Source organism: Phytohabitans aurantiacus (assembly GCF_027923225.1).
GTDB lineage: Bacteria > Actinomycetota > Actinomycetes > Mycobacteriales > Micromonosporaceae > Phytohabitans > Phytohabitans aurantiacus.
The window spans coordinates 1-195,788 of the sequence record NZ_BSDI01000002.1 but is presented as its reverse complement, the minus strand read 5'-3'; the positions used below and the strand labels follow the sequence as shown (position 1 = coordinate 195,788).

The 195,788-nt window shown below is 69.7% G+C and carries 171 protein-coding genes and 34 tRNA genes; 65 read left to right on the top strand and 140 right to left on the bottom strand.

The genetic code is table 11. From position 1 onward, the window contains the following. Window positions 1–34: 34 nt before the first annotated feature. Both QMG73_RS03765 and QMG73_RS03760 read left to right on the top strand, forming a co-directional pair. Window positions 35–2,026, top strand: coding sequence for a beta-galactosidase (locus QMG73_RS03765; RefSeq protein WP_281892457.1), 1,992 nt, complete (start codon window positions 35–37; stop codon window positions 2,024–2,026). Window positions 2,027–2,153: 127 nt separating this feature from the next. Further along, window positions 2,154–3,377 carry a chymotrypsin family serine protease gene (locus tag QMG73_RS03760; RefSeq protein WP_281892455.1) on the top strand — a complete coding sequence of 408 codons (1,224 nt, stop codon included), beginning with the start codon at window positions 2,154–2,156 and terminating at the stop codon, window positions 3,375–3,377. Between the two features lie 59 nt (window positions 3,378–3,436). Here the strand turns inward: QMG73_RS03760 and QMG73_RS03755 are convergent, their stop codons facing one another. The 3 genes from QMG73_RS03755 to QMG73_RS03745 form a co-directional block, all read right to left on the bottom strand. After that, on the bottom strand, window positions 3,437–5,695 hold the full coding sequence (locus tag QMG73_RS03755) for a rhamnogalacturonan lyase family protein (protein ID WP_281892454.1): 2,259 nt from the start codon (window positions 5,693–5,695) through the stop codon (window positions 3,437–3,439). A gap of 136 nt (window positions 5,696–5,831) precedes the next feature. Then, complete coding sequence (locus tag QMG73_RS03750; protein WP_281892452.1) at window positions 5,832–7,256, bottom strand: endo-1,4-beta-xylanase; 1,425 nt, start codon at window positions 7,254–7,256, stop codon at window positions 5,832–5,834. A 171-nt stretch (window positions 7,257–7,427) separates the two neighbouring features. After that, window positions 7,428–7,778, bottom strand: a complete 351-nt coding sequence (locus QMG73_RS03745; protein WP_281892451.1) for a winged helix-turn-helix transcriptional regulator — start codon at window positions 7,776–7,778, stop codon at window positions 7,428–7,430. A gap of 153 nt (window positions 7,779–7,931) precedes the next feature. Here QMG73_RS03745 and QMG73_RS03740 point away from each other — a divergent pair, with 153 nt between their 5' ends. From QMG73_RS03740 to QMG73_RS03725, 4 genes are all read left to right on the top strand, one after another. Continuing rightward, window positions 7,932–9,290, top strand: coding sequence for a nitrilase-related carbon-nitrogen hydrolase (locus tag QMG73_RS03740; RefSeq protein WP_281892450.1), 1,359 nt, complete (start codon window positions 7,932–7,934; stop codon window positions 9,288–9,290). Window positions 9,291–9,396: 106 nt separating this feature from the next. Further along, entirely contained in the window at window positions 9,397–10,206 is an 810-nt protein-coding gene (locus QMG73_RS03735) for an FHA domain-containing protein (protein ID WP_281892449.1), read from the top strand. Between the two features lie 199 nt (window positions 10,207–10,405). Beyond that, a complete protein-coding gene (locus QMG73_RS03730) occupies window positions 10,406–10,813 on the top strand; it encodes a hypothetical protein (RefSeq protein ID WP_281892448.1) in 408 nt (135 codons plus the stop codon). Between the two features lie 77 nt (window positions 10,814–10,890). Then, the gene (locus QMG73_RS03725) at window positions 10,891–12,378 is read left to right on the top strand and encodes a glycoside hydrolase family protein (RefSeq protein ID WP_281892446.1); all 1,488 of its coding nucleotides are present in this window, start codon (window positions 10,891–10,893) and stop codon (window positions 12,376–12,378) included. 29 nt (window positions 12,379–12,407) lie between these two features. On the opposite strand, the gene QMG73_RS03720 is transcribed toward QMG73_RS03725, so the two are convergent. Next, window positions 12,408–13,037: a TetR/AcrR family transcriptional regulator gene (locus QMG73_RS03720; RefSeq protein WP_281892445.1), complete on the bottom strand. Its 630-nt coding sequence runs from the start codon at window positions 13,035–13,037 to the stop codon at window positions 12,408–12,410. Window positions 13,038–13,120: 83 nt separating this feature from the next. Between QMG73_RS03720 and QMG73_RS03715 the strand changes: the two genes are divergently transcribed. Then, window positions 13,121–14,098 carry a quinone oxidoreductase family protein gene (locus QMG73_RS03715; RefSeq protein WP_281892444.1) on the top strand — a complete coding sequence of 326 codons (978 nt, stop codon included), beginning with the start codon at window positions 13,121–13,123 and terminating at the stop codon, window positions 14,096–14,098. Here QMG73_RS03715 and QMG73_RS03710 read toward each other — a convergent pair. After that, on the bottom strand, window positions 14,095–14,352 hold the full coding sequence (locus QMG73_RS03710) for a hypothetical protein (protein WP_281892443.1): 258 nt from the start codon (window positions 14,350–14,352) through the stop codon (window positions 14,095–14,097). The two genes, QMG73_RS03715 and QMG73_RS03710, sit on opposite strands and share 4 nt — an antisense overlap. 198 nt (window positions 14,353–14,550) lie before the next feature. Here QMG73_RS03710 and QMG73_RS03705 point away from each other — a divergent pair, with 198 nt between their 5' ends. Continuing rightward, window positions 14,551–15,975 carry a S1 family peptidase gene (locus tag QMG73_RS03705; protein ID WP_281892441.1) on the top strand — a complete coding sequence of 475 codons (1,425 nt, stop codon included), beginning with the start codon at window positions 14,551–14,553 and terminating at the stop codon, window positions 15,973–15,975. A gap of 123 nt (window positions 15,976–16,098) precedes the next feature. Here QMG73_RS03705 and QMG73_RS03700 read toward each other — a convergent pair whose 3' ends face one another. The 3 genes from QMG73_RS03700 to QMG73_RS03690 are packed head-to-tail and all read right to left on the bottom strand — an operon-like array spanning window position 16,099 to window position 18,253. Further along, a complete protein-coding gene (locus QMG73_RS03700) occupies window positions 16,099–17,262 on the bottom strand; it encodes an epoxide hydrolase family protein (protein ID WP_281892440.1) in 1,164 nt (387 codons plus the stop codon). Next, window positions 17,259–17,666 (bottom strand): VOC family protein, encoded by a 408-nt coding sequence (locus tag QMG73_RS03695; RefSeq protein ID WP_281892439.1) that lies wholly within the window; start codon window positions 17,664–17,666, stop codon window positions 17,259–17,261. Before QMG73_RS03695 ends, QMG73_RS03700 begins: the two co-directional genes overlap by 4 nt. A gap of 8 nt (window positions 17,667–17,674) precedes the next feature. After that, complete coding sequence (locus QMG73_RS03690; RefSeq protein ID WP_281892438.1) at window positions 17,675–18,253, bottom strand: dihydrofolate reductase family protein; 579 nt, start codon at window positions 18,251–18,253, stop codon at window positions 17,675–17,677. Between the two features lie 102 nt (window positions 18,254–18,355). Between QMG73_RS03690 and QMG73_RS03685 the strand changes: the two genes are divergently transcribed. Continuing rightward, window positions 18,356–19,537, top strand: a complete 1,182-nt coding sequence (locus tag QMG73_RS03685; RefSeq protein WP_281892437.1) for an alpha/beta hydrolase fold domain-containing protein — start codon at window positions 18,356–18,358, stop codon at window positions 19,535–19,537. A 9-nt stretch (window positions 19,538–19,546) separates the two neighbouring features. Here QMG73_RS03685 and QMG73_RS03680 read toward each other — a convergent pair whose 3' ends face one another. Continuing rightward, a complete protein-coding gene (locus QMG73_RS03680; protein ID WP_281892436.1) occupies window positions 19,547–20,212 on the bottom strand; it encodes a TetR/AcrR family transcriptional regulator in 666 nt (221 codons plus the stop codon). Between the two features lie 86 nt (window positions 20,213–20,298). On the opposite strand from QMG73_RS03680, the gene QMG73_RS03675 reads away from it, so the two are divergent. After that, entirely contained in the window at window positions 20,299–20,877 is a 579-nt protein-coding gene (locus QMG73_RS03675; protein WP_281892435.1) for a dihydrofolate reductase family protein, read from the top strand. A gap of 7 nt (window positions 20,878–20,884) precedes the next feature. On the opposite strand, the gene QMG73_RS03670 is transcribed toward QMG73_RS03675, so the two are convergent. Together QMG73_RS03670 and QMG73_RS03665 are read right to left on the bottom strand one after the other, a co-directional pair. Then, window positions 20,885–21,532 (bottom strand): response regulator, encoded by a 648-nt coding sequence (locus QMG73_RS03670; protein WP_281892433.1) that lies wholly within the window; start codon window positions 21,530–21,532, stop codon window positions 20,885–20,887. Then, the gene (locus QMG73_RS03665) at window positions 21,529–22,677 is read right to left on the bottom strand and encodes a sensor histidine kinase (RefSeq protein WP_281892432.1); all 1,149 of its coding nucleotides are present in this window, start codon (window positions 22,675–22,677) and stop codon (window positions 21,529–21,531) included. Before QMG73_RS03665 ends, QMG73_RS03670 begins: the two co-directional genes overlap by 4 nt. Window positions 22,678–22,835: 158 nt before the next feature. On the opposite strand from QMG73_RS03665, the gene QMG73_RS03660 reads away from it, so the two are divergent. The 3 genes from QMG73_RS03660 (at window position 22,836) to QMG73_RS03650 (ending at window position 26,617) form a co-directional block, all read left to right on the top strand. Beyond that, window positions 22,836–24,713: a right-handed parallel beta-helix repeat-containing protein gene (locus tag QMG73_RS03660; RefSeq protein ID WP_281892431.1), complete on the top strand. Its 1,878-nt coding sequence runs from the start codon at window positions 22,836–22,838 to the stop codon at window positions 24,711–24,713. Window positions 24,714–24,890: 177 nt separating this feature from the next. Beyond that, window positions 24,891–25,637, top strand: coding sequence for a hypothetical protein (locus tag QMG73_RS03655; RefSeq protein WP_281892430.1), 747 nt, complete (start codon window positions 24,891–24,893; stop codon window positions 25,635–25,637). 248 nt (window positions 25,638–25,885) lie between these two features. Beyond that, window positions 25,886–26,617: a carbon-nitrogen hydrolase family protein gene (locus QMG73_RS03650; protein ID WP_281892429.1), complete on the top strand. Its 732-nt coding sequence runs from the start codon at window positions 25,886–25,888 to the stop codon at window positions 26,615–26,617. Between the two features lie 16 nt (window positions 26,618–26,633). Here QMG73_RS03650 and QMG73_RS03645 read toward each other — a convergent pair whose 3' ends face one another. From QMG73_RS03645 to QMG73_RS03615, 7 genes are all read right to left on the bottom strand, one after another. After that, window positions 26,634–26,957: a hypothetical protein gene (locus tag QMG73_RS03645; protein ID WP_281892428.1), complete on the bottom strand. Its 324-nt coding sequence runs from the start codon at window positions 26,955–26,957 to the stop codon at window positions 26,634–26,636. 254 nt (window positions 26,958–27,211) lie between these two features. Next, a complete protein-coding gene (locus tag QMG73_RS03640; protein WP_281892466.1) occupies window positions 27,212–27,418 on the bottom strand; it encodes a class I SAM-dependent methyltransferase in 207 nt (68 codons plus the stop codon). A 104-nt stretch (window positions 27,419–27,522) separates the two neighbouring features. Then, window positions 27,523–27,861, bottom strand: a complete 339-nt coding sequence (locus QMG73_RS03635; protein WP_281892426.1) for a HEAT repeat domain-containing protein — start codon at window positions 27,859–27,861, stop codon at window positions 27,523–27,525. A 54-nt stretch (window positions 27,862–27,915) separates the two neighbouring features. Continuing rightward, window positions 27,916–28,476 (bottom strand): barstar family protein, encoded by a 561-nt coding sequence (locus tag QMG73_RS03630; protein ID WP_407676740.1) that lies wholly within the window; start codon window positions 28,474–28,476, stop codon window positions 27,916–27,918. Between the two features lie 133 nt (window positions 28,477–28,609). Further along, window positions 28,610–28,990 (bottom strand): hypothetical protein, encoded by a 381-nt coding sequence (locus tag QMG73_RS03625; RefSeq protein WP_281892425.1) that lies wholly within the window; start codon window positions 28,988–28,990, stop codon window positions 28,610–28,612. Between the two features lie 292 nt (window positions 28,991–29,282). Then, on the bottom strand, window positions 29,283–30,386 hold the full coding sequence (locus QMG73_RS03620) for a sensor histidine kinase (protein ID WP_281892424.1): 1,104 nt from the start codon (window positions 30,384–30,386) through the stop codon (window positions 29,283–29,285). Then, window positions 30,383–31,045: a response regulator transcription factor gene (locus QMG73_RS03615; protein ID WP_281892422.1), complete on the bottom strand. Its 663-nt coding sequence runs from the start codon at window positions 31,043–31,045 to the stop codon at window positions 30,383–30,385. The genes QMG73_RS03620 and QMG73_RS03615 overlap by 4 nt, the downstream gene beginning before the upstream one ends. Before the next feature lie 121 nt (window positions 31,046–31,166). Between QMG73_RS03615 and QMG73_RS03610 the strand changes: the two genes are divergently transcribed. The 3 genes from QMG73_RS03610 to QMG73_RS03600 all read left to right on the top strand — a co-directional run bounded on the left by QMG73_RS03610 (window position 31,167) and on the right by QMG73_RS03600 (window position 33,344). Continuing rightward, the gene (locus QMG73_RS03610; RefSeq protein ID WP_281892421.1) at window positions 31,167–31,889 is read left to right on the top strand and encodes an ABC transporter ATP-binding protein; all 723 of its coding nucleotides are present in this window, start codon (window positions 31,167–31,169) and stop codon (window positions 31,887–31,889) included. Further along, entirely contained in the window at window positions 31,886–32,875 is a 990-nt protein-coding gene (locus QMG73_RS03605; RefSeq protein WP_281892420.1) for a transporter, read from the top strand. The genes QMG73_RS03610 and QMG73_RS03605 overlap by 4 nt, the downstream gene beginning before the upstream one ends. A gap of 130 nt (window positions 32,876–33,005) precedes the next feature. Continuing rightward, window positions 33,006–33,344 carry a hypothetical protein gene (locus tag QMG73_RS03600; protein WP_281892419.1) on the top strand — a complete coding sequence of 113 codons (339 nt, stop codon included), beginning with the start codon at window positions 33,006–33,008 and terminating at the stop codon, window positions 33,342–33,344. A 197-nt stretch (window positions 33,345–33,541) separates the two neighbouring features. On the opposite strand, the gene QMG73_RS03595 is transcribed toward QMG73_RS03600, so the two are convergent. Beyond that, window positions 33,542–34,378 carry a dienelactone hydrolase family protein gene (locus tag QMG73_RS03595; RefSeq protein WP_281892418.1) on the bottom strand — a complete coding sequence of 279 codons (837 nt, stop codon included), beginning with the start codon at window positions 34,376–34,378 and terminating at the stop codon, window positions 33,542–33,544. A 74-nt stretch (window positions 34,379–34,452) separates the two neighbouring features. Between QMG73_RS03595 and QMG73_RS03590 the strand changes: the two genes are divergently transcribed. After that, window positions 34,453–35,508 (top strand): GlxA family transcriptional regulator, encoded by a 1,056-nt coding sequence (locus QMG73_RS03590; protein ID WP_281892417.1) that lies wholly within the window; start codon window positions 34,453–34,455, stop codon window positions 35,506–35,508. Here QMG73_RS03590 and QMG73_RS03585 read toward each other — a convergent pair. From QMG73_RS03585 to QMG73_RS03540, 10 genes are all read right to left on the bottom strand, one after another. Further along, a complete protein-coding gene (locus tag QMG73_RS03585; protein WP_281892416.1) occupies window positions 35,441–37,003 on the bottom strand; it encodes a DUF5722 domain-containing protein in 1,563 nt (520 codons plus the stop codon). The genes QMG73_RS03590 and QMG73_RS03585 overlap by 68 nt on opposite strands. Then, entirely contained in the window at window positions 37,000–40,173 is a 3,174-nt protein-coding gene (locus QMG73_RS03580) for a hypothetical protein (protein WP_281892414.1), read from the bottom strand. The genes QMG73_RS03585 and QMG73_RS03580 overlap by 4 nt, the downstream gene beginning before the upstream one ends. Before the next feature lie 105 nt (window positions 40,174–40,278). Continuing rightward, complete coding sequence (locus tag QMG73_RS03575; RefSeq protein ID WP_281892412.1) at window positions 40,279–41,496, bottom strand: ABC transporter permease; 1,218 nt, start codon at window positions 41,494–41,496, stop codon at window positions 40,279–40,281. Then, complete coding sequence (locus QMG73_RS03570) at window positions 41,493–42,161, bottom strand: ABC transporter ATP-binding protein (protein ID WP_309299425.1); 669 nt, start codon at window positions 42,159–42,161, stop codon at window positions 41,493–41,495. The genes QMG73_RS03575 and QMG73_RS03570 overlap by 4 nt, the downstream gene beginning before the upstream one ends. Further along, window positions 42,158–43,336, bottom strand: coding sequence for a peptidoglycan-binding protein (locus QMG73_RS03565; protein ID WP_281892410.1), 1,179 nt, complete (start codon window positions 43,334–43,336; stop codon window positions 42,158–42,160). The genes QMG73_RS03570 and QMG73_RS03565 overlap by 4 nt, the downstream gene beginning before the upstream one ends. Next, the gene (locus QMG73_RS03560; RefSeq protein WP_281892408.1) at window positions 43,333–44,283 is read right to left on the bottom strand and encodes a hypothetical protein; all 951 of its coding nucleotides are present in this window, start codon (window positions 44,281–44,283) and stop codon (window positions 43,333–43,335) included. Before QMG73_RS03560 ends, QMG73_RS03565 begins: the two co-directional genes overlap by 4 nt. Window positions 44,284–44,305: 22 nt before the next feature. Then, complete coding sequence (locus QMG73_RS03555) at window positions 44,306–44,728, bottom strand: hypothetical protein (RefSeq protein WP_281892407.1); 423 nt, start codon at window positions 44,726–44,728, stop codon at window positions 44,306–44,308. Between the two features lie 224 nt (window positions 44,729–44,952). Further along, window positions 44,953–46,368, bottom strand: coding sequence for a non-reducing end alpha-L-arabinofuranosidase family hydrolase (locus tag QMG73_RS03550; RefSeq protein WP_281892405.1), 1,416 nt, complete (start codon window positions 46,366–46,368; stop codon window positions 44,953–44,955). A gap of 91 nt (window positions 46,369–46,459) precedes the next feature. Next, entirely contained in the window at window positions 46,460–47,506 is a 1,047-nt protein-coding gene (locus QMG73_RS03545; protein WP_281892404.1) for a LacI family DNA-binding transcriptional regulator, read from the bottom strand. Between the two features lie 72 nt (window positions 47,507–47,578). After that, window positions 47,579–48,274 (bottom strand): SDR family NAD(P)-dependent oxidoreductase, encoded by a 696-nt coding sequence (locus tag QMG73_RS03540; protein ID WP_281892403.1) that lies wholly within the window; start codon window positions 48,272–48,274, stop codon window positions 47,579–47,581. Between the two features lie 102 nt (window positions 48,275–48,376). Here QMG73_RS03540 and QMG73_RS03535 point away from each other — a divergent pair, with 102 nt between their 5' ends. After that, complete coding sequence (locus QMG73_RS03535) at window positions 48,377–49,249, top strand: helix-turn-helix transcriptional regulator (RefSeq protein WP_281892402.1); 873 nt, start codon at window positions 48,377–48,379, stop codon at window positions 49,247–49,249. A gap of 98 nt (window positions 49,250–49,347) precedes the next feature. Here QMG73_RS03535 and QMG73_RS03530 read toward each other — a convergent pair whose 3' ends face one another. The 3 genes from QMG73_RS03530 to QMG73_RS03520 all read right to left on the bottom strand — a co-directional run bounded on the left by QMG73_RS03530 (window position 49,348) and on the right by QMG73_RS03520 (window position 51,900). Beyond that, window positions 49,348–49,896, bottom strand: a complete 549-nt coding sequence (locus QMG73_RS03530; protein WP_281892401.1) for a GNAT family N-acetyltransferase — start codon at window positions 49,894–49,896, stop codon at window positions 49,348–49,350. Beyond that, window positions 49,893–50,960: a ribosome small subunit-dependent GTPase A gene (gene rsgA / locus QMG73_RS03525; RefSeq protein WP_281892399.1), complete on the bottom strand. Its 1,068-nt coding sequence runs from the start codon at window positions 50,958–50,960 to the stop codon at window positions 49,893–49,895. The genes QMG73_RS03530 and rsgA overlap by 4 nt, the downstream gene beginning before the upstream one ends. A gap of 247 nt (window positions 50,961–51,207) precedes the next feature. After that, on the bottom strand, window positions 51,208–51,900 hold the full coding sequence (locus tag QMG73_RS03520) for a TetR/AcrR family transcriptional regulator (protein WP_281892397.1): 693 nt from the start codon (window positions 51,898–51,900) through the stop codon (window positions 51,208–51,210). Between the two features lie 67 nt (window positions 51,901–51,967). Between QMG73_RS03520 and QMG73_RS03515 the strand changes: the two genes are divergently transcribed. After that, the gene (locus QMG73_RS03515; protein WP_281892396.1) at window positions 51,968–53,080 is read left to right on the top strand and encodes an FAD-dependent oxidoreductase; all 1,113 of its coding nucleotides are present in this window, start codon (window positions 51,968–51,970) and stop codon (window positions 53,078–53,080) included. Between the two features lie 18 nt (window positions 53,081–53,098). Here the strand turns inward: QMG73_RS03515 and QMG73_RS03510 are convergent, their stop codons facing one another. After that, window positions 53,099–53,788 (bottom strand): TetR/AcrR family transcriptional regulator, encoded by a 690-nt coding sequence (locus tag QMG73_RS03510; protein WP_281892395.1) that lies wholly within the window; start codon window positions 53,786–53,788, stop codon window positions 53,099–53,101. 100 nt (window positions 53,789–53,888) lie between these two features. Between QMG73_RS03510 and QMG73_RS03505 the strand changes: the two genes are divergently transcribed. Continuing rightward, window positions 53,889–54,824, top strand: a complete 936-nt coding sequence (locus QMG73_RS03505) for an NADP-dependent oxidoreductase (RefSeq protein ID WP_281892394.1) — start codon at window positions 53,889–53,891, stop codon at window positions 54,822–54,824. A 9-nt stretch (window positions 54,825–54,833) separates the two neighbouring features. Here the strand turns inward: QMG73_RS03505 and QMG73_RS03500 are convergent, their stop codons facing one another. After that, complete coding sequence (locus tag QMG73_RS03500; RefSeq protein ID WP_281892392.1) at window positions 54,834–55,739, bottom strand: NADP-dependent oxidoreductase; 906 nt, start codon at window positions 55,737–55,739, stop codon at window positions 54,834–54,836. A 123-nt stretch (window positions 55,740–55,862) separates the two neighbouring features. Between QMG73_RS03500 and QMG73_RS03495 the strand changes: the two genes are divergently transcribed. Next, on the top strand, window positions 55,863–56,336 hold the full coding sequence (locus tag QMG73_RS03495) for a MarR family winged helix-turn-helix transcriptional regulator (RefSeq protein ID WP_281892390.1): 474 nt from the start codon (window positions 55,863–55,865) through the stop codon (window positions 56,334–56,336). A gap of 6 nt (window positions 56,337–56,342) precedes the next feature. Here QMG73_RS03495 and QMG73_RS03490 read toward each other — a convergent pair whose 3' ends face one another. Together QMG73_RS03490 and QMG73_RS03485 are read right to left on the bottom strand one after the other, a co-directional pair. Then, on the bottom strand, window positions 56,343–57,908 hold the full coding sequence (locus tag QMG73_RS03490) for an FAD-dependent monooxygenase (protein ID WP_281892389.1): 1,566 nt from the start codon (window positions 57,906–57,908) through the stop codon (window positions 56,343–56,345). A gap of 9 nt (window positions 57,909–57,917) precedes the next feature. Then, window positions 57,918–58,259 (bottom strand): ArsR/SmtB family transcription factor, encoded by a 342-nt coding sequence (locus tag QMG73_RS03485; RefSeq protein WP_281892387.1) that lies wholly within the window; start codon window positions 58,257–58,259, stop codon window positions 57,918–57,920. Window positions 58,260–58,322: 63 nt separating this feature from the next. Between QMG73_RS03485 and QMG73_RS03480 the strand changes: the two genes are divergently transcribed. Continuing rightward, window positions 58,323–59,390 carry a flavin-containing monooxygenase gene (locus QMG73_RS03480; protein WP_309299424.1) on the top strand — a complete coding sequence of 356 codons (1,068 nt, stop codon included), beginning with the start codon at window positions 58,323–58,325 and terminating at the stop codon, window positions 59,388–59,390. Here QMG73_RS03480 and QMG73_RS03475 read toward each other — a convergent pair. The 6 genes from QMG73_RS03475 to QMG73_RS03450 are packed head-to-tail and all read right to left on the bottom strand — an operon-like array spanning window position 59,357 to window position 64,495. Further along, a complete protein-coding gene (locus tag QMG73_RS03475) occupies window positions 59,357–60,706 on the bottom strand; it encodes an MFS transporter (protein WP_281892386.1) in 1,350 nt (449 codons plus the stop codon). The two genes, QMG73_RS03480 and QMG73_RS03475, sit on opposite strands and share 34 nt — an antisense overlap. Next, on the bottom strand, window positions 60,690–62,096 hold the full coding sequence (locus QMG73_RS03470; protein ID WP_281892385.1) for an NAD(P)-binding domain-containing protein: 1,407 nt from the start codon (window positions 62,094–62,096) through the stop codon (window positions 60,690–60,692). Before QMG73_RS03470 ends, QMG73_RS03475 begins: the two co-directional genes overlap by 17 nt. Before the next feature lie 31 nt (window positions 62,097–62,127). After that, window positions 62,128–62,625, bottom strand: coding sequence for a GNAT family N-acetyltransferase (locus QMG73_RS03465; protein WP_281892384.1), 498 nt, complete (start codon window positions 62,623–62,625; stop codon window positions 62,128–62,130). Then, window positions 62,622–62,954 carry an ArsR/SmtB family transcription factor gene (locus tag QMG73_RS03460; protein ID WP_281892383.1) on the bottom strand — a complete coding sequence of 111 codons (333 nt, stop codon included), beginning with the start codon at window positions 62,952–62,954 and terminating at the stop codon, window positions 62,622–62,624. Before QMG73_RS03460 ends, QMG73_RS03465 begins: the two co-directional genes overlap by 4 nt. 15 nt (window positions 62,955–62,969) lie before the next feature. Next, window positions 62,970–64,241, bottom strand: a complete 1,272-nt coding sequence (locus QMG73_RS03455; RefSeq protein WP_281892382.1) for a M28 family metallopeptidase — start codon at window positions 64,239–64,241, stop codon at window positions 62,970–62,972. After that, complete coding sequence (locus tag QMG73_RS03450; protein ID WP_281892381.1) at window positions 64,238–64,495, bottom strand: hypothetical protein; 258 nt, start codon at window positions 64,493–64,495, stop codon at window positions 64,238–64,240. The genes QMG73_RS03455 and QMG73_RS03450 overlap by 4 nt, the downstream gene beginning before the upstream one ends. A gap of 87 nt (window positions 64,496–64,582) precedes the next feature. Between QMG73_RS03450 and QMG73_RS03445 the strand changes: the two genes are divergently transcribed. From QMG73_RS03445 to QMG73_RS03425, 5 genes are read left to right on the top strand one after another with little or no spacing between them, the layout of a single operon-like run. After that, complete coding sequence (locus QMG73_RS03445; RefSeq protein ID WP_281892380.1) at window positions 64,583–64,960, top strand: ArsR/SmtB family transcription factor; 378 nt, start codon at window positions 64,583–64,585, stop codon at window positions 64,958–64,960. Between the two features lie 45 nt (window positions 64,961–65,005). Further along, complete coding sequence (locus QMG73_RS03440) at window positions 65,006–65,713, top strand: arsenate reductase/protein-tyrosine-phosphatase family protein (protein WP_281892379.1); 708 nt, start codon at window positions 65,006–65,008, stop codon at window positions 65,711–65,713. Next, window positions 65,706–66,368: an arsenate reductase ArsC gene (locus QMG73_RS03435; RefSeq protein WP_309299423.1), complete on the top strand. Its 663-nt coding sequence runs from the start codon at window positions 65,706–65,708 to the stop codon at window positions 66,366–66,368. Before QMG73_RS03440 ends, QMG73_RS03435 begins: the two co-directional genes overlap by 8 nt. Then, on the top strand, window positions 66,365–67,129 hold the full coding sequence (locus QMG73_RS03430; RefSeq protein ID WP_281892378.1) for an aquaporin: 765 nt from the start codon (window positions 66,365–66,367) through the stop codon (window positions 67,127–67,129). The genes QMG73_RS03435 and QMG73_RS03430 overlap by 4 nt, the downstream gene beginning before the upstream one ends. Continuing rightward, window positions 67,126–67,542, top strand: coding sequence for an arsenate reductase ArsC (locus QMG73_RS03425; protein WP_281892377.1), 417 nt, complete (start codon window positions 67,126–67,128; stop codon window positions 67,540–67,542). Before QMG73_RS03430 ends, QMG73_RS03425 begins: the two co-directional genes overlap by 4 nt. Here the strand turns inward: QMG73_RS03425 and QMG73_RS03420 are convergent. After that, window positions 67,517–67,789, bottom strand: coding sequence for a hypothetical protein (locus tag QMG73_RS03420; RefSeq protein ID WP_281892376.1), 273 nt, complete (start codon window positions 67,787–67,789; stop codon window positions 67,517–67,519). The genes QMG73_RS03425 and QMG73_RS03420 overlap by 26 nt on opposite strands. A 210-nt stretch (window positions 67,790–67,999) precedes the next feature. Between QMG73_RS03420 and QMG73_RS03415 the strand changes: the two genes are divergently transcribed. Both QMG73_RS03415 and QMG73_RS03410 read left to right on the top strand, forming a co-directional pair. Next, window positions 68,000–68,323: a hypothetical protein gene (locus QMG73_RS03415; RefSeq protein WP_281892374.1), complete on the top strand. Its 324-nt coding sequence runs from the start codon at window positions 68,000–68,002 to the stop codon at window positions 68,321–68,323. After that, entirely contained in the window at window positions 68,320–68,580 is a 261-nt protein-coding gene (locus tag QMG73_RS03410; protein WP_281892373.1) for a nucleotidyl transferase AbiEii/AbiGii toxin family protein, read from the top strand. Before QMG73_RS03415 ends, QMG73_RS03410 begins: the two co-directional genes overlap by 4 nt. A 25-nt stretch (window positions 68,581–68,605) precedes the next feature. Here QMG73_RS03410 and QMG73_RS03405 read toward each other — a convergent pair whose 3' ends face one another. From QMG73_RS03405 to QMG73_RS03390, 4 genes are all read right to left on the bottom strand, one after another. After that, window positions 68,606–69,385 carry an ABC transporter permease gene (locus tag QMG73_RS03405; RefSeq protein ID WP_281892372.1) on the bottom strand — a complete coding sequence of 260 codons (780 nt, stop codon included), beginning with the start codon at window positions 69,383–69,385 and terminating at the stop codon, window positions 68,606–68,608. Next, window positions 69,382–70,338, bottom strand: a complete 957-nt coding sequence (locus tag QMG73_RS03400) for an ATP-binding cassette domain-containing protein (protein ID WP_281892370.1) — start codon at window positions 70,336–70,338, stop codon at window positions 69,382–69,384. The genes QMG73_RS03405 and QMG73_RS03400 overlap by 4 nt, the downstream gene beginning before the upstream one ends. A gap of 15 nt (window positions 70,339–70,353) precedes the next feature. Further along, on the bottom strand, window positions 70,354–71,199 hold the full coding sequence (locus QMG73_RS03395) for a DUF4097 family beta strand repeat-containing protein (RefSeq protein ID WP_281892368.1): 846 nt from the start codon (window positions 71,197–71,199) through the stop codon (window positions 70,354–70,356). Window positions 71,200–71,262: 63 nt separating this feature from the next. Next, a complete protein-coding gene (locus tag QMG73_RS03390; protein ID WP_281892367.1) occupies window positions 71,263–71,784 on the bottom strand; it encodes a hypothetical protein in 522 nt (173 codons plus the stop codon). A 141-nt stretch (window positions 71,785–71,925) separates the two neighbouring features. Here QMG73_RS03390 and QMG73_RS03385 point away from each other — a divergent pair, with 141 nt between their 5' ends. Continuing rightward, window positions 71,926–73,932: an APC family permease gene (locus tag QMG73_RS03385; protein ID WP_407676739.1), complete on the top strand. Its 2,007-nt coding sequence runs from the start codon at window positions 71,926–71,928 to the stop codon at window positions 73,930–73,932. Between the two features lie 33 nt (window positions 73,933–73,965). Here the strand turns inward: QMG73_RS03385 and nhaA are convergent, their stop codons facing one another. The 8 genes from nhaA to QMG73_RS03345 form a co-directional block, all read right to left on the bottom strand. After that, complete coding sequence (gene nhaA, locus QMG73_RS03380; protein ID WP_281892366.1) at window positions 73,966–75,276, bottom strand: Na+/H+ antiporter NhaA; 1,311 nt, start codon at window positions 75,274–75,276, stop codon at window positions 73,966–73,968. A 100-nt stretch (window positions 75,277–75,376) separates the two neighbouring features. After that, complete coding sequence (locus tag QMG73_RS03375) at window positions 75,377–76,069, bottom strand: response regulator (RefSeq protein WP_281892365.1); 693 nt, start codon at window positions 76,067–76,069, stop codon at window positions 75,377–75,379. Then, the gene (locus QMG73_RS03370) at window positions 76,066–78,696 is read right to left on the bottom strand and encodes a sensor histidine kinase (RefSeq protein ID WP_281892364.1); all 2,631 of its coding nucleotides are present in this window, start codon (window positions 78,694–78,696) and stop codon (window positions 76,066–76,068) included. The genes QMG73_RS03375 and QMG73_RS03370 overlap by 4 nt, the downstream gene beginning before the upstream one ends. A 23-nt stretch (window positions 78,697–78,719) precedes the next feature. Next, window positions 78,720–79,577, bottom strand: a complete 858-nt coding sequence (locus tag QMG73_RS03365) for a potassium-transporting ATPase subunit C (RefSeq protein WP_281892363.1) — start codon at window positions 79,575–79,577, stop codon at window positions 78,720–78,722. Between the two features lies 1 nt (window position 79,578). After that, complete coding sequence (kdpB, locus tag QMG73_RS03360) at window positions 79,579–81,720, bottom strand: potassium-transporting ATPase subunit KdpB (protein WP_281892361.1); 2,142 nt, start codon at window positions 81,718–81,720, stop codon at window positions 79,579–79,581. A 27-nt stretch (window positions 81,721–81,747) separates the two neighbouring features. Then, entirely contained in the window at window positions 81,748–83,403 is a 1,656-nt protein-coding gene (gene kdpA / locus QMG73_RS03355; protein WP_281892359.1) for a potassium-transporting ATPase subunit KdpA, read from the bottom strand. Continuing rightward, entirely contained in the window at window positions 83,403–83,492 is a 90-nt protein-coding gene (gene kdpF / locus QMG73_RS03350; protein WP_281892357.1) for a K(+)-transporting ATPase subunit F, read from the bottom strand. Before kdpF ends, kdpA begins: the two co-directional genes overlap by 1 nt. Window positions 83,493–83,900: 408 nt before the next feature. Next, a complete protein-coding gene (locus tag QMG73_RS03345) occupies window positions 83,901–86,339 on the bottom strand; it encodes a glycoside hydrolase family 2 protein (RefSeq protein ID WP_281892356.1) in 2,439 nt (812 codons plus the stop codon). A 208-nt stretch (window positions 86,340–86,547) separates the two neighbouring features. Between QMG73_RS03345 and QMG73_RS03340 the strand changes: the two genes are divergently transcribed. Genes QMG73_RS03340 through QMG73_RS03325 form a run of 4 tightly spaced genes read left to right on the top strand, consistent with a single transcriptional unit; the run spans window position 86,548 to window position 91,853 of the window. Continuing rightward, complete coding sequence (locus QMG73_RS03340; RefSeq protein WP_281892355.1) at window positions 86,548–88,230, top strand: ABC transporter substrate-binding protein; 1,683 nt, start codon at window positions 86,548–86,550, stop codon at window positions 88,228–88,230. A 10-nt stretch (window positions 88,231–88,240) separates the two neighbouring features. After that, window positions 88,241–89,230 (top strand): ABC transporter permease, encoded by a 990-nt coding sequence (locus QMG73_RS03335; protein WP_281892354.1) that lies wholly within the window; start codon window positions 88,241–88,243, stop codon window positions 89,228–89,230. Window positions 89,231–89,232: 2 nt separating this feature from the next. Then, window positions 89,233–91,008: a dipeptide/oligopeptide/nickel ABC transporter permease/ATP-binding protein gene (locus tag QMG73_RS03330; protein ID WP_281892353.1), complete on the top strand. Its 1,776-nt coding sequence runs from the start codon at window positions 89,233–89,235 to the stop codon at window positions 91,006–91,008. Then, complete coding sequence (locus QMG73_RS03325) at window positions 91,005–91,853, top strand: ABC transporter ATP-binding protein (protein WP_281892351.1); 849 nt, start codon at window positions 91,005–91,007, stop codon at window positions 91,851–91,853. Before QMG73_RS03330 ends, QMG73_RS03325 begins: the two co-directional genes overlap by 4 nt. A gap of 3 nt (window positions 91,854–91,856) precedes the next feature. On the opposite strand, the gene QMG73_RS03320 is transcribed toward QMG73_RS03325, so the two are convergent. Next, a complete protein-coding gene (locus QMG73_RS03320; protein WP_281892349.1) occupies window positions 91,857–93,098 on the bottom strand; it encodes an ROK family transcriptional regulator in 1,242 nt (413 codons plus the stop codon). Window positions 93,099–93,275: 177 nt separating this feature from the next. On the opposite strand from QMG73_RS03320, the gene QMG73_RS03315 reads away from it, so the two are divergent. Both QMG73_RS03315 and QMG73_RS03310 read left to right on the top strand, forming a co-directional pair. Continuing rightward, the gene (locus tag QMG73_RS03315) at window positions 93,276–94,787 is read left to right on the top strand and encodes a cellulase family glycosylhydrolase (RefSeq protein WP_281892348.1); all 1,512 of its coding nucleotides are present in this window, start codon (window positions 93,276–93,278) and stop codon (window positions 94,785–94,787) included. A gap of 71 nt (window positions 94,788–94,858) precedes the next feature. Beyond that, on the top strand, window positions 94,859–97,522 hold the full coding sequence (locus QMG73_RS03310) for a cellulose binding domain-containing protein (RefSeq protein ID WP_281892346.1): 2,664 nt from the start codon (window positions 94,859–94,861) through the stop codon (window positions 97,520–97,522). Here QMG73_RS03310 and QMG73_RS03305 read toward each other — a convergent pair. Genes QMG73_RS03305 through kdgD form a run of 9 tightly spaced genes read right to left on the bottom strand, consistent with a single transcriptional unit; the run spans window position 97,512 to window position 108,123 of the window. Next, window positions 97,512–99,710, bottom strand: a complete 2,199-nt coding sequence (locus QMG73_RS03305; RefSeq protein ID WP_281892345.1) for an MBL fold metallo-hydrolase — start codon at window positions 99,708–99,710, stop codon at window positions 97,512–97,514. The two genes, QMG73_RS03310 and QMG73_RS03305, sit on opposite strands and share 11 nt — an antisense overlap. Window positions 99,711–99,716: 6 nt before the next feature. Next, window positions 99,717–100,106: a universal stress protein gene (locus QMG73_RS03300; RefSeq protein WP_281892344.1), complete on the bottom strand. Its 390-nt coding sequence runs from the start codon at window positions 100,104–100,106 to the stop codon at window positions 99,717–99,719. Window positions 100,107–100,123: 17 nt separating this feature from the next. Continuing rightward, window positions 100,124–101,248, bottom strand: a complete 1,125-nt coding sequence (locus QMG73_RS03295) for an L-talarate/galactarate dehydratase (protein WP_281892343.1) — start codon at window positions 101,246–101,248, stop codon at window positions 100,124–100,126. Beyond that, entirely contained in the window at window positions 101,245–102,756 is a 1,512-nt protein-coding gene (locus tag QMG73_RS03290) for a tripartite tricarboxylate transporter permease (RefSeq protein ID WP_281892342.1), read from the bottom strand. Before QMG73_RS03290 ends, QMG73_RS03295 begins: the two co-directional genes overlap by 4 nt. A gap of 1 nt (window position 102,757) precedes the next feature. Further along, a complete protein-coding gene (locus QMG73_RS03285) occupies window positions 102,758–103,267 on the bottom strand; it encodes a tripartite tricarboxylate transporter TctB family protein (RefSeq protein ID WP_281892341.1) in 510 nt (169 codons plus the stop codon). After that, complete coding sequence (locus QMG73_RS03280) at window positions 103,264–104,259, bottom strand: Bug family tripartite tricarboxylate transporter substrate binding protein (protein ID WP_281892340.1); 996 nt, start codon at window positions 104,257–104,259, stop codon at window positions 103,264–103,266. The genes QMG73_RS03285 and QMG73_RS03280 overlap by 4 nt, the downstream gene beginning before the upstream one ends. Window positions 104,260–104,267: 8 nt before the next feature. Then, a complete protein-coding gene (locus tag QMG73_RS03275) occupies window positions 104,268–105,611 on the bottom strand; it encodes an enolase C-terminal domain-like protein (RefSeq protein ID WP_281892339.1) in 1,344 nt (447 codons plus the stop codon). A gap of 5 nt (window positions 105,612–105,616) precedes the next feature. Continuing rightward, window positions 105,617–107,203 carry an aldehyde dehydrogenase (NADP(+)) gene (locus QMG73_RS03270; RefSeq protein ID WP_281892338.1) on the bottom strand — a complete coding sequence of 529 codons (1,587 nt, stop codon included), beginning with the start codon at window positions 107,201–107,203 and terminating at the stop codon, window positions 105,617–105,619. A gap of 5 nt (window positions 107,204–107,208) precedes the next feature. Continuing rightward, on the bottom strand, window positions 107,209–108,123 hold the full coding sequence (kdgD, locus tag QMG73_RS03265) for a 5-dehydro-4-deoxyglucarate dehydratase (protein WP_281892337.1): 915 nt from the start codon (window positions 108,121–108,123) through the stop codon (window positions 107,209–107,211). 116 nt (window positions 108,124–108,239) lie between these two features. Here kdgD and QMG73_RS03260 point away from each other — a divergent pair, with 116 nt between their 5' ends. The 3 genes from QMG73_RS03260 (at window position 108,240) to QMG73_RS03250 (ending at window position 112,121) form a co-directional block, all read left to right on the top strand. After that, window positions 108,240–109,127: a LysR family transcriptional regulator gene (locus tag QMG73_RS03260; RefSeq protein WP_281892336.1), complete on the top strand. Its 888-nt coding sequence runs from the start codon at window positions 108,240–108,242 to the stop codon at window positions 109,125–109,127. 261 nt (window positions 109,128–109,388) lie between these two features. Beyond that, window positions 109,389–110,402 carry a mannonate dehydratase gene (locus QMG73_RS03255; RefSeq protein ID WP_281892335.1) on the top strand — a complete coding sequence of 338 codons (1,014 nt, stop codon included), beginning with the start codon at window positions 109,389–109,391 and terminating at the stop codon, window positions 110,400–110,402. Between the two features lie 15 nt (window positions 110,403–110,417). Beyond that, a complete protein-coding gene (locus QMG73_RS03250) occupies window positions 110,418–112,121 on the top strand; it encodes a PHB depolymerase family esterase (RefSeq protein ID WP_281892334.1) in 1,704 nt (567 codons plus the stop codon). A gap of 38 nt (window positions 112,122–112,159) precedes the next feature. Here QMG73_RS03250 and QMG73_RS03245 read toward each other — a convergent pair whose 3' ends face one another. Beyond that, entirely contained in the window at window positions 112,160–113,665 is a 1,506-nt protein-coding gene (locus tag QMG73_RS03245) for an MFS transporter (RefSeq protein ID WP_281892333.1), read from the bottom strand. 85 nt (window positions 113,666–113,750) lie between these two features. Between QMG73_RS03245 and QMG73_RS03240 the strand changes: the two genes are divergently transcribed. Further along, window positions 113,751–114,722 carry an Lrp/AsnC family transcriptional regulator gene (locus QMG73_RS03240; protein ID WP_281892332.1) on the top strand — a complete coding sequence of 324 codons (972 nt, stop codon included), beginning with the start codon at window positions 113,751–113,753 and terminating at the stop codon, window positions 114,720–114,722. A gap of 94 nt (window positions 114,723–114,816) precedes the next feature. Here the strand turns inward: QMG73_RS03240 and QMG73_RS03235 are convergent, their stop codons facing one another. From QMG73_RS03235 to QMG73_RS03225, 3 genes are all read right to left on the bottom strand, one after another. After that, on the bottom strand, window positions 114,817–116,616 hold the full coding sequence (locus QMG73_RS03235; protein WP_281892331.1) for an ABC transporter ATP-binding protein: 1,800 nt from the start codon (window positions 116,614–116,616) through the stop codon (window positions 114,817–114,819). Further along, window positions 116,613–118,394: an ABC transporter ATP-binding protein gene (locus QMG73_RS03230; RefSeq protein WP_281892329.1), complete on the bottom strand. Its 1,782-nt coding sequence runs from the start codon at window positions 118,392–118,394 to the stop codon at window positions 116,613–116,615. The genes QMG73_RS03235 and QMG73_RS03230 overlap by 4 nt, the downstream gene beginning before the upstream one ends. 265 nt (window positions 118,395–118,659) lie before the next feature. Next, complete coding sequence (locus QMG73_RS03225) at window positions 118,660–119,409, bottom strand: aspartate/glutamate racemase family protein (RefSeq protein WP_407676738.1); 750 nt, start codon at window positions 119,407–119,409, stop codon at window positions 118,660–118,662. Window positions 119,410–119,468: 59 nt separating this feature from the next. On the opposite strand from QMG73_RS03225, the gene QMG73_RS03220 reads away from it, so the two are divergent. The 3 genes from QMG73_RS03220 (at window position 119,469) to QMG73_RS03210 (ending at window position 121,550) form a co-directional block, all read left to right on the top strand. Further along, complete coding sequence (locus tag QMG73_RS03220) at window positions 119,469–119,990, top strand: Lrp/AsnC family transcriptional regulator (protein ID WP_281892327.1); 522 nt, start codon at window positions 119,469–119,471, stop codon at window positions 119,988–119,990. A gap of 380 nt (window positions 119,991–120,370) precedes the next feature. Further along, complete coding sequence (locus QMG73_RS03215) at window positions 120,371–120,709, top strand: ArsR/SmtB family transcription factor (protein WP_281892326.1); 339 nt, start codon at window positions 120,371–120,373, stop codon at window positions 120,707–120,709. Continuing rightward, window positions 120,702–121,550 (top strand): VOC family protein, encoded by an 849-nt coding sequence (locus QMG73_RS03210; RefSeq protein WP_281892325.1) that lies wholly within the window; start codon window positions 120,702–120,704, stop codon window positions 121,548–121,550. Before QMG73_RS03215 ends, QMG73_RS03210 begins: the two co-directional genes overlap by 8 nt. 19 nt (window positions 121,551–121,569) lie before the next feature. Here the strand turns inward: QMG73_RS03210 and QMG73_RS03205 are convergent, their stop codons facing one another. Then, window positions 121,570–122,478 (bottom strand): LysR family transcriptional regulator, encoded by a 909-nt coding sequence (locus QMG73_RS03205; RefSeq protein WP_281892324.1) that lies wholly within the window; start codon window positions 122,476–122,478, stop codon window positions 121,570–121,572. Window positions 122,479–122,589: 111 nt separating this feature from the next. Here QMG73_RS03205 and QMG73_RS03200 point away from each other — a divergent pair, with 111 nt between their 5' ends. From QMG73_RS03200 to QMG73_RS03160, 9 genes are all read left to right on the top strand, one after another. Continuing rightward, on the top strand, window positions 122,590–124,851 hold the full coding sequence (locus QMG73_RS03200) for a transketolase-like TK C-terminal-containing protein (protein ID WP_281892323.1): 2,262 nt from the start codon (window positions 122,590–122,592) through the stop codon (window positions 124,849–124,851). Between the two features lie 2 nt (window positions 124,852–124,853). Next, window positions 124,854–125,249: a Rid family hydrolase gene (locus QMG73_RS03195; RefSeq protein WP_281892459.1), complete on the top strand. Its 396-nt coding sequence runs from the start codon at window positions 124,854–124,856 to the stop codon at window positions 125,247–125,249. Next, the gene (locus tag QMG73_RS03190) at window positions 125,246–126,397 is read left to right on the top strand and encodes an MFS transporter (RefSeq protein WP_281892322.1); all 1,152 of its coding nucleotides are present in this window, start codon (window positions 125,246–125,248) and stop codon (window positions 126,395–126,397) included. Before QMG73_RS03195 ends, QMG73_RS03190 begins: the two co-directional genes overlap by 4 nt. Then, window positions 126,394–127,194, top strand: a complete 801-nt coding sequence (locus tag QMG73_RS03185) for an alpha/beta fold hydrolase (RefSeq protein ID WP_281892321.1) — start codon at window positions 126,394–126,396, stop codon at window positions 127,192–127,194. Before QMG73_RS03190 ends, QMG73_RS03185 begins: the two co-directional genes overlap by 4 nt. After that, a complete protein-coding gene (locus tag QMG73_RS03180; protein ID WP_281892320.1) occupies window positions 127,191–127,904 on the top strand; it encodes an aspartate/glutamate racemase family protein in 714 nt (237 codons plus the stop codon). The genes QMG73_RS03185 and QMG73_RS03180 overlap by 4 nt, the downstream gene beginning before the upstream one ends. A 317-nt stretch (window positions 127,905–128,221) precedes the next feature. Then, window positions 128,222–129,067, top strand: a complete 846-nt coding sequence (locus tag QMG73_RS03175; RefSeq protein WP_281892319.1) for an SDR family oxidoreductase — start codon at window positions 128,222–128,224, stop codon at window positions 129,065–129,067. A gap of 91 nt (window positions 129,068–129,158) precedes the next feature. Next, window positions 129,159–129,656, top strand: a complete 498-nt coding sequence (locus tag QMG73_RS03170) for a SigE family RNA polymerase sigma factor (protein ID WP_281892458.1) — start codon at window positions 129,159–129,161, stop codon at window positions 129,654–129,656. Further along, the gene (locus QMG73_RS03165; protein ID WP_281892317.1) at window positions 129,649–130,500 is read left to right on the top strand and encodes a hypothetical protein; all 852 of its coding nucleotides are present in this window, start codon (window positions 129,649–129,651) and stop codon (window positions 130,498–130,500) included. Before QMG73_RS03170 ends, QMG73_RS03165 begins: the two co-directional genes overlap by 8 nt. Then, window positions 130,491–130,904: a hypothetical protein gene (locus tag QMG73_RS03160; protein WP_281892316.1), complete on the top strand. Its 414-nt coding sequence runs from the start codon at window positions 130,491–130,493 to the stop codon at window positions 130,902–130,904. The genes QMG73_RS03165 and QMG73_RS03160 overlap by 10 nt, the downstream gene beginning before the upstream one ends. A 30-nt stretch (window positions 130,905–130,934) precedes the next feature. On the opposite strand, the gene QMG73_RS03155 is transcribed toward QMG73_RS03160, so the two are convergent. The 4 genes from QMG73_RS03155 to QMG73_RS03140 all read right to left on the bottom strand — a co-directional run bounded on the left by QMG73_RS03155 (window position 130,935) and on the right by QMG73_RS03140 (window position 135,007). After that, the gene (locus QMG73_RS03155) at window positions 130,935–132,365 is read right to left on the bottom strand and encodes an alpha/beta fold hydrolase (protein ID WP_281892315.1); all 1,431 of its coding nucleotides are present in this window, start codon (window positions 132,363–132,365) and stop codon (window positions 130,935–130,937) included. Between the two features lie 32 nt (window positions 132,366–132,397). Next, window positions 132,398–133,174 carry a helix-turn-helix transcriptional regulator gene (locus QMG73_RS03150; RefSeq protein WP_281892314.1) on the bottom strand — a complete coding sequence of 259 codons (777 nt, stop codon included), beginning with the start codon at window positions 133,172–133,174 and terminating at the stop codon, window positions 132,398–132,400. 228 nt (window positions 133,175–133,402) lie between these two features. After that, window positions 133,403–134,521, bottom strand: coding sequence for a GOLPH3/VPS74 family protein (locus QMG73_RS03145; RefSeq protein ID WP_281892312.1), 1,119 nt, complete (start codon window positions 134,519–134,521; stop codon window positions 133,403–133,405). A gap of 413 nt (window positions 134,522–134,934) precedes the next feature. After that, window positions 134,935–135,007 (bottom strand) — tRNA-Cys (locus QMG73_RS03140). Between the two features lies 1 nt (window position 135,008). Between QMG73_RS03140 and QMG73_RS03135 the strand changes: the two genes are divergently transcribed. After that, window positions 135,009–135,512: a group I intron-associated PD-(D/E)XK endonuclease gene (locus QMG73_RS03135; protein ID WP_281892310.1), complete on the top strand. Its 504-nt coding sequence runs from the start codon at window positions 135,009–135,011 to the stop codon at window positions 135,510–135,512. Between the two features lie 2 nt (window positions 135,513–135,514). On the opposite strand, the gene QMG73_RS03130 is transcribed toward QMG73_RS03135, so the two are convergent. The 34 genes from QMG73_RS03130 to QMG73_RS02965 form a co-directional block, all read right to left on the bottom strand. Further along, window positions 135,515–135,586, bottom strand: a tRNA-Arg gene (locus QMG73_RS03130). A gap of 1 nt (window position 135,587) precedes the next feature. Further along, window positions 135,588–135,674 (bottom strand) — tRNA-Tyr (locus QMG73_RS03125). Between the two features lies 1 nt (window position 135,675). Next, a tRNA-His gene (locus QMG73_RS03120) sits at window positions 135,676–135,750 on the bottom strand. Window positions 135,751–135,770: 20 nt separating this feature from the next. Then, window positions 135,771–135,843, bottom strand: a tRNA-Val gene (locus QMG73_RS03115). A gap of 7 nt (window positions 135,844–135,850) precedes the next feature. Continuing rightward, window positions 135,851–135,925: transfer RNA gene (locus QMG73_RS03110), tRNA-Ile, on the bottom strand. A 5-nt stretch (window positions 135,926–135,930) separates the two neighbouring features. After that, window positions 135,931–136,017: transfer RNA gene (locus QMG73_RS03105), tRNA-Ser, on the bottom strand. A 5-nt stretch (window positions 136,018–136,022) separates the two neighbouring features. Further along, a tRNA-Asn gene (locus tag QMG73_RS03100) sits at window positions 136,023–136,093 on the bottom strand. Window position 136,094: 1 nt separating this feature from the next. Then, a tRNA-Glu gene (locus QMG73_RS03095) sits at window positions 136,095–136,172 on the bottom strand. Window position 136,173: 1 nt separating this feature from the next. Beyond that, window positions 136,174–136,249: transfer RNA gene (locus QMG73_RS03090), tRNA-Val, on the bottom strand. Window positions 136,250–136,252: 3 nt separating this feature from the next. Continuing rightward, window positions 136,253–136,324, bottom strand: a tRNA-Met gene (locus tag QMG73_RS03085). A 2-nt stretch (window positions 136,325–136,326) separates the two neighbouring features. Then, window positions 136,327–136,399, bottom strand: a tRNA-Lys gene (locus QMG73_RS03080). Window positions 136,400–136,405: 6 nt separating this feature from the next. Next, a tRNA-Arg gene (locus QMG73_RS03075) sits at window positions 136,406–136,478 on the bottom strand. Between the two features lies 1 nt (window position 136,479). Further along, window positions 136,480–136,554 (bottom strand) — tRNA-Arg (locus QMG73_RS03070). Window positions 136,555–136,560: 6 nt separating this feature from the next. Further along, window positions 136,561–136,632: transfer RNA gene (locus QMG73_RS03065), tRNA-Lys, on the bottom strand. A gap of 92 nt (window positions 136,633–136,724) precedes the next feature. Next, window positions 136,725–136,798, bottom strand: a tRNA-Pro gene (locus tag QMG73_RS03060). 1 nt (window position 136,799) lies between these two features. Continuing rightward, window positions 136,800–136,876, bottom strand: a tRNA-Pro gene (locus tag QMG73_RS03055). Between the two features lie 5 nt (window positions 136,877–136,881). Next, window positions 136,882–136,954, bottom strand: a tRNA-Arg gene (locus tag QMG73_RS03050). A 5-nt stretch (window positions 136,955–136,959) separates the two neighbouring features. Beyond that, window positions 136,960–137,033: transfer RNA gene (locus tag QMG73_RS03045), tRNA-Ile, on the bottom strand. A 1-nt stretch (window position 137,034) separates the two neighbouring features. Further along, a tRNA-Ser gene (locus QMG73_RS03040) sits at window positions 137,035–137,120 on the bottom strand. A gap of 5 nt (window positions 137,121–137,125) precedes the next feature. Beyond that, a tRNA-Asp gene (locus tag QMG73_RS03035) sits at window positions 137,126–137,199 on the bottom strand. Between the two features lie 10 nt (window positions 137,200–137,209). Continuing rightward, window positions 137,210–137,283: transfer RNA gene (locus QMG73_RS03030), tRNA-Leu, on the bottom strand. Between the two features lies 1 nt (window position 137,284). Continuing rightward, a tRNA-Ala gene (locus QMG73_RS03025) sits at window positions 137,285–137,361 on the bottom strand. 78 nt (window positions 137,362–137,439) lie between these two features. Then, window positions 137,440–137,515, bottom strand: a tRNA-Thr gene (locus QMG73_RS03020). Window positions 137,516–137,520: 5 nt separating this feature from the next. Next, window positions 137,521–137,593, bottom strand: a tRNA-Leu gene (locus QMG73_RS03015). A gap of 67 nt (window positions 137,594–137,660) precedes the next feature. Then, window positions 137,661–137,732 (bottom strand) — tRNA-Gln (locus QMG73_RS03010). 40 nt (window positions 137,733–137,772) lie between these two features. After that, window positions 137,773–138,213, bottom strand: a complete 441-nt coding sequence (locus QMG73_RS03005; RefSeq protein ID WP_281892308.1) for an HNH endonuclease — start codon at window positions 138,211–138,213, stop codon at window positions 137,773–137,775. A gap of 36 nt (window positions 138,214–138,249) precedes the next feature. Continuing rightward, window positions 138,250–138,325, bottom strand: a tRNA-Gly gene (locus tag QMG73_RS03000). Window position 138,326: 1 nt separating this feature from the next. Further along, window positions 138,327–138,399: transfer RNA gene (locus QMG73_RS02995), tRNA-Thr, on the bottom strand. A 5-nt stretch (window positions 138,400–138,404) separates the two neighbouring features. Then, window positions 138,405–138,477: transfer RNA gene (locus QMG73_RS02990), tRNA-Leu, on the bottom strand. A gap of 1 nt (window position 138,478) precedes the next feature. Then, window positions 138,479–138,558 (bottom strand) — tRNA-Gln (locus QMG73_RS02985). A gap of 11 nt (window positions 138,559–138,569) precedes the next feature. Then, window positions 138,570–138,642: transfer RNA gene (locus tag QMG73_RS02980), tRNA-Phe, on the bottom strand. A gap of 7 nt (window positions 138,643–138,649) precedes the next feature. Next, window positions 138,650–138,722: transfer RNA gene (locus QMG73_RS02975), tRNA-Ala, on the bottom strand. Window positions 138,723–138,728: 6 nt separating this feature from the next. After that, window positions 138,729–138,797: transfer RNA gene (locus QMG73_RS02970), tRNA-Pro, on the bottom strand. A gap of 111 nt (window positions 138,798–138,908) precedes the next feature. Next, window positions 138,909–138,981 (bottom strand) — tRNA-Trp (locus QMG73_RS02965). Window positions 138,982–139,625: 644 nt separating this feature from the next. On the opposite strand from QMG73_RS02965, the gene QMG73_RS02960 reads away from it, so the two are divergent. Continuing rightward, entirely contained in the window at window positions 139,626–140,060 is a 435-nt protein-coding gene (locus tag QMG73_RS02960; RefSeq protein ID WP_281892306.1) for a hypothetical protein, read from the top strand. A 199-nt stretch (window positions 140,061–140,259) separates the two neighbouring features. Here the strand turns inward: QMG73_RS02960 and QMG73_RS02955 are convergent, their stop codons facing one another. From QMG73_RS02955 to QMG73_RS02930, 6 genes are read right to left on the bottom strand one after another with little or no spacing between them, the layout of a single operon-like run. After that, the gene (locus QMG73_RS02955; protein WP_281892304.1) at window positions 140,260–141,540 is read right to left on the bottom strand and encodes an amino acid adenylation domain-containing protein; all 1,281 of its coding nucleotides are present in this window, start codon (window positions 141,538–141,540) and stop codon (window positions 140,260–140,262) included. 23 nt (window positions 141,541–141,563) lie between these two features. Next, complete coding sequence (locus tag QMG73_RS02950) at window positions 141,564–142,679, bottom strand: cytochrome P450 (RefSeq protein WP_281892302.1); 1,116 nt, start codon at window positions 142,677–142,679, stop codon at window positions 141,564–141,566. After that, the gene (locus QMG73_RS02945; RefSeq protein ID WP_281892300.1) at window positions 142,676–142,909 is read right to left on the bottom strand and encodes a phosphopantetheine-binding protein; all 234 of its coding nucleotides are present in this window, start codon (window positions 142,907–142,909) and stop codon (window positions 142,676–142,678) included. The genes QMG73_RS02950 and QMG73_RS02945 overlap by 4 nt, the downstream gene beginning before the upstream one ends. Then, a complete protein-coding gene (locus QMG73_RS02940; protein WP_281892299.1) occupies window positions 142,887–143,978 on the bottom strand; it encodes a condensation domain-containing protein in 1,092 nt (363 codons plus the stop codon). Before QMG73_RS02940 ends, QMG73_RS02945 begins: the two co-directional genes overlap by 23 nt. Next, entirely contained in the window at window positions 143,971–145,233 is a 1,263-nt protein-coding gene (locus QMG73_RS02935; RefSeq protein ID WP_281892297.1) for an MFS transporter, read from the bottom strand. The genes QMG73_RS02940 and QMG73_RS02935 overlap by 8 nt, the downstream gene beginning before the upstream one ends. Further along, window positions 145,230–146,435 (bottom strand): condensation domain-containing protein, encoded by a 1,206-nt coding sequence (locus tag QMG73_RS02930; protein WP_281892295.1) that lies wholly within the window; start codon window positions 146,433–146,435, stop codon window positions 145,230–145,232. Before QMG73_RS02930 ends, QMG73_RS02935 begins: the two co-directional genes overlap by 4 nt. Before the next feature lie 257 nt (window positions 146,436–146,692). On the opposite strand from QMG73_RS02930, the gene QMG73_RS02925 reads away from it, so the two are divergent. The 4 genes from QMG73_RS02925 to QMG73_RS02910 all read left to right on the top strand — a co-directional run bounded on the left by QMG73_RS02925 (window position 146,693) and on the right by QMG73_RS02910 (window position 150,213). Next, window positions 146,693–147,679, top strand: a complete 987-nt coding sequence (locus QMG73_RS02925; RefSeq protein WP_281892294.1) for a helix-turn-helix domain-containing protein — start codon at window positions 146,693–146,695, stop codon at window positions 147,677–147,679. 98 nt (window positions 147,680–147,777) lie between these two features. Further along, on the top strand, window positions 147,778–148,884 hold the full coding sequence (locus QMG73_RS02920; RefSeq protein ID WP_281892293.1) for a sensor histidine kinase: 1,107 nt from the start codon (window positions 147,778–147,780) through the stop codon (window positions 148,882–148,884). After that, window positions 148,881–149,546 carry a response regulator gene (locus QMG73_RS02915; protein WP_281892291.1) on the top strand — a complete coding sequence of 222 codons (666 nt, stop codon included), beginning with the start codon at window positions 148,881–148,883 and terminating at the stop codon, window positions 149,544–149,546. Before QMG73_RS02920 ends, QMG73_RS02915 begins: the two co-directional genes overlap by 4 nt. Before the next feature lie 103 nt (window positions 149,547–149,649). Next, window positions 149,650–150,213: a class I SAM-dependent methyltransferase gene (locus QMG73_RS02910; protein WP_281892289.1), complete on the top strand. Its 564-nt coding sequence runs from the start codon at window positions 149,650–149,652 to the stop codon at window positions 150,211–150,213. Window positions 150,214–150,268: 55 nt separating this feature from the next. Here the strand turns inward: QMG73_RS02910 and QMG73_RS02905 are convergent, their stop codons facing one another. Together QMG73_RS02905 and QMG73_RS02900 are read right to left on the bottom strand one after the other, a co-directional pair. After that, window positions 150,269–151,000, bottom strand: coding sequence for an alpha/beta hydrolase (locus QMG73_RS02905; protein ID WP_281892287.1), 732 nt, complete (start codon window positions 150,998–151,000; stop codon window positions 150,269–150,271). Window positions 151,001–151,193: 193 nt separating this feature from the next. Further along, complete coding sequence (locus tag QMG73_RS02900; RefSeq protein WP_281892286.1) at window positions 151,194–151,919, bottom strand: SDR family oxidoreductase; 726 nt, start codon at window positions 151,917–151,919, stop codon at window positions 151,194–151,196. 95 nt (window positions 151,920–152,014) lie between these two features. On the opposite strand from QMG73_RS02900, the gene QMG73_RS02895 reads away from it, so the two are divergent. After that, window positions 152,015–152,854 (top strand): LysR family transcriptional regulator, encoded by an 840-nt coding sequence (locus tag QMG73_RS02895; protein WP_281892285.1) that lies wholly within the window; start codon window positions 152,015–152,017, stop codon window positions 152,852–152,854. Window positions 152,855–152,893: 39 nt separating this feature from the next. Here QMG73_RS02895 and QMG73_RS02890 read toward each other — a convergent pair whose 3' ends face one another. Then, window positions 152,894–153,739: an SDR family oxidoreductase gene (locus tag QMG73_RS02890; protein ID WP_281892283.1), complete on the bottom strand. Its 846-nt coding sequence runs from the start codon at window positions 153,737–153,739 to the stop codon at window positions 152,894–152,896. A gap of 222 nt (window positions 153,740–153,961) precedes the next feature. Here QMG73_RS02890 and QMG73_RS02885 point away from each other — a divergent pair, with 222 nt between their 5' ends. Further along, entirely contained in the window at window positions 153,962–154,171 is a 210-nt protein-coding gene (locus QMG73_RS02885) for a winged helix-turn-helix transcriptional regulator (RefSeq protein WP_281892280.1), read from the top strand. 63 nt (window positions 154,172–154,234) lie between these two features. Here QMG73_RS02885 and QMG73_RS02880 read toward each other — a convergent pair whose 3' ends face one another. The 3 genes from QMG73_RS02880 to QMG73_RS02870 are packed head-to-tail and all read right to left on the bottom strand — an operon-like array spanning window position 154,235 to window position 166,889. Further along, window positions 154,235–154,714: a hypothetical protein gene (locus tag QMG73_RS02880; protein WP_281892277.1), complete on the bottom strand. Its 480-nt coding sequence runs from the start codon at window positions 154,712–154,714 to the stop codon at window positions 154,235–154,237. Further along, window positions 154,714–160,233, bottom strand: coding sequence for an RHS repeat-associated core domain-containing protein (locus QMG73_RS02875; RefSeq protein WP_281892276.1), 5,520 nt, complete (start codon window positions 160,231–160,233; stop codon window positions 154,714–154,716). The genes QMG73_RS02880 and QMG73_RS02875 overlap by 1 nt, the downstream gene beginning before the upstream one ends. Beyond that, on the bottom strand, window positions 160,230–166,889 hold the full coding sequence (locus QMG73_RS02870; RefSeq protein WP_281892274.1) for a LamG domain-containing protein: 6,660 nt from the start codon (window positions 166,887–166,889) through the stop codon (window positions 160,230–160,232). The genes QMG73_RS02875 and QMG73_RS02870 overlap by 4 nt, the downstream gene beginning before the upstream one ends. 277 nt (window positions 166,890–167,166) lie before the next feature. Here QMG73_RS02870 and QMG73_RS02865 point away from each other — a divergent pair, with 277 nt between their 5' ends. Together QMG73_RS02865 and QMG73_RS02860 are read left to right on the top strand one after the other, a co-directional pair. Further along, on the top strand, window positions 167,167–167,295 hold the full coding sequence (locus QMG73_RS02865; protein ID WP_281892272.1) for a hypothetical protein: 129 nt from the start codon (window positions 167,167–167,169) through the stop codon (window positions 167,293–167,295). 20 nt (window positions 167,296–167,315) lie between these two features. Next, window positions 167,316–168,719: an urease accessory protein UreH domain-containing protein gene (locus QMG73_RS02860; protein WP_281892271.1), complete on the top strand. Its 1,404-nt coding sequence runs from the start codon at window positions 167,316–167,318 to the stop codon at window positions 168,717–168,719. On the opposite strand, the gene QMG73_RS02855 is transcribed toward QMG73_RS02860, so the two are convergent. The 12 genes from QMG73_RS02855 to QMG73_RS02800 all read right to left on the bottom strand — a co-directional run bounded on the left by QMG73_RS02855 (window position 168,609) and on the right by QMG73_RS02800 (window position 181,982). After that, window positions 168,609–169,742, bottom strand: coding sequence for a phosphotransferase enzyme family protein (locus QMG73_RS02855; RefSeq protein ID WP_281892270.1), 1,134 nt, complete (start codon window positions 169,740–169,742; stop codon window positions 168,609–168,611). The genes QMG73_RS02860 and QMG73_RS02855 overlap by 111 nt on opposite strands. A gap of 11 nt (window positions 169,743–169,753) precedes the next feature. After that, on the bottom strand, window positions 169,754–170,395 hold the full coding sequence (locus QMG73_RS02850; RefSeq protein WP_281892268.1) for a hypothetical protein: 642 nt from the start codon (window positions 170,393–170,395) through the stop codon (window positions 169,754–169,756). A 78-nt stretch (window positions 170,396–170,473) separates the two neighbouring features. After that, entirely contained in the window at window positions 170,474–171,298 is an 825-nt protein-coding gene (locus QMG73_RS02845) for a hypothetical protein (RefSeq protein ID WP_281892267.1), read from the bottom strand. Between the two features lie 154 nt (window positions 171,299–171,452). Continuing rightward, the gene (locus QMG73_RS02840; RefSeq protein WP_281892266.1) at window positions 171,453–174,032 is read right to left on the bottom strand and encodes a helix-turn-helix transcriptional regulator; all 2,580 of its coding nucleotides are present in this window, start codon (window positions 174,030–174,032) and stop codon (window positions 171,453–171,455) included. Beyond that, on the bottom strand, window positions 174,029–174,637 hold the full coding sequence (locus tag QMG73_RS02835; RefSeq protein WP_281892264.1) for a TetR/AcrR family transcriptional regulator: 609 nt from the start codon (window positions 174,635–174,637) through the stop codon (window positions 174,029–174,031). Before QMG73_RS02835 ends, QMG73_RS02840 begins: the two co-directional genes overlap by 4 nt. A gap of 59 nt (window positions 174,638–174,696) precedes the next feature. Then, window positions 174,697–175,932, bottom strand: a complete 1,236-nt coding sequence (locus QMG73_RS02830; protein WP_281892263.1) for a hypothetical protein — start codon at window positions 175,930–175,932, stop codon at window positions 174,697–174,699. 81 nt (window positions 175,933–176,013) lie between these two features. Next, window positions 176,014–176,919 carry a hypothetical protein gene (locus QMG73_RS02825; protein WP_281892261.1) on the bottom strand — a complete coding sequence of 302 codons (906 nt, stop codon included), beginning with the start codon at window positions 176,917–176,919 and terminating at the stop codon, window positions 176,014–176,016. 81 nt (window positions 176,920–177,000) lie between these two features. Continuing rightward, entirely contained in the window at window positions 177,001–177,642 is a 642-nt protein-coding gene (locus tag QMG73_RS02820; protein WP_281892260.1) for a TetR/AcrR family transcriptional regulator, read from the bottom strand. Next, a complete protein-coding gene (locus tag QMG73_RS02815; protein ID WP_281892258.1) occupies window positions 177,642–178,088 on the bottom strand; it encodes an ester cyclase in 447 nt (148 codons plus the stop codon). The genes QMG73_RS02820 and QMG73_RS02815 overlap by 1 nt, the downstream gene beginning before the upstream one ends. A 98-nt stretch (window positions 178,089–178,186) precedes the next feature. Further along, the gene (locus QMG73_RS02810; protein WP_281892256.1) at window positions 178,187–178,906 is read right to left on the bottom strand and encodes a Crp/Fnr family transcriptional regulator; all 720 of its coding nucleotides are present in this window, start codon (window positions 178,904–178,906) and stop codon (window positions 178,187–178,189) included. Between the two features lie 227 nt (window positions 178,907–179,133). Then, the gene (locus QMG73_RS02805; protein ID WP_281892254.1) at window positions 179,134–180,969 is read right to left on the bottom strand and encodes an SGNH/GDSL hydrolase family protein; all 1,836 of its coding nucleotides are present in this window, start codon (window positions 180,967–180,969) and stop codon (window positions 179,134–179,136) included. A 77-nt stretch (window positions 180,970–181,046) separates the two neighbouring features. Further along, window positions 181,047–181,982, bottom strand: a complete 936-nt coding sequence (locus QMG73_RS02800; protein ID WP_281892253.1) for an aldo/keto reductase — start codon at window positions 181,980–181,982, stop codon at window positions 181,047–181,049. A gap of 40 nt (window positions 181,983–182,022) precedes the next feature. Between QMG73_RS02800 and QMG73_RS02795 the strand changes: the two genes are divergently transcribed. Beyond that, complete coding sequence (locus QMG73_RS02795) at window positions 182,023–182,943, top strand: glycosyltransferase family 2 protein (RefSeq protein ID WP_309299427.1); 921 nt, start codon at window positions 182,023–182,025, stop codon at window positions 182,941–182,943. Window positions 182,944–182,947: 4 nt separating this feature from the next. On the opposite strand, the gene QMG73_RS02790 is transcribed toward QMG73_RS02795, so the two are convergent. The 8 genes from QMG73_RS02790 to QMG73_RS02755 are packed head-to-tail and all read right to left on the bottom strand — an operon-like array spanning window position 182,948 to window position 194,197. Then, the gene (locus QMG73_RS02790) at window positions 182,948–183,814 is read right to left on the bottom strand and encodes a sugar phosphate isomerase/epimerase family protein (protein WP_281892251.1); all 867 of its coding nucleotides are present in this window, start codon (window positions 183,812–183,814) and stop codon (window positions 182,948–182,950) included. Next, complete coding sequence (locus tag QMG73_RS02785; protein ID WP_281892250.1) at window positions 183,802–184,818, bottom strand: Gfo/Idh/MocA family protein; 1,017 nt, start codon at window positions 184,816–184,818, stop codon at window positions 183,802–183,804. The genes QMG73_RS02790 and QMG73_RS02785 overlap by 13 nt, the downstream gene beginning before the upstream one ends. Continuing rightward, on the bottom strand, window positions 184,815–186,212 hold the full coding sequence (locus tag QMG73_RS02780) for a glycosyltransferase family 2 protein (protein ID WP_281892248.1): 1,398 nt from the start codon (window positions 186,210–186,212) through the stop codon (window positions 184,815–184,817). Before QMG73_RS02780 ends, QMG73_RS02785 begins: the two co-directional genes overlap by 4 nt. Next, entirely contained in the window at window positions 186,209–187,495 is a 1,287-nt protein-coding gene (locus QMG73_RS02775; protein ID WP_281892246.1) for a phosphoheptose isomerase family protein, read from the bottom strand. The genes QMG73_RS02780 and QMG73_RS02775 overlap by 4 nt, the downstream gene beginning before the upstream one ends. Continuing rightward, window positions 187,489–189,735, bottom strand: a complete 2,247-nt coding sequence (locus tag QMG73_RS02770; protein WP_281892244.1) for an ROK family protein — start codon at window positions 189,733–189,735, stop codon at window positions 187,489–187,491. Before QMG73_RS02770 ends, QMG73_RS02775 begins: the two co-directional genes overlap by 7 nt. Continuing rightward, the gene (locus tag QMG73_RS02765) at window positions 189,732–191,381 is read right to left on the bottom strand and encodes a 3-dehydroquinate synthase family protein (RefSeq protein ID WP_281892242.1); all 1,650 of its coding nucleotides are present in this window, start codon (window positions 191,379–191,381) and stop codon (window positions 189,732–189,734) included. Before QMG73_RS02765 ends, QMG73_RS02770 begins: the two co-directional genes overlap by 4 nt. Then, window positions 191,378–192,892, bottom strand: a complete 1,515-nt coding sequence (locus tag QMG73_RS02760) for a glycoside hydrolase family 5 protein (protein WP_281892240.1) — start codon at window positions 192,890–192,892, stop codon at window positions 191,378–191,380. The genes QMG73_RS02765 and QMG73_RS02760 overlap by 4 nt, the downstream gene beginning before the upstream one ends. Before the next feature lie 27 nt (window positions 192,893–192,919). Next, entirely contained in the window at window positions 192,920–194,197 is a 1,278-nt protein-coding gene (locus tag QMG73_RS02755) for an MFS transporter (RefSeq protein WP_281892238.1), read from the bottom strand. A gap of 154 nt (window positions 194,198–194,351) precedes the next feature. Here QMG73_RS02755 and QMG73_RS02750 point away from each other — a divergent pair, with 154 nt between their 5' ends. Next, entirely contained in the window at window positions 194,352–195,017 is a 666-nt protein-coding gene (locus QMG73_RS02750; RefSeq protein WP_281892237.1) for an HAD-IA family hydrolase, read from the top strand. 340 nt (window positions 195,018–195,357) lie between these two features. Beyond that, window positions 195,358–195,788: SigE family RNA polymerase sigma factor (locus tag QMG73_RS02745; protein WP_281892236.1), on the top strand; the 431-nt coding region annotated here is incomplete at its 3' end.

Sequence of the window (195,788 nt, the reverse complement as noted above, 5' to 3'; positions counted from 1 at the left end):
CACGTTTTGTGAGCGCTCACAGCGAGGAGCCCCGATGAACGACGCCGCCCGCACGCTGCGCCACCTCGGCAAGATCGGTTACGGCGGGGACTACAACCCCGAGCAGTGGCCCGAGCCGGTGTGGCACGAAGACGTGCGGCTGATGCGCGAGGCGGGCGTCAACCTGGTCAGCGTCGGCATCTTCGCGTGGGCGTCGATGGAGCCGGCGCCGGGCGAATACGACTTCGGCTGGCTGGACCGAGTCGTCGACATGCTGCACGACGCGGGCATCGCCGTCGACCTGGCCACCCCGACGGCAGCCCCGCCCGCGTGGTTCTTCCGGCGGCATCCCGACACCCGCCAGGTCACCCGCGAAGGGCACGCGCTCGGCGGCGGCGCGCGGCACGCGTTCTGCCCCAGCTCACCCGCCTACCGGGAGGCCGCCACGGGTATCGCCGCCCAGCTCGCGCGCCGGTACGGCGACCACCCCGCGCTGGTGCTGTGGCACGTGCACAACGAGTACGGCTGGGCCAGCACACCCTGCTACTGCGAGACCTCGGCGACGGCGTTCCGGGATTGGCTACGCCAGCGGTACGGCACGCTGGACGCGCTCAATGCGGCGTGGGGCACCACGTTCTGGGGCCAGCGGTACGGCGACTGGGAGGAGATCGACCCACCCCGCCTCGCGCCGCCCGGCGTCAACCCCGCCCAGCAACTGGACTACATGCGGTTCACCTCAGCGGAGTATCTGGCCTGCTTTCGCGCCGAGCGCGACGTGCTGCACCGGCTGGCGCCCGGCGTACCGGTCACGACGAACTTCATGGTGCCCAACTGCAAGTGGATGGACTACTGGCAGTGGGCGTCCGAAGTGGACGTCGTCTCCAACGACCACTACCTGCAGGCCGAGCGCACCGACAACCACATCGAACTGGCCATGGCCGCCGACCTCACCCGATCGGTGGCGCGCGGGCGCCCCTGGCTGCTCATGGAGCACTCCACCGGCGCGGTCAACTGGCAGCCACGCAACATCGCCAAGAGACCCGGCGAAATGCGCCGCAACAGCTTCGCGCACATCGCTCGCGGCGCCGACTCCGCGCTGTTCTTCCAGTGGCGCGCGTCGCGGTTCGGGGCCGAGAAGTTCCACTCGGCGATGCTGCCGCACGGCGGCACCGGTACCCGGATCTGGCGCGACGTGGTCCGGCTCGGCGCCGATCTGTCCAATCTGGACGAGCTGGTGGGCACGCGGGTCGTCCCGGACATCGGCATCATGTGGGACTGGGAGTCGTGGTGGGCCCTCGAACTGGAGTGGCGCCCCTCCATCGACCATGGCTACCTGGAGCGGCTGTCGGCGTACTACGAACGCGCCTGGCGGGCGCATCGCACCGTCGACTTCGTCCACCCCGACAGCGACCTGTCCGGGTACCCGATGGTGCTGGTGCCGAGCCTGTACCTGATGACGTCACGAGCGGCGGCCAACCTCGCCGGCTTCGTGCGCGACGGCGGCACGGCGGTGGTCTCGTACTTCTCCGGCATCGTGGACGAGAACGAGACGGTGCATCCGGGCGGCCACCCGGGCGCGCTGCGGGAGGTGCTCGGCCTGTCCGTGGAGGAGTTCCTGCCGCTGCGCGCCGATTCCCGGGTACGGCTCGATGGTGATGTGACCGGCGACGTGTGGACCGAACGCCTTGTACTCGCTGGGGCCGAGCCGATGCGGCGATACCTGGACGGTCCAGCCGCCGGCGAGCCCGCCGTCACCCGCCACCGTCTGGGCAGCGGCACCGCCTGGTACGTCTCCACCCGCCTGAACGGCCGCGACCTCGACGCGGTGCTCGCCGACGCCGGCCTCATTCCCGACGAAGGGGTGCCGGAGGGCGTGGAGCTGGTCCGCCGCGCCGGCGACTCCGCCAGCTACCTGATCGCGATCAACCACTCCGACCGCGACGTGGAGCTGACCGCCTCCGGCAAGGAGCTACTCACCGGCGCTCCGTGCCACGGCGTTCTGCCCCTGCCGGCTGGCGAGGTCCGCGTGCTGCGCGCCGCTTCCTGAGCTCCCGCTTCCTGAGCCCCCGACTCCTGGGCTCCCGACTCCTGAGCCCGTATGAAGAACTTGTGCGTGATCGATGAACACCCTCCTGCATGCTGCCAGTACCCCGTAGGCGATCCAGGGAGGTCTCATGCGCCGACGACTACCGCGCGCCACCGTCGCGATGATCGCGTTGGTTGGTACGACCACGACGAGCCTCGCCGTAACGTCCGAAGTGGAGGCCGCCGCCACCACCGCCGACACGCAGTTGGTGGCGGCGATGAAAGACGTACCGGAGTTCGGTGGGGCGTACGTAGGCACGGACGGCGCGCTCCACGTGTGGCTGACCAAGCCGACCGCGACCGGAGCCGGGCGGGCGCGCGCGGCGTTCGCCGGCGCGACCACGGTCGTGGTTCATCGGGCCGACTACACGTTCGCGCAGTTGAAGGGCTGGCATGACCGGCTGGCGGGCCTGCTCGGAAAGTCCGGCGTGACACTGACGGACGTCGACGACCGCAACAACCGCCTCACCGTGGGCGTCGAGGATCCCGCCGCGACCGGCAAACGCGTCAAGGCGTCGCTCGCCCTGCTCGGCATCCCGCCGGCCGCGGTCGACATCGTCACCGCCACCCCTGTCACGCCCACGCTGCGCGACCGCAACAGGCCATTGCGCGGCGGCGTCCTGATCCAGTACGCGGCGACGAACGCCACCGGGCAGTGCACGTTGGGCCTGCCCGCGATCCGCGGCGGCGTTTTCGGCTTCGTCACCAACTCACATTGCTCCTCCGTGCGGAGCAGTGTCGACAACGGCCTCTACTGGCAGTCCACTCGGGCCGCCGGCAACAGCGACCTGGTCGGCGCCGAGATGGTCGACCCGCCCTTCAAGACGGGCGGGACCTGCCCGGCCGGGGAGCGGTGCCGGCTCAGTGACACCAACTTCGTACGCGCCGACGCGGAGGTCGCGGTCGGTCGCATCGCACGGCCCGCGCTGGACTCGACCACCTGGAACGGCACGGACACGTTCCGCGTCACCAACGCGTTCGATACCACCGTCGGCAACACGGTGCAGAAGGTGGGCCAGGCGACCGGACGGACCCAGGGCACGGTGGTCAGGACGTGCGCCAGCCGCACGGTGCGGGACACCAACATCACCTTGCTCTGCCAGGACCTGGCCGACTACACGTCCGCCGACGGAGACAGCGGCGCGCCGGTATTCGAAATCACCAACTCGCCCTCCACCAACGACGTGAAGGTCGTCGGAATCCACTGGGGAAGCAGCGTCATCGACAACCGGCTCATCTCCACCTTCAGCGGATGGCGGTTCATCCTCCCGGAGCTCGGCTTCCTCAACGTCTGCGCCGTCGGCAGCTGCTGATCGGATCAACCAGGCGGCGCCGCGGTCACCACGTCGATGACCGCGGCGCCGTCGATGCCTCAGCGCACGTAGATGTCCGGCTGCGGCGGCGTGCTCATGCCGTTCCCGATGAAGTAGCTCGGGTGCGGCGGCTGGTTGTAGGCGGTGTTCTGCCAGGCGATGGCGACCCGGTACTGCGCGTCGTGCATCAGCGTGTACAGGCGACGGTCGGTCTGGGTCGGCGTGCTGTAGACGCGGATCGCGGTCGAGTCGCTCAGCCGCCAGATGACCTCTTCGCGCCAGTCGCCCAGGATGTCACCGGACAGGCCGGGCGTGGCCTTGGTGCCGTTGTTGGAGGCCACCCCTGCGCCGGTCAGCAGGCGGGTGTCGCCACTCGTGCCGTACTTGTCGACGTGAGTGTCGTCCAGCAGCTCCCGCAGCGGGTCGCCGTCCCACCAGAGGAGGAAGTTCTGCGAGCCGGGCTTGCGGCCGAGGGCTCCCCCGGTCGCGCTGGTCATGGTGGACACCGCGTTGGACCAGGCCTCGGCACCGGCACTGCCGGCGTACACGTCCGCGGCGACCGCCCGGCCGTTGTCGCAGCCGCAGGAGGCGTGCGACCAGATGGTGGCGCCGGTGCGGCCGTCGAGCATCGCGTCGGCTGGCTGGGAGGTGCTCTCCGACGGGCGGAAGACCTCGATACCGGCGCGGGACGGGATGAGGTCACCGACGTGCAGGGCGTCGCCGTGGCCGTAGCCGGTACGCCACATCAGCGTCCCGTTGTCGTTGAGGGCAGCCGCGCCGTAGATGATCTCGTCTCGGCCGTCGGCGTCGGTGTCGGCGACCGACAGGTTGTGGTTGCCCTGCCCGTACAGGCCCACGTTGCTGTTGCCGGAGTCGTACACCCAGCGCTGGGTCAGCGTGCCGTTGCGGAAGTCCCAGGCGGCGACGACCGCGCGCGTGTAGTAGCCGCGCGCCATGATCAGGCTTGGCCGCTGGCCGTCCAGGTAGGCGGTGCCGGCCAGGAACCGGTCGACCCGGTTGCCGTAGGTGTCACCCCAGTTGCCGACCGTGCCGCGGGCCGGCACATAGTTGACTGTGGACAGAGCCCGGCCGGTCTCGCCGCTGAACATCGTCAGGAACTCGGGGCCAGACAACACGTAGCCGGACGAGTTGCGGTAGTCGGCTGAGGACGACCCGATGAGCACGCCGGCACCGTCCACAGTGCCGTCCGCCGTCTTCATGGCGACCTCGGCCTTGCCGTCACCGTCGTAGTCGTACACCTGGAACTGGGTGTAGTGCGCGCCCGACCGGATGTTCCGTCCCAGGTCGATGCGCCACAGCCGGGTTCCACCCAGCCGGTACGCGTCGATGTAGGTGTTGCCGGTGTAGCCGGACTGCGAGTTGTCCTTGGCGTTCGACGGGTACCACTTCACGAAGATCTCGTACTGGCCGTCGCCGTCCACGTCACCCACCGACAGGTCGTCCGCCCGGTAGGTGAACGCCTCGCCGGCCGGCGTGGTGCCGCCGGGCGGGATCTGCATCCGGACGTCGAGGTACCCGTTGGCGAACGACAGCGACGCCGGCGAGTCCGCCTGCTCCGCGCCGTTGACCACGGCCCGGACGGTGTACGCCACACCCGCCGCAGCACCGGAGTCGAGGTAATTCGTGGAGTTGGTGATCGGGGTCGAGTTCACCTTGGTGCCGGCCCGGTACACGTTGAAGCCGGTCGACGCGGCCTCGGTGCCGAGCAGCCGCCAGGAGACGAGGTTCGCGTTGCCGGAGCGGACACTGATCACACCGCGGTTCAGGTCCTCCATCTGCTTGCCGGTGCCGGATGGCGGCGGCGAGGTCGGTGGCGGCGTGGTGGGCGGCGGTGTCGTCGGGCCGCTCGTGGGCGGTGTGGTGGGTGGCGTCGTCGGCGGTGCCGTGGTGGGTGTCGCGTCGCCGGTGCACGCCGTGCCGTTGAGGCCGAAGGCGGCCGGGGTCGCGGCCGTACCGGTGCCGTTGAAGCCGAGGTTGGTGGTCGCGTTGGTGCCGAGGGCGGCGTTCCAGCCGGCGTCGCGGACGGTCACGTTCGCGCCGGACTGGGTGGCGACCCCGTTCCAGAGCTGGGAGATGGCCTGGCCGCTCGGGAAGGCGAAGGTGAGGGTCCAGCCGTTGATCGGGTCGCCCAGGTTGGTGATGTCGACCGAGGCGCCGAAGCCGCCCGGCCACGTGTTGGTGACGGTGTAGGTGACCGAGCAGCCCGCGGCGGCGTCGGCGCGCGTGGCGACCGCGACGCCCGCGCCGGCTGCGGCGACCGCGACGGCCGCAGCAGTGATCTTCCTGCGGCTTGACATGTATCGGGACAAACCTGCGGCCCTCCGCGAGCTGACGATCTTTCAAGATCGCCGAATCGTAGCATCGCCATAGACCGATGTCTCTGTCTCGGCTACTCGTCGTGCAGGATGCGAACGAGATACCGAAAAAGCGTTGTCAGGAGGCGGTGCACACCGGGGACAGGTTTCCCGCCGCCCCGGTGCCCTGGAAGCCGAACTCGGTGGACTGGCCGGCGTTCAGGCGCCCGTTGTAGCTGACGTTGCCGAACTGCACGGCGCCGCTGCTGCCGCTACGGTTGGCGTTCCAGGCATTGGTCACCGCGGCCCCGGACGGCAGGGTGAGCTGGACGCTCCACCCGTTGATCGGCGCGCTGCCGGCGGTGACCTTCACGGTGGCGACGAAACCGCCGGTCCAGGAGTTCAACGAGACCGTGGCCGAGCAGCCGGGAGTCGGGTTCGGCGGCGTGGTCGGCGGGACGGACGGCGTCACCGGCGGGGTTGTCGGTGGAGTCGTCGGTGGGGTCGTCGTGCTGGCCGGCGAGGTCGGGTTGACCGGGACGCGGCCCTTGTTCAGCTCGTCGAGAACGGCGGTGTAGGCGGCCTTCTTCTGGTAGTTTCCGCTGCCGCCGGTGAACAGCAGGCCCCTCTCCGAGGAGCGCCACGACTCGCTGTCGGCGATGCCCCAGACGGTGATGCCGGTGCATTTCGCGACGTTCAGGCAGGCCCGCACGACCTTGCGGTAGTTCTCCGCTTGGCCGGCACCGATGTCGTTGTTGCTCAGGTCGTCGTCGATGTCCAATTCGGTGATGTGCACCTCGACGCCGAGGTCGGCGAAGCGCTGGATGTTGGCCTGCAGGTCGTTGGTGATGATGCTGTTCGGGTTGTCGTTGAAGTGCGCCTGGAACCCGACGCAGTCGATGTACTGCCGGTAGTTGCGGACGATGTCGTACAGGGCGTTGGCCTTGCGGTTCGGGGTGCCGCCCTGGACCGTCAGGCCCTCGACGTCATAATCGTTGATGCAAAGCTTGGTGGTCAGCCCGCCGGCCTGCACGACCTGCTTGGCTCGGATGAACGAGTCCCGGATGACGTCGGTGTCGCCGGTGTCGAAGAAGTCACCATCACCGTTCGCGTCCCGGTTCAGGGTGTGCGGCCACTGGGTGCGGCGACTGCCGGTGTTGTTGTCGCCGAGCGCCTCGTTGACCACGTCCCAGTACGCGATCCTGTTACCCCAGCGGTTCAGGGCGTTGCCGATGAAGGTGTTCAGCGTCGCCTGGCTGGCACCCTGCAGCGCGCCGGCCTGCGAATGCCACACCATGGTGTGACCGCGGACCAGCATGTTGTTGCTCTGGGCGTAGTTGACCAGGGTGTCCGCGTTGCCGGTGTTTTGCAGCGCCCCACTCGACGTGGCGATCGTCGCCGGCTTCATGTCGTTTTCGGGCGTCAGCTGGTTGAACTCCTGACCGACGATCGAGGTGAGCCGGCCGGGTGAGGCGGCGACGCCGAAGAACAGCCCGGCGTTGGCGGCCGCGGCCCGCAGCGTAGTCTCGGCCGCGGCGGCCGAACCGATGGACTGGACCGTCACAGCGCCGCCTACCAGCAACAACGCCGCCGTCGGCAGAGCTATCCGAGCAACCCTCTTACGCTGTTTCAGGCCGCTGTCCACGGGATCTCCTCGGGCTCGACGATGTGGTGAGTATCGATACCCGTCAGCCGCCGTGTCAACAGTTTCCGGAAACCTTCCGGAAGGTCGTGGTTACCTCACCTTGGCGGCGCCTGTACGTCGCATCCGTTCGGTGCCCCAGTCGCCCAGCGGCGCGAGCGCGGTGTTGAGCGCGACGCCGTCTTCCGTCAGCGAGTACTCGACCTTCGGCGGCACCTCCCGATACACCTCGCGGTGCACCAGGCCATCCTCCTCCATCTCCCGCAGGTGCTGGATGAGCATTTTCTCGCTCACGCCCGGCAGACCGCGCCGAAGCTCGGCGAACCGGCGGGTCCCGTGGTGGTGCAGCTCCCACAGGATCAGCACCTTCCACTTGCCAGAGACGACGTCCATGGCCGCATCGATGCCGCAGAAGTAAGGGCCCTGCCGTGCCGTCGTCGCCACCCGCGCCTCCGACCACTTACCAAGAGGTGAGTACCCGACCAAACTGTCGGTACTGTTCAACCCTACCGGCAGCTCAGCCGGGTTGGCTGGGTCGAGGTTGATGTGAACGGTGCGATGATCGGGCAGGTCACCGCGTCTGTGGCGGTTACGGTGATGTCCGGTTGGCTGTATCGCCGGGGTTCAGGGCTGCGGCCGGTGGCCGTTGCGGTGTGGTTGGCGCCGCTTCCGCTGCTCGTACTCGCGCCGAGGGTGCCGTGGTTCGCGGCGGTCAGTGTGGCCGCTGGTGCCTGGCTCATCGGCCAGTTTGGGCTCTGGTCGTACTACACCCGCGACGTGAGACAGCCCCGTCTGCTGGTCGTGGCACAGTTCGTCGGAGGCTCTGCGGGAGTCGGGGTCGTCGTGGGGCTTGCGCGAGCGCACCTGGTCGACGGTCACGTGGCGTTGGCCGCGCTGGCTCCGCCCGTGGCGTGGGCGGCGATGGAGTTCCTCGTGGCACTGAGATCGCCGCACGGTGCGTGGTGGAGCATCGCCTACACGCAGGCGGACGCTCCGGCCATCACAGGGGTGGCGTCGTTGACCGGAGTCTGGGGCATTACAGCGTTACTCGCGCTACCGGCCAGTGTCGCCGCCGCGGTGACCGCGCCAGCCGGTACGGACGGCGAGCGGCTGCTCGTGCTCCTGGCCGCCGCAGCGGTGGTCGCCACGCTCGTGGGCTATGCCGTCGGGCGCCGCCAACGAGCCGTACTCGATGAGCCGGTGCACGTTGGCCTGACCGCAGTTGAGCAGCCCGGTGGCCCGGTGCCGATCCACACGCCGGAGGGCGCGGACCTGGTATCGCGGTATGTGGAGCGGGTGGGGCAGCTAGCGGGCCGGGGAGCCGGCATCATCGTGTTGCCCGAGGCGACGTTCACCGTTGACGAAGCTCAGATGCTTGAGCAGCTGCGGCCATTTGCGCGCGCGGCGGTCGAGTTGGGCGTGGAGATCGTGGTCGGCGTCGCCCGCCAAGGTGAGACCGGGGCGGCCAATGTCGCGGTAGTGTTCGACGCCGCGAGCGACCCGCCAAGCCAGTACCAGAAGCATCACCTGGTGCCGGGATTGGAGGCCGCCTACCAACCAGGTCGCGACTTGCTGTACCTGCCCAGTGACCCGCGCGTAGGTGTCCTCATCTGCAAGGACCTCGACTTTCCACGGCTCGCTCGCGCATACCGGCGCGGCGGTGTGCGAATGCTGCTGGCTCCAGCGTGGGACTTTGGCCGTGATGGGTGGCTGCACAGCCGCATGGCGGTGGTGCGAGGGGTGGAGTCCGGCGTCGCGGTTGCCCGCGTTGCCCGCACCGGCCGAGCCACGGTCAGCGACGCGTTCGGCCGCATCGTCGTCGAGGCCGATACCCGCGAGGGCGGAACCGTTGACGCCACTGTCCCGCTGGCCGCGACTTCCACCCCCTACAGTCGACTCGGAGACTGGTTCGGCTGGTGCTGCGTGGCAGCCACGGCTCTGATCGCCGTGGCGTAAAGCTGGTTCTGGGGCTCTTCGAAACGCGTCGCACGCTGGGCAGGTAGGCAATCTCCCGTGTCGGGCCCTACCCTCGACGGAAGTCGGAACGATGGGTTGGGGACGAATGCCTGAGCTGGCCATGGTCGAAGTGCGAGCGGGGTCGTGGCACGAGCCGACGACGGTGCTGTTGAAGGATCCGGTCAGCGACCGCTACCTGCCGCTGACCGCCACCGCGCCAGGTGCGCCCCACCAGGCCAAGGCTGGGGTGAGCGCTGCCCTGGTGCGTGACCTTCTGGACGCAGTGGGTGCGCCGGCCCGATACGTGGAGATTGGCGAGGCGGCGGCCGGCGCTGAGCGGGTGGTTCTGGTCGTCGGAGACGGCGTGCGGGTGCCAGCGACACTGGTGGAGGCGGTGTCATTCGCGCAAGAGGCTGGGTTGCCGTTCCGCTGCGCCGACAGCGTGTTCGCCGCGGAGAGTGTGGCGGCCGAAGCGGTGCAGGGCCTCAATGCCCGGCGCAATCTCGCCGACCCGGCGCCCACTTCGGCGTACCGGTTGGTCGACCTCGACGAGACGACGCTGCTGGAAGCGATCCACATAGGCCCGGTCGAAGATGGTGCCGCGCTGCCGGTGCAACCATCTGCCGGTGCCGCGATCCTGCAGATCCGCGAGGGTCCGGGGGCGGGCGCGGTGTTCGTGCTCGACGCCGACATGGTCACCTGCGGGCGCGACTTCGCCAACGAGATCGTGCTCGACGGTGCGACCGTATCGCGCAAGCACGCCGACTTTCACCGTCAAGGCGCCGGATACACCGTGTCCGATCTGGACAGTCTCAACGGCACGTACGTCAACGGAGAGCGGGTCAAAACCGCCGTGCTGACAACGGGCGACGAGATCCGCATCGGGCGCTACAAGCTCACCTTCGCGACCAGGTGACGTGTCCCCACGATCCACCGCGACCCTGGCGATGAACGCATCGAGCGCCCCGAAAAGCGATTCCACAACGCTGAAAATAATGAACGTGAAAGCGGTATTAATTCACGCTGCTTTTTAACATGAGAAGGCATACTCAAGATTCTTTCAAGAGATCGAGTATCCGCGCCACATCGCTCGTGGGACGCGACATCATCCAGCGATGAGAATGCGCAAGCTGTTGGTAGCGCTCGTCGCGTCGACGATCGGGCTCGCCGGGTCGTTCGCGGTGTCGAGTCCCGCCCAGGCCGCCACCAAGTACACGATGCACACCGACGACAGCGATCCCGGCGGTCGGGTCGAGTTCTGGCCGAACGGCGACATCGTCCGGCTCTGCGACATCGAGGCTGACGGCTGGGGCGTCGAGCTGACCGTCCTGGTCCTCGCCGACTGGGAGGTATACCACCTGTCGGTCGGGGGCAACGGCAACTGCAAGGAGGTCCGAGCCTCCACGGGCCCGCTGTACGACATGGTCGAGGGCAGCACGGTCGAGTTCTACATCAACCTGTACAAGACGGGTGTGTGCTCGACCTGCCACGAAGACTTCTCAAGCTGGAGAAACGACAACTAATGCCCGCGTCAGCGAAATGACAGCGGCACCCCGTTAGATGGCATCTGCATATGCCATCACGGGGAAGGACCCGCATCGTGAGACCTAATAGGACTGTCGCTGTCCTGCCTGGCCGGCCACGCACCCGCCGGCGGAGACGGCTCGCACTGCTGGCAACGCTTCTGCTCACCGGATACGTCGGGTCGACGGCCGGCATCGCGGCCGCCGACGTGTCCGGCGCGCTGCCCACTGACGCGTATCGTTCGCATCCCAGCGGGCTGATCAGCCGGAATGTGTACGACTACGCCCCGTCGGTGATGGCGGACGGCCCGTACCGGATGTGGTGGTGCAGCCAACTCACGGGCGGGACCGTCCCCGGCGATGACATCCTGTACGCCGAATCCACCTCACCCGGCGGACCCTTCCGGGCGCCCGGCGGAGGCCAGCCGTGGCGGGTCTTCGACGGCACGGCGAGCGGCTGGGATCAGCACACGTGTGACCCGTCTGTGGTGCGGGTCGACGGCGCTTACTACATGTACTACGGCGGTTCCCGGGACGGTTCGCCGGCCCTGACACAGATCGGCGTGGCCACCAGCACCGACGGAATCCAATGGCGCCGGCTCAACCAGGGACAGCCCATCATCGGCCCCGCCTTCGAGGTCGACCGAGCCAACCGGTACGGCGCCGGCCAGCCCAGCGTCGTCCACCTGGATGGCTTGTTCTACCTGCTTTTCACCGACACCACCGCCAGCGGCGCGCTGGACAACGGTGCCGGGCAGTTCGCCTGGCGCTCCGCCGACCCCACCTTCCAAAGTGGCGTCGACGTGTTCACCGCGACCGGCTGGCAACCACGAACCGCCGACAATGACCGCAGCTTCTCGGTACTCAACGGCTTCTCCGTCGACTGGCAGTACTCCGACGTACTGCGGGCGTTCATCGTCGCCAGCAACGGCCCGAACTCGACCGGCTCGGTTCTGGAATTCCTGGACCGCGACGACCTGCGCGTCCACCCGTACCCCAACGGACTGCTGCGCGGCACCTATACCGAAGGCCCCGCCCTCATCTCCAAACCCGACAAACACGCGGCCGTCACCTCGCAGGGTGAATGCGGCCGGATCCCCATCGACGTCATCCAGTCCACCGCCAACGAACCACCGCACACCCTGGGCCACTTCGGCTTCGACCTGCTCACCGGCAGCACCTGCGGTCAGCTGACCAACTCTCAGGTAGCCGCCCTGTTCAATGGCTACGGAATCGAAAGCCCCGGCCTGCCCGCCACATACATCACCGGCGGCCAACGCCTACAGATACAGCAACTCGGCGTCTACACCGCCCTGACCGGCAACCGGGTGAACGTCTCGTCGCAAACATTCCACCAAATCCCGTACGGCGCCTCCCTGCACACCGGCGTACCGGCCATCACCGCCGCCGGCAGACCGGCCGGCTACGTTCTCGACGACGGTCGGCTCTGGCCCGTGGCCGACAACCGACTGATCACCGCCAATGGCTCATCCACAACCACCGTCAGCATCGGAAGATACGACAGCTACCCCAAGGGGCCGACGCTTCGACCCGCCCGGCCGTAAGACCCCCCGGCCGCCGGCCATTGTGGACCTCACTCGGGCAACAGGCCGGTCACCAGGTCGCGCAACGTCCGGTCGAGGCGGTTTCCGTCGCCACGCTGCAGTGCGTTCAGGATTGGTTCGCTGTGCAGCGTGGCGAGCAGGACGTGGGCGAGCATGTCGGCGTCGAGGTCCTGCCGTTGCTGGTAAACCAGTTGGCTGATGTGGCCGTGCCACGATTTGTATACCGGATGCGCTTCGCGCGGCTCCTGTTCCGGCACGGTGGTGACGGAGGCGGAGGCGGTGGTGACGGGCGCGGTGGTGACGGGCGCCGCGGGGCCGAGGGCGGCGAGCAGGCCCTTGTTGCGGGCGACCAGGTCGACCACCGCGGTGAGGAAGGCCAGCAGTCGTACGCGGGGCGGGGCGCCTTGGCCCAGCGGCGGCGGACCGGCGGTGATCGCGGACTCCAGGTCTTGCGCGCGTTCCTGCATGAGCGCGCGCATGAGCCCGTACCGGCTGCCGAAGCGGTGGAACACCGTTCCCTTGCCGACGCCGGCCGCCGCGGCTATCTGTTCCATCGAGATCTGCTGCGGGTGATATCGGGTCAGCAACTCCTCGGTGGCGCGCAGGATGGCCGTGCGGTTGCGGACCGCGTCGGCGCGGAGTCGTTCGGGTTCGGTCATCACACACCTCGACAACTGGACCGCCGGTCCAGTAGCGTCCTGTCGGAAGTTGACTACCGGTCCAGTCTAGGTGTGGGGTGGCCATGCGACGCGTCCGCTATTACGAGTACGGCGGGCCTGAGGTGCTGACCGTCGAAGACGTCGACCAGCCCGTTCCGCGGGCGGGTCAGGTACTGCTGCGAGCCGAGGCGATCGGCGTCAACTTCGTCGACACCCGGTTCCGCCGGGGACCGGGCAGCGGCAGCATCTTCCAGCGCCCCCTGCCCGGTCGGCCGACCGGGGACGTCGTCGGCACGGTCGCCCGGACCGGCCCTGGTGTCGACCCGCAGCTGGTGGGCCGGCGGGTCGCCGCGCTTGCCGAGGACGCGTACGCGGACTATGTCGTCGCCGACGCGTCCTGGCTCGCCGCCGTCTCCGACCACCTCGACTCCGGTGACGCCACCATGCTCGCCATGAGCGGCCCCGTCGCCCTACGGATCCTTCGCGCCGCTCGGCTGAGCTCGGGCGACACCGTCCTGGTCCATGCCGCCGCTGGCGGCATCGGGCACCTCGCCGTGCAACTCGCCAAGCTCTTCGGTGCCGGCACCGTCATCGGTACGGCCCGATCGTCACGCAAGCTCGACTTTGTCCGGAGCGTCGGTGCCGACGTCGCCATCGATTACACACAAGCCGACTGGCCCGACCAGGTCCGCGCAGCCGCCCCGGACGGTGTCGACGTCGTCCTCGACGCGGTCGGTGGACCGGTCCTGCGATCCAGCCTCGACCTGCTGGCGCCCTTCGGCCGCGCCGTCGTCTACGGCGCCGCGACCGGAGAACTGGAACAGATCCCCGTCGCCAAGCTGTTCGCGCTGCGATCTGTCACCGGCTTCAACCTCACCGCCTGGCGCCGCGCCGACCCGGACCAGGCACGCCGCGAGACAGCCGAGCTCGCCGATCTGTTCGAGGCGGGCCAGCTGCGCACCACCGTGCACGCGAGCCTCCCACTCACCCAGGCCGCAGCCGCACACGAACTCATCGAGACTCGCTCTCACACCGGCCGTATCCTGCTGATCCCGGCTTAGCCCACCAATCGGCCGGATTGCGCCTCGCGTGCCGCACGGCGTCGACGCTGTGCACGCACCCACAGCCCTATCAGCACGGCGGAAACCACTCCTGGTCCACAGTGGACGAGCAGCACGCCGGCCAAGCTGGGACCACCCCAATCCAACCGATAGGTGGCCGGATCTGTCATGTCGATGACGAACGGCTCGGCGACAGCCCGAACGATCAGGTACAGACCAAGCAGCAACCCAACACCCATGGCGATCCTCTTCACTCGCAGGACGGTAGAAGAAGATGGTCAGGCGGCACGTCACTCCGAGGTACGGTCCCACACCCGTACCCAGGTATGACTCGCGAAGCCGCGCGCCGGTGATGGCCGGGCGATACCCGGGTGATGTTTCCGTCCGCCAGGCTCGTGGTCGTCGGTGGCCGCGGCAGGCGCGGCCGCCTCTTTTGTACGGGAGCATCTCGCGTGAAGACACGCATCTACCGGAGGATGGGCCGGGCCGTGTGCCTGAGCCTGCTCGCCTCCGCGGCGCTGGTCTGGGTCGACCCGCCCGCTGGACTCGCCGCCGTCACGACCGCCCAGCCAGCGACCGATACCCAGGTCGCCGTCATCACGGTCGACCCGACCGACGGCCTCGACCAGCTCCCAGCCGACCTGGCGACGGCTTTGGACAAAGCCGAAGTCCGCGCCGACGAGGACCCGGAGAACCTGGCGCCCCCATACGTCGCGCGCGCCACCGGCCGGATCGTCGCGCCGGTCGTCTCGACCGCCGACAGCACAAAGGTGGCGTACGCCGCCGGCACGATCGCGGTCGACCTCAGCACGCTGCCCGACGAAGGCACCGACGACGCGACCGCGCCCGGCACGACCGAGGGCAAGGAAGAAGAGGCCGCGACGGCCTCCGCCGCGCCGCAGACCACGGCGGCGGAGGCGACCTTCCCCCGGTTCTACTACCCGAGTACGCCGGTCGTGAAATACAGCAACAGCGCATTGAGCGCGGTCAAGGACGACGTGCTGACCAGCGACGTGCCCGGGGTGGAGAACATTTGGGCGACGTTCATCGACGCCGAGACCAATCGTGTACTGGTCAAAGCCTCCACCGTCACCGAGGAGCTGCGCACCGCCCTGGCCAGCCGGTACGCCGCCGACGAGCTCGCGCTGCTGCTGACCGATGAGCAGCAGCCGACGTTGCTGAGCCGCCAGTCCGACTCGTCACCGTTCTGGGGCGGCTCGCGCGCGACCACCTCGACCGGAGGCACCACCCGCTGGCACTGCACGATCGGCTTCCCGTGGAGATACAACGGCGCCGACTACTTCATCACCGCCGGACACTGCACCGGGCTGAACACCTACACCTGGATGCCCCGCTACAACACCGACATCGTAGGGGTGGTCCGCGAAGACGGTTGGAAGAACGACACCGGCTCGGTCAAAATCGACGGCCAGTCGTACTACACCGGCGACGTCTCGCTGGTCCAGCTGTTCTATCCGTACGCGTCTGGTTACAGCGTCTACGTCGGCGGCGCCGCTTCCAACACGTCGAGGACAATCAACGGGGTCGCGAGCAAGTCACCCAAGAAGGGCGACAAGGCGTGCTCCGGCGGCAGCGTGACCGGTGAGCTGTGCGGCTGGAAGGTCGCCGACGGCAGCACCAATGTGCGATACGTCGGCGGCACGCTGGGACGCAACCTGGCGTACGCGAAGAAGACCGGAACCTGCGCCGCCGAGGGCGACTCGGGCGGCCCGATCTACTCGATCCGGTCCGACGGCAGGGTCACCGCGCGCGGCATCCTCAGCGGCGGCGGGAAGTACAACTCCACATGCACCCTGTTCTTCAGCGATATCCGGGTTGCCGAGAAGTCCTTCCCCGGAGCCGTCAAGCACATCTGACTTGCCGGTCAGGTTCAGGATCGGGCTTGAGCTACCGCGGCGTCCGCCGCGCGCGTCGCGGTAGGTCACGTCTCTCTTTGTTTGGATCTATTTAGGGTGCCGGCGTGGCCCGGAGCGGAATCTTCATTCCCGCATGTGGTCGCCGAAGAAGGCGCGGATGTCGCGGGTGAGGAGCTCGGGTGCCTGGTGAGCGGCGTAGTGGCCGCCTTCGTCGTATGTGTTCCAGGACACGACGTTGGCATGGTCGCGGTCGGCGCACGCTCTGATCGGGTGGATGTCGTGGCGAAACTGGGCCAGCCCGATCGGCAGTGTCGTCGGGCTGGCGACCGGTGCTTGCCGGTGGTGCTCGGCGTAAATGCGCAAAGCGGATGTGGCAGTGCCGGTTAGCCAGTAGATGCTGATGTGGGTGAGCAGCGTCTCGGGATCGAGGTCGTCCATGGCCCGGCTGTTCCACGCGAGCAAACCGATCGGCGAGTCAGTGAGGGCGAATCCGAGGGTATGGGGTTGCTGAGCGTGGACGTAAGCGTAGGAGCCGGCGGTTCGTTGAACCGTGCGGAGCCCGTCGAGTGCCATCCGGTCTTCGGGGGTGAGTTGGCCGAGGTCCGGCTCGACGCTGGGCGGGTATGACAGCCACTCGCCGTCAGGAAAGGAGAACAGCTGCGTCACGTGCGCGCCGACGACGGCGTCGGGAGCCACCCGGCCGAGTTCGGGTGAGATGTGCGCTCCCCAGTCGTTGCCGACCGCGCCGTAGCGGCGGTAGCCGAGGCGGTCCATGAGGGTCGCCCACGCGCGGGCGATTCGCCGCGGTCCCCATCCGGTGTCGGGGGTCGGACCGGACCAGGCGAAGCCGGGCAGTGAAGGGATTACCAGGTCGAAGGCGATCGCGGGATCGAGGCCGTGCTTTCCCGGCTCGCTCAGCGGCCCGAGCACATCCAGGAACTCGACGACGGATCCGGGCCAGCCGTGGCTGAGGATCAAGGGCAACGCATGCCGCTCGGTCGAGCGGACGTGGAGGAAGTGCACATTGGTTCCGTCGATCGTCGTGGTGTATTGGGCGTACCGATTGAGCCTTTCTTCCCACCGCCGCCAGTCGTACCCGGTTGCCCAGTACTCAACGAGCTCTCGCATCCGGGTGCGGGAGACGCCGTACGACTCACCTCCACCGACCGGCTCGGGCGCCCAGCGTGCCTTCACCAACCGGTCACGGAGGTCGGCAAGGTCGCTATCGGGCACCAGGATCGTGAACGGAACAATGTCGTCGCGTCGTTGCATGCCCAGATCGGTCACGTCGCGCTGTTCTCGGGCTGGTCACCGTCGAGTACCTGGGCCACCTCCCACACGTTGCCCGCCGGATCCGCGAACGCGGCCGTGCGGCGGCCCCAGGGGCGGTCGACGGGTCCGTTGAGCAGTTCTACGCCGTGGCGTTTCAGGTCTGCGCAGACGGCGTCGACGTCGGCCACCCGTATCGTGAACAACGCGTGCACACCCGCCGTGCTCTTTGCCACAGTGGACGGTTCGACCAGCTCGGGTGCTCGCTCGCGTTGCAGCAGATTGAGCATCAGTGGCCCGAGCTTGACGAGCAAGGACGCGTCGTCCTGGTAGACGACCTCCAGGCCGAAGACACCGGTGTAGAAGTGCCCGGTCGATGCCAGATCGTCTACGAACAAGGTGACGACCTCGATTTCGTTCAACGCTTTGATCATGGTTTCCTCAAATCTACTGGCGGAGCCAGTTCGGGCCGGTAGTACAGCAAGACGTTTCCAGCGGTGAACGGCCGGGTTCGGACCAGGTGCAGCGGCACCGTACCGGCGGCTTCGAACGCCCGCAGACCGCCGCCAAGAATAATCGGATTGATCATCAGGCGTACCTCGTCGACGAGCCCGGCCCGGAGCAGCGCGGCGGTCAGCGTGGAGCTGCCGAGGATCGCGGCGTCCTTGCCCGGCGTCCGCTTGAACTCGGCGAGCGCCTCGACGGTCGCGGTCCTGGCCGGCGAGTCACCCCACCACACTGAATCCAAGGTGCGGGAGACGACCAGCTTGCCGAGCGAGTTCATCCGGGTGGCGATGCGCGGGTCGAACTGCGGGCCGAGATCGCTGGTCCAGTACGCGGACAGTTCCTCGTACGTGGTGCGGCCGAGCACCAGGGTGTCGACCTCGTCGAGCTGCTCGACCGAGTAGTCGGCGAACTCCTGGCCGAACGTCTGCCAGCCCAGGCCCCGCCCATCGTCGGCGTGATAGCCGTCGGCGCTGACCGCAAGGAACGAGAAGAGTTTGCGCATGTGTGTCGACTCTGCGGGAAGATCGCCGGGAATGGAATGCCGCGATCGGCACCACCGTCATGCGCGAATCGCATCACCGGCGGGATGACGGATGATGGTCCGGTGCCTGAGGATCAACGAGACCCGGCACCCGCGCCGTCCACCGTGCCAGAGGGTCTTGAGCTGCGCCACCTTCGGGCATTCATCGCCGTCGCCGAGGAACTGAACTTCGGGCGGGCGGCGGCCCGCCTGTTCGTGTCCCAATCGTCCCTGAGTCGCCTGATCGCCGCGCTGGAACGAATGCTCGGCTGCGTCCTGGTGCACCGGACCACCCACCATGTCGCGCTCACGCTGGCCGGGCAGGCCCTGCTCGAGCAGGCCCCCGCGATCCTGCGGGACCTCGAACAGCTGGTCATGCGGACCCGCTCGATCGGCGGTGAACTCGCCGCCCGCATCGCGCGGCTGGGCGAGCCGTTCGCCACGCTCACCTACGCCGACACCGAGGCGTTACGCGACGCCGCCGAACGCCACTACGCGCAACTGCCGATCGCGGCGGGCATCGAGTTCCGTCCGGTCAACGCCCGCGGCGTGCCGGCACTGGTCGCCACCCCACCCGAGGCGACCGCGCGGTGGGTTCTGCTGCTGCACGGCGGCGCCTACGTCAATGGATCCGCGTACGGCTTCCGATCGATGGCGAGCGCGCTGGCCGAGGTGACCCGCGGCGAAGTCATCACGCCCGACTACCGGCTCGCCCCCGAATACACCTACCCCGCGGCGGTCGAGGACGCCGAGTCGGCGTTCGCGTGGTTACTGGACCGTGGCGTCGCGCCGGACGACGTGCTCCTCGTCGGCGACACCTCCGGCGCCGGCCTGGCGTTGTGCATGCTGCTTCGTGCCAAGGCCGCGGCGTCACCGCTGCCGGGTCGTTGCGTGTTCTTCACCCCCTATGTCGACATCGGCACAGCGGCCCCGGAGCGGCTACCGGCCGAGCCGGCGAACTGCGCCACCCGCGCCGGCGCGGCCTTCGGCGTCGCCCGGTACCTCGGCGGACACCCGGTCACCGACCCCGTACTCAATCCGCTCGACTGCGACCTCGCCGGCCTGCCGCAGATGCTCATCCAGGCCGCCGCTGGCGACGAGGGCCTACCGGACGCGGAACGACTGGCCCGACACGCCCGCGCCTGCGGCGTCGACGCGCGGCTGGAGGTGTATCCGGTGGCAGCCCAAAGCTTCCAGCTCTACTGGTCCTTCCTGCCCCAGGCCGCCGACGCGCTCCGGCAGGTAGCCACCTTCGCGAGCCCTTGAGTGGGCGACTCACTCTTCTGAGAGTGAGCCAGCACTGCGGTAGTAGGAAAGGAACATGTCCACGCCCTGGCTGATGAGGCGCCGGGCGAGTCGCGGCTCGATGGCGCCGCCATACGAGCTGACCGCGAAGTGCGGATAGAGCGTCAGCCCGAAGAACTGCTGCAGGGCGAGTTCCATGTCGGGGATTCGCAGCTCGCCACGCTTGACCATCGCACGCAGGACCGGGCGCATCGCGGCGGCGATCCGTTGCGGTCCGCGCTCCCGCCAGGCCGCGCCCAGCTCTGGAAAGCGGCGTAGCTCACCGGTGACGAGGTTTCGCAGCGCCAGCACCGACGGTTGGGTCACGCCGTCGACCAAGGCCGCCGCGGTGCCAAGAAGTGCGGCACGCGGGTCGGCGCTGTCGACGAGGTGCTTCTTGGACTCCGTGAGCGTGACGTCGAGCGCCTCATCGAGCGCGTCAACGATCACCGCGATGAACAGCGCTTCCTTGCTGCCGAAGTGGTTGTAGATCGTCACCTTGGACACGCCAGCCTCGGCGGCGATGGTGTCGACGCCGACCTCGTATCCGTGCCTGATGAAGATGTCGCGGGCGGCATCCACGATGGCATGCCGTTTGCGCTCGGCGCGCTGCCCGGTCGGTGTATGACGGACGGTCGCCTCGGGCTCACTGCTCACAAGCCTCACCCTACACCCAACTGTACCCTTGCGTACACATGAACTGACCTGTACAGTTCAGTTTAACTACGGGAGAGGAACTCACCATGTCACGCCTGATCGTCTGCAACATCATGTCGCTGGACGGCTACTACGCCAGCACCGACGGCAACCCGCTGGTACTGCCGATGGACGCCGCGTTCGACAGCTACAACCTGCAGTGCCTGCGCGCGGCGGACACCCTGCTGCTGGGCGCCAACTCATACCGCATGTTCATGGGTTTCTGGCCGGCGCAGGCGGACAATCCGCAAGCCGGCGACGTGCACCGCGAGTTCGGCGCGATATACAGCCGGATCCCGGTCACCGTCGTGTCCGACACGCTCACCGCGCAGGACATCGAGCCGTGGCAGGAGCGGACCACGCTGGTGGGCCGCGCCGACGCCGCCGAGCGCGTCAAGCAGCTCAAGGCGGGTGGCGGCGACATCGTCACCTTCGGCAGCCGGGTCACCTGGAACGGACTGCTCGCCGCCGGCCTGGTCGACGAACTGCATCTGATCGTCGGAGCGACCGCCCTCGGCGAGGGTACCCCCATCTTCACCGCCCCGGTCACCGGCCTGGCACCGGCGGAGGTCCGCCAGCTCGAGGGCTCCGACAACGTCCTGCTGCGCTACACCCCGCGCGGGTAACGCCTGCTCAGGTCAGGTCGGCGTCGCGGACGAGGAGCGCGGCCTGTACGCGGTTGGTGACGCCGAGCTTGGCCATGGCCCGGCTGACGTGGGTCTTCACGGTCGCCTCGGTCATCGTGAGCCGTTCAGCGATTTCCATGTTGGACAGTCCACACCCGACCGCCCGGGTCACCTGGAGCTCCCGCCGGCTGAGCACGGAAAGGCGTTCGCGAGCCTCGGCGGACCGGCCCGGACCGTGCTCGGCGAAGTGGTCGATCAGGCGGCGGACGACCGTCGGGGCGAGCATCGCGTGCCCCGCCGAGACGGTGCGCACGGCCACGATCAGGTCGCGCGGCGGGGTGTCCTTGAGCAGGAACCCGACCGCGCCGGCGCGCAACGCCCGGTGGACGTACTCGTCGACGTCGAAGGTCGTGAGCATGACGACCTTCGGTGCCTGCGGCGCGGCGGCGATCGTGGCCGCGGCGGCGAGCCCGTCGACGCCCGGCATCCGGACGTCGAGCAGCGCCACGTCGGGCCGGCATCGCGTGGCCGCGGCGACCGCCTCGGCGCCGTCGCCGGCCTCGGCGACCACACTGATGCCGTCGTCGGTCTCCAGAATCCGGCGCAGGCCGGCCCGGACCAGGTGCTCGTCGTCGGCGACCAGAACCCGGATCACGCCGGTTCCCTGGGGATGCGGGCAACGACCGTGAACCCGCCCTCGGGGTCCGGGCCGGCGCGGAACTGACCGCCGGCCAGCCGGATCCGCTCCCCCAGGCCGGCCAGGCCGAGGCCGCTGCCGGGCAGCCGCACCGCCGGCGGGCCGGCCGATGGCCGTACATTGTGGACGCTAACCTCGAGGTTGGCTTGGCCGTACCGGACGGTGACCTCGGTAGCGGCGCCAGCAGCGTGCTTGTGCACGTTGGTCAGCGCCTCCTGCACCACCCGGTATGCGGTGTGCTGGGCCGTCACCGGCACCGGTCGGGCCTCGCCGCGGTCGGTGCGGCGCACCGGAAGGCCGGCCGCGCGAGACTGCTGGAGCAGCCGGTCGAGGTCGGCCAGGGTCGGCGGCGGCGCGGGCGGGTCGGCGGCCGGCGTGCGCAGCACGTGCAGCACCTGGCGCAGGTTGGTCAGCGCCTGGCGGCCGGTGGCGCGGATCAGCTCCGCGGTGTGCCGGGTCTGCTGATCCGGGCCGTCCAGCTCCAGGGCGCCGGCGTGAATCACCATCAGCGACACCTGGTGCGCGACGGTGTCGTGCATCTCGCGGGCGATCCGGGTGCGTTCGGCCGCGCGGGCCCGCTCGACGGTGGCGGCCTGCTCGCGTTCGAGCCGCTCGGCGCGTTCGGCGAGGCCGGCGAGCACCTGCCGGCGGGCGCCGATCCAAAGACCGACGGCGAGGGGCAGCCCGACCAGCAGCAGCGTGAGGAACAGCCGTTCCGGATAGGTGATCGGCTCCTCGGGGCCGAGGACGTGGTCGGTGCCGAGCAGGCTGTACAGCGCGGGCACCAGCAGGAGGGCACCGGCCGACGCGGCGGCGAAGAGCACCACCTGGCCGCCCCGGCGCAGCGTGGTCGCCGAGTAGTAGGACGCGACGGCGAACGCCGGCCACGAGGAAAACAGCAGCGAACCCACCGCGGTGACGGCCAGCAGCGGAGCCAGCCGGTGGCGAGCGAGACCGGCGCTGACGCCGGCGGCCACGGCGAAGAGGGCGACCGCAAGGTGAACCCCGTAGTCGAGCACCACGAAGGCCGCCAGCAGCAGGCCCAGCAGCCACGGCGCGGCCCGGTCGACGAGCCGGGTCACCCCGGCCTTGGTGCCACCCACGGGGCGAGCCTAAGCCCGCCGGGGGACCCGCGAATCCGACTATAGTTTCGGGCCCGATACCAAAGGCTGACCAGCCTGGTCAACGATCGGCGACGCGCGATGGCCGCGTCCGGCGCGAGGGTGGTGCCACAGGCATCCATTGAGCTGGAGGAGTTGGCATGGTCACGCGGATGTTGGCGGTGTCGGTGTCGGTGTCGGTGTTGGCGGCCGCGTTGCCCATGGCGGTGACGCCGGCGCGGGCGGCCCCACCGCCGGTACGGCAGCTCTACATCGCACCGTCCGGTGAGGACACCGGTCCGGGCACACTCGACCGGCCGTTCGCGACGCTGGAACGCGCCCAGCGCGCGGTCCGCGACCTGGCCGGCGCTAGCGTCGTGGTCAACCTGCGCGGCGGCACGTACACGCTTGCTAGCCCGCTGCGCATGTCCGGGGACGCCGGCGACTCCGGCGCGGTCTACCAGGCGTACGGGTACGGGACGGCCCGCCAGGAGCCGGTGACCATCAGCGGCGGCCGGACGGTCTCCGGCTGGCGCCCGGGACGGGACGGGATCTGGCGCGCCGACGCCGGCGACCTGGAGACCCGGCAGCTCTACGTCGACGGCCGGCGGGCCAACCGGACCACCGCCGCGATCCCCGGCACGCTCACGCTCACCGACACCGGGTACACGACGACGAGCACCATCCCGCGGACCTGGCGTGCCCCAGGCTCCATCGAGTTCGTATACCGCTACAGCTACGTCGAAGGACGCTGCGGCGTCGCCGGCGTCTCGGGGAACACGATCACGATGGACCAGCCGTGTTGGGACCTGGCACGAAGCCTCTACGGGGCCGAGGCGCTCGCGTCCGTGTACCAGGCGGAGAACTCGCCGAGCTTCCTGACCCGCCCCGGCGACTGGTACCTCGACCGGAGCCGGCACGAGCTGCTCTACCGCCCGCGGCCGGGCGAGGACATGCGCCGCGCCACCGTCGTCGCGCCGGTCCTGGAGTCGCTGGTCACCGGCACCGGCGTACGCGACCTCGGCTTCCGCGGGCTGACCTTCGCGTACGCCACCTGGCTCGGGTCCAGCGAACCGGCGGGCTTCCCCGCGGCGTGGAGCATGTACCTGCGAGAGGACGGGCTGCACACGGTGCCGGGCGCGGTCACCTTCCACAACGCCGAGCGGGTGACGCTGGAGGGCAACCGTTTCACCCATCTCGGCGGCCAGGGCTTGGAGCTGTCGAAAAGCAGCTCGCACAACGTGGTCAGCGGCAACGTCTTCACCGACATCTCCGACGGCGGGATCCTGATGGGCGTGGTGCCGCCAGACGAGACGGGCACCAACCGGGGCAACCTGATCAGCGACAACTGGATCCACCACATCGGCGTCGAGTACCGCGCCGCGTCAGGCATCTGGGACACCGCGACCCAGCACACCACCATCGCGCACAACCAGGTCGACGACGTGCCGTACAGCGGGATCCTCTCCGGACCGAGCGACGACCTGCGCGGCATCATGCACAGCAACCGGATCGTGGGTAACCGGGTCTTCCACACCAACAAGCTGCTCGACGACGGCGGCGGCATCTACGTGCGCGGCGAGCAGGGCACCTCGTACGCCGACGGCCTCGTCATCGCCGGAAACGCCGTCACCGACAGCGATGACGGCGAGTGGGGCGTCGGCATCTACACCGACGACAGCACCAACTGGGCGACCGTCGACCGCAACGCCGTCTACGACTACGTCGCCGCGATCGGCGGCTGCAGCGAGGAGTGGGGCGACCGCCCGGTGCGCAACGTCCGCTACCGCGACAACCACTGGGACGACGCGGTGCCAGACTGGGTGCCGCGGCGCGAATACCCGGGCGCGTGGGTGCCCGCCAACCCCGACAACCCCGAGGAGGGCTGCGGCGACCCGCACGACCTCCAGTTCGGGCGCAACACGCTGCTCGACCCGGAGAACCCCGCGCGGGCCTGCGCCGCGGACCCCGCATGCGTCGCGATCCTGGCCAGCGCCGGGCCGCGCCCGCACTACCGGCGGACGCTCGGCCTGTCCTGACCACCGCCAGCATCCGATCCAAACCAGAGATTTGAGCTACCGCGATGCCCGTCGTGCGTCAGACCGTTGCTCCCGCGGCCTCACCCTCCGCGGGAGCAGTACGGGCGCGCTTTCGTCGCGCTAAGGTGCGCTTGGGCGGTGGCGCTTGGGGCGGCGACTCTTCACGGATTGGTGACGATGATCGGTTCAGCACAGCACGACGAATGGAATGAGACGCTCAGCCAGGGCTTCGCGATCCTTCTGGGTCGCCCGCTGGAGCAGTTTCCACAGGCCACATACGCCGCGTACTACGACTGCGACGACTTGGCCGTCGAGCTCTTCAAGAACGGTTTCGATCCTGCTCCACTGGCCCGCGGTGAGATCGTCCAGGCGCCCTTCGAGACGATTCCGGAGCTGGGAAAGCTGCTGGAAGGCTGGGATCTGGACACACCATATTGGAGTGTCGACCTCGGCGAGTCCGTCTTCGAGGCGTGCGTGGTGGAAGGCGGCGCACAACATGGGGTGCCCGAGCTCGACTCCCCTATCCATGGCAAGGATCTCGGCAGGATCCTCATCGAGCGCGGCCTGACCCCGCAAGAGGTCTATCGAGCGTCGCCAGACATCCAGTTCCGGGCACACACCGACGGGTCGTTGTTCGACGCCATGCGGTTCGTCACCGGCACCCACCGTGGCCCTGACCACCTCCCGCCATGCGAGCCGGACTGGGGCATCGACCCATCCTGGGACGAGAAGCTGGCCGCCGTGGCGCATCCTGGACTGCGGCACGCACTCCGGCACATCTGCCGCACCGACGACAGCGCCCGCAGCCACGGTGCCTTCTACCGCGGCGCCGACGACCCGCACTTCGGTGGACCTCGCGACGTGGTCGCCAGCTGGCGGATCGGCGAAGGCCAGGCGTTCAAGACGGTGGTCCAACTGCCATGACCCGGCACACGGCTACCGGTCCGGCAGTTGCCGGATGCACACCCTCCACGACGTACGAGCCGACCGTGTCGGAGGTGCTATCAAGCTCCACAGGGGCCTCGCGTTGGTGGTTTACGGTGTGAGTCGCGATCTCCTACCGGCCGGTGGCACCGTCGGCTGCGACGATGTGGGCGTCGCTGTCGGCGACCGCCGCCCGGTAGCCAGCGAGTTCGTACCTGGGCGCCGCGCGGCAGCGTTAGGGTGGCGGCGTGCGGATCGGGGCCTGCCAGACGCGGGAGATCCTCGGCGACGTGGATACGGCGGTGGCCGTCGTCCAAGACTTCGCGGCGAGGGCTGAGGCGGCAGCCGTTGACCTGCTGCTGTTTTCGGAGTGCTTTCTACAGGGCTATCTGGTCACCGAAAACCATGTGCGCAACCAGGCGTTCGACGTGCACTCGAAGGCGTTCGCCGCCGTGTTGGCGCGGCTGGCGGCGATCCGCCCCACGCTCGTGCTTGGCATGATCGAACGATCGCACGGCCGGTACTACAACACCGCGCTCGTCGTCACCGGCGGCCGGGTGACCGGCAAGTACCGCAAGACATTCCTGACCGCTGGCGAGGCGCCGTTCACGGCCGGCGACGCCTATCCGGTGTTTCTGCACGACGGCGTACGGTTTGGCATCAACATTTGCTATGACACGCAGTTCCCGCAAGCGGCAGCCGCGGTCGCCGCGAGCGGGGCACAGGTGTTGTTGGTACCGGCACAGAACATGATGCGCCGGCAGAAGGCGTTCTGGTGGCAGCCCCGACACAACGAGATCCGGGCACAACGAGCCCGTGAAACCGGCATGTGGCTGGCCTCAGCCGACGTCACCGGCGAACGTGACCCATCCCGAATCGGATTAGGGCCGACCTGCATCATCAGCCCAGCAGGACGCGTGGTCGCCGAAGTCACCACCGGAACGACCGGCATGGCCATCGCCGACATTAGCCCGCGGTAACCGTGCTGCTCGCGGCTTACCAGCGGGGCTCTGGTTGCTGGACAGCGGGGCCGCCTTGATGAGGGTTGGCGACGTATCCGTCCGCTGGCTCCGGTAGGGCTTCGACGCAGGCGGTGGAGCAGGCATTCACCAGCAGTGGCAGCACGTCGGTGGCGACCCGTAGAGAGATCCACACTTGCCGGAACCGGGCCGGGTCGATCGGCCCGTCGCAGACGCTGCAGGGCGCGCTCGTCTGTTCCAGGGTTGGATTCTTCGTGGCCCTGGCGAGGTCGGCGGCGGTGCCGGGCCGGCGAACCGGTTGTGTAGCCGCGAAGGGCGAGGCCGCGGGAGCAACGGGCATCGACCGCGACGGCCATCGCGGTAGCTCAAAGCCCCGATCCTGAACTTGATCTCTAGATCGCCCGCCACGGCGGCACAGGTGCCGATCAGTGTGGTGGCGACGGCGGCGAGGCCGGCGTCCCGGAGGGACGCTGCCACCTGGGCGGCGATCGCCTCTATCGCCGTGCGGGTCGGGGGTTTGGCGAAGACGTGCAGGGTGCCGCCGGGTGCGAGCAGGCGGCCGATGCGGTCGAGCAGGCCGGGAGGGGCGCCTAGCTAGAAAAGGCTGACGTTGGCCGCGAAGACCGTGTCGAACGAACCGTCGGGCAGGTCGGCCGCCGTGATGTCGAGCTGCCGCACCTCGACAGTGCCGGCCCGGATGTGGGCGGCATTGCGCTCGCCAGCCAGGCGCACCGCGCTGGCCGCCCGGTCGACCGCGAGGATGCGGCCGGTGGTGAGGCGTTCGGAGCTCGGAAGGTGGATGACATGTCAACGGCTTTGGAAGCTTTGTGCCGAGCAGCACATCGAGGCGGCACCAGGTCTTGCCCCCGGCGGCGGCCCCGGGCGTTGCCGGCGGGTACCGGGGTTTAGAAATTCAACCCGTTGGCCCGCGCTTTCCACAGCTCGTGGCGCGCCGCCTTGGTGTCGAGGGCCTCCAGTCCGTGGGCTGCCCACATGCGCAGCGACGGGTCCTGTCCATGCAGTTGCTCTGCGAGGAGCGGCAACGCCGCCTCCGATCGGGCTTGCCCGATGAGTTCGAGAAGCCAACACCGCAGGCCGTGATCACCGCGCTCCGCCGCAAACTCGACGATCAGCTCGTCGACATGCTCGGCGGCGTGCGGCAGCAGGAGGTGAAAACCGTCCTCCCGCGCCTGCGGGTCGCGACGACGCATCAGCCACATCGCCCGCTCAAAACGCGCTGCCACAGCCTGAAGGTACCCGCACGAACCCGCGATCACCGCGCACCTACTCGGCTGGAGTTACTCGGTGAAGAGCCGGTGCGGAGCCGAGCCGGGTTGGCGTTGGTCGTCGAACCACTCCGCGTGATTCCACGACACGGGCGCGGCTCCAACCGGCTCGAAGGTGATGTTGGGGTCGTTGCTCTGCACCAGACAAAGGATCCGGTGTCCGGTCAGCATGGCGCAGCGCGCTTGATCCGCCATGATGTCGAGCACGATCTGGGCCGTTTGTGGACGCTCCCGCGCGAAGGCGTCGTAGCCGGAGAACGTCATCAGCAGGCCAGTGGCGTCTCGCGTGGTGCCATACGCATAGTCCACGACGTCGCGCATGCAGTCGTTGAGGGCGTTGAGGTTACGTCCGTAATAGTCCGGAAAATCAAGCGCCGCCGCGATCTCACGATGCAGATCGTCGTCGGACGTCCAGAGGTTCGCGTCGAGACTCACGATGCGGTAGCCGTGCTGACTCATCCATCTGATGGCCTCGGCGAACAAGGGCGTGCGCCAGAAGAGTGTCACGGCACCGTTGACCATGAGGCGAAAGTCGAGCCGGCCTGCGTCAACCTCAAGATCGAACACTGTCACCAGGGGAGCCTACTGGCTCTTCACCGACCGATAGTCGTGTGATGCCGTCCTTCTCCAGTCCCGTGCGTGGGTCGATTTGCCGGAGCCGGGAAGACCAGCAAGTAGGTGGACGACCTGTTTCATGATGCGTCGATCAGAAGTACACCGTCTTGGTCTTGTAGTACGTGGTGTACTGGTTGCCCGGGTAGAAGGTTGATCCGGACACGGTGACCTGGACGTTGGTGAATCCGTAGCTGGAGACAAGGTTGCCGCTGAAGGTCTCGCAGTTCTGGTAGTAGACGGTGTGGGCGGCTGTGGCGGTTCCTCCTTGGATGGTTACACGCGCACTCGGGTAGGTGCTCTGCCCACAAAGCGTCACCGAGTAGCTCGCCTCGGTGCTCCCCGTCACTCCCGTCACGCTGCCGGTGGCGGTGCCGAGGGACTGGGTGTCGTTGTAGCCACCTTTGACCGACACGGTGAACGGGGCCGTGCCCGCCTGGGCGCTGGCGGCGGGGAGCAGGGCCACTGCGGCCACGCCGGCGACGCTTGCGGCCAACAGGCGGGCGAAGCGGGAAGAACGGACTTGAGGCATGTCTACTCCAGACGCAAAGGGGGAAAATGCACTCACGGCGTGTAGCTGACTGCAACCCCAATGTTAGACGGACGGGGACTCGAAAGCACGCACCAAATAGAGCATTACCAATAACTCATATTGCGCTACACAATGTCATACCTCAATGTCACCATTTACACGACACATCGTGAAGGCGCGACTCGGCGCACGATGCCGTCATCGAGTAGCTGGCATCTGGAGGCCGTCGGGTTCCTCAAATTTCGGGTATCGCCGGTTGGTGCCTGGCAGCGGGAAAGTCGACCTCGATGTCGAGGCCGCCGGCGGGCTGCGGGCGGGCGGTGATCGAGGCGCCGTGGGAGGTGGCGATCGCGCGGACTATGGCCAGCCCCAGACCGTGGCCCTGGCGGGTGCGGCGGCCGCCCAGTTGGCGGAATGGCTGAAACAGGGTCTCCAGCTCGGCCGGCGGGATCACCGGGCCGGAGTTGGCCACGCGGATGACGCTGCGGTCGTCGGCCGACTCGGTGACGATGCGGATCCACCCACCGGCGGTGTTGTGCCGGACCGCGTTGTCGATCAGGTTGGTGACCAGGCGCTCGATCAGGGCGGGATCGCCCGATACCGGCGCCGGCCCTGTCTGTGCCTCGACTGTGAGACCTCGGCGCTCGGCCTCTGGCCATCGGGAGGCGTAAGCCTCGGTGGCCATGTCGGCCAGGTCGACCGCTGCGCGTACGTGTGGGGGCTGCTGGCCTTCGGCCAGCGTGAGTAGTGCCCCGATGAGCCGTTCCTGCTGTTCGCCTAGCGCGAGGACCTCGTGGCAGGCGGCCCTCAATGTGTCGGTGGTGGCGCCGGGATCGGCCAGTGCTACCTGCAGCACTGTGCGCTCGGCGGTCAGTGGGGTCCGCAACTCGTGTGAGGCGTTCGCGACGAAGTAGCGTTGGGCGTCGAACGAACTCTCCAGCCGCTCGAACAGGTCGTCCAGGGTTTCGGCGAGCTCGGTGAACTCGTCGTGCAGCCCGGTGCGGCCCAGGCGCCGGTGCAGGTTGGTGGCGGAGATGTCGCGGGCCGTGGCGGTGATGGTACGCAGCGGGTGCAGGAACCGGCCGGCCACGAACCAGCCGAGGGCCACCGAGACGACCACCAGGGCCACGATGCTCACCGCCGAGGTGGTGAGCTGCCCGTCGAGGTGGCGCTGGCCGCCTGATCCGGGGCCTGCGGCCGGATCGGCGGGAGCGGTCTCCTCGGTGCCCAGCAACGGGATCGCGAGCAGCACGACGCCGGTGATCAGGAACGGTACGGCGTACAGCAGGGTGAGCTGCAGGTGCAGGCTGCGGCGGGGAATCCACCGGCGCCCGATCACGGGGTACCGATCCGGTAGCCGCCCTCGCGCACGGTGTGGATGACCGGCGGCTCGCCCAGCTTGGCCCGCAGCCGGCGGATGGTCGTCTTCACCGCGGTGGTGAACGGGTCGGCGGCCTCGTCCCAGACCCGTTCCAGTAACTCCTCCGCGGACACCAGTCGGCCATGCGCGGCGAGCAGGCACTCCAGCACCGCGAACTCCTTCGGGCTCAGATCGAGTCGCCGCCCGGCCCGGGTCGCCACCCGGCGGCTCGGGTCGAGGGTCAACTCACCGTCGGTCAGGATCGGGGGCAGGGCGGCGCCCGGGCGGCGGCCCAGCGCCCGGATGCGGGCCACCAACTCAGCGAAGTCGAACGGCTTGGGCAGGTAGTCGTCGGCGCCCAGCCCCAGGCCGTCGACCCGCTGCTGCACGGTGCTGGCCGCGGTCAGCATCAGCACCCGGGTCGCCGGGTGCTCGTCCACGATCCGCCGGCACACCTCGTCGCCCGGCGCGCCGGGCAGATCCCGGTCGAGTACCACCACGTCGTAGCTGGTCACCGCGATGCTTTCGAGCGCCGCGTCGCCGTCGAGCACCACGTCGACGGCCATGCCCTCGCGCCGCAGTCCGGTGCCAACCGTACGGGCCAGCACCTCGAAATCCTCGACGACCAGTACGCGCATAGCCCCCACCATGCCAGGCCGTAGGTGTCGACACGGTGTCACTCGCCGACACCGTGCTGACACCGGGGTCTGCGTAGAACCGATACCCGCAACCACTTGGACAAGGACGAGAGGACCCGCGATGGAGATCGTGCTCGAGACCGAGCAACTAGGGAAACGGTACGGGCGGACGTGGGCGCTGCGGGACTGCTCGCTGCGGCTGCCCGCGGGGAGGGTGGCCGCGCTCGTCGGCCCGAACGGCGCGGGCAAGAGCACGCTGCTGCACCTGGCCGTCGGCCTGTTGCGCCCCGACGCCGGCGTGATTCGGGTACTCGGGCAGGCGCCCTACGACAACACCTCTGTGCTGTCACAGGTCGGGTTCGTGGCCCAGGACACGCCGCTGTACCGGGACTTCACGGCCGACGAACTGTTCACGATGGGTTCCCGGCTGAACCGGCGCTTCGACCTGGCGCTGGCCCACCGCAGACTCGAGCAGATCGCCATCCCACGGGACAAGCCGGTCGGCCGGCTGTCGGGCGGCCAGCGCGCACAGGTCGCGCTCGCCCTGGCGATGGCGAAGCGCCCCCGGCTGCTGCTGCTCGACGAGCCGGTCGCGAGCATCGACCCGCTGGCCCGCCGCGAGTTCCTCGACGCGCTGATGGGCATCGTCGCCGAGACCGGCACCACGGTGCTGCTGTCCTCGCACATCCTCGCCGACCTCGAACGGACCTGCGACTACCTGATCGTGCTGGACGCCTCCGAGGTACGTCTCAGCGGCAGCGTCGACACCCTGATCGGCGAGCACCGGCACGTGACCGTGGAGGACCTTGTCCTGCGCCACCTCGCGAAGGGGGCGTCGGCGTGATCTGGTTGACCTGGCGGCAGCACCGCAAGCAGGCGCTGGTCACCGCGATCGGGCTGGCGCTGCTGGCCGCGTTCATGATTCCCACCGGCCTGGCGATGCGGCACACCTTCACCGATCTGGGGCTGGCCGATTGCGTGCGCAAGCTGGGCACGGATTCGGTCATCGCCGCGAACGCGGACACCTGCGGCCGGGCATCGGTCGCGTTCAACAACCAGTACGGCACGATGAGCATGGTCGGCATCCTGTTCCTGGTCCTGCCGCTGCTGGTCGGGCTCTTCTGGGGCGCCCCGCTGGTCGCCCGCGAGGTCGAGGCCGGCACCCACCGGATGGTCTGGACCCAGGGCGTCGGCCGACGCCGTTGGGCGCTGGTCAAGTTCGGACTGCTGGGCGCCGGCGCGCTCGTCGCCTCGGTCGCCTACGGCCTGGGCACGTCGTGGTGGCTGACCCCGATCAGTGAGGCCGGGCAGCACGGCCGGTTCAACGTCTTCTTCTTCGACATGCAAGGCCTCGCGCCGATCGGCTACACCCTGTTCGCGGTGGCGCTCGGGTTCTTCGCCGGCACGGTCTGGCCCAAGGTGCTGCCGGCGATGACGGCAACGCTCACCGGCTTCGTCGGCCTGCGGATCGCCCTCGCCACGCTGGCCCGGCCGCACTACCTGCCGGCGCGTGTCCTCACGTACCCGGTCAAGGACGCCACCGTGCAGACCAACCCGGCGGCACAGGACTGGATTCTCTCGTACGGAATCCGGGACCCCACGGGCAAGATGCTCACCTCCAACGCCCAGATCGCCTGCGCCCCGGACGCGACCGGCCCGGGCGCGGCCTGCGGCTCGGACCTCGGCATCACGCCCGGGTCGTACAACTGGCAGCTCTACCAGCCCGGCGACCGGTTCTGGCTCTTCCAGGCCATCGAGGCCGGCATCTTCGTCGCCGCGGCGGCCCTGCTGCTCTACCTCGCCATCCGCCGCATCCGGCGCATCGCCTGACCGGGGCACCATGCCGTCCGCAAGCGGGCCGGGAGCGGGTTACGAACGTTACGCTCCAGGCCATGTACCCAGTCGGGGGCCGCCCCGCTCGGGCGGGCGCATGACGTCGCAGTTCTCGCCACAGTGGACTGTGCCGGAGCCGCTGCCGGATGAGCGGATGACCCGGCCGGGCATGGTGGCGCTTGGCATCGGCGCGGCCATCCTTGGGCACGTCGTCGCTGGCATCATCGGTGTCGCCGGGTTCGTCGGCGCAGTGGGCGACGGCCCGTTCCGCCTGATGCTGGCCGGGCCGGTCGCGGAGGCGATTCTGGGCCTCGTGTGCCTCCCGGTCAGCATCGTGTGGATGGCCGGGCGCAAGCGGGGCTTGGGCATCGGCCTGCTGATCGGATGGGCTGTCGGATTGACGATGACGTTCGTCCTCGGCCTGTTCCTGTTCGCGGTCTACTGGGGCCAGGGGCCGGGCAAATGAGCGGCAACGCCTTCCCCATCGTTACGCCGTCCGCACGCCGGTGATTTCTTCGAGGCTCGCGAGCACCTCGGCCGCCCGCGACGGTGTGCGAGGCGGCCAGGTCGAGCCGGTGGTCGCCGTCGAGGGTCGGGTAGATGTCCCGGCCGAGCTTGAGGATCGCGGGCATCGACGTGACGCCGACCGCCACCTCCGGGAGTTCACACTCCACCACCGCCGGCGGCAGGTAGCCGTTCGGCGAGGAAGGCCAGGATTTCGTCCCTGGCGCGCAGTGTGGGGTGTCCCTGCTGGTTGACGAGGTGGGCCGTGACGACGCTGTGGGGGGAGCCGACGACATCGCGGAAGAATGGGGGTGGCTCCGGGTTGGCCGTCTCCCCCGCGATGACGCGTCCGTCGAACGCGTCGCCCAGGAGCGCCTGGTAGGCGGCGAACCGTTGGCCGGTACACCAGCGGTCGTTGTCGAAGCGGTAGGCCAGTACCTTCAGTCCGTCACGCTCGACGCGCTCGCGGACCATCGCGGCGTCCTCGTCGCTGATCTCCAATCCGGCGGGGTCGTCCAGTGGCAGAGAGGGATGGTTGACCACCGGCGCGATGACGGCCGGTTCGAGTGTCATGGTGAGCGCGAAGTTCCCGGTGAAGCACAGCCCGATCGCTCCCACGCCAGGGCCGCCGCACTCGGTCAGCGCCGTCCTGGCCAAGCCTCGAAGCCAGGCCGTGACCGGGCTCGTGCCGCCACCGGCGAACGCGCGGAACTCGGCGCTGACGCAAGCACGGCGCACCACCTTCTCCGCGTCGGCTGTGGTGGGGACGGCGCCGTCGACACCGAACAGCGACGGAAGGTAGACCGTGAATCCCGCGTCTCGGATCCAGCGCGCCAAGCGGACGACGTCCGGGCTGATGCCGGGCATCTCCGGCATCAGCACGACAGCCGGCCCGGACCCGCCGACGTAGACGGTCTTGCTGACACCCCCGATATCGACGAGCCGCTTCGAGAAGTCCGCGAGAGCGTCGCCCGCCTGCGGTTCGCTAATCGCCATAGCGGCATCGTCGGCCCGGAGTGTCCGGCCCGGCCAGTGGCGAGATCGCCACATGTCTGGGTAATCTCGCCACCATGGTGGCCCCACTCCGTGTCGGTGTGCTCGCCTACCCGGGATGCTTCGCGTCAGAGGTCTTCGGAGTTCCCGACCTGCTCACCGTGGCCTCGCACATCGCCGCGACCACGGATCCGCTGTATGAGGTGTCGATCCTGTCGCCGCGGCGGCGCGTGGTCGCCTCCGGTGGCGCGGCGATCACGGTCGTGCCGGTGCGGCAGGTCGATATCCTCGTCGTGCCCGGGTTCGAGCTGCACCCCGGACTCGACCTGGACGCGACACTCACGTCGCTCCGGCCGGAGATCGAAACCATCAGATCAAGCTCGCAGTCGGGAGTCGCGCTGGTTTCGATCTGTGTCGGCGCGTTCCTACTGGCGGATGCCGGCCTGCTCAGCGGGCGAGAGTCGACGACCTCGTGGCTGTTCGCCGACCGGCTGGCTGACCGTTGCCCCGGCACCGACGTCCGGCCGGAGAAACTCGTGGTCACCGACAGCGGCGTGACCACGACAGGCGCGTTCAGCGCGATGTACGACTTCGCCCTCGACCTCATCCGCGAGCACAACGGCAGCCGCGTCGCCCGCGCCACCGCCCGTGTCGCGCTCGTCGACGATGCGCGGTCCAGCCAGGCTCCGTACGTCGACCCGGACCTGTTGCCGGCCACCGGCAGCCAGTTCTCGCAAGGCGTCAAACGCTGGCTGGACCAGAACATGCGCGAGCGCTACGACCTCGAACTGCTCGCCGCGACGTTCCACGTCGGCACCCGGACCCTCCTGCGGCGCTTTCGCGCCGAGACCGGCCAGACCCCGCTCGGATACCTGCAGGCGGAACGGGTGCGCAGGGCGAAACACCTGCTCGAGACCACCGAGCGGACGGTCGCCAGCATCGCCGCCGATGTCGGCTACCGCGACCCCGGAACGTTCAGCGCCATCTTCACCCGCCTGGCCGGCCACCGGCCACGCGACTACCGCGCGACGTTCACCCACACGCCTCCGGGTGAGCCGCGTCCGGTCAAGCGGGCGCCCAGCCGAGCGTTCCCTCGTAACGCTGACCCTCGCAGCGGGGGTCGGTGGAGATGAAGTGGTCGCCGTTGCCGGGCACCAGGCAGCGGTGCAGCGGCCGGCTGTTCGGAACCGGCTGGGTGTGTACGTGACCCACCGGACCGAGGGGGAACTGCCCTTCGCAGCGCGGGTCCCGGGTCAGCAGGTTGTGACCGCCCACCTTGCACTCGTACAGCGGCACGGTGCCGGCGACCTGCCGGCGCCACAAGCGCCAGGAGCCTTCGGCGGTGAACCCCGCGGGCAGCAGGCGCGAGGACGCCCAGTGCCCGCGGGATGGGTGGTAGCCGCGGACGAGACGGGTGTACGGAAGGTTCTCGAAGCCGCAGGACAGCTGGGCCGGGCTCAGGTCGGCGCGGTTGGCCAGTGCCCACGTCGCCCAGGCGGGCTTGGCGGTGCCGTCCGGGTTCCGAAGACCCAGGGCCAGCCCGCCAGCCACCTCGTCGGGGTGGTCGGTCATGCGGTGGTAGACGTAGTTGCTGATCCCCGGGGTGCCCAGCACGTTGCGGAACGAGTCGCAGACGGCCTGGGACTGGCGCGTCGGATTCGACGGACGCGCCGAGTTGAGGCCGCTCTCGGTCAGCTGCACATCCCAGGCGTGCGGCTTGTCCGGGTGGTTGGCGTGCAGCCAGCCGGACAGGATCCCGAGGTTGCCGTAGGTGACGTAGGGATAGTCGTCCGGGCCCGAGGTCGGGTCGCGGAGGTCCTTCGGGTACGGGTGGAACGCGACCCGCCACGCCCGGTCGCCCGCCTTGGCTGCCAGCGATGCCAGCACCGTCTCGCCGGCGAGCGTCGCGTCGGAGGCGTTGGGCCGCTGCAGTGCCGCGCCGAACTGGTGGTCCAGTGAGATCAGTACCTTGGCGGTGGGTTGCTCGGCGGTCACCCGATCGTAGGCGGCGTTGTAGTTGTCGGAGATCTCCTCCAGCCAGGCGGACACGTCGCAGGGCGTGCCCTGGCCGCAGCCGATGTCGAACCAGATGTTGCTGTTGACCTCGTTGAAGACGACCACGTCGGCGATCCGGCCGTGCCCGTGCCGCCCGTCGTACCGGCGGGCGAGCATCCCGACGAACCTGCCGTAGTCGCCGGCGTCGTTCGGTGTGCAGAAGATGTCGAACCCGGGCGCCGCGGAGCACTCCTTGCCGGCCCGGGCCCAGGCGGGTACGCCGTACGCGACGGCGGTGACCACCAGGCCGCGCGACGTCCAGTCGGCGATGTCGGCGTCGACCTGCGTCGGGACCTGGAAGCAGAAACCGTCGTAGGTTTCCTCGTCCGCGGCGCAGGGTGCCTGCTTCCGGGTCGGCTGCCAGTGGGCCCAGACCAGGTTCATCGCCACGCCGCCGGTGTTGTTGCCGGCGATCTCCGCGTGGTCGGGCCAGAAGTCCGGCTGGAGCGCCTTGATGCGGTAGTCGTCGCGTTCGGGGTACGGCAGCGCGTCGTCGGCCCGGGTCACCGTCGCCGGTGCGAGCGCGGTCAACATCGCGAGCAGGGTCGCGGTCAGGATGCGGGTACGGGTCACGGCAGCGTCCTCACGTAGCCGAGCAGGAACTCCTTCGTGTGCCCTTCGCAGGTGTCGCTGATCGAGTCGAAGTGGTCGCGGGTGGTGTCGTTGACGATGCATCGGTAGAACGGCACGGAGGGCACCCCCGACGGTCGTTGCTCCGAGATCCAGCCCAGTAGTTGCACCTTCTGGTACCCCTCGCAGGCAGCGTCGGTCGAGGTGAACGCGTCGCTGCCGGCCTGGCAGGAGTAGAGGGCCCGGGTGCCGGTCCTGGGGGTGGCGTCCAGGTAACCCCACGTCCACTCGTGGCGGTAGCCAGCCGGCACGGTGCCGGTGGCGGTGCGGTGGTCCGAGCCGCGCATGGCGCGGTTGAGGGTCCGGACGGCCACCACGTAGCCGATGAGCTGCTCCGTCTCGTACTCGCCGCAGGTGGAGTCGAGGGTGTCGAAGTGCTCGGTGCCGGCCCTGGCCAGGCACCGGTACATCGCGGCCGAAGGCAGCCCCTGAGGCGGCGCGGTGTAGATGTAGCCGAGCTGCGCCAGCTTCCGTTGGCCCTCACAGGTCGCCGAGGTGGAGGTGAACCCCTCGCCGGTGATTTCGCAGGCGTACAGCGGGACCGTGCCGGGCTGTTCCACCTGCGGCAGCATGCCAAGCGTCTCCTGTGCCTGGTACCCGGCGGGGACACCGACCAAGGCGGTCCGCAGCTCCCCTCCCTTGATGTAGCGGGTCAGCTGCCCGTAGGCGATCACGTAGCCGAGTCGGAACTCGGTCCGCTGGCCCTCGCAGGTCTCGCTGAGCGAGTCGAAATGCAGGTTGGTCGCCGTGACCTGGCACCGGTATACGGGGCGGGACGGCTTGTCGGCCGGTGGCGACGTATAGATCCATCCCAGCCGGTCCAGCACGGTCTGCCCTTCGCAGTCGTCCCTGGTCGACGTGAAGTAGTCGGTGCCCACACTGCATGCGGACAGGCGCACCGTTCCCGACTCGGCGCTCTGGGCCAGCAGCCCGAAGACGTACTCGATGCGCTGCCCGGCCGGCACGACGCCGGTGGTTGTGTAGTGCACCTTGCCGTCGTAGTACCGGGCCAGCGCACCGTACGCGGGACCGCGGTTGGACACGCCGTGCGCGATCGGGTCGATCATGCTTTGCGGCAGGACGGCTACGGCGTCGCACCCGTCCTCGTTCGGGCACTGCCCGACGAGGTCGGTCTCACCGTCCCGCACGCGGTACAGCGTGCCGGTCTCCGCGGCCTTCATCGTGATGCCGTCGGGCACCTTGGTCGGCAGCGCGTCCCAAATCCGGGCGGGGACGAGCCACGAGGGCAGCGGGGCGTAACTGCTGGCCTGGAGCTGCGCCAGGTTGGTGAACGGAAGCTTGGCGCCACCGACCATCGCCGCCTCGTCCGCCGCGCCCGCCTTCTTGATACGCGTGCCATGGCCGATGCCCTCGTAGATCGCGTTGTACGCGCGGACCGGGATCGCGCGCACCTTCTGCCGCCAGTCGGAGCCGTTTCCGGCGGCGATCACCTCCTGCTCGTTGGCGAAGTTCATGCGGCCCCCGCCGAGCATCTGCGCGACCGGCGTCGGCGCGCCGCCCGCGCCCTGGATCAGGGTGCCGTCCGACGGCGGACGGTCGGTGATCAGGTTGAACGCACGGGTCGGGATCGTCCGGACGTGGCGCCGCCACTCCGTCCCGTACCCGGTGGCGATGACCTCCTCGGGCGAGGCGTAGTTGATGCGGCTGCCGCCCACCAGCTGCGCGACCGGGGTTGGTACGCCGTTGGCGATGCCCTGGATCAGCGTGCCATCCGGTGGCACGTCAGCCCGCATCGCGTCGAAGGCACGCTTCGGAATGGCCCTGACCTTGCTCGCCCAGTCGTTGCCGTACCCGGTCTCGACCACCTCTTGCGGGCTCGCGAAGTTGATCCGGGCGCCACCGGCGAACATCGCCACGGGCGTGGACGTGCCGCCCGCCCCTTGCAGCAGGGTGCCGTCGCGCGGGACCTCGCCGAGGGTGTTGAAGCTTCCGGTGGACAGGATCACGACCTGGTTGCGCCAGCTCGCGCCGAACCCGGTATCGAGCACTTCCTGCTCGCTGCCGAAGTTGACCCTCGCCCCGCCGACGGTCTGCGCCACGGGTGTCGCGCTGCCGCCCGTCCAGCCCTGGATCAGCTGGCGGTCGACGGGCTCGGCGTTCATGTGGTCATGGGCGTCGATCGACCAGTCCGAGATCCGCACCGGCGTTCCGCAGTTGACCGGCGCCGCGCAGTGCGACTGCCACAGCGGTGCGCCGCCGACGAAGATGTAGACCCGGCCGCGCTGGTCGAGGGCGGACGAACCGTTGCGCGGAACGTCCGGCCCGGCGTCGATCACCGCCTGCGTCGTCGGGCGGGAGGCGGGCTGGCAGATGCCGCCGTCACACGTCGCCTGCCAGACCGGCGCGCCACCCACCATCTTGTAGACGCGGCGCGTGTCGGTCGTGTGCAGCACCGTGCCGTCGGCCAACCCGTACACCGAGGTGACCGGCTGCGGCCCCGGGGAGGGCGGATCGACCGCACCGGGGTTCGGCGGAGCCGGCCGGCCCTGCGCGCCCGGCCAACCCTCCAGGTTCCACCCGTGTCCAAGCACGACCCTGACGGTCTTCTCGCTCTGCCAGCCAGGCAGGAACTCCAGCGACTCGTTGCAGCCAGCCGGCAGCCAGTTCTGGCGGTACTTCAGGTAGCCGACCCAGAATCCGTACTGGAGGTTGTAGGTCTTATTGCGCGGCACCGTGATCGTCTTGGACACCGAGACCGTGACCGAGGCCCGGACACTGGCCTGAACGCCGAACTCGGCGCTCGCCGTGGCGATGATCGCGTCCGCCTCGATGCCGAAGGCCGCCGACAGCGACACCTCGGCTTCGATCGTGCCCGAAAACTCGAACGTCTCCGTGGTCTCGGGCTGATCGGGTTTCCCGACGAGGGTGAACTTCGGGCCCCGCGGCGAGTGGCTCGTCCAGGTGTTGGCCAGGTAAGGCTTCCCGTACGGGATGCACATCGGTGCGAACGGAGAGGCGGCCGCCGCGGGACGTGCGGGAGCCACCAGGGCCGAGGCGACGGCGACCACCGCGGCGGCGATCACCGCCAACACCGCCCTGAGCAGCACGAGGCCGGCTCGTGGTCGTCGTCTCGGCTTCCAGCCACTGTCCATGAGGCCGCACCTTCCCGTCCGCCGTCCGTAGCGTCCGGGCGATCTTCGCAGCCGGGTGCTTCAATACGTCTTCACGCCGCTTTCACCGGGGCGGGCTCCGCCCGTTCAGCGCTGTAGCGCCCGCACCGGCGGGATACGGACCGCCCGCGCGGCCGGCACCAGCCCGGCGAGCAGGCCGGCGGCCGTGCTGACCGCGCAGGCGACCAGCGCCGCCCGCAGGTCGACGCTCGGGGTCCAGGCGTTGGCCAGCGCGACCACCGAAACCGTGAGGATGCCGAGCAGCGCTCCCACCGCCCCGCCCGCGGCGCCGAGCAGCGACGTCTCGGCGACGAGCTGGACGAATACGTGCCGTGGACGCGCGCCGAGCGCACGCCGTAGGCCGATCTCCGGCGCCCGTACGGCGATCGCCGCCGTCGCCGCGTTGCCGATCGAGATGGTCCCGATCACCAGTGCGATCAAGCTGAGGACGACTGTTGACCGCGTCAGGTCGCCCTCGATCTCGCGGCGCAGCGAGCGCGGGTCGGGCGGTGCGATGGCGCGCAGATCCTCGGCCGCCTCCGGACGGATCGCCAGCGGCGCCTGCCGGCTGACGATCTGGGCGGCGCCGGGCGCGGTCTCGACGAGGACGTCACGCGTGGCGATGCCGCCGCCGTCCGCACCGACCAGTTCCTCACCGAGGGCGTACGGCACGATCAGCGCGGCCATCGCCTCGTCGCGCCGGGCGACGTCGTGGTAGATGCCGATGACCGTGTACGCGTCGTCGCCGACGAAGACCGCCACGCCGACGCGGTTGATGGCCAACCGCGCCGCGACCGATGTGGACAGCAGTGCGACCGGCACGCGCCGCTCGTCGTGGAAGCGGTCGAACAGCCGGCCGGCGGTGAGGGCGGGGTCCATGACGCGCAGCGCCTCGGCGTCGGCTCCGATGACGGGTACGGCGGTGCCGGCGCCGGTCTCACCGATCGTGCGGCGGACCGGCCGCTCCCCCACCGCGACCCGGCTGCCGGCGCGTACGACGCCGTTGAGGCGTGCGAGCCGCTGCCCGGCGCCGTCGGTCCAGGACCTGTCGAGGCCGGCATCCTCGGGCTGGACGACGACCTCGGTGGCACGCCGCGCGTCGAACACTGAGGAGACCTGCCCGCTCATCGTCGCGCCCAGCCCGAGCGTGGAGACGTACGCCGCGGCGCCGAGCACCGTGCCGACGACCGTAACCAGCGAGCGCCCGGGATGCCGCAGCGTCGACAGGGCCGACTCTCGCAGGAGGTCGCCGCCGCGCAGCCGTGGCCTGGCAAGGCCCAGCCTGCTCCAGTCGCGCCGCTTCACCGCTCGGACACCTCCCCGTCCTCGACCCGCAGCCGCCGGCCGGCGTGGGCGGCGACATCCGGATCGTGTGTGACCACGACGAGGGTGAGCCCCTGGTCGTTCAGCTCGCGCAGCAGGGACATGACGTTCGCGGTGTTGCCGCTGTCGAGGTTGCCGGTCGGCTCGTCGCAGAACAGCACGCTCGGCCGGCCGGCGATGGCGCGGGCGATGGCCACGCGCTGCCGTTCACCGCCGGAGAGCTGGCGTGGGTCGGCGTGCGTCCGGTGGGCGAGCCCGATCCGTTCCAGCGCCTCGACCGCGAGCCGCCTGCGCTGGCGGCGGCGCGGTGACCCGTACAGCATGCCGATCTCCACGTTTTCCAGCGCGGTACGGCCGGACAGCAGGTGGAACGCCTGGAACACGAAGCCGAACAGCTGGCCGCGGACCGCGCCGTGGAGCAGCTGGCCGCCGCCGACTGTCTCGACGGAGCCGACCCGGTACGAGCCCGTCGTCGGCTCGTCCAGCAGTCCGAGCACGTTGAGGAACGTCGACTTCCCGGACCCGGACGGGCCGGTGACCGACACGTACTCACCGGCCGCGATGTCCAAAGTGGTCGGACGGAGCGCGTACACGGGCTGGCCGTCGTCGTAGGTCCGCGAGATCCCGCGGAGCGAGAGCAGGCTCATCGCCGCGCGGGAGTTCCCTCGCCGACGGCGACGGCGGCGCCCTCGGCGAGGCGGTCGTCGGCTCCGGCGACCTCCACCCAGCCACCAGCGATCCGGCCGGCGCGCACCGGTACGTCCACTGTGCCCTGTCCACTCACGACTGTCACGAACGTCGTGCCGTCGGCCCGGGAGAAGACCGCGGTGACCGGCACGGCCAGTACCGGCTCGGCACCGCCGGCGACGTCGACGTCCACCCGCACCGAACGCTGGGCTGTGCCACTCAGTGCCTTGCCGGTGAACCGGAACCGCACCTCGTACCCCGTCCGGCCATCGGATTCGACGGGCTGGTCGCCGATCGCGCTGACCGCGACGCCGGTCGTAGTGCCGGCGCCGTCGTCCGACGCGGTCGCCGCCTGCCCCACCGCCAGCAGCGCGGCCTGCTCGGCGGAGACGACCGCTACCAGCGAGGGCGCGCCCCGGTCCAGCTCGAACAGCGCCTTCCTCGGGTCCGCGAGGACGTCCCCCACGCGGACGCCGACCGCGCTGACCCGCTGCCCGGTACGGCCGAGCACGACGACGTGCGCCTGCGGCAGCGAGACCGCCGCGCCCGCCACACCCGGGCTGGGCGGGGCGGACGCGGTCGGTGCGGTGTAACCCCGGTCGGTGTACAGCTCGGCGACGGCGTCCCGCGTCCGGGTGTCGAACGAGCCGGTCGTCGCCACGTCGTACCCGAGGCGCTTCAGGGCGCGCTGGACCTGCTCGACGTCCGGTCCGGTCAGGCCGGCGGTGAGGTCCCGGTAGAGGGGGAACGGCGAGACCAGGACGAACAACGGCTCGCCCGAGCGTTCGAGGACCACCTGGCCTTCGCGCACCCGCTCGCCCAGCTGGGCGAGGACCTTCGTGACGACGCTGTTCGGCCCGACGGCCGGCGCGGGCGGATACAGCCGTACGCTCGCGCCCGGCTGGACGCGGCCGCGCAGGACCACGGGCTCGGCCAGTACCCGGCGTTCGACGGTCGCGGTGACGACCGAGGGCGCCGGCGGTTCGGCGTCGGCCGCGAGTTGGGCCGGCGAGCGCAGATGCCGGCCGACCGCGGTGGCGGTGACGGCGACGAGCAGTACCGCCGCGAGCGCGCAGCCGCTGAACACCAGCCATCCCCGGCGCGCCCGCCGCAGCCGGTCCTCGCCCTGGGTCACGACGTGCCGATCAGCTCGGTGGCCTGCTTGGCGATGCGCCTGATCCGGGGGTTGAGCTCGACGAAGGAGGTCTCGTGCTTCGCCACGAGCTCCTTCTGTACCGATATCGCGGCGGTGAGCTGCTGGTCGGCGAGCGTGGTCTGCTCGCGGCACCGCAGCCACGCGACGGCGAGCTCGCTCTCCTGCGCGGTGGGCCGGTACGGCCGGGCCGGGATCGCGGGACCCACCTCGATCGTCCCCGGCTTTCGCGCGGGTCGCCAACCGGTGTCGGGCGCCGGGTCGACCGTGCCGAAGGGTACGCCCAGGAGCGCCGGTCGCGGGGTCTTGAGGAACTGCCGCTCGTCGTCCGCGTCGTAGCCGGCCGCGCGGACGCAGGCCAGCATCTTCGCCGGCAGGCTCTTGTCCAGCCGCTCGCTGATCGTCGTCATCAGCGTGCCCGAGATCTTGTTACCGAGGTCGAAGTACGCGTAGTACGCGTCCTGGACGTCGTCGCCCAACCGGTCCCACGCCTTGCCGCCGCACGAGTCAATGGCGCGGTCGTAGTTCGGGTCGGAGCTGACGACGGGGGACGGTTCGGCCTGCTCGTCGCGGCCGAACCCGATCCTTCGTGCCTCCTGCTCGGTGGTGGGCCCGAACGTGCGGGGTGTGATGACGAACATCGAGAAGGCCGGGACCGGCTGGTCCATCATGGTCTCGAGATTCTGCGGATAGCCGGCCCCGGCCAGGCACTCGTTGCGCAGCTTGAGCTGGGCGTAGTCGATCAGCCCGAGGCTCTCGCCGAGGAAGACCGCCAGCGGGTTGCGCTCGTCGACGGCACCGAGTCCGGCCGGCGGATCGCCGCCGCACGCCGTGGCCGTCAGCGCTGCCACCAGGGCCGCCGTCGCCGCTGCCGCCAGCCGTGCCCACCGGCGCTCCGACGTGGACGGTGACCAACGCTCGCTCGCCATCCCACCCCTCCTCCTTCCGGCTCTACCAGCGGTTACAGCGCTTGTGCGCGTCGTTCATCGAGTAGCCGGCGTCACCGCGGTAGTCCCGCGGCAGGTCCGCGTAGAACCACTCGTAGCCGTACGTGTCGTAGTCGAGGATCTGCACCCGGCACTCGGAATCCCGGTTCCAGAAGCCGATCGCCTTGTTTCCGAGCGTTCCCGACCAGGCGTGGTCGTTGTTGTAGACGCGGATCAGCGAGTGGGCCCCGTACGAGTAGTAGAACGAGTGCGAAAAGTTCCAGTTGACGCTGAACCTCGTGTGGCTCTCCAACGCCCGGAAGCAGATCTCGTACCGGTCGCACGTGCTGTTGCCGTTGCCGTTGTCCTCGGCCTGGGCCGCGGCGGGTGTGAGCAGCACGGCGAGGCCGATCACGGCTCCCGCCACGGCTGCTTTGACTTTTCGCATCCATTTCTCCCCTCGGTCGGATGTCGGGCCGATTATTCGGACGATCCCGCGGCCGGCACATGGCAAAGCGCGGCTTCGGCCACGCTTTTCGGTATCCCGCGCGGCCGGCTGCCGAAAGCAGCAACGGCCCGGCCGCCATGGCGACCGGGCCCGGATATGAGTCGGGCGGGCTCGGTACGAAACCGAGCCCGCCCTTTGACGTGAACTGGACCTGCGTTACGCCCTTAGCGTTGCAGCGTGAGCAGTCCGGGCCGCCATGGCAGGCGGTTGTAGTCGCCGCCGGAGTTGGGATCCCGTCCCTGGTAGAGGAGCTGCAGGTTGCAGGGATCGATGGTCATCGTCTGGTCGGGGTTGGTGCGAACCAGGTCGCCGTGGCTGATGTCGTTGGTCCAGGTGGCGCCGCTGTTGGCCTTGCCAGCGAACGGGTTGCTCACGGATGCGGCCTGCGGTGTCCAGGTGCCGCCCAGGCTGCTGGACGTGAACGAGCGGAAGTAGCGCCCAGTCGAACTCTGCGCTTCCACGATCATGAGGTACTGGTTCTGCCCCTGCACCTTGTAGACCTGAACCGCCTCGAACAGGTTGGCGGACGTGTCCGACATGATGGTCGTGTAGTTGGCGCCGAAACTGCCGGGGAAGTTTCCGATGGGCATGCTGGACCGGTAGATCTTGCCGTTGTCCCCAGCGAAGAACATGTACATGTTCGTGCCGTCAGCGATGAGCGTCTGGTCGATGGGACCGTAGGGCGCGTCGGGAAGGCTTCCGGTAAACAGCGGCTGCGCCGCTGACCATCCATTGGCGTTGGTGGGGTCGCTCGACGTCCGGTACAGGAACGGGGATGCGCCCCACTGGTAGGCGAGCACCCAGATGTTCTTCGGGGCGAAGTAGAACAGCGTCGGGGCGACGGTCGATGAGGACATCCCGTTTTGGCTGGCCGAGGCCATGTCGGACCAGTTGGTGAAGAGGCCGAAGTTCATCGAGCCGTACGTCGCCGAGCTCGACACGTTCGACCCGTAGACCAGGTGCCGGCCATTGTGGACGACGTTGGTGAAGTCCTTGAGCGAGAGCCAGCCCGACTTCGGGGTCGCCAGCGGGCCCGTCGAGGTCCAGCGGTACGTCGACGGAAGCGTGCAGCCACCGGTCGGCGGGGGCGTGGTCGGCGGGGGTGTGGTCGGTCCGGTGGTGGGCGGGGTGGTCGCTGGCGTGGTCGGCCCGGTCGTCGGGGTGCTGCCGTTACACGCCACGCCGTTCACGGCGAAACTCGTCGGCGCCGGGTTGCTGCCGGTCCACGCGCCGTTGAAGCCGAACGACACCGAGCCGTTCGTCGGAACCGAGCCGTTGTAGCTCACGTTTCTCGCGGTCACCGCCGAATCGCTCTGCGTCAACGACGTGTTCCACGCCTGCGTCACGGTCTGCCCCGCGCCGAACGACCACGTCAGCGTCCAACTGGTCAACGGATCGCCCAGGTTCCTAATGGACACGTTGGCCCCGAAGCCGCCCTGCCACTGCGACGACACGGCATAGTTCACCGAGCAGCCCGCGGCCGCGGCGCCGGCCGGCAACGCCACGACCACCGCCGCCGACACCAGCGCCAGGACGCCGGCCGACGCCAGGCCAACATTGGTTGTTCTGAATCTAGCCACAGCTATTCTCCTGACCCACTGGGGGCACAAGCCATCGATGAACTAGAATCTCAGAACCGATCTAAAAACACAAGGAAACGTTTCTGCGCGGTCAGGGTCGGGACGGCGGTGCGGTGCTGTCGCGGACGACGAGCGTGGTGGCCAGCTCGGTCCGTGGCTGGCTCAGGGCCTCGCCGGCGGCGAGGGCGACGACCATGCTGGCGGCAGCCGCGCCCATTTCGGTGAACGGCTGCCGCACGGTGGTCATCGGTGGCCAGCACCAGTTGGTGGTGGCGATGTCGTCGAAGCCGACAACGCTCAGCTCCTGGGGAATGCGCAGGCCGAGCTCGGCGGCCGCCGTGTATACGCCGAGCGCCTGCAGATCGTTGCCGCACAGCACGGCGGTCGGCGGGTTGGGCAGGCACAACAGCTCGCGGCCGAAGTCGCGGCCGGCCCCGAAGCTGAAGGCCCCGACCCGCACCAGTCGGGGATCCAGCGGGGCACCGGCGGCGTCCAGCGCCGCGCGGCAGCCCTCCAGCCGGGCTCGCGCGCCGAGGTACTGGGCCGGTCCACTGATCACGGCGATCCGGCGGTGACCGAGCTCGAGCAGATGCCGGGCGGCGGCGACACCTCCGCTCCAGTTGGTCGCGCCGACCGAAGGGGTCGGGTGCACCGGCTGCCCCGTCGGGTCGAGGGCGACCAGCGGGATCGCACTGGCGGCCAGCTGCGCGTGCTGTGACGGGGTGATGTTCGGGTACACAGCGATCACGCCGATCGGGCGCCGCGCCAGGACCCATTCGGTCCAGGGCCTGCCCTGCGAGGTGCCCTCGTCGTCCACCTCGGTGAAGCCGACCGCCAACTGGTGGTTGCGGGCCACCCCGTCGACCCCACGCATGATCTTGATCGCCTGGTTGCTCTCCAGCCCGTGGAACATCACTTCGAGGGTGGCCGCGGGAAGCACCGCGTCGGGCCGCCGGTAGCCGTGCTCGCGCAGGAGCGCCTCGACCCGCTGGCGCGTCTCCACCGCGACACCGGTCCTGCCGTTGAGCACCTTGGACACCGTCGGCTTCGACACGCCGGCCAGGCGCGCGATCGTCGCGATGGTCAGCTCACCGCGCCGACGGCCCCGCCGCTGGCCTTCTACAATCCGTTCCGCCACGGCGGCAGTGTATGAGGTCGCCTCGATCAGATCGATGACGATCACGACACATCGGACAGAACCGGTCGGTCTCTACCAGGCCACCGCTCCGTGACGGTCGCGGAAGGTGCCGGTCGGTCCGTCGGCCCCGATGGTGGCGAGTTCGACGATCGCGTCGGTGCCCTCGGTCACCGTCTGCGGGCCGCTGTGCCCGTTGAAGTCGGTCGCGGTGTAGCCCGGGTCGACGGCGTTCACCTTCACGTCCGTCCAGGCTTTCGCGTACTGCGTGGTCAGCATGGTCACGGCGGCCTTCGACGAGGTGTAGAGCGGCGCGATGGGCCTCGACTCGACGCGCGTGGCGTCGTGGGTCGCCGCGAACGACCCCATGCCGCTGGACACGTTGACGATGACCGGGCTATCGGACTTGCGCAGCAGGGGCAGGAACGCATGCGTCACTCGGACGATACCGACGACGTTGACCTCGAACACCGCGCTCGCGTCAGCGGCCGTGATCTGGTCGGCGGGGTTGTGGGTACCGAAAATGCCGGCGTTGTTGATGAGGACGTCGATGGCCCCCTCGCGGGCGGCGACGTCCGCGACGGCCGCGGCCACCGACGCGTCGTCCGTCACGTCGATCTGGACGAAACGAGCACCGAGTGCGTCGGCGGCCGCCCGGCCGCGTTCCGGGTCACGAGCGCCGACGAGAACGGTGTGGCCGGCATCGATCAGCCGGCGGGCGGTCTCATACCCGAGTGACTTGTTGGCTCCGGTGATGAAGGTTGTCGTCATGCGTTCACCTTCGGCCGCCGGCGGGTGGAGAACCAGTGCCCTGCGCGACGGTAGGACTGCCAGTACCAGGTAGAACGGCTGTCCAGCGCGCACAATGATCGGGTGGACGAGACCCTCGGCACGGCTCTGCGCCGCTGGCGCGACCGGCTCTCTCCCATCGACATCGGCCGGTCTTCGCGGCCCGGCCGGCGCGCGACGGGGTTGCGACGTGAGGAGCTGGCCGAGCTCGCGGGGCTGTCGGTCGACTATGTGGTGCGGCTGGAGCAGGGACGCGCCACGAGCCCTTCGGCGCAGGTCGTCGCGAGCCTGGCCAGGGCACTCCAGCTGGAACCCGTCGAGCGCGACTACGCCTACCGGCTGGCCGGCCTGCTCCCGCCGCAGGAAGGGACGATATCCACGCATGTTCCGGCGGGGGTCCAACGGATACTGGCTCGCCTCGGGGAGTTCCCCGTGGGCGTGTTCAGTACCGACTGGACCTTGCTGTCCTGGACTCCCGCGTGGGCGGCCCTGCTCGGCGACCCCAGCGCCCGGACACCCGTCGAGCGGAACCTGGTGCGGGCGGTCTTCGACGCGGGATCCCGCGGGCTCGCGGCCTGGCCGGTACTCCAGGACGGCGACGCCCTGCGCTCAGCCCTCGTCGCCGATCTACGCACGGCCCTGGTCGAATACCCCCGCGACCGTGGACTGAACGACCTTGTCGCGGAGCTGCGCTCCACCAGCGCCGAGTTCACCCGGCTGTGGGACGAGGGTGCGGTCGGCCGGCACGTCTCAGCCCGCAAGGTCATCGTGCATCCTCAGGTCGGCGAGCTGACCTGCGACTGCGACGTGCTCACCGTCCCGGGCAGCGACATCCGCCTCATCGTCTACACGGTGGCCGCGGGCTCCGTCGACGCGGAAAAGCTGGAATTCCTGCGGGTCACGAACGGCGTCGACGGCGCCTCGCCGCTGGGGCCCGGCGTGTTCTCCACACCGTAAGCCGCTCCCGCGGCCGCACCCTCCGCGCCTCACAACCCGGCTGGTCGAGCAGGTGCGGGGCGGGTAACCCGCCCCGCACCTGGCGGAACTACTAGTGATCAGACGCCGAAGGCCGCCGCGTAGCGGATGGTTCCACTCGGGACAGGGCGATCAGGGTCGAGTACGAGTGCCATCATGTTTTCGTCCGGCACTTCGAACGGCGGCCGGATTCCGTACCCGGAGGCGGGCGTGAATCCGAACCGTGGGTAGTACGGCGCGTGACCGAGGACGACGACGAGGCTCTCCCCCGCCGCCCGTGCCGCGTCGAGAGCGGCGCGAATCGTCGCTGATCCGGCGCCTCCCCGTTGCTGATCGGCCAGCACCGCGCACGGACCGAGGGCGAGAGCCGGTACGTCGTCGATGTGACATCGAGTCAGCAGGGCGAAGCCGACGACGGTGCCGTCGGTGTCCTCGGCGATCCATGAGGACCACGGCAGCCACGCCTGCCGGTCCGCACGCAGCGCGTCGACCAGGTCGGCCTCCAGCGGACCAGGGAACGCGGACAGGTTGATCCGGCGGATCGCGGCGCGGTCGTCCGGTCCGTCTTCCACGCGGGTGTGCCAGATGCGAGTGGACGGATTCGGCGATTCGGAATGACGGGCGGTCACGATTGCTGCTCCCGGAAGCCGTAGGTTGCGCGGAGGTGCTGGGTGATCGCCTTGCGGTGCTTCTCCCGCTCCGCACGCAGGCGTGCGTCGTCCCGCGAGGCCGCCCAGGCAGACTCGCGCTGGAGTTTGCGATAGCTGTCCAGCCGGCGTGGCGACAGGTTGCCCGCCTCGATCGCCACCCGTACCGCGCAGCCAGGTTCGTTCGCATGCTGGCAGTCGGTGAACCGGCATTGACGGGCGAGTTCCTCGATCTCGGCGAAGACCTGCTGGATGCCGTCTTCGGTGTCGTGCAAGCCGACCGCGCGCAGGCCCGGGGTATCGATGAGCACGCCCCCGTTCGGCAGTGGCAGCAGTTCACGGTGAACGGTGGTATGCCGGCCCTTGCCGTCGCTGGCGCGGACCTCCCCGGTAGCCAGCTGTTGGCTGCCGAGCAGGGCGTTGCCGAGCGAGGACTTACCCGCGCCGGACGGACCGAGCAGCACGATCGTCCCGGTCAGCAGCGCGGCGAGGATGTCCAGGCCCTCGCCCGTAGCGACGCTGGTGACCAGGACATCGACGTCGAGGGCCAGCGCGGCGACTTCCTCACGTACGTCGTCGACGCTCCCCTCGGCGAGGTCGGCTTTGGTCAGAACGACGACGGGGATCGCCCCGCTCTCCCAGGCCAGCGCGAGCATGCGCTCGATCCGGCCGGCGGAGATGGGCTTGGCGAGGGACTCCACGACGACGGCGGTGTCGACGTTCGCGGCCAGAACCTGGGCACGGGAGGTGCGCGACGCCGAGGACCGCAGGATGGCGGTCCGGCGCGGCAACACCGCGACCAGCTCCGGTTGCGGGGTGTCGGTGATGGCGACCCAGTCCCCGGTACACGGCAATGGTGACTGTCCGGCGTGTGCCGACCAGGTGGCGCGTACCGAGCCGGTGGCGGTGACCACCGTTGCCTGACCACGGTCGACGAGTGCGACGCGGGCGGGCAACAGGCCGGCGGCCTGGTGCTCGGCGAAAGCATGTTCGTATGCCTCGTCCCAGCCGTATGAACGCAGCGCGTTCAGGGACGAGGTTGGCACAGAATGTGGCGATGACAACGAAGTAGACCCTTCGAAGAGGAAGGGGCCTCGACAGACACAGACGCAACCCGGACGGGATCGAACGTCCCGTCGAACGGAAAATCAGCTGGGGTCAGGCCGAGGCCCGGGACACAAGGTTGATCCGGGCGCTGCGCACAGCAGCAGCCGCCGTGGCGGTCATCAACCTCGCCCCCTTTCTCCCAACCGATGTTGCGATGCCACCCAAACCTACCACGGCTGATTTGCGTCACGCTGGCGGTTGGCTGAGTTTGAGGGCCACGGCGTCGAGGACCCAGTCCAGGCCGATCGTGAAGGATCTCTCGGGGTCCACGTCCGTGCCGTCGTGCACGGCCTTGGTCAACGCCGGGAAGCGGCCCGTGGCCAGCATTCTCGTCATGTGTGGGCCGGAGGCGCGCTGCCAGTCACGTTTGGACAGGCCTGTGGCGCGCTCGGCCCGCAGGTTCGCGATCTCGCGCCTGATCACGCCGATGAGGTAGGCGCTGACAGTTTCCACGGCGCGCATGACGGTGTCGATGTCGGCGAGGCCGTCGAGGGCGGCCAGTTTTGCCTCGGTCACGGCGAGGCCGTTCGGGCCGAGTGTGGGGCGGCCGCCGAGCAGGTCGGCCAGCCATTCGTGGCGCAGAGCGGCCCGCCTGGTGCGGTGGGCGACGACGCGCAGCGCCTCCCGCCAGTCACCGGGCTGCTCTTCGGGGAGAATCTCGCCGTGGACCTCGTCCACCATGAGGTCGAACAGCTCCTGCTTGGTGGAGATGTATCCGTACAGCCGCATCGGGCCGGCGTTCAGCCGGGCGGCGACCTTGCGCAACGACACCGCCTCCAGCCCGCCCTCGTCGGCCAGCGCGATGGCGGCGGTGATGATCAGCTCCCGGTCCAGCGGCACGGGGGGATTGGGCGGCTCCGGCCGGTCCCACACAGTCATAGTCGCTCCGCCATAGTCACTCCGCGCTGTTGCGATACATGGTAAGGCCGAAATACAGTGTATCGCTATGAGACACCGTATCGCTGTCGTGGGAGCCGGCCCGGCGGGCCTTACCTTCGCCCGTGTCCTGCACCGCCACGGCTACCCCGTCACCGTCCTGGAACGCGATCCCGCCCCCGACGCCCGTCCCCCGGGCGGCACGCTGGATCTACATGAAGGGCTGGGCCAGCTGGCACTAGACAAGGCGGGGCTGCTGGCGCGGTTCCAGGTGCTGTCTCGTCCCGAGGGGCAGGCCATGCGCATCCTGGACACGGCCGGGACCGTCCTGCGCGACTGGCAACCCCGGCCAGACGAGCGGGCCAATCCCGAGATCGACCGCGGGCAGCTGCGTGACCTGCTGCTCGGCCCTCTCGACGTCCAGTGGGGGCGGGGTGTGACGCGGGTAGCGCCGGGCACCCGGGACGGCGCGCTGGTCCAGTTCGCGGACGGGCGACAGGAGACGTTCGACCTCGTGGTCGGCGCGGACGGCGCCTGGTCCCGGATCCGCCCGGCGCTCTCGCCGGTGACGCCGTACTACACCGGCGTCACCTCGGTCGAGACCTCGATCGACGACATCGACACCCGCCGCCCGGACCTGGGCCGGTTGATCGGCGATGGTTCGGTGGCCGTGTACGGCGTGAACCGCTCTCTCGTCGCCCAGCGCAACAGCGGCGGTCACGTCAAGGTGTACGCCAAGTTCCGCGCGCCGCTGGACTGGCACGCGGACCTGACCGGCGCCGAGGCCATCCGATCGAGCCTTCTGACCATGTTCGAAGGCTGGGCCGATCCCGTCCTCGACCTCCTGCGCCAAGGCTCCGCTTTCGTCCACCGCCCCTTCTACGTCCTACCCGTGTCGCACACCTGGACCCACGTCCGCGGCGTGACGCTACTGGGCGACGCCGCCCACCTGATGCCACCGCTGGGGGTGGGCGCGAACCTCGCGATGCTGGAAGGCGCCGAGCTCGCCGAGTCCATCGCCGGCGACCCCGCGGATCTGGACGAGACCGTCCGCGTCTTCGAGGAACAGATGTGGGCACGGGCCAGCAAGTGGGCGAAGATCACCGCTGACGGTCTGGAACGCCTCGTGAGCCCGGATCCCGCCGAAGCCATCGCCCTCTTCGACCAGGTCCAGGCGGCCTGACCACCGCTCGCCCAGCGTTTAGGTCCGCGACGCGGTTTGTGAGATGCGGACCATGGCGCGGTAGAGATCGTCGGGCCTCGGGGCATCGGGCAGCGGGGGGATCGGTGCGCCGGGTGCGGCGTAAGAACGGATCATGTGGCCGACGAGGCGGCGCCAGGTGTCGGGGGCCGCGTCGCCGGTGGTGGTGACGACTCCGGCGTTGGCGATGAGCAGGATGACGACGTCCTGGTGGGTGAAGTCCTCCCGCAGGTGCCCGGTGCTCTTGGCGCGGGTGATGAGTTCGAGCAGCTGGTCGTACGCCTCGGCGCGGCGGGCTTCCAGCGCCTCGGCGGTGGGGAACGACATGGCCAGGATGTCGGCGAAGCCGCGGTCGCTTGCCTGCATGGCGCAGATGGCCTGGAGATATCCGGTGAAGCCGTGCCAGGGGTCGGGGTCGGCGAGTGCTTCGGCGACGGCGTCGGCGTAGGCGTCCATGCGGTCGGCGAAGACCGCGTTGAGGAGTTCCTCCCGGGTGGCGAAGCGCCGGCTGAGGGTGGCTTTGCCGACGCCTGCCTTGCGGGCGACGGAGGCCATGGAGACGCCGAGTCCTTCGGTGGCGTAGAGGCGACGGGCGGCCTCCAGGATGCGGCAGCGATTGCGTTCGGCGTCGGCCCGCAGTCCGGTGGCTGGCTGCTGGCCCGGCGTCTGGTCCGACGTTGGCGAGGTCACATCCCCCACTCTACTCAAGTGGAACGATCGGTCCGTTTCTGCTGTACGGTGGCGTCAACAAAAGTGGGCCGCCCGGTCCACTTATCTGAAGGGTGTTGCCATGCGCGCTGTCGTGCTCGAATCCGTCCCCTCGGCCCCGGCCGTCACCGAGGTGGACACCCCTCGCCCGGAGGCGGGGGAATTGCTGGTCAAAGTGGCCGCTGCCTCGTTGAACGGCATCGACATCGCCACCGCCGCCGGCTACACGCAAGGGTTCATGGAGCACCGGTTCCCGCTGGTTCTCGGCGGCGACTTCGCGGGCACCATCGAGGCGCTCGGTGAGGGCGTTGACGGCTTCGCGGTCGGCGACGCGGTCTTCGGTGTCGTGCGCAAGCCGTACCTGGGCGCCGGTTCGCTGGCCCAGTACGTCACCGTGCCCGCCGGACACGGAGTCGCTCGCATCCCGGCGGGTGTAGCGACGGGAGACGCGGGCGCGCTGGGCGTGGCCGGGGCCACTGCCCTGGTGAGCCTGGATGCGGTGGCCCTGGCCGAGGGCCAGACGCTGCTGATCTCCGGGGCCGCCGGCGGGGTGGGTTCGCTGGCGGTGCAGCTCGCCACGGCTCGCGGCGCGAAGGTGATCGCGACCGCCCGCCCCGGTGCGCAGACCGACTTCGTCACCGGCCTGACCGACGCGGCGGTGACCGTGGTCGACTTCACCGGTGACCTGGAGGGACAGGTCCGCGCGATCGCCCCGGACGGTGTAGACGTGGTGCTGCACCTGGCGGGTGACGGCGCCCAGCTGGCCGCTCTGCTACGGCCGGGCGGTCAGCTCGCCTCCTGCACCGGGCTGACCCAAAACGACGTCAGGGAGCAAGACGTCACCGTCCACACGATCATGGCTGACACCGATGCCCTGATCCTGACCTCGCTGGCTGAGCAGGTCGCCTCTGGCGCACTGCGCGTGCCGGTCACCGCCACCTACCCGCTGGAGCAGGCCACCGAGGCCTTCGCCGCCTTCAGCGCCAGCACCCCGGGCAAGATCGCCGTCTCCTGCTGAGACACCCGTTTACAGGGTTACGACGATCTTGCCCTGGGTGCGGCCACGTTCGGCGTATCGGTGGGCGTCGGCGATCCGGTCCACGGGGAACGTTTCGGCGATGTGGGGCGTGTAACCGCCGCGAGAGCCGAGTTCGGCGCCCTCGGCGAGCAGGACGGAGTTGTTTTCAGCGTTCACCAACCGGACGCCGAGGGTGGGGGCGAGGGTGTGATCGGCCACGGTGACGACTCGGGCGGCGTCGCCGGCGATGGCGACGAGGTCGGGCAGGGAGCCGGAGGCGGCGGTGTCGAGGACGGCGTCGACACCGGCTGGGGCGAGTTCCTTGACCCGCGCGGCCAGGTCGTCGCCGTACGTTGTCGGTTGCGCGCCGAGGGTGCGCAGGTAGTCGTGCTTGCCGGTGCTGGCGGTGCCGATGACGGTGGCGCCACGCGCGACGGCGATCGCCACGGCCGCGCTGCCGACGCCACCGGCGGCGCCCTCCACGAGCAGGGTGCGGCCGGACAGGTCGCCCAGAGCGTTCAGCGCCCCGCCGGCGGTGACGATGGCCAGGCCGGCGGCGGCGCCGTGCTCCATGGTCCAGGTGTCCGGCACCGGCGCCCAGGCGTCCAGGACAGCGTGTTCGGCGGAGGCACCGAAGAGGCCTCCGAGCCCGAAGACACGATCACCCACAGTCACGCCGGTGACGCCTTCGCCGATTTCGTCCACCACCCCAGCGGCGTCCCGGCCCGGGATGGCCGGCAGGTCTGCCGGGTAGAAGGCCCGGGCGACTCCGGAGCGGATCTTCCAGTCGACCGGGTTGACGCTGGCCGCGGCCACCTTGATGCGAACCTCGCCTGGGCCGGCGTGTGGTTCGGGTACCTCGTCGACGGTGAGGACCTCTGCGGGACCGTAGTCGTGGAACCGCGCTGCGCGCATGATCTGCTCCTTCGGAACGAGTTCACTTTCTGCAGAAAGTAACGTAGCGTGGAGATTCTTTCCATGGCAAGTGTTGGCTAGATTACTTTCCCCGGAAAGGATCCGGGTGCTACCGTCGCGTACGTGAGCCAGGATTCGCTGACGTCGACCGAACTGGACGCCTGGACGACGCTGCTGGGCGTGATGGTCTGGCTGCCGGCCACGCTGGACGCACGGCTGAAGGAAGAGAACCTGAGCCTCAGCGAGTTCCAGGCCCTCTGGTGGCTGTCCCTCAGCGCCGACGGCGAACGCACCATGGGCGACCTGGCCAGCACGGCGAGCGTCACCCCGTCGCATCTATCCCGGATCGCGGCGCGGCTGGAGGAGCGGGGATGGATCGCCCGCCGGCCCGATTCACGCGATGCCCGCCGCACCCTCGCCTCGCTGACGCCGCCGGGGCGCGAGAAGGTCCAGCAGTGCCTTCCGGGGTACTACGCCGCGCTGCGCGAGCACCTGTTCAGCCGGCTGAGCGAGGAACAGATCCGCCAGCTCGGTCAGATCACGTCCAACCTCATGACGTCCCTGCATCCCGAGTGCGTGCCGGGCACTTCCTCCTGATCGCCGCTAGGCGGGTAGCCAGCGAGCAATGTAGGCGGCTAAACCGGACACACCGGATGCGCCGGAGCGGTAGCCGATGTGCCCGTCCGGGCGGATCAGGCAGACGGCGCTGGTGATCCCGCTGCGGCGCGCCGCCGTCGCGTCGCGGATCCGGTGAACGTGCAGCCCGCGGGTCGGTGTCGGCGATACGTCGCCGGTGCCGGCAAGTAGCAGGTGCCATCCCGGGGCCGCGGTCAGCTCGTGCACGGTCGTGGATCGTCCATCGTGGACTAGCTGAGCGTCGGGTAGTCGGTCGCCAGCCTTGGGACCATGGCGTGGCGAGTCCGGGCCCGTCGTCGACAGGGGACTCTTCCGGTAGTGGATGGCCAGTTGCGCGACGCCGCGGAACAGATGCGCCCGGCCGGGTTTGATCTTCGTTGCTATTGGCAGCACCGTAGGCGCGATCCGGGTACGGGCGAAGCGCACCACCGGGTTGGTGGAGGTCGCGGCGGTGAACGCCCGGTCGGTGAAGCGCAGCACGAGCCGTCCGATCGGGGCGCGTTCGGTCTCGTAGCTGTCCAACAGCGCGGGGTCGGCGACGCCAGCCAGCGCGTGCGCGAGTTTCCAGCCGAGGTTGACCGCGTCCTGGATGCCGGTGTTCATGCCCTGCGCGCCAGCCGGGCTGTGGATATGCGCGGCGTCGCCAGCCAAGAAGACCCGGCCGGCGCGGTACCGGTCCGCGGCCCGGAGGTGGAGCCGGAAGTTGGTCATCCAGACCGGTTCGCGTAGCCGCACGGTGCCGCCGGTGTAGGTGTCGGTGATGGCCTGGACCGCCGCCAGGGCGACTGGTGCGTCAGGCGGCGTGGGGTCGTTCGGCGGTCGCGCTGCCAGCAGCCGCCAGGTCGCTGGTTGCCCGAGCGGGAAGAAGAGCAGGATGCCGTGTCCGGACAGGAAGGAGTGCGCGGTTTCCGGTTCGAGGCCGTCGGCGTCGAGATCGGCGAGGACGAAGGTCTGTGGATACGAACCGCCGGTGAACGAGATGCCGGCCAGCCGGCGCACCGTGCTGTGCGCACCGTCGCAGCCGACGACGTATCGGGCGGTGACCGTCTCCCGCGTCCCGTCGCCGCGGGTCAGCTCGCACCGTACACCGTCGTCGCCGGGGATGAGCCCCGTCAATTCGACGCGGCGTTCCACGGTGACGCCGGCGTCCGCGAGGTGCTCCACCAGGATCTGTTCGGTGTCGGCTTGCGACAGGAACAGCAAATACGGGTACTTCGTGTCGGCCAGGCCCAGGTCGAACAGCGGCACTGTCACCTCGCGGCGCCCGGCGTGCAGGCACAACCGCACGCCCCGGTTACCGGCAGCGACCAGCCGCTCGGTGATACCCAAGCCAGCTAGCACTTCGAGCGTGCGCGGCTGGATGGCTAACGCACGGGATTCGCGTACCGATTCTGGAGCGCGGTCGATGACCCGGTGTTGTACCTGGAAGGCGGCGAGCTGGGCGGCCAACGCGAGGCCGGTCGGACCGGCACCGACGATGAGCACGTCGACGGTGCCGTCGCTGATGCGGCCAGTCCGATCGGGGGCGGCCATACGGCCACGTTAGTCGTCCTGGACAGCGTGCGAGCAAGCGTTTCCGGTTGCTGGTGGGCAGCAGACGGCTAGGTAGCCCTGTAGTTCGACGAGCCGGCCGGCGATGGTGGTCGGGTCGGCGCGGTAGCGGACGAGTTTGCCGTCGCGGGTGGCGGTGACGAGGCCGCCGCGGCGCAGGATCGTCAGCTGCTCCGAGGCGGTGGAGGGGCCTAGTCCGCAGCGTTCGGCGACCTCGCCCACGGTGAGTTCGGCCCCGCCGGCGAACAGCATCATGATCTGTTGGCGGGTTTCGCTGGCCAGTGCCTTGAGGAAGTCCTGGGTGGTGCCGTCCAGGGGCTGCGGTGTGGTCATCGTGCTCTAGTGTGCCCTCAAACTTCGTTTCGTCTTTTCCCGACATGACGATACATTGTCTTCGTGACTGTTGCTGACCTTGTGGTTATCGGTGGCGGCCAGGCAGGGCTGGCTACCGCACATGCTGCTTCGGCCTTGGGTTGGATGCCGGTGGTGCTGGACGCATCAGCCCGTCCAGGTGGGTCGTGGCCGCGCTACTACGACAGCCTGACGCTGTTCTCACCCGCTCGATTCTCGGCGCTACCTGGTATGCCGTTTCCCGGTGCCCCGGAGCGGTATCCGGTGCGTGATGAGGTAGTCGCCTACCTGGACACCTACGCCCGACGGCTCGACGCCGAATTTCGATGGGGAAACCGCGTCGAGCGGGTCACCCGCCAAAGCAAGCGCTTCCAGGTCCGCACAGTGGACGGTGTGATGGTGGAGAGCCGGATGGTGGTCGCGGCCAGCGGCGGGTTCAGCCGCCCGTACCGGCCGGCCCTTTCAGGGTTGGAGTCGTTTACCGGCAAGGTGCTGCACTCGGCCGACTACAGCGCCCCGGACCCGTTCGTGGATTCTCGGGTCGTGGTGGTCGGTGGCGGGAACTCGGCGGTGCAGATCGCGGTCGAGCTGGCCGAGGTCGCTCGCGTGACCATCGCGACCCGAGGTCGGCTGCGGTGGCAGCCCCAACGGATTCTGGGGCGGGACTTTCACTGGTGGCTGACCCGCACCGGCCTGGACACGTCGCCGCTTGGTCCTCGGCTGGCTAAGGGCGGTGTGCCGGTGATCGATGATGGTCGGTACCGGAGGGCTGTGCGGGCGGGTCGGCCTGATCACCGGCCACTGTTCGCCCGGGTCGAGGGTGACAGCGTGGTGTGGGCTGACGGTTCCCGCGAGCGTGTCGACGCGTTGATTCTCGCGACCGGCTTCCGCCCCGAGTTGGGGTATTTGGAAGAGACCGCGGCGTTGGACGGCGACGGTACGCCGCAGCACATCGGCGGGGTATCGGCCACGCTGCCGGGGCTGGGTTATGTCGGGTTGGAACGGCAGCGCAGTTTCGCCTCGGCCACCCTGCGTGGCGTTGGCCGCGACGCCGTCCACGTGTTGCGGGCGTTGGAACGTCAGTTGGTCCAGTCTGACGATCTCGTCCGCTGATCGTGGCTGTGGTTGACGTCGATCCACCGTTGGCCGGTGGCGTGTGTGGGCCGCTGGTGGCTGCGCGCCTCGACCAGCGGCGGGCCAGGGCTCACCGATGAGGGTGAGGTGTGGGTAAGGACACCGGCCGCCGCGATGACGCAGAGGGCGCCGATCGTGGCCAGCACAGCCGGGTACCCGCCGGTGCCGAGCAGTGCGGCGGCGGCCAGCGGTGCGGCGGCTTTGGCGAGGGTGGTCGGGGTGGTGAGGATGCCGGCGATGGTGGCGTAGGCGGTGGTGCCGTAGCGGTCGGCCAGGAGGGTGGGTTTGGCGAGGCTGACGACGCCGAACCCGATGCCGAAGGCGACTACTCCAGCGGCCGCGCCGATGGGGCTGGCGGCGACGGCGAGCAGCGCCGCTGTCGCGGCGGCTTGGACGGTGAACACGACAGCCACGGCCGTGGTGAGCCGTACGCGGGCGTGCAGGCCGGTCAGTAGCAGCCGGCCGGTGACCGATAGCAGGCCGAGTAGCCCGGCGATGGTGGCGGCGAAGGTCGTGGAGTGTCCATGATGGACGAGGAAGCCGACGATGTGGACGGTCATCGCGGCCATGGCGGCGCCGTGGGCGACGAACGCGACGGCCAGCCACCAGAACCGGGGATCCCTGACCGCGGCGCGCACCGCGAGAGCGCGGTCGGATCGAGTGGGCCGTCGTTCTATTGTGGACGGTTGTCGTGGTTTGCGGACGGCGATGGCGTGTAGTGGCACGGTGATTGCTCCGTGCACCGCGGCGAGGGTCAGAAGTGTGGTGCGCCAGCCGTACCGGTCGGTGAGGGCGCCGGTGAGCGGCATGAAGATGGTGGAGGCGAGACCGGCCACCGCGATGACGCCGAGTACCGCTGTGGCCCGCTGGTGGGGTGGAAACCAGGAGACCACCACGGCGAGGGCGGGCTCGTAGAGCACCATCGCCGTCGTGGCCCCGATAGCGATGAGTACAGCGTAGAGCTGAGCCACGGTCTGGACCTGCGACCACGCGGCGACCAGGATGGTCGCGGCCAGGGAGCCGGTGGTCATCAGGGCTCGGCCGCCGTGGCGGTCCAGCCACCGCCCGACCGGCACGGCCAGCACCGCGCCGGCAAGGACGGAGGCGGTCAGCGCCCCGGTGACCGTTGTGGTGGAGGCGTTCAGCGTGGCGGCCATGGGGTGGAGCAGGACGGCGAAGGCGTAGTACAGCACGCCGTAGCCGGCGGTCTGGGTGACCGCGAGTGCCGCGACAAGCCACCAGCCGCGTACGCCCGGCTGGTGGCCGTCGACCGGCGGGCTAGCCGCAGCACCCACCGGCCTGCCCGTCCGAGCCTTGCGCGGCGACCTGCACGAGCGGCAACGGGGTGGACAGCAGACCGCCGGCGATCCCGGTCGCGAGCCCACGACTGCTGGCCGGTGCCTGCTCTGCGGTGGTGCCGCAGCAGCCGCCGCTGCCTTCGATCCGGTCACTTTCCAACGGTTGGCTGCTGTTGCAGACACCGGTTTCGGGCAGGTCGAGTTGGACGTCGCGGGCGGCGGTCCAGTCTCCGGCGAGGGCGGCGGCCACGGAGCGGGCCTGTTCGTAGCCGGTGGCGAGCAGGAACGTGGGCGCTCGGCCGTAGGACTTGACGCCGATGGCGTAGAAGCCGGGCTCGGGGTGGGCCAGCTCGTCCACCCCGTGCGGCGGGACCGTGCCGCAGGAGTGCTCGTTGGGGTCGATCAGCGGAGCCAGTGCGCGGGTGGAGCCGAGTACCGGGTCGAGGTCCAGGCGCAGCTCGGAGACGAAGCTGTGGTCGGGGCGGTAGCCGGTGGCGGCGACGATCCGGTCGACGGTGACCGTGCGGGTGCCGTCCGAGACCTGCACGCCGCCGTCCGGTACCGGGGTCACGGCGTGGACCGCAAAGCCGGTCAGCAGCTCGATCGTGCCGGCCTCGACGTGTACGCGCAGCCGGGAGCCGAGCGCACCGCGGGCGGGAAGCGCGTCGGCGGCCTCGCCGCCGTAGGTGCGGTCCGGGCTGCCCGAGCGGATCGCCCACACCACACTCGTGCCCGGCTGCTGTTCGACGAGTTCGGCCAGCGCGAGCAGGGTGGTCGCGGCGGAGTGGCCGGCGCCGACGACCAGGGTGCGCTTGCCGGCGTACCGGTCGCGGTCCGCGCCGAGAACGTCGGGCAGGGCGTGGTCGACGAACCCGGCGGCGGTGGTCTCGCCGTGTGCGGGGATGCCGGCGGCGCCGAGCACGTTGGGTGTGTTCCAGGTGCCGGAGGCGTCGATCACGGCCCGCGCCAGCAGGTCGGTGCCGTCGGCGAGCCGGACCAGGAACGGTGTGGCTTCGCGGCCGGCGGTGCGCACCCGGTCCAGGCCCTGCCGGGTGACCGCGACCACGCGCGCGCTGTATCGGATGTGGGGCTTCAGGACGGGCAGGTCCGCGAGGGGCTGCAGGTAGTCGGCGCCCAGCTGTGCGCCGGTCGGCAACACATCCAGGTCGGGTTCGACCCAGCCGGCGTCGGCCAGCAGCCGGCGGGCGGCGGCGTCGATGTCGTACCGCCATGGGGAGAACAGCCGCACGTGTTCCCACTGCCGTACTGCCGCGGCGGGGCCGTCGCCAGCTTCCAGGACGGTGAATGGCAGGTCACGCTCGTGCAGGTGGGCGGCGGCGGCCAGGCCGACCGGGCCGGCGCCGATGACGACGATGGGTAGGTTCACGACAAGACTCCTTGAGCGCTGGGGCGGCTGTTCAGGTGATGGCGGGGCTGCGGCGCTCGATGAACACCACGTCGCGCCACTGATCGCGGTGGGCGGTGTGCCGGCCGATTCGTTCGCGTGTGCCGACGATCCGGAACCCGGCCCGCTGGTGCAGGGCGAGGCTGGCGGCGTTCTCGGGGAAGACACCGGACTGGATGGTCCAGATACCCGCCGCCTCGGTGGAGGCGATCATCGCCGCGAGCAGCGCCCGCCCGATACCGCGACCGTGGGTGGTTGGGTCGACGTAGACGGAATGCTCGACGACGCCGGCGTACACGGAACGGCTGGACACCGGGCTGACCGCGACCCAACCGATCACCGCGCCGTCGTCGTTGGCGGCGACGTATCGGTGTTCGGGCAGCTTGCTGCCGTCGAACGCCGGCCACGACGGCGCCGTGGTCTCGAAGCTGGCGTGGCCGGTGTCCAGGCCCGCCTGGTAGATCGCCAACACCGCGTCGGCGTCACCGGGGCGCATCGGCCGGATCTTCATGAGCACGCCTCCGCCGGTGCGGGTGCGGGGTTGCCCATGACCACGTCGGCGGCTGACGGGAAGCATTGGATGCAGTTGTCGTTGATCCGGTAGTGGCGGGCGGTGCCGACCTGTTCGACCAGGACGAACCGCACGTCGGCGAGGATCTTCAGGTGCTGGGAGACGGTCGACTGCGCCAGCCCGACGGCGGCGACGATCTGCCCGACCGGCATCGGCCGAGCCTGCCGGGCCAGGTACTCCACGATCTGCACCCGGCTCGGGTCGGCGAGTGCCCGGAACCAGGACGCATACCGTGCCGCGGTGTCGCGGTCCAACAACTCGGCCACCAAATTCTACCTTCATCGTTAATCGCCGATCAACGATGAAAGTGTAGCTCCGGACGCCGTGGCGAACCAGACGGTGGCCACGCCCAGGCGGGCGAGCGCGGTCATGGTCGCTGTCTGGACGCGCTCGGGGGTGTCGGCGGGACTGTGGTAGCCGGCCATCCCGGCGCCGATACCCAGCGCCGGGAGCCCGGCGGCGGCGTAGCGGCGGTTGTCCGAAGCGACCGGCCCGGCGGCCAGAGGTAGACCGGTGTGCCTGGCGGCCTGGTCGAGCACGGCCAGCAGTCCGTGCGCGGGCCCGCCGGCTTCCACGGCGGCGGCCTCGTGGAGGTGGCCGGCGCCGTCGACGTTGATGACCACGGGACGCTGGCCCGCTTCTGCCAGCCGGCGGGCGTGCTGGGCCGAGCCCAGCGCACCGGTCTCCTCTCCGTCCAGGAATGCGACCGCCAGAGCCACTCGTGTAGGCGGTGCGGATGCCAGTACGCGGGCGGCTTCCAGGACCACGGCGACGCCGCTGCCGTTGTCCGCCGCACCGGGCTGTCGCAGCCCTGGGTGATCGCCGACCCCGTCGAAATGCGCGGTCAGCAACACCTCGACGGCCTCGTCGGTGCCGGCGGTGGGCCAGCGGCCGTGCAGGTTGGCGGCGGTGACGTCGACACGGCGGACCGGCGCGTTCGCGGCCAGCCACGCGCCGTCCGTCGTGGAGGCGGTGTGCAGGGCCGTGTGGGTGGCGGGGTCGACGGTCAGCACCGGCAGAGGTCCGCGGTTCGGTCCGGCCAGCATCGTGTACTGCCAACCTTCGCCGTCCACGTTGGCGACCACCAGCAGCCCGAGGGCTCCCTCGGCGTGGCCGTACGCGTCGGACAGGCTCATCCCGGCGGGCACGATCAGCCACCGGCCACCCGGATCTCCGGTACCCGCGACGGCCAGCCCTCCCCGCCGTACCAGCGGAACATCCGCCGAGGCCAGGTGGACCGACAGCTGCTGGCCGAACACCGGCTCGGTCGTGGTCGTGCCGTCGTACCAACGCACCGTCGGCTGGGCGTAGACCTCCGGAACCGACGGCACCGGGAACGGTTCCGTGGTGACGGCGGCGCCGAGGTCGGCCAGGCGCCGCGCGAGCCAGGCCCGCGCGGCGGCCCCACCCGCAGAGCCGACGCGCCGTCCCGTGAAGTCCTCGCCCGCGAGCCTGGCCACGGTGCCGGCCATCCGGTCGCCGGACACCATGTCCAGCAGCCCGTCGAGCGCGTCGACCCGTGACGGTGGCGTGGCGGGGGCGGTTGTGGTGGTCATCCGCAGCAGCCCGCGCCGGAGGCGACCGCCTCGGCCTTCGCCGTCGTACCGCAGCAGGAGCCGGCCGCCTGCGCGTCGGCGGTGGTGCCACAGCACGGGCTGGCCGCCGTGCCAGCCGGGTCCGGCAGCGTGACTGCGGCCGGCGGGTTGCCGCAGCAGCCGCCCGAGCCGCTCACGGCCAGTGCGGCGGCCGGGTCACCGGCAAACCCGCCCGGCGTGTTGGCGGCGCCGCTGGACTTGATGTTCTCGCTCATGTCGTGCTCCTTCGGCATTCGGCACTGTCTTGACGTTTGTCTAATCAGAGAGTTGCACGCTGTTTCGACATCTGTCAACCTAGAGGCATGTCGAAACAAGCGGCGGCGCTCACCCTCACCGACATCACCGCCGACGCGTCATGCTGCCCGCCGATCACCGAGCACCGCATCCCCGCCGAGACCGCCGCGATCCTCGCGCCCGCCTTCAAAGCCCTCGGCGACCCGGTCCGACTCCAGTTGATGTCGATGATCGCCTCAGCCTCCGAGGGCGAGATCTGCGTGTGCGAGTTGACTCCCGCGTTCGAGCTGTCGGGGCCGACCATCTCCCACCACCTCAAGACGCTGCGCGAGGCCGGGCTGGTAGATGCCGAGCGGCGCGGCACCTGGGTCTACTACCGCGCTCGGCCCGGCATCCTGCACCAGTTGGCCACCCTGCTGACCGCGCAGACGCCGGTCGACGCCTGACAGACCCGCTTGACCGACAAAAGTTAGTCAGTCACCATTGACTCAATGAGCACTGAGTCTTTGTCGGTTGAGCGTCGCGCACGGATCCATGCCGCGCTCGGCGACCCGGCACGCCTGGCGATCGTGGACGCGCTCGCGCTCGGCGACGCCTCGCCCGGCGAGATCGGGCATCACCTCGCCATGCCCACCAACCTGGTCGCCCACCACGTCAAAGCGCTCGTCGACGTCGGCCTGGTCGTGCGGACCCGGTCCGAGGGCGACCGGCGCCGCACCTACCTGCGACTACAGCCCGAGACCCTCGCCACGCTGACCACACCATCCCTCGCCGTGGCGGATCGGGTCGTGTTCGTGTGCACCCACAACTCCGCCCGCTCCCAGCTGGCCGCCGCGCTGTGGCGCCAGCGCGGCGGCGGCCCGGCGGCCTCGGCCGGCACCCACCCGGCCGCCAAGGTGCACCCCCGAGCGGTCAAGGTCGCCCACCGGCACGGCCTCACCCTCGACCCCACCGGCACCGCGCACATCACCGACGTGGCCGGTGACGGCGACCTGGTGATCGCGGTATGCGACAACGCCTACGAAGACCTCACCAGCCCACACACCGAGGCAAGCACGGTCCGACCGCGGCTGCACTGGTCCATCCCCGACCCAGTCCGCGTCGACACTGACACCGCCTTCGAGACCGCCTACACCGACATCGCCGCCCGCGTCGACCGCCTCGCACCAGCACTCACCACCGGAGCCGACCATGGCTGACACCACCCGGACCATCTGGCAACAGGACCTGTCCGTCGACCAACAACTCGCGCTGAACACCGCCGCCGTTCATTTGGCCGACGAGTTCGGCGGCATCTACGGCCGTGAAACCATCGAACGGTTCCTGCACACCAGCTACGACCAGTTCGCCGGCCGCAGCACCGTGCCCAACTTCCTGCCCCTGCTGGCCGAACGCTTCGCCCGGCAACGCCTGCAAGCCCTCGCCCGCGTCGAAGGCCACCACCGCGACGGCAAACCCGTCGTACTGTTCCTGTGCACCCACAACGCCGGCCGCTCCCAAATGGCCCTGGGCTTCTTCACCCACCTCGCCGGCGATCAGGCGGTCGCCTGGTCCGGCGGCTCCGAACCCGAGGACGCGATCAACCCGGCCGCCGTCGCCGCCATGGCCGAACGCGGCATCGACATCACCGGCGAGTACCCCAAACCCTGGACCGACGAAATCGTCCGCGCCGCCGACGTGGTCATCACCATGGGCTGCGGCGACGCCTGCCCCATCTTCCCCGGTACCCGCTACGAAAACTGGGATCTCGACGACCCCGCTGGCCTCGCCCTCGAGCACGTCCGGCCCATCCGCGACGACCTGGAACGCCGCGTCCGCCACCTGCTCGACCAGATCGGCGTGACCGCTCGATGAGCCACCCCGCACTGCCCCGGCGGCTACTGGCCGAGTTCCTCGGCACCGCGCTGCTGGTCACCGCCGTCGTCGGCTCCGGCATCATGGCCACCCAACTCTCACCGGACGATGTCGGCCTGCAACTACTGCAAAACTCCATCGCCACCGCCCTTGCCCTCGGCGCGCTGATCCTCACCTTCGGACCGGTCTCCGGCGCCCACTTCAACCCGGTCGTGTCCACTGCGGACTGGTTCCTCGGCCGCCGCGCCGGCACCGGCCTGACCGCCGGCCAACTCGGCGGATACGTCCTCGCACAGACTGTCGGCGCGATCGCCGGCTCGATCCTGGCCAACCTGATGTTCGCCCTTGCCGCGGTGGACCTCTCCAGCAAGGAGCGTGCGGCCGGGCACCTGTGGCTCGGCGAAACCGTCGCCACGACCGGCCTGATCCTGCTCATCTTCGCCCTCGCCCGCTCAGGTCGATCGGCGGTGGCTCCGGCGGCGGTCGGTGCCTACATCGGCGCCGCCTACTGGTTCACCAGCTCCACCAGCTTCGCCAACCCGGCCGTCACCATCGGCCGCGCGTTCACCGACACCTTCGCCGGCATCGCACCCTCCTCGGTACCCGCCTTCGTCATCGCCCAGGTCGCCGGCCTCGCCGTCGGCGTCGGCCTACTGCTGGCCCTCTACCCCGGCGTCGAGCGGGTCGCCGACGACGTTGTGGTCGCTCCCCCACGCACGCCAGCCGTCCGGTCCACTTCGGAGGAATCGACACCGTCATGAGCGACAAACCCAGCGTCCTGTTCGTCTGCGTCCACAACGCCGGCCGCTCTCAAATGGCCGCCGGCTGGCTACGCCACCTCGCCGGCGACACGGTCGAGGTCCGTTCCGCCGGCTCCGAACCCGCCGACCAGATCAACCCCGCCGCTGTACAGGCCATGCGCGAGGTCGGTATCGACATCACCGACCAAACTCCGGCCAAGCTCACCTGGGACGCCGCCCAAGCCTCCGACGTCATCGTCACCATGGGATGCGGCGACGCCTGCCCCGTCTTCCCCGGCAAACGCTACGAAGACTGGAAACTCGACGACCCCGCCGGCCTCGGCGTCGACGCCGTCAGACCCATCCGCGACGACATCGAACAACGAGTACGCGCCCTGCTCGACGACCTCACCACCGCGGCGCCGACGGCCTGACCGGGGCACCGCTCCGCCAACCGGCGACGTCAGCCGGCGCGGCCTCGGCCTGTCCTGTTCCGAGCCGCGAGGCCAGCAGCCGCTGAGCCTGTTCGGCGTCGAGCAGGTCCAGCCTGAGCGGCCGCGCCCCGGCGCCCGTCACCAGACCGGGCAGCTGGTTGCGGCTGGTCACCACCGCGAGGCACCCGGGGGCTCCCGGCAGCAGCGGTGCGACCTGCCCCGCGTCCCGCGCGTTGTCCAGCACCACCAGCCTGCGGGTGTCCGCGAGCAGGCTGCGTACAGCGCGGCTGCGCGGACGGGCTCGGCGGCACCTGTCGCAGTGGTACCCGCAGCGCCTCGAGGAACTCGCGCAGCGCCTCGCTCGGCGCCAGTGGCGGAGCCCAGCGCACCGCCAGCGTCGTCTTGCCGCACTTGCGATGCGGAAACGCGTACCTCACCGGTAGGTCATATTGAGAGTATGGACACGGACCGGCGACCCTTCAGCGTCGCGGACGTCAAGCCTTATGCGGTGCCTGCGAGGCTCGACGAGCTGCAGGGACCTGACCACAGTGTGGTCACCCTTCCTCGTGACGTAGCTTGGAGCGGTCGCCGGGAGTTCGACCTTGACGATGAGTACGACCGTGCCGCGATGTACAAGATCGTCCTGGAAGAGGGTCAAGAGGCGGATCTGCGGCGTCTGCTCAACTGGCGACTGATCCGCAGTGAGTGGCGCAATCTCTTCCCGGCTAGGCGGGTCCGCTCGCTGTGGGAGGACCGCTTCCCTGAGCTTCGCCACGCGTGATGGACCCGTTCCAGGCGGAGCTGGCCCGAATCGCGCTGGAAACGGTCGGTAATCGTGGCTTCGTCCTCGGCGGTGGTCATGCGGTCCAGCTCCACGGTATGGCCGAACGTCTGTCCGAGGACATCGATGCGGCCTCCCGGGGTATGAGCGGCCTGCCCAACGACTTCTTCGCCAGCGCCGCGGGCGCCCTCGCCGGCCAGGGCCACGTCGGCGCCCCTGACGTCCTCGGACCGGTGCTCAAAGCCTTCTTCCAATGAGAACACCACCGCCGAACTCGACATCTCAGCGGTTGTACAGGGCTTTGGCCCAGAAGAAGCAAATCGCGGTTATCGCGGCGCACCAGGCGGCCGCGAGGGCGGCGTTGGCGCCGATACCGGTGCCGAGCAACAGGCCGCGAAGGGTTTCCATGACGGGTGTGAACGGCTGGTACTCGGCGAACCAGCGCACCGCGGCGGGCATCGAGTCGGTGGGCACGAAGCCGCTGCCGAGGAACGGTAGCAGCGTCAGCGGCATGGGCAGGTTGCTGGCCGTTTCGACGCTCTTGGCGACCAGGCCGAGGGCGACCGACAGCCAGGTGAGCGCGAACGCGATCATGGCGAGTACACCGGTCGCGGCGACCCACTCGATGAGGTTGGCGTTGGGGCGGAAGCCGACGAGCAGGGCGATGGCGACGACGACCACCAAGCCGAGCATGGTCTGGATGACGGCACCGAGGACGTGACCGGTCAGCACCGACGGGCGGAAGATCCCCATGGTGCGGAACCGGGCGATGATTCCTTCGGTCATGTCCATCGCGATCGACAGCGCCGTGCCCTGCGCCGTACCGGCCACCGCCATCAGCAGGATGCCGGGTACGACGTAGTTGGCGTACGCCCCGCGGCCGCCCGAGGTGCCGCCGAGGCCGTTGCCGAGTGTGCCGCCGAAGACGTAGACGAACAGCAGCAGGAAGATGACCGGCATGCCGATCAACATGAACGTCAGCGACGGGTAGCGGCGCATGCGCAGCAGGTTGCGCCGCAGCATGGTGTTGGAGTCGCGGACGGCGAGGCTGAGCGTAGTCATGGCGCGGCGATCCTCTCGGGGTTGGGCTGGCCGGTGAGGGCCAGGAAGACGTCGTCGAGGTCGGGCAGGTGCACCGACAGGCTGGCGACCTCGACGGAGGCGCGGTCGAGCTGGTCGAGCAGGGCGCGCAACGAGCGCACGCTGCCGTCGTTGGGTACCTGGATGGCGAGCGCCTCCTCGTCACGTACCGGTGTGCCGAAGACCTGGGACGCGAACTGGAATTCGTCGGGGTCGGTGAACTGCAGGCGGACGTGGCCGCCGGGGATCAGTCGCTTGAGTTCGTCGGGTGTGCCCTGTGCCACGATGTGCCCGTGGTCGAGGACGGCGACGTGGTCGGCGAGTTGGTCGGCTTCCTCCAGGTACTGCGTGGTGAGGAAGATGGTGACGCCGCCGGCGGCGAGGTCGCGGATGATGTGCCACATGCCGCGCCGGCTGCGCGGGTCGAGGCCGGTGGTGGGCTCGTCCAGGAAGATGACGCGTGGTGCACCGACCAGGGTCATCGCGAGGTCGAGCCGGCGGCGCATGCCGCCGGAGTACGTCGAGACCGGCTTGTTCGCCTCCCGCGTCAGGTCGAACTGCTCGAGCAGTTCGGATGTGCGCCGGCGGCGGGCCGCCTTGTTCAGGTGATGCAGGTCGGCCATGAGGTTCAGGTTCTCCTGGCCGGTGAGCAGGTTGTCGACCGCGGAGAACTGGCCGGTGACACCGATCAGGTCGCGTACGGCGCCCGTTTCCCGAGCGAGGTCGCGGCCCAGGATGCTGGCGTGGCCGCCGTCGGCGTTGATCAGCGTGGACAGGATCTGCACGGTGGTGGTCTTGCCGGCGCCGTTGGGGCCGAGGAGCGCGAAGATCGCTCCCTCGGCGATCGCGAGGTCGATGCCGTCGAGCACGACCTTGTCGCCGTATGACTTGCGCAGGCCGGTGGTGGTGATCGCCGGTGGCGTCGGGCTTGTCATGGTCTCCTCGTTTCCTCAGGCGGCGCGGCGGATCGTGATGTTGCCCCAGTTGGTGCTCGCGCGGACCTCGACGGTTTCGTCGTGCCGCGCCGGCCCGTCGGTGGCGTCGAGCGCGTTGTGCACCCTGCCCTTGCGGGAGTTGAGGTCGAGCCAGGCGGCGGTACCGCGGCGAACCCCGACCTCGACGCCGCCGTAGGAGGTCTGCACGTCGACCGAACCGCGGGCGATCTCGCCGATCCGGACGCTGCCGTGGTTGCTGCGTGCCGTGACGGATGCCAACGCCCGGTCGACGGTGATGTCGCCGTAGGCGGTCTTGACCTGTACGTCTCCGCCGCTCTGCCCGATCCAGCAGTCGCCGGACGAGTTCTTGATCTCGATGGTCCCGTCGACCTCGCCGAGGCGTACCTTGCCGGACGACGCCGTCACCTTGGTTGCGCCGGTGACCCGGTCGACCACGACCTCGCCATGGCTGCAGTCGACGTCCAACGCCTCGGTCTGGTCGACCCGGACGCCGCCGCCGGTCTTGAATCGGCACTCGCCGAGCCGTCCCTCGCAGCGGAACGTCGCCCACGACGCCTCGGCGTGCACGCTCGACCCGCTCGGCACCTCGACGAGTACGTCGACGGACGGGCCTCCACCGAAGGCGTACCGCCGCCAGGTCTTCGGCGCCCTGATCGTCAGCTGGCCGCCGGCGTAGTCGACGGTGGTCTGCTCCGCGGCGCTCACGTCAGCCTTGCTCGACGCGTTACGTGGCCGTACCTGCACCACGGTGTCGGCGCGGTCGGTGGCGGCGATCCAGGCGTCGCCGACGGGCAGGTCGATGTGGATGGAAATCGGTTCCGGTGTGGCGAAAACAGGCATGGTGGTCTCCCGGAATGTGCCCAACGGGCTGTTGCCGCTGGTCAGCGGGTGGAAGGAAAGCGGTTAGCGGGCCCAACCGGTGAAGCTTTGGCCGGAGCTCGGCTGGGCGTGCCTCGCCGGACGTTGCTGCGGATCGCTGGCCTCGACAGCGCTGGCGGCGGCTCGTACGAGCCAGGCGTTGACCGACAGCCCGGCCCGGCCGGCGGCCTGCTCGATGGTGGCCTTCAGGTGGTCGGGAAGGCGGAGGTTGATGCGCGACGTGCCACCCTCGTCACCGTCCGGTGCCAGCACCGGTGGCGCCGCGGCTGGACCAGCGACCGGCCGCTCGTCGTCGGCCGAGGGATCGGGGAGCGTCACCACGAACGCGGGCTCGCGCCCACGCAGCCGCACGTGCACCGACCCCGGCGCGAGTTCACGGGTGATCTCGTCAGCCGCCTCGGAAAGCGCGTCGAGCAGCGTGAGCCGGGTCGCCGCCTCCATCTGCGCGAACAGACGCTCGGCCAGCGCCCGGCCGTCAGCGTCGACCCCTTCGGCGGCCACCGCGAACTCGTTGCGCATCTGCTCGATGTACGGCCTCAAATCCATGACGCCATGATGGCACCATTTTGGCATCACTGCAACCCAACTTGGCTCAGGATGGCACCAGACGTCGACGGTGGCGGCGTCAGGGCTGGCCCGGGGCGGGCATGATGTGAGGTCGTGGTGCCGACCTTCGATGGGGAGAACGTGAGCGCAGAGCCTGCGGCCGAGTCCGCTGTGGAGCCGGATCCACTGCTCCCCGCATCCGTCGACAGCCCGGTGGCTCCCCCGCCGCCGGGCGGCCCGCTGTCTCGATGGCTGCTGGCCCACCGGGTACAGCCGGTTGGCCCGGAAGCCGAGGAGAGCCACGCCAAGCCACACTCGTGGTGGAAGGTCATGTGCCTGACCGGCGTGGACTACTTCTCCACCCTGTCGTATCTGCCGAGTATCGCGATCCTGGCCGCCGGGGCGCTGTCGCCGCTGGCGACGCTGCTGATCGTGGCCCTGACCCTGTTGGGGATGCTGCCGATGTACCGGCGGGTGGCGAAAGAGAGCCCGCACGGCCAGGGGTCGGTGGCGATGCTGGAGCACCTGCTGCCCTTCTGGCGCGGCAAGCTCTTCGTGCTGGTACTGCTCGGTTTCGTCGCCACCTCGTGGATCATCACGATCACCCTGTCCGCCGCGGACGCCAGCGTGCACCTGATCGAGAACCCCCTCACCCCGGGCGCCTTTCATGGCCAGGCCGTGGTCATCACCGTCGTGCTGCTGCTGATCCTCGGTGCGGTGTTCCTGATGGGATTCAGCGAGGCCGTCGGCGTGGCGATCCCACTGGTCGTGGCGTTCCTCGGGCTCAACCTGGTCATCGTCGTGGTCGGGCTGGTCGAGGTGTTCGGCACCGCTGGTGCGGTGTCGACCTGGTGGGACGCGGTGACCACCGGACGGGAGGGCTTCGGCGGCGTGATCGGCCCGGCGTTCACCGCGTTCCCGCTCCTGGTGCTGGGACTGTCCGGGTTCGAGACCGGGGTGAGCATGATGCCGCTGGTCGCCGCGCAGGGAGAGGACGCCCAGCAGCGGATGCGTTCGCGGATCCGCAACACCCGCAAGCTGCTCACCACCGCCGCGTTGATCATGAGCGGGTACCTCATCACCACCAGCTTCGTCACCACGGTGCTGATCCCGGAAGAGGCGATCCGCGACGGCGGCGAGGCCAACGGCCGGGCCCTGGCCTACCTGGCCCACGAGTACCTGGGCGAGGCGTTCGGCACCGCCTACGACCTCAGCAGCGTCCTGATCCTGTGGTTCGCCGGCGCGTCCGCGATGGCCGGCCTGATCAACATCGTGCCCCGGTACCTGCCGAGCTACGGCATGGCGCCCGAGTGGGGACGCGCGGTGCGGCCCGTCGTGCTGGTGTACACAGCGATCAGCATCGCCATCACGATCGCGTTCGGCGCGGACGTCAACGCACAGGCCGGCGCCTACGCGACCGGGATCCTGGCCATGATGGTCTCGGCCGCCGTCGCGGTCACCATCTCCGTCGCCCGCCGCCGGCAACACCGCGCCACCGTCGGGTTCACGGTGGTCACGCTCGTCATGGCATACGCGCTGGTGGAGAACATCATCGAAAAGCCGGACGGTATCGCGATCTCCGCGATGTTCATCGCCGGCATCATCACGGTCTCGCTGATCTCCCGGGTCTCCCGCACCACCGAACTGCGCGCGGACCGGATCGAGTTCGACCAGGCGGCCCGGCAGTTCGTCACCGACTCGATCGCCCACGACGGCGCCCTGAACATCATCGCCAACCGGCGGCAGGACGGCGACGCCGCCGAATACACGGCCAAGGAGATCGAGCAGCGCGGCACCAACCCGGTGCCGGGCCGCGCCGACGTGCTCTTTCTGGAGGTCGAGGTGGTCGACCCCTCGGCGTTCAGCGACGTGCTGCGGGTCCAGGGCGTGGAGGTGGCCGGCCACCGGGTGCTGCGGGTGGGCAGCCCTGCCGCGCCGAACGCGATCGCGGCGATCCTGCTCGCCCTGCGGGACGCCACCGGGGTCCGGCCGCGCTGCTACTTCGCGTGGGCCGAAGGCTCTCCCCTGCTGCACCTGCTGCGCTACCTGCTGTTGGGACGCGGGGACACCGCACCGGTGGTACGAGAGATCATCCGCCGGCACGAACCGGACCCCGCGCGGCGGCCCGCGATCCACGTCGGCGGCTAGGGCCATGTGGCAGGCAGCCCCGTCGCCGGCGCCCTACCCGCCGTCGGCCCGGCTGCCCTGGTACACGTCGGGGACGCCGTCGTCATCCAGGTCCGTCGACTGCGCGGCCTGTAGCCGGCGGTGTGCCCGGTTTCGCAGCCGCAGCAAGACGGTGGCCAGCAACGCCGCACCAAGAGAGCCGGTCAGGACCGCGACCGTGACGTGCTCGGCGCTGGCTGAGCCGGGTCCGAAGGCCAGTTCGCCGATCAGCAGCGAGACGGTGAACCCGATACCGCCGAGCATCCCCAGCGCCACCACGTCCGCCCAGCTGATCCCCTCGTCCAGGCGTGCCCGGGTGAACCGGGCCACCAGCCAGGTCGCCCCCGTGATGCCGACCGCCTTGCCGACGATCAACCCGGCCACCACCCCCACCGCGACCGGCTCCGACAGCGCGTGGGTCAGGCCACTCCAGCCACCGACCGTCACTCCGGCCGTCAGGAACGCGAAGACGGGCACCGCCACACCCGCCGAGAGCGGCCGGAACCGGTGCTCGAAATGCTCGGCGAGCCCCGGACCGGCGTCCGGGCCGCCCGCCTTCTCGCTGCGCACGACCGGCACCGTGAACGCCAGCAGCACGCCTGCCACGGTCGCGTGCACTCCGGACTCGTGTACCAGCACCCAGGTGGCGGCCGCGAGTGGTAGCAGCAGCCACCACGACCGCACCCGCCGCTGGACCAGCAGCCCGAAGACCGCCAGCGGCACCAGCGCGCCGAGCAGCGGCGTCACCGCGAGGTCCCGGGTGTAGAACACGGCGATGATCACGATGGCGATCAGGTCGTCGACCACCGCCAGCGTCAGCATGAACGTCCGCAGCGCGCCCGGCAGGTGCCGGCCCACCACCGCCAGTACGGCCAGGGCGAACGCGATGTCCGTCGCGGTGGGCACCGCCCAGCCGCTAGCGGCATCACGACCAGCGAAGACCAGATACAGGACAGCCGGTACCGTCACACCGCCGACCGCCGCCGCGACCGGCACCACGGCCCGGCGCGGGTCGCGCAGGTCGCCGGCGACGAACTCGCGCTTGAGCTCCAGGCCGGCCACGAAGAAGAAGATCGCCAGGAGGCCGTCGGCCGCCCAGGTGGCCAGGCTCAGGTCCAGATGCAGGGCGGCGGAGCCCAGCCGCAGGTCGCGTAGTGCCTCGTACCGCGCCGACCACGGCGTGTTGGCCCAGACCATGCCCAGCAGCGCGGCGGCCAGCAGCAGCACGCCACCGATCGTCTCCTGCCGCAGGATCGCCGCGATCCGGCGCGCCTCGATCCACGAGCCCAACCGGAACAGGGTGGTTGCGGAACGCGCACGAACCATGGGTGGTCGCCTTTCGAAGTCACGCCAGCGGCATTGCCGACCAGACTTCCCGGCGCACCACCTCGACCCTACGTGATGGAGCGGGCGCCCCGGACGCTTCTCATGCCGGCCGGTCGAGGTGCAGCCGGTAGCCCATGCCCGGCTCGGTGAGAAGGTGTTGCGGCCGGACAGGGTCGTCTTCGAGCTTGCGCCGCAGCTGAGCCATGTACTGGCGCAGGTAGTTGGTCTCGGTGGTGTAGGTGGGGCCCCAGACCTCGGTCAGGAGCTGGCGCTGGCTGACCAGCCGTCCCGGGTTACGGGCCAGGACATCCAACAGGTGCCACTCCGTGGGGGTGAGCCGCACATGCTGGCCGTCGGCGGCGCGCACGATGCGGTCGGTGAGGTCGATCGCGTGCTTGCCGATACGCAGGGTCAGCGGGGTGGCCGGTGTGGTGGACTTCCGTCGGGTGGCGGCGCGGATGCGGGCGAGCAGTTCGTCGACGCCGAACGGCTTGGTGACGTAGTCGTCGGCACCGGCGTCCAGGGCCTCGACCTTGTCGGCGCTGCCGCTGCGACCGGACAGCACGATGATCGGTGTGGTCGTCCAGCCGCGCAGGCCGCGGATGACCTCGACGCCGTCCATGTCCGGCAGTCCCAGGTCGAGCACGATGAGGTCGGGCTTCCGGGTCCCCGCGGTCCGTAGGGCCGCGGCGCCGTCCGGTGCGACGTCGACCTCGTAGCCGCGGGCACGCAGGTTGATCTGCAGCGTGCGCAGCAGGCGCGGGTCGTCGTCGACGACGAGGATGCTGGTCATTCGCTCCCCTCGGTGGGACGGTTACGGCGGTTGATCCGTTCGACGATCGCACGTTCGGCCAGGACGGTGGCTCGCGCCTCGGTGGCGGTAACCCCGGCCTCCGCCGCAGGCATGGTCAGGGCCATGGTGAGGCCGCCGCCGGGGGTGGTCTCCGGCAGCAGGGTGCCGCCCATGGCTTCGGCCAGTCCTCGGGAAAGGGCCAGGCCGAGGCCGACGCCGGTGCCGTTGTCTCGGTCGCCGAGGCGCTGGAACGGTTGGAACACCCGGTCGCGCAGGTCGTCGGGGATGCCCGGGCCGTGATCGATGATCCGTAGTTCCACCTGGTCGTCGTGCTCGCTGGCGGTGATGATCGGCGGTTTGTCCGGTGGGCTGAACCGAAGCGCGTTGCGGATGACGTTGACCAGGATCCGCTGCAGCAGGCCCGGGTCGGCGGTGACGGTGGGCAGGTCGTCCGGGATGGTGACGGTGACCTGCCGGCCAGCGTCGCCGATCTCGTCCAGGGCGGTGGGTACGGCCTCTTCGAGGCCGACCGCGGTGGCGGTCACGCCCAGCGCGCCGGCTTGCAAGCGGCTCATGTCGAGCAGGTTCTCGATGAGCCGGTAGAGCCGCTCGTGAGACTCGGCAGCGGTGGCCAGCAGCTCGTCCTGGTCTTCGTGGGAGAAGGCGACGTCGTGGCTGCGCAGGCTGGCCACCGCGGCCATCGCCGAGGCGAGCGGGGTACGCAGATCGTGGCTGACCGCGGCGAGCAGCGCGGTGCGCATCTTGTCGGCCTCCTCCAGCGGCCGGGCCTTGGCGGCTTCCTGGGCGAGGCGTTCCTGGCGCAGCGCGAGCGCGGCCTGGGCGGCGAACGCCTCCACGATGCGCCGGTCGGCGGCCGGCAGCGCGCGGCCGCACAGCACGAGGGCGAGGTCGTCGTCCACGGGCACGGTGGTGTCGCCCTGGCCCGGTGCCCGGCAGGGCGGATCGCCGACCGTGGCCGCGATCCGCCACGCGGTCGGGTCCTCCTGCCGGGCTGGACCGTCGGCGGCGCCGGGAGCGCGTTCGAGCAGCGTCACCGATGCCAGGCCGAAGGTCTCGCGGAGCCGTTCGAGCAGCGCGGCGAGGGGGCGCGCGCCGCGCAGGACGCTGCCGGCGACGGTGGCGAGCGTGGAGGCGTCGGCCGAGGCGATGGCGGCTTCGCGGGTGCGGCGGGCGGCCAGGTCGACCACGGCGGCGACGGCGACGGCCAGCACGAGAAAGACCAGCAGAGCCAGGACGTTCTCCCGGTCGGCGATGTTGAGCGAGTGGGAGGGCTCGGTGAAGAAGTAGTTCAGCAGCAGGAACCCCACCACGGCCGCGGCGACAGCCGGCAACATGCCGCCCACCAGCGCGACGGCGACGACGCCGGCCAGTACGAGCAGGACGTCGCTGGCCAGCGACAGCTCGTCTTTCAACGCGACCAGGGCGAGGGTCAGCAGCGGCAGCCCGAGCAGCGCGAGGGCGAATCCGGCGATCTGGCGGCGCCGGGACAGCGGGCTGGCGCCGGCGGACGGGCGCAGCCGGCCCTGGCCGACGTGTTCGTGGGTGACAAGGTGGACGTCGATCGGCCCGGACAGGTTGGTGGTGGTCACCCCGACGCCGGCGGACAGGATCTGGGCCAGCCGGCTGCGGCGTGAGACGCCGAGCACGAGCTGGGTGGCGTTGACACCGCGCGCGAAGTCGATCAGCGCGGTGGGGATGTCGTCGCCGGTCACCTGGTGGTAGGTGCCGCCGAGGCTCTCTATCAACACGCGCTGCTTGGCCAGCAGCGTGGGATCACCCCCGGCGAGGCCGTCGGCGCGGGCGACGTGTACCACCATGAGGTCGGCGCCCTTGGTGCGGGCGGCGATCCGGGCGGCGCGGCGGATAAGGGTCTCCCCCTCTGGGCCGCCGGTGAGCGCGACGACGACGCGTTCGCGGGCCTCCCAGGTGGTGCCGATCTGGTGATCGGCCCGGTACCGGTCGAGTTGCTCGTCGACCTTGTCGGCCAGCCACAGCAGGGCGAGTTCGCGCAGGGCGGTGAGGTTGCCGACCCGGAAGTAGTTGCCGAGAGCGGCGTCGATCTTCTCCGGCTTGTAGACGTTGCCGTGCGCCATCCGCCGCCGCAGCGCCTCCGGCGTCATGTCGACCAGCTCGACCTGATCGGCCTGGCGGGCGAATTCGTCGGGCACGGTCTCGCGCTGGGTGATGCCGGTGATCTGCTCGACGACGTCGTTCAAGGATTCCAGGTGCTGAATGTTCACTGTGGACAGTACGGTGATGCCGGCGTCGAGCAGCTGCTGGATGTCCTGCCAGCGCTTGGCGTTGCGGGAGCCGGGCACGTTGGTGTGTGCCAGCTCGTCCACCAGCGCCACCTGGGGCCGGCGGGCCAGGATGGCGTCGACGTCCATTTCCTCGAAGGTGCTGCCCCGGTATGTCATCGTCTTGCGGGGCACCACCTCCAGGTCGCCGATCATCTGGGCCGTGGACTTGCGGCCGTGCGTCTCCACGAACCCGACCACCACGTCGGTGCCCCGCCCCTGGCGGCGGTGGGCCTCTTCGAGCATGGTGAAGGTCTTCCCGACTCCGGGGGCGGCGCCGAGGTAGACGCGCAGTTGGCCGCGTGCCATGAATCGATCGTGCTCCTTTCGCCCTATCGTGGCAGTTCGCGGTCGAGGGCGAGGTTGAGTTCGAGCACGTTGACGCCGGGCTCGCCCATGAAGCCCAGCGCTCGGCCGTCGGTGTGCTCGTCGATCAGTCGCTGGATGGTGGCGTTGTCGGTGCCGCGTTCCCGGGCGATCCTGGGCGCCTGGAGTTCGGCGTACTCGATGCTGATGTGCGGGTCGAGGCCGCTGCCGCTGGCGGTGACCGCGTCGGACGGCACGGCGGGCTTGTCCGGTGCGTCGCCCCGGATGGCGACCAGGACACCGCCGTCGGCGACGTAGTCCTCGCCGGCCTTCGCGCTGTCGACGGGTACGCCCTGGTAGCTGGGGATGAACGGGGTGCCGGTCTGGTTGACGCTGACCACGCGGGTGACCGGGCCGGTGAAGCCGTCCCGGTGGAACACGGCCAGGATCGCGCCGACGCCGTCGCTGGTGCAGTACGGGCGGCTGCCGTCGACGCCTTCGAGCTCGCCGATGGCCCTGCTGCGCTCGCACACCTGGGTAAGGAGGCTGGCCCGGTCGGCCGTGTCCACGACGTCTTCGGGACCCAGGTTGCTGGCCGCCGTGGCGGTCGGGTCGTACCCGTCACCGGCCGCCGACGGGCGGGACTGGAAGTACGTCGGGATGGGGTTGCCGTCGGCGTCGGTGTACGCCTGACCGATGAGCCTGCTGCCCACGGTCTTGCCGGCGGTGTTCTCGACGAGTGAGCCGTTCGCGCGGTCCCGCAGGCCCGGCAGCTGTGCCACCGCGACCATCAACAGCGGATAGGCGAGGCCAAGCAGGACGGTGAAGACCAGCAGGGCGCGCAGCGCCGCGACGTGTTGGGCGAGCCAGGTAGGAAGTCGCATCTCAGATTCCCGGGATGAGCTGGACGAGCAGGTCGATGAGCTTGATGCCGATGAACGGCACGACGATGCCGCCGAGGCCGTAGATCAACAGGTTGCGGCTCAGCAGCTTCGAGGCGCTGGAAGGTCGGTACGTCACGCCGCGCAACGCCAGCGGGATCAGCGCGATGATGATCAGCGCGTTGAAGATGATCGCGGACAGGATCGCGGACGTGGGCGAGTGCAGCCGCATGATGTTCATCGCGTCGAGGCTCGGGTACACGGCCGTGAACATCGCCGGGATGATGGCGAAGTACTTGGCGATGTCGTTGGCGATGGAGAACGTGGTCAGCGCCCCGCGGGTGATGAGCAGTTGCTTGCCGATCTCGACGATCTCGATGAGCTTGGTCGGGTCGGAGTCGAGGTCGACCATGTTGCCGGCCTCTTTCGCCGCCGACGTGCCGGTGTTCATCGCGACGCCCACGTCGGCCTGGGCCAGAGCCGGCGCGTCGTTGGTACCGTCGCCGGTCATCGCGACCAGGCGGCCGCCCTGCTGCTCCTTCTTGATCAGGGCCATCTTGTCTTCCGGCTTGGCCTCGGCGAGGAAGTCGTCGACACCGGCCTCGTCGGCGATGGCCTTCGCGGTCAACGGGTTGTCACCGGTGATCATGACGGTGCGGATGCCCATCCGGCGCATCTCGTCGAACCGCTCCCGCATGCCGGCCTTCACCACGTCCTTGAGGTGGATGACGCCGAGGGCACGAGCCGGCTGGCCGTCGAGGTGCTCGGCCACCACCAGTGGGGTGCCGCCGCTGGCGGAGATGCCGTCCACCACCGGACCGACGTCGCCGCTCGGGTGGCCGCCGTTGTCGCGTACCCATTTCATGACGGCGGCCGCGGCGCCCTTGCGGATCCTGCGCCCGTCGACGTCCACTCCGGACATTCGCGTCTCGGCCGTGAACGGAACCCAGTGGGCGTGCGGCATGAGCCCCTCGTCGCGGGCCCGCAGCTTGTACTCGTTCTTGGCCAGTACGACCACCGACCGGCCCTCCGGTGTCTCGTCGGCCAGACTGGACAGTTGGGCGGCGTCGGCGACCTCGGCGGCGGTGACCCCCTCGACCGGCAGGAACTCGGCGGCCTGCCGGTTGCCCAGCGTGATCGTGCCGGTCTTGTCCAGCAGCAGCGTGTTCACGTCGCCGGCCGCCTCGACCGCGCGCCCCGACATCGCCAGCACGTTGCGCTGTACGAGGCGGTCCATGCCGGCGATACCGATCGCCGACAGCAGCGCCCCGATCGTGGTCGGGATCAGGCACACCAGCAGCGACACGAGCACGATGCCGGTGACGCCGTCGGCGTTGATCGCCTCGGTGTCCGGAGCCGCGCCCTGGTACCCCTTGGCGAAGATCGCCATCGGCTGCAACGTGACCACCGACAGCAGGAAGATGATCGTCAGGGCGGCCAGCAGGATGTTCAGCGCGATCTCGTTCGGGGTCTTCTGCCGGGACGCGCCCTCCACCAGCGCGATCATCCGGTCGATGAAGGACTCCCCCGGCTTCTGGGTGATCCGCACGACGATCCGGTCCGACAGCACCTTGGTGCCGCCGGTGACCGCGCTGCGGTCGCCGCCCGACTCGCGGATCACCGGGGCGGACTCGCCGGTGATCGCCGACTCGTCGACCGACGCGATGCCCTCGATCACGTCGCCGTCGCCCGGGATCACGTCGCCCGCCTCGCATACGACGATGTCGCCCTGCTTGAGCGCGACGGCGTCGACGCTCTCCTCGCGGACCGTCTCGGAACCCCATCCCACCAGCCGGCGGGCGACCGCGTCCTGCTTGGCTCTGCGCAGGCTGGCGGCCTGCGCCTTGCCCCGGCCTTCGGCGACGGCCTCGGCCAGGTTGGCGAACACCACGGTCAGCCACAGCCAGATGGTGATCAGCCAGGCGAAGACGGTCGGGTCGGTGATCGCCAGGACGGTGGTGAAGACGGCGCCGACCTCGACGATGAGCATGACCGGGTTGCGCCACAGGGAACGCGGGTCGAGCTTGCGCAGCGCGCCCGGTGTGGAGCGCCACAGCTGTTTGGGATCCAGCAGGCCGCCGCCCACCGGTTTGGCGCGCGGGGCTGTTCCCGGTGTCGCCTCGGGTGCCACTGACGTGACAGTCATGTCTGTTGCTTCCTTTGCGGTGGCGGCTTACAGGCCCTCGGCCAGGGGGCCGAGCGCGAGGGCTGGCAGGAACGTGAGCGCGACCAGCACGACCGTCACTCCGACGACCATGCCGACGAACAACGGCTTGTGGGTCGGCAGCGTGCCCGCCGACTCCGGCACCGGCTGCTGGCGGGCCAGGGAGCCGGCCAGGCCGAGCACGAGGACGATCGGCAGGAACCGGCCCAGCAGCATCGCCAAGCCCAGTGCCGTGTTCCACCAAGCGGTGTTGACGGTGATACCGGCGAACGCGGAGCCGTTGTTGTTGCTGGCGGACGTGAACGCGTAGAGCACCTCGGAGAAGCCGTGCGGGCCGGCGTTGAGAGCCGTCTCGTGGTTCTTGGTCGCCATCGCCGCGGCGGTGCCGATCAGCGCCAGGGCGGGGGTCACCAGGAAGTACAGCGACGCGAACTTGATCTCGCGGGCGCCGATCTTCTTGCCCACGTACTCCGGCGTCCGGCCGACCATCAGCCCGGCCACGAAAACGGTGATCACCGCCAGGATCAGCATGCCGTACAGGCCGGCACCGACCCCGCCGGGCGCCACCTCGCCGAGCATCATGTTGATCATCGGCATCATGCCGCCCAGCGACGTGTACGAGTCGTGGAACGAGTTCACCGAACCGGTCGAGGTCAGCGTGGTGGCGGCGGCGAAGGTGGCCGAGTTCGGGACGCCGAACCGGACGTCCTTGCCCTCCATCGCGGCGCCGACGGCCTGCGGCACCGTGCCGCCGTGCGCGGATTCGAAGCCGATGGTGAGAGCGATGCTCGCGACGGCGAGGATGCCCATGACGGCGACGATCGCGTACCCCTGCCGGTTCTGGCCGACCATCCGGCCGAACACCCGGGGCAGGCTGAACGGGATCACCAGCAGCAGGAAGATCTCCAGCCAGTTCGTCCAGCTCGTCGGGTTCTCGAACGGGTGTGCGGAGTTGGCGTTGTAGAAGCCGCCGCCGTTCGTACCGAGGTCCTTGATCGCCTCCTGGGAGGCGACCGGCCCGCCGGTGATGTGCTGGGTGGCGCCGGCGAGGGTGGTCACGTCGGTGCCGCCGGACAGGTTCTGCACCGCCCCACCGATGATCAGCACGATCGTGGCCAGGATGGAGATCGGCAGCAGCACCCGCAGGGTGATCCGGGTCAGGTCGACCCAGAAGTTGCCGAGCTGATCGGTCTTGCGGCGGGCGAAGCCGCGCACCAGGACGACCGCGACCGCGATACCCACCGAGGCGGAGACGAAGTTCTGCACCGCCAAGCCGGCCATCTGCACCAGGTGGCCCATCGTGGACTCGCCCGAGTACCACTGCCAGTTGGTGTTGGTCACGAACGACACGGCGGTGTTCCAGGCGCCGTGCGTCATCACGTTGTCGAAACCCAGCGACAGCGGCAGGAGGCTCTGCATCCGCAGGAACGCGTACAGGAACAGGATCGACACAGCCGAGAACGCGAGGACGCTGCGGGCGTACACGCCCCAGGACTGCTCACCGTCGGCGTTGACCCCGACCAGGCGGTAGACGCCCCGTTCGATCCGCCAGTGCTTGGCGTCCGAGACCACCCGGTACATGTAGTCGCCCAGGAACCGGTAGCTCACCGCCAGGGCCAGCAGCAACGTGAGCAGGAAGATCATGCCCGCGCCGGTCGAGCTCATCAGAAACGCTCCGGGAACAGCAGGGCCGCGACCAAGAACACGGCCAGGCCCGCGGCGACGATCAGGCCGATGACGTTGACCGCGCTCACAGGCGCTCCACCGCCCGGACCACCAGGGCGAGGACCGCGAACAGCCCCACCGTCAACAGCACCAGGGCTATGTCAGCCACCGTGCGACTCCTTCGTCCCAAAACGGTCAAATGCCATGGACTGGTTGTACCTTCCCAGGCGAGGTCCCCGTAGCGATTCACCACAAACCAGTCAAACCAGCGATCACCGCTGTGCTCCTGTCTGGCATCGCGGCCGCGAATCGACCGCGCGGAGCCATACAAACGCACGCCACGACGAGCGGACAGGGTTCTTGACGGAATCCATACGCCGCCGCCGCGAATATTTACGCCGTCTTGACGGCGGCGCGCTCAGCCACCTCTGCGAGCTACCGCGACGTGCGTCGTGCGCGAGACCGTTGCTCCCGCGGCCTCACCCGCCGCCGTCCCACTACCTCGGGGCCGCTGCCATGTTGGCGCAGCGCAGCACGTCTAGGCGCACCAAAGTGGACGGTGAGTGGAGGCTCGCGGTGGTGCGTACGAAGAAGCAGTGGCTCTGCCCGGCTGCGAGTGAGACGAGCATGTCGTCGACGACCGCGTCGGGTGCGATCTTGTCGGCGAGCAGGGCGAGGTCGCGGACGTACGAGGTCGCCTGGACGTCGATCCGGTAGCCACCGGCCGCGGGTGTGACGGTGGCGACGAACGGCGCTGGGTCGTAGCCGAGGTCGCGGTCTTCGGCGAACAGGTGGTGGACGTCCGCGCCGCTGGCGGTCGCGATCAGCACTTCGGACTTCGGGTCGGCGGGTTTGAGCAGGTCGTCGGCCAAGTCCAGGAGCGCGGTGGATCGGGGCGGCACGCTGAGCGGTAGTTCGGCGGTGGCGAGCGGGTCGCCGTCGAAGGTCTGCCTGGTTGCGCGGACCGTCCCGGTCCAGGGCTGGTCGTGGTCGTTGATCGCGACGAGCGTGGGCCTTCCCTGGCGGGGCTGTACGGTCAGCAGCCGTGGCGCGAACGCGTGTTTGATGGCGTAGTAGAGGGGTTTGGGTCGTTCATCGCTGTCCACAGCGGACCATGAGGTGACCGGCCAGCAGTCGTTGAGCTGCCAGACGAGGGCTCCCGCGGTGCGTGGCGACCAGGAGCGAAAGTGCTCGATGCCGAACGCCACCGCGCGTGCCTGGTTGAGCTGGGTCGCCCAATGCCACTGCTCGAAGTCGTCCGGTACGGGCAGGTGTGGTTGCAGCCCCCGGTGCAGCTTGCCGTTGCCGTCGTCGGCTTTCTGGTGGAGCAGGAAGGCCGGTGAGGTGGGCGTCAACGGCTGGTCGTGGATCGAGCGGGTGAGGGTGGCCCAGGTGGGTGGGCCCTGGAAGCCGAACTCGGCGCAGAACCGCGGGATGTGGTCGCGGTAGTGGCTGTAGTCGAGGGCGTTCCAGACGTCCCATTCGTGGCGGGTGCCGTAGTGGGCGTCGTTGGGTGGCAGGTCACCGGGGCTGTACGGACTGCCTGGCGCGTACGGGCGGGTGGGGTCCAGCTCGTCGACGAGCTTGGGCAGCAGCTCGGTGTAGTAGCCAAGCCCCCAACTGCGTCCCTGCAGGCTTTCCTGCCAGCCCCAGTCGGTGTACGCGGGGAGGTTCTCGTTGTTGCCGTTCCACAGCACGAGGGACGGGCGGGCGACCAGCCGCGTGATGTTCTCCCGGGCCTCGGCCTCGACCTCGCCGCGCAGCGGCTCTTCCTCGGCGTAGAAGGCGCACGCGAAGGGGAAGTCCTGCCAGACCATGACCCCGCGTTCGTCGCAGGCGTCGTAGAAGTCGTCGGTTTCGTAGATGCCGCCGCCCCAGACTCGCAGCATGTTCATGTTGGCGTCGACGGCCTGGTCGATTCGGCGCTGCAGCCGCTCGGGGGTTATCCGGGTGAGGAAGTGGTCGTCCGGGATCCAGTTGGCGCCCTTGGCGAAGACGCGTTTGCCGTTGACGACGAAGGTGAACGGCGCGCCGGTCTCGTCCGGCTCGGTGTCCACGGTGACGGTGCGAAACCCGACCCGGCGCCGGGCTACGTCTACGGGCTCGCCGTCGGCCAGGAGCGTGATGGTCAGCTCGTAGAGCGGCTGTTCGCCATAGCCGACCGGCCACCACAGCCGCGCGTCCGGCACGAGGACGGTCACGTGCGCGATGTCGCCGGTGACCGCGACCCGTTCCTCGCGGTCGCCCACGGCCACGACCGCGGTGTAGTCGCGGTCGGTGGCGCGGTCCAGTTCCAGGTGTACGTCGACGCGGCCCGTGCCGCCGGCGTCGACGGTGACGAGCGGGCGAACCTGGGCCAGGCGGGCGGTGTCCCAGCGTTCGAGCCGTACGGGTTTCCAGATGCCGGCGGTTTGCAGGTCGGGTCCCCAGTCCCAGCCGAAGGAGCAGGCCATCTTGCGGATGGCGTTGTACGGGTGCGGGTAGGCCCGCTGGCGCCAGCCAAGCTGAGCCTCCATCTGCTCGGCGTGGGCGAGCGCGGAGCTCAACGTCACGGTCAGGTCGTTGGCGCCGTCGCGCAGCGACTCGGAGACGTCGAACCGGTAGCCGCGGTGCATGTTGGCGGTGTGGCCGAGCACGTCGCCGTTCAGCTCGACCGTGGCGATCGTGTCGATGCCGTCGAAGACCAACTCCACCCGCTCGTCGAGACGCGGCGCCTGTGCCTGGAACACGGTCGCGTATTGCCAGTCGACGCGGTGCATCCAGGTCAGTGCCGCCTCGTTGCGGTCCAGGTACGGGTCCGGGATGAGGTCCGCGGCCATCAGGTCGAGGTGGGTGCTGCCGGGCACCACAGCGGGCACTTGCCGTCCCACGAGGAAGGCCGGCACCGGCCCTCCCACGGCACGCAGGCGCCAGCCGCCGTGCAAAGTCTCGCGCATCGTCCGCCCTCTCTTGGTCGGTCGGCGATCGCATCGTTACGTAGGCAGCCTAAGTAAGTCAACCCTCAGCTCAAGGGCCGAAATCCATCAAGGTTGCCTCTGCCGCGAGAACCTATTGACGACTTTCTTAGGCAACTTGATAATGTCCGCAGCGCGGGCTCCATGTCGTAGCACAACCCCACGAGCAGAATGCCCGGAGGAAGTCGCGATGGTGTCGACAGAACGCGGCGCGGGTGCACGCGCCGCCGTGTTACTGGCCGCGATGGCGGTTGTCGCCGCAGGCTGCGGATCGTCAGGCAAACCGGCCGCAGGCGACAGCCCCACGCTGGTCGCCTATACCGGCCAGTCCACCGACTATCAGATCAACTTCAATCCGTTCGCGCCGACGGTCATCGGTGGGACGGGGACGATCTTCCAGACCCTGTTCTTCTACAACATCGTTCGCGACGACGAGCCGACACCGCGGCTGGGCACGCAGTTCGCCTGGAACGCGGACGGCACCCAGCTGTCGATCACGCTCCGGGACGGTGTGAGCTGGTCCGATGGGGAGAAGTTCACCGCCGACGACGTCGTGTTCACGCTCGACATGATCAGCAAGCACAAGGGCATGAACAGTACGGGCTACGCCGGCCGAGCGACGGCGGTCGACGACACGCACGTGACGATCGCGTTCGAGCAACCGTCGTTTGTGGACGGCCCGTCGGTGTTGGGCAAGACGTACATCGTGCCGGAGCACAAGTGGAAGGACATCGCCGACCCGGCGGTAGCCGTGGTGAAGGAGCCGGTCGGCACCGGGCCGTACCTGCTGGAGGAGTTCAAGCCGCAGGCGTACACGCTCAAGGCGAACCCGGCCTACTGGGGCGGCGAGCCGGCGGTGAAGAAGATTCGGTACCTCGCGCTGTCCGGTAACCAGGCGGGAGCCACCGCCCTCAAGGCCGGCCAGATCGACTGGCAGACCGGGCCGGTACCGGATGTCAAGGACGTGGAGAAGAGCTATCCCGGCTACAAGGCCGTCATCACCCCGGTGAACCAGATCGCGCTGGTCACCTGCAGCAGCGCCGCCCTGGGCTGCCAGGGTCCGCAGACCGACCCGGCCGTGCGGCAGGCGATCTACCACGCCATCGACCGGACCCAGCTCAACGCGCTGGCGTTCGAAGGCACCGGCCGCGAGGTCTCACCCAGCTTCCTCCTGCCGGACCGCGACGGTGAGCTCATCTCCGGCAAGCTGCGGCAGCGGACCGCGCCGATGCAGCCGGATCCGGCCAAGGCACAGCAGATCCTGGAGAGCGCCGGCTACGCCAAGGGTTCCGACGGCTTCTACGCCAAGGGTGGCAAGCCGCTGTCGCTGACGCTGAAGACGGTCTCCGGCTGGACCGACTACATCACCGCGGTGAACACGATCGGCCAGCAGCTCAAGCAGGCCGGCATCAAGCTCACCCCGCAGCAGCTGTCGTGGAACGAGTTCGTCGACGCCAAGGACCGCGGCGAGTACCAGCTGGTCATCGACTCGCTGTACCAGGGCCCCGCGCCTGACCCGTTCTACGTCTACAACTACTTCTTCAGCACCGCGCAGACCGCCAAGGTCGGCGCCAAGCCGGGACCGAACGTCAGCCGCTTCTCGGACCCGCAGGTCGACCAGGCCCTCGACGCGCTCAGGCGCATCAACCCCGCCGACACCGCCGCACGGCAGCCCTACCTGGAGACGATCCAGACCCGCGTCGAGCAGGCGATGCCGTACATCCCGGTCCTCACCCAGGGCACGATCAACGTGTACCACGACGCCAAGTTCACCGGCTGGCCGACGCAGAGCGACCTGTACGCCTTCCCCGCTATCTGGGCGCACCCCGACAACGCGGAGGTCTTCCTGCGGCTCAAGCCAGCCGGCAAGTGAGTCCGGGCCGATGCGGTACTACCTGCGCAAGCTCGCCTTCTACCTGGTCGCCCTCTGGGCCGCGGTGACGCTGAACTTCTTCATCCCGCGGATGATGCCCGGCGACCCGGTGGACATCCTCATGGCCAAGCTGCAACAGCGCGGCAGCGGCGTCGACCCGTCCGCCCGCCGGGCGTACGAGCTGCTGCTCGGCACCGACTCGGACGAGCCGCTGTTCCGGCAGTACCTGTCGTACCTGGGGAATCTGGTGCGTGGTGACTTCGGGATCTCGGTGAGCGACTTTCCGACGCCGGTCTCGACGGTCATCGCGACATCGCTGCCGTGGACCGTCGCGTTGGTGGGGATCGCGACGGTCCTGGCGGTCCTGTTCGGGATCACGCTGGGCGTGTTCGTGGGGTGGCGGCGGGGCACCTGGCTGGACTCCCTGGTGCCCGCCACGACCGTACTGTCAGCGGTGCCGTACTTCTGGCTGGCGCTGATCCTGGTCGCCGTCCTCGGGTCCGCGCTGGGCTGGTTTCCGCTGCTCGGCGGGTACGACGTCGTCCTCACCCCGGGCTGGAACGCCGACTTCCTCGGCTCCGCGCTCTACCACGGTGTCCTGCCGGCGCTGACGATCGTGGTCTCTTCGGTCGGCGGTTGGCTGCTGGGCACGCGAAACATGATGGTCTCCGCCATGGCCGAGGACTACGTGCTCACCGCACGGGCGAAAGGGCTGCGCGAGGGGCGCGTCATGATCTGGTACGCCGCGCGCAACGCGGTGCTGCCGTCGGTCGCCGGGTTCGCCATCTCGCTCGGCTTCGTCGTGGCCGGTTCGATCGTCACCGAGCAGGTCTTCGCCTATCCGGGCATCGGGTCGAAGCTGCTGCAGGCGGTGCAGAACAACGACTACGCGCTCATGCAGGCCATCTTCCTGGTCATCACGGTCGCCGTGCTGGCCGCCAACCTCGCCGTCGACCTGCTCTACGGCATCATCGACCCCCGTACCCGGACCGGCGGTTGAGGATGACGAACCTCAGCCCGGAGCTGCTGGAGCCGCGACCGAGCGCCGGCTGGCGCAACCTGGCACCCCGCTGGTCACCGAAGCTCGCCGTCGGATCCGCGCTCATCCTCACGATCACCCTGTTTGGTCTCGTCGGGCCGCTGCTGGTCGGCGACCCGGACCGGATCGACAACATCGGCCTGACGGCACCGAGCGGCGGTCATCTGCTCGGCACCACCCAGACCGGTCAGGACGTGCTCGCCCAGATCGCCTACGCCACCCGGGGTTCGCTCTACATCGGCGTCCTCGTCGGCGTCATGGCCACGTTCCTGTCGGCGCTGTTCGGCATCGTGGGCGCCTACATCGGCGGCGTGGTCGACGAGGCGTTCTCGCTGTTCTCCAACGTGATGCTGGTGATTCCCGGCCTCCCCCTGGTCATCGTGATCTCCGCGTTCGTCCCGCCGGAGCAGCGCGGTTCCTGGACCATCGCGCTGGTACTGGCGATCACCGGTTGGGCCGCGTCGGCCCGGGTGCTGCGCGCCCAAACGCTGTCTCTGCGCGGACGGGACTACGTGCTCGCCGCCCGCGTCGCCGGTGAGCGAACCTGGCGGGTCATCGGCGTCGAGATCCTGCCGAACCTGTTGCCGCTGCTGGCGTCCCAGTTCGTGTTCGCGGTCATCGCGGCGATCCTCAGCGAGGCCGGCCTGTCATTCCTGGGCCTGGGCGCGTCCTCGTCCTCGACCCTCGGCACGATGCTCTACTACGCGCAGAACGGCTTCGCGCTGCAGCGCGGTGCCTGGTGGTGGTTCGTGCCGCCCGGGCTCATCATCGCCCTGTTCGGCTGCGGTCTCGCCCTTGTCAACTTCAGCATCGACGAGATCATCAACCCGAAGCTGCGGGATCTGCGGCGGCGTGTGGGCGCGGTGACCCGCCGTGCCACGGACCCCGCGCCGAGTCCGGGCGATGATGCGGTGCTCACCCTGACCGGCCTTTCCGTGACGTACCAGGGCGAGCGGCCGGTGCGCGCGGTCCGGGAGGTCTCGCTCACGCTGCGGCGGGGCGAGATTCTCGGCCTGGCCGGCGAGTCGGGCTGTGGCAAGACCACTCTCGCGTACGCGGTCAACCGGCTGTACCGGCCACCGGCCGAGGTCACCGCCGGATCGGTGACCTTCCGCGACCGCGTGGACGGCGACCTCGACATACTCGCGTTGACGCCCGAGGAGTTGCGCGCCTTCCGGTGGTCGAAGCTGTCCATGGTCTTCCAGGGCGCCATGAACGCGCTCAACCCGGTCCTGACCATCCGGAGGCAGCTGGAGGACGTGCTCACCACCCACCGGCCGGCGATGTCCCGCAAGGCGCGCCGGGCCCGCTGCGCCGAACTGCTGGCGCTGGTCGGCGTCGACCCGCGGCGGTTGCGTTCCTACCCTCACGAGCTGTCTGGCGGGATGCGGCAACGGGTGATGATCGCCATGGCGTTGTTGCTCGAACCGCAGGTCGTGATCATGGACGAGCCGACCACCGCGCTCGACGTGGTGGTGCAACGCGGCATCCTGCGGGAGATCATGCGGCTTCGCGGTGAGCTCGGCTTCGCCGTCCTGTTCATCACCCACGACCTGCCGCTGCTGCTGGAGGTCGCGGACCGGATAGCTATCATGCTCGACGGCCAGATCGTGGAGTACGGCTCTGCCGAGCAGGTCCGAGATCAGCCGCGGCACGCGTACACCCGGCGACTGCTCGACTCCTTCCCCAGCCTCACCGGCGAGCGCGGGGCGTTCGTGCGGTCCGGGGGTGCGCCATGACCACGCTGGAGGTGGCCGACCTGGTCAAGGACTTCCGCATCCGCGGTGGCCTGCGCCGCAGCCGGCTGCGGGCCGTGGACAACGTCTCGTTCACCCTCACCCCGGGCCGCACGGTGGCGCTGGTCGGCGAGTCAGGATCCGGCAAGTCCACGATCGCCCGGATCATCGCTCGCCTGGAGCGACCCACCAGCGGCCAGGTCATCCTGCGCGGGTCCGGTGGCGCGGCCGTTCCCAACCGTGACTACCGGCACCACGTGCAGATGGTGTTCCAGGACCCGTTCGCCTCGCTGAACCCGTTCCACACCATCGCCCACCACCTGGCCCGTCCGCTGCGGCTGCACGGCCGCACCCGCACGCGCGCCGAGACGTGGTCGGCGGTGGTGGAGCTGCTGGAACGGGTCAGCCTGCCGGCCGGAGACGTCGCGCACCGCCGGCCGCACGAGCTGTCCGGCGGGCAGCGCCAGCGGGTCGCCATCGCCCGCGCACTGGCGCCCGGCGCGACCGTCCTGGTCGCGGACGAACCGGTGTCCATGTTGGACGTCTCGATCCGGCTCGGGGTACTCAACCTGCTGGCCAGCCTGCAACGCGATCAGGATCTCGCCGTCCTCTACATCACCCACGACCTGGCGACCGCGCGGCACTTCGCCGACGACATCCTGGTCCTGTACCGGGGACGGGTCGTCGAGCGGGGCCCGGCCGACCAGGTCATCCTCGACCCACACCACCCGTACACCAAGCTGCTGGCCGCGGCGTCGCCCGATCCAGCCGCCCGGGGCCGCTCGTTCGACATCGACCCCGCCGAGGTGGTCGAGGCCGGCAGCGCCCCGCCGTACGAACACCGATAGGGATCAGGACGCGGGTACTGGTCGCGCGTCCTCCTGGCGGGGATGACCCAGGGTGAGCTCGCTCTGCAGGACCAGGACCGCCCCGCCGATCGCCGCCGCGTCCGACCCGTTGACCGACGGCACCACCCGCACCCGATGCGCACGCCGGGCGAACGTACGGCGGTCGACCTCCTGCTGGATCACCGCTTGGTAGATCGAGCCCGCCACCGCGAAGCTCGGTCCGGCGAGCACGATCGCGTCCACGTCGAACAGGCTCGCCATGGTGACGGCGGCAAAGCCGAGATAGCGGGCCGACTGCTCAAGCAGGCCGCGGGCGGCGGGATCGCCCGCGTTCGCGGCGGCGCCGATCCGCGCGAACTCGCTGAGGAAATCGGCGTCGGTCGGGTTGAGCGCCAGCCGCTGGGCCAGACCTGGCGTCGCCAGGGCCTGCCGGACCAGAGCCGACGGGCCGGCGTAGTTTTCCAGGCAGCCGACGTTGCCACACGGGCACTGCTCGCCGTTGACGTCGATCGAGATGTGGCCGATCTCCACGCTGTTGGAGGAACTGCCCCGGTACAGCTCACCGGCGACCACGACACCGCCGCCGATCCCGCTGGCCATGTAGATGCAGCCGTAGGTGCTGCGCGGATCCACCGCACCCAGCCAGTACTCGCCGATGGTGGCCGCCGCGGCGTCGTTGTCGAGCAGTACCGGCAGCCCGAGGCTTTCGGCGAGCCGCCGCGCGACCGGGTAGTCGAGCCAGGCGTCGGTGGGCTGCGGTGTCAACAGCACACCCGCGCGCCGGTCCTGCGGGCCGTAGCTGACCAGACCGACGCCCAGCACCTTGTCGCGATCCACGGCCGCGGTGGTCAGCAGCGCGTCGACCTGCGCGGCCACCAGCGGCAGCGCCTGCTGCGGGGGCATCTGCGCCACACCGTGAAACGAGGTGCGGGCCACCTGCCGGCCGGCCAGGTCGACCACGACGATCACGCAGGTGTTGCGCTCGAGCTGGACGCCGACGCTGTAGCGGGCCAGCGGGTTGAGCTGGACCAGCGTGCGTGGCTTGCCGCCGGTCGGCGCGCCCCGGCCGGCCTCCACGACCAGGCCGTCTCCCATCAGCTCGCGCACGACCTCGGAGATCGTGGCACCGGTCAGACCCGTCGCCTCGGCGAGCTCGATCCGGGTGATCGTGCGTGCCGCCCGGATCAGATCCAGGACCCGGCCACGCGTCTTCGGCCGGCTGGCCCAGATCGGGCTCGTCGCCACGGTCTCCCCCTCCGTCCGTCGCTTTGCCAGGCTACTTTACTTACTCGTCGCCGCGCTGCTCCCGGCAGCTCTCGCAGTATCCAGCCTCGGCTATGCCGCGTATTGACTTTCGTAACCAACCTAATAAAGGATGTGCGCAGCGCTCCCATCGATCTCTCACGATACCGAGGAGATCAGATGAAACATCGTCATGCACTACTAGCGGCCGGCACCGCCGGCGCGCTGGTACTGGGTGGCATGGCTGTGGCTACCCTTCCCGCCGCGGCGGCCGCCTCCGGCTGCTCGGTTACGTACACGGTGCAGAGCCAGTGGCCGAGCGGTTTCACCGCGAACGTGGCCATCACCAACCTCGGCTCGGCCGTCACGAGTTGGACCCTCACGTTCGACTTCCCTAACGCCACCCAGAAAGTCACGCAGGGGTGGAGTGCGACCTGGACGCAGTCCGGCGCCCGCGTGTCCGCCGCGAGCATGGGCTGGAACGGCTCACTGGGCACCGGCGGGTCCACCTCGATCGGGTTCGTCGGCGCCTGGAACGGCGCCAACCCGGTGCCGGCGTCGTTCGCGCTCAACGGCACCACCTGCACCGGCTCGGTGACCACACCGACCGCGAACCCCACCACACCCCCGCCCAGCAGTCCACCGCCCACCACGCCCCCGCCCACCGGGCCCGCACCGAAGCTCAAGGTGTCGGGCAACAAGATCGTCACGGCAGCCGGCAAGCCGTACCGGCTGCTGGGCGTCAACCGCTCCAGCAGCGAGTTCGCCTGCGTACAGGGCAAGGGCCTGTGGGACGGCGGCCCGGTCGACCAGGCCTCCGTCAACGCGATGAAGACCTGGAACATCCACGCCGTCCGCATCCCGCTGAACGAGGAATGCTGGCTGGGCGTCAACGGCTCACCCAGCGGCGCCACCTACCAGCAGGGCATCAAGGAGTACGTCAACCTGCTCGTCGCCAACGGCATCAACGTCATCCTCGACCTGCACTGGACTTGGGGCGCCTACACCAACAGCCCGGACTGGCACTGCAAGGACGAGGCCGCCGTCTGCCAGAAGCCGATGCCCGACGCCCGGTACACCCCGCAGTTCTGGACCGGTGTCGCCAACGCCTTCAAGGGCAACGACGCCGTCGTCTTCGACCTGTTCAACGAGCCCTACCCGGACATGCCCGCCGAATGGAACAAGACCCTGGGCTGGCAGTGCCTGCGCGACGGCGGCACCTGCACCGGCATCCCCTACGAGGTGGCCGGCATGCAAGACCTCGTCGACGCGGTCCGCGCCACCGGCGCCACCAACATCCTCATGGTCAGCGGCCTGGAATGGACCAACGACATGCGTGAATGGCTGGCGTACAAGCCGAACGACCCGCTGAACAACATCGCCGCGTCCTGGCACGCGTACAGCTTCAACGCCTGCGCCACCGAGACCTGCTGGGACACCCAGATCGCCCCGCTCGCGCAGCAGGTACCCGTCGTGACCGGCGAATTCGGCCAGGACAACTGCGGCTTCGACTACATGCAACGCCTGGTCACCTGGGCCGACGCGCATGGCATCGGATACCTGCCGTGGACCTGGACGCCCTGGGGCTGCACCACCGGCGCCGTCCTCATCAAGGACTGGGCCGGCACACCAGAACCCGGCATCGGCGAGGGCTACAAAGCCCACCTGCTCACCCAGAACCCGTACGCGTAACACCACGGCGGCGGTGGCCCCGGCCGGTCGGGCATCGGCCGGGGCCACCCTCGGCTCCGAAGGAGACTCCCTTGCGCAACAACCTCGCTGGCGCGCTGTCGGTCGCGCTGGCCGCGGCCGCGACGGCGGTCGCTCTGGTCACGATGAACGTGCCCAGCGCCAGCGCCGCCGTGTCCGTGCCGTACTCCTGGAAGAACGTCCGCCTCGACGCGGGTGGATTCGTCTCCGGCATCGTCTTCAACCCGACCGAGCGGAACCTCATCTACGCACGCACCGACGTCGGCGGCGCCTACCGGTGGAACCAGAGCACGAGCGCCTGGACGCCCATGCTGGACTGGGTCGGCTGGGACCACTGGGGCTGGAACGGCGTGCTGAGCCTGGCCAGCGACCCGGTCAACCCGGCCCGGGTGTACGCCGCCGCGGGCATGTACCTGAACAGCTGGGACCCCAACAACGGCGCCATCCTGCGCTCCGCCGACCGGGGCACCACGTGGCAGGTCACCGAGCTGCCGTTCAAGGTGGGCGGCAACATGCCCGGACGGGGCATGGGCGAACGCCTGGCCGTGGACCCGAACAACAACAACGTGCTGTACTTCGGGGCCGAGGCCGGTCAGGGCCTGTGGCGCAGCACCAACGCGGGCGTGACCTGGTCGCAGGTCACGAACTTCCCCAACGCCGGCAACTATGTGCAGGACCCGGCCGACACCAACGGGTACCTGACGTTCAACCAGGGCGTGGTGTGGGTCGCGTTCGACAAGGCCAGCGGGACCTCCGGCAGTACGACGCCCGGCATCTACGTTGGCGTGGCGGACCTGCAGAACACCGTGTACCGCTCCACCAACGGCGGGTCCACATGGGAGCGGGTCGCCGGCCAGCCGGTCGGTGCTTTCGCCCACCAGGGCGAGGTCGCCGGCGGCGCGCTGTACATCGCGACCAGCGACAAGGGCGGGCCGTACGACGGCGGCACCGGCAAGGTGTCGAGGTACCAGATCTCCACCGGCACCTGGACGGACATCACCCCGCCCACGCCGGGCGGCGGCGACAACTGGTACGGCTTCTCCGGCCTGTCCATCGACAAGCGGGCCACCAACACGATCATGGTCACCGGCTACAGCTCGTGGTGGCCGGACACGTTCATCTTCCGCAGCACCGACGCCGGCGCGACGTGGCGGTCCTTCTGGGACTTCGCGGGCTCGAACCGCACCAACAACTACAACCTCGATATCAGCTCGGTGCCGTGGCTGACGTACGCCGCCCAGCCCTCGCCGCCGGAGCAGGCACCGAAGCTCGGCTGGATGACCGAGGCGCTGGAGATCGACCCGTTCAACTCCGACCGGATGATGTACGGCGGCGCCTCGGTCTACGGCACGACGAACCTGACGGCGCTGGACACCGGCGGCACGGTAAACCTCACGCCGATGGTGCGAAACATGGAGTCGAGCGTCGTCGCCGATCTGGTGAGCCACCCCAGCGGGCCGCTGTTCTCCGGCCTGCTCGACATCGGCGGGTTCCGGCACGCGAAACTCGATGCCGTCCCGGCACTGATGTACACGCCCTTCATGAGCGCAGTCACCAGCCTCGACTACGCCGAGGGCAATCCGACGTGGATGGTCCGCGTCGGCCAGACCGACCGCACGAACTCGGCGAACATCGCGTACTCCACCGACGCCGGAGCGAACTGGTACACCGGCAGCGTGCCCAACGGCGCCCAACGCGGCCACGTGGCCATGAACGCGGGCGCCAGCCGCGTCGTGTGGAGCAGCGAGAACGCGGGCGTGTTCTTCTCCACCAGTGTGGGCGGCTCCTTCAGCCAGTCCAGCGGCCTGCCCAACCAGGCCCGGGTCGAAGCCGACCGGGTCAACCCGAACAAGTTCTACGGGTTCTCGGGCGGCACGTTCTACGTGAGCACCAACGGCGGGCAGAGCTTCACCGCGGCCGCGACCGGCCTCGGCTCGACCGGCCAGTTCAAGGCGATGCCCGGCATCGAGGGCGACATCTGGCTCGCCAGCGACACCGGTATCTACCACTCGACCGACTCCGGCTCGACGTTCAGCAAGATCGCGGCGAGCTCGAGCGCGGTGAGCATCGGATTCGGCGCGCCGGCTCCCGGCCGCACGAACCGGGCGCTGTACACGATGGCCACGATCGACGGTGTCCGCGGCGTGTACCGGTCAGACGACACCGGGGTCAGCTGGGTACGGATCAACGACGACCAGCACCAGTACGGCAACGCCGGCCAGGCCATCACCGGTGACCCGACCGTCTACGGCCGGGTGTACCTCGGCACCGACGGGCGCGGCATCCTCGTGGCCGACCCCGCCGGTCCACCGAGCACCACGACCCCGCCGCCGCCCACGACCCCGCCTACCACCACCTCCCCGCCGCCCCCGACGACCTCGCCGTCGCCGACGGGCACGGATGGCTGCTCGGCCACGTTCGCGCGCATAGGTCAGTGGGGCACCGGCAGCGGCGGCTTCCAGGGCGAGGTCCGGGTCGCCAACACGGGAACGACCGGCACCACGAACTGGACGGTGACCATGACCTTCGCCAACGGCCAAACCCTGTCCCAGATCTGGGGCGGCCGGACCACGATCCCCGGAAGCAGTCCGTACACCGTCGTCAACGAAGGCTGGAACGGCGCGCTGTCACCCGGCCAGACCGCGACGTTCGGATTCATCGGCAACTGGAACGGGGCCAACAACCCGCCCACAGTGACCTGCGTTGCTAGGGGGTGACAGGTTCGAAGACGGGGCCGGTGGGCGGAATGACGATCGCGCTGGCGGGTGTGAGGTCCACGCGGTAGGTGCCGCCCGCCGCCACGCTCGCCAGTACCGCCTCCGCCTCCGTGCGGCTGCTGAACCGCTGGGTCCGGAGGATCTCGGGGGATCCCGGGGTGGAGCGGTATGACTCCACCGGGCCGCCACCTGGCAGGAACCCGCCATACGAGTCGAGCACGTCGGCGTAGAACTGTACGTAGTAGCCCTGCGGGTCGTGGACGTAGCTGTCTCTTTCGATGACGATGCCGTCTTCGAGCAGGGGGATCTTGGGGTTGACGTTCATGTGCTTGTCGTATCCGCGGATCACTTTGCCGCCGTCCAGCAGCGTGACGGCGACGTCTCGTACGCCGTCCTCCCGGCCGGGTTTGAACGGTCCGTAGGTCTCGATGCTCTGGTAGTTGGGTTGCGTATCGCTGAGGGCGTGGGTGGCGACCGCATAACGCTTTTCGTTGAAGTTGACGAACTCTCCGGTGGTGAGCGCGTCGAGCATGTCCAGCCGGCGTCCCCGGTTGGCGGGGTCGTTGTGGTATGCCTTGAGTGCCTGGTACACCTCGACGATGGGGTATTGGTTCGTGTGTGAGGGCGTGACGTATTCGACGTCGACACGCTGCTGGAGCCAGGACAGGCCGAGTTGGAAGCTCAGCCGGCGGAACCCGTTGGTCGCCGTCACCCGCTCCATCCCGTTGAAGCCGTAACCGCCCATGAAGCCGAAGGTCAGGCGGCCCGCGCCGTCCGGATTTTCGATGTCGAACACGAAGGAGGTCGTACCCACGGTGTGTCCCGGGGTCGGCACGGGCATGATCCGCACGTTGCCGTAGTCGATGAACGTGTCGTAGGTGTAGTAGGTGGAGCGCTCGCGTAACAACGTTTGACTGGCTGGCAGCGCCGGCGGGATGTTCCAGGGGTTTCCGAGTCCGTCGTGCTGGATGCCCTGGACGTCTTCGCGCGAGGCGTGTTGGGTGACCTCGCCGCCGGCGTTCTCGATCATGGTGACGAGTTCCTGCGTGGTGCCGTAGTGGTCGAGGTGGGCGTGTGAGAGCAGCACGTCGGTGATCTCGCGTGGGTCGAAGCCCACGCGTTCGATGTTCTTCCAGTACTGGTAGCCGCTGTTGGGCCAGCCACTGTCGATGAGGACCAGCCGGTCGTCTGACCGCTTCGACGTTCCCATGTCGGCGTTGAGCAGGTAGAGAGCCACCTCGTTGTCACCGACGTAGAACAGGGTGTCCTTGACGATCTCGAACGGTTCGGTGCTGCGGGTGTACGGCGCCTGGCTGACACCGGTGGCCACGATGTCGACGTATCGGCGGCCGGACACCGGGTCGACGCCCTTGTCGGCGAGGAGGGAACTCTGCGTGGGGACGTCCCAGACGGGCAGGCCGTCGGAGGTGTCGCGCGGTGTGAAGTAGTAGATGGCGCGGACCTTCGCCGAGTCGGCCTGCCGGTGGTCACGGTCGAAGACGACGAACGCGGCCTGCCGGTCGGTCGTGGCGTATTCGTAGTCTTTCGTCACCGGGATCCGGTCGAACGACGAGGGGCGCGACAGCGCCAGATCCGCGGTGTTCACCTCGTAGACCTCGACGTCGCGGTCGACCCGGTAGGTCTCCTCGTATCGCTTGTCTAGCTTGCGCAGGCTCCGACCGGCGATGTCGTGGGTGACCACTCGCCCGTCCCCGATGGTGATCTGCCCGGTGCGCTTGCCGTAGACCCAGCCGGCCGCGACGAGGTCGCCGGGCCGACCGTCGTGAGGTGCCAGCTCGGGCCCGTACTTTTTCGCGTCGAAGACAGGCGTGCTCGCTTTCGTGAGCACGGTGTGGAAGGTCGCGGACGGGTTCGGCGGCACGATGACAGCTCCGCTGGAGACGCGGTAGTCGACGAGGGCTCCCGGTGCCAGCGAGCTCTGGACCGTCGCCGCCGCCGACTCCGAGACGGCTCGGGTAACCACCCACTTGCGCTGCCCGCCGGTGAGTACCGGCACCGCGACCCGCGTGCCTTCCGCGCCCGCGCGCAGGACGGGTTCACCCACCACGAACCCGACTTCCACTGTGGACTTCTCATCGTGTGGGCGGGGCGCTGCCTGTGTCGACACGGGCGTGGCCACAAAAGCGAAAGCCAGCACGCAGGCCGTGGCGACGGGTCGTCGTCTCATGAGCGATCACGCCTTCACGGTCAGCACGGGCGTGTGTGCCTCCATGAGCACGCGTTGGGCGTTGCTGCCGAGGACGAACTTGCCGACGGCGGTCCTGCGCCGCAGCCCGATGACGGTTACCTCGATGCCCGGCTCGCCGGAGGCGTCGATGAGGTCATCGGCGGCGGAGTGTCCGTCGACGGGCTGCCGGATTTTGAGCTCCACGGCCGCCGCGGCGCTTTCCGCGCGGAGCTGGTCCAGGTCGGTCTGGCTCGCGAGGGCCGGATCGACGTGGGCGCCGGCGCGGGCGGAGTTGACGATGATGAGGTCGGTAGATCGTCTTGCCGCCTCCGCGAGCGCGAACGCGAAAGCCGCGTTTCCCTCCGGGGTGGGCAGGTAGCCAAGCAACACGCTCATCGAGGGTCCTTCCTGCGTCAGGAGGTGATCTCCACCTCGTCGGTGCGGTGGGCGGCGGCGAACTCGCTGAGGGTCAGACCGAGTCCTGGGCGGTGCGGTACGAGCATGTGGCCGTCGCGCAGTTCGAGGCGTTCGTTCCAGAGGGGCTCGAGCCACTCGAAGTGTTCGACCCACGGCTGGTGCGGGTACGCGGCGGCCAGGTGCAGGTGGATTTCCATCGCGAAGTGGGGCGCCATGCGCAGTCCCGCGTGGTCGGCGAGGGCCGCGACGCGCAGGAACGGGGTGATGCCTCCGACCCGCGGCGCGTCGGGTTGGACGAAGTCCGCCGCGCCCGCCTGGATCAGTGTCCAGTGCTCGGCGACGCTGGTGAGCATCTCACCGGTGGCGATGGGTGTATCCAGCGAGGCGGCGAGGGCGGCGTGGCCCTGGGCGTCGTACGCGTCGAGGGGCTCCTCGATCCATTCCAGGTTGAACTGTTCCAGGGTGCGGCCGATGCGTTGGGCGGTCGCGCGGTCCCACTGCTGGTTGGCGTCGACCATGAGCGTCACCTCGTCGCCGAGCCGCTCCCGTACGGCCGCCAGCCGTCGCAGGTCGGCTTTCGCGTCGGGCTGACCAACTTTGATCTTGATGCCGCCGATGCCGCGGGACAGCGACTCTTCGGCGTTGTCGAGCAGTTCGTCCAGCGGCGTGGACAGGAAACCGCCGGAGGTGTTGTAGCAGCGCACGGCGTCGCGGTGGGCGCCGAGCAGCTTGGCCAGCGGCAGGCCGGCGCGTTTTGCCTTGAGGTCCCACAACGCGATGTCGGTCGCGGCGATGGCCTGGGTGGCCAGGCCGCTGCGTCCGACGGACGCGCCTGCCCACACCAGCTTTGTCCACAGTCGAGCGATGTCGTTGGGGTCTTCGCCGATGAGCTCCGGCGCGACCTCGCGGGCGTGGGCGTACAGTCCGGGGCCGCCGGCGCGTTTGGAGTAGCTGAACCCCAGGCCCTGGTACCCGTCCGACGTGGCGATCTCGGCGACCAGCACGGCGACCTCGGTCAGCGGCTTCTGCCTGCCGGTGAACACCTTGGCGTCGCTGATCGCCGTCTTGAGTGGCAGCCGGACAAGGCCGAGCCGGACGCTGTCGATGCGGTGGGTGGTCATGACTTCCGTTCTGCTGGAGTGAGGGAGGCCTGGCGGTTGCGGACCATGCGCAGGACGGGAATGACCACGATGGTCAGCACCAGCACGGCGACGAGGACGGCCGATACCGGACGCTGGAAGAATCCGAGGACGTCGCCGTCGAACAGGCGCATCGACCGGCGGAACGATGCTTCGAGGAGCTTGCCGAGCACGAAGGCGAGCACGAAGGGTCCGGGTTCGAAGCCGAGCTTCTTCATGCCGTACCCGAGGATGCCGAGCCCGACGACCAGGAACATGTCGAAGGCGTTGTTCCTGATGCTGTAGACGCCGATCATCGTGACCAGCACGGTCAGCGGCGCCAGGATGCCCGCGCGGACCTTCAGCAGCCGCACGAACACGCCGATGAGCGGGATGCTGAGCAGCAGCAGGATGATGTTGCCCAGGTACATGGAGTTGACAACGCCCCAGAACACGTCGGGGTGGTCGACGATCAGCTGCGGTCCGGGCGGGATGCCCTGCAACAGCAGCGCTCCAAAGAGGACGGCCATGGTGGCGTTGGCGGGGATGCCGAGCGTCAACAGCGGAATGAACGAGGACGTCGCCGCGGCGTTGTTGGCGCTTTCCGGGCCGGCGACGCCCTCGATCGCGCCCTTGCCAAACCGGGACGGGTCTTTGGCGGAGCGCTTCTCCACGGCGTACGCGACGAGCGAGGACATCGTGGCGCCGCCGCCAGGCAGCACGCCGAGGACGAAACCGACGATCGAGCCGCGCAGGATCGCCATCCGGGACTGGAGCCACTCCGGCCGTCGCGGGATGGCGCGGCCGAAGGAGAGCACCGCTGGTTGTGGCCGCAGTCGGTGTTCGAGGTTGTAGAGGATCTCGCCGACGCCGAATACGCCCATCGCGACGATGACGAAGTCGATGCCGTCGGCCAGTTGGTCGCTGCCGAAGGTGAACCGCGGAGTGCCCACGAGCGGGTCCAGGCCGACCGTGGCGAGCAGGAGCCCGACACCGGCGGCCGCGACGCTCTTGATGAGCGCGCCGTTTCCGAGGGTGGCGACCAGGAAGATGCCGATCAGCGCCAGGACGGTGTATTCGGCTGGCCCGAACTCCAGTGCGGCGTCGGCGACGAGCGGGGCGATGAACGTCAACAGGACGATCGAGGCGGTCCCGCCGATGAACGAGCCGATCGCCGCGATCCCGAGCGCGGATCCGGCCTTGCCCTGCCGTGCCATCTGATGCCCGTCCAAGGCGGTGACCACTGTGGACGCTTCGCCGGGCAGCCGGAGCAGGACCGAGGTGATGGTGCCGCCGTACTGGGCGCCGTAGAAGATCCCGGCGAGCATGATGACGGCTGGTGTCGGCTCGATGTTGTACGTGATCGGCAGCAGGATCGCGATGGTGGCGGCCGGTCCGAGGCCGGGCAGCACGCCCACCAGCATGCCCAGCGTCACGCCGATCAGGCAGTAGAGGATGTTCTGCGGCTCGAACACGACCTCGAACCCGGACAGCACGGAACCGAAGTCCATGTCAGCTCCCGATCAGGTGCGGCAGCGGCACGCCGAGCCCGGTGATGAACAGCAGGTACGCGGCCACGGTGGCCAGCACCGACACCACGGCGGTGATACGCCAGCTCTCCCCACCCAGGAACCGCAGCCACAGTGCCAGCAGCAGCAGGGTCGGTATCTCGAAACCGATCAGTTCGAACAGGTAGGCGTAGATCGCCAGGCTGGCCGCGCCGATGACGACGGCCGTCGTACCCCTGGTGAAGGCTTCGGTGTCGCGGGCCGTGCGGGCGCGGACCGCGATGCCGGCGCCGGTGGCGATCAGCAGCACCGCGACGATGCTCGGCCACAGCCCCGGTCCGGGGTCGGCGAGGGCGCCGAATCCGAGGCCGCGGGCGTACCAGAGGGTGGCCAGGCCGAGCGCGACGGGGATCGCGCCGGCGATGGCGGACAGGGCCGGGCCCCCGGTCGGGGGCCCGTCCTCATCGCGCGGCTCGTCGGACGCCTCGGTTGGCGTGGACTGGTCGACGGTCATGACTTGAAGGTGAGGCCGAACTTCTGCGCCAGTGACTCGAACTGCGCGGCCGAGTCCTTCAGGTGCTGGCGCGCCTCCTCGTCGGAGACCTCCCAGCGTTCCATGTAGTTGTCCTTCAGGAACGTCTCGTAGGCGGAATCCTTGCGGGCCTCGGCGAACGCCTGCTCCAGCTTGGTGGAGACCGCCTCGGGCAAGCCGACCGGGGCGATGATGAACCGTCGCTGGTCGACCACGACGTCGTAGCCCTTCTCCTTGGCGGTGGGCACCTCGGGCAGGAACTCGCTGCGCTCGGTGGAGAAGATGGCCAGCGGCCGCAGCTTGCCGGCCTTGATGTGCTCCATCGTCTCAGCGAGGGAGCCGGACAGGGCGTCGACCTGCTTGCCCAGCAGTGCCGTCACCGCGGGCGCGCCACCGTCGAACGGCACGTCGGTCGCCTTGGTGCCGGCGCCCTTGAACAGCAGCGCCTGCGACAGCTGGCCGCCGGTGCCCACGCCCGCGGTCGCGTACTTCACCGATGGCGCCTTCACCAGGTCCTCGACCGTCTGGTACGGCGATTGCGCGTTGACGACCAGGACGTAGTCCTCCTGGACCAGCGTCGTGACGATCTCCATCTTGTCGGGCTGGATCGCGGTGGGATCCTCGACGACCAGTGGCGTGATCGCGAACAGCGACTTGACCGCCAGCGCGATGTTGTATCCGTCCGGCGACGAGGCCAGCACCTCCTTGCCGCCGACGGCGCCGTTGGCACCGGGCTTGTTGGCGATGACGATCGACTGCCCGAGCGGCTTCTCGGCGGCCTTCGCGACGGCGCGGCTGATCAGGTCGCCGCTGCCGCCGGCCGCGAACGGCACGGTGAAGTTGACGGCCCGGGTGGGGTAGTCGCTGCCGGCGTCGTCGCTGCCGCCCTTCACGCCGCCGCAAGCGGCGACGGGCAGGACGGACACTGCGGCGAGGGCGGCCAGGACGCGGCGACGGGTATAGGACTCACTCATGACGACTCCTAGTAGAGGGCGGACAGACAGGGTCGCTTGGGGTCGAACGTCCAGTTCGGGATGAGGTACTGCATGGCGACGGCGTCGTCACGGGCGCCGAGGCCCTGCTTCAGGTACAGCTCATGCGCCGCCTCGACCTTCTCCAGGTCGAGCTCGACGCCGAGTCCCGGTGCGGTCGGCACCTCGATGGCACCGTCGCGAATGGACAGCGGGTTCGTGGTGAGCCGCTGGCCGTCCTGCCAGATCCAGTGCGTGTCGATGGCCGTGATGTCGCCCGGCGCCGCCGCGGCGACGTGGGTGAACATGGCCAGCGACACGTCGAAGTGGTTGTTGGAGTGGGATCCCCACGTCAGGCCCCACGCGTCGCAGACCTGGGCGACGCGCACCGCCCCGCTCATGGTCCAGAAGTGCGGGTCGGCGAGCGGGATGTCCACCGCGTTGGCGCGGACGGCGTGTCCCAGCTCCCGCCAGTCGGTGGCGACCATGTTGGTGGCGGTACGCAGTCCGGTGGCGCGCCGGAACTCGGCCATCGTCTCGCGAGCGGAGTAGACACCCTCGGCGCCACAGGGATCCTCGGCGTACGCGAGCACTCCGTTCAGGCCCCGGCACAGCGCGATGGCGTCGTGCAGCAGCCAGCCGCCGTTCGGGTCGACGGTGATGCGGGCGTCGGGGAATCGGGCGGCCAGCGCGGCCACCGCTTCCACCTCCAGCCGGCCGGGCAGCACCCCGCCTTTGAGCTTGAAGTCGGAGAACCCGTAGCGGGCCTGGGCGGCCTCGGCTTGGGCGACGATGGCCTGCGGTGTCAGGGCCGGTTCGTCGCGCAGCCGCAGCCAGGGGTCGGCGGTGTCCGGGGCGGCGCGGTACGGCAGATCGGTTTGGGTGCGGTCGCCGACGAAGAACAGGTACCCCAGGGTCGGTACCGAGGTCCGCTGTTGCCCGTCGCCGAGCAGCGCGGCGACGGGGACCTCCAGGTACTGGCCAAGCAGGTCCAGCAACGCCGCTTCCAGGGCGGTGACGGCGTGGATGGTGGTGCGCAGGTCGTAGGTCTGCTGACCGCGTCCGCTCGCGTCGCGGTCGGCGAACCGGCGCCGCACCTCGCCGAGAACGGCGTGGTACCGGCCGATCGGGCGGCCGACCACCAGGTCGTGGGCGTCGCGGAGGGTCTGGGTGATGGCCGCCCCGCCGGGCACCTCCCCCACGCCGACGTGCCCGGTCGTGTCGGTGAGGATGACCAGGTTGCGGGTGAAGAACGGGCCGTGCGCACCGCTGAGGTTGAGCAGCATCGAGTCGTGCCCGGCGACCGGCACGACGCGCATGTCGGTCACGACCGGTACGGCATGGTCAGCAGGCATGGCGGTCACCTTTCGAGCCGGCCCTCGACGCGCCGCCACAGCCCGGACGGGTTGTCGTCGGTCAACGCCGGCGGCAGCAGTTCCGCGGGTACGTTCTGGTAGCTGACCGGCCGCAGGAACCGGTCGATCGCGAGCGTGCCGACCGAGGTGCTGCGGGCATCGGAGGTCGCGGGGAACGGTCCACCGTGGACGACGGCATGCCCGACCTCGACACCGGTGGGCCAGCCGTTGAACACGATCCGGCCGGCGATCAGCTCCAGTAGCGGCAGCAGGGTTCGCGCCTGTTCGTGATCCTCGGCGGTCGCGTGCACGGTCGCGGTGAGCTGGCCTTCGAGCCGGTCCAGGATCTGGCGCAGCTGGTCGCTGGAGGCGACCCGCACGATCAGCGCCGCCGCCCCGAAGATCTCCTCGTGCAGCATCGGGTTGGCCAGGAACGTGGCGCCGTCGGCGACGAACAAGCCGGCGCGGCCGGCGGCGGCGATCGTGCCGTCGTCCTTGCCTTCGGCGGCGACGGTCACCCCACTGGCGGCGCGGAGCCGCTCGACGCCGTCCACGAACGCGGCGTGGATGCTCTCGCTCAGCATCGGCGCCGCCGGGGTCGCCCGCATCGCGTCGCTGGCCGCGCCCAGGAACTCGCTGAAGCCGTCGCCGTCCGGGACGAAGACCAGACCGGGGCAGGTGCACAGCTGGCCGGCGCCCGTGGTGAGCGAGCCGACCAGTGCCAGGCCGAGCGCCGCACCGCGCTCGGCCAGCGCGCCCGGCAGTACGAAGACCGGGTTGACGCTCGACATCTCGGCGTAGACGGGGATGGGTTGGGGGCGGGCGGCTGCCGCCGCGACCAGGGCGAGGCCGCCGGCGCGGGAGCCGGTGAACCCGACCGCCTGGACGCGTGGATGGGTGACCAGGTCGGTGCCGAGTCCACGGCCGTCACCGAACAGCAGCGAGAAGGTGCCTTCGGGCAGGTGGTGCTGCTCGACCGCGGCCTTGACCGCGCGGCCGACCATCTCGGAAGTGCCGGGGTGGGCGCTGTGCGCCTTGACGATCACGGGTGCGCCGGCGGCGAGCGCCGACGCGGTGTCTCCGCCGGCCACCGAGAAGGCGAGCGGAAAGTTGCTCGCGCCGAAGACCGCCACCGGTCCCAGGGGAACGCGCCGCTGCCGGATGTCCGGCCGTGGCAGCGGGACCCGGTCGGGTTGGGCCGGGTCGATCCGTGCGCCTTGCCAGCTGCCTTCGCGTACGAGCTCGGCGAACAGTCGCAGCTGCCCGCACGTGCGGGCACGCTCGGACTCCACCCGGGCCCGCGGCAGTCCGGTCTCGCGGCTCACCCGGTCGATCAGGTCGTCGCCGAGCGCCTCGATGTTGGCCGCGATCGTGTCCAGGAACGCGGCCCGGCGCGGCAGATCGCTGTCGCGGTAGCCGGCGAACGCCGCCCAGGCCAGCTCCGCCGCACGGTCGACCTCCTCGGTGCCGCCCAGCCCGTACGCCGGCTCCATCGCCTGCCCGGTGCGCGGGTCGACCGCGCGGACCTCGCCCTTGCCGCCGTGGACCTCGCTGCCGCCGATCAGCATCGCGCCGGTCAGAACGCTGGCCACAGGTATCACCCCAGCTTCTCGATGAGGGCCGTCAGCTTGATCATCTCCTCGTCGGTCAGATCCGTCAGCGGCGGCCGGACCGGTCCGGCGGGTCGGCCGACCGCGCGCATACCGGCCTTAACGATCGAGACCGCGTACCCCGGCCGCCGGTTTCTGATCTCCACCAGCGGCAGCACGAAGTCGCTGAGCCGGCCGTAGACGCCGGCCCGATCACCGGCCCGCACCGCGTCGTAGAACCCGAGCGCGAACTTCGGCACGAAATTGAAGATCGCCGAGGAGTAGGTGGTCACCCCGAGTTCCAGGTACGGCAGGGCGAACGTTTCGGCGGTGGGCAGGCCCCCGATGTAGAGCAACCGGTCCCCCACCGTCGCGTACAGGCGCGTCATCAGCTCGATATCGCCCACGCCGTCCTTGAACCCCACGAAATTGGGGCAGGTGCCGACGAGCCTCTCGATGGTCGGCACATCGAACGCGGCGTTGGCGCGGTGGTAGACGATCACGCCCAGCGAGGTGGCCGCGCAGACCGCCTCCACGTGCGCGGCCAACCCATCCTGACTCGCCTCGGTCAGGTACGGCGGGAACAGCAGGATCGCGTCGGCACCGGCCGCCTCGGCGTCGCGGGCCATCTCGACCGCCTGGGCCGTGCCATACCCGGCCGGCCCGATGATCGGTACCGTCCCGGCGGTCTCCTGGACGGCGGCGCGCAACACCCGCCCCACCTCGCCGGTCGTCAACGAGAAGAACTCACCGGTGCCACCCGCGACGAACAGGCCAGCCGCCGGATGGGACGACAGCCAGCCCAGGTTGTCGCGGTAGGACACCTCATCGAAATCCAGTTCGGACGTGAAGTGGGTGACCGGGAAAGACAACAGCCCGGTACCCAGCGCGTGCCGGATCTCTTCCGGGGTGTATCGCGTCATAACGTCGAACTCCGTTTCGATGAGGTGACCGGTACGTTAAGCGGGTAAGGCCATACCGATCCAACACAGATTTGGCATCACCTAATACCTTTTCGGCATCGCGCTGGAGGCTTCCGGTGTACACACTTGATCAACTTCGGGGTTTCGTAGCCGTCGCCGAGGAGGGACATGTCGGTCGGGCGGCGACCCGCCTCCAGATGACGCAGCCGCCGCTGAGCCGCCAGATACAGCGACTCGAACGCAGCATCGGCATCGTGCTGTTCGACCGCACCCCCACCGGCGTGACGCTCACCCCCGCGGGCCGCGTGTTCCTCGACGAGGCGCGCCGCGTGCTGCACCTCGCGGCCGCCGCCCCTCTTCTCGCGCGGCGGGTGGCCGCCGGCACGGCCGGAACCATCCGGATCGGGTTCACGGCCGTCTCAGCGCTGACCGTCCTCGGGCATTGGATCGCCGTAGCCGCGAAGCACCTGCCCGAGGTCGATCTGGTCCTGCACGAGATGGTCACCCACGCTCAACTCGACGCCATCCTGGCCGGCGAGATCGAGGTCGGACTGGTGCGCCAGGTGCCGCAGTCCGAGGTGCTGTCGTCCCGGCTGGCCCACACCGACTCGCTCGTGCTGGCGGCGCCCCGCGGACACCCGCTCACCACCCTCGGCCGACCACCTCGCCTCGCCGACATCGCACACCATGACGTGGTGACGTACTCGCCATCCGAGGCGTGGTACTTCTACGAACTCGTCGTCGCGGCGTTCCACCGTGCCCAACTCAGGCCCCGGTACGTCCAGCACATCAGCCAGATCCACACCGTCCTGGCCGTCGTGAACGCCGGCCTCGGCGTGGCCCTCGTGCCACGGTCGGCCTCCGCGCTCCGGTTGCAGAACCTCACCTTCCTGGAAGTCGAAGACCTCCCGGACGACACCGTGACGCTGCACTGCGTCTGGCGCACCACGCACGAGAACCCGGCGCTGGCAGCGCTCCTGGGGCACGTGGCGAACGAGAAATAGTCAAATGTCAATGAGGTATCAGTCGATACCAAACCTGTGTTTGATCGGCATCACGGACCGCGCCTACCGTACCGAGTCACCGGGCGGCATCCGCGATCCGTTTTGGAGGTCCGCATGGATCAGGAATCGATCAACCGCAGGTCATTGATCCAGCTGGGCGGGGCGGCCGCGGCCGCCGCGACGACAGGGGCACTCCTTGGCCCTCCGTCACCCGCGCGGGCAGCTGGCCCAGACCGTCACCGGCCGCCCCGCAGGCTCAAGATGTACGTCGGCACCCAGCGCCGCGCCTCGACACCGGCCGTGCTGCGCGAATTCACCCGGCACGGCGTGACCCACTGGGTCGGCTATCCGCCCGCCCCTCCCCTCGCGGAGGGCCGCGGCTACTGGCTGCCGTCGGAGGTCGAGCAGACCCGCGAGTTCGCCGAGCAGAACGGCGTCACCCTCGACATGGTTGCCCTGCCGTTGCTGACCTCGTCACACATCGACCGCGACCCGCGGCCAGCGATCATGCTCGCCAAGAGCCCCGAGCGTGACAAGGACATCGACGACATCCACAAGATGATCGAAGCGTGCGCGATCGCCGGCGTGCCGGCCTTCAAATACAACATGAGCCTTCTCGGGGTGTTGCGCACCGGCGAGGTCCCCGGGCGCGGCGGATCCGTGTACGGGCAGTTCCGGGCCGCCGACCTTCCCAAAAACGAGCCGCTGACCCGTGCCGGCGTCGTCGACGCGGACGCCTTCTGGGAACGCATCGACTACTTCGTTCAAGCCGTGATCCCGGTAGCCCACCACTTCAAGGTGCGCGCGGCCTGCCACCCGCAGGACCCGGGAACGCCGCCCGGTGGCTACCGCGGCATCACCAACGTCCTGAGTGTCCCGGGCGGCAAGGGTCTTTTCACCTTCCTGTCCCTGCACCGCAGCCCCTACCACGGACTCAACCTCTGTGTCGGCACGCTGGCCGAGATGCTGTGGAACCCCCAGCGAGAGATCTACGACATCGTGCGCCGGCTCGCCCGGACCAACCGGCTGTTCAACATTCACCTGCGCAACATCAAGGGCCGCCGCGACGACTTCCTCGAAGTCTGGCCGGACGAAGGCGACATCGACCACGCCCGCATCATCCGCATCCTCGCCGAGGAAGGCTACGCGTACAACGTGGACCCGGACCACGTGCCCGACCACCCGGACGACCCGGGCGGCAAGCAGGCGTACGCCCACGGATACGGCTACCTGCGCGCCCTGATGCAGGCGGTCGAAAGCACCCTCGACCGCTGACGAGGAGACGTCACTGTGAAACGAATAGGCACCGCCGTCGTCGCCGTCGCCTGCCTGACCGCGCTTACCCTCGCCGCCCCCTCCCCGGCGTCGTCCGCCCCTCCCGCCGAGGCGGGCCTGCAACCGTTGCTGGACCAGACGCTTGTGGTCGACGGCATCACCAGGCAGTACGCCGTGTACGTCCCCAGCCAACAGCCCATCTACCGCGTCGCGGACCCCAAAGACAACCCGATCGTGGTGATTTTGCACCCCGACGGCGAAACCGCCCATGAATACGCGCTTCGCACGCAGTGGTCACGGGTCGCCGAGGAGGAAGGCTTCATCGCCGCCTTTCCCAGCGCCCAGAACGGCACCTGGAACACCCACCTTGACCCGGGCCGGCCCGACGACATCGGCTTCGTCACCGCCGTGACAGACGCCGTCCGCGGCGCCTACCAAGGCAGCTCCGTCAACGTGTACATCGTCGGCGAAGGCACCGGCGCGGCCGTCGCCAACGAGGTCGCCGCCATCAACTCACCCAAATACGTCGCGGTCGCCAGCCTCACCGGCGGCGCGCCCGCCGACTTCTACCAGACCGCCAGCAACCGCCTGCGACGTACCACGATGGCGAGCTGGACATTCGTCAACGGTCGCCTCACCGGTGACGAGCACCGGCAGATCGAGTACTGGAAACACGCCAACAAAGTCGACCCACGGCCTCGACACGAGCACGGGAGAGACTTCAGCACCGCCATCTACCGCAACCCCCACAATCCGCTGGCCCAGGTGCGCGTCTCCTACCTACGCGGCCCGTCCGCGCTCGGCGGCACCAGCGTGGCGCGAGCGGTATGGCGCGACATGTTCCACCCCACGCTGCGCTTCACCGACCAGGACTCCGTCAACGGACACCTCGTCCCGTTTCAGACCGCCAAACAGATGCGGCTGACCGAGCACACCGCCACGCTCGCCGGCCAAACCCGCCGCTGGCTGGTCTACCTACCCACCAGGTACCGCCAGCTGACCAACCATGGCCGCAAGCTCCCCCTTGTGCTGGCCTTCCACGGCCGCAACGGGTCCGGCCGCTACATGGCCCAGCAAACCGGATGGCACCAGGTCGGCGAAGCACGCGGCTTCATCGTCGTCTACCCGCAAGCCGAACCAGCCACCGGACCCAACATCGGCTTCAGCGGCAGTATCGACACCGCCAACCCCGATGTCGCATTCACCCTCGAGCTCCTCGCCGACCTGACCGCCCGCTTCGCCGTCGACTCCACCAGAATCATCGTCACCGGCGTCTCCCAAGGCGCGGCTTTCACCAACCGACTCGCGGTGCAGTACCCCCATCTTTTCGCCGCGATCGCACCCTGCTACTCCGGACATCTCAACGCCGCCAGCTACAGCGACCCCATCGTGCGCACCGATGTCCCCCTACCCGTGTGGCAGTGCCGCGGCGTCAACGAGGTACCCACCGACTACCCCGGCGGCACCGCCGGCGAGGCCGCCGCGAGAGTCTTCTGGCGGGAAACCGTCAACAAGAACACCGCACCACCCACCATCGAGGTCGACGGCAGATACACCACCGACATCTACCGCGACGGTGCCGCCGAGTACCGCTGGACAGTCAACGGCGACATCGGCCACTTCTGGCCCAAGAACATGGGCTTCAAGCTGTGGGACGACTTCCTGACCCACTACCGGCGGCTCCCCAACGGCAGCCTGGTCCGCACCCACGGACCCTGATGTCACGTCACGCCCCGGAACGGTGTCTGCGCGCTGGTTCAGGCGCGGCCCAGTCCGGCGGTGACCGGCTCCTCCCGCGTCGCGTGCGTGCGGGCCGGCGGGCGCAGCAGCAACAGGACCGCTACCCCGGCGAGTCCGGCGAGGACGGCGCAGAGCAGGAAGATCCGGTCGAGGCCGGCCGCGTAGGCGGTGCGTAGCGTGGTGGCGGGCGCGTGCGCGAGGAGTTCGTGATACCCGCCGCCGGTGAGCTGCTTGGCCGCCGTTTCCGGCGCGGCGATCGCACCACTGTCGGCCAGTACGTTCCGGGCCTGGCCGGTGACCACGGTGGCGAAGATGGGTAGGGCCAGGGCGTAGCCGAGCTGCCGGAAGGTGTTCGACGCGCCGTTGGCCATGCCCGCGCGTTCTGGCGGCACCACGGCCAGCGCCGCGGACGCCAGTACCGGCGTGCTCAGGCCCACCCCCACGCCGGTGACGCACAGTCCGGGCAGCAGCGCGCCCCAGCCGGAGTCCGGGCCGACCAGCGTGCATAGCGCGGTACCGGCGGCGACGAGCAGCAACCCCCACCCGATGGTGTGGCGTGGCGGGACGGCGTGCAGCAGCCGGCCGCCGGCACCGGCGACCACGAACGCGACCACGGCCATCGGTGCCAGTACCAGTCCGGCTTTCATCGCGCCGAGGCCGAGCACCGACTGCGCCCATAGCGAGACGAACACCAGGTTGGCGAAAGCGGCCGCGGTCAGCGCTGCGGCGCCGGCCATGAGCACGGCGAATGCCGGCCGCCGAAACAGCGTCAGATCGAGCATCGGATTGGCCCGACCCCGTTCCAGTAGCAGGAAGACCAGGGCCGCCGCCGCGGCGCCGGCCAGCACACCGATCGTCAGTGGGTCGGTCCAGCCGGTGTCGCCGGCGCGGATGAGGCCGTAGACGGCCAGCGTCGCGGCCACGGTGAAGCTCGTGACGCCGGGTAGGTCGACCCGGCCGGCGGCCGTGCCGCGACCGCTGGGCAGGGCCAGCCGGGCCAGCGCCACGGCCGCCGCGGCGACTGGCAGGTTGACCAGGAAGATCGATCGCCAGCCGACGTGCTCGGTCAGCACCCCGCCGAGTATCGGCCCAGCCGCGGCCGCCGCGCCGTTGGCGGCACCCCACACGCCGAACGCCACCGAGCGGTCCCGGCCGGTGTAGGTGACGGCGAGCAGTGCGGCGTTGGTGGCGTACATCGCGGCGGCGCCGAGCCCCTGCACCGCGCGGGCGGCGATGAGCACGCCGGTGTTCGGCGCCAGCCCGCAGGCCAAGGAGGCGACCGCGAAGACGACCAGGCCGGCGATGAACACCCGCCGGTGGCCGAGCCGGTCGGACAGCGAGCCAGCGGCCATCAGGAGGGCGGCCAGCACCAGCACATACAGGTCGACGGTCCACTGCAGCGCGGCGAAGGACGAGTGCAGTTCCTCGACCAGGTCCGGCGCGGCGATGCTGACGATGGTCAGGTCGATCAGCAGCATGAACGTGCTCAGCGAGACCGCGAGCAAGGGCAACCATTTACGCATGGACCGCAGCGTGCCCGCCGATCGCGGCGGACGGCGTTTGTCACGGCCAATGTGGCGTAATCCGACGCGCTGCTACGGTTTCGCGGTGGATTCAGTCACGCTTGACGAGCTCGACCGGCAACTCGCCCATGCGCTGCAGGTGGACGGTCGGGCCCCGTTCAGCCAGATCGCCGACGTGCTCGGCACCTCCGACCGCACGATCGCCCGGCGGTACCGGCGGCTGCGCTCGGCCGGCGCGCTGCGCGTGGTCGGCCTGCCACACGCCGCCGCGCTCGGCCACGTCGACTGGATGGTGCGCATGCGGTGCACCCCGGACGCCGCCGCACCGGTGGCGGCCGCGTTGGCCCGCCGCGCCGACACCTCCTGGGTCACGCTGCTGTCCGGCGGTACCGAGATCAACTGCATCACGCGCACCCGGGCGCACGCCGACGAGGGCGAGCTGTTGCTGCAGAAGTTGCCACGCACGCCGCGCGTCACGGCCGTTACCGCGCATTGCGTGCTTCGGGCGGTGGCCGGCACCAACGGCTGGCCCGGCCGTACCGCCGCGCTCCACCCCGATCAGGTCGCCGCCCCCACCCCGTCGGAGACCTCCGCACCGCCGGACGAGCGGGTCACGCCCACCGCCGCCGACAACCACCTGCTGGCCGCGCTGGCCAGGGACGGCCGCACCGGCAACCCGGCCCTCGCCGCCGCCACCGGCTGGTCGGAGACGACCGTCCGGCGCCGCATCGAGCAGCTGCGCCGCGGCAACGTGCTCTACTTCGACGTGGAGATCGAGCCCGCGCTCTTCGGCCGCACCGCTGAGGCGGCCCTATGGCTCACCGTCGCCCCGGCCGCGCTGAACGCCGTCAGCCAGGCCCTCGCCACCCATCCCCAGGTCGCGTTCGCCGCGGCCATCACCGGTCCGGCTTCCATCGCGGCGTCGGTGATCTGCCGTGACCTGGACGAGCTGTACGACTACATCGCCAACGACATAGGCGCACTCGACGGCCTGTCACGGGCGGAAACGGCGCCGGTCGTGCGGCGGGTGAAGGGCGCCGGCGAACTGGTTGTGTAGCCGCGGAGGGCGAGGCCGCGGGAGCAACGGGCACCGACCACGACGGACATCGCGGTAGCTCAAAGCCCAATCCTGAACCTGATGCCAAAGGTCGCTAGTTCGCGGTGGTGGGCGGTGTGTCGCTGTAGGCGTCGGCTTGGGCGCGGTAGAGCTGGGCGTACCGGCCCGCGGAGGCGAGCAGGTGGGCGTGTGTGCCCTGTTCCGCGACGCGTCCGGACTCGATCACCACGATGAGGTCGGCCATGTTCACGGTCGAGAACCGGTGCGACACGATCACCGTGATGGCGCCCTGCGCCTGGGCCGCGTCCCGTGCCTGCTCGGTGAAGCGCTCGAACAGTTCGTGCTCGGCCTGTGGGTCGAGGGCGGAGGTTGGTTCGTCCAGGACAAGCAGCAGGGGCCGGCGGCGCATCACGCCGCGCGCCAGCGCGAGCTTCTGCCACTGGCCGTGCGACAGGTCAGCGCCCTGGAACAGCAGCCCGAGCTGAGCCTGCAACCGGTCGGGCACGCTGGCGACCACCGAGTCGGCGCCGGCCCGGGTGATGGCACTTTCGATGGCGGGCGTGTCATCGAGCCGCTCCAGGTCGCCCACGCCCACGTTCTCCCGTATCAGGAATTGGAGCCGGGCGAAGTCCTGGAACACGCCGGCTCCGCGCCGGGCCCACTCGCGTGGCTCGAGGTCGGCCATCGGGATGCCATCGACCGTGATGGTCCCGGCGTCCGGGCGGTACATGCCGGTCAGCAGCTTGACCATTGTGGTCTTTCCGGCACCGTTGAGCCCGACCAGCGCGATCGTGCTGCCCGCCGGCAGATCCAGGTCGACGTGTTCCAACACCGGGCTGGACGTACCCGGGTAGGTGAAGGAGACGCCGCGCATGCTGATCCCGCTCACCAGTTCCCGCGGGGCCGGCCGGCTGCCGTTGGCCTGAGTGGCGCCGTACTTCTTGAGCCACAGGTAGTGGCCGGTCACGTGTCCGCCGTCGGTCACCATGGAGAAGCTGCGCACCAACCGGTCGATCTGCCCGCTCAGTGACGCTGTCAAGGTAATGAGTAACACCACGTCACCGACCGTCGCTCGGCCCGCGTCCTTCAGATCCAGTACCAGCGACAGGGCCGCGCCGAGGGCGGCGAGCATCACCAGCCAGCCCGCCGCCTCCAGCCAGGCGCCGTGGATGCGGGACCGCACGATTTCGCCGGTGGTCTTGTCCCACAACTGCATGGCCCGCTGGGAAAGTTCCGGTCCGCTGCCCGCGATGCGCAGTTCCTTGGCCGACTCCGCGCGCACGCACAGATCGTGCAGGGAGCGCTCGTGCCGTTCGTTTTCCGCGGTGCGGTCGCGCACCCGCCGCTGATGCCGGTTGCCGCGGCTGATCAGAACCAGCAGTGGGATGGCGAAGCCGATCAGCAGAGGCAATGCCGGATGGATCCCGACCAACAGCCACGCGCTCAGCCCTAGGCTCACGGCTGTGCCCACCAGTCCCGCGCCGGACCACACCGAGCGGGCCAGCATCATGGTGCCGCGCCGCAGGTTGGTGACGCGGTCCAGGAAGTCGGGCCGTTCCAGATGTTCCAGAGTCGGGATGGAAGCGGCGAGGGCGAGCACTTCCAGGTCGATCTCGCGGCCCACCCGTACGGTGAGGTCCTGGTTCACCTCGCCTTGGATGTGGCCGAGGATGAAGGTACCCGCGTGAGCCAGGACCCCGAGCCCGGCCGCCGCGACGATGGCGACGGTCGTTCGGGTCTGCGCGCCGTCGATGAGCATGCGCTGGCTGGCCGCGGTGAGCGCGGCGGCCCCGGACATCAGCGCGATCAATACGACGTTCGCCACCGCGCTCAGCGGCGCGACCTTCCAGCACAGCCGGAAGGTGTGGCGGTAGACGGTGAGCAGATTCCTCACCGGGGCACCTCCTCGAAGCGGGCGGCCTGCAGGCGCCACAGCCGCGCGTAGGTGCCGTCGTGCGCCAGGAGTTCCTGGTGCGAACCGGACTCGGTGATGCGTCCGCCGTCCAGCACCGCGATGCGGTCGGCGTTGCGAATGGTGGACAGCCGATGCGATATCAGGACCACCGAGACGCCGTCGGCCCGTACCCCGGAGACCACCCGCTCGAAGAACTGGACCTCGGCGTTCATGTCGAGGTTGGCGGTGGGCTCGTCCAGGACGATCAGGTCCCGGCCGTGGGCGACGGCGTACAGCGTGCGAGCGATGGCTATCTTCTGCCATTGGCCGCCGGACAGATCGCGGCCGCCGCTGCCGGTGCGCCACAGTTGGGTATCCAGCCCGTCGGGCAGGCTCGTCAGCACATCCTGCGCGCCGGCCCGCCGAAGCGCCTCAGCCACGGCGTCGTCGTCCACCGGCACCTCGGGCGCGCCGAGCGTGATGTTGTCTCGCACGGTCGCCGGGTAACGCAGAAAGTCCTGGTACACCACGCTCAGCCGGCGCCGCCACCAGGCCACATCCAGCTCCGCGAGGTCTTGACCGGCGACGAGAATGCGTCCACCGGTGGGCCGGTAAAGACCAGCGAGCAGCTTCGTGAGCGTCGTCTTGCCCGCACCGTTGACACCCACCAGGGCAAGCACCTCGCCCTTGCCGATCGTCAGATCCAGGCCACAAAGGATGGGACGCGAGCCGCTCGGGTATCCGAACTCCACCTGCTCGAACCGGACCTCGGACTTCGCGAGCTTGCCTGAACCGCCGGCGGGCTGGGGTTCGCCGTAGCGGGCGACCAGCCGATCGACGGCTTGCACGGCACCCTTGCCGTACTCGATATCGAATGTTTCGAACCCGACGTAGGTGATCTCGAAGATGCCCACAGCCGCGACCACGCAGGTGCTCAGCGTGCCGATGCTGATCGAGCCGTTCGCCGCCGCCAGACCGGGAACGAGGAACGCGCCCGCGGCGCACAACACCGACAACAGCACGGTCAGCCCTTGCCGGCGCAGGATACTGCGCCGCAGTGCCCACATCGGTGAACGCAGCTCCCAGTGCGCGGTGGCCCGCCGCATCACCAGCCAGTCCGCCAGGCCGAACAACCGAATCTCCTTGGCCGCCTCCAGCCCGGCGGCCAAGTCGTCCAGATACTCGATCCGCCGATGCCCCGGAACGAGCCGATCGTTGTAGGCCACGAAGAACGTCCACTGACGACGCTGCAGGGTGCGGCTCAACAGCGAAGCCAACAGCAAAAACACCGCCAGCCACGGGAAATGGACGGCAACCACCGCGGCCGAAGCAACGGCCGCCAGCGTCCGCCCGGCAAGCACCATGCTGGAATACGCCGCCGTACCCGACGAACGCACCCACCACCCCTCGCCGATTTCGCTGGCCCGTGCGGCGTCGTCGGCGAACTCCGCCTCCTCAAGATGAGCGATCGTGTCCGGTCGCAGCGCGATCGCCCGCAACCGAACGCGAAGCGCCCCATCGACCCGCCGCCCGATGCCCGTCATCACCATGTCGCTGAGTGGCCGGGTCAACCTGCTCACCAGCAGCGCACCCAACAGCGCGCCCAGCGCCCACCCCACCGGCTGATCCTCGACGGCCCGCCGAACCAACTCGCCGCTCAACACAGCCGTCACCGGCGTAGCGAGGACGAACAGCACCAGAACGGCGATCATCCCGGCGACCAAGCCGTACCCGGCCAAAGGCAGCAGCCGCACGAGCCGGATCCGTTCAGCCAGCACCGCTCGGAACTCCGACGGTCGCAGCGCACCCAACCCCAGCCGAGGATCCGGAATCTCCGGCACCACGCGCGAGCGCCGTCGGACGCTGGCCCGACGCCTCATACCGGCACGCACAGCTGCTGCCTCGCATCTCGACTACTCGATCCGGTCAATGCATCGCCATCGTTCCGGTTCACAGGCCGATGCGCGATCAATATTCCAAACAGAGGTGGTTGGCGAGGCGGCGAACGCAGGGGTAGCTCAAAGCCCGATCCTGAACACCCGATCAGCGCTGGTGTCTGGCTGCTTCAGACGGGTTGACCGTCCCGTGCCAGGTCGGCATTGGACGGTGACCGATCGCCACATCGAAGGCGGCGCGGGCGAGAAGGCGGGTCGAGTCAAGCGTTGGGATCGGGCTGAGATCTGGGGTGACCAGCAGTGGTATTTCGGTGCACACCAACGCCACGGCGGCGCAGCCTTGTGCCTCGAACCGTTCGATGATCTGGACGTACCGTTGGAGGGACTCGTCGGTGAAAACGCCGTTGACGAGTTCTTCGAAGATGATCGTGTTGACGATCTGGCGGTCTGCCGCGCCGGGCGTTACGGCGGTGATCCCGTGCGCCTCGAACGCGCGCGGGTAGAGCCGACTCTCCATGAGGTAGCGGGTGCCGAGCACACCGACTCGGGTATGCCCGTCGAGTGCGGCGCGCTCGGCGACGATCTCGGCGATGTGCAGGCCGGGCAGCTCCAACCGGGTACCGGCCCGTTCGAGCGCCAGATGGGCGGTGTTGTCCGGGCAGACGAAGAAGTCCGCACCCGCGCGGGCCAGTCGGCCCACGCTCACCGCTAGCGTGTGCGCGATCTCGTCGTGACGCCCGTGGTCCCAAGCGGCCATGCTGTGCCCCATTGCGATGCAGTCCAGGGTGACGTCGGGATGCTGGTGCGGTCCGAGTTCCCGGAAGCCTTCCTGACAGAACGCGCGAAAACACAGGGCGGCGCCTTCAGCGCTGTGGGCCAGTATGCCGACATGTTTCATCTAAGAAGGACACTCGTTGAGTGCGAATCGCACAAGATCTTGGGAGTATCTTGAGCACAATGCATCGTCATGGGGACGAGCCGTGGAGGACGGTGAGCACGCTGCCCAGCCAGAACGTGATCGACGCGACCGACGCCCGGCTGCTGCTGGCGTTGAGCGAACATCCCCGCGCCACGACCGTTGCGCTCGCCGACCAGGTGGGCATCTCCCGCAACACGGCGCAGGCCAGGTTGGCCAAGCTCGAGGAGGGTGGTGGCCTGTCGTCGTTCGAGCGTCGGGTCGATACCCGGTCGCTGGGTTACCCGATGACGGTGTTCGCCGTAGTCCAGGTCGTACAGAGCCGACTCGACCAGGTCGCGGCGGCCCTCGCGGACATACCCGAGGTGCTCCAGGTACATAGCGTCAGCGGACCGAACGACCTCGTCGTCCACGCTGTCGCCGTCGACGCCGACGACCTCTATCGGATCGCCGGCCAGATCCTTGCGATCCCGGGCGTTCAGCGCACCAACACCTCGGTCGTAACCCGCGAGATCGTCCCGTACCGCACCGGTCCCCTCCTTCGCCGTCTGGCCAAGAGCTGACGGAGATCCACAACCGGCCGCCGTTCCACGCATAGCGCGTAGCGGTAGGGTCAATCACGCCGATCCGAGCGGCGGATCTTGCGCATGAGCATCGCCCAAACGCCGTACCCGGATCCGACATTGCCGGTGACCACCCCCGCGGCTGTTCCCATGGCGAGGGCGTTCGCGCAGTCCGGGCAGACCTCCCGCCCGGTGATCGTCTTCTCGAAAGGATCCCGTACGCGCCGATGGCAATCCGGGCACACCCGTGCCGACAACCCCATGACGGCCTCCGCTAATCGACTGTCTGCAGCATAGGAATGCCATGCACGTCCGAAAGGCATGGCTCACGCTCAGGCTCTTGACAATAGTTTCCCCTCTCGGCAACTATTGTCCACGTGATGGAGGATCGCGGACGGGAGTTGGCTGCGTTGCTTCAGGCCCTGGCCGACCCGACCAGGCTCGGCATCGTGCAGCTTCTGAGCACCGGCCCCCGACGCGCCGGGGAGCTGGCCGAGCAGTCCGGCCTGTCCGCGGCGGCGACGAGTAAGCACCTGCGTGTCCTACTCCAAGCCGGGGTGGTGGCCGACGAGCGTCCGCCCGAAGACGCGCGGCTTCGGGTCTTCCGGCTTCGACCCGAGTCGGTGACCGCGCTGCGGGCGTGGCTCGACCAGCTTCAAGCGCACTGGGACGACCAGCTGCGCTCCTTCAAGCGGCACGTGGAGAGGCGCGATGACTGAGGCACAGACGGTTTCGTCCACTGTCGACGTCGCGGTCGATCCCGCGACGGCTTTCAAGGCGTTCACCGAGGAAATGGACCTATGGTGGGTACGCGGACCGATCAACTTCTGGTCCGATGGCGGACGTGTGGTCGAGGTTCGCTGCGAGCCGGGCGTGGGTGGGCGGATCCTTGAGATCCTCGACGATCCCACGGCAGGCACTGTCTTCGAGCGTGCGCGCATCACACTGTGGGAGCCGGGCGTCCGGCTCGGGTGGGCCAGCTCGACCGACGACGTGCAGACCGACGTGAGCTTCGCGCGCGTCGAAGGCGGAACCCGGGTCACCGTCACGCACGTGATTCCCACGGGCGGGCATGACAGGGGAGGCTCGGCGTGGAGCCGCGTCGTGCCGAGGTGGTTCGGGGCCTGGTGCGACAGGCGGGGCCGGGTACCCCACGAACAGATCGACATCGCCCGGCTATCCCTCGGCGTGTACTACACACGTCCGGCCGCGGCCGCCCGCTGGCTCGCCGACGTCTTCGGTTTCGAGCCGGCCAGTGACCTGCCGGTCGGGCCGGATCCGCTCCCAGAGGGCGAGCACGGCCACCCGTGGATCGAGTTCCGGATCGGCAACGCCCTGCTCAATGTGTTCAAACTCGACGGTGAACGAGCCAACGGCGCGCGCACGCACGTGCCATGGATCTACGTCGACGACCTCTCCGCGCACTTCGCCCGCGCCAAAGGCAAAGGAGCGACCATTGTGGACGACATCAACGCGCACTCCGGCTCGTCCGCCTATGTCGTCGACGACCTGGAGGGCAACCGCTGGACCTTCTCACAGGCACGCCCCGCCATGCGCTGACCCGGCGGAGCCTTCGGGATCAAGCGGTGAGTGCGCCCGCGATGGTGGTGATGAGCTTCCGCTGTAGCGGCGTCGGGTGTTTGGTGGCGCGGACCACGGCGAACACAGGCAGGCGCGGTCGGGCGCCGGCGATCCGAACCTGGCGTAGGGTGCCGTCGGCGAGGTCGGCGGCGACCGAGGCATGGAAGAGCAGGGCGACACCGAGCCCGGCCCGTACCGCATGCTTGATCGCTTCGGGATGGCCGAACTCGATGGTCACGGTGCGGTCGGTGATGCCCAGGTCGGCGAGGGCACTGTCTTCAAGGTCGCGGCGGATGGAACCGCGTGGGGTGGACACGAACGGGAGGCGGGCGAGGTCGGCCGGGGCGATCTCGTCGCCGGCTGGGTGCGGTGCGTCGGGCGCGACGACGAGCACCAGGTCCTGGTGGCCGAGGAGTTGGCCGGTCAGCCCGCGGCCGTACGGGATGCGCGGGGCGATGGGCACGGCCAGGTCGCAAAGGCCGGAGGTGAGCGCCTCCCAGATCTGGTCGGGGTCGAATACGTGCACCGTGATGCGGGCGTGCGGGTTGGCGCGAGCGAAGTCGGTGAGGATGGGCGGGAGCAGGTAGCTGCCCACGGTCATGCTGGTGGCCACGGCGGCGGCGCCGCCTGTGCCGCTGGTGAGGCCGGCGAGTTCGCGGTCGAGTTCGGTGCTGCGGCGCAGCGTCTCGCGAGCCCAGGTGTAGGCGGCATGCCCCGCGTCGGTGAGCTCCAGCCGCTGCCTGACGCGGCGAAACAGGTCGGCGCCGAGCCGGGCCTCCAACTGCCGGATGTGGCCGCTGACCACGGGCTGCGTGACGTACAGGTGGTCGGCGGCGCGTCCCACACCGCCGTGCTCGACGACGGCGCAGAAGACCTCGAGCTTGTGCAGGGAGACCCGGCCATCCATCCCGCCATCATAGGCGAAACGCTATGAGCGTCTCGCGGGATACGACTTTGCCGTCCAGCGTAGCCGCATCTAGCTTGGGAAACGGCAATGAGTGACAACCTATGAGGTTTGATGGACGAGGTATTGGAAGCGGTCGAGCGACGCGTGTTGTGGCTGGCCACGGCCATCGTCGACCACGCCAACCGGATCCGGCCGCGCGGCGAGGTGAAGGTCGGCGGGCATCAGGCCTCCAGTGCGTCCTTGGTGTCGGCGATGACGGCACTGTGGTTCGGTGCCCTCGACGCCGACGACCTGGTGTCGGTGAAGCCGCACGCGTCTCCAGTGCTGCACGCGATCAACTACCTTCTCGGTGACCTGCCCGAGGAGTACCTGACGACGTTGCGGCAGCGCGGCGGGCTGCAGAGCTATCCGTCGCGGCGCAAGGATCCCGACCGGGTCGACTTCTCCACCGGCTCGGTCGGCCTCGGTGCGACCGCGCCGCTGTGGCAGGCCGTCGCCGCCCGCTACCTGGACTCGCGGCGACCGGTGCCGCTCCCGCCGCGCCGGCACATCGCGCTGATCGGTGACGCCGAGCTGGACGAGGGCGCGGTGTGGGAGGCTGTCGCCGATCCGGTCGTCAGCGAGCTCGGCGAGCTGTTGTGGGTCGTCGACGTCAACCGCCAGTCGCTCGACCGCGTGGTACCCGGCGGCGCGGTCCGCCGGTGGCAGGGCATGTTCGAGGCGGCCGGCTGGCAGGTCATCGAGCTCAAGTACGGCCGGCGGCTGCGCCGGCTCGCCACCCGCCCGAGCGGCGACGGGGTGCTGCGGGCGCTGGACGAGATGCCCAACGAGGAGTACCAATGGCTGCTCCGCACATCGCCGTCTGAGATCCGGGCCCGGCTGGGGCACGGCCTGGACGGCGTGGACGACCGCGAGGTGCGGCGGGCGCTGCGCGATCTCGGCGGGCATGACCTGGCCGACCTGAGCGACGCGTTCGCGAAGGCGTCGACGCAGCGGCCGACCGTCGTCTTCGCGTACACGATCAAGGGTTGGGGTCTGCCCCTCGAAGGGCATCCGGCGAACCATTCCGCGCTGCTGACCGAGGCGCAAATGCGCGACCTCGCCGCCGAGCTCGGCGCCGACGTCGACCGGCCCTGGGCCCGCTTTCCGGCCGGGAGTCCGGAAGCGGAGCTGTGCGCTCGGGTGGCCGAGCGGCTGCGGCGCCACCCGCGAACCCGCGGCGCCGGCACGCCGATACCAGCGGACCTGGGTCTCGGATATGGCGGTACCGTGTCCACGCAGGCCGCGCTCGGGCGGTTCTTTCTGGCTCTGCGCCGCACCGCCCCGAGGGCGGCCGAGCGGGTCGTCACGGTCAGCCCGGACGTCGCCAGCTCCACCAACCTCGGTGGCTGGATCAACAAGGTCGGCGTGTGGCACGTCCACGGCCGGCGCGACTACTTCGCCGAGGACCCGCAACGGCTGTTGCGCTGGGTCGAGTCGCCCGCCGGGCAGCACATCGAGCTAGGCATCGCCGAGACCAACCTGGTGGGACTGCTGTCCGAGCTGGGCACCACATGGGACCGGTGGGGTGAGCGGTTGCTGCCGATCGGCACGCTCTACGACCCGTTCGTGGGCCGGGCGCTGGAACCGTGGAGCTTCGGGATGTACGCCGGCGGGCAGTCGATCCTGATCGCCACGCCTTCCGGGGTGACACTCGCCCCGGAGGGCGGCGCCCACCAGAGCGCGCTCACCCCGTTGATCGGCATCGGGCAGCCCGAGTGCGTGTACTACGAGCCCGCGTTCGCCTCGGATCTGGAGTGGATTCTGCTGCACTGCATGCGGCGGCTCGGCGTCCCGGGCGGCAGTTCGGCGCTGCTGCGGCTCTCCACCCGGCCGGTCGACCAGTCGCTGGCCACAGTGCCGGACAACCCGGCGCTGCGCGCGGATCGGCGGCGGGCGTGCCTGGCCGGCGGCTACCGGCTGGTCGAGCCGGACACTGAGCCGCAGGTCAGGCTGGCCGGCGTGGGTGCGGTCGTGCCGGAGGTGGTGGCGGCGGCGCGACGCCTCGCGGCCGAACACGGGATCGCCGCCGAGGTCGTCTGCGTGACAAGCCCGGACCTGCTCTTCCGTGCGCTCAGCGCCCGGCAGGGACAGACCTCCGGCGACGCCTCGATTCTGGACAGCCTCTTCGCCCCCGCTCTCCCGCTCATCACCGTCCAGGATGGACATCCGCATGCGCTGGCGTTTCTCGCGGCCACGACACCACACCGCGTGGTCAACCTCGGCGTCACCGGCTTCGGGCAGTCCACTGACCTACCGGACGGATACCGGCTGCACGGTTTGGACGCAGCGCACATCGTCCACACCGTACTGTCCACAGTGAAGGAGACGTGACCATGTGGCGTACCTACTCGACCGGTTCGAGCTTCGAAGCGATGGCGCCGTACTCCCGCGCCATGTACGACGACCAGTGGGTGTTCGTCTCCGGAACCACCGGCTTCGACTACGACACCATGTCCGTCGCCGAGGACGTGGCCGCCCAGTGCCGGCAAGCGTGGCGCAACGTCGAGAACGCGCTCCGCGAATGCGGCAGCCACCTCGGGGAGATCACACAGTTCCTCATGGTACTCACCGATCCGGCCGACCTGCCCGTGATCGCCCAGGTGATGACCGAAGTGCTGCCCACACGGCCCGCCGGCACCGCGATCTGCGCCGCGCTGGTTGACCCCCGGCTGCGGTACGAGGTGCAGGTGACCGCGCGGCGTGGCCTGCGGCTGGCTGGCGGCGCGTGACCCCGCGGCTGGGCGTGCTCACCTCGACGCACGCGGTCAACGACTTCTACCAGGGCGCGGTGCCGGCGATCCTGCCGTTCCTGGTGGTGGAGCGCGGCTACGGTTATGCCGCTGCCAGTGGTGTCACCCTGGCGGCGACGTTCCTGTCCAGCCTCGCCCAGCCGGTGTTCGGGGTGCTGGCCGACCGGCGGCGCCGGCTCTGGCTGATCGCAGCCGGCATGCTCGTCGCCGGAGTCGGTGTCGGACTGGTCGGGCTCGGCGGCGGATACTGGCTCACCTGCGCCGCGGTGGCGCTGTCCGGGCTCGGCGTCGCCGCTTACCACCCCGAGGCGGCGCGCGCGGCCAGGGACGCGGCTGCCGGGTCCGCCCGCCGGATGAGCTGGTTCACCGTGGGCGGTACGGCCGGCAGCGCCGGCGCGGCCCTCGTCGTGGCGCCGGTGCTCGGCGGCACCGGCTTGTCCGGCACCCCATTGTTGGCCCTGCCCGCGCTCGCCCTCGCGGTGCCGCTCCTACCCCGCCTGCGGCGCGGCGTCTTTCGGCAGGCCACCGCCACACCGGCGGCGACGACGACCGGCCGGGACGCCTGGCGGGCGTTCGGCTGGCTCACCGCCGTCGTGGTCGTGCGCTCGATCACCGCCTACGGGCTGTACTCCTTCCTGACCCTGTTGCTGATCGCCCGGTTCGGCGTGTCCGAGGTCGTGGCCACGCTGGCGCTGCTGACCTACACCGGCACCGGGGTGGCCGGCACGCTGCTGGGCGGCCGGCTGGCCGACCGACTCGGCCGGGTGACCACCGTCCAGATCGGACTCGTCCTCTGTGTACCCGGAGTGCTGGGCCTGCTCATGGCACCCAACCTCTACGTGGCTCTCGCGGCCGCGATGGTCGCCGGACTCGGCGTCTTCATCCCGTTCTCCGTCGACATCACCCTCGGCCAGGAGTACCTGCCGCACCGGGTCGGCACCGCCAGCGGAGTCACCCTCGGCCTGTCCGTCTCCGCCGGTGGCGTCACCGCACCCCTGCTCGGTCTGCTCGCCGATGCCCGCGGCCTGACCCCAGCGTTCCTCGCCATCGCCGCCATACCACTGCTCGGCCTGGCCGCGTCCATCCGCCTGCCCGAAACCCGTCCACGCAAGGAGCCAGTCCCATGACCGACTTCAGCTACGCCGGCGCCGACGGCTACCCCCTCTACGCCACCCAGGTCGGCGCTGGCGGGCCTCCGCTCGTGCTGCTACACGGCGGCGGACCCGACCACCACAGCCTGCTGCCGCTCGCCGGCCTGCTCGCCGATCGGCACACCGTCATCCTGCCCGACGTACGCGGCTACGGCCGCTCGGTCTGCGCCGATCCGGCTCTACACACCTGGGCCCAGTACACCTCCGACGTGATCAGCCTGCTGGACCACCTGCACCTTGCCACCGCCGCGCTCGGCGGCACCGGCCTGGGCAGTACCGTCACACTGCGCGCCGCCCGCGACCACCCGGACCGGATCCGTGCCGCGATCGCGATCAGCGTCGAAAACATCGAGGAGGACGAGGCGGCCAAGCGGGCCGAGACCGCGTTTCTCGACACGTTCGCCGCCACCGTCAGGAACGACGGCATCGAGGCCGCCTGGGCACCCATCCTTCCCGCCTTCCCACCGGTCATCGGCACGATGGTCCGCGACGCGATACCCCGCTCGGACCCGGACAGCATCGCCGCCGCGGCCGCCATCGGCCACGACAGCCCCTTCGGCAGCGTCGACGACCTGGCCTCGGTGCCGGTGCCAACGCTCGTCGTCCCGGGAGCCGACGCCCGCCACCCGACCCAACTGGCCGAGCGGGTAGTGCGGGTGATGCCGAACGCCCGCCTCGCCGCCGTCAGTCTCTCCGCCGACCTACGCACCGCCGACGACCTCGCGGCCGCCATCGCCCCGGCGGTACGCGAGTTTCTGGACGCCGTATCGTGACCGCCCAGCGGATCGGCCTGCTCGGCGGGATGAGCTGGCTATCCACAATGGACTACTATCGCCTACTCAACGAGGGCACCAACCACCGGCTCGGCGCCGAGCACTCGACCGACCTCGTGCTGCGCTCACTGGACTTCCAGACGCTACTGGACACAGTGGATCACGCTGGCGCCGTCGAGGACCAGTTGGACGCCGCCGCCGACGATCTGGCCGCGGCCGGAGCCGCCGTCCTGGCCGTCGCCGCGATCACCGCACACCGCTTCACCCATCGCCTGGAACACCGCCGCGACATGCGTTTCGTCCACGTCGGGCAAGCCACCAGCCATGCGTTGGCGAGCCACGGCGCGCGCCGGCCCGGCCTGCTCGCCACCTCGATCACGCTGCGCGACGCCGCCCTGGTCGAGCGCATCACCCACGGCACCGAGCCGATCCTGCCGGACGCCGGCCACCGGGCCGCACTCGACGAAATCATCTTCGGCGAGCTCATCCGGGGACCGGCCAGCGACACCGGTCAGAAGGTACTCGCCCGAGTCATCGACGAGTTGGGCGCGAACGGCGCCGACGCGATCCTGCTGGCCTGCACCGAACTCTCCACCGCCCGACCACACCTACCTACCCGGCTGCCTATCCTCGACACCACCGCCCTGCACTGCGCCGCCATCCTCGAAACGGCCGCATCAGCGGGTATTTCGACTTCTTCCTCGCTCTAGGTCTCCGCTCTGTTGACGCCGAGTGGGCCGCGAGCAGCACGACTGTGGCCAGGGTCATCGCACCGGCGCCGTATGCACCGGTGTGCATGCCGTCCACGAAGCCGGTGGTGTAGGTTCGACGGTGCGCGGTGATGCCCATCCGTGCTCGCCGCTGGTGATCAGCCCGAGTCTTTCAGGTCAAGCCCCAACGCGCGGCAGGGTTGTGAGGGGTGGACTGTCAGTACACCCTTCAGCAGAGACTTCTTCGCGACCGTGAACAGCGGTTCTCTGGACGGTGGGCACCGATGGGCGGTGCTTCGACGCGACGGAGAAGTGACATGGTTGAGAAGAAGGTTCTGCTGATCACCGGCGCCGGGCGGGGTATGGGCGTGGACATCGCCAAGGCGGCTCTGGCCGCCGGGTACGCGGTGGTCGCGACCGGCCGACGCCCGGAAGCGGTGGCGCGGGCGGTAGGCGCCGCTGAGGACCTGCTGACGGTACGGCTCGACGTGACCGACCCCGCGAGCGCGCAGGCCGCGGTGCGGGCGGCGGTGGACCGGTTCGGACGCATCGATGTACTGGTCAACAACGCCGCCAACTTCATCGCCGGGTTCTTCGAGGAGATCACTCCCGACGACTTCCGGGCGCAGATCGAGACGAACCTGTTCGGCCCGCTGAACGTCACCCGCGCGGTGCTGCCCGTGATGCGCGCCCAGCGGTCCGGGCTGGTCGTGACGATCTCGTCGACCGCCGGGATCGTGGGCGGGGAGTTCACGTCGGCGTACGCGGCGTCGAAGTTCGGCCTCGAAGGCTGGATGGAGTCGCTGACCCCGGAGATCGCGCCGTACGGCGTCCACACGATGCTCGTCGATCCCGGCTTCTTCCGCACCGATCTGCTCACACCCGAGTCGACCAGCTACGCGCAGCCGAGCATCGACGACTACATCGAACGCACCAAGCAGACCGTCACCGCGTGGAACGGCATGAACGGCCGGCAGGGTGGCGATTCCGCCAAGCTCGCCACCGCGCTAATCCAGCTCGTCGGTTCGGACGAGCCACCGCTGCGCTGGGCCGCCGGTGCCGACGCGGTCGCCGCCTTCGAGGACAAGGGTCGGACCCTGATCAAGCAGGCCGACGCCTACCGCGAGCTGTCCTCGTCGCTGGCCCACGACGACGCTTCCTGAACTCGACCCAGCGGGGTCGCGCGGCCATGCCGGCAACCTGACCGCGACGCCGCGCGTGTTTCTTTGCATCGACCACATGGAGGTAGGTGCGTTGGCGGACTTCGCGGGATTCGACGAGTTCTACCGGGGTGGCCGGCAGCGGCTGCTCGGGTACGTCCTCCTGCTCACCGGCGACCTTGCCGAGGCGCAGGACGTGGTCCAGGAGGCGTACATGCGGGCCTGGCAGCACTGGTCCGCCATCCACCGGTACGACGACCCGGAGGCATGGATGCGAACGGTGGCCAGCCGAATCGCGATCTCGCGGTGGCGAAAGATCCGCGGCCGGGCGAGGGCGTACCTCCGTAACGGTCCGGCCGAACCGGTACCCGCGCCCAGCCTCAACACGGTCGCGGTGGTCGAGGCGATGCGCCGGCTCCCCGCCGAGCAGCGGGTGGCGATCGCGATGCACTATCTGCTCGGTATGCCGGTCGTCGACGTGGCGCGGGAGACCGGCGCACCGGTCGGCACCGTCAAGGCCCGGCTGCACCGCGGCCGGGCCGCCCTGGCCGAACTGCTGGCCATCGACGCCGGGGAGCCCGCCGATGCGTGAGTTGCACGATTTGATGGACGACGTGCGCAGCGACCTGACCGTCGTGCGCTGGCCGGACAGCCACGAGCTGCGCCGTCGCGTCCGCCGCCGGCGGCAGCGCACGATCGTCGTCGCCGTGGCGCTGGTGACCGCGGTGACGGCCAGCGCGGCCAGCCTGGCCCGGCCGCCGCACCGGGCGTCTCCGCCGCCACCCGCGGCCACATCGACGGTCGACGCCAGCCCGGTGCAGATCCCCCAGTCCGCCCTACTGCGACCCGAGGATGTCGGCGCCGGACCCGACACCCAAAACGACGGGGAGGGCGCGTCCAAGCCGATCGACTTCACCTTCCCGCTGTATTTCTGCTTCGAAAAGCGCGCCCCCGAGCTGCTCGCCGTTCGCCCGCGCTATTCGCACGGCCAGACCCTCCTGCTGGGCACGGAAAGCGACCGGCCGGACCGGCCCTACGTCCTCGGGCAGGCGACGTACCGCCTCACCGCGTCGCAGGCCACCACGTTCCTGCCTGACCTACGCGCGGCGTTGAAGTCGTGCCAGGACTTCACACAGACCGGTGAATACGAACGGCCGGAAGGCACGGTCGAGGCACGCGGCCACCACAACTGGTCGATAGTCGCGAGCGGCTTCGCGGGTGACGATTCGATCCTCGTGCGGCACGACGCTGTCGCACGGAACGCGAAGACCAACCAGGTGATCGGAGAGTCGAACGCGCTATTGGTTTATCTACGCGTCGGGGAGCTGATCACGGTACTCGACCCGCGCGCCGGCATCTCCGCCGACGACTTGCTACGGATCGCCACCACCGCCGCCCAGCGGCTTTGCACGATCGCCGATCCCCCATGCCGATGAACGATCGAATAATCATGATCGGCGGCGGCGCCGCGCTGACCCTCGTCGTACTCACAGCCGGCACCGCCGGTGCGTTCGCGCTCTGGGCCACCACCTGGTCAGAGGCCGACCCGGAATGCGAACCGGTCACCATCGGCGATTGCGTCGCCCCAGCTGACGTCGCGCCGGTCGCCACCGTGGGGATAGTTGCCATCGCCGCGATCGGAATGGTCATCGGCCTCGGTTTCATCCTCGCGACGACGGCCATCATCGGCAACACCACGACCTGGCAGCCCCGGCCGCTGTCCGGAACCTCCGTCGCCATCGGGCTCGGCGTCGCGGCCACCTTCGGCAGCTGTGTATTCGCGACGCTGTTGGGCTGTGCGTTGTCCCTGGCCCAGGTACTCCCCCTCATCGAACTCTGACGCCTGGCCGCCGGCAGGTCTGAGCTGCCCTCAGTGGAGGAGGAAGTGTTGTACGGCTTGGTCGCCGGCGGCATTGCGGCCCTGGATCGAGTGGCCCATGCCGGGGATGATCACCAGCTCGCCGCGCGGCATCTGGGCCGCTCGCTCCACCGCCCACTCCAGCGGCGTGGACAGATCCCGGTCCCCGTTGATCAGCAGCACCGGCATGGTGAGCCGGTGGCGCGGCGGCTGTGGGTTTGCGCGCGCCGGTGGCCAGTACCGGCAGGCCTGAACGATGCCGTTGCCGACGGCGGTCTGTGGCTCGAACGGCCACACCTGCCTGGCGGATAGGTTTCGCCGCGCCTCGGCGACGGCAGCGTCTCGTTGCCACAGCGGCGCCATCGAGTTTCCCCAGGGCGCGTGGACGAGGTCAGCGCAGAGCGTCGCCACATGCAGCCCCGCACTGTACTCGGCGGGCGGCGTGTCCTGGCCGCCCTGTAGCGCCGCGATGGCCTGGTTGAGCGGTTCCGGTTCGCCTTGGGCGGCCAGACGCAGCAGTGGCAGCACGGGGAAGTATCCCTCGCCGGTCAATTTCGGATCGACGATGCTTGCGATCACTATGAGGTCGAAGACGCCGACGCCGTTGTCGTATCGACGCACGACGCCGGCGAGCGCCGCCGCCGGGTCGAATCCACAGTTCTGTTCCTGGCATGCCTGGCGCAGCATCCATCCGGTGCGGCGCAGGCCGGCGACGTACAGCGGGTCGATGTCCAGCGGAACCACCGAGTCGAGCACCATCCGGCTCACCCGCCCGGGGAACGTCAGTGCGTAGTGTTGGGCCACGAACGTGCCGTACGACACCCCGTCGATCGTCCACCGCGAGACGTCGAGTGCCTGGCGCAGATCCTCGAGATCGGCGACGGTATCCGCGGTCGTGTAGTGGTGCCGGCCCTGTCCGAGCTGGCGCGCGCACTCGCGTACGGCCTCGCGCGAGGGCGGGGTGATGTCGGACGAGCCCACCTCGGCCTGTAGACGCTCGCAGTCGATCGCACCCTCACCGGTCCCTCGCTGATCGATCATGACCATGCGGTAGTCGTTCAACAGATACGAAACGCGTTGCCTGATTCGCGGAACGAGGCCGACGCCGGGCTGCCCCGGCCCGCCGCTGAGCATGAGCAGCGTGCCGCGCGGTGCGGCCGTGTTGTCCGCCACGGCGACCGGCAACCGCAGCGTCCCCGGCGTGTGTCCGGTGCGGTCCCGCGGAACGGTGAGATACGAACACGTGAAGCCGGCGATGCCCGCGCAGGGACGCGAATCGGTGAGCCGTGGCCGGGGCCCGGCTGGTGTCGCCGCCACCCGCGCCACTGTCGCTTCGGCGGAGGCCGTCTCGGCCGAGGCGGGCTGCGAGGCCGGACCGAGCATGGCGCAGACAACACCGGTCACGACGATTCCGGCCCAGTGTCGTGCGCGGGGTGCTCGCATCTGAGGCTCCTCCCGATCGGCGAACTCGCCAGTCATGCTGCACCTGCCGGACCGCGGCCGCGTTGAACATTGATGCGCGATTCAGCCGGCGCGGCCAGCATGCGCCGTACCTCACTGGGCAGGCGGCCGAGCTGCCGCCGCATCACCCGGGTCAGGTGCGCCTGGTCGGCGAAGCCGTGCCGGGCGGCGAGCGTGCGCAGGTTGGTCGCGCCGTCCTGTAGGTCAGCCAGCACCGCGCGGATGCGGAGCCGATTGCGGTACGCGGTCAGGGTTTCGCCGGTGGCGTGGCGGAACACCCGGCTCAGGTGGTGCGGTGAGGAGCCGACCAGCGCGGCGAGCTCATCAAGCCCTACCGAGTACTGGGCAGCTGCCAGCGCCTCACGGGCACGGTCGGCCAGCCGCCGGTGCGCCACCAACGTAGCCGGGTGGCGCGGCGTCCAGGCGCCGTCCACGCCCGCCGTACGGGACTCGGGCGCGGTCAGCAGCCGGTCGAGCAGACCATGCATCTGTTCCACGACGGCGAACGCGTCCACACCTCGGCGAGACGCGGCGACCAGCGCACGGTGCGACAGATCCACATCGTCGTCCAACGGAAGCCGGTGGGCGGACAACCCCCACTCGCCGTCGCGTGCGGCCAGCATTTGCGGGGCGAACTCCACCGAGGTGAAGGTGTCACCGCAACCCAACGGATGGGCCAACCGCAGCTCGTCCCCTGGGTGCGTGAACACCGCCGCGCTCAGCCGGTGCGTCGACTCGTACGAAGGCGGGGTGAAACCCGTCCGGTCGAGGCCGCACCGCCCCTCGAACACGTCCAGACCGGCAGCGTGCGCCAGGCATCGTCCCGAGCCGGGTAGGCCGGCATACCTGGCAGAACACTTCCCACACAGCCCACCCGCGGCGTCCCTCGTCTCCATACTCCCCAAGACGCCCGTCGTGCGCTCGCGAGTTGGCACGAACGGCTATGCACCGCCCTTTTTGATGTTCCATCGGGCGTTACGCGAAACTCGCGCCGCCACTCGGCTTCCGGGGGTAGGCCGTCAACGACGTCGAGGGCGCAGCAGGCGCGGCCGGGAAGTCTCCGGCATCAGCACGCCGACGGCACCGATGAAACCCACAACTATCAATGCCCCACCGACCAGTATCCCCATGTCGCTTCTTGGCGAGGCATCGGTGAATTCACCCCACTCGGTCAGGAAGACCCGCGGTTGTGAGGTGTCGACCATGATGCGGGTCTGGTCGCCCTTCGCCGGGCAATCTCCGATGCATGCGATCCGTGTCCGGTACGACTTGCCGGCGTACCGGTACACGAGCGTCAGCTTCGACTCGGCGAGAGACTCGTACCGGCCTGGGCTGCGGTCGCTGCGACCGACGACGTCGGCCATCACGGGCGCGCCCTGATCACGCAAGGCTATGGCGTTCGCATCCTGGCGGCTCTGCGCGACAAGCGCGATGGTCGCGATCCCCACACCGATCAGGACGAGGACGAAACAAACCGCCATCCGCTTTCGCCGTGGCCGCCTGCCCGCGGACTCCGCAGAACCATAGACACGGTTGGTGGTGCCGAGGGACACGTTGATGAGATAGCCCTCGTAACTGCGCATCGACACCACCAGCCAGTCGTCTTCGGCTAGGCCGCGCAGCTGGCGCTTCGTGCCGGACGACGCCACCACGCCCGCCAGGCCAACACCCGCCAACAGCGTCCCCAGAACGACCACGCTGGCGTGCACGTCACCACCGCGCAGCGCCGAGATAAGCGCCTCCCGGGTGGGGCGGCGGAGATCCTTTTCGACATCGAGCCCGGTCCAGCGCACGTCGAGCGGCCCGTCGGCTTCACACAGGCCTCGTTCACGCAGCCGCGCCAGGACGGCGGCGGTCACGGACGGTGCGAGCTCTCCCAGCCACTCGACCGGCGAACGGGCATCGGAGTCAGCCATGCGGGCGATCACTTCGTCGAGCACCGGGTCGCCGGATGGTGCCGACGATCGAACCATCAGGGTCTCGCCGTCCGGGTCGAGTTCGATCCGCTCGCCGAGATGCAGCTCCGCCAGGGCAGCGGCGCCAACGAGGACCTCCACAGTGGACCAGCGTGGGTGGCGCCATCCGGACGAGGGATGAGCGAGAACGAACGCGGCCTCCGGCATCGTCAGGTCGGGCACAACCTCATGATCGCTCACCCCGTCAACACCTCACCAGACAATGGGTCTACCAGCCACGGGTCGTGCGCCGCGCAGGGCGAGGCCGCGGGAGCAGCGGTCGCGCGCGACGCACGCCGCGGTAGCCCAAAGCTTGGTTTTGGTCTCAAGACCGGTCCGCCGGGCAGGCAGCAGCGTCGCGACCTCGCCTGGCTGACCTCGATCCGGCGCGTTACTGCCAAGGCCAGGCGGGACTCGAACCCGCAACCACCCGCTGAAGAGGCGAAGAACTCCGCACCTGCGCACCGGGCACCCGCATCTGAAGTTGTGGCGCTGCATGTCGCGAGCCCGGGTGACGATCCCGGCAGGCCGCCGTTATGAGCAGCGGCTGGACCCAACGTCCGCCCGCGAAGGCGTTCCACAGTGGACGGCATTTGAGGCGAAGCCGGGACTCGAACCCGTATCACGCGTTTTGCAGACGCGGCGCCCACCCAGAGCGATCACTTCGCCGTTGCGCGCCCCCGGCTGGATTCGAACCAGCGGCCTCGGCCTGGATACCTCGCACTTCGACCGGCGTCGGAGTCATCGGGTTGTTGAATCGCCGCCGTTGCCCTTCGGGCACCAGCCGAAGCCGGGAAGCAGTTCCGGGCTGAGCATCGCCGCCCGGTGGTTTCTCGACCGGGGATACAACGTGTCGGTTCCGCTCGAACCCGCTCCGTACGACCTCATCACCGAGTCGGACAGAGGGCTCATGCGAGTGCAGGTCAAGACCACGAGCAAGGTTGGGCGCAACGGGCGGTGCGTCGTGCGCATCGCTCGAAAGCTTTACGATCCGACCGTCCCGAAGAACGCTCTGGGGTCGTACCGCATGGTGCCTTACGAGGCCACCGATGTTGATCTTTTCTTCGTCATCACGGCAGCCGGGCCAATCTACCTTGTACCGATAGAGTCAGTAACCGGCTCAATCAGCCTGGTTCTCGATGAGAAGTACCGAGCGTTCGCTGTGGACGGTTGATGTGCCCCCGAGAGGATTCGAACCTCCGACCTCTGGCTTCGGACGCCAGCGCGCTTCCGCTGCGCTACGAGGGCATGGTGCGGGCGGAGAGATTCGAACTCCCTGAGCCTGAAGGCAACTGGGTTACAGCCAGCCCCACCTCACCGTCGGTGGCGCGCCCGCTTGGGGTGACGGACGGGAGTTGAACCCGCAACGACTGGGGCCACATCCCAGCGCTCTACCGTTGAGCTACCGTCACATTTTCGGCCATCTGGCCAGTGCCCGTACCTGGACTCGAACCAGGGATACCCGGTGTGTGGGACCGGTGCTCTTGCCGCTGAGCTACACGGGCATGAGCGTGCGTCGTGCCGGGATCGAACCGGGCCACGACCTGCTTATAAGGCAGGCTCCACCAACCAGGTGGACTACGACGCGCCGCTGGCGGAGGAGGTGGGATTCGAACCCACGACGGGGATCAGCCCGTACGCCGTTTCCAGCGGCGTGTCCGTGACCAGCCGGCTCCTCCCTGCGCTCCGGTGCGAGGACTCGAACCTCGATCGGGTGGTTAACAGCCACCTGTCCTGCCGTTGAACGACACCGGAATGGCAGCGCGGACGGGATTCGAACCCGCACATGTCCTGGGTGAAAGCCAGGCGACTCTCCCTATTCGTCCACCGCGCCATGGTGTCCCGAGACGGATTCGAACCGCCGGCCTCCGCCGTGTCGAGGCGGCGCCCTACCATCTGGGCCATCGGGACGGGAGCGGGTGTGGGAGTCGAATCCACCTGACTCGGCTTATGAGACCGTTGAGCACGACCGGTGCTCCTACCCGCAGTGCCGCCGAGAGGACTCGAACCCCTTCAGTCCTGGGTAAAAGCCAGGAGCCCGTCCAGTCGGGCGCCGACGGCATGTTGTCTCCCGCCCAGGAGTCGAACCTGGAACCGTCGCGTTAGGACCACGCTGCTCTGTCCGTTGAGCTAGCGGGAGATGGTGCGGCACCTGGGAATCGAACCCAGCACGGTGGGCTTAGAAGGCCCAGCAGCGCATCCAGCGCACGCACCGCGTGTTGTGCCCCCGGGGAATTTCGAAATCCCGACCCACCGCTTAAGAGGCGGTTGCTCTTCCTCTGAGCTACGAAGGCATGGCGGAAGGCCCAGGAGTCGAACCCGCCGGCTTTCACCGGGCTCCGGCTTTCGAGGCCGGCTGCGGCCCACGCCGCGCTGCCTTCCACTGTCGGGTTGGCGGGATTTGAACCCACGACCCCTGCGTCCCGAACGCAGTGCTCTACCAAGCTGAGCCACAACCCGTTGGTCGGGACGGCCGGATTCGAACCGACGACCACTCGACCCCCAGCCGAGTGCGCTACCAAGCTGCGCCACGTCCCGATACGTGCCCCGAGCAGGATTCGAACCTGCGACCCCCTGATCCGTAATCAGGTGCGCTATCCACTGCGCCACCGAGGCATGAGTGTCGTCGGCTGGGTTCGAACCAGCGATCTCCTCGTTATCAGCGAGGTGCCTTCACCTGCTTGGCCACGACGACCTGGCGGAGAGTGCCGGATTCGAACCGGCAACGGTGTGACCCGCGACGGGTTAGCAACCCGCTTGCCTTACCGATGGCGAACCCTCCATGCGCGCCAACGACGGGACTCGAACCCGCGACCTTTCCGCTCGACAGGCGGCTGCTCTGACCATTGAGCTACGTCGGCATGTGCTGCGTACCCGCCGAGGGATTCGAACCCCCAACCTTCCGGCCCTGAACCGGACGCCTCTGCCATTTGGGCTACGCGGGCATGGTGGAGAAGGCCGGACTTGAACCGGCTACCTCCTGTTTGCAAGACAGGCGCTCTACCAAGGTGAGCTACATCCCCAAGAGAGCCAGCGGGGCGACTCGAACGCCCTCCGGTCGCTTACGAGACGACTGCACCACCTGTCGTGCTGCGCTGGCATGGAGCCGACGGCCGGACTTGAACCGGCTACCTGTCGCTTACAAGGCGGCTGCTCTACCTGTTGAGCTTCGTCGGCATGTGTACCCTCGGCGAGATTCGAACTCGCGCTGGCGACGTCCTCAACGTCGTGCCTCTCCCGCTGGGCTACGAGGGCATGTGTGGCAGGGGCACCACCTTGGTGGGCCTCTCTGCGCGGTGCGACCACACCGCGCCCTGCCGAGCTCCCGGACAAGGACTCGAACCTCGACCCCAGCATCCAGAGTGCTGTGTCCTACCGGTTAGACGATCCGGGAAAGGCGGCCGGCGGCGAGAGAGTTGCCGCCGGCCGCACCATCAGCGCGCCGCGAGCGCCGCCCACGACGGGACCGTCGCCTCGTACCGCAGCCGCATACCGGCTTCGGCAGGAGTACGGTCACCCTTGCGCTGATTGCAGCCGCCACAGGCCGCGATCGTGTTGGACCAGGTGTTCTTACCACCGCGAGAGCGGGGCAGGATGTGGTCGACGGTGGTGGCGTGACCGCCGCAGTAGCCGCACACCCGCTTGTCCCGAAGCAGTACGCCGGGGCGGGACCAGCCCGGCCCGCTGGAGTACCGCCAGCGGGTGACCACGTACCGGACCAGCCGCACGACCGTCGGGATCGGGTAGACACCGATCACCTGGTCGGGGTGTGCTTCGTGGACCTCGGCGACCTTCCGCACGAGCATCCGCACGGCGTGGCGGAGACTGACCCGGTGGAGCGGGCCAAGGTCGGCGTTGATGACCAGGACGTCCACCGGATCCTCCTTTCGTTGTGGCTATCGGTGGGATGTTGGAGCGGCAGGCCGGGTTCGAACCGGCGACCTCGACGTTGGCAACGTCGCGCTCTACCTACTGAGCTACAACCGCATGGAGCCTTCGGCCGGGTTCGAACCGGCTGCTCCCGTCGTACCAGGACGAGGCCCGACCCGTCGGGCGAAGGCGTGCGTGCCGAGAGCGGGGGTCGAACCCGCGCTGTACCGGGTTTGAGCCGGTCGCCTCTTCCTTTGGGCTACCTCGGCATGGCTCCGGGTGCAGGAATCGAACCTGCGTCTGTGCCGGGATCCAAAGTCCCGTCGCGGCTGCCAACACCGCACCCCGGAACGTTCGAGCGTGCCCGCCGCTGGGATCGAACCAGCGACCTCGCCCGTTTCAGAGGCGCGCTCAACCTGCTGAGCTTGGCGGGCATGTGCGTGGACCTGCCCGGGTTCGAACCGGGGACCTCCGCCCTGCCGAGGCGGCGCGCTACCAGCTGCGCTACAAGCCCAGAGTCTGAGGCCACGGAATCGAACCGCGTGTCTCCGCGTCCCAAGCGCGGCGGGTCAACCAGCTCCCTCGCCCCAGATTGCCCGGCCGGCGGCAGCGTTTACCGCCGACCGGGCTTCGTTTATGCCATCCACTGTGGAATTCTCAACTATCAATGCCATTCCGCGCGGAAATGCGCAGGGCAAAGCAGGGGTGACAGGATTCGAACCTGCAGCCTGCGGTTTTGGAGACCGCTGCGCTACCAGTTGCGCCACACCCCTATGAGGTTGTTGTGCTACAACGAAAAGCCGCCCTATCCCTGGTCTGGGTGGGCGGCGTAGACGCTGTCTGTGCTGCGTCTACGTTCGCCGCCTGCCCCGGTTCGGCTTCTCGCTGGCGGTCATATCGGAGGGTCGCCCGACGTAGGACATGCCCGCGGAACCGCATAGCGTTGACCGCTGCGGTTTGAACGTGGCTTGCCACAACATTTCGGTGCTCCCTGGCTCGGTGGTTGATCTGTTGAAGTACACGTTAGGTGGCTGTGTCCACCGGATGCAACGTCTTTTCGGTCTGCGTTGTTCCATGTTCTTCATCGGATGCGCACAGTCCGGTCTGGGCGTTGCGGATCGTGGCCGGGCTGCTGGCGTCCCGGACCCGCCGGGCGCCGGTGCCGCGGCGACCGCGGGCGTGGCGAGCAGCGAGGCGTGGGGCGCCAACTGCGTTGCCGACCCGTCGAATTCGTCGCGTGCGCGACCGAGCCGCATGGCTTCCCTCGACCAACCTTGGGTCAGCGAGGTCGGGATAAGGCGTGAAGCAGATATGAAGCTAGGCGACCGTAGTGTCGTTCTCGTCGACAACTCGAGTTGTGACGGTCCAGCGGATGAAGGCGTCGCGGGCTGTTTCAGCGTGCCAAGAGGGGAGCGAAGTGAAGTTTCTGAGAGGTCTGGCCCTGCTGGTCGTGTCGGTAGCGGCCGTGAGTTCGGTGAGCGTTCCGGCGAACGCCGAGCCGAACACCGACAAGACGACTTCTGTCGCGGCACAGAGGCTGATCAGCTACATCAGCAATGAGAACAACATCGGGATCGGCGTCTCAAACGACTACGACGGTTTCGAGAACTACGACGCGGTACTGCCGGCGCGCCAGCGAACGGACGGCTACTTCGGGTGGGAGATAGCCGAGGCATATTACGTCGGCCCCGGGTACTGCGCCGATTCTTACTACCTCAACGCCAGTTGGAAATGGGACTTCTATGCCACGACCCATGGGCCAGCAACCATTGCGCTTCCCCAGTTCATCGCCGGCCAGGACGTCGCTCGCTGGGCGGTCCGGGACGTCCGCCCAGCGTCCGCCTGCGGTTGATACCGAACCGGTCGTCCGTCTGATCGCATGAGGATGGCCTCCCCGCTCCGGGGAGGCCATCGGCCTGCCGGTGGCAGCGTGATAATTCGGCACATGGACGACGCGGAACATGCTCGACGGCTTGACGAATTACTCGACAGGATCGACGTCGCCGTGACGGATTATCTGATGGCCGCGACCAGGGTGGTCGCACTTGTCCCTAGCGCCGGACACCCCCTTCTTGGCCGGCCGGACGGCTGAGCGCACGCCGGTCGAGCTTTCCGTTCGGCAGCAACGGCAACCGGTCCACCCTCCGGAACACCGCCGGCACGGCCACCGCGGGCAGCCGGGCGAGGAGGTGGCCGCGCAGCGCCCGTTCGTCCAGCGCCGCCGTGCTCACCACGAACGCGACTCCCTGGTACGGCACGCCGACGCCGGCCAGCACCACGCCCGGCGCGGACATCAGCGCTTGTTCGATCTCGGCCGGCTCGATCCGCACGCCGCCGACCTTGAGCTGCTCGTCGACGCGGCCGTGGTAGCGCAGCAGCCCGTCGGCGCCGAGGCTGACCCGGTCGCCGGTGCGGTACACCGGCCCGCCGGACACCACGCCGGGCGAGGCGACGCAGAGCTCGCCGTCCTCGACGGTCACGGTGGTGCCGGGGATCGGCCGGCCGATCGGCACCGGGTCCTCACCGGGCACGCACCGGTGCACGGTGCTCCAGACGGTGCACTCGGTCGGGCCGTATTCGTTGTAGAGCACCGCCTGCGGCATCCGCTCATAGTGCAGGTCGACCAGCGCGGGCGGGCAGGTCTCCCCCGCCACGATCACCGTGGTGAGGCTGCGGATCGGATCGCGCAGCAGCACGCGGTAGAGCGACGGCACCATCAGGGTGTGGGTGGGCCGGTGCAGCGCACCCGCCCGAGCCAGCGCGCGCACGTCGGCCGGCGTGGGGGTCGGGATGAGCAACGTCGAGCCGGTGCACAGCGCCCAGTAGAGACCGGCCACCGAGCTGTCGAACGAGATGGACGAGCAGAGCAGGAAGCGCCGCGGCGGTTCGCCGTAGTACTCCAGCCGGGCACCGGTCGAGTAGGCCAGCGCGGCGCGCGAGACGGTGACCGGCTTCGGCGTGCCGGTCGAGCCGCTGGTGAAGATGGTGTACGCGTCCGGCCCGTCCCGCCACCCGCCGCTGGCCGGCGGCAGCGACGCGAGTAACTGCTCGGTGAGCTCGACACGGGCGCCGCTGTGCGAGCGCATCAGCGCGCGCCGGGCCGCCGGGAAGGCCGCGTCGACCGGCACGTACTGGGCGCCGGCCCGGAGCACGCCGAGCATCGCCACGACCGCCCACCGCGACAGTCGGGTGTGGACGGTGACCCGCTCGCCCGGTGCCACGCCGTGGCGGACCAGGTGGCCGGCGACCCTGGCGGTGAGCGCGTCGAGGTCGCCGTACGTGAGGGCCTTCTCGGCGTCGACGACCGCTAGCGTGTCCCGCCGGTCCGCCATCCGCGCGGCCAAGGATTCCGGTATCACCGGGGCCTGCCGGCGACGGGCATCCGCTTGACGCCGCCGAGCCACGCGGAGCGCACCCGCTCCACATCGCCGGCCAGGTGGAGGACGGGGTACCGGGCGAACAGCTCCTCGAAGAAGACCCGCAGCGTCAGCCGGGCCATCGCGGCGCCGAGGCAGTAGTGGCGCCCGTCGCCGAACGCGAGGTGCCGGTTGGGGTGGCGCAAGGGGTCGAGCCGATGCGGGTCGGTGAACACCGCCTCGTCCCGGTTGGCGGCGCCGAGCCAGACCACGACGGCGTCGCCGGCCGCGACCGGTACCCCGCCGACGGTGGTGTCCCGGGTGGCGAGCCGCATGAAATGCCCGGCCGGAGACGTGTACCGCAGCGCCTCCTCGACCGCGCCGCCGAGCCGGTCGGGCCGGGCCGCCCAGTCCGCGTACCGTCCACTTCGGAGCAGCTCGGCGACGGTCGCGGTCGGCACGTGCGGGAGGGCCGCGCCGCCGCCGAGCAGCAGGCTGTAGCAGTTGGCCACGACGGCGCCGGGGCGCAGCGGCAGCGCGGCGAGCAGGTCGACCAGGTCGCCGCGCGGGTGCCGGCGGTGCTCCAGCAGCAGGCCGAGCAGGTACGCGAACAGCTCCCGGTGGCCCCGCTCCAGCGTCGCCTCGGGCCCCGCGGGCAGCGTCACGTCGGGGTCGTCCTCGGCCACCGACATGGCGACCAGCCGGCGCAGCGCGGGCCAGTCGGCCGGCGGGATGCCCATGAGTGGGCCGAGGAACGCGGCCGGAAGTCCGGCGGTGACCTCGGCGAGGTCGAACTCGTCGGCGAGCGGGGCGAGCGTCCCCCGCACGTGCGCGCGGATCGCGTCCTCGTGCCGGCGCACCGCCCGCGCGGTCATCCGGCGCTGCAGCGGCCCGCGCACCAGGCCATGGCGGGGCGGGTCGCTGGCGGCGAACTGCTGGTCGCGCGCCGGCTCCGCCCGGCCCAGCATGTTGAGCATCACGCCGCCGGTCGAGGTGAAACGGGTGTGGTCGGCCAGGACGGCGGCGACGTCGGCGTACCGGGTGACCGCCCAGAAGCCACCCCGGCCGGGGATCGGCCACCACCGCACCGGCCCGGCGGCCGAGGGCACCCTCATTCCGCAGCCAGTACGTCGTCGACGAGCTCCGCGATCGTCGGCTTGAGGAAGAGCACTCCGGCGTCCACCTCGACGCCCAGCCGCTCGTAGATGTCCATCAGCAGGTCGGCGGCGAGCAGCGAGTCGCCGCCGAGGGCGAAGAAGTTGTCGTACAGACCCACCGGGTGCACGGCGAGCTTCTCGCTCCACAGTTGACTGATCGCCGACTCAAGTTCCGCGCGCGTCCGCACAGATCGCCTCCCATCGCTTCGTGAACCGCCGCACCAGGTCACGCGCCGCCGCCGCGCCGTACGATCGGCGGTACCGCACGCACGCCGTGTACGCGCCGCCCGCGCCCGGTTCGAGCCAGAACGCCAGCCCGTTCACCGGGAGCACCGGCCCGCCCAGTTCCAGCCCGGCCGGCACGGTGAGCGGCTCTCCCCCGCACGCCGGCGGCACCTGGATGACCTCGAACTGGGCCAGCGACGGGCCGCCCACCCCGAACAGCCCGTCCGCCTCCGGCACCGCGTCGAGCAGCACGGGGAACGGGATCTCGTGCGTGTACGCCTCCGCGAACGCCCGGTGCACCGCGCCGAGCCTCCGGTCGGCAAGTCGGACCGGTAGCACGTTCATGAACAGCCCGACGGTGTCCCAGTCGGCCCGCTCCCGCCCGTACGTGAGCACGGGCAGGAGCAGCTCTCCATCGGATCTCGCCGGCCCTGGGTCGAGTGCCTGCGCGAACGCCGCCAGCAGCACCACGAACGGCGTGCTCCGCACCGCCCGGGCCACCGCCACGGCGTCCTCCTGTGCGATGGCGGTCACCACCCGCAGCTCCGCCGTGCCCCCGCGCATCGGCTCGAGCACGGGCGCGCCCGCCAGCACGCCGCGCCAGTACGGCAGCACGCGCGCCATCCGTCGCTCGTGGACGGTCCCGACGCGGTCCCCGTACGCCGGTGCCGGGCTGGCGCGCGGGGCCAGCACGTCGCGGGTGAGCAGGCGCATCGACCACGGGTCGGCCACCGTGTGGTGGGCGACGAGCAGCAGGTCGCGGCCGGCCAGGTACGCCCAGAGCAGGGACCGCGCGTCCGGCGGGTACCGGCCGGCGGCCGCCGCCACCCACACGTCGTCCACTGTGGCCAGCGGCACCGGCCCGGTGCCGAGCACGGGATGGCGGGCGAGCGCGGCGTCCAGCGACCGGCGCAGCGCGGCCGGGTCGGGCGGGGCGGGCAGCCGCATCCCGCCGAGCGCCACGAACCGCTCCGGGTCCGCCGGCCCGCCCGCCCACGCGAGGATCCGTTGCCCGTACGGCAGGTCACCCATGTCGTCCTCCTGAGGGGATCAGCTCCCGTTCCGCTACGCCGTCGGCGAGGTCACGCGCTCGCCGCAGCGGCGAGAAGTACAGCCACAGCCCGGACGCCCAGACGCCCGCGGCGGCGATCCAGAGCGTCGGCCGTACGCCGAGCCAGTCACCGAGCAGGCCGCCACCGAGCGCGCCGAACGGCATCACGCCGAAGACCACCCACCGCACCGAGGCGGTCATCCGGCCGAGCAGCCGCGGCGGGCAGACCCGCTGGCGGTAGCTGATCGACGCGGCGTTGTAGATGGCGAAGAACGCGCCCAGGCCGGCCATCCCGGCGGTGTACGCGGCCGGCCCCCACCCGGGCTGGGCCAGCGGCACGAGCAGCGCCGTCCATCCCAGTCCGAGCGGTGCGGCCCAGACGATCCGGGCGGTACCGACACGGCGGGCCAGGCGCCCGGACACGAGGCCGCCGGTGATGCCGCCGAGCGTGGTGAGGGCCAGCACCACGCCCACTGACTCTTCGCTCAGCCGCAGGTCGCGTACCAGGAAAAGGACCGCCAACGCGAAGATCATCTGGCTGAAGAAGTTGAGCGTCGCGGACGCCGCCACCAGTCGCGGCAGCACCGGATGGCGGAACACATAGGACAGTCCGGCGGTGAGCTCGGCGTAGAAGTGGCGCCGCGCCGGCCGTGCGGGCAGTTCCTCGCGGTGCCGGACGAGCAGCAGCGAGGCCGCGTTCAGCAGGTAGGCGACGGCGTCGACGCCCACGGTCCGGGCCACGCCGAGCGCGGCTACCAGCGCTCCGCCCGCGCCGTAGCCGGCGATCTGCGAGACCGAGTACGTGGTGGCCAGCTTGCCGTTCGCGTCGAGCAGCCGGTCCGGGCCGACCACCGCCGGCAGGAAGCTGTGGTGCGCGGTCTCGTAGAGCACCGTGCAGACGCCGGAGAACAGCGTGACGGCCCAGAGGTGCGCCATCGTGACCCAGCCGGACCAGGCGCCGGCCGCGACCGTGGCGACGAGGGCCGCGCGGAGCAGGTGGCAGGCGACCATCAGGCGGCGCTTGCGAATCCGGTCCACCCACACGCCGGCGGGTAGCGAGATCAGCAGGTACGCCAGCATGCGGGTCGCGGTGAGCACGCCCACCTCCACCGCCGACGCGTCCAGCACCGTGACCGCGAGCAGCGGGACGGCCAGCAGCGAAACGGCGTCGCCCACCTCGCTGAGAGTCCGCCCGGACCACAGCACGAGGAAGTCGCGGTGCCGCCACAGGCTCATGCCGGCTCGACCACCGTGTATTCCCGGGCGGCCTGGCGCAGCAGCCGCGTCATCGTGCCGAGGAAGTGGTCCGCCTCCGGGCGCCCGTAGCCGCCACGCTGAACCCGCAGCGTGAGCCGCACCGACGGGAACACCGAGGCGATGAGGTAGAAGCTGGCACCGCTGTACCCGCGCGGCGGCAGCCACTCCACCCACGCCTTCTCCACTGTGGACTCCTCTGTGGACTCCTCGGTGGTGGCGGTGAGCGGCGGCGGCAGGTACGTGAAGAACGCGCCCCGGTCGAAGTCGAGCGGCGGCACGGCGAACGGGTCGTACACGCCGTACTGGGCGGCCGTCAGCGCGGTCACGTTGACGTCCGCGGCCGCCACCGCGACCGGGGTGCCCGGTGGACACTCCACCGCCAGCGGCACCCACTGGGTCAGCGACGACACCAGCCGCCGCACGGCCGGGTCGAGCCGGTTGCCGGTCAACAGCCACAGCAGGTGGCGGGGCGTGCCGGTGGTGGCGGCGAGCGCCTGCGCGTAAGCGGAGAGCAGGAGGTTGGGGAGCGTGACCTGGAGCTTGCGCGCGGTCCAGCGTGCCACGGAGTAGGGGATGCCGGTGTGCGCGCGGGCACGCACCAGCGGGCCGCGGGCTACCGGCACCGCGGGCGGCGCGGTGCCGACGGTCCGCGTCACGTACCCGGCCGCGGCGGTGAGGCGGGCGCGGAGCCGGTCGCTTCGCTGGCGTGCGGCGAGTTCGCCTGGTGTGGGCGCGGGGGCGAGGCGGTCGCCGCGCAGCAGGCTCTGGAAGTCGGACTCCAGGATCTGCAGCGCGACGCCATCGGCCGCGATGTGGTGGATCACCAGGTGGACCCGCGGCGCGCCCCCGTCGGCTCGCACCCAGGCCCGCCACGGCGGCCGCTCCGTCAGGTCGAACGCCTCCCGTACCGGCGCCTCCGCGAACAGCACCCCCGGATCGGGCAGCACGACCTGGCGCACGTGGTGCGGGTCGTCCGCCGGCCGGTAGACGGTGCGCAGCGACTCGTGCCGCACGGCGAGCTCGACGAACGCGCGCCGCACCTGGTCGGTGGTGACGCCGGGCGGCACCGCCCAGACCGGGTCCAGGTTGGATTCCCAGAGCCGGCGCCGCGGGCGTACCCGCAGGTCGCGCCACATCGACAGCTGCCCCATCGTGAGCGGATAGGTGCCTTTGCCGTGCACGGATCCTCCTCGCTCGCTGGGTGGGTGGGTGGCCACGAGGTGACCACCCACGCGGTTCGCCATGTCCTCAGCCAGTGCTGTCGCCCTTCATGCCGCACCTCCCTCCCGTCCATCTGTCGCCGCCGAGCCTGCGGGCTCCGCCCACGTCCGGCAAGGTCAACGGCTGTCCCGGACAGCGCAGCGGCTGTCCGGCCTGGTCAGCACGGGGGCCGATGCGCTGTCCGGACAGGTGCCGGACGCGACTACCATCGATACCCGTGGCGGGTGAGAACGGGGAACGCGCGCCGGGCGACGCGGCGACGGCGGTCGATTTCGTCGCGGAGCTGCGACGGCTCAAGGAGCGGTCAGGGCTCACCTTCCGGCAGCTTGAGGAGCGCGCTGCCGGCCACGGCGACCTGCTCCCCCGCAGCACGATCGCCGACGTCCTGCGCCGGCCCACGCTGCCCCGCGCCGACCTGGTGACCGCGTTCGTCCGCGCCTGCGGAGGAACCCCCGACGACGTGGCGGCGTGGCTCGCCGTGCACGCGCGGCTGGCTGCCATGGACGGCGAGACGCCGTCCACGGTGGACGGCGACGAGGCGGCCGCCGTAGACGGTGACGCCCTGTCCGCCGTAGACGGCGACGCGCCGGCCGGCCCGCCGCCCGCGCGCCGCTGGCTCGGCCGGACGCGCGTCGTGGTCGCGGCTGCCGCGGTGGTCGCGGTCGCCGCCGTGGGTTCCTGGATGTTGGTACGGGGTGAGGAGCCACCGGCCGCAGCCCCGACGACGTCCTCGCCCGCCCCGCCCACGCCGCCGCTCGCCGGCACGGTGCGCATCCACCCGGCCCGCACGCCCGACCTTTGCGTCACGGAGGGCGTGGACCGCGGTGGCCGGTACACCAGCGCGGTCGCCGCCCAGCTGCCGTGCGCCGAGGCGGAGCCGCCGGTCACGAGGCTCGAGCCAGCCGGCGACGACCGCTACTTCATCCAGTGGGTCCATCCGCAGCATGGCGTCGGCTGTCTCACCGCGCTCATCTCCGGGCCGGGGCGCGGCCTGGTCGAGCCTTGGAGCGAATGCAACCTGACCAGCCCTCACCAGGTCTTCCAGCTCGACCCGTCGGGGCCGGGCCGGTACGTGATCCGCGGCTGGCGGACCGGCCTGTGCCTCGGCATCCGCGGCGAGGAGCGGGTGAGCGGCGCCGAGATCGTGCACGAGGAGTGCAGCGGCGGCGCCGACCAGGAGTACGTGATCGAGCCCCGCGCGTGACGACGACGGCCGGCGTCGCGCTCGACCGCCCGCGGCACATCACCGGTCATCCTCGAGGATGACGCACGACGACAGGCCCCTGGCCGTACCGTGGGATCGTGCACCGGCTCAACCTGTGGCTGCGTGGCCATCCCTGGGTGGGCGACGCGGCGCTCGTCCTAGTCATGTTCCTGAGCTGGTCGCTCCAGACGGGCGATGGGTGGGGGCCGCCCTGGGAGCAGGCCCTGGTGCTCGGCGGCCTGGTGTCGCCGCTGCTGTGGCGCCGCAGCCACCCTCTGCCCGCCGTCGCGATGATGCTGGTGGCCGCCATGGCGCTCTACGTGTTCGAGCCGTGGGCCCATCAGCTCCCGATCGCGGTGTGCTCACTCAACGTCATGGTGTACACGCTGGTGGTGCAGGGTCGTCCGCGCGCGGCCGCCGTCGTGGCCGCGCTCACCGCCACGTTCTACATCGCCTGCACGGTGTCGTGGTTCAGCGACAAGCAGTGGATTCCAGCCATCGGTGGCTACCTGGTGACGATCGCGCTGGCGTGGGCGATCGGCGAGTTCATGCGGGCTCGCCGGGCCTACGACGCGGAGAAGGAGGGTCGGGCGGTCGCCGAGGAGCGCAACCGTATCGCCCGCGAGCTGCACGACGTGCTCGCACACAGCGTGAGCGTGATGGTGGTCAACGCGGAGGGCGCGGCGCTGATGCGGCACTCTGACCCGGCGGTGGTCGACCGCACGCTGCGGGTGATCAGCGAGACCGGCCGATCCGCGCTCGGCGAGTTGCGGCGGCTGGTCGAGGTGCTCCAGGAAGGATCCCCGCGCAGTCCGCAACCCACCGCGGCCGACCTGCGCGACCTCACCGAGCGGATCGGCGCCGACCTGGCGGTGACCGGCGACGCGGAGGGGTTGCCGGCGAGCGCGGCCCTGCAGACGTACCGCATTGTGCAGGAGGCCCTCACCAACGTGGTCAAACACGCCCCCGCTGGCGCGGCCACCCGCGTCCACGTCGACTTCGGGGGGCCCGCCCGAGATCGCTGGGTACGCATCGAGGTCACCAACTCCGGCGGCCCCGCCCGGCCCGCGGCGCTGCCCGGATCGGGGCGCGGCTTGACCGGCATGCGGGAGCGGGTCGCGCTCTTCGACGGCACGTTCGACGCCGGCCCCACCAGCGACGGTGGCTATCGCGTCGCGGCGACGCTCCAGGTGGATGCCGCGTGACGCAGGAGAACGCGGGCGTCCTGATCTGCGACGACCAGGAGCTGATGCGGGTCGGCCTCCGCATGATCGTGGACAGCCAGACAGACCTCACGGTGGTCGGGGAGGCGGCCGACGGCGAGGCCGCCGTCGCACGTGCTCTGGAGCTCAAACCCGATCTGGTACTCATGGACGTGCGCATGCCTCGCCTGGACGGCGTCGCCGCGACGGAGCGGATCTGCGCCACGCTCCCCGCCACCCGCGTGCTGGTCATCACGACGTTCGACCTGGACGAGTACGCGTACGCCGCATTGCGCGCCGGAGCGAGCGGATTCCTGGTCAAGGACGCGCCCGCCGCCGAGATGCTGGTCGCGATGCGCGGCGTCCTGCGTGGCGACGCGATGGTCGCCCCATCGGTCACCCGACGCCTGCTCGACCGGTTCGTCACGGGAGTCGCCCCAGCCGAGGCCGATCCTCGCCTGGCAACCCTCACCGACCGCGAACGCGAGGTACTGACGCTGGTCGCCCGGGGCCTGTCGAACGCCGAGATCGCGTCGAAGCTGTTCCTCGGCGAGACCACGGTCAAGACCCACGTGGCCCGCATCCTCGCCAAGCTCCACATCCGCGACCGTGTCCACGCGGTGGTGCTCGCGTACGAAACCGGTCTGGCACGCCCCGGCGGTTGACCGCACGGTGACGCCGTCGCACAACACGTCTGGATCTCGAGGACGACAGTAGGCGCCGCCCAGGGTGACGCGCGTTTACAAGATCAACCGAGACCGTCGCCGTATGTCGATCACGATGGAGTTTCTCCGGCGGCCTTGGCTCACCGGGGCGGTCGCGGCGAGTTCGCGGCGGCTCGCCGCGGCCATGACGGACGCGCTCGATCTCGAAAGGGCCGCCACCGTTGTCGAACTGGGGCCCGGCACGGGCGCCATCACGGAGGCGATCCTGTCGCGACTGGGAGCGGGTGCGCGGCTGGTCGCCGTCGAACTCAACCCCGTGCTGGCCGCGCGCCTCGCCAAGCGCTATCCGGTCGAGGTGGTGCGGGCTTCCGCGGCCGATCTCGCCGAGATCGTGCCGCACCCCGTGGACGCCGTCGTCTCCGGTCTACCGTGGACGGTCATGCCCGCGGCCGAGCAACGGCGCATCCTCGACGCGGTGACGGCCGTCCTCCAGCGAGGTGGGCGGTTCAGCACGTTCGCGTACGCGCACGCGGGCTGGACGCCGCCGGCCAAACGGTTCGCGGCCGAGCTCGCCGCACGCTTCTCCACTGTGGAGCGTACCGGGATGGTGTGGGCCAACCTACCGCCCGCCTACGTGCACCGCGCGTTCGAGCCGCACCGGGCCTGAGGGATCACCGCGCCGAGGGCTCAGCGGCGCCCAGCCTCACTTCAGATGCCGGGCCTCACTTCAAGTGGCGGGTGAAGAAGCGGTGCGCGTCCTCCCCCGCGAACTGCGGGACACCGGTGTGCCCGCCCATGTTGGCCTGCAGCGTCTTCTCCTTGGAGCCGAAGGCGTCGAACAGGTCCAGGGCCGCCTGCCGGTCGTTTCCCTCGTCGTCCCACTGCAGCAGCACGTGCAGCGGAATGGTGACCTCCCGGGCCTCCTCGAACGTGGCGCGGGGCACGTAACTCCCGGCGAACAGCCCAGCGGCCGAGATACGCGGCTCGACCACCGCCAGCCGCACGCCGATGGCGATCACCCCTCCCGCGTACCCGACCGGGCCGCCGATCTCGGGCAGCGAGAGGAGGGCGTCCAGGGTGGCCCGCCATTCCGGGACCGCCTTTTCGACCAGCGGGAGGACGAGCCGGTCGACGATCTCGTCGTCGACCGGCACGCCGGTCTCCAGTGCCCGGTGCAGGTCGGCGCGGGCCTGCTCGGCGGCGGCGGAACGGGGCCGGTCACCGCCGCCGGGCAGTTCGATGGTGGCCGCGGCGAAGCCCTCCGCCGCGCAGTGCCGGGCCCGGGCCGCCAGTCGGGGGTACATCTTGTGCAGTCCGCCGGGGTGGCCGAGCAGGATCAGCGGGGCCGGTGCGGATGCGGATCCGGGCGTCCACAGGATGCCGGGGATCTCGCCGAGAGTGAATTCGCGTTCGAGGACGCCGTCGTCGAGGCGCTGTTCGGAAGTGAATCGCACGGTCGTGCCTTTCGGGAGTGCTCGTGAACGGCGCTCCCGGACGACCTATCGCCCGACCGTGACCCCAGAGGGGAGCACCCATGTCGAATCGTTCACGGGGTACCACCTCCTCGGTCTCTCGCACGGCCTCCGCGGAAGCTAGCAGTAGTCGCCGTGGTCCGCCAACAGGTTTCGCGGGCTCTGGGTCAGGGGATCACCAGGGCACGACGCCGTCGTCGTCGAAGAAGGCGCCGGTGGGGCCGTCGTCGGGGAGGGTGGCGAGCCGGATCGCGATGGCCGCGCCCTGCTCCGGGGTGCGGTAGCCGCGGTGCCCGTTCAGGTCGGTGGCGCAGTAGCCCGGGCAGCCGAGGTTGATCAGGACGTTCGTGCCGGCCAGCTCCCTGGCGTACTGCACCGTCACCGCGTTCAGGAACGACTTCGACGGCGAGTACGCCGCGGACACCGGCCCGGTCTGGGCCCCGGGTGTCGTCTGGCGGGTCAGCGAGCCGACGGTGCTGGACATGTTCACGATCCGCGGCGACGCCGAGCGGCGCAGCAGCGGCAGGAAGGCGTTCGTCACCCGGATGACGCCGAACACGTTGGTATCCACGGCCGCGCGCATGACAGCAATGTCCACTGTGGTCGGAGCCTGCGACATGCCACCGGTCACGCCGGCGTTGTTCACCAGTACGTCCAGGCGTCCGAAACGCTCCTCGACCAGCGCGGCCGCCGCGGTCGCGCTCGCGTCGTCCGTCACGTCGAGGGCGACGCCGAAGGCGTCGACCCCGGCGGCGCGCAACTTCTCGACCGCGCCCTCGCGCCGCCCGGCGTCCCGCGCGCCGACACCGACGCTCCACCCGAGTCCGCCCAGGCCGGCCGCGATCTCGTACCCGATCCCCTTGTTCGCGCCGGTGACCAGCGCGATCGTCCGTTCAGTCATGCCTCGAGCCTGGCGATCGCACGGCGGTTGCTCCAACACCGTCTGGGTACGCGGCGATACCCGCCGGGTATCAATCCTCGAGTACCGTGGCGGTCATGGAGACCCGCGAGTTGCGGTACTTCGTCGCCGTCGCCCAAGAGCGTCATTTTGGACGCGCGGCGCAGCGCCTCGGGATAGCCCAGCCGCCGCTGTCGCGCGCCATCGCCCAGCTCGAACGGCGCCTCGGGGTGACGCTGCTGGAACGCACCAGCCGCGCGGTGACGCTCACCGAGGCCGGCGCGGTGCTGCTTCGGGAGGGCCGGGCCGCCCTCGACGCGGTCGAGGCCGCCGAGCGCCGTACCCGCCGCGCCGCCACCGGTGGCCCGAGCCTCGTGCTTGTGACGAAGGCCGGCGCATCGAGCGAGCTGCTGGCGAAGCTGCTCGACGCGTACGCCGCCGAACCCGGCGCGGTCGCCATCGACGTGCAGCTGTGCGGGGTCGGGGAGCAGGAAGGGCTGCTGCGTGACGGGCGTGCCGACGTCGCGCTGCTGCACCTGCCGTACGACTCCGCGGTCGGATTCGACACCGAGGTGCTACACACGGAAGGGCAGGTCGCCGTCCTGCCGGCGGGGCATCCGCTCACCACGCGGCCACACCTGACGATGGCCGAGGTAGCCGCGATCCCCGACCTGCCGATGCCGCGCTGGCCGCGCCGCGACGGCTCCTACCCCGACGGCCCCGGCCCGGAGGTCCGCGACAACGCGCAACTGCTCCAGCTGATCGGGCTCGGCCGCACCACGGCGGTGCTGCCGGAGTCGGTCCGCGCCAGCCTGCAGCGCGACCTCGCCACCGTGCCGGTACCGGACGCCCCGACGGTCACCACACTGATCGCGTGGCCACCGCACAGCCGGTCCCGGGCGCTGGCCGGTCTGGTCCTCGCTGCCACGCGGCTCTGACATCCGCGCCGGGCCGCAACAGCCACGTTGATACAGGCCCTAACGGAATGCGGAGATGTGTTCTTCGACCCAGTCGGCGAAGGTGCGTGGCGCCCGGCCGAGCAACTGCTCGGCGGTGGGGCTGATCTGCTGCTCGATGGGGGTTGGCTCGCCAAGGACGGCGAGGGTGGTGTCGACCGCCCATTCGGGCATGAACCGCAGCATCTGTACGCGGGCCTCGTCGCGGGTCTGCTCGATGAACCGGACGGGTTCGCCGAGTGCGTCGCCGATCACCTCGGCGCGCTGTCGGGGCGTGGTGAGCGCTGGCCCGGTCAATTCGTAGATCTGTCCGGCGTGACCCTCCTCGCGCAATGTGTTGGCCGCGACGCCGGCGATGTCGGCGGGATCGATCGTCGGCATGCCGACGTCGCCGAACGGCGCTACGACGGTCCGTTGGGTACGGACCGAATCGGCCCAGGCGTACATATTGGAGTGGAAGCCACCTGGCCGCAGAATCGTCCAGTCCAGACCGGACCGCCGCGCGGCGTCCTCGATGGAGCGCAGCCGCACGCCGTGGGACTGGGATTGCGGCCGGGTGCGAACTCCTTGCGAGGACAGCAGCACGACCCTGCTCACCCCGGCGGAGCTGGCGGTATCGAGGATGTCTCGTGGCCGCAACCCATGTGCGCTGGCACCACCGTCGTGGAGGAACAGCGCATCGGCGCCGTCCAGGACGGGTCGTAAGCTCCGCGGATCGGTCATGTCCGCGGCCGCGGTCAGCACCCCCGCCGGTACGTCCGTTTGCCCGATCCGGCGTGACACGGCGGTCACCTTCTCACCCGACGCGGCCAGTGCCCGGACAAGTGGCCGGCCGACATTTCCGGTCGCTCCGGTAACGACGATCATTGGAATACTCCCTGGTCAGGTCATCGATTTCCGACCTGGCGGCCGGCAAGCCGACCTGGACCGCGGACACATCCACGAGCCCCGAGAACGCCTGCCCGATCAGCCCGGTCGTGGACATCGTGTTCAGCCGTTGGACCACGCCGATCCTGTGGGCCCTGAACGAATACGGCCGGCAACGCTTCGTGGAGCTGGAGCGGGCGGATCACCACGATCACCCCGAAGGTGCTGACCCAGCGACTACGCCAACTCGAACGCGATGGCCTGATCGTGCGCACTTATCATCCCGAGGTACCACCCCGAGTCGAGTACGAAATCAGCGACTTCGGTCGCAGCCTCGCTCCGCTCTTCGCGCACCTGGCCGACTGGGCCGGCATCAACCTCGACAGGATCGAGCAGGCCCGGCACGACTACGACGCCAAGGCGGCTCGATAGCCCCGCCGCAACGCCTGCTCCGCCGCTGCTCCCGCGGACGGTAGGCCCGCGGGAGCAGCGGCCTCAGGAGCCGCTCGGTTCTGCGTAGTCCTCGCCGACCTCGCGAATGTCAAGGTCGTCGCTTTGCAGGGCGAGGGCCGCCAACTCGCTCAGCGCCTCGGCCAGGCCGAGATGGTCCAGCAGTTCGGCGTAGCGGCGAAGGTCCTCGCCATCGGCTTGCCGAGCCGACCGCGCCACGACCGGTGCCACATGACGCAGGCAGGTTTGGTACGGCAGCCGCGCCAGCACTTCGCGCGCGAGCATGGCGTCGCGGTGGCTCGTCGAGGCTTTGACGACGTCCTCGACCAGCTCGATCGTCAGCTCGGGAGACACGTGGGACAGCGCGCGCAGGGCCACGCCCCGGTTGACGGCGTGACGCAGCCCGGCGCCCAGGATCTCCTTGGCGACGACAGGGTCGGCCAGGACCGCGTGCTCCAGCCCCAGCGCGGACTCGAAGCTCGCCTCGGCCAGCCGCCACAGGTCGCTTTCGCTCGACTCGCTCATCACCTGGTTTTTACTTCCCATTTCCACGGCAACTCGCGCACCATTTCCTCGAATTCCTCGTAGCTCATATCACGCGTCGCGTAGATCGTACGATGTCCCCACGATGCGTGCCCTCCGACGTCCTTGCCATCCTTGTGGAGAGCGAGGCCGGGCGGAAGCCTTGTCCCGGCCGGCAGCTTGTAAAAATTGCCCTTCACGGGCGCCCTGTGGGGGTCAATGAACGTGGAAGAACCCGGAACCCGGTCCATGGGTTTGGTCGGCGCATACGGACCGACCGGCACCCTATTGCCATTATCATCGTCGAAATCGCTCGGCTTCGCGCCACGCAATCCATTTCCGGCGGGTGGTGGCCCGCCTCCTTGGCGGTAGAGATCCTCCTCCGTGGTTTCTCTCTCCCACTCGATGCGCACCACCTCATGTGCGAACCCTCCGAGCATCTCCAAGCCGTAGTTGCCGCCGCGACCGGCCTTGGGCGCCTTCACGGGGGCCTTGCGAGAGTTGCGCGGGGAGGTGTGCGCGGCCACAGGCTTCATGACAGGCATCGGCCGGACGGGTGGGTAGGCGCGAGCCTGTTTCTGTACTGCCTTCTCGTTCTGGAACGACCGGTAGTGCGGGCCCCACGCCTGCCTCTGTTGCTGCTGCTTGACCTCGGGCGACTTTCGGTTGCTGGCGCAGTTCTGGCAGGTGTTCTTGGTGCAGACGCCGTCCGGGCAGTTGCCGGCCAGGCCGGTCGGGTCGCTCATGACGACTGGCGTGTTGGCGGCGTAGGCGTAGCCGTTGAGCTGCTGCGGATCGTCTGCGATCAGCAGCGGGTCGACCGACACGAACCGGCCGAGGCCGGGCGAGTACTCGCGAGCGCCCAGGTGGGTCAGCCCGGTGGAGTCGTCCCGGGTACCTCCGATGAATCCCTTCTCTCCGGGGAAGGCGGCCTGCGGACCGCGCGGGGTGCCGAACGGATCGAAGAACCGCTTGGTCGTCTGGAGTGTCTCCGCGTCGAGCGCGATCTGCGCGGTGCCCTGGTGGTCGGCGGCGAGCCAGGTGAGCCGGCCGCCGGCGCGTACCGCGATCGTCTGGTCGCCGTGGGTGTAGTAGCGGGTCGCCTCGCGGGCCCCGGACTGCTTGTCGAGTCGGAGTTCTTGTCCCGCGAGGTAGAGCGTCACGCCGTCGGGGCTCTCGCGTATGAGCCGCTCGCCGTTCGCCGCGTAGACGAAGGTGGTTTCCTTGCCGTCCTTGACCGCCTTGGCGAGGTGTCCCTCGGCGTCCCACTCCAGCGCCGTCCCGGCCAGGGCCTTGGTGTTGCCGGCGGCGTCGTACTCGAAGGCGACGGACTGGGCGCCCAGTGTGGACGGGGTGGAAAGGGACGCCAGCCGGTGCCCGGTGCCGGTGTAGTTGTACTGGGTCAGCGCGCCGTCCTTGGTGCCCGTCGTCCGGTTGCCGGCCGCGTCGTAGGTGAACGATTGCCGGTACGACGCCGGGCCGCCGAGCGCGTCGGTCGGTGTACCGCACTGCGCCGCCGGTGTCCACGCGTCGGTCAGCCGGCGCTGCGCGTCGTAGCGGAAGCATTGCCGGTCGACGGTTCCGCCCGGCAGCGCGGTCGCGATCGATGTGACGTTTCCGGCCGGGTCGTAGGCGAACGTCGCGTCGGACTGCTTGGGCGATGACACCTCGGCGTCGACGATCATCCGCTCGATGCGGCGGGTGCCTAGCTCCCGGTAGCTGGTCAGCCACGAGCGCTTCCCGTCGACGCCGTCCTTCGGGGCCTCCCCCAGGTGCACGCGCGAGCTTTCGCCGTACCGCGTGTACTCGTTGTCGAGTACGTAGTTGACCGGTTTTCCGGGGAACCCGCCGTATGTCTTGAGTGGACGGCCGTGGTCGTCGTAGGTGTGTGTGACGATCTCCTGCTTGATGCCCCACGGCTGGGTCTGGTCGCCGATCGCCGGGTAGCTCTCGGAGGCGAGGCTCCCGTCAGGGTTGTAGGTGAACGTGTTGAGGTACGTCCCGGCGAGCGTCTCCTCGTTCTCCGGGATGGTCGTCTGCGCCCGGGTGGCCTGCCCCATCAGCGAGTAGCCGAGGATCTCGGTGACGTACGCCTGACCGCCGTGGTGACGGATGGTCTTGGCCGGCAGGCCGACGCCGTTGGCGGCCGTGTCGAAGGTGAACTCCGTCAGGGCGTCACCGCCCTGCTTGACACTCGTGCGCCGGCCCAGGCCGTCGTAGTCGTAGGTGAGCGTGATTCCGCGGGCGTCGGTGGTGCTCATCAGCTGCCCGGCGGCGTCGAAGGTCGCGGCCGACTCGCCCTTGTCCAGGTCGTTGCTCTCGACCCGGTTGCCGAGGAGGTCGTAGCCGAAGGTCCAGGAGTTGCGGGCCGGGTCGGTGACGGAAGCCAGCAGCCCGGCCTTGGAGTAACCGTACTTTGTGGACTCGCCCGCCTGGATCTTCTCGATGGTCTGCCCGCGGGCGTTGACGACGGTGGTGGTCGGCGGTGCGCCGTTGGGCGGCGTGACCGTCACCCGGTCACCGTCGTAGCTGGTGGTGGTGCGCTGGTTGACCGTGTCGTGGACGCGCAGTTCGGTGGCGGTGACGCGGTTGGCCCCGTCGTATGTGTTGCGCGTCAGGCTGGGGATCTTGTTGTCCAGTGCCCGCCACAGGTCCTTGTCGATGGTGGCGTCGTCGTAGTACGGGTTGGTGGTCTTGAAGGAGCGCCCGTGGGTGTCGTAGTGGGTGTCGACGATCAGCCGACCCCCGCCCGCCGCGGGTGCCTGGGCCTGCCGCTCCCGTAGCAGGCCGTCGTAGAGGGTGTGCGCGGTGACGTGGTTGCCCCGGGGGCCGACCTTGCTGGTGGTGACGACCGTCGTCTTGTCGTTGTGGATCTCGTACGTGAACTTGTAGCTGCCTTCGGGGTTGGTGGCCCGTGGCCGGTTGGGCAGCCAGACCTGTGCTGTGCGGCCCAGCGGGTCGTACTGAGTCTCGGTGGCCGCCCCGTTCGGCTCGACCGTCTTGGTGGGCTCTCCCCAGGCCGGTTCGAGGGTGCTGACGGTCGCGTGCCCCAGCGGGTTGGTGGTGGTCGTCCGGGTCACCGGGCCGCCGGTAGCGGGTTCGTAGGCGGTCGTTGTCGTGCGCCCGAGCGCGTCGCCCGACGTCGTGACCCGGCCGTACTCGTCGTACGTGGTCGTGGACATGGTCTGGTAGACCGGGTCGGCGGCCGGCCGGGCCTTGGCCGACTTGACGTGTGTCGGGTCGCCTTTGGACGGTGCCTGGTCGAAGTCCTTGCCGTCGTAGGCGGTCTGGGTGTCCGACAGCGCGTCGCGCGGGAAGACCGGGGTGGCGTCGCAGTTGACCGAGACGGTCACGTTTCGGGCGGGACGGTCGAGAATCCAGTCGCCGTCGTTGCGGACGTAGCTGACCGTGGCGCACCGGTCGTCACCGGGCTCGTCCACGTCACCGAGGTCGTCGGTTTCGGTGAGGATTCCCCTGTCGTCGTAGGAGTATTTCACCTTGCTCTCGCGCCACTTGTCGTCGCGGAGATGGGTCAGGGTGCGTTCCTCGCCGTCGCGCAGGATGTAGGCGCTTATCTTGCCGCGGCTGGCGGTGGGGCCCTGCCAATCGGGTTTGGTGAGTGTCTTGCTGACGACGGTCTCGCTCACCCCGAGGTGGGTCGCGTTGTAGTACTCGAATCCGGACAGCCACTCGTGGTCCGGCCGGCCGTCGACGGTGACGGTGCGGGTCGCGTCGCCCGGCATGGTGTCGCCGTGCATGCCCCGGTGGTAGCGGTGTTCCACCATCGTCACCGGGCCGCTGTCGTCATCTTCGCGGCCGGTCAGCACCCGGACCCGGGCGAAGCCCCGGTAGTCGCTCCAGGTGCGCTTGCTGTCCTCGGTGAACTCGCTGGTGTCGTAGTGCCACATCGCACCGTCGTCGTGGTGGTACACGTATCGGGTACTGGTCGGCACGGTGTTGCCCAGGCGGTCGAGCTCGTCCACCGCGTCGACCACGTACTTGTGGAACCAGTCGGTGCGCTCCTTGCTGAACTGCGGCTTCCACTTCACCGGATAGCACAGCTTCGTGTTCTCGTGCCTGACGATCGAGTCGACGTTGGCGGGTGTGCAGTCGGGGGTGCGGTACTTGATGTCGACGACGCCACCGCTCTCGCTGACGATTCCCGTTATCCGGTACCGGTTCAGCGGTGCGAAGACGTCAGCCAGGTGCACGCGGTTCGCCATCCTGGTGCCTTCGAAGACGACCTTCGGCAGCGTGGTGTCGCCACCCACGTGCCCCGCCCGGGTGATCGAGCGCAGCCACAGCGCGGCCTTCTGGCCATCGCCCGGGTTGGGGAACTCGTGCTCCAGCGTCCACGAGTCGACGCGCCGGTACTGGCCGCCGTCCCCGAGCACGCTGGTGGTCACCTTCGAGAGCCGCTTGGTGATCCAGAAGGTGGGCGCGATGCTCTCCGGGTCCGCCTCGGAACGGCTGTCCGGCCAGTTCTCCTTCTTGGCCTCGGTGCACTCGCTGTCGCGCACGCACCGGTCGGCGGTCTCGAAGTCGACCCGCGCCGTAGTGCGCCCGGCGCTGTCAGCCGGTCCGTACTCGGCGCTGCGCAACGCGCCGCCGCGCACGTAGTCCGCCCGGGCCTCGCCCTCGTTGCGGCGGTAGCTGCCGGTCTCCGCCGCGTACCCGTACCGGATCTGGTTGCCGTGCGTGTCCACGACCTTGTCCAGGTTCCACCGCCACGGCCGGACGCAGTACGACGTGGCGAAGGTGGCGCCGTTGCAGGGCTCGCCCGCGTCGTCGCCGTACACCGGGACCGTCCACTTCGAACCGGCGTCGGCACGCGAGCCGAAGAAGTACTGCGTCCCGTCGACCGTCGTGATCCGCCAGGAATCATCGGGCTGGTGCTCGATCCGGGCGCCGTTGTCCGACTCCAGCCGCCAGAAACCGCCGCTGTCCTTGACCATCTGGCCGCTGCCGCCCGGGAACGCGGCGTACGCGTTCTCGGTGCGCCAGCACAGATCACCCTTCGTGGGATGCCCATCGGTGGAACAACCACCGTAGGTCCGCTCGATGAACCCGACCGACAGATCCCAGCCGTCACCGACCCACGACGCCTGGTTGTTGGTCGCGCTGGTGCGACCGTCCACCGAGGACGACGAGTAGCTCAGGGCCAGCTCGGGCTCCAGGCCGCCCGGCACGGGCGGCACCCGCATCGGGTAGGACCAGGTGAAGTCGCCCGTCTGCGGCGAGACCTTCCAAGACGCGCTCGGTGACAGCGGGCTCGCCGTCGCCGTTCCGGTGCCCTCCTTGGGCTGGACTCCCGCCGCCTGGTTACCGGTCAGGGCGAGCAGGCTGGCCTGATCGGGGGCACGGCTGCCCATGGTCTGCTTCGTCACCGGTACCGGATCGGTCTTCTCGACCCCGGTGGACGGCCCGGCGGCTGCCGAGACCTCCGGTCGCGTGACGCTGATCAGCGTCACGGTCATCAGGACGGTGAGTCCGGCCGCGAGGCGGCGGCGATAGATGCTCATGAGCTGAACTCCGCTGTCGTCGTTGACGGGTTGGCCAGGATGTATCCGAGATCGCCGTCGAAGGCGTGGCCCTCGCAGTTGCCCACGGTCGACGTGAACCGCTGGCCGGAGAAGACGCACCGCTTGAGCGGCCTGCTGTCCACCCCCGCCGGCGGCTGGGCGTAGACCGTGCCGAGCGTGCCGATGACGGTTTTGCCCTCGCAGCCGGCGTCGGTGGAGACGAACTGGTCGACTCCCTGTACGCAGCTGTAGAGGAACATCGCGCCGGTTGGTTTGGTCAGGCCGAGGAAGCCGTGGATCCCTTCGGCCAGGTACGCCGGCGGTGCCCCGTCGACCGTCGTGTAGTGGTCCGGGCCGGACGGGAAGTAGTGCCGCTTGAGCGGGGCGTAGGCGAGCGTGTAGCCCAGGGTCGCCTGCCGGGTGCCGCCCTCGCAGTCCTCCTGCCGCGACTCGTACCGGTCTGCCCCGGACAGGCAGCGGTAGACCGGTACCGTCTCCAGGTTGGTCGGCCGCACCGTGTAGACCAGCCCGATCTCACCGACGTTGGTGCCGTTTTCGCAGCCGGCATCGGCCGAGGTGTAACCGTCCGATCCGGACACACATTCGTAGAGCATCGTGGTGTTCGGGCCGGGCTTGGCGGGTATTCCGAGCGCGGCCTGGTAGTGGTAGCCCTCGCGCGGTTTGCCGCTCGTGCTGGCGGTGTACCGGTCTCCCGCGAGGTTGACGTACCGGCCGATCTGACCGGCCTGCGGCAGGGGCCACCCGGTCCGCTCGGCCAGCTTGGTGTCGCTGATCTCCCACTCGTCGATGTGGACCTCGTCGATGGCGCCGTGGAAGAACCCGGACGGGGCGCTGTTCTCCTTGGCCCGGCCCAGGGCGAGCTTGCCGTAGGAACGCCAGAGGGTCACGTCGTCCCGCACCCCGGCCAGCTGCCCGTCGACGTAGACGCGCAACTGCCTCGCGGGGTAGTCGAACACGCCCTGCACGTGCGTCCACCGGTCGAGAGTCGGCGGCAGCAGCGAGTGCGCGTACACCATCGGCGCGCCATCGGAATCGGACATCGCCTGGCCGAACACCCAGCGCTTGAGGCCCGGCCGGTACTGCAGCACCCATCCGCTCTGCCGCTCGCCGTCCTGGCTGGCGATGGTCGAGATCCGGTCGTCGCGCGACAGCTTGGCCCAGGCCGAGATGCTGAAGCTGTCCATCTCGGCGTCGACAAGCGTCCCCACCGAGGTCACAGCCGACCCCGTGCCGTCCAGGTACATGGCCCGGCCGGAGATTCCCGGACCGTAGGTCACACCGCCGGTGGGGGTGGCATCGTGCTTGCGCCAGTTGTAGTCACGAGCCGAGTCCTCGTCGAACCGGTAGAAGCCGAACTCGGCCACCGGCGCGCTGTCGTGCACCAGCCGCACCTCGCCGCCGGACAGCTTGCCGCTGAACACCCGCACGTCGTCGATGGCTTGCGGGAAGTAGCCGGCGTTCGCGCCGTTCCAGCGCCCCCGGCCGATCGACAGAGGCCCGCTCGACTGCTGGATCGTCACCCCGGTCTTGGCCGCCGACAGCACGCCGTTGACATACAGGCGCAACTGCTTGTAGGTGGCGTCGTAGGTGACCGCCAGGTGTATCCAGTCCCACGGCCGCGCGGTCTCCGTCGACAGCAGCACCGTCCTCGCCGGACTGTCGACATCGGAGTCCGGCACCACCACGGCCCACTTCTTCGAGGCCGCGTCGAACCGCACCTCGAACACGCTGACGCGGTTGCCATCCTGACCCAGCACGGTGCGGTCGCCGCCGCTGACACTGGTCAGGTACACCCACGCCGACGCCGAGAAGCTCCGCTCGGTTTTCAGCACCGGGCCGGCCGTCTCGGCGAAGCCTGTGGTGCCGTCCAGCCCTAGCGAGGCGCCTTCACGGCCACCGCCCCAGGTCGTGCCGCCCTTGAGCGTCGCGGTCAGGCTGTGGCCGCTGGAGTCCGCGCCGATCGGGCCCGTGCCCTCGTCGAACTTCCAGTGGCCCGCCGCCGCCGGCAGCGTCGCCGGGCTGTCCTCGGCCGGATAGGCGTTGTACAGGTCAGCCAGCCGCCCGTTGTCCAGGGCACCGGTGTAGAGGCGTACGTCATCGACGTCGCCGTCCCACGTGCGGCCCATGACCACGCCGCCGGTCGAGTTCCACGCCGTGTTGAGCGTGCCCTCGTCGTGGCGGACGGCGTCGACGTGCAGCACCACCGCCTTCGTGGCCGGGTCGTACACGCCGGCCAGGTGCACCCAGCTGCCGACCTCCTCCAGCCGGGTGGCGAGCGACGCCTTGGTCACCCTGCCGTCGGGCTCCGGCATCTCGAAATACCACGCACCCCACTGGAACTGGTCGCCGTCCTTGACGTGCCCCAGGCTCATCTTGCCCGGGATGCCGACCGCCTCGGTCTTGCACACGCACCGGTCCGAGCCGAGCTTGACCCATGCCGTGACCGTGAACGCCTTGTCGGTGCGCACATCGACTCCCGGCGTCGTGACAGCGTCGCCCGACCCGTCGAACCGCACGGCGTTACCCACCCGGCCAACGGTGAACCCGGCGTCGCCGGACAGCGCGCCCCTGCGGTCGCCGACCGAATCGGAGGCATTGCGCCCGCTCGGTTCGTCCAGCCGCCACTGGTGCGCGAGGGAAAGGTCGCGCCCCGCCATCGACTTGACCTCGTTGGCGAACAACGGCCGCGACCACACCGAGACGTCATCGATCGAGCCGGTCACCGACCGTCCGATGTGGAACTGCCCGTCGAGGCGGTTCGACCCGGTCAATCCGTCGCGCGACGCCGCGAGCACCCCGTTGACGTACAGCTCGGCGCGCCCACTGACGGAGTTGTAGGTGCCGGCGAGGTGGGTCCACGCCCCCACCTGCACCGAGGGGCCGACCACCTGCTCGTTCAGGGCGAACGCCCACTTCTTCTCCGAAGTGGCCAGCAGTTGGAAGGAGCTGCCGAGCGTCGCGTCCTGCGAGAGCAGCACCTGCGTCTTGCCGGCCTCATCCAACCGTGCCCAGGCGGCCACCGAGAAGCTGCGGTTCGACGTGACGGCGTGGTCGGTGCTCACGTAGTTGGAGCCGTTGAGCTGCAACGCCCAATCGTCGGGCTCGGGCAGCGTGGACTGCCCACCCGTGTAGCCCACCGGGTGATCGGTGTCGCGCCCTTCGAGCCGCGGCGGCACGGCGCTCAGGTCGCCGTCGAACGCCCAGCGGCCAACCGCGACGGCGTCCCGGCTCACCAGGCCCTCCAACTCCGCGGCCGAGAGCACCCGGCCGTAGGCGCGCAGTTCGTCGACGGTGCCGCTCCACTGGTTGGCGGGACCGTTGGCCCAGCGGCCGACCCCCACGCGCAGTGGACCGGTGGCCTGGAACCCGGTGGTGCGCGGCGCCGTACCCATCAGGTGGCCGTCGACGTAGATGCGGATCTGCTGTGCCGGTGCGTCGTAGACCGCCGCCACATGCGCGGTCTGACCCACGCGAGCCGAGTTCGCTCCACTGTGTACAAATGGGTCGACCGGGCGGGTGGCCGAGTCAGCCGACGGGAGGTAGAACTCCCACTGGCCACCGTCCCGGTTGCGGTAACCCAGGAAGAAGCCACTATGGACGGTGCCATCCTGCGAGATCGCGGTGCGGGTGTTGTTCACCGCGACATCGGCGTCCACGGTGAGCCACGCGGCGACCGTGAAGCTCTGGTCGGTACGGATCACCGGCGCGCCCATGGAGACGCTGCCGCTCGCACCGATCTTCACCGCGCCGTTGACCTGGCCGGGGACGAAGCTCGCGTCGCCGTCGAGGACACCGGCTGCCCCACCGGACACCGCGTTGACCGCCGTTCTGCTGTCCCGCTCGTCGTCGAAGTTCCAGTATCCAAGCTGGACATTGTCGTGGCTGACCTGCGCCCGCACCTCCGCCGCCGAGATCGGCCGGTCATAGATCTTGACCTCGTCGAGAGTGCCGGGGAAGAAACTGTGGTTGGCACCCTTGACTCGGGCGTACCCGATGCGCAGCGCCCCTACCCCGTGCCAGCGCGGGACTCGGTCGACCTCCCCCATCAGCACGCCGTTGACGTACAGGCGCATCTTGCCCTCGAACTTGTCGAACACGCCCGCCAGGTGGGTCCACTCCCCCGGCGCCGGCTCCGTCGTCGAGCGCACGAAGTCGTAGCCGGCCGCCGAATCCGTTTCGCTGCGGGGCGCCACGAACACCCAGCGCCGGCTCGTCCTTTCGTACTGGAGGCAGAACCCGCAGATCGCGTCGCTGCCCTGGCTCACGACCGTCCCGGTGGGAGAGTCCAGGTGGTCGATCTTCGCCCAGGCGGTGACCGAGAAGCTGGCGTCCGCGCGCACGGCCGGATTCGCCGTCAGGTGGCCGTCCTGGCCGTTGAAGGTCATGCTCTGGCCGACGGCTCCCGGCGTGTAGCTGAGCCCGCCGTGCAGCGTGGCGTCCCGCCACCCGAGGAACGCGGTGTCCTTGGCGTTGCCCTCGAAGGAGTACTGCGCCAGCGGGCCGTTGCCGCCGCGCACATAGATCCGGTGCGTGGTGATCGGACCCTCGTGACCGGCCTTGTCCACGCTGCGCACATACAGGTCCCTCGGCCCGTCGCCCGGCGGGGTGAGCGTCAGGGTCGTCTCGCCACCGAGCTTGTTCGCGACCGCCTTCGTGCTGGGCGGATAGGTCCAGCTCCACAGGAAGTGGTTGACGTCATCGACGCCGTTGGACCTGAACGTGAAGTCCCCCGGTACCCCGGCACCGCCGTGCCACCGGTCGTCGTCGGGATACGTCGGGCTGTCGACCGACGGCGCGTTCGCCACGCCGACCCGGTCGACGATCCACCGACCTGGGCCTTGCACCCACGGGCCGTAGCCGTTCTGCTGCTCGGAGAGGCCGTCACGGGCCCGCACGAACCAGACCATCTCCTCGCCATGCCGCTTCGTCTGGTCGAGGCTCTGGCTGTGCCAGTTGCCCGAACCAAGCCGGATGTCGGGGCGCAGCGGGGTCTGCACGAACGTCTCAGTGCCCGCGGGCATGCCGTACACATCCCAGTCGGCGTACAACTGGTCCCCGTCGGGGTCATGCAGATACGCCTGCATGGTCAGGGAAGCAGCACTCGAATACGCCTTACCCGCGCAGTTCTCACACGCCTGCGGCACACCCTCCACGAGTTTGGCATGGAGGGGTTCGGCCGGCCTGGTGTTCCACCTCACCCACAGCCGCGCCGACTCGGCGTTGTAACGCCGCCACGCGTACTTGTCGGTCTCGCCCGCGGCGACTAGGAAGTAGGTCGTGACGCCGCCCTGGTTGACGGCGTTGTTCGGGAGGAACGTCACCTCGTGCGCCCCACAACCCGGCACCGACGACGTACCCAGCTTGAATCCTTTGATGGTGCCCACCGTGGCGCCGGCGGGCTGGTTGTTCCAGTCCGTGCCCTCACCGATGTCCCAAGTGTTCGCCTTGTAAAGCACATGGTCCCGGGCCTGGTCGCAGTCCGGCCCGGCGTTCGTGGTCGCCCTGAACCGGCTGTCGAGGATCGCCCGGTTCTCCAGGAAGCTGGTGTCGAACATCCAGTAGGTGCGGGTGGTCCCGATGCTGTTGCAGTAGTCCCAGCCGCAGTAGCCGACCTTCCCCTCGTTGCCGTCGACTTTGGTGCCGTCCCAGTTCGTCGCGGTGGGCTTGCCCGAGAAGACCTTCGTCCAATGGTGCCGGGCCGCCGTGTGCTCGCTGGGATCGATGACGAGCGGGAAGCGGGTTCCAGCACCCCTCAAAAGCTTCTTGTCCGGTACCAGGGTGAGGCTCCCCTTCCCGGCGAGCACCTTGACCGGCGCGACGGTCGCTCCCTCGCCCGGAGAGTCCACGTTGGAGGCGGCGTTGTCCCACATCACCGCCGCCGCCCCGGTCATGACGACGGCGCCCGCCCGGTCACGGATCTCGGTGCCACCCGAACTGGCCACGGTGTAGGTGAGCCGTTGCGTCGCAAGCCCCAGCCGGATCCTCGCCAACGCCGGGTTCTTCGCCGCCTCGGCCGTACGGACCACCAGATGCTTGACGTAACCGGTGCCGTCGGCACGCAGCCTCAGATCGACGCCGGGCAGGACATCGCGATAGATCGCCACCGCACCAGAAAGCTCGGGCGCCGGCAGCTGACCCGGCCAACTCAGCGCGACGAATCCGCCGGCAACACCCATCCGCACCAGCGGTTGCCTGCCGCCGCCGGAGAACGCCAGATCGATCGTCACCGCACGAGGCCCCACCGAGCCGTCCGCCTTGCGCACCAACGTCGGGTCGATGTCCACCCACCGGTCGCCACGCGGCACCCGCACCGGCCTGACCGCCAGCTCAGCGCTCATCGTGCCGTCCGGGTGCGCCTTCACCAACCGCATCTCGTCGGTCAGCCGGTTGACGACAACCGCGCTGCCCTGCCGCCGCGCCGCCGCCATCGCCTCGACCGCCCCGCGCGCATCGGCGATCACGGGCAGCGATGGGCTGTCCACTGTCGAAGGCGCGATACCTGGCACCGCGGATGCCGCCAGAATCCCCACCGCCAGCGCCGCTGTTCGCAAGAACCTGCCGGTCGACGGTCCTCCCGCCCGCTGCCCGCGCCCCGGCGCGACAACGGCCAGGACGGCCGCGGCGGCCGCGGTCACCAACCCGACGACCCACGCCGCAGCAGCACGGCAGACTCCCCGCACACGGACCACTTCCGCCCCCGATCAGATCCGACCGCCGCGACCAACGCGACAGCCGGGGATGCTGCCACCTAGCGCTGTCGTCGCGCTTTCACGCCGCTGACGCCGGCTCGACCCCTACGCCGACGCCATAGGGTGAGCAGAGGTAGTTAAAACGTTTGTACCGCTGGGATGGTATTGACATCCTTGGAAGTGGAAACCTATCGTCCACCACACGGTAGTAACCGTTTCCATAGTGGTCACCGCGAGCCTGGAGATCCGGTACGACAGATGGCTGACAGACCACGAAGCGGCTCTGCCGGTCGGCATGCGGTGGGCCGCCGGACAGCCGCCCTTGGCGCACTGGCAACACTCGGTGCGCTAGCCGGTCTGGCGGGTGCGCCCGTGGAATCGGCCACCGCCCACCCGTCGGGCGAGCCGTTCTCGGTCAGCCAGTACGGAGGCCTCGCGTTCACCCCGGACCAGGTCCGAGTGGCGGCGGCGGTGCACACCGAGCAGATCGTCACAAGGCAGGACCGGCAGACCGTCGACGCCGACCGCAGCGGTGCGGTCACCGACGCCGAACGGGCCCGTTACGCCCGCACGGCGTGTGCGGACCTGGCTAACCAGTTCGAGGTGCGTGTCAACGGTGAGCGTCTGGTATGGACAGTGGTGCCCGGCGACTACCGGTACGAGGCCGATGCCGCCGGGCTGCCCACCGCCATGCTCACCTGCGACCTGTCCGCACCGGCTGGACTGTCCACACCGGCCACGGTCAGCATCGCCAATCGCCACCGGCTCGACCAGAACGGATGGCGGGAACTGACCGCGGTCGGCAGTGGCGTACACATCGTGGACTCACCCGTACCCGAGCACAGCGTGAGCGACCAACTGCGGGCGATACCCCCTCCGGACGCCCTCGTGCTCAACGTGCGCACCGCGAACCTCCGTATCGAACCCGGCGCCGCGACGGCGCGCCCGCCAGACCCGACCGTGCCCGCCACCGATGGTGGGTTGGTGGCCGCGGGCACGACGTGGGCCGAGCGCCGCTTCGAGGCACTCGCCACCGGGCGCCTCACGCCGCTTGTCGTGGTCCTGGCCGTACTGCTGGCTGTGCTGCTCGGCGCGGGACATGCGGCATTGCCCGGCCATGGAAAGACGGTGCTCGCCGCCTATCTGGCCGGGCGGCGAGGCCGCCCCCGGGACGCGCTCGCCATCGGCGCCACCGTCACCGCCAGCCACACCGGCGCGGTACTGCTGGTGGGTGCCTTGATCAGCACCTCGACGGCGTTCGCCGGCGACCGGCTGCTCGCCTATCTCGGAGTGATCAGTGGATCGCTGATCATCGTGGTGGGGATCGGCATGATAGGCACCGCCGCACGCCGTCGCGCCGGCCAATCACACGACCATGAGCACCCACACGATCACCACACCCACACCCACACCCACGCCCACGGGCACAGCCCCCGGCCGGGACGACTCGGACTCGCCGGCATCGGCCTGGCCGGGGGCCTGGTGCCCAGCCCGTCCGCATTGGTGGTGTTGCTCGCCTCCATCGGGATCGGCCGCGCCACGTTCGGTGTGTTGCTGGTGCTCGCGTACGGCATCGGCATGGCGGGCACGCTCACCGCGGCCGGGTTGCTTCTCCTCGCGCTTCAGGGCCGGATAGCCCGATCCCAGGGGACGCCGGCACGTCTGCTAGCCCGGCTCCGCGTCGCGGCACCCGCGGTCTGGCCCCTGCTCACCCCCGCGCTGGTGCTCGTCGTCGGCGCCGGCCTCGTCGTCCGCGGCGGTGCCGGTCTCTTCTGATCGGACGACGGCGGCTCGTGCTGCCGAGGACGAAGAGACAGGATCGGGCTTACCTGCTTTGCGGACGTCTGCCAGCAGTTTGCCGATCGCCGCTTCTGTCACCCAGGCGTTGCCCGTGCGGGCGGTGGCACCCAGCCAGTCACCGACATCCCACAACGCGCGGCAGGCGGCCAGTACGGGCAAGGCATCCAGCTCGCTTTGGCTCAGCGGACGGATGTGCTGGTAGCCGGCGAGGAGCGCCGCCCAACGTTCGCGATCCTCCTGCGGCGCGTCGGACCCATGATAAAGAGAGACCAGGTCGTACGCGCGTAGCCCGAACCCGCAGTGGTCAAAGTCGAACGTGACGAACCGGCCGTCACTGTCCATGTTGGCGTTTCCCGGGTGCAGGTCGGCATGGATGATTCCGTACGCGCCGCCGATCGCCCGGAGCCGCTGGATCTCGTCGGTCAGTCGCTCGCCGAGCTTGCGGAGTTCGGCGAGGTCCGCGGCGGCCTGGCCCGACTCGGCATAGGGTGCCAGGCTGGCCAGCGGCCGTTCGACCAGAATGCGGTCGTCGAGGTGGTAGCGGTCGTGGCTGGTTTGGAAGGCGTCCATCTCGAGGTGCATTCGGGCGATGCCGGAACCGAACTCGCGCCATTGCTCGGCGGTCAATGTGCCTTGGTCCAAGGGCACACCAGGTGCGAGGGTGAACAGGGCAAAGCATCGTTCGCCCTCGGGTGCCGTCAGCCGGCCGAGCCTGTCGCCGACGGCCCGTTGGTACGGTCGGATGACGCCCAGCCCGGCCGCGGCCAAGTGCTCAAGCAGGTCGAGCTCGAAGCGGAGGTCGGATTCTGAACGGATCCAGTACTTGTCGCGGTTGTAGACCCGCAGCACGCGGCGACCGCCATTGACGTCGCTGACGAGGTAACTGTCGTTGAAACCGCGGTTCAGCAAGCTCACCGTGACGGGCGCCGCGATCGCATACTCGCGTTCCACAAGCTGGGCGAGGTCGTCAGGATGCAGGAGCGAGTGGGTCGCACGCATATCGAGCGAGCCTATCCGAGTGTGTTGGAGGAGGCGGCGATGTCCCACGGGACTACGAAGGCGACCGTTGGCTCCGCCGTCTTGACGACGCACGTGCTCCCGCTGAGACAGTACGTGAGCAGCTGCTCGGTGACCGCGTGGTGAATCTCGATGATGGCGAATCCATCTATCGGCTTGTTGGTGACCGCGATGACGTGTTCGAACCACCGCTCTTGCCTGATGGTGTAACCCAGGTTCGACCATGTGATCCACGTCGGCCTGGAGCTGGAGAGGATGACGTCCGAGGCTGGTATGCGGTCCACGAGCCACGTCACGTACGCGACGAACTTCCGGGTGTGGGCGGAGGTCTTCGTATTCCAGACGGTGGCCGTGCACTGAGGAGCGACGCCCGGCGAACCGTCGCTGGCACACAGACGCTCTCCCGTGTCCATGGCGTACAGCTGAAGGTAGAAGCCAGTGTTGTCGATGGCGTAGGTGGTGGAGGCAACGACGGTGACCGACTTGCCCAGAGTCTGTGTGTTGCCTGATGGCACGGTGACCGTCGTCCCCTCGAAGCCGACGGCCCGCGCCGGAGCAGCATCCGTAGCGACTACCCCGGCAAGGCTCGTGACGAGCGTGAGTCCAGCCAACGCCAGCTGCAGTGGTTTATTCATACGATGACGATCGCCTTATTACAGCTATGAAACTGCGTCAGACTGCTCAGTTCTCCCGTGGCGCCTTTCACAGCACCGTCAGTCTGGGTGACGGCGCCGGCTGACGGCCGCGCCGAGCAGGGCCGGCGGTAGCGTCGTCATGAAGGGGATGGTCAGGGCGAACGCCGCACCTGCGGCCACGGCGCCGAGAACGCCGGGTGTGGAGCCGAAGATGGCGGCCACCGTCGCGATGCCAGCCATACCGGCACCCAGTGCCACAAGACCGTGCGCGGGACGTTTCGCGAGCCATCCGGCCCGACGGGCCGCCACGGCGAGCAGGGCGACGCTGAGGTAGGCCAGCACGGCGTACGCCATCTGCATCAGGTCGAGCCAGACCAGCAGCAGCGTGAGCAGGTCCGGTTCGCCGTCAAGCCCGCGCAGATACGCGTGCGCCTGCCACGCCTGATCCTCGACGGCTGCCTGCGCTGGTGCGGCACCGGACAGCACGACAGCGGCCCGGGCCAGGAGGTTGACCAAATAGCAGCTGGTGGCCACCACGAGCGCCGTAACGGCCAATGCCGCCGGGCCACGACCCGATCCGTCCCATACGCGTGCGGCAACCAGTACCACCCCGGTGAGCAACAGGGCGGCGGTGGCGGTGAGGACGCCCGCGTTCGCCACCATCGTGGCGGGCTCTCGGGCGGTGGGAGCGCCGGTCAGCGCGGCCAGCGAGAAGATCAGCCCGGCCGGTGCGACCAGCATGCCCGCGAGCATGCCGGCACCGCGCACCACGACCGTGACCGCCGCGAGGTAGGCCAGGTCGACCACCACGAACACCGGCAACGGCACCAGATCGGCGACGGCGTAGGCGACCGTGAGCAGCAGACCTAACGGCCACACCGCCCAGGCAAGGTACCGGCTCATGTGTCGCTCGCCCACGGGCCGCGTGGGTTGTCCGTCTCCGGCTGTGCCGATTCGGCTTGTGACCCTTTCCGTGCTCATGACGTTGTCCCCCCTGATAGTCAGGCACCATCGTCATCGAGCATCCAGTGCCCGATGAGGGGGAAAACCCTCAACTTCAGGCCGGGTCGCTGGCGACCATCGCGGCGAGCTTTGCGCGGGCGGTGATGTCGAGCTTGTCGAAGATCCGGGCCAGGTGGCGTTCGACTGTCTTGACGCTCAGAAACAGTTCGCCGCCGATCTGCCGGTTGGTGTGGCCGGCCGCGACAAGTTCGGCTACCTGCCGCTCGCGGCGCGTCAGGCGGGCCAGCGACGTTGGCGTCAGCGTGGTGACGGACGGCCTGCCGGACCGGGCGAGGGCCTGCCGCGCGCGGGCGGCGAGCGTGGTGGCGGAGCATTCGGTGGCGTCCCGGACGACCCGGTGAAGCAGGTCGGACGCGTTGGTGGCGGTGCCGGCGACAAGGCGGGCGCGCATCGCGTCGATTCGGTCGCCGGCTGCTTCGAAGCGGCGTGCCGCGTCGAGTGCGTCGCCGCGTGCCGCGTCCGATCGGCCCTCGACCAGCGCCATGTGCGCAGCGGCGAGCGCACCGTATCCTTCGCCGCCGGCTGCCGCCGATGCGCGTTTGGCCCAGCCGCAGGCGTCTTCGACGTCACCTTCAGCGATGGCGGCACGGGTGAGCGTCTCGTACCACCGCGGTCGGCTGCCCGGATCGATCGCGGGCAGCTCGGGTCCACCACAGGCGGCGAGGATCGCCTCGACGCAACCGCTGGTGTCGCCGCTCTCGAGCCGGGCGTGCGCGTAGGCGGCGGTGGCGAGGGCGGCACACCAGCCGGAGGCCGTACGGGCCAGCGCGTCCGCCCGGGCACCGTGCTCCAGCGCGGCGAGTGTCTCACCCAGCCAGCTGTGGAGCTCGCACAACGTGGTCAGCGCTGTCATGGTCAGGTGGTCGCTGCCGGACGCGACCGCCAACGTGTGCGCCTCCTGGTAGCACTCCAGGGCCTCGTGCAGGCGTCCGAGCCGTAGCAGCGCGCCGCCCTGTCCAATGAGGAGATTGGTCAGGGCGTGTTTCTGGCCGGTCTCACGCGCCACCGCCGCCGCGCGAGACAGGCGGCGGTTGGCCTGCCGGTAGCGGCCGAGCAGGACTTCGGCCCAGCCGAGCCACGCGATCGTTTCGAGCAGCGGCGCCAGCTCCCGGTCGCCGGTCGCGTCGACGATGCCGCCCAGGCGATCGGCGAACGCGGCGGCCGTGCGCCGGTCACCGCCGGCACAGTGGGCGAGCGCCAGCTGTCCCGCGAAGGCGGTGGCGGACTGGTCGCGCGGCGCGCGTGCGGCGTCGGCAGCCGCGTCGAACTCGCCACGCATCAGGTGTATGAGAGCGAGTTCGGCGGTTACCGCGACGGATGATCCGCCGTGTGCCGCGCGGTGCAGCAGGGCCGCCGCCTCGTCGAAGTGGCCGAGGGAGCGCTGCGTGCGGGCGGCGAGCAGCAGGGCCTGCCGGCGGGCTCGCCAGCCGCGCACCGGGATCAGGTCCAGCGCGCGTGTCGCCGCCTCGCGCGCGGCGGCCAGCTGACCCGTGGCGGCGAGGCTCTGCCCCTGCGACAGCAGCAAACGGCCGCGGCGGGCGGCGGTGCCCACTGTTTCGGGGATCAGGTCAGCGGCGGCCGCGTACCACTGCGTGGTGAGGTCGGCGGACCGCCACCGGGTCGCGGCGGCCGCGCGGGTGAGGTGCCGTGCCGCGGTGAGGTCGCCCGGTCGTGCGGAACGCCGCAGATGCTCTGCCCAGCGCGGCGCGGCGTCGCCGCGCGCCTGAAACAGGCGGGCGGCACGGGCGTGCGCCTCCCGCTGCCACCACAAGCCGATCGCCCGCTGGACCGCCTGTCGCACCAGGAAATGCCGAAACCGCAACCGTCCGTTGTGGACCACGCGCAGCACGTCGCGGCGTACCAACTCGTCGATCGCCGCACCGACCTGCTCGGCCGGCACCTGGGCGACGGGCGGCAGATCGGCCGCGTCAAAGGTCTCACCGAGGATGGCCCCCGCCCGCGCGACCGTCCGGTGCGGCTCAGCGAGATCGTCCACTTCGGACCGCAGCGTCGTCAGAGCCTCGCCGGCGCTGGCCAGCTCAAAAACGATGGCCATGTACTGCGGGTTGCCCTGCGCCGCCTCGTAAAGGCTGCGTATGCCAGCGGCCGGACGGGAACCGCCGAAGAAGGCGAGCACCTGCTGGAGGGTGAACGGTGCGAGCTCCAGGTACAGGGCGGGGATCCGGGCGAGGGCGGCCGTCATCGCGGCGGCCAGCGGTGGGGCAACGCGTCCGGGTCGATGGCCCAGCACCATCTGCACCGCGTCGGGATCGCCCCGCGACAGGCCGTCGGCAAGGCTCGCGGCCGCCGGCGCGGGCAGCAGATGAGCGTCGTCGAGGACGAGCAGTGGCGGCCCGGCGGCGGGCCGCAGCAGCCACTGCCCGGACAAGACCCGCGAGAACCGGGGTGGTGGCGAGGCCGGTCGCCACCCCGAGCGCAGCAGGCTCTCGCGCAGGGTGGCGAGGAAGCGCGACTTGCCGATCCCCGGCTCGCCGTTGACGGTGATCAGCGCGGGTCCGGTGGCGTTGGCGACCAGGAACCGCTCGGCGGTCGCCAACTCGGCGAGGCGTCCCTCGAAGTCACACGCCCGCGGGCGGCCTCCGGGCGGGGTCACTTCAGCACCACCGAGACAAGGATGTCTTCGAGCCAGTCGGCGAACTGCGACTCGGTCCAGCCCAGCTGCTGGGTCGACAGATGCCAGGTGTCCGCGTTGACGATCGCCCAGAGAGTCTGCCCGGCCCGCTCGACACCGACCCGTAGCGGCCCGTTGGCCGCCACCGCACCCATCACCGCGGTCGCGTCGGCCAGCCGCCGCCCCATCGCCACCCCCCACAGCTGCCGCATCTGCGGGTCGGTTTCCGCAGCGGTCGCGAACGCCCGCTCCAGCGGCGCGACACGGCCGATCAGATCGGTGGCGAACCGCGCCACCAGACGTATCTGCTCGCGCTGGTCGCTGGTTTCGGCGATGCGCCGGGCCATGGGATGGTCGAGGGTCTCGCCCCCGCGAACGTGCGTGAGGGCGAGCAGCAGCAGGGACGGCTTGCTCGCGACGGCGTACACAGACTCCACCGCTACCTCAGCCGCTTCCGCGACGGCGCGCATGGTCGTGCCGGCGTAGCCACGCTCCGCGAACAGCCGCGCCGCTGCCGCGACGATCGCCTCGCGTGTCGCCTGCGCCTGCGCGGCCCGCCGAGTGGACCGATAAACCCGTGGCGACACCGGCCCTCCAAAATCACTCCAGCGCGACTGTATTCGTCACAGTATCACTGGAGTCAATTTCAAGCCACCATCATGTTGCCGATCCGCCCGCGCACCTGCAGGGCACTCGCCTTCGCGGCATCCAAGCCGCCGCCCAGCCGCAGCTCGTCGATATCGCCGCCCTCGAGCACGCTCAACGCCGTGGCCGACAGTTCTACGATCTCGCCGCGGACCAGGCTCGGCCCGCTGCCGCCGCGGGTCCGGACACCCTCCCGCACCACCAGCCGCCGGACCGGTTGGCTGATCTGGATCCCGACCGCCGCGTCGCCGTGCGTGTCGACGCTGTGCAGGTCCGCCGTACCGATGTGCCCCAGGTAGACGTTCAGGCCACGCGCGCCGGTGCCGTAGGTGGTGATCGGCTCCGCCACCGTCAACTCCCCGATCACGCCGAAGTTCACCACCCCGACCGCGCTCGCGCCGTGTGACGTCAGCGCGGCGCACTGCCAGCGCTCCACATCACCCCAGTTGTCCACCACCATGTCGTTGACCCCGTAGGTGATGACGGCCGCGCGCAGCCGCACCAACTCCGCCTCGACACCGAACAGCACCAACACCCCACCGGCGATCAGGTCCGCGGTACCCACCTCGACGCCCCCGTCAGCGAAGACCTCATCAGCGTCCAGCATGGACAGTCGTACCCGGCCAGCCGGTACCGGCTGCGGCACCATGCGCCCGCTCGGATCACCCGCGCCGCTCACGACGATGCCGGCACCGCGTACGGGCGCCGACTCCCGCCCCACACGCACCCCTTCGATCCGCGCCGTAAGGACGCTGCCGTCCGATGGCTGCCGGTTCCACACCGTGAGCGCCCCCTGCCGGACGCTGACCACGCCATACCCGTCAATCAGTGTCCTTTCCAGAGTGTCAGCGGCCTCCAGGTCGAGCTCGCGGATGCTGACCTGCCCCGTCGTGGTCGCCCCTTCGGCGACGATCTGCACCTGTCCGACAACCCGCAGATCGGTCAGCGCCAGCACACCCAGATCGGCCTCGGTTGTCGCGTTGTACACCGCGCGCCGCTCCGGCGCCGCCCGCAGCCGCAACCCGCGCACCTCGTTGTCCCGTACCAGCCGCACACCGTCGCAGCCAGGGCGGAAGACGATCTGCGTTCCCTCGCCGACCAACCGCTGCCCCGGACGCAGCAGCACCGGCCCGGCGTCCTCGATGTCGGCCAGGACACGGACAACCTCACTGTCCGGATCAGCCACAGCCGCGGCCAACTCCGCCGACGTCCTTACCTCGCACCTTTTCCCACTCATCCATCCAGTGCATCCCACTCGCCCGCACGCGGGTGAGGGGGAGATCACCCAATCCCGTGCCACGGCACGAGGTGACCACGGTTAGTGCATCGTCGCGACAGTGTGCATACCTTCGATCGCGTGCGGCACGCCGCTGTGCTTGCCGGGCACGAAACACATGAACGCGTACGGCCCGGCGGAGAGACGTTCGATCCGCAGGTACACGATCCGGCCGGGTGAAATAGCGCCCGCACCGCGCAGGCTCGGTTCGGCGAACGGCGTCGTCGTGCCCGAGTCGAAGAACCGCTGGATGTCGACGTCTGTCGTGCCGGGTACCACCTTTTGTGTGGCGAGCTCGTGGATTTCGTCTGAGGCGTTCACGATCCGGAACGTCCCGCCGGCCGGCAGTCGTGTGGGGGCGACGAACCGGGGCGCACCCGCGACCGTACGCATAGCGATCGTCGCATCGGCGGCGGGCGCGTGACCGATGAAGCCTCCCACGACCCGCAGTTTGTGTAGTACTGCTTGCTGTCCCGGCACGAACAGGTCGTTGAGGTCGAAGAAGTAGTAGGTGCCCGCGGTCAGTGGGAGCGTGACCGACACTGTGGTAGCCGCGTCGACCGCGGCACCGCCCACCAGATCCGCGTCGCGGGCGGTGGCGGCGATGCCCGCGGCCGCCGTCGCGGGATCGGGTGACAGCGCCGCCCGCAGGTCGGCCACGACCACGTCCGGGTCGGCCGCGCCCAACGTCCGGAACCCCTGAAGATAGTGCAGGAAGCCGCCTGACACGTCCGGAGTGGACACTTCGAAGGTTACCCACCCGGCTCGGACAGACTGCGGCAGGGTGAAGCCTTCGTCCAGAGTCATTACCACGGGTACGGTCGTTGGCCGGTGCCGCGGGGCGGCCACCGCGACCGTTCCTGTGAGGGTCAACGCCGTCGCCGCGGAAGCCGCGACTATCGATACCCGAAACGCGAACGAGTAGAGTTTGGACCGAGCAACCATCATGCCTCCTTGAAAGACAAGACAGTCTGGCATCGCGCACACTCGTCGCACAGGCGGGAAAACCCTCAACCAACGCCAGCCGGGCTAGGACTCCTGGTCGCCGAGCAAGGCGTCGGCCATCGTCCGGCCGAGCCAGCGTTCGTACTCGGTCAGGCTCCAGCGTCGGCGTCGGACCAGACGGTAGGCCACGTCGACAGACGTGAGCGTCCAGAGAATGTCTGCCGCCTGGTCGGTGGACATCCCCGGCCGCATCCCGAACCGCGCGGCGATGAACCCGGCGATCTGGCGGGTGCCGTTCGCGCGCTCGCCGTCGATCACGTCCAGGAACCGGCGTACGTCCGGGTCCCCGTCGCTGAAAACGGCGCTCAGTAACGGACCCACCCGCTCGAAGATCTCCCGCGGCATCCGCGCATAAAGCACCAGGCACGTGCGGGCGTCGGTGGCTGCCCGCATCGCCTTCGCGGTGGGGCGTTCGCTCATCGGGACCGGGGCGGCGTCACCGGCGAGCATCGCATCGTAGACGGCTTTGAGCAGGTCCGATTTGCCACCCACCACGTTGTAGATCGTCTGTACGCTCACCCCGGCGCGGCCAGCGACCGCCTGCACCGTGGTGCCGACGTATCCCCGGCGGACGAACAACGCGCTCGCCGCCTCCAGGATGCGCAGCCGGGCAGCGCCGCCGGGGTCGATGCCCGCCCGGCGTGGCCCACCCGGCCGCACATTCACTACGCCACCGCGCCGTCCGCGGGTGTGGGATCCGCACCTGGAATCGGCAGCGCCCCCACCTGCCGCAGCACACCCAACTCGTCCCGCACGCCCCAATGCTCGACCAACAGGCCGTCACGCTCGCGGTACATGTGCATGGTCTCCAATGCGTACGCCTTACCCGTCGGGGCGAAACCCAAATGACCATCCCGGTGGATGCCATGCGCCGTCGCCCGGATCGCGACCTTGTCTCCCGCCGCCACGATGTCGTGAACCTCGTACCGAATCTGCAACGTGTCGTGCAGCCACCGCATCGTGGCCGCATAGCCCGCCCGACCCGACGGCAGCCCGGGCGGGGCACCGTGATCGACAAAGTCGTCACTCACCACACCCTCCAATGCCGCGACGTCACCCGAGTGCAGCACATCCAACACCTTCCAGGCCAGGCGCTCAGCAGTAGTCGTCATCACCAACCTCCTTTGGAACCGCATTCCAACCGAACGAGTCGAGCCTGCCTCGCGGCAGTGGGCGAGCCCAAGCCGATTGGAACGATCCGCATCCTCGTTCAAACAACATGAGAAGGGCCGGTGCTCAGGACGGCCTTGCGCGCACCCCGCTGTACCGAGGGGCGGGTTGCCCGGACGCGCAGCGATTCGAGGTCGAGGATGCTGGTGGACATCCGGCCGGTACGGATCCAGCCTTGGCGACGTAGCGCGGCCAACGCCCGCGTGACGGCTTCTCGCGAGGATCCGACCCAGTCGGCGAGGTCGTCCTGCGACAGTGGCAGGGTGATCCGGATAGCGCCCGCGTCGGTGGCGCCGAACCGCTCGGCCAGCTCGACCAGCCGGGCCGCCACGCGGGCGGTGGAGTCGTAGGCGGTGAACTCCAGCCGCTTGCGGTCGGCATCACGCAGCCGCGTCGCGAGCGTGCGCATCACCAGCACTTGGACCCGCGGCATGCGTTCGAGGTAGGACTCGAAGACCGGCACGTTCATGACCAGCGCATCGACGTGCTCGAGGGCGTGAATGCTGGCGGACCGAGGAGCGTTGTCGACGACGGCCACCTCGCCGAGAAGCGCCCCCGGCCCGCAGATCGCCAGCAGCGCATGCGCGCCGGACGGATCGTGCGAAGAGATCTTGACACGACCCTTGAGCAGCACAGCGACCCACAGCGAAGCGTCCGCTTCGCGGATGAGCAGCTCGCCACGACGCCACCAGCGGACGGTACTGCGTTCGCGGAAGGCGGCACGCTCGGCGTCTGTAAGGGATGACCAGAACTCGCTCATTTCTCAGTCTCGGTAATCCGCCGCCTTCGGGCATCGGGGCAATCACTCAATGCGGGTTTGGGGGTGCGGCCAGGCAAGGGACTGACTGTCCACTAAAGAGCTTTCGCGGGCCGCCAGCGAACTGGTTGTGTAACCGCGGAGGGCGAGGCCGCGGGAGCAACGGTCTCACGCGCGACGGGCGTCGCGGCAGCTCAAAGCCCGATCCTGAGCTTGATCCCGAAGGCTCTCTAGCTGGCGAGGACTGTGGTCAGTGCGGGGTACCAGCGGTCGGACATCTTGGCGTAGCCGGCGTCGTTGGGGTGCAGTTGGTCGACGAGATCGGCGCTGGCCAGATTCGTGGTATCGACCATCCGGACGTGGTCGCCCTTCGCGGCCACGATCGCGGGGATCTTGGCGTTGTACGCGTTGATCCGCGACTGGGCGCTGGCGTTGGTGGAGGGAATGATCTTCGCCACCAGCACGTAGATGCCGGGGCGGGCGGCGAGGATCTGGTCGATCAGGGCGCTGAGCCGGTCGGGCGCCGTGTCGACCTGGTAGTTGCGGTACATGTCGTTGGTGCCGATGTGCAGCAGCACCACGTCCGGCTGGTAGGTGGTGATCCAGGTGGTGGCGTTCGCCTGAAGCTGGTCGATCTGCCAGCCCCGGTGCCCCTCGTTGTCCGGGTCCCCGATCGTGCCAACCGTCTGTGTGCCCACGAAGTCGGGTGTGTAACCGGCCTCATTGGACAGTCGCAACCAGAGCGGACCCCGGTATCCGGAGGTGGTGCTACTGCCCTGGCCCCAGGTGATGGAGTCGCCCATCGGCATGACCTTCACCGGCCGGGGCTCGCCGGCCCGCTCGAACCAGCCCTGCACGTCCACTATCAGATGGATGGGGGCGAAGCTGCCGTTCTTCAAACGGATTTTGCCGTCCGGGCCGGGCCGGAGCACCACCGTGTTCGTCCGCCAAGCGCCGGCGTTGAAGTCCATCAAGGTCACGCTCGGCTCCGCCTCGGCGGCCGGCCACGCCTTGAGATATCCGGCCTCCTCCGGCGTCACGGTCAGGTGCAGCACCGCACCGGTGACGCCGCTCGCCGGCAGCCCGCCGATCCCGGCCACCTGGACGTCGAGCGTGCCGCCCCCGGCCAGCGGCACGCCAGTGCCTGCGGTACGCGTGTTGATGAGCCTGCTGGTCACCGGCTGGAACGGCGTACCACCGTTGGCTGTGCCCGAAAAGTAGCCCTGCAGGGTCACGACCAGGTTGATCGCGGCGCTGCCCTTGTTGTAGAAGGTGACCCGACCGTCGGCGGCGAGTTTGATTGTCGCGCCCGACTGGGTCGACCCGGCGGCATAGTCGATCGCGCCCTTCCCGAGAGCCGTGCCCGGCGGCGCGGCGCCCACCCAGCCGCCAGCCGTGGCGCCCGGCACGAGCAGGTTCACGTACGCCGCCGTCGCGCCGGCGGGCACGAAGGTGCCGGCGATGGTGACGGTCCGGCTGCCGCCGGCCGGGATCATTCCGGTCGTGGTACCCAGTCCGCTGCGGGTGTCGATGAGCCGGGTGTGGGCGACCGGTACGAACCCGCCCGTGGCCGGGCTCGCCGCCGTCGTGAAGTAACCCTGTACGTCGACTCCGACGGACACCTCACCCCATCGGTTGTAGACCGCGATGCGGCCGTTCGCGCCCGGGACCACGACGGCGACGTTCGAGATGTTCTCGCCCGCCGCCACGTTGAGTGTGGACAGATCTGCCGGCCGGGAAGTCTCGTCGGGCCACAGCGCCAGCCAGGTCGCCGCGGTCGGATCGTGGGTTATGACGCGGACGAGCACCGCGCTCACGCCGGTGGCGGGAACCCCACCGACACCGAGGACTGGGAATGTGGTGGTGGAGTCCGGTCCGAGGACACCCGCCAGTGCCCCCACCGGCGTCGCGAAGGGTACGTAGCGCGCCGGTGCCGCGGCGGCGGTCGCATCCGGAACCTCCGCGGCCGTCGCCGCCGGCCCGCCAGCCATCACGACCCCGGCCACCAGGCCGAGGCAGAGCCCGAACGCCCACCCTCGGCGCCCAGAAACGTGTGGAGACCTCATCGGCGTTCCTCCCCTTGGCCGTTCGCGACCGTCCGACCGGGCGACGGAGGTAAGCGGCAACCGTCGCAGCCAAACGATCACCCTGTCAAGATCCGAAGCCATTCAAGGCCGGCCGCCCGGGAAAGCTCGCTCCACTCAGCGGTCGTCAATGTGAGGTCGACGGCGTCGAAGCACTCCCGAAACTGCTCGGCTGACCGCGGAGCGATCACCGCGTGGACGTCCATGCCCGCGGGACACAGCCACGCCAGCGCCACCGCGACCGGCGCGACATCCCGTTTCCTGGCAATGGAGAAGACCATGTCGCGGGCCGCCCGGTTGGCCGGTGTGTCGAACAACTCGAGCATTCTCCGGCTGTCCCCGGTGCTGTCGGCGGGGTTCCGGCCGGCGAACCAGCCGCGCGCCAGCGCGGTCCACGCCTGCAGACAGAGGCCACGTTCCAGAATGACCTTGAGCAGCTCCGCCGTCGCGTGCCGGCTGTCCGGCCACAGTGGTCCCGCCGGGACCGCGAGGCTGAACTGGTAGCTCGCGACCGGCCGCTGCGGCGCCACCGCGTCGGCGAAGGCGGCCAGCCGGTCGGCGCTCCAGTTCGACACACCGAAATCGCGGATCATGCCGCTCTCGCGCAGGTCGAGCAACGTGTCGGCGATCGTGTGCACCGGCACGTTCGGGTCGTCGCGGTGCAGCAGCACGGTGTCCAGGTAGTCGGTGCGCAGCCGGTGCAGGGAACCGGCGACCTCCGCCCGGATCACGTCTGGTCGGACCCGGGACTGCCCGTTTTCCGGGTGACAGACCTTCGAGACGATCTGCCATTCTTCCCGGCGGACGGTCGCACGCCGATCCGCCATCCACCGGCCGATGATCTCCTCGGATCCACCATCGTCGTACATCGGCGCGGTGTCGATGGTGTGGCCGCCCAGGTCGGCGAACATGTCCAGGCGGGCCCTGGTAGCGGCTTCGGCTTCGAGGAACAGGCCGCCGAGGATGAGGGGCGAATAGCACATCGAGGCGGACACGGCGACCTCCAAGGTCTCGTTTACGATACGGTAGGTGTCGATGTATCAAGACGGGGGAGATACGCCGATGGCCTTTGATCCAAACGTTTCTGTGGTGATTACGGCATACAACCGACTGGCACTGTTGCCGATCGCCATCGACGCGGCTCTGTCGCAAGTAGACTGTGATTTCGAAGTCATCGTCGTAGACGATGGCTCCACCGACGACACGCCCGCTGAGATCGGCCAGCGCTACGCCGACGAGCCACGGCTGCGGGTGGTCACCCGGCCCAACGGTGGGCCGCCGGCGGCCCGCAACACCGGCATCGATGCCGCCCGCGGCGAGTGGATCGCGCTGCTCGACAGCGACGACTGGTGGGAGCCGAAATACCTCAGCAGCCAGCTGGCGGTGCTCGCCGACAACCCCGACGCCGACATGGCGCTGTGCAACGGGCGCCGCCAGGACCAGGACGGCTCGTGGCACAACCTGTTCGACAACCCGTACTTCAGGATGCCGACCTCGATGGACGCGATGTGCGCCGGGACGTGGATCCAGCCGAGCTTCACCGTGGTGCGCACCGAGGTGGCCCGGCGGCTGCGGTTCGACGAGGCGTTCTACATGGGCGACGACCAGGAGTTCATGTGGCGGTTCGTAGAGGCGGGATACCGCTGCGTGCCTAATCACACGCCGCTGGCCGAGTACCGGGCGATCAGCGCCGGCGACGTGGCGACCGAAGACCAGATCACCGCGGACGAAGACGTGCTGCGGATGGGCGCGTACTCGGTGTGGAAGAAGCACAGCCGCAAGTACCCGTCGGCGATCCGGGGCCGAGGGCTGGATTTCGACCGGGCGTACGGCCCGATACTGCTGCGAAACGGCCACGTCGACGACGCTCGGTTTCACCTGTGGCGCTGGTGGTTGGCCCGCCCATGGAATCCCCGGCCGGCGTGGCTGCTGCTGCGGTCGCTGCGGAGGCGATGACCCGTCAGAGGCGGGCGCCGACCACATCGAGCAGTTCCTCGCACTCGCGCACATAGCGGTGGGCCGCCCGCAGCCTCGGGTGCGGGTCGCCCACACCGCAGTACTCCAGCGCCGCGGCCGGCACGCCGCCGCGCTCGGCCAGCTTGCCCAGCCACCGAAGGTTGTCAATCACACCGGCTGCGGTGTCCACACTGAAATCGGCCCGTCCCCGGGCCGGGACGTAGTTTTTGATGTGGAAATAGCCGACGCGCTCACCGAGCCGGTCGAGTACCGCCGGGTCCTGGTCCTCCGGGCTGATCAGTGCGGAGTTGGCGGGGTCGACGGTGGCGATCACCGCGGGATGGTCGACGAGGTCGAGGAGCCGCGCGGTTGTCGCCACGGTGTCGTGGATGTTGTTCGGATGCACCTCGACGCCGACCCGCACGCCCTCTCGGGCGCCGATCGCGCCCACCGCCTGATACGCCTCACCGGATCGGGTGTAATGCTCGTCGCGGGCGAGCGCACTGCCGTTCCGCGGCCAGTCGTCCGGATCGGCGCCCCGCAGCCATCCACCAAAGCCGTTCACCAAACCGATGCCGTGTTCGCGGCAGGCCTCGATGATCCGGCCGACGAGCGTGACGGACGACGCCCGCCGATCCGCGTCATCCGCGATGAAGTCACCCTCGTACCCGACGCAGTGCACCCGCGTCCCATGCCGCTTCGCCAACGCGGCGGCCCGCGCCACCTCGCCGCGCACCACGCCCGGGTCACCGCGCAGGTCGAGATGGCACGTCGATACCTCGACACCGTCGAAGCCGTAATGCGCGGCGACCGCGAACACGTGCTCCAGCGAGTAGTCGCGCAGCGACCAGCTATGCATCACGAGGTCCATGGCGGCTCCGTTTCCGGTATGGACAGTCGGGCTCCACCGCTGGCGGCGCTGCGGTCCAACTGGTGCAGTATCGCGACGTCCCGCAGTCCCCGGGCCGAGCCGGCCTCGGGCGGCACCGGCTTGCCCGCCATGCACTCGGCGAGCAGCCGATACTGTTCGGCGTACGGGTCGACGAGCGGCGGAGTCACCGGTCGGCGGCCCTGGTCGTCGCAGAGCAGCACGCTACCGCCGCCGTTCATCGCCCACGTCTCGACCGCGACGATGACGCCTTCGGTGCCGACAACGCTGTAGCGCGACTTGCCCACGAAGGGATCCTCGGTGAACGACGACTCGATGTGCAGCCGCCGGTCGCCGAACCACACGGTGGCGTCCAGGTGGATGTCGGTCAGCCGCGAGTCGCCCGCGGGATAGGCGACCGCCTGGCAGGCGGTGGCCGGCGCACCGAGCAGGTCTCCCCCGGTCAACAGTGGATAGATGCCAAGGTCCGCGGCAGAGCCCAGGCCGGAGTACTCGCGGTAGTTGCGCCAGTTGCCGTCCGCGTGCCCCAGGAAGGTGGCGTTCATCGCCAGCGGTACGCCGATCGCGCCGTCCGCGACCAGCCGGCGGACGGCCTCGTTGTTGGCGTTCAGCCGCGACATGTACCCGACCAGCAACGGCACGGTCGACGCCTGCGCGGCCAGGTGGAGCTCCAGCGCGTCGGCGACCGTACCGGCCAGCGGCTTGTCCACCACGACCGCCAGACCCGCCGCCAGCGCCCGGAGGGCGATCGGTGCGTGCAGGTGGTTCGGCGTGGCCACGTGCACCGCGTCGAGGTCGACGCCGAAGAACGCGTCCTCGTCGCCGGTGACCAGCGCACCGGGCACTTTCTCGGCAACCAGCTCGCGGGCGTGCGCGCGCGGGTCGAGAACCGCCGCCACCTCGAAGCCGTCGAGTCCCTCCAGTGCCGGCAGCAGCGCGCTCTGGGTCAGGTAGCCGGCTCCCGCAAGGCCGATCCGCACATTCATGGAGCACCATCACCTTCTCCTCGCAGGGCGATCGCGCCGGCGGCGCCTTGGCGAAGTCCGTAGAGGAAATGGGCGGGCAGGCCGTCGTCGGCCAGGCCGTGGGCCATGCTGCCGAGGGCGTTGCCGGCCAGGTGGGCGAGCAGCCCGTCCAGCCCTTCCCGCAAGGTCTCGAACCGCCGCGGCACGAGCGGCGGCAGGTCGGGCCGGTGCCTGACCTCGGCGTCGCGCAGCAGCTCGGGCAGGCGGGCGGGCAGCGTGGTCAGCGGTGCCGCGGCCGCGCCGAGCTCGGCCGCGGACACCCCGAACAGCGACCGCGCCGTAGCGCCGTCCCGGGCGGCCGCGGCGAGCATCGCGCCGAGCGTGGCGACCTCCCGCGGGTTCACCAGGTAGCCGTACCGGTCCGGGTCGGGGCGCCGATACTGCCGCCAGCCGATTCCTTCATCCCAGGTCAGCACGTGCAGGCCGGGATCGAGCAGGCCGGCCGCGCCCAGTTCGCCGGCGAGCCAGCCGTGGTCGTAGCCCCAAGCCAGCTGCTGGCGCCGGGTGTCGACGGGGGTGCGCCGAACGAGGTCGGCGACGCGCACGCCGGATGCCGCCCGCAGCTGGCCCAACCGGGTCAGCGTCGCCATGGCCAGCATGTCCTCGCTGCTTGCGCGCGGAGTGCTCGGGTAGAACAGCCGGCCCCCTCGGCGCAGCCAGCCGAGCACCAGGTCGGCGCGGACCATGAGGCCGACCACCCGGCCGGCCACGAGGCTGCCGTGCGAGGTCACGGTGAGCAGGTCGTACCGCCCGTCGTGGAGGCTGCCGGGCAGCGCCCGGCTGGCCGCCCCCGCGGCCGGCACAGGCGGTTCCCGGTCGAGCCATTCGACGACCGACGCGACCGTGACGATCTTCGGGCAGACCGCCACCGCCTCGGGGTGCCGGTCGAGAATGTCGACCAGTGCGGCCGGGCCGCCGGGTGCGAGCGCGGTGTCGTCGTCGAGGAACAGCAGGTGCCGGTGGACCAGCGGCGACCCGTCCGGCTGCTGGGCGAGCCAGGCCAGGCCGGCGTTGCGGGTGCCGGCGGCCGACTTCGGGCCGGGTGGCGCCGGCACCACCTCGTGCGGCAGGCCGGTTGTGCGCAGAGCGGCCCGGACCCGGTCGGCGTCGCCGCTGGCGAGTCCACCATCGACGATCACCACAGACACCGGCAGCGCGCCTTCGCGGGGCTGGGCGGCCAGGGATCGCAGGCAGTGAGCCAGGGTGTCTATCCGGTCGGTGCCGCCGTCGTGCGTCCGGTCGCTGTGTGTCGGTATCAGCACCGTGACGCCCGGACCGCACGACGCCAGCGGCTCGACCTCTGGCCGGGTCCGCGGATCGAGGCCGAGGACGTGATGAGCGACGGCCGGTCTCATCGAGCCCCTCCGACGGGCCGGAGCAGCAGGCTCCGCGGGGCCAGCGACCGGCTGGTGGCCACCGCGATGCCGGCCTGCGCGCGCAGCAGGGCGTCGTCGTCGCGCGCCGGGAGCACGACGGCCACGCCGATGTCCGGGTGGCCCGCCACGGCCTGGTAGGTGTGGTGGTTCCAGGTGCTGCCCGGGTGGCACTCCCATCCCGATCCGTGGTGCGCGGCCGCGAGCCGCCCGGCGAGGCCGGAGTCGTAGCAGACCAGGTGACCGGCGCGCAGACCTGGTGTCGCGCCAAGCCAGTCGGACGCGGCCGGCACGATGCCGGCGGCCGGCACCGCCACCGCTTCCGCCGCGTCGCCGTCCGCCTCAGCGAGCAGTCGCTTGTACCGGCTCACCGCGGGATGCGTGGCGAACCTGATGCCCAGTCGCGCACCGACGCACGCCACCAGCGCGTCCGCGGCGTAGCACTGTCGCATCAGGACGGTCACCGGGTGCACCGACGGCGATCCGGCGGGCAGGTCGACGACCCAGTCAGCCGGCCCGTCGCCGATCTCCGCACCGACGTCGTACCAGGTGCCGCTCCTGCCACCGAGTGCCTGCCTCGCCAACTGGGTCAGGTACAGCCGCAGGCCGGGACCGGCGTCGCCGGGCGGGCGCAGCACGACCCTCCCCGGCAGTTCCGGCGCGGCGGCGGACGTCGCCGCGGCCCATTTCGCCAGCGCGGGGGCGCCGCGCACGAAATCGTCGTACGCCGCGCGGAAACCGTCACCCGCCACCACCGACGAGCACAGCAGGAACGGCGTACTCAATGGCGCGGCGAACAACGCCACCTGGCCGGTCAGCCGCGGCCCGGTGAGCCAGCGGACGTCGACGCCGTACCTGTCGCGCACCGCCTCGGCGAGCAGTCTCGTCTCGACGGTGGTGCCCGACTCGGACACCGCCACGACCAGGTCTGGTGGGCCGTCCGGCCCGGCGATCGTGCGGCGCAGCGCATCCGGGTCCAGCACGTCCAAGACGTCGAGCCGGGCCCCGCCGACTTCGCGCACGGCGTGGGCGCCGAACGCCCAGCCGCCCGTGCCGATCAGCACCAGCCGGCCGCCCGCGGGTACGGGGTACTCGGCGAGCAGGTCGGCGACGTTCGCCCAGCCCGGCGGCTCCAGCCAGCCGAGCCGGGGCTCGCCACCCTCGGTGGCCAGCCGGGCGACCGCACCCGCCGCGCCGCCGCGCCCACCCGCGACGGCGTCCCGGAACGCGGCCAACAAGGCGTCCGGCGCCAGCTCGCTCAGCACTCCCGCACCACCGTCCCCGGCAGCCCGGTATCGATCACCGCGCGCAGCGCCGGCTGGCCGTTGACGGTGCCGTACTGGGCCAGCTCGGCCGCCACATCAGGCGCCGCCAACAGCGAGACGATGTGCGTCACCAGACGGTCCAGGCCCAGTTCGCGCCCGGCGTCGCCGCGGCACAGCTCGGCCGCGGCGAGCATGTCCTCCCGCAGGCCACCGCGATTGCCGAGGACCACCGCCCGGCCACCAGCCGGATTGTCGACCCACTGGTGGGCCGCGGCGGAGCGCAGCGGGCCGACGGGCACCACCTCGTCGCCGCCGACCGGCAGCCGGGCGTCTGCCGGAAAGCCTCCGTACAGGTTGACCGCGGCGGTCTCGGCCAGCGCCGGCCACAGCCCCGCCACGATCGACGTGCCGACGTTCGCGCCGACGGCGACGTACAAGGCGTCCACCCCACGCCCGCCGGTCGCGGCCAGGACCGCGGCGACCAGCTCATCGTCCAGCGGCAGCGCGTACTTGGGCTCGCAGAAACCCCGCCGGATGGCGCGCTCCAGCGTTGCCGCGGACCGGCTGGCCAGCAGTACGGTCTCCGCTCCCCCGAGCCGGGCCAGGCCGAGGTGGATCAGGCCGGACAGGCCGCCGCCGACCACCAACACCCGCTCGGCCGGCACCAGCTGGGCCGTCGCCCGTTGGGCCCGTACCGCCCCGGCCAGCGGTTCGACCAGCACCCACTCCGGTCCGGCGGTAGCCGGTACCTCGATCACCTGGCCGCGGCTGACCACGCCCCTGTCGAACGTCATCAGCTGGGTGAAGACGCCCGATCGGTTGTGCCCCAGCTTGTCGCTGTCGTCCAGCGGGTTGTTCGGGTTGAGGGTCACCATCTGGCCGACTCGCAGCTCGGTGACCGAGGAACCGACCGCGACCACCTCGGCCACACACTCGTGACCCGGGATCTCGGGCTCGCAGCCCACGTCGCCGCGCAGGATTCGAAGGTCGGTGCCGCAGATGCCGGCGTACCGCATCCGCAGCTGGACCTGCTCTCGCCCGCATGCGTGCGCCTCGCGCTCCACGACGCTCAGCCGTCCTTCGCCCACCGGCTTGACCAGGCTCAGGTACCGGCTGCTGCCCTCGGCCAGCAGCGCGGCCAGCCCGGCCAGTGGTGCGTCATCGGTGTCCGGCGGGCAGACGAGCAGGCCGGCGCGGCGCTCCGCGGTCCAGCCGGTGAACCAGCCGGCGTCGACCATCAGATCGTCCAGATTGGACCGCAGCGCGTCGAACCACGGCGCGCCGACCCCGTACGCGAACCCGCCGGCGATCACCGCGCGGCTCAGGCCGAGGTCGGCGCAGAGTTGCAGCAACCGGGCCGCCAGCGGGCGGGTCACCCGGTGCAGGACCGCCGCGGTGAACGAGTCGCCGCGCGCGGCGGCCGCGGCGAGCGCCCGCGCGTCGATCCGCCCCGGGTCCGAACCGCTCAGCTCCGCGAGGACCGAGCCGGCGAACCGGTCCGGGTCGCGCCGGGCCCGCATGGCGGCGACCCGGACGGTGCCCGGGCCGCTGGCGTACGCGCACAGGTCGCCGACCGCGCCGCACTCACACCAGGGCAGGTCGAGGCGGTCCAGCTCGGCCCGGGCATCCGGGTCGCCACCCGCCGCGGCCCGCCCCAGCCGGAGGGCGGCCGCGGCACCGCCGGGCACCGCGTCCAGGACCGTCGGGTCTACAATGGAGTGTCCCGACTCGCCGCCGAGCCAGTCGGGGTCGAGCAGCACCTTGCGCGTGCCGGGCAGGCCGGCGTCGAAAACCTTGAGTGCGACGCCCGTGCTGATCGTCGCGTAGATGAACCGCCCCAGCTCCCGGTAGTGCCAGGGTGCGGCGGCCACATCGTTGACGACGGTGACCGGCGCCCACGGCAGCCGGTCACGCAGCGCGGCGGCGAGGTCCAGACCGGTCGCTGGCGCCAGCCACAACGTCGACGCGTTGCGCACCACTCCGGCGCTCGTGACGACCGCGCCGAGCGCCACCCCGATCGCGTCGACGCGCCGGTCCGGTGCCGCGTCGCGCAGCCGGTTGGCGTGCTCGGCCACCAGATCGAGCAGTGGCCCGGCGGGCTTGGTGACCCCGAGCCGCGGGCTCGGGGTCGGCACCCGCAGAACCGCGCCGGTGAGCCGGCCGTTTTCGGCGAGCGACAGCCGCGTCGTGGTGCCGCCGGCGTCGACCACGATGGCGACGTGCGGGCGCGGCCCGATCACGGCGCCACCTCCGCCTGGCGGCGGATCAGATCCGCGCACGCCCGCCGGAGCAGGTCGGGGTTGAGCTCGTGCATCGAGTCGATGAAGCCGCCGCGCCCGACCCCGGTCGGCACGACCAGGTGGGGCCGGCCGCCCTTGTGCGCCGAGATGTCGCTGCCCAGCCAGCGCCAGAGCCGCTCCGGTCGGCACAGCGGGCTGTACACCGGCAACCCGACGCGCAGCAGCAGCCGGACCATCCGTTCGTACGCGGCGGACGGCAGCCGGCCGGTCTGCACGCCAAGGTGGCCCGCGAACGCCATGCCGATCGACACCGCCTCGCCGTGCCGCAACGCGTATCCGGACGCGGTCTCCAGCAGGTGCCCGAACTCGTGCCCGAAGTCGGGAAGGCGCCGCAGTTCCTTCTCGTACGGGTTTCCGGCGAGCTCCCGCATCATCGCGGCGATCGAGCGCCGCACGATCTCCTCGGCGACCGGCCCGTCCGGCCGCTCGAACAGGTCCTCGTAATGCTCCTCGAGGAGATCGAGCAGGGGCCCGTCGGCCACCATCGCGATCTTGATCGCTTCGGCCAGACCGCACCGTATCTCGGCCCGTGGCAGCGTCCGCAGGAAGGTCGTGTCGCACAGGCAGGCTAGCGGAGGTCGATAACCGCCCAGCAGGTTGCGCCGCTGGTTGACGTCGACACCGACCTTGAGACCGACTCCCGCGTCGATCAGACCGACCAGGGTGGTCGGCACCCGCAGGTACGGTGTCTGGCCCTGATAGAGCAGCGCCATCGTGCCGACCAGGTCGAGCAGCATGCCACCGCCCACCGCCACGATCCGGTCCTCGGGGCCGAGGTCCAGCGCCCGAGCGGTGGCCAGCAACTCGCCGGCGTGGCCGAGCGTCTTGGTGTGCGCCGAGCTGACCACCGGTACGACGGCGTGCGGGTGAAAGTAGCGCCGCACGCCGGCCACCACGTCGGGCGAGAACGCGTCGACCACGGCCAGCACCTTGGCGCCGTCGGGCAGCCAGGCGCGCAGCGGGTCGGCCTGGCTGGTGAAGATCGACGGCGCCAGCTCCACCCGGTACGACTGCTCGATGACGCCACGCTGGGACCCACCGGTGGGCGACGCGTCGGGCACCACCACCCGGACCTCCCGGTGCCATACCGCCAACCCCGCGTCCGGCAGCGCGGTGCGTGGGCTGGGCCGCAGGTTGTGCGGTGGGCCGGCGACGAGCCGTACCGCTCGGGTGTGCCGCCGGAACAACGCGGCGGTGATGAGGACGTAGTCGGAGACGGCGGGACCGCAGTAGCTGAGGAACGCGTCCGACCGGCCCAGGCCGGCCGAAGCCGCCTCCTCGGCGATCCGCTCCACCGCCGCCAGCGGCGACAGGCGGTCGAAGGTCGCACTGTCCACTTCGGTGTATCCGTCGAGCCGGCCGCGCCAGATCTGCTGGTCCAGGTAGGCCCGCAGCGGCGCGGCACGGTGCGCGTCGACGACCACCAGCAGCCGCCGGGCGTCGCGCAGGTGCCGCAGCAGGGCGGTGTTTTCGGGGTCGAACAGCCCGGGTACCGCCTCGACCTCGACCTCGCAGTCCAGCCGTGCCTCGATCCGCCCGACCACGGAACCGGATCCGACGTCGCGGCTCGTCGATGCGACCGTCACGGTGCCCCCGCCGGCTCGCCGTCGCCGATCTGCTGCGCGGCGCCGCCGCCGGTCGCCTTGCGAAGCAGCTCGATCAACGGTTCTCGGGGGCGGCAGTTTTCGAACCGGAACGACTGCATCATCTCGTCGATGGCGGTTTCGTCCATGTCGCGGAACAGCTCACCGAACTCGGGCAGCAGGGCCTCGGCGAAGAGGATCTGCGGCACCAACCGGTTGATCAGGAACTCGGCGCCGAACGGCTCGGGCTGGTACAGCGGGAACTCCGTCGCGAACAGCTCCTTCAAGGGGCCCATCACGTGCCGGATCGCGTCGTGGGTGCCGCCCCACGCGTCCGCGCCGAACTTCGCCTTGCGCCGCAACACCGGTTCGAGCCGGCGCATCCACGCGCTCTCCGGGTCGACGTACATCGGCGCGCACAGGCCGACGTCCTTCAGCGGCCAGAACGCCCAGCTCGAGTTGGTGCTCTCGTAGTTTTCGAACTGGTCACCGAGCAGGCGCAGTCGCATCTCGTCGACCCGCGGGTCGCCGGTGAATACGACATTGAACTCGCCGACCCACACCGGCGTGCCGGTGCGACGCATGAAGTCGGTGCGCTTGTCGAACATCGCACGCACCGTGTCGCGGTCGAAATACTGGTCACGCGGGTCGGTGGGGCGCAGCACGCCGTACGAGTGGGTGTCCTCGTCGGTCGGCGTCCATACGTGGGTGAGGTGGGTGATGCCCGGGTACTGGCCACCCGGCATGTAACCGGGCGGCGCGTAGTCGTGCGCCGAGAAAACCACGTTCGGCGTCGACGCGTCGAACACGTCGAAGTCGTTGCCGTACCGGTTGCCGTCCAGGAAGATGATGTGACTCGGGTCGACCTCACGGATGACCTCGATCAGCTCCTGGCTGAAGGGGCCGACCAGCTCGCCGGTCGGATCAGACGGCTCGTTGAGCGGGTTGTATCCCGCGACCCAGTCATTGTGCTGGTATCGCTGCGCGATGATCCGCCACAGATGGAGCGTGCGGTCCTGGAAGTGCCGATGCTGCCAGAACTGCGCGGTGTGCGTCGGGTTGTCGCAGTGCCAGTCGTGATTCTGCCAGCCCGGCAGCGTGTGCAGGTCGATGATCGAGTAGATGCCATGCCGGGCGAGCACGTCGATCGCCCGGTCCAGGTGGCGAAAGCCGTCCTCGATGATCTCGAACGGACGCGCGTCGCTCTCCAGATGGCGGTAGGTGATCGGGATGCGGACCGAGTTGAGCCCCAGCGACGCGATGAAGGCCGCGTCAGCGTCGGTGAAGAAGTGTTCGAGAAAGCGGTCGAAGAAGAACCGTGCCCGCTCCGGGCCCAGCACGCTGGCGACCGCGTCGCGCTGCCCCTGCTCGTGTGCCGGGTAGCCGGTGATCCAGTTTTCCATGTTGAGCCAACCCGCGAGGCCGATGCCGCGCAGCCGGACCTCAGCACCCCGCCCGTTGACGAACCGCTGACCGTCTACGCGCAGCAAGTTTCCGCCTCGTTCAGTGGTCATTGTGCCTCTCCCCCGTGTGGTGACTATTCAGGTGTCCGATGTAGACAGTTCTCTGTCGGTGGTGCCGACCACCGCCCGAGGCGGGATCGTGATCGAACCGGCCACCGCGATGGCGGCCGCGGCCAGCATCAACGCGCCGATCGCGAAGCGCAGACTGGTCTTGTCAGCCAGTGCCCCGGTCAGTGCCGGGCCGGCCGCGATCGCTACATAGCCCACCGCGCCGACCGTGCCGACCGCCCGGCCGGCGTGCGACGGCATGGCTCGGGCCACCTCCGACAGCGCGGTCGGCACGACCGGGGCGAGCGCGAACGCGACCAGCAGCAGCCCGATCAGCGTCACCAGCGCACTGCCGGTGGCGACCGCGGCGGCCAGGCCGACCAACACCAGCGCGGCGGCGAGCAGGAATGTGTGACGCGAACCCACCTGGCGTACCGCGCTGCCGCCGATGAGTCGGCCCGCGATCCCGGCGATCGCCACGGCCAGAACGCCCGCGCCGGCCAGCGCGGCACCCGATGAGAACACCGACCGCAGGTAGAGCGAGAGGAAACTGTTGAACGTGCTCTCGATCAGGTAGGCGGCGAACACGACGCAGGTGAGCAGAAGCACCGCCGGCGCGGCGATGACCTGCCACGCGTGGCGCCGGTCGCCGCCATCGAGCTGTGACGCCAGGGCCGTCGGCGCCTCGCCACGGTGTATCCGGCGCGGCATCGGCAACCGGACCAGAGCCACGGCGAAGACACCGAGCATCAGCGCCAGCGCAACGAAGACCGACCGGTACTGCCAGCCCGACATGATGCCCAAAACCGCCAAACCAGCGCCCAGCGCCAGCCCGATGCTGTATCCGGCATGCAGCCAGTTCATGACCTGTGTGTGGTATTGCCGTTCAATGTCCGCGCCGATGGCGTTTGCCGAAATGTCTATGAGGCTGCCACCGGCTCCGAAGATCAGCAGTACGGCGACCAGGCCGGTCACGGTGCCGACCCGGGCGAACAGCAGGAACGCGACGCCACCCAGCGCGAAGCCGAGGATCACGACCGGCCGCCGCCCCACGCGGTCCACCACCTGCCCGCCCACCACGACCGACACGATCATGGCGACGATCTGCACGATCAAGGCCGCGCCGAGCGTGCCCGGGCTCAGCCGCAGCGCACCGGCAAGATCGGCGATCAGCACCGACCACACGCCGACCTGCAGTCCCATCCCGACGAATGCTCCCGCGCCCACCGCGACTCGCACCCTCAGGCCACCGGCCGCGGTCACCTGATCGACCGCCCGCTGACTGCCGCGCACTGCGAAGAAAGACACGACGACAGACACTCCCCCGTAGAAGTCGGTCGATATCGAGGAACATGATGTCCACGCGGACGCGGCTTACGCAAGGCTTGCGATAAGCGAGTTGATGCCGAACCATGGGCGCCAGTACGACGGGTCTTCGACATCGAAGGGCGTGAGCGCAGCTATGACGGATGTCGGCGTACTGTTCGATGTGGACGGTGTGTTGTTGGACACATCCACAATCTACGAAGACATTTGGGGCACCTGGGCGAAACGCCACTCACTCGACGTCAGCTACGTTCTCGGGCTCATCCACGGCCGCCGCACCGAAGACCTCCTCGCCCAGGTCGCGCCGCATCTGGACGTCGCCACCGAGCGCGCTGTCCTGGACGGTCTCATGCGCGAAAAGATCGGACTGGTCCGGGCCGCTCCGCACGCCGCCACGCTTCTCGACAGCCTGCGCGATCGACCGTGGGCCATTGTGACGTCGGGCAACCGGTGGTCGGTGCGGCTGAGCTTCGAGTCGTGCGGTCTGCCGCTGCCGAAGGTCCAGGTGTACGGCGAAGAGGTGCCGGCCGGCAAACCGTCGGCTGACTGCTACTTGATGGCCGCCGAGCGGCTCGGTATCCCTCCGGCCGACTGCCTGGCGGTGGAGGACGCCCCGGCCGGCGTCTTGGCCGCGAAACGCGCCGGCTGCACCGTGCTCGCGGTCGCCAGCACCCACGACCCAGCCGACCTCGTCACGGCCGACATGTGCCTGCCGAGTCTCACCGCCGCCGCGCAGACGATCCTCGACTTCCGCCCCACGTCTGCCCGCCGCCAAGGTCGTCGAAGCGCATCCTCGCGCTAAACAGATCCAAGCAAAGAGAGATGTGAGCTACCGCGACGTTCGCCGTGCGCCATGCCGTTGCTCCCGCGGCCTCACCGTGCGCGGCTACACGACCCGGCCGTACGTAGCAGCGAAATCCTTGATGTTGCGGCTTCCGGGTGTGTACGAGGCGACAAAATCGGGGATTTTGTCGGGATGTTGAGCGTGACTGGGCGCGGAGGGCGAGGCTGCGGGAGCTACGGTCTGGGGCACGACGGTCGTCGCGGCAGCTCATATCCTGAGACGATCGGATTCCTTGGAACCGATTGGGTGGTTGGCGCGACTGGGTAGCGTGACACGGTCTGCGGTTAGGGAGCCCGAGGTGGGCGGGAGCGCGTTGGATGATTTCGGCGCGGTGTATCGGGCGCATTACGACGGCATGATCCGGTTGGCGTATGTGATTACGGACAGTGTGGCGGCGGCCGAGGACATTGTGCAGGAGGCGTTCGTCGAGCTGTACCGGCATTGGCCGTCGGTTCGTGAGCCGGAGAGTTGGCTGCATACGGTGGTGGTGAACCGGTCGCGGTCGTGGTGGCGGCGTTTGGTGGTGGCTCGCCGGCATGTGGCTCGCGGTTCGCCGCCGGTGTTTTCACCGTCGGCTGAGGACGGTGCCGCGGTGCGTCAGGCGTTGCTGGCGTTGGGTCGCCGTCAGCGTGCGGCCGTGTTTCTGCGTTTCTATCTTGACCTGCCGGAGGCGGCGATCGCTGAAGCGCTCGGCTGCCGTCCCGGGACGGTGAAATCTTTACTCCATCG

Bases quoted from the DNA above. Each gene is read 5' to 3' on its own strand.
- QMG73_RS03765 (WP_281892457.1), top strand. From the start codon at position 35: ATGAACGACGCCGCCCGCACGCTGCGCCACCTCGGCAAGATCGGTTAC.
- QMG73_RS03760 (WP_281892455.1), top strand. From the start codon at position 2,154: ATGCGCCGACGACTACCGCGCGCCACCGTCGCGATGATCGCGTTGGTT.
- QMG73_RS03755 (WP_281892454.1), bottom strand. From the start codon at position 5,695: ATGTCAAGCCGCAGGAAGATCACTGCTGCGGCCGTCGCGGTCGCCGCA.
- QMG73_RS03740 (WP_281892450.1), top strand. From the start codon at position 7,932: ATGTCCGGTTGGCTGTATCGCCGGGGTTCAGGGCTGCGGCCGGTGGCC.
- QMG73_RS03735 (WP_281892449.1), top strand. From the start codon at position 9,397: ATGCCTGAGCTGGCCATGGTCGAAGTGCGAGCGGGGTCGTGGCACGAG.
- QMG73_RS03730 (WP_281892448.1), top strand. From the start codon at position 10,406: ATGAGAATGCGCAAGCTGTTGGTAGCGCTCGTCGCGTCGACGATCGGG.
- QMG73_RS03720 (WP_281892445.1), bottom strand. From the start codon at position 13,037: ATGACCGAACCCGAACGACTCCGCGCCGACGCGGTCCGCAACCGCACG.
- QMG73_RS03715 (WP_281892444.1), top strand. From the start codon at position 13,121: ATGCGACGCGTCCGCTATTACGAGTACGGCGGGCCTGAGGTGCTGACC.
- QMG73_RS03690 (WP_281892438.1), bottom strand. From the start codon at position 18,253: ATGCGCAAACTCTTCTCGTTCCTTGCGGTCAGCGCCGACGGCTATCAC.
- QMG73_RS03675 (WP_281892435.1), top strand. From the start codon at position 20,299: ATGTCACGCCTGATCGTCTGCAACATCATGTCGCTGGACGGCTACTAC.
- QMG73_RS03660 (WP_281892431.1), top strand. From the start codon at position 22,836: ATGGTCACGCGGATGTTGGCGGTGTCGGTGTCGGTGTCGGTGTTGGCG.
- QMG73_RS03655 (WP_281892430.1), top strand. From the start codon at position 24,891: ATGATCGGTTCAGCACAGCACGACGAATGGAATGAGACGCTCAGCCAG.
- QMG73_RS03645 (WP_281892428.1), bottom strand. From the start codon at position 26,957: ATGCCCGTTGCTCCCGCGGCCTCGCCCTTCGCGGCTACACAACCGGTT.
- QMG73_RS03615 (WP_281892422.1), bottom strand. From the start codon at position 31,045: ATGCGCGTACTGGTCGTCGAGGATTTCGAGGTGCTGGCCCGTACGGTT.
- QMG73_RS03610 (WP_281892421.1), top strand. From the start codon at position 31,167: ATGGAGATCGTGCTCGAGACCGAGCAACTAGGGAAACGGTACGGGCGG.
- QMG73_RS03595 (WP_281892418.1), bottom strand. From the start codon at position 34,378: ATGGCGATTAGCGAACCGCAGGCGGGCGACGCTCTCGCGGACTTCTCG.
- QMG73_RS03590 (WP_281892417.1), top strand. From the start codon at position 34,453: ATGGTGGCCCCACTCCGTGTCGGTGTGCTCGCCTACCCGGGATGCTTC.
- QMG73_RS03580 (WP_281892414.1), bottom strand. From the start codon at position 40,173: ATGGACAGTGGCTGGAAGCCGAGACGACGACCACGAGCCGGCCTCGTG.
- QMG73_RS03570 (WP_309299425.1), bottom strand. From the start codon at position 42,161: ATGAGCCTGCTCTCGCTCCGCGGGATCTCGCGGACCTACGACGACGGC.
- QMG73_RS03560 (WP_281892408.1), bottom strand. From the start codon at position 44,283: ATGGCGAGCGAGCGTTGGTCACCGTCCACGTCGGAGCGCCGGTGGGCA.
- QMG73_RS03555 (WP_281892407.1), bottom strand. From the start codon at position 44,728: ATGCGAAAAGTCAAAGCAGCCGTGGCGGGAGCCGTGATCGGCCTCGCC.
- QMG73_RS03540 (WP_281892403.1), bottom strand. From the start codon at position 48,274: ATGACGACAACCTTCATCACCGGAGCCAACAAGTCACTCGGGTATGAG.
- QMG73_RS03520 (WP_281892397.1), bottom strand. From the start codon at position 51,900: ATGACTGTGTGGGACCGGCCGGAGCCGCCCAATCCCCCCGTGCCGCTG.
- QMG73_RS03515 (WP_281892396.1), top strand. From the start codon at position 51,968: ATGAGACACCGTATCGCTGTCGTGGGAGCCGGCCCGGCGGGCCTTACC.
- QMG73_RS03505 (WP_281892394.1), top strand. From the start codon at position 53,889: ATGCGCGCTGTCGTGCTCGAATCCGTCCCCTCGGCCCCGGCCGTCACC.
- QMG73_RS03500 (WP_281892392.1), bottom strand. From the start codon at position 55,739: ATGCGCGCAGCGCGGTTCCACGACTACGGTCCCGCAGAGGTCCTCACC.
- QMG73_RS03490 (WP_281892389.1), bottom strand. From the start codon at position 57,908: ATGGCCGCCCCCGATCGGACTGGCCGCATCAGCGACGGCACCGTCGAC.
- QMG73_RS03485 (WP_281892387.1), bottom strand. From the start codon at position 58,259: ATGACCACACCGCAGCCCCTGGACGGCACCACCCAGGACTTCCTCAAG.
- QMG73_RS03465 (WP_281892384.1), bottom strand. From the start codon at position 62,625: ATGAAGATCCGGCCGATGCGCCCCGGTGACGCCGACGCGGTGTTGGCG.
- QMG73_RS03455 (WP_281892382.1), bottom strand. From the start codon at position 64,241: ATGACCACCACAACCGCCCCCGCCACGCCACCGTCACGGGTCGACGCG.
- QMG73_RS03450 (WP_281892381.1), bottom strand. From the start codon at position 64,495: ATGAGCGAGAACATCAAGTCCAGCGGCGCCGCCAACACGCCGGGCGGG.
- QMG73_RS03445 (WP_281892380.1), top strand. From the start codon at position 64,583: ATGTCGAAACAAGCGGCGGCGCTCACCCTCACCGACATCACCGCCGAC.
- QMG73_RS03440 (WP_281892379.1), top strand. From the start codon at position 65,006: ATGAGCACTGAGTCTTTGTCGGTTGAGCGTCGCGCACGGATCCATGCC.
- QMG73_RS03435 (WP_309299423.1), top strand. From the start codon at position 65,706: ATGGCTGACACCACCCGGACCATCTGGCAACAGGACCTGTCCGTCGAC.
- QMG73_RS03430 (WP_281892378.1), top strand. From the start codon at position 66,365: ATGAGCCACCCCGCACTGCCCCGGCGGCTACTGGCCGAGTTCCTCGGC.
- QMG73_RS03425 (WP_281892377.1), top strand. From the start codon at position 67,126: ATGAGCGACAAACCCAGCGTCCTGTTCGTCTGCGTCCACAACGCCGGC.
- QMG73_RS03415 (WP_281892374.1), top strand. From the start codon at position 68,000: ATGGACACGGACCGGCGACCCTTCAGCGTCGCGGACGTCAAGCCTTAT.
- QMG73_RS03405 (WP_281892372.1), bottom strand. From the start codon at position 69,385: ATGACTACGCTCAGCCTCGCCGTCCGCGACTCCAACACCATGCTGCGG.
- QMG73_RS03400 (WP_281892370.1), bottom strand. From the start codon at position 70,338: ATGACAAGCCCGACGCCACCGGCGATCACCACCACCGGCCTGCGCAAG.
- QMG73_RS03395 (WP_281892368.1), bottom strand. From the start codon at position 71,199: ATGCCTGTTTTCGCCACACCGGAACCGATTTCCATCCACATCGACCTG.
- QMG73_RS03390 (WP_281892367.1), bottom strand. From the start codon at position 71,784: ATGGATTTGAGGCCGTACATCGAGCAGATGCGCAACGAGTTCGCGGTG.
- nhaA (WP_281892366.1), bottom strand. From the start codon at position 75,276: ATGGTTCGTGCGCGTTCCGCAACCACCCTGTTCCGGTTGGGCTCGTGG.
- QMG73_RS03375 (WP_281892365.1), bottom strand. From the start codon at position 76,069: ATGACCAGCATCCTCGTCGTCGACGACGACCCGCGCCTGCTGCGCACG.
- QMG73_RS03370 (WP_281892364.1), bottom strand. From the start codon at position 78,696: ATGGCACGCGGCCAACTGCGCGTCTACCTCGGCGCCGCCCCCGGAGTC.
- QMG73_RS03365 (WP_281892363.1), bottom strand. From the start codon at position 79,577: ATGCGACTTCCTACCTGGCTCGCCCAACACGTCGCGGCGCTGCGCGCC.
- kdpB (WP_281892361.1), bottom strand. From the start codon at position 81,720: ATGACTGTCACGTCAGTGGCACCCGAGGCGACACCGGGAACAGCCCCG.
- kdpA (WP_281892359.1), bottom strand. From the start codon at position 83,403: ATGAGCTCGACCGGCGCGGGCATGATCTTCCTGCTCACGTTGCTGCTG.
- QMG73_RS03345 (WP_281892356.1), bottom strand. From the start codon at position 86,339: ATGCGCGAGACTTTGCACGGCGGCTGGCGCCTGCGTGCCGTGGGAGGG.
- QMG73_RS03340 (WP_281892355.1), top strand. From the start codon at position 86,548: ATGGTGTCGACAGAACGCGGCGCGGGTGCACGCGCCGCCGTGTTACTG.
- QMG73_RS03335 (WP_281892354.1), top strand. From the start codon at position 88,241: ATGCGGTACTACCTGCGCAAGCTCGCCTTCTACCTGGTCGCCCTCTGG.
- QMG73_RS03330 (WP_281892353.1), top strand. From the start codon at position 89,233: ATGACGAACCTCAGCCCGGAGCTGCTGGAGCCGCGACCGAGCGCCGGC.
- QMG73_RS03325 (WP_281892351.1), top strand. From the start codon at position 91,005: ATGACCACGCTGGAGGTGGCCGACCTGGTCAAGGACTTCCGCATCCGC.
- QMG73_RS03315 (WP_281892348.1), top strand. From the start codon at position 93,276: ATGAAACATCGTCATGCACTACTAGCGGCCGGCACCGCCGGCGCGCTG.
- QMG73_RS03305 (WP_281892345.1), bottom strand. From the start codon at position 99,710: ATGAGACGACGACCCGTCGCCACGGCCTGCGTGCTGGCTTTCGCTTTT.
- QMG73_RS03300 (WP_281892344.1), bottom strand. From the start codon at position 100,106: ATGAGCGTGTTGCTTGGCTACCTGCCCACCCCGGAGGGAAACGCGGCT.
- QMG73_RS03295 (WP_281892343.1), bottom strand. From the start codon at position 101,248: ATGACCACCCACCGCATCGACAGCGTCCGGCTCGGCCTTGTCCGGCTG.
- QMG73_RS03290 (WP_281892342.1), bottom strand. From the start codon at position 102,756: ATGGACTTCGGTTCCGTGCTGTCCGGGTTCGAGGTCGTGTTCGAGCCG.
- QMG73_RS03285 (WP_281892341.1), bottom strand. From the start codon at position 103,267: ATGACCGTCGACCAGTCCACGCCAACCGAGGCGTCCGACGAGCCGCGC.
- QMG73_RS03280 (WP_281892340.1), bottom strand. From the start codon at position 104,259: ATGAGTGAGTCCTATACCCGTCGCCGCGTCCTGGCCGCCCTCGCCGCA.
- QMG73_RS03275 (WP_281892339.1), bottom strand. From the start codon at position 105,611: ATGCCTGCTGACCATGCCGTACCGGTCGTGACCGACATGCGCGTCGTG.
- kdgD (WP_281892337.1), bottom strand. From the start codon at position 108,123: ATGACGCGATACACCCCGGAAGAGATCCGGCACGCGCTGGGTACCGGG.
- QMG73_RS03255 (WP_281892335.1), top strand. From the start codon at position 109,389: ATGTACGTCGGCACCCAGCGCCGCGCCTCGACACCGGCCGTGCTGCGC.
- QMG73_RS03245 (WP_281892333.1), bottom strand. From the start codon at position 113,665: ATGCGTAAATGGTTGCCCTTGCTCGCGGTCTCGCTGAGCACGTTCATG.
- QMG73_RS03225 (WP_407676738.1), bottom strand. From the start codon at position 119,409: ATGAAACATGTCGGCATACTGGCCCACAGCGCTGAAGGCGCCGCCCTG.
- QMG73_RS03220 (WP_281892327.1), top strand. From the start codon at position 119,469: ATGCATCGTCATGGGGACGAGCCGTGGAGGACGGTGAGCACGCTGCCC.
- QMG73_RS03215 (WP_281892326.1), top strand. From the start codon at position 120,371: ATGGAGGATCGCGGACGGGAGTTGGCTGCGTTGCTTCAGGCCCTGGCC.
- QMG73_RS03210 (WP_281892325.1), top strand. From the start codon at position 120,702: ATGACTGAGGCACAGACGGTTTCGTCCACTGTCGACGTCGCGGTCGAT.
- QMG73_RS03205 (WP_281892324.1), bottom strand. From the start codon at position 122,478: ATGGATGGCCGGGTCTCCCTGCACAAGCTCGAGGTCTTCTGCGCCGTC.
- QMG73_RS03200 (WP_281892323.1), top strand. From the start codon at position 122,590: ATGGACGAGGTATTGGAAGCGGTCGAGCGACGCGTGTTGTGGCTGGCC.
- QMG73_RS03195 (WP_281892459.1), top strand. From the start codon at position 124,854: ATGTGGCGTACCTACTCGACCGGTTCGAGCTTCGAAGCGATGGCGCCG.
- QMG73_RS03185 (WP_281892321.1), top strand. From the start codon at position 126,394: ATGACCGACTTCAGCTACGCCGGCGCCGACGGCTACCCCCTCTACGCC.
- QMG73_RS03175 (WP_281892319.1), top strand. From the start codon at position 128,222: ATGGTTGAGAAGAAGGTTCTGCTGATCACCGGCGCCGGGCGGGGTATG.
- QMG73_RS03165 (WP_281892317.1), top strand. From the start codon at position 129,649: ATGCGTGAGTTGCACGATTTGATGGACGACGTGCGCAGCGACCTGACC.
- QMG73_RS03160 (WP_281892316.1), top strand. From the start codon at position 130,491: ATGCCGATGAACGATCGAATAATCATGATCGGCGGCGGCGCCGCGCTG.
- QMG73_RS03155 (WP_281892315.1), bottom strand. From the start codon at position 132,365: ATGCGAGCACCCCGCGCACGACACTGGGCCGGAATCGTCGTGACCGGT.
- QMG73_RS02955 (WP_281892304.1), bottom strand. From the start codon at position 141,540: ATGGCGGACCGGCGGGACACGCTAGCGGTCGTCGACGCCGAGAAGGCC.
- QMG73_RS02950 (WP_281892302.1), bottom strand. From the start codon at position 142,679: ATGAGGGTGCCCTCGGCCGCCGGGCCGGTGCGGTGGTGGCCGATCCCC.
- QMG73_RS02940 (WP_281892299.1), bottom strand. From the start codon at position 143,978: ATGGGTGACCTGCCGTACGGGCAACGGATCCTCGCGTGGGCGGGCGGG.
- QMG73_RS02935 (WP_281892297.1), bottom strand. From the start codon at position 145,233: ATGAGCCTGTGGCGGCACCGCGACTTCCTCGTGCTGTGGTCCGGGCGG.
- QMG73_RS02910 (WP_281892289.1), top strand. From the start codon at position 149,650: ATGTCGATCACGATGGAGTTTCTCCGGCGGCCTTGGCTCACCGGGGCG.
- QMG73_RS02900 (WP_281892286.1), bottom strand. From the start codon at position 151,919: ATGACTGAACGGACGATCGCGCTGGTCACCGGCGCGAACAAGGGGATC.
- QMG73_RS02895 (WP_281892285.1), top strand. From the start codon at position 152,015: ATGGAGACCCGCGAGTTGCGGTACTTCGTCGCCGTCGCCCAAGAGCGT.
- QMG73_RS02890 (WP_281892283.1), bottom strand. From the start codon at position 153,739: ATGATCGTCGTTACCGGAGCGACCGGAAATGTCGGCCGGCCACTTGTC.
- QMG73_RS02880 (WP_281892277.1), bottom strand. From the start codon at position 154,714: ATGAGCGAGTCGAGCGAAAGCGACCTGTGGCGGCTGGCCGAGGCGAGC.
- QMG73_RS02875 (WP_281892276.1), bottom strand. From the start codon at position 160,233: ATGAGCATCTATCGCCGCCGCCTCGCGGCCGGACTCACCGTCCTGATG.
- QMG73_RS02855 (WP_281892270.1), bottom strand. From the start codon at position 169,742: ATGCGTGCGACCCACTCGCTCCTGCATCCTGACGACCTCGCCCAGCTT.
- QMG73_RS02850 (WP_281892268.1), bottom strand. From the start codon at position 170,395: ATGAATAAACCACTGCAGCTGGCGTTGGCTGGACTCACGCTCGTCACG.
- QMG73_RS02845 (WP_281892267.1), bottom strand. From the start codon at position 171,298: ATGAGCCGGTACCTTGCCTGGGCGGTGTGGCCGTTAGGTCTGCTGCTC.
- QMG73_RS02830 (WP_281892263.1), bottom strand. From the start codon at position 175,932: ATGAGTGGGAAAAGGTGCGAGGTAAGGACGTCGGCGGAGTTGGCCGCG.
- QMG73_RS02825 (WP_281892261.1), bottom strand. From the start codon at position 176,919: ATGATGGTTGCTCGGTCCAAACTCTACTCGTTCGCGTTTCGGGTATCG.
- QMG73_RS02815 (WP_281892258.1), bottom strand. From the start codon at position 178,088: ATGACGACTACTGCTGAGCGCCTGGCCTGGAAGGTGTTGGATGTGCTG.
- QMG73_RS02810 (WP_281892256.1), bottom strand. From the start codon at position 178,906: ATGAGCGAGTTCTGGTCATCCCTTACAGACGCCGAGCGTGCCGCCTTC.
- QMG73_RS02805 (WP_281892254.1), bottom strand. From the start codon at position 180,969: ATGAGGTCTCCACACGTTTCTGGGCGCCGAGGGTGGGCGTTCGGGCTC.
- QMG73_RS02795 (WP_309299427.1), top strand. From the start codon at position 182,023: ATGTATCAAGACGGGGGAGATACGCCGATGGCCTTTGATCCAAACGTT.
- QMG73_RS02790 (WP_281892251.1), bottom strand. From the start codon at position 183,814: ATGGACCTCGTGATGCATAGCTGGTCGCTGCGCGACTACTCGCTGGAG.
- QMG73_RS02785 (WP_281892250.1), bottom strand. From the start codon at position 184,818: ATGAATGTGCGGATCGGCCTTGCGGGAGCCGGCTACCTGACCCAGAGC.
- QMG73_RS02780 (WP_281892248.1), bottom strand. From the start codon at position 186,212: ATGAGACCGGCCGTCGCTCATCACGTCCTCGGCCTCGATCCGCGGACC.
- QMG73_RS02760 (WP_281892240.1), bottom strand. From the start codon at position 192,892: ATGACCACTGAACGAGGCGGAAACTTGCTGCGCGTAGACGGTCAGCGG.
- QMG73_RS02750 (WP_281892237.1), top strand. From the start codon at position 194,352: ATGACGGATGTCGGCGTACTGTTCGATGTGGACGGTGTGTTGTTGGAC.